177 protein-coding genes and 2 pseudogenes (2 of these 179 only partly in view) are annotated in these 230,686 nt (G+C 42.2%); 99 read left to right on the top strand and 80 right to left on the bottom strand.

Annotated features, from left to right (window positions below; translation table 11 throughout):
• The 4 genes in view from CWC29_RS22160 to dptF are tightly spaced (at most 10 nt apart) and all read right to left on the bottom strand, a layout consistent with a single transcriptional unit that may run on beyond the window.
• Positions 1–749: the 5' portion of a hypothetical protein gene (locus CWC29_RS22160; RefSeq protein WP_138524676.1), read on the bottom strand. The gene continues 163 nt to the left of window position 1, outside the view; 749 of the gene's 912 nt are visible here — the first part of the coding sequence; the start codon lies at positions 747–749; its stop codon lies off the left edge, out of view.
• Positions 750–759: 10 nt separating this feature from the next.
• On the bottom strand, positions 760–5,808 hold the full coding sequence (gene dptH, locus CWC29_RS22155; protein WP_138524678.1) for a DNA phosphorothioation-dependent restriction protein DptH: 5,049 nt from the start codon (positions 5,806–5,808) through the stop codon (positions 760–762).
• Entirely contained in the window at positions 5,789–7,087 is a 1,299-nt protein-coding gene (gene dptG / locus CWC29_RS22150; RefSeq protein ID WP_138524680.1) for a DNA phosphorothioation-dependent restriction protein DptG, read from the bottom strand. Before dptG ends, dptH begins: the two co-directional genes overlap by 20 nt.
• Positions 7,088–7,090: 3 nt before the next feature.
• Positions 7,091–8,683, bottom strand: coding sequence for a DNA phosphorothioation-dependent restriction protein DptF (gene dptF / locus CWC29_RS22145; RefSeq protein ID WP_138524682.1), 1,593 nt, complete (start codon positions 8,681–8,683; stop codon positions 7,091–7,093).
• Between the two features lie 437 nt (positions 8,684–9,120).
• On the opposite strand from dptF, the gene dgt reads away from it, so the two are divergent.
• Complete coding sequence (gene dgt / locus CWC29_RS22140; protein ID WP_138524684.1) at positions 9,121–10,644, top strand: dGTPase; 1,524 nt, start codon at positions 9,121–9,123, stop codon at positions 10,642–10,644.
• A 483-nt stretch (positions 10,645–11,127) separates the two neighbouring features.
• Here dgt and CWC29_RS22135 read toward each other — a convergent pair whose 3' ends face one another.
• From CWC29_RS22135 to CWC29_RS24185, 6 genes are all read right to left on the bottom strand, one after another.
• Positions 11,128–13,509: a TonB-dependent receptor domain-containing protein gene (locus tag CWC29_RS22135; protein ID WP_138523580.1), complete on the bottom strand. Its 2,382-nt coding sequence runs from the start codon at positions 13,507–13,509 to the stop codon at positions 11,128–11,130.
• A gap of 832 nt (positions 13,510–14,341) precedes the next feature.
• Positions 14,342–16,087, bottom strand: coding sequence for a methyl-accepting chemotaxis protein (locus tag CWC29_RS22130; RefSeq protein WP_138524941.1), 1,746 nt, complete (start codon positions 16,085–16,087; stop codon positions 14,342–14,344).
• A 788-nt stretch (positions 16,088–16,875) separates the two neighbouring features.
• Positions 16,876–18,252, bottom strand: a complete 1,377-nt coding sequence (locus CWC29_RS22125; protein ID WP_138524943.1) for a glycerophosphodiester phosphodiesterase family protein — start codon at positions 18,250–18,252, stop codon at positions 16,876–16,878.
• Between the two features lie 198 nt (positions 18,253–18,450).
• Positions 18,451–20,367: a CHRD domain-containing protein gene (locus CWC29_RS22120; protein WP_167815473.1), complete on the bottom strand. Its 1,917-nt coding sequence runs from the start codon at positions 20,365–20,367 to the stop codon at positions 18,451–18,453.
• A gap of 236 nt (positions 20,368–20,603) precedes the next feature.
• Positions 20,604–21,263, bottom strand: a complete 660-nt coding sequence (tmpT, locus tag CWC29_RS22115; protein ID WP_138523778.1) for a thiopurine S-methyltransferase — start codon at positions 21,261–21,263, stop codon at positions 20,604–20,606.
• Between the two features lie 593 nt (positions 21,264–21,856).
• The gene (locus CWC29_RS24185; protein ID WP_138523781.1) at positions 21,857–23,155 is read right to left on the bottom strand and encodes a methyl-accepting chemotaxis protein; all 1,299 of its coding nucleotides are present in this window, start codon (positions 23,153–23,155) and stop codon (positions 21,857–21,859) included.
• A gap of 281 nt (positions 23,156–23,436) precedes the next feature.
• On the opposite strand from CWC29_RS24185, the gene CWC29_RS24180 reads away from it, so the two are divergent.
• Positions 23,437–23,628, top strand: a complete 192-nt coding sequence (locus CWC29_RS24180) for a hypothetical protein (RefSeq protein ID WP_128726258.1) — start codon at positions 23,437–23,439, stop codon at positions 23,626–23,628.
• On the opposite strand, the gene CWC29_RS22100 is transcribed toward CWC29_RS24180, so the two are convergent.
• The gene (locus tag CWC29_RS22100) at positions 23,611–25,518 is read right to left on the bottom strand and encodes a M6 family metalloprotease domain-containing protein (protein WP_138521487.1); all 1,908 of its coding nucleotides are present in this window, start codon (positions 25,516–25,518) and stop codon (positions 23,611–23,613) included. The two genes, CWC29_RS24180 and CWC29_RS22100, sit on opposite strands and share 18 nt — an antisense overlap.
• 500 nt (positions 25,519–26,018) lie before the next feature.
• Here CWC29_RS22100 and nudB point away from each other — a divergent pair, with 500 nt between their 5' ends.
• Together nudB and CWC29_RS22090 are read left to right on the top strand one after the other, a co-directional pair.
• Positions 26,019–26,459, top strand: a complete 441-nt coding sequence (nudB, locus tag CWC29_RS22095; protein WP_128726246.1) for a dihydroneopterin triphosphate diphosphatase — start codon at positions 26,019–26,021, stop codon at positions 26,457–26,459.
• A gap of 7 nt (positions 26,460–26,466) precedes the next feature.
• A complete protein-coding gene (locus CWC29_RS22090; RefSeq protein ID WP_128726247.1) occupies positions 26,467–27,588 on the top strand; it encodes an alanine racemase in 1,122 nt (373 codons plus the stop codon).
• 43 nt (positions 27,589–27,631) lie between these two features.
• On the opposite strand, the gene CWC29_RS22085 is transcribed toward CWC29_RS22090, so the two are convergent.
• Positions 27,632–28,510, bottom strand: a complete 879-nt coding sequence (locus tag CWC29_RS22085) for a hypothetical protein (RefSeq protein ID WP_128726248.1) — start codon at positions 28,508–28,510, stop codon at positions 27,632–27,634.
• A gap of 189 nt (positions 28,511–28,699) precedes the next feature.
• Between CWC29_RS22085 and CWC29_RS22080 the strand changes: the two genes are divergently transcribed.
• Entirely contained in the window at positions 28,700–30,160 is a 1,461-nt protein-coding gene (locus tag CWC29_RS22080) for a pre-peptidase C-terminal domain-containing protein (protein ID WP_128726249.1), read from the top strand.
• Positions 30,161–30,241: 81 nt separating this feature from the next.
• Here the strand turns inward: CWC29_RS22080 and CWC29_RS22075 are convergent, their stop codons facing one another.
• The 10 genes from CWC29_RS22075 to CWC29_RS22025 form a co-directional block, all read right to left on the bottom strand.
• A complete protein-coding gene (locus CWC29_RS22075; RefSeq protein ID WP_128726250.1) occupies positions 30,242–30,835 on the bottom strand; it encodes a hypothetical protein in 594 nt (197 codons plus the stop codon).
• A gap of 5 nt (positions 30,836–30,840) precedes the next feature.
• The gene (locus tag CWC29_RS22070) at positions 30,841–39,105 is read right to left on the bottom strand and encodes a thrombospondin type 3 repeat-containing protein (RefSeq protein WP_209319196.1); all 8,265 of its coding nucleotides are present in this window, start codon (positions 39,103–39,105) and stop codon (positions 30,841–30,843) included.
• Positions 39,032–43,432, bottom strand: coding sequence for a matrixin family metalloprotease (locus tag CWC29_RS22060; protein WP_138521489.1), 4,401 nt, complete (start codon positions 43,430–43,432; stop codon positions 39,032–39,034). Before CWC29_RS22060 ends, CWC29_RS22070 begins: the two co-directional genes overlap by 74 nt.
• A gap of 19 nt (positions 43,433–43,451) precedes the next feature.
• Complete coding sequence (locus CWC29_RS22055; RefSeq protein WP_138521491.1) at positions 43,452–44,102, bottom strand: hypothetical protein; 651 nt, start codon at positions 44,100–44,102, stop codon at positions 43,452–43,454.
• Positions 44,092–44,547, bottom strand: coding sequence for a hypothetical protein (locus tag CWC29_RS22050; RefSeq protein ID WP_128726253.1), 456 nt, complete (start codon positions 44,545–44,547; stop codon positions 44,092–44,094). Before CWC29_RS22050 ends, CWC29_RS22055 begins: the two co-directional genes overlap by 11 nt.
• Positions 44,544–45,167, bottom strand: a complete 624-nt coding sequence (locus tag CWC29_RS22045) for a hypothetical protein (protein ID WP_138521493.1) — start codon at positions 45,165–45,167, stop codon at positions 44,544–44,546. Before CWC29_RS22045 ends, CWC29_RS22050 begins: the two co-directional genes overlap by 4 nt.
• A 4-nt stretch (positions 45,168–45,171) precedes the next feature.
• Positions 45,172–47,673 carry a hypothetical protein gene (locus tag CWC29_RS22040; RefSeq protein ID WP_138521495.1) on the bottom strand — a complete coding sequence of 834 codons (2,502 nt, stop codon included), beginning with the start codon at positions 47,671–47,673 and terminating at the stop codon, positions 45,172–45,174.
• Positions 47,663–48,409, bottom strand: a complete 747-nt coding sequence (locus tag CWC29_RS22035; protein WP_167815472.1) for a hypothetical protein — start codon at positions 48,407–48,409, stop codon at positions 47,663–47,665. Before CWC29_RS22035 ends, CWC29_RS22040 begins: the two co-directional genes overlap by 11 nt.
• A gap of 167 nt (positions 48,410–48,576) precedes the next feature.
• On the bottom strand, positions 48,577–49,323 hold the full coding sequence (locus CWC29_RS22030) for a hypothetical protein (protein WP_167815471.1): 747 nt from the start codon (positions 49,321–49,323) through the stop codon (positions 48,577–48,579).
• 23 nt (positions 49,324–49,346) lie between these two features.
• Positions 49,347–50,390, bottom strand: coding sequence for a hypothetical protein (locus CWC29_RS22025; RefSeq protein ID WP_128725482.1), 1,044 nt, complete (start codon positions 50,388–50,390; stop codon positions 49,347–49,349).
• 372 nt (positions 50,391–50,762) lie between these two features.
• Between CWC29_RS22025 and CWC29_RS22020 the strand changes: the two genes are divergently transcribed.
• The 3 genes from CWC29_RS22020 (at position 50,763) to CWC29_RS22010 (ending at position 55,031) form a co-directional block, all read left to right on the top strand.
• Positions 50,763–51,713 (top strand): SPFH domain-containing protein, encoded by a 951-nt coding sequence (locus tag CWC29_RS22020; protein ID WP_128725481.1) that lies wholly within the window; start codon positions 50,763–50,765, stop codon positions 51,711–51,713.
• Between the two features lie 5 nt (positions 51,714–51,718).
• Positions 51,719–52,171, top strand: coding sequence for an NfeD family protein (locus CWC29_RS22015; protein WP_128725480.1), 453 nt, complete (start codon positions 51,719–51,721; stop codon positions 52,169–52,171).
• 442 nt (positions 52,172–52,613) lie between these two features.
• Positions 52,614–55,031, top strand: a complete 2,418-nt coding sequence (locus CWC29_RS22010; protein WP_128725479.1) for a PAS domain-containing hybrid sensor histidine kinase/response regulator — start codon at positions 52,614–52,616, stop codon at positions 55,029–55,031.
• 88 nt (positions 55,032–55,119) lie between these two features.
• On the opposite strand, the gene CWC29_RS22005 is transcribed toward CWC29_RS22010, so the two are convergent.
• Positions 55,120–57,408: a hybrid sensor histidine kinase/response regulator gene (locus CWC29_RS22005; protein WP_138522856.1), complete on the bottom strand. Its 2,289-nt coding sequence runs from the start codon at positions 57,406–57,408 to the stop codon at positions 55,120–55,122.
• A 9-nt stretch (positions 57,409–57,417) separates the two neighbouring features.
• Positions 57,418–58,683, bottom strand: coding sequence for an ABC transporter substrate-binding protein (locus tag CWC29_RS22000; RefSeq protein WP_138522858.1), 1,266 nt, complete (start codon positions 58,681–58,683; stop codon positions 57,418–57,420).
• A 466-nt stretch (positions 58,684–59,149) separates the two neighbouring features.
• On the opposite strand from CWC29_RS22000, the gene CWC29_RS21995 reads away from it, so the two are divergent.
• From CWC29_RS21995 to CWC29_RS21910, 18 genes are all read left to right on the top strand, one after another.
• Positions 59,150–59,482: a metalloregulator ArsR/SmtB family transcription factor gene (locus CWC29_RS21995; RefSeq protein WP_128725476.1), complete on the top strand. Its 333-nt coding sequence runs from the start codon at positions 59,150–59,152 to the stop codon at positions 59,480–59,482.
• 169 nt (positions 59,483–59,651) lie between these two features.
• Positions 59,652–60,368 carry an arsenical resistance protein ArsH gene (gene arsH, locus CWC29_RS21990; RefSeq protein WP_193554550.1) on the top strand — a complete coding sequence of 239 codons (717 nt, stop codon included), beginning with the start codon at positions 59,652–59,654 and terminating at the stop codon, positions 60,366–60,368.
• Positions 60,369–60,377: 9 nt separating this feature from the next.
• On the top strand, positions 60,378–61,397 hold the full coding sequence (gene arsB / locus CWC29_RS21985) for an ACR3 family arsenite efflux transporter (RefSeq protein ID WP_128725474.1): 1,020 nt from the start codon (positions 60,378–60,380) through the stop codon (positions 61,395–61,397).
• Positions 61,398–61,493: 96 nt separating this feature from the next.
• Positions 61,494–61,922, top strand: coding sequence for an arsenate reductase family protein (locus CWC29_RS21980; RefSeq protein WP_128725473.1), 429 nt, complete (start codon positions 61,494–61,496; stop codon positions 61,920–61,922).
• A gap of 274 nt (positions 61,923–62,196) precedes the next feature.
• A complete protein-coding gene (locus CWC29_RS21975; RefSeq protein WP_128725472.1) occupies positions 62,197–62,883 on the top strand; it encodes an ABC transporter ATP-binding protein in 687 nt (228 codons plus the stop codon).
• Positions 62,865–63,815 carry an HlyD family secretion protein gene (locus tag CWC29_RS21970; protein ID WP_128725471.1) on the top strand — a complete coding sequence of 317 codons (951 nt, stop codon included), beginning with the start codon at positions 62,865–62,867 and terminating at the stop codon, positions 63,813–63,815. Before CWC29_RS21975 ends, CWC29_RS21970 begins: the two co-directional genes overlap by 19 nt.
• Positions 63,805–64,959, top strand: coding sequence for an efflux RND transporter periplasmic adaptor subunit (locus CWC29_RS21965; RefSeq protein ID WP_128725470.1), 1,155 nt, complete (start codon positions 63,805–63,807; stop codon positions 64,957–64,959). Before CWC29_RS21970 ends, CWC29_RS21965 begins: the two co-directional genes overlap by 11 nt.
• Positions 64,956–66,146, top strand: a complete 1,191-nt coding sequence (locus CWC29_RS21960) for an efflux RND transporter periplasmic adaptor subunit (RefSeq protein ID WP_128725469.1) — start codon at positions 64,956–64,958, stop codon at positions 66,144–66,146. Before CWC29_RS21965 ends, CWC29_RS21960 begins: the two co-directional genes overlap by 4 nt.
• The gene (locus CWC29_RS21955; RefSeq protein WP_128725468.1) at positions 66,146–67,381 is read left to right on the top strand and encodes an ABC transporter permease; all 1,236 of its coding nucleotides are present in this window, start codon (positions 66,146–66,148) and stop codon (positions 67,379–67,381) included. Before CWC29_RS21960 ends, CWC29_RS21955 begins: the two co-directional genes overlap by 1 nt.
• Positions 67,382–67,672: 291 nt before the next feature.
• A complete protein-coding gene (locus CWC29_RS21950) occupies positions 67,673–68,209 on the top strand; it encodes a hypothetical protein (RefSeq protein WP_128725467.1) in 537 nt (178 codons plus the stop codon).
• 504 nt (positions 68,210–68,713) lie between these two features.
• Positions 68,714–72,391 (top strand): PKD domain-containing protein, encoded by a 3,678-nt coding sequence (locus CWC29_RS21945; protein ID WP_138522860.1) that lies wholly within the window; start codon positions 68,714–68,716, stop codon positions 72,389–72,391.
• A 10-nt stretch (positions 72,392–72,401) separates the two neighbouring features.
• Positions 72,402–74,348 (top strand): Hint domain-containing protein, encoded by a 1,947-nt coding sequence (locus CWC29_RS21940; RefSeq protein ID WP_138522862.1) that lies wholly within the window; start codon positions 72,402–72,404, stop codon positions 74,346–74,348.
• 57 nt (positions 74,349–74,405) lie between these two features.
• Entirely contained in the window at positions 74,406–75,653 is a 1,248-nt protein-coding gene (locus CWC29_RS21935; protein ID WP_138522864.1) for an internalin, read from the top strand.
• A gap of 11 nt (positions 75,654–75,664) precedes the next feature.
• Complete coding sequence (locus CWC29_RS21930; protein ID WP_138522866.1) at positions 75,665–76,504, top strand: GEVED domain-containing protein; 840 nt, start codon at positions 75,665–75,667, stop codon at positions 76,502–76,504.
• A gap of 11 nt (positions 76,505–76,515) precedes the next feature.
• Positions 76,516–78,024 carry a hypothetical protein gene (locus CWC29_RS21925; protein ID WP_138522868.1) on the top strand — a complete coding sequence of 503 codons (1,509 nt, stop codon included), beginning with the start codon at positions 76,516–76,518 and terminating at the stop codon, positions 78,022–78,024.
• 108 nt (positions 78,025–78,132) lie between these two features.
• Positions 78,133–79,269, top strand: a complete 1,137-nt coding sequence (locus tag CWC29_RS21920; RefSeq protein ID WP_138522870.1) for a hypothetical protein — start codon at positions 78,133–78,135, stop codon at positions 79,267–79,269.
• Between the two features lie 278 nt (positions 79,270–79,547).
• The gene (locus CWC29_RS21915; RefSeq protein WP_128725460.1) at positions 79,548–82,229 is read left to right on the top strand and encodes a PKD domain-containing protein; all 2,682 of its coding nucleotides are present in this window, start codon (positions 79,548–79,550) and stop codon (positions 82,227–82,229) included.
• 133 nt (positions 82,230–82,362) lie between these two features.
• Positions 82,363–82,899 carry a YaeQ family protein gene (locus CWC29_RS21910; protein ID WP_128725459.1) on the top strand — a complete coding sequence of 179 codons (537 nt, stop codon included), beginning with the start codon at positions 82,363–82,365 and terminating at the stop codon, positions 82,897–82,899.
• 91 nt (positions 82,900–82,990) lie between these two features.
• Here CWC29_RS21910 and CWC29_RS21905 read toward each other — a convergent pair whose 3' ends face one another.
• A complete protein-coding gene (locus tag CWC29_RS21905) occupies positions 82,991–84,565 on the bottom strand; it encodes a lytic polysaccharide monooxygenase (RefSeq protein WP_138522872.1) in 1,575 nt (524 codons plus the stop codon).
• Between the two features lie 641 nt (positions 84,566–85,206).
• Here CWC29_RS21905 and CWC29_RS21900 point away from each other — a divergent pair.
• Positions 85,207–85,695, top strand: a complete 489-nt coding sequence (locus CWC29_RS21900; protein ID WP_128725457.1) for a DM13 domain-containing protein — start codon at positions 85,207–85,209, stop codon at positions 85,693–85,695.
• A 50-nt stretch (positions 85,696–85,745) separates the two neighbouring features.
• Here CWC29_RS21900 and CWC29_RS21895 read toward each other — a convergent pair whose 3' ends face one another.
• From CWC29_RS21895 to ahpC, 3 genes are all read right to left on the bottom strand, one after another.
• A complete protein-coding gene (locus CWC29_RS21895; RefSeq protein ID WP_128725456.1) occupies positions 85,746–86,144 on the bottom strand; it encodes a DUF4177 domain-containing protein in 399 nt (132 codons plus the stop codon).
• A gap of 812 nt (positions 86,145–86,956) precedes the next feature.
• Positions 86,957–88,525, bottom strand: coding sequence for an alkyl hydroperoxide reductase subunit F (gene ahpF / locus CWC29_RS21890; RefSeq protein WP_138524710.1), 1,569 nt, complete (start codon positions 88,523–88,525; stop codon positions 86,957–86,959).
• A 106-nt stretch (positions 88,526–88,631) separates the two neighbouring features.
• Positions 88,632–89,201 carry an alkyl hydroperoxide reductase subunit C gene (gene ahpC, locus CWC29_RS21885; RefSeq protein WP_128725454.1) on the bottom strand — a complete coding sequence of 190 codons (570 nt, stop codon included), beginning with the start codon at positions 89,199–89,201 and terminating at the stop codon, positions 88,632–88,634.
• 229 nt (positions 89,202–89,430) lie between these two features.
• On the opposite strand from ahpC, the gene CWC29_RS21880 reads away from it, so the two are divergent.
• From CWC29_RS21880 to CWC29_RS24175, 3 genes are all read left to right on the top strand, one after another.
• On the top strand, positions 89,431–89,853 hold the full coding sequence (locus CWC29_RS21880) for a DUF3429 domain-containing protein (RefSeq protein WP_138524708.1): 423 nt from the start codon (positions 89,431–89,433) through the stop codon (positions 89,851–89,853).
• Between the two features lie 101 nt (positions 89,854–89,954).
• A complete protein-coding gene (locus tag CWC29_RS21875) occupies positions 89,955–90,761 on the top strand; it encodes a GGDEF domain-containing protein (protein ID WP_239966248.1) in 807 nt (268 codons plus the stop codon).
• Between the two features lie 173 nt (positions 90,762–90,934).
• A complete protein-coding gene (locus CWC29_RS24175) occupies positions 90,935–92,017 on the top strand; it encodes a methyl-accepting chemotaxis protein (RefSeq protein ID WP_138524706.1) in 1,083 nt (360 codons plus the stop codon).
• A gap of 177 nt (positions 92,018–92,194) precedes the next feature.
• On the opposite strand, the gene CWC29_RS23885 is transcribed toward CWC29_RS24175, so the two are convergent.
• The 7 genes from CWC29_RS23885 to CWC29_RS21845 all read right to left on the bottom strand — a co-directional run bounded on the left by CWC29_RS23885 (position 92,195) and on the right by CWC29_RS21845 (position 95,891).
• Positions 92,195–92,419, bottom strand: a complete 225-nt coding sequence (locus CWC29_RS23885; protein ID WP_328820819.1) for a PoNe immunity protein domain-containing protein — start codon at positions 92,417–92,419, stop codon at positions 92,195–92,197.
• A 4-nt stretch (positions 92,420–92,423) separates the two neighbouring features.
• Complete coding sequence (locus CWC29_RS23880) at positions 92,424–92,834, bottom strand: PoNe immunity protein domain-containing protein (RefSeq protein ID WP_235956714.1); 411 nt, start codon at positions 92,832–92,834, stop codon at positions 92,424–92,426.
• A gap of 279 nt (positions 92,835–93,113) precedes the next feature.
• Positions 93,114–93,539 carry a hypothetical protein gene (locus tag CWC29_RS21860; protein WP_138524878.1) on the bottom strand — a complete coding sequence of 142 codons (426 nt, stop codon included), beginning with the start codon at positions 93,537–93,539 and terminating at the stop codon, positions 93,114–93,116.
• Complete coding sequence (locus CWC29_RS21855) at positions 93,536–94,327, bottom strand: PoNe immunity protein domain-containing protein (RefSeq protein WP_167815470.1); 792 nt, start codon at positions 94,325–94,327, stop codon at positions 93,536–93,538. The genes CWC29_RS21860 and CWC29_RS21855 overlap by 4 nt, the downstream gene beginning before the upstream one ends.
• Before the next feature lie 9 nt (positions 94,328–94,336).
• Complete coding sequence (locus CWC29_RS21850) at positions 94,337–94,873, bottom strand: PoNe immunity protein domain-containing protein (protein WP_235956713.1); 537 nt, start codon at positions 94,871–94,873, stop codon at positions 94,337–94,339.
• A complete protein-coding gene (locus tag CWC29_RS23875; protein WP_235956712.1) occupies positions 94,824–95,087 on the bottom strand; it encodes a PoNe immunity protein domain-containing protein in 264 nt (87 codons plus the stop codon). Before CWC29_RS23875 ends, CWC29_RS21850 begins: the two co-directional genes overlap by 50 nt.
• A 342-nt stretch (positions 95,088–95,429) precedes the next feature.
• A complete protein-coding gene (locus CWC29_RS21845) occupies positions 95,430–95,891 on the bottom strand; it encodes an SMI1/KNR4 family protein (RefSeq protein WP_138524592.1) in 462 nt (153 codons plus the stop codon).
• Between the two features lie 197 nt (positions 95,892–96,088).
• On the opposite strand from CWC29_RS21845, the gene CWC29_RS21840 reads away from it, so the two are divergent.
• A complete protein-coding gene (locus CWC29_RS21840; RefSeq protein WP_138524590.1) occupies positions 96,089–96,871 on the top strand; it encodes a Rossmann-like fold-containing protein in 783 nt (260 codons plus the stop codon).
• Between the two features lie 185 nt (positions 96,872–97,056).
• Positions 97,057–97,905, top strand: coding sequence for an EamA family transporter (locus tag CWC29_RS21835; protein WP_138524588.1), 849 nt, complete (start codon positions 97,057–97,059; stop codon positions 97,903–97,905).
• Positions 97,906–97,987: 82 nt separating this feature from the next.
• Here CWC29_RS21835 and CWC29_RS21830 read toward each other — a convergent pair whose 3' ends face one another.
• Both CWC29_RS21830 and CWC29_RS21825 read right to left on the bottom strand, forming a co-directional pair.
• Positions 97,988–98,596 (bottom strand): MarC family protein, encoded by a 609-nt coding sequence (locus CWC29_RS21830; protein WP_138524586.1) that lies wholly within the window; start codon positions 98,594–98,596, stop codon positions 97,988–97,990.
• A gap of 336 nt (positions 98,597–98,932) precedes the next feature.
• Positions 98,933–101,416 carry a S9 family peptidase gene (locus tag CWC29_RS21825; protein WP_128725448.1) on the bottom strand — a complete coding sequence of 828 codons (2,484 nt, stop codon included), beginning with the start codon at positions 101,414–101,416 and terminating at the stop codon, positions 98,933–98,935.
• Between the two features lie 137 nt (positions 101,417–101,553).
• Here CWC29_RS21825 and CWC29_RS21820 point away from each other — a divergent pair, with 137 nt between their 5' ends.
• The 4 genes from CWC29_RS21820 (at position 101,554) to CWC29_RS21805 (ending at position 108,737) form a co-directional block, all read left to right on the top strand.
• Positions 101,554–102,564 (top strand): LacI family DNA-binding transcriptional regulator, encoded by a 1,011-nt coding sequence (locus CWC29_RS21820; RefSeq protein WP_128725447.1) that lies wholly within the window; start codon positions 101,554–101,556, stop codon positions 102,562–102,564.
• A gap of 339 nt (positions 102,565–102,903) precedes the next feature.
• The gene (locus CWC29_RS21815; RefSeq protein WP_128725446.1) at positions 102,904–104,130 is read left to right on the top strand and encodes a threonine/serine exporter family protein; all 1,227 of its coding nucleotides are present in this window, start codon (positions 102,904–102,906) and stop codon (positions 104,128–104,130) included.
• A 443-nt stretch (positions 104,131–104,573) separates the two neighbouring features.
• On the top strand, positions 104,574–107,150 hold the full coding sequence (locus CWC29_RS21810) for a TonB-dependent receptor (protein ID WP_138524584.1): 2,577 nt from the start codon (positions 104,574–104,576) through the stop codon (positions 107,148–107,150).
• Between the two features lie 258 nt (positions 107,151–107,408).
• The gene (locus CWC29_RS21805) at positions 107,409–108,737 is read left to right on the top strand and encodes a TonB family protein (protein ID WP_128725444.1); all 1,329 of its coding nucleotides are present in this window, start codon (positions 107,409–107,411) and stop codon (positions 108,735–108,737) included.
• Between the two features lie 37 nt (positions 108,738–108,774).
• On the opposite strand, the gene CWC29_RS21800 is transcribed toward CWC29_RS21805, so the two are convergent.
• Positions 108,775–110,880 carry a winged helix-turn-helix domain-containing protein gene (locus tag CWC29_RS21800; protein ID WP_138524582.1) on the bottom strand — a complete coding sequence of 702 codons (2,106 nt, stop codon included), beginning with the start codon at positions 110,878–110,880 and terminating at the stop codon, positions 108,775–108,777.
• Between the two features lie 99 nt (positions 110,881–110,979).
• Between CWC29_RS21800 and CWC29_RS21795 the strand changes: the two genes are divergently transcribed.
• Positions 110,980–113,580 (top strand): TonB-dependent receptor, encoded by a 2,601-nt coding sequence (locus CWC29_RS21795; RefSeq protein WP_138524580.1) that lies wholly within the window; start codon positions 110,980–110,982, stop codon positions 113,578–113,580.
• Here CWC29_RS21795 and CWC29_RS21790 read toward each other — a convergent pair.
• A complete protein-coding gene (locus tag CWC29_RS21790) occupies positions 113,563–114,468 on the bottom strand; it encodes a LysR family transcriptional regulator (protein ID WP_128725441.1) in 906 nt (301 codons plus the stop codon). The genes CWC29_RS21795 and CWC29_RS21790 overlap by 18 nt on opposite strands.
• A 96-nt stretch (positions 114,469–114,564) precedes the next feature.
• On the opposite strand from CWC29_RS21790, the gene CWC29_RS21785 reads away from it, so the two are divergent.
• From CWC29_RS21785 to CWC29_RS21775, 3 genes are all read left to right on the top strand, one after another.
• Positions 114,565–114,870, top strand: a complete 306-nt coding sequence (locus CWC29_RS21785) for a hypothetical protein (RefSeq protein ID WP_128725440.1) — start codon at positions 114,565–114,567, stop codon at positions 114,868–114,870.
• Between the two features lie 134 nt (positions 114,871–115,004).
• A complete protein-coding gene (locus CWC29_RS21780) occupies positions 115,005–117,059 on the top strand; it encodes a S9 family peptidase (RefSeq protein ID WP_138524578.1) in 2,055 nt (684 codons plus the stop codon).
• A gap of 64 nt (positions 117,060–117,123) precedes the next feature.
• Positions 117,124–117,669: a GNAT family N-acetyltransferase gene (locus tag CWC29_RS21775; RefSeq protein WP_128725438.1), complete on the top strand. Its 546-nt coding sequence runs from the start codon at positions 117,124–117,126 to the stop codon at positions 117,667–117,669.
• Between the two features lie 27 nt (positions 117,670–117,696).
• Here CWC29_RS21775 and CWC29_RS21770 read toward each other — a convergent pair whose 3' ends face one another.
• On the bottom strand, positions 117,697–117,948 hold the full coding sequence (locus CWC29_RS21770; protein WP_128725483.1) for a TIGR03643 family protein: 252 nt from the start codon (positions 117,946–117,948) through the stop codon (positions 117,697–117,699).
• A gap of 60 nt (positions 117,949–118,008) precedes the next feature.
• Positions 118,009–118,167 carry a hypothetical protein gene (locus tag CWC29_RS21765; RefSeq protein WP_162847776.1) on the bottom strand — a complete coding sequence of 53 codons (159 nt, stop codon included), beginning with the start codon at positions 118,165–118,167 and terminating at the stop codon, positions 118,009–118,011.
• Between the two features lie 963 nt (positions 118,168–119,130).
• Here CWC29_RS21765 and CWC29_RS21760 point away from each other — a divergent pair.
• Both CWC29_RS21760 and CWC29_RS21755 read left to right on the top strand, forming a co-directional pair.
• A complete protein-coding gene (locus tag CWC29_RS21760; RefSeq protein WP_128725437.1) occupies positions 119,131–119,577 on the top strand; it encodes an Hsp20 family protein in 447 nt (148 codons plus the stop codon).
• 554 nt (positions 119,578–120,131) lie between these two features.
• Entirely contained in the window at positions 120,132–121,487 is a 1,356-nt protein-coding gene (locus tag CWC29_RS21755) for a hypothetical protein (protein ID WP_138524576.1), read from the top strand.
• Positions 121,488–122,172: 685 nt separating this feature from the next.
• Here CWC29_RS21755 and CWC29_RS21750 read toward each other — a convergent pair.
• The 4 genes from CWC29_RS21750 to CWC29_RS21735 form a co-directional block, all read right to left on the bottom strand.
• Complete coding sequence (locus CWC29_RS21750; RefSeq protein WP_167815469.1) at positions 122,173–122,394, bottom strand: EF-hand domain-containing protein; 222 nt, start codon at positions 122,392–122,394, stop codon at positions 122,173–122,175.
• 58 nt (positions 122,395–122,452) lie between these two features.
• A complete protein-coding gene (locus tag CWC29_RS21745) occupies positions 122,453–122,674 on the bottom strand; it encodes an EF-hand domain-containing protein (RefSeq protein WP_138523274.1) in 222 nt (73 codons plus the stop codon).
• A 64-nt stretch (positions 122,675–122,738) separates the two neighbouring features.
• The gene (locus CWC29_RS21740; protein WP_128727334.1) at positions 122,739–122,960 is read right to left on the bottom strand and encodes an EF-hand domain-containing protein; all 222 of its coding nucleotides are present in this window, start codon (positions 122,958–122,960) and stop codon (positions 122,739–122,741) included.
• 43 nt (positions 122,961–123,003) lie between these two features.
• Positions 123,004–123,225, bottom strand: coding sequence for an EF-hand domain-containing protein (locus tag CWC29_RS21735; RefSeq protein ID WP_095728314.1), 222 nt, complete (start codon positions 123,223–123,225; stop codon positions 123,004–123,006).
• A 369-nt stretch (positions 123,226–123,594) separates the two neighbouring features.
• Between CWC29_RS21735 and CWC29_RS21730 the strand changes: the two genes are divergently transcribed.
• The 5 genes from CWC29_RS21730 (at position 123,595) to CWC29_RS21710 (ending at position 131,245) form a co-directional block, all read left to right on the top strand.
• The gene (locus tag CWC29_RS21730) at positions 123,595–124,965 is read left to right on the top strand and encodes a sensor histidine kinase (protein WP_138523272.1); all 1,371 of its coding nucleotides are present in this window, start codon (positions 123,595–123,597) and stop codon (positions 124,963–124,965) included.
• Positions 124,962–125,498: a hypothetical protein gene (locus CWC29_RS21725; protein ID WP_128727337.1), complete on the top strand. Its 537-nt coding sequence runs from the start codon at positions 124,962–124,964 to the stop codon at positions 125,496–125,498. The genes CWC29_RS21730 and CWC29_RS21725 overlap by 4 nt, the downstream gene beginning before the upstream one ends.
• Positions 125,495–126,823 carry a sigma-54-dependent transcriptional regulator gene (locus CWC29_RS21720; RefSeq protein WP_128727338.1) on the top strand — a complete coding sequence of 443 codons (1,329 nt, stop codon included), beginning with the start codon at positions 125,495–125,497 and terminating at the stop codon, positions 126,821–126,823. The genes CWC29_RS21725 and CWC29_RS21720 overlap by 4 nt, the downstream gene beginning before the upstream one ends.
• 183 nt (positions 126,824–127,006) lie before the next feature.
• Positions 127,007–128,959, top strand: a complete 1,953-nt coding sequence (locus tag CWC29_RS21715) for a methyl-accepting chemotaxis protein (protein WP_128727339.1) — start codon at positions 127,007–127,009, stop codon at positions 128,957–128,959.
• Between the two features lie 117 nt (positions 128,960–129,076).
• A complete protein-coding gene (locus tag CWC29_RS21710) occupies positions 129,077–131,245 on the top strand; it encodes a S9 family peptidase (protein ID WP_128727340.1) in 2,169 nt (722 codons plus the stop codon).
• Positions 131,246–131,301: 56 nt separating this feature from the next.
• Here the strand turns inward: CWC29_RS21710 and CWC29_RS21705 are convergent, their stop codons facing one another.
• Positions 131,302–131,511, bottom strand: a complete 210-nt coding sequence (locus CWC29_RS21705) for a hypothetical protein (RefSeq protein WP_128727341.1) — start codon at positions 131,509–131,511, stop codon at positions 131,302–131,304.
• Positions 131,512–131,741: 230 nt separating this feature from the next.
• Here CWC29_RS21705 and CWC29_RS21700 point away from each other — a divergent pair, with 230 nt between their 5' ends.
• The 4 genes from CWC29_RS21700 to cspE all read left to right on the top strand — a co-directional run bounded on the left by CWC29_RS21700 (position 131,742) and on the right by cspE (position 134,310).
• Positions 131,742–132,539 carry a substrate-binding periplasmic protein gene (locus CWC29_RS21700; protein ID WP_128727342.1) on the top strand — a complete coding sequence of 266 codons (798 nt, stop codon included), beginning with the start codon at positions 131,742–131,744 and terminating at the stop codon, positions 132,537–132,539.
• 121 nt (positions 132,540–132,660) lie between these two features.
• Positions 132,661–132,990 carry a hypothetical protein gene (locus CWC29_RS21695; protein WP_138523270.1) on the top strand — a complete coding sequence of 110 codons (330 nt, stop codon included), beginning with the start codon at positions 132,661–132,663 and terminating at the stop codon, positions 132,988–132,990.
• Positions 132,991–133,099: 109 nt separating this feature from the next.
• A complete protein-coding gene (locus tag CWC29_RS21690) occupies positions 133,100–133,681 on the top strand; it encodes a hypothetical protein (RefSeq protein WP_138523268.1) in 582 nt (193 codons plus the stop codon).
• Between the two features lie 416 nt (positions 133,682–134,097).
• A complete protein-coding gene (gene cspE, locus CWC29_RS21685) occupies positions 134,098–134,310 on the top strand; it encodes a transcription antiterminator/RNA stability regulator CspE (RefSeq protein WP_010369631.1) in 213 nt (70 codons plus the stop codon).
• A 57-nt stretch (positions 134,311–134,367) separates the two neighbouring features.
• Here the strand turns inward: cspE and CWC29_RS21680 are convergent, their stop codons facing one another.
• From CWC29_RS21680 to CWC29_RS21650, 7 genes are all read right to left on the bottom strand, one after another.
• Positions 134,368–135,702 (bottom strand): magnesium transporter, encoded by a 1,335-nt coding sequence (locus tag CWC29_RS21680; RefSeq protein WP_138523266.1) that lies wholly within the window; start codon positions 135,700–135,702, stop codon positions 134,368–134,370.
• Between the two features lie 3 nt (positions 135,703–135,705).
• On the bottom strand, positions 135,706–136,527 hold the full coding sequence (locus tag CWC29_RS21675) for a magnesium transporter MgtE N-terminal domain-containing protein (RefSeq protein WP_138523264.1): 822 nt from the start codon (positions 136,525–136,527) through the stop codon (positions 135,706–135,708).
• Positions 136,528–136,536: 9 nt separating this feature from the next.
• Positions 136,537–137,394, bottom strand: a complete 858-nt coding sequence (locus tag CWC29_RS21670; RefSeq protein WP_138523262.1) for a mechanosensitive ion channel family protein — start codon at positions 137,392–137,394, stop codon at positions 136,537–136,539.
• Positions 137,395–137,610: 216 nt separating this feature from the next.
• Entirely contained in the window at positions 137,611–138,075 is a 465-nt protein-coding gene (locus CWC29_RS21665; protein WP_138523260.1) for a pyridoxamine 5'-phosphate oxidase family protein, read from the bottom strand.
• Positions 138,076–138,137: 62 nt separating this feature from the next.
• Positions 138,138–138,692, bottom strand: coding sequence for a type 1 glutamine amidotransferase domain-containing protein (locus CWC29_RS21660; protein ID WP_138523258.1), 555 nt, complete (start codon positions 138,690–138,692; stop codon positions 138,138–138,140).
• Between the two features lie 249 nt (positions 138,693–138,941).
• The gene (locus CWC29_RS21655) at positions 138,942–139,727 is read right to left on the bottom strand and encodes a hypothetical protein (protein WP_138523256.1); all 786 of its coding nucleotides are present in this window, start codon (positions 139,725–139,727) and stop codon (positions 138,942–138,944) included.
• Between the two features lie 707 nt (positions 139,728–140,434).
• On the bottom strand, positions 140,435–142,435 hold the full coding sequence (locus CWC29_RS21650) for an alpha-amylase (RefSeq protein ID WP_138523254.1): 2,001 nt from the start codon (positions 142,433–142,435) through the stop codon (positions 140,435–140,437).
• Positions 142,436–142,939: 504 nt separating this feature from the next.
• Here CWC29_RS21650 and CWC29_RS21645 point away from each other — a divergent pair.
• Complete coding sequence (locus CWC29_RS21645) at positions 142,940–150,082, top strand: Ig-like domain-containing protein (protein ID WP_138523252.1); 7,143 nt, start codon at positions 142,940–142,942, stop codon at positions 150,080–150,082.
• A gap of 114 nt (positions 150,083–150,196) precedes the next feature.
• Here CWC29_RS21645 and CWC29_RS21640 read toward each other — a convergent pair whose 3' ends face one another.
• The gene (locus CWC29_RS21640; RefSeq protein ID WP_128727353.1) at positions 150,197–150,934 is read right to left on the bottom strand and encodes a substrate-binding periplasmic protein; all 738 of its coding nucleotides are present in this window, start codon (positions 150,932–150,934) and stop codon (positions 150,197–150,199) included.
• A gap of 293 nt (positions 150,935–151,227) precedes the next feature.
• Between CWC29_RS21640 and CWC29_RS21635 the strand changes: the two genes are divergently transcribed.
• On the top strand, positions 151,228–153,834 hold the full coding sequence (locus tag CWC29_RS21635) for an ExeM/NucH family extracellular endonuclease (protein ID WP_138523250.1): 2,607 nt from the start codon (positions 151,228–151,230) through the stop codon (positions 153,832–153,834).
• Positions 153,835–154,012: 178 nt separating this feature from the next.
• Here the strand turns inward: CWC29_RS21635 and CWC29_RS21630 are convergent, their stop codons facing one another.
• Complete coding sequence (locus tag CWC29_RS21630; protein WP_138523248.1) at positions 154,013–154,522, bottom strand: GrpB family protein; 510 nt, start codon at positions 154,520–154,522, stop codon at positions 154,013–154,015.
• Between the two features lie 294 nt (positions 154,523–154,816).
• On the opposite strand from CWC29_RS21630, the gene CWC29_RS21625 reads away from it, so the two are divergent.
• Complete coding sequence (locus CWC29_RS21625; RefSeq protein WP_138523246.1) at positions 154,817–155,356, top strand: hypothetical protein; 540 nt, start codon at positions 154,817–154,819, stop codon at positions 155,354–155,356.
• Positions 155,357–155,638: 282 nt separating this feature from the next.
• Here CWC29_RS21625 and CWC29_RS21620 read toward each other — a convergent pair whose 3' ends face one another.
• Positions 155,639–156,313 carry an ArsR/SmtB family transcription factor gene (locus CWC29_RS21620; RefSeq protein ID WP_138523244.1) on the bottom strand — a complete coding sequence of 225 codons (675 nt, stop codon included), beginning with the start codon at positions 156,311–156,313 and terminating at the stop codon, positions 155,639–155,641.
• Between the two features lie 88 nt (positions 156,314–156,401).
• Between CWC29_RS21620 and CWC29_RS21615 the strand changes: the two genes are divergently transcribed.
• The 6 genes and pseudogenes from CWC29_RS21615 (at position 156,402) to CWC29_RS21595 (ending at position 160,253) form a co-directional block, all read left to right on the top strand.
• Positions 156,402–156,752: an NIPSNAP family protein gene (locus CWC29_RS21615; protein WP_128727358.1), complete on the top strand. Its 351-nt coding sequence runs from the start codon at positions 156,402–156,404 to the stop codon at positions 156,750–156,752.
• Complete coding sequence (locus tag CWC29_RS21610; protein ID WP_128727359.1) at positions 156,740–157,057, top strand: antibiotic biosynthesis monooxygenase family protein; 318 nt, start codon at positions 156,740–156,742, stop codon at positions 157,055–157,057. Before CWC29_RS21615 ends, CWC29_RS21610 begins: the two co-directional genes overlap by 13 nt.
• Positions 157,058–157,072: 15 nt before the next feature.
• The gene (locus tag CWC29_RS21605) at positions 157,073–157,702 is read left to right on the top strand and encodes a LysE family translocator (protein ID WP_128727360.1); all 630 of its coding nucleotides are present in this window, start codon (positions 157,073–157,075) and stop codon (positions 157,700–157,702) included.
• Between the two features lie 389 nt (positions 157,703–158,091).
• The gene (locus CWC29_RS21600; RefSeq protein ID WP_128727361.1) at positions 158,092–158,544 is read left to right on the top strand and encodes a DUF6998 domain-containing protein; all 453 of its coding nucleotides are present in this window, start codon (positions 158,092–158,094) and stop codon (positions 158,542–158,544) included.
• 156 nt (positions 158,545–158,700) lie between these two features.
• Positions 158,701–158,943 (top strand): annotated as a pseudogene (locus CWC29_RS24240) (IS91 family transposase); the annotation flags it as partial.
• Between the two features lie 344 nt (positions 158,944–159,287).
• Positions 159,288–160,253, top strand: coding sequence for a DUF4062 domain-containing protein (locus CWC29_RS21595; protein ID WP_128727362.1), 966 nt, complete (start codon positions 159,288–159,290; stop codon positions 160,251–160,253).
• Positions 160,254–160,739: 486 nt separating this feature from the next.
• Here the strand turns inward: CWC29_RS21595 and CWC29_RS21590 are convergent, their stop codons facing one another.
• Positions 160,740–161,783 (bottom strand): IS110 family RNA-guided transposase, encoded by a 1,044-nt coding sequence (locus CWC29_RS21590; RefSeq protein ID WP_128727363.1) that lies wholly within the window; start codon positions 161,781–161,783, stop codon positions 160,740–160,742.
• Between the two features lie 190 nt (positions 161,784–161,973).
• Here CWC29_RS21590 and CWC29_RS21585 point away from each other — a divergent pair, with 190 nt between their 5' ends.
• Positions 161,974–162,699 (top strand): hypothetical protein, encoded by a 726-nt coding sequence (locus CWC29_RS21585; RefSeq protein WP_128727364.1) that lies wholly within the window; start codon positions 161,974–161,976, stop codon positions 162,697–162,699.
• Positions 162,700–162,997: 298 nt separating this feature from the next.
• Here the strand turns inward: CWC29_RS21585 and CWC29_RS21580 are convergent, their stop codons facing one another.
• The 3 genes from CWC29_RS21580 to CWC29_RS21570 all read right to left on the bottom strand — a co-directional run bounded on the left by CWC29_RS21580 (position 162,998) and on the right by CWC29_RS21570 (position 165,321).
• The gene (locus tag CWC29_RS21580; RefSeq protein WP_128727365.1) at positions 162,998–163,462 is read right to left on the bottom strand and encodes a GNAT family N-acetyltransferase; all 465 of its coding nucleotides are present in this window, start codon (positions 163,460–163,462) and stop codon (positions 162,998–163,000) included.
• 72 nt (positions 163,463–163,534) lie between these two features.
• Positions 163,535–164,071: a GNAT family N-acetyltransferase gene (locus CWC29_RS21575; RefSeq protein WP_128727366.1), complete on the bottom strand. Its 537-nt coding sequence runs from the start codon at positions 164,069–164,071 to the stop codon at positions 163,535–163,537.
• 83 nt (positions 164,072–164,154) lie between these two features.
• Positions 164,155–165,321 carry an MFS transporter gene (locus CWC29_RS21570; protein ID WP_128727367.1) on the bottom strand — a complete coding sequence of 389 codons (1,167 nt, stop codon included), beginning with the start codon at positions 165,319–165,321 and terminating at the stop codon, positions 164,155–164,157.
• Between the two features lie 100 nt (positions 165,322–165,421).
• On the opposite strand from CWC29_RS21570, the gene CWC29_RS21565 reads away from it, so the two are divergent.
• Both CWC29_RS21565 and CWC29_RS21560 read left to right on the top strand, forming a co-directional pair.
• Positions 165,422–166,309: a LysR family transcriptional regulator gene (locus CWC29_RS21565; RefSeq protein WP_128727368.1), complete on the top strand. Its 888-nt coding sequence runs from the start codon at positions 165,422–165,424 to the stop codon at positions 166,307–166,309.
• A 155-nt stretch (positions 166,310–166,464) separates the two neighbouring features.
• Positions 166,465–168,750, top strand: coding sequence for an InlB B-repeat-containing protein (locus tag CWC29_RS21560; RefSeq protein WP_128727369.1), 2,286 nt, complete (start codon positions 166,465–166,467; stop codon positions 168,748–168,750).
• A gap of 15 nt (positions 168,751–168,765) precedes the next feature.
• Here CWC29_RS21560 and CWC29_RS21555 read toward each other — a convergent pair whose 3' ends face one another.
• Positions 168,766–168,939 (bottom strand): hypothetical protein, encoded by a 174-nt coding sequence (locus CWC29_RS21555; RefSeq protein ID WP_167815468.1) that lies wholly within the window; start codon positions 168,937–168,939, stop codon positions 168,766–168,768.
• 169 nt (positions 168,940–169,108) lie between these two features.
• On the opposite strand from CWC29_RS21555, the gene CWC29_RS21550 reads away from it, so the two are divergent.
• Positions 169,109–169,792 (top strand): DUF4386 family protein, encoded by a 684-nt coding sequence (locus CWC29_RS21550; protein ID WP_128727370.1) that lies wholly within the window; start codon positions 169,109–169,111, stop codon positions 169,790–169,792.
• Positions 169,793–169,800: 8 nt separating this feature from the next.
• Here the strand turns inward: CWC29_RS21550 and CWC29_RS21545 are convergent, their stop codons facing one another.
• Complete coding sequence (locus CWC29_RS21545) at positions 169,801–170,994, bottom strand: helix-turn-helix domain-containing protein (RefSeq protein WP_128727371.1); 1,194 nt, start codon at positions 170,992–170,994, stop codon at positions 169,801–169,803.
• Positions 170,995–171,200: 206 nt separating this feature from the next.
• Between CWC29_RS21545 and CWC29_RS21540 the strand changes: the two genes are divergently transcribed.
• Both CWC29_RS21540 and CWC29_RS21535 read left to right on the top strand, forming a co-directional pair.
• Positions 171,201–171,659, top strand: coding sequence for a DUF6326 family protein (locus tag CWC29_RS21540; protein ID WP_128727372.1), 459 nt, complete (start codon positions 171,201–171,203; stop codon positions 171,657–171,659).
• A gap of 83 nt (positions 171,660–171,742) precedes the next feature.
• Positions 171,743–172,732 (top strand): tetratricopeptide repeat protein, encoded by a 990-nt coding sequence (locus tag CWC29_RS21535; protein ID WP_138523242.1) that lies wholly within the window; start codon positions 171,743–171,745, stop codon positions 172,730–172,732.
• A 282-nt stretch (positions 172,733–173,014) separates the two neighbouring features.
• On the opposite strand, the gene CWC29_RS21530 is transcribed toward CWC29_RS21535, so the two are convergent.
• From CWC29_RS21530 to pdxR, 4 genes are all read right to left on the bottom strand, one after another.
• Entirely contained in the window at positions 173,015–175,141 is a 2,127-nt protein-coding gene (locus CWC29_RS21530) for a multicopper oxidase family protein (protein WP_167815467.1), read from the bottom strand.
• 281 nt (positions 175,142–175,422) lie between these two features.
• Positions 175,423–175,827: a lysozyme inhibitor LprI family protein gene (locus CWC29_RS21525; RefSeq protein WP_128727375.1), complete on the bottom strand. Its 405-nt coding sequence runs from the start codon at positions 175,825–175,827 to the stop codon at positions 175,423–175,425.
• 17 nt (positions 175,828–175,844) lie between these two features.
• Complete coding sequence (locus CWC29_RS21520) at positions 175,845–176,162, bottom strand: RNA-binding protein (RefSeq protein ID WP_138523238.1); 318 nt, start codon at positions 176,160–176,162, stop codon at positions 175,845–175,847.
• On the bottom strand, positions 176,155–177,612 hold the full coding sequence (pdxR, locus tag CWC29_RS21515; protein WP_138523236.1) for a MocR-like pyridoxine biosynthesis transcription factor PdxR: 1,458 nt from the start codon (positions 177,610–177,612) through the stop codon (positions 176,155–176,157). Before pdxR ends, CWC29_RS21520 begins: the two co-directional genes overlap by 8 nt.
• 96 nt (positions 177,613–177,708) lie before the next feature.
• Between pdxR and CWC29_RS21510 the strand changes: the two genes are divergently transcribed.
• The 3 genes from CWC29_RS21510 (at position 177,709) to CWC29_RS21500 (ending at position 179,947) form a co-directional block, all read left to right on the top strand.
• Positions 177,709–178,284: a GNAT family N-acetyltransferase gene (locus CWC29_RS21510; RefSeq protein ID WP_138523234.1), complete on the top strand. Its 576-nt coding sequence runs from the start codon at positions 177,709–177,711 to the stop codon at positions 178,282–178,284.
• Positions 178,281–178,862 (top strand): FMN-binding negative transcriptional regulator, encoded by a 582-nt coding sequence (locus tag CWC29_RS21505; RefSeq protein ID WP_138523232.1) that lies wholly within the window; start codon positions 178,281–178,283, stop codon positions 178,860–178,862. The genes CWC29_RS21510 and CWC29_RS21505 overlap by 4 nt, the downstream gene beginning before the upstream one ends.
• Before the next feature lie 71 nt (positions 178,863–178,933).
• Positions 178,934–179,947 carry a DUF5924 family protein gene (locus CWC29_RS21500; protein ID WP_193554572.1) on the top strand — a complete coding sequence of 338 codons (1,014 nt, stop codon included), beginning with the start codon at positions 178,934–178,936 and terminating at the stop codon, positions 179,945–179,947.
• Between the two features lie 779 nt (positions 179,948–180,726).
• On the opposite strand, the gene CWC29_RS21490 is transcribed toward CWC29_RS21500, so the two are convergent.
• The 4 genes from CWC29_RS21490 to CWC29_RS21475 form a co-directional block, all read right to left on the bottom strand.
• Positions 180,727–182,502: an FAD-binding oxidoreductase gene (locus CWC29_RS21490; RefSeq protein ID WP_128727380.1), complete on the bottom strand. Its 1,776-nt coding sequence runs from the start codon at positions 182,500–182,502 to the stop codon at positions 180,727–180,729.
• Positions 182,495–184,258 carry an alpha-keto acid decarboxylase family protein gene (locus CWC29_RS21485; RefSeq protein ID WP_138524906.1) on the bottom strand — a complete coding sequence of 588 codons (1,764 nt, stop codon included), beginning with the start codon at positions 184,256–184,258 and terminating at the stop codon, positions 182,495–182,497. Before CWC29_RS21485 ends, CWC29_RS21490 begins: the two co-directional genes overlap by 8 nt.
• Positions 184,245–186,119 (bottom strand): flavin monoamine oxidase family protein, encoded by a 1,875-nt coding sequence (locus CWC29_RS21480; protein WP_138524904.1) that lies wholly within the window; start codon positions 186,117–186,119, stop codon positions 184,245–184,247. The genes CWC29_RS21485 and CWC29_RS21480 overlap by 14 nt, the downstream gene beginning before the upstream one ends.
• Before the next feature lie 339 nt (positions 186,120–186,458).
• Positions 186,459–187,328, bottom strand: coding sequence for a hypothetical protein (locus CWC29_RS21475; protein WP_128727383.1), 870 nt, complete (start codon positions 187,326–187,328; stop codon positions 186,459–186,461).
• Between the two features lie 544 nt (positions 187,329–187,872).
• Between CWC29_RS21475 and CWC29_RS21470 the strand changes: the two genes are divergently transcribed.
• Genes CWC29_RS21470 through CWC29_RS21460 form a run of 3 tightly spaced genes read left to right on the top strand, consistent with a single transcriptional unit; the run spans position 187,873 to position 191,345 of the window.
• Positions 187,873–188,733: a hypothetical protein gene (locus CWC29_RS21470; protein WP_128727384.1), complete on the top strand. Its 861-nt coding sequence runs from the start codon at positions 187,873–187,875 to the stop codon at positions 188,731–188,733.
• A gap of 58 nt (positions 188,734–188,791) precedes the next feature.
• Positions 188,792–190,000: a cysteine desulfurase family protein gene (locus CWC29_RS21465; protein WP_128727385.1), complete on the top strand. Its 1,209-nt coding sequence runs from the start codon at positions 188,792–188,794 to the stop codon at positions 189,998–190,000.
• 49 nt (positions 190,001–190,049) lie between these two features.
• On the top strand, positions 190,050–191,345 hold the full coding sequence (locus tag CWC29_RS21460) for a pyridoxal phosphate-dependent aminotransferase (protein ID WP_138524902.1): 1,296 nt from the start codon (positions 190,050–190,052) through the stop codon (positions 191,343–191,345).
• 62 nt (positions 191,346–191,407) lie between these two features.
• Here CWC29_RS21460 and cueR read toward each other — a convergent pair whose 3' ends face one another.
• Both cueR and CWC29_RS21450 read right to left on the bottom strand, forming a co-directional pair.
• Positions 191,408–191,818, bottom strand: coding sequence for a Cu(I)-responsive transcriptional regulator (cueR, locus tag CWC29_RS21455; protein ID WP_138524900.1), 411 nt, complete (start codon positions 191,816–191,818; stop codon positions 191,408–191,410).
• A gap of 5 nt (positions 191,819–191,823) precedes the next feature.
• A complete protein-coding gene (locus tag CWC29_RS21450; protein WP_138524898.1) occupies positions 191,824–194,202 on the bottom strand; it encodes a heavy metal translocating P-type ATPase in 2,379 nt (792 codons plus the stop codon).
• Positions 194,203–194,373: 171 nt separating this feature from the next.
• Here CWC29_RS21450 and CWC29_RS21445 point away from each other — a divergent pair, with 171 nt between their 5' ends.
• The 8 genes from CWC29_RS21445 (at position 194,374) to CWC29_RS21410 (ending at position 204,278) form a co-directional block, all read left to right on the top strand.
• Positions 194,374–194,589, top strand: coding sequence for a heavy-metal-associated domain-containing protein (locus tag CWC29_RS21445; protein WP_235956711.1), 216 nt, complete (start codon positions 194,374–194,376; stop codon positions 194,587–194,589).
• 241 nt (positions 194,590–194,830) lie between these two features.
• Positions 194,831–195,856 carry a DUF4150 domain-containing protein gene (locus tag CWC29_RS21440; protein ID WP_128727388.1) on the top strand — a complete coding sequence of 342 codons (1,026 nt, stop codon included), beginning with the start codon at positions 194,831–194,833 and terminating at the stop codon, positions 195,854–195,856.
• On the top strand, positions 195,853–199,761 hold the full coding sequence (locus CWC29_RS21435; protein ID WP_138524896.1) for a hypothetical protein: 3,909 nt from the start codon (positions 195,853–195,855) through the stop codon (positions 199,759–199,761). Before CWC29_RS21440 ends, CWC29_RS21435 begins: the two co-directional genes overlap by 4 nt.
• Positions 199,762–199,772: 11 nt before the next feature.
• Positions 199,773–200,714 (top strand): hypothetical protein, encoded by a 942-nt coding sequence (locus CWC29_RS21430; RefSeq protein WP_167815466.1) that lies wholly within the window; start codon positions 199,773–199,775, stop codon positions 200,712–200,714.
• Positions 200,715–200,724: 10 nt separating this feature from the next.
• The gene (locus CWC29_RS21425; protein ID WP_167815465.1) at positions 200,725–201,690 is read left to right on the top strand and encodes a hypothetical protein; all 966 of its coding nucleotides are present in this window, start codon (positions 200,725–200,727) and stop codon (positions 201,688–201,690) included.
• Positions 201,691–201,700: 10 nt separating this feature from the next.
• Positions 201,701–202,669, top strand: a complete 969-nt coding sequence (locus CWC29_RS21420) for a hypothetical protein (RefSeq protein ID WP_167815464.1) — start codon at positions 201,701–201,703, stop codon at positions 202,667–202,669.
• A 10-nt stretch (positions 202,670–202,679) separates the two neighbouring features.
• Positions 202,680–203,645: a hypothetical protein gene (locus CWC29_RS21415; RefSeq protein ID WP_138524395.1), complete on the top strand. Its 966-nt coding sequence runs from the start codon at positions 202,680–202,682 to the stop codon at positions 203,643–203,645.
• 33 nt (positions 203,646–203,678) lie between these two features.
• Positions 203,679–204,278 (top strand): hypothetical protein, encoded by a 600-nt coding sequence (locus tag CWC29_RS21410; RefSeq protein ID WP_138524394.1) that lies wholly within the window; start codon positions 203,679–203,681, stop codon positions 204,276–204,278.
• A gap of 147 nt (positions 204,279–204,425) precedes the next feature.
• On the opposite strand, the gene CWC29_RS21405 is transcribed toward CWC29_RS21410, so the two are convergent.
• The 3 genes from CWC29_RS21405 to CWC29_RS21395 form a co-directional block, all read right to left on the bottom strand.
• Positions 204,426–205,151 carry a hypothetical protein gene (locus tag CWC29_RS21405; protein WP_128727392.1) on the bottom strand — a complete coding sequence of 242 codons (726 nt, stop codon included), beginning with the start codon at positions 205,149–205,151 and terminating at the stop codon, positions 204,426–204,428.
• Positions 205,152–205,332: 181 nt separating this feature from the next.
• Positions 205,333–206,592: a metallophosphoesterase gene (locus CWC29_RS21400; protein ID WP_138524393.1), complete on the bottom strand. Its 1,260-nt coding sequence runs from the start codon at positions 206,590–206,592 to the stop codon at positions 205,333–205,335.
• Positions 206,593–206,725: 133 nt separating this feature from the next.
• On the bottom strand, positions 206,726–209,515 hold the full coding sequence (locus tag CWC29_RS21395; protein ID WP_138524391.1) for a TonB-dependent receptor: 2,790 nt from the start codon (positions 209,513–209,515) through the stop codon (positions 206,726–206,728).
• Between the two features lie 350 nt (positions 209,516–209,865).
• On the opposite strand from CWC29_RS21395, the gene CWC29_RS21390 reads away from it, so the two are divergent.
• The 10 genes from CWC29_RS21390 (at position 209,866) to CWC29_RS21345 (ending at position 221,551) form a co-directional block, all read left to right on the top strand.
• A complete protein-coding gene (locus CWC29_RS21390; RefSeq protein WP_138524389.1) occupies positions 209,866–210,774 on the top strand; it encodes a GGDEF domain-containing protein in 909 nt (302 codons plus the stop codon).
• On the top strand, positions 210,774–211,766 hold the full coding sequence (locus CWC29_RS21385; RefSeq protein WP_138524387.1) for a helix-turn-helix domain-containing protein: 993 nt from the start codon (positions 210,774–210,776) through the stop codon (positions 211,764–211,766). Before CWC29_RS21390 ends, CWC29_RS21385 begins: the two co-directional genes overlap by 1 nt.
• 396 nt (positions 211,767–212,162) lie before the next feature.
• Positions 212,163–212,612, top strand: coding sequence for a BufA2 family periplasmic bufferin-type metallophore (gene bufA2 / locus CWC29_RS21380; protein WP_128727397.1), 450 nt, complete (start codon positions 212,163–212,165; stop codon positions 212,610–212,612).
• Between the two features lie 85 nt (positions 212,613–212,697).
• Positions 212,698–213,528, top strand: a complete 831-nt coding sequence (bufB, locus tag CWC29_RS21375) for an MNIO family bufferin maturase (protein WP_138524385.1) — start codon at positions 212,698–212,700, stop codon at positions 213,526–213,528.
• Complete coding sequence (locus tag CWC29_RS21370; protein ID WP_128727399.1) at positions 213,521–214,306, top strand: HvfC/BufC N-terminal domain-containing protein; 786 nt, start codon at positions 213,521–213,523, stop codon at positions 214,304–214,306. The genes bufB and CWC29_RS21370 overlap by 8 nt, the downstream gene beginning before the upstream one ends.
• A gap of 29 nt (positions 214,307–214,335) precedes the next feature.
• Positions 214,336–214,761, top strand: a complete 426-nt coding sequence (locus tag CWC29_RS21365) for a hypothetical protein (RefSeq protein WP_235956710.1) — start codon at positions 214,336–214,338, stop codon at positions 214,759–214,761.
• Positions 214,762–215,290: 529 nt separating this feature from the next.
• The gene (locus tag CWC29_RS21360; protein WP_138524381.1) at positions 215,291–217,156 is read left to right on the top strand and encodes a S8 family serine peptidase; all 1,866 of its coding nucleotides are present in this window, start codon (positions 215,291–215,293) and stop codon (positions 217,154–217,156) included.
• 94 nt (positions 217,157–217,250) lie between these two features.
• Positions 217,251–218,093 carry a helix-turn-helix transcriptional regulator gene (locus CWC29_RS21355; protein ID WP_128727401.1) on the top strand — a complete coding sequence of 281 codons (843 nt, stop codon included), beginning with the start codon at positions 217,251–217,253 and terminating at the stop codon, positions 218,091–218,093.
• Positions 218,094–218,157: 64 nt separating this feature from the next.
• Complete coding sequence (locus CWC29_RS21350; RefSeq protein WP_138524379.1) at positions 218,158–220,263, top strand: TonB-dependent siderophore receptor; 2,106 nt, start codon at positions 218,158–218,160, stop codon at positions 220,261–220,263.
• Between the two features lie 148 nt (positions 220,264–220,411).
• The gene (locus CWC29_RS21345; protein ID WP_138524377.1) at positions 220,412–221,551 is read left to right on the top strand and encodes a PepSY-associated TM helix domain-containing protein; all 1,140 of its coding nucleotides are present in this window, start codon (positions 220,412–220,414) and stop codon (positions 221,549–221,551) included.
• A 70-nt stretch (positions 221,552–221,621) separates the two neighbouring features.
• Here the strand turns inward: CWC29_RS21345 and CWC29_RS21340 are convergent, their stop codons facing one another.
• Positions 221,622–222,056: a hypothetical protein gene (locus tag CWC29_RS21340; protein ID WP_128727404.1), complete on the bottom strand. Its 435-nt coding sequence runs from the start codon at positions 222,054–222,056 to the stop codon at positions 221,622–221,624.
• A gap of 359 nt (positions 222,057–222,415) precedes the next feature.
• Between CWC29_RS21340 and CWC29_RS21335 the strand changes: the two genes are divergently transcribed.
• The 8 genes from CWC29_RS21335 (at position 222,416) to CWC29_RS21300 (ending at position 228,582) form a co-directional block, all read left to right on the top strand.
• On the top strand, positions 222,416–223,132 hold the full coding sequence (locus CWC29_RS21335; RefSeq protein ID WP_138524399.1) for an aspartate/glutamate racemase family protein: 717 nt from the start codon (positions 222,416–222,418) through the stop codon (positions 223,130–223,132).
• A 110-nt stretch (positions 223,133–223,242) separates the two neighbouring features.
• Positions 223,243–223,467 (top strand): DUF4177 domain-containing protein, encoded by a 225-nt coding sequence (locus tag CWC29_RS21330; protein ID WP_010369821.1) that lies wholly within the window; start codon positions 223,243–223,245, stop codon positions 223,465–223,467.
• Entirely contained in the window at positions 223,460–223,684 is a 225-nt protein-coding gene (gene yidD / locus CWC29_RS21325; protein ID WP_138524375.1) for a membrane protein insertion efficiency factor YidD, read from the top strand. The genes CWC29_RS21330 and yidD overlap by 8 nt, the downstream gene beginning before the upstream one ends.
• 19 nt (positions 223,685–223,703) lie before the next feature.
• A complete protein-coding gene (locus CWC29_RS21320; RefSeq protein WP_138524373.1) occupies positions 223,704–224,090 on the top strand; it encodes a TM2 domain-containing protein in 387 nt (128 codons plus the stop codon).
• Positions 224,053–224,826, top strand: coding sequence for a M48 family metallopeptidase (locus CWC29_RS21315; protein ID WP_128727407.1), 774 nt, complete (start codon positions 224,053–224,055; stop codon positions 224,824–224,826). The genes CWC29_RS21320 and CWC29_RS21315 overlap by 38 nt, the downstream gene beginning before the upstream one ends.
• A 161-nt stretch (positions 224,827–224,987) precedes the next feature.
• The gene (locus CWC29_RS21310; RefSeq protein WP_128727408.1) at positions 224,988–225,743 is read left to right on the top strand and encodes a hypothetical protein; all 756 of its coding nucleotides are present in this window, start codon (positions 224,988–224,990) and stop codon (positions 225,741–225,743) included.
• Positions 225,744–225,978: 235 nt separating this feature from the next.
• Positions 225,979–226,335, top strand: a complete 357-nt coding sequence (locus tag CWC29_RS21305; protein ID WP_128727409.1) for a hypothetical protein — start codon at positions 225,979–225,981, stop codon at positions 226,333–226,335.
• Between the two features lie 276 nt (positions 226,336–226,611).
• Complete coding sequence (locus tag CWC29_RS21300) at positions 226,612–228,582, top strand: TonB-dependent receptor plug domain-containing protein (protein WP_128727410.1); 1,971 nt, start codon at positions 226,612–226,614, stop codon at positions 228,580–228,582.
• Between the two features lie 101 nt (positions 228,583–228,683).
• Here the strand turns inward: CWC29_RS21300 and CWC29_RS21295 are convergent, their stop codons facing one another.
• From CWC29_RS21295 to CWC29_RS21285, 3 genes are read right to left on the bottom strand one after another with little or no spacing between them, the layout of a single operon-like run.
• Positions 228,684–228,878 carry a hypothetical protein gene (locus CWC29_RS21295; protein ID WP_235956709.1) on the bottom strand — a complete coding sequence of 65 codons (195 nt, stop codon included), beginning with the start codon at positions 228,876–228,878 and terminating at the stop codon, positions 228,684–228,686.
• 7 nt (positions 228,879–228,885) lie between these two features.
• The gene (locus tag CWC29_RS21290; RefSeq protein WP_128727411.1) at positions 228,886–229,428 is read right to left on the bottom strand and encodes a peroxiredoxin-like family protein; all 543 of its coding nucleotides are present in this window, start codon (positions 229,426–229,428) and stop codon (positions 228,886–228,888) included.
• 9 nt (positions 229,429–229,437) lie between these two features.
• Positions 229,438–230,034 carry an NAD(P)H-dependent oxidoreductase gene (locus CWC29_RS21285; protein WP_138524371.1) on the bottom strand — a complete coding sequence of 199 codons (597 nt, stop codon included), beginning with the start codon at positions 230,032–230,034 and terminating at the stop codon, positions 229,438–229,440.
• A 144-nt stretch (positions 230,035–230,178) separates the two neighbouring features.
• Here CWC29_RS21285 and CWC29_RS21280 point away from each other — a divergent pair, with 144 nt between their 5' ends.
• Positions 230,179–230,535: a winged helix-turn-helix transcriptional regulator gene (locus CWC29_RS21280; protein WP_138524369.1), complete on the top strand. Its 357-nt coding sequence runs from the start codon at positions 230,179–230,181 to the stop codon at positions 230,533–230,535.
• A gap of 143 nt (positions 230,536–230,678) precedes the next feature.
• Here CWC29_RS21280 and CWC29_RS23870 read toward each other — a convergent pair.
• Positions 230,679–230,686 (bottom strand): annotated as a pseudogene (locus CWC29_RS23870) (transposase); its annotated part runs 158 nt beyond the window's last position; the annotation flags it as partial.

Genomic DNA, 230,686 nt, shown 5'->3' with positions numbered 1-230,686 from the left:
TCAAAGCTAAACATAGATTTAACAACATCACTCTCCGCATTATCTCTTACATGTTGACCGATGCGATAGTAAACAAAGGTAAATATCCCAGCCAAAAGAGAACATATAGTTATAAAAAACACCCAACCAAAGTACGGAAGCTTGTTTAATTCCTTTTCCTCATGATCGCTATTTACATATTTTATAAGAGTGAAAAAAAATGGCATTATCAATGCCGATGTAAGTAGGAAAACCTCACCCGATTTTAAATTATTTTTAAAAGCTTCATCCAATCCAGAATTCAACAACGCGACTCTTAACAATGAATCAACAATAATTGGTAAAAGTGAACCTAATAGCATCCAAAAACATTCAATAACTGAGACTTTGTGAATTGAAAAATCAAATTCTGACCATTTATTCTTAATAATTTCATCTAGACGCTTTCTTTTAATGATTTCACTTTTAACTATTTTCCCTGCCCTATCATGACTTTCCTTTATATTTGAATATATAGGTTCATCAAGCATCACGAATCGTTCATTTTTACCTTGTCCACCTTCTGAGCGAAAAAACTTTTTTTTTCCTTTTCCACTGCTAATATCAACATTTATAGAGTGAAGCCGTAATTTCACTCTAATCACACTGATCGGTGATTTGGCACCAAATCTGAAATAATCATTACTCACGATATGACTATAAACCTCTTCATATGTAGCAGGCTTACCAATATCTTTTAAAGACTTAGCTATTGCTTCAACTATTGTCATTCCATACTTCCTATACCGTTAGCTCCCAAAACGCTTTATCTTTAATACGCTTAATTTGTTTTTCTCCATTGATATAAAGGCTGGTATGCTTTTCTAGTTCTCGGATATTTTTCATCAGCAGTTCTTGTTCTGCCTTATCATCCACATTGAAAATACCTTTAATATCTTGGTTTTTGATTTGTGCGACGCGATGCACTATCCAGCTTAGAATATAAGCGGAGTAGTCGTTGTCGCTGGTCTTAAAATGGGTAATATCTTGCGTCGATAGAATGACACCAACGCCATATTCCCGGCCTTCTTTGAGTATTTTGCGCAGGCTTGGAAAGTCTTGTGACATAAAGTTGTCGGCTTCGTCAACCAGTATGAGCTTAGTGACTTGTCTAAAATCGCCCTGTACTTCAGGTTTACCCTGCTTTTGCATTTGCGAGTAAAACAAGTCTAAGGTCAGCGCGACCACAAGGTTTTGTACTTCACTTGGATAGCCAGCCAGCTCGACGACGGTAATGCCGTCTATCAACTCGTACAATGACATACAGTTGGTATTATCATCTTCGAACACCTCTAACTCACAAACACTTTCAAGTGCCGCATAGAGTGAATCTTCTGCGGGATCACTATCTAAAAATAGTGCCCAAAGGTCAGCCATAGTGGGTGCAGGTCTGCTCCAAGTAGATTTATCTGCTTTGCTGATCCCAGCTAGGTCGTAGGCCTCACTAATGAGCTTTCTGAGTCGTAATTGCTGCTTTGTACCTAGGTTGAATGCCCGGCCCATTGTTTCTGAAAATCCACGTGCAGTGTGGACAGGCAGCATAGGTGTATCGCCAAATAAGCTCAAAGGATTGTACGGCAGCTTATGTAGATTGAATTTTTTACCATTGGTGGCAGTTAAGAACTTGTCGTCTACATAGTCTGACTTGTAGTCAAAGATCAGAATGCCAATAGGTTTACCGTCTACATTCTGGTGCTGATTACGATAAAGCTGAGTAACAACCGACTTAGTACATTGCGTTTTCCCCGTACCCATGGTGCCGATAATACCCGAATTGGTATTCATAAATTTGGCAGTATTGGTTGGCTCCCAATATACCGGTGCATTGCCATGGATTTCATGACCAACAAGCACTTTAAGCGGCTCTTCACTTACTGGTTCTGGTTTAATATTTGTGGGCTCTGTTTCCGCGACAGCCTGCAAGGCAGAATCGTGTTCTGGGTAATTATCAGTTGATAGTTCATCACTAATACTCTCTACAACTGATAATTCATGAGAGGCCACTTTGACAGTATCACACAAAATATATTCACTCGGAATATAACAAAGCGTACTGCTTTTTATATCTTTAAACAGGGTTTGCAAAGGCGTACTGATAAAATGGTTTAAGTTGGCACTTGGCAACTTGGCTTGCAAAATGCCTTCCTCCAACACAAACTCTTCTTTTGCGTAGTCTGCATTTTCAAAAAAGGCCATCATAAAGCCTTGAGGGTACTGCTCTAAATCAGCTATTTCGTAATCTCCCTGCAACCACCAAGCACGGTTTGCTTTAAGCTCATCGAAGTAACCGGGTTCGTAAACTCTGTAGAGTTCAAATTTATCAACTTGCATTAATATTTGGCGGATGAATAAGCCCCTGTATAAGTGGCCTGCTAAGTCATTACGCCCAAACAGGCTTTCTTCCAAATAGCGTTTAAGCTCTTTGGCCTGTTGCACGCCTTTACTATGACTTCTTTTTTGCCCTATTTTGACTTCCAGTGGAAGCAAATACATCTTGCCTGCTTTAAAGCCAACAAACAGTACATCATCTGATATTGCGCCACTTTTAAAGCCTTGTGAAAAACGTGAGAACTCACTTTCACTCATTTTCAGGCCAACGTTACCGGCAACCCGCAGCATCTCGGCTACACTCATAGGCACCCAAGTAATGTCACTTTGGTACAATAAGCAGTTCATATACTTGTATGCACCTATAATGCTTTTCTTTTCTTTGCGCTCGTTTTCATTGCAGGTGATCATTTTTAGTAACCACTCGCCATTAAACGCGTTAAACTCGTCAATGAGTCCTTTCACCCCTTGGGATAATACTTGGTCGTAAAGGTCACGGCGCTTGGTTACCGTAATGGCGTCGTAGTTTGCAGAGTTTGAAAAGTTATCAGAGTAGTGGATCAATACAGCATCTTTTTGAGCCTTAAAGAAATCGAGTGTGACTTTAGGGTCTATGATCACGGTCCAAACAGAGTTTTCATAAACATGTTCAAGTAAGTCTGACAATTCGCCTGCCACTTTAAGTGCCAAACCATTGTTAGTTTCGTATTTCTGGCCGCTCCATGCAGCTTTAGCCATATTATTAAAATGACTACTTAACTTCAGACTAGTTTGAGAGTCTATCTGAATATCTTTCAAACCATACGTTGTAAAGTAAGTATCTTGCTCATTGTATGCCGTCTCACCTGCCAGCAAACCATGACAAGCTACACCTGTTTTCTCGGTCAATACATCAACAGGGATTGGCTCAACTTTAGTATCATTTCTTACAAAGCTAATATGCGCATATTTAAAGCTCTTTTGTTCATCATTAAGCTTAAACTTACTGTAGGTTATCCGGTTTTTAATCATATCCGCGACAGCATCAGCTTTGTCTTTTTCACTGCTCAACTCTGCGATGTCTTTTAACTCTTCATAGCTCGGCGCATCTGCGAACTCGTCAAAGTAAGTACGCTGCAGTGACTTATCATATAAGTTTACGTGAATACGATTTGCTTGCTCTGGAGATTGCTTTTTCAAATAATCAACTAGCCCAAGAAACAGCGACGTATTATCGCCATTGTTAATTGAATTAATGTGTAAAGTCTCTTTAGCCCCTTTGCTAAACAAGACATCAAACGCTTTTGTGAATTCATTTGCTTTTTGTTTTACCAAAGGCCTAACGTACGCGAGGTTTGCATCTTTGTCGGTTACAAACTCACACCACATGGGGTTTTCAGGTAACGCTTGGTTGTATGCAAACCCCTGCTCTGCATTCCAAACAAAGGGAAGCAGCCCTTCAGCATTTAAACGTTTTATAGTTGCGGTTGGTAAAGTACTAAAGCTGTTGTCATTTTCATCACATGCGGCAGTAACTAGTTGCCCAAAATAAGCTAATGTCAAAGGGTGGTAAGGTGTAAGAAATTCTCGCCCGGCAAACTGTGCAATACCAATATTAGCCAATGCTGTAGCATCGGGGCTGAGCAAGGCTTTGGTCTCAAGCTTTTCAATTTCGTTTACGTAACACTTAGTAATGTCTTGGATGATATCAAGTAGTTCAGGACCCCATGAACAAGTGCTAAGGAGTGCTTTACGTGTATCTAAATAATCAAACAGCTTTGTATAAGCTCTGTGCAACTCGCTACTTTGTGGCAGTAAGTTTTCAAGTTTAACTGCTGGTCGAGTTCCAACTTGGGTTGCTAACACCCTCTCATCTTGGAGTTGCGCTTCCCAGTTAAGAATATGCTTACGAGTCCCTTTTGGTGTTAAATCCTTGCCATCAAGCACAACTTTCTCTTTGGCTCTGTTGTATAAGCCATTAAAGTTGTCGTTGTATAGTCGGTTATACAAATTTGTATCAAGTATAAAGGGTAGGCTTAATGTATCAGAAGAAACGGCACCATCTACCTCAAAGTTAAGTATATGCTCACCGCTTTGTATCGAAAAAGTCAGTGTATCGGTTTCGTTAGCGAATTGCGCAAAGTCGATAGTTTGAACGTCTGCAACTAAAAATGTTTGATCTGATTTGGTGACTGTTGCCAATTTACCCGATTGCGCCACTTGCAATTTTCCGGCATTAGTTTGCAAAGTTATGAGGTCTTTTCGAGGCACCAATAAAAACGTGTCGACCATGTCTTCAAGATAAAATGCGCCCTCAGGGATCACTAAAATTCGATACTTAAAGCGCTCTTGTGGTTTTTCACGCTTAAAGTCGATACTAAAATACATTGGTCGATTGGCAAACGTTCCTACCACCTCGACAATACTTCGCTTTGCAGAGCGATTGTTAACATCTAATGTAATTGGCTCTTTTGTGTGCTGTAATTTGAGCTCATTTTTTTGAACCTTTCCGCCAACAAAGCTAGCTTCTAGCTTAAAGTCTTGTTGGTCAGCGGGCATTTCTATAATAAGGTGGCGCTCTTTTTTATTTTCTCGTGCAATATAATTAATATCGCCAACCGACTCTTTTTCAAATGCCAGTAAGTTTTCTTTGTTGGCTCTTTGCTCCGCCAGTATTTCACCAAACTCTATCTCTTTCCACTTGGCGGGTTCTTTGAAAACGTCATTTACAAATCGCTCACTAAGTTCAAGATCACCCAGCTTTTCAACGAGCTCTTGAGGATATTTTTCAACAATATCGCTGATATTGTCGAAAAGCTGATGATTATGTGACAATCGCTTATCAATTTGAGCAGTATCATCCCAATCGACAATTGTTGAGTCTTTAAACATCCCCAATTCGTCAAACTGGATAACGCCATCCTCAAGCGCATTAAAAAGTTCAGCAAAACCGAACATCGTTGCACCATCTTCAACAATCAGTTTGAACCTATGGTTTAGTAGACACTGCGATACTTTGTCAGTCTCATTTATAGAGTCGATAAGCTCACTTAAGGACTGTTTAATAGTAGACGGGTGCCAAACTTCACCACTTGCACCCAAATCTTTTGCAGAGTTAATTAAAGTATCTAAATATGAATTGTGCACGACCAACAACGCACAACTTTTTAGGCTTCCGCTTTGTGTGGATACCAGATCCCGCAGGTGAGAAATAAAGTTTTCACTATAGCCGTCTTCACCCTCATTATGAACCACAGGAATAAGCTTGGTCTGACCAAGTTCAATAGCATTAAACGTTTGATCGATTTCGTTAGTGACAACATGGATAGAGCAATCACTGGCCTTTTGCAGCGCTTGGTATAGTTTTTGGCTATTAGCACCATCTGGGGAGCGAAATTGAAGACGAGTCTCACCATCAAAGCCATGCTTAGCCCATTTACAAAAGTGCTCAACCAAAAAATCTTCATATTGTTTTTTTGACATATACTGCATCCCCGCTATCACTCATTCGCTCAACATTACCCATACGTTCAAATAATTCGATCAGGCACTCTTCACTACTTTTATCAAAAAATATTCCTCGCTTCTGAAACTCGAGTAGAAGCTCATGTAATCTCAACCTATCGCGCTCGCCAATGGCTAAGTTAGTAATTAAAAGCAAATAATCTTGATTTAATACCAAATAACTTCCTGCGCGACCTCTGCCCTGTTCAAATGGTTTAATGAAGGTCTCTCTTGTCGCGGATACAAATTTAGTAAAAGCAGCTTCTCTCGACGACCCTTTCTTAAACTGCTCAGTAAACAGTCGAATTAGGTTTTCAATTGCCTGTTTAACGGTTGTGGCTGGCGTTAACTCACTAGTTAACTTTCGGTTTTCATGGAATTCGTGCGCATATTGGTTAAGTTTATCAATATCTTGGTCATCTAATTCCTGATAAAGCAGCCATAAGGGTAAAGTTGAGTGTTTAGTGTCTTGTAAGCTTTCATTAAGTGACAGCAACGGAAATAACGCATAGCTCGACTCCACAACCTGCTTGAGACCATGCAACTGGATCTTTGTACGTTCCTTACTCGCTTTTTCGCTGTCGAGTATAAAGTAGCAAGGCTTAATTGCCGGAGCCTGCTCCCAGCCTTTGATATTCAGAGACAGCTGTGCTGTATATAAAAAACCATACAGCTTCAAAAATGACTTTATGCTTTGCTGAAACTGTTCAGGATAACGAACTAAAAATTTTAGGTCTTTTTGAAACTGTTGAGCTAATTCGGGAATATAGGGGTTATTCCCCTTCTTCATTTTTTGGCTAGGTTTGGTTACAAATGGAGAGTCAAATATCGTTTTTATTTTTTTCTCCAAAAAGTTCAGATTACTTTTCGGATTAATTTCTAGCTCTAAACCATCCATTAAGTTCACAAACATTGAAGTTAAGCGCTCATCACCAGCACTACTCTCAGCCGGATTTAACACCTTTAACGCTTGCATTTCAGGTGCAATTTTAAGCACTTGGCCATTATCGAAGTACATTTTTTCTATAACATGCCAAAACGGGTCGCCATCCAATGAGTTTGCCATTTGCGCTTTGCAAAGCTCTTTGAAATGGTCGAGATCCTTTACTTCTTTAACTAGATCAATAGCATGTAGAGACTTTATAAAGAAGCCAACCGTAGTGTCCCATTCATATTTATTATTGGAGCTATTTGCTGAGACAGGAAAAAAGCTGGCTGCACTATTGTTTTTTGGCATCAACGTATTCTGTAGCGGCATAAATTATCCCTCACTCACCATGATTTCATCATCTTCTAGGTCTAGTTGGTATCTATTCCCTTCACCCGTTATCACTAACTCGTCTGAGGCTTTTGCGGCCTGTACTACTTCGTTTGCTAACTCATCTAGTAAAATCACCGAGTTTTTATCATGCTTATTGGGCCGATATCCGCTATTGATATTTATAAGTAACTCAAGAAGATTTATATTAATCGGCAAGCAAAATTGCTTGTTTTTTAGCTTTAGCCTAGCGTTAAAAAACGCACTACTTGTGGTTGTATTTTGTTGGATTGCCGCTGCATCCATCGACAATTCAGCTGGAGCCGCAATTTGGTAATCGCCAAAATCAGAAAGCAAAAAATACTTTTTACCTAGCTTAGGAGCATTTCGATTGATGTAGTTTCTGATAGCGGAAATTAAGGTATCACGGTAAAATGTTTTGAGTTTAGCCTTTTGCTCCATACTGCCAGTGTAATCTTTGTGCAGCTGAAAAATCGCAATATATTTCTCTATCAGCCTTTCGCTAAAATCATTTTCAAACTGTTGATGGAAATTGTTAGATAGAGCGTCATATTTCAAAACGTAAAACAGTCTTAAATATTGGGCTCCACTTTGTAACTCGGTAATTCCGAATTCTTTTATTGCTCGTTTAAACAGCTCAAAGTCTGAGTTGGGTAAGTTTAAATTAAACGACAGAATAAAACGGTCTATTTGTTTTGTTCTTAAATTGGCTGGATCAAAGTGTTCTATTTTATTCGCTAACTCATTAGTACCGCCTGCAAATAAGTTATCAAACAAGTAACTCTCTCCAAGCAATAATTCATGAATAAAATCCAACAATGCGCGAGCTGTTAAAAACTGATCACGCATTAAGCGAGCTTTAAATAATAAATCTATTATGACCTGCTGAACAGATTCTTGGCATAGCAAGTTGTAATTGGCCAACAACTTGTCAGAGTTTAGGCTGTTGAGTTGCTTTTCCTTTTCAACTAATTGCCAGATAACACAATCTTGGTTTGTAATACGTGCAAGAATATTTTTTGCAAATTCAGAGGTAAATTCCTGCTCATTGATCTCAAACTTTGGATAGTCTTCAAAACTCACAAAAAAAATGTCATTTGAAACAGTTTTTTTGTTCGCAATATAAGCCTGAAGCGCACCTTTTATATGCTCGTTGCTCCCCTCTTCAGCGTAGTTTCCAATCATCCCTGTATTGATACCAACAACCAATGGGTAGCAACCAATATCAAAATCACTAAAAACCGTATCCAAGGTATCTATTGCTGTACCTCGCGGATCAAAGCTATGAGTTGCATCTAGATGAAATCTCACACCATTGCTGAATTTCTTTTCTCGTTTTATTTTGGTTAATAGTTCTGATTTTCCATCGCCGCTACTACCACATAAAAACAGTACTTTCTTATCATTGGCTCCAAAAGATGAGATGATTTTTTGCACCTCAGCTTCAATTGGCATTTTTACGTAAAGATCTGCTTTAACTTCATCAAGTAACGTTTGATTTTGATTATTTCTTTCTGTCGAGACTGCGTATGCAGATGATTTCGATAAAACACTGAGGGCTTCTTTTAAGCGCATAAAGATCCTGTTCGTGAGCGGTTACTTCATCCTTAACCGCTGTACATATTCATTTGAAATTAGATGTAAACGAATGCTGAGAGTATTAAACCCGAAAATCCGTAAGTTTTGTAGTGATTTGCGTCAAATTCCGATGCTTTTGCCACAAAAGTGTTAGATATTTTTTGCCAAACTATTAAAACTAGGATTAATTCAAACTGGTAAAAATAACAAATATAGATGAGCTAGCCTATTACAGTACATTACAGCTATTTTTATCACTTTACTGGCTTAGTCGGTGTTTTGCCTGTTGTTAGTTCGGTGTAGAGATACTGCGCTACCTTACCTTATATGAAGGTTTGCTTGTAGGCTGGCTATGCGAGGTGTCGATTCGGTTTACAACTTTTCCACATTCACCTACATTGGAAATGTAGCTTGAGTCTCAACAGGAAAGTGGCATGCACTTCAAAAATAAAATAACAAACGAGCGTTCTTACAATACCGGTGGCAGTGAGGCGAGTAGCCTTGAGAGCGACCGTGGGCGTATTATCAACAGTGCTGCGCTTAGACGACTGCAACAAAAAACCCAAGTGTTTCCGCTTGAGCGTAATGCGGCGGTGCGTTCGCGCTTAACGCACTCGCTTGAGGTGCAACAAAACGGCCGTTACATTGCTAAAAAAATTGTTGATGCGCTGGTGCAGCAAGGTAGACAAGATTTGCTGCAATATGAAGATAAAAACGGCCAGCAAGTGGATTTGTCTGAGTGTTTGGTCACCTTGTCTGAAATGGCCTGTTTGATGCACGATATTGGTAACCCTGCATTTGGTCACTTTGGCGAGGCCGCTATCAATGATTGGTTTAAACGCTATTTGAACCAGCATCAACAGTTTGCAAAAAGTGCTCGGGCGGCGCTTAGGTATGGCTCAAAGGAGAGCAAGGCGTCTGATCTGGCGGTGCTGAATCAAGAAATGGAGTTACTGCTCGATATTTGTAGTTTTGAGGGTAACGCCCAAGCTATTCGCGTTATTCATACGCTTTCTCGCCTTAATCTTACCTATTCACAGTGTGCCACTGTGATGAAATATACCCGCTGCGCAACCACACCTAAATCAACCGTAGCCATTGATAAATCTTATCTGCAAAAGAAAGCAGGATACTATTTTAGTGAAAGTGATTTTGTCAGTGAGCTGTGCGACAAATTGCAGATACAAGTGGGCAATCGCCACCCGGTGACTTATATCATGGAAGCGGCTGACGATATTGCTTATTGCCTTGCTGATATGGAAGACGCTGTAGAAAAAGGCATTATTAGCGTAGATGAGTTAACGGGCTGTTTAATAGAGGAATATCAAAATATCGCCGCAGGATTTGGGATCACCGATGACAAGCTGTTAGAGCTTATGAGTAAAAAGCTGCACTATGCCAATGACAAAGCCAGCAAGCATATGGCGAATTTTGATAATGAATTTTTTATTTGGCTCCGCGTGGGGTTGCTACACCCGCTTGCTGAACATGCCAAAACGCGTTTTATCGATAATATTGATGCGATCTACCAAGGGAGTTTTAACGCTTCGTTACTGGAAGATAATAGCCATCTTCATGCCATTGTAAAGTCATTGAAAACGGTGGCGGCCAACAAGGTATTTTCGAATAAAGAAGTCGAGCAGTTGGAGCTTCAAGGTTATAAGATCACCAGCAGCATATTGAACGAATATCAGCGAGTGCTTGATTTACACGCCGACGAGTTTAACGCAGCATTAAATAGCGACCATGACTTTGCGATAGAGTCTCGATTGATTAATCGGATTTCCAAAAAGTATGTTGCGGTATACCGCGAAACGGTCGCGCAGCTTAGTGAGGCTGAGCAAGCTGAGCCGATTTTTGAGTTTTATTACCGCTGCCGTCTTATTCAGGATTTTATTAGCGGTATGACTGATCAGTTTGCTTATGATACCTACCGTGCGTTGACCGCGTTGGATTGAGGTTAAGAGCGTGATCGCGGGGCCTTTTTGAAAAGATCGCCGCGTAAAGCGGCTCCCACCGGCGGTGGCATTTGAGGCGTTGTCTTGCGGTAATGATATGCGGTTGGAGTGGGTTCACACCATAATTTTGTAGAAAAGATCGACGCGTAAGGCGGCTCCTACCAGCGGTGGCATTTGAGGAGTTGTCTTGCGGTAATGATATGCGGTTGGAGTGGGTGCACCCCGCGATTTTGTTGAAAAGATCGCCGCGTGAAGCGGCTCCTACCAGCGGTGGCATTTGAGGAGTTGTCTTGCGGTAATGATATGCAGTTGGAGTGGGTTCACACCATAATTTTGTAGAAAAGATCACCGCATAAAGCCGCTGCTATGAGTGAGGTAAAAAGTAGAGAAATAATCGCTGCGTCCTGCACAAGTGGCAATAAAAAAGAGGTGCAAATTGCACCTCCTTTGAGTTTTGTAATCTAGTTATGCTTTACATGGGTATTAAAACGTCACGTTTACACCAAACCAAATATTGCGGGCTTTGTCTTTTACGTTGTAGTCATCGCTAAATACGACTTCGCTTACCACACCACGGCCACTTAGGTATTCGTATTTACCATCACCGTTTAAGTCGTTGTAATCCGTGCTATAAGACGTAAAGTCTTCATCCAATAAGTTATTGATACGCGCAAACACAGTAACATTGTCGTTAAAGGTGTATTTAGCACCTAAGTGCAGTAGGTTGTAGTTTTTGTAGTACATGGCCTTGTCTAGGTTGTTGTCCCAGCCACGGTAACGATCAGAGCGCATTTCAGCATTTAGCGTTAGTGAGAACTCGTCTGTTACTTGCCAGTTTACCGTGGCATTTGCCATGTGTTCAGCGGTATTGGTTAATGGTTGACCTTCTTGAGGACCACTCTTTTGCTTGCTGTCAGTCCAGGTGTAGTTTGCGTAAAGTGAAACTGCATCAGTGAACTGGTAACGGCCTGCAAGTTCAATCCCTTGGATCTCAACTTTGTCGATATTGATTTTTTGGCTATAAGTATCGTAACCAAGCTCGTCATATACACCCAAATTCACGCATGGTTTTGCGCCGTTGGTTGCAGAGCAACTCTTGATAGTGTCACCACGGGCGATTTTATCGTCAAACTCCGTTGAGAAGTAAGTGATATTAAAGTTGTGGTTCTCTGTTGGGTGTGTCCAATACAATGCAACTTCGTTGTTTACGCTGGTTTCTGGTTCAAGATCTGGGTTACCTGCAAACGGTGACGTACCTTGACCACCAAAGCCGGTAATACCATTGTATAAGTCAGTCGTTTGTGGCGTTTTATAACCTGTACTGATCCCGCCTTTTACTGTCCAATCGTCAGACAGCTCGTATACACCGTATAGACGCGGAGAAAGTTGGCTACCAAATACATCGTGGTTATCGTGACGGACACCCACTGTAACTGTTAGCGGATCGCTTAAGTGCCAGTTATCTTCTACAAATAGCGAGTACATTTGGTGTTCCTGAACGCCTTGATCAACGCCCGACTCCATACCAAATACGCCATCTTGTAATTCACCATCAACCCACTGGCCGCCCACAACAAACACGTGATCGCCAAGTAAATCGTCAACAGGAATATCCACTCGCGCGTCTAACGTATATTGGTTGCTGTTCAGTGTACGCTTTGGACGTGGTAAGAATGTGCTTTCAGCAAGCGCTTTACGCTCTGCTTCTTCCATATCGGCATATTTACCACTGCCATCATACATGGCTTGTAGTAGTTTACGCTCTGCAACAGAAAGCGGCATAGTACGGCCATTGTTATCGGTATCAACAAATGCCAAAGACACAAAAGTTTCGATATCGTCAAACGTACCTTGGTGTGTTAGTGACCACCAGCTTCTGTCGAATTCTTGATCCGCCGCATAACCTGCGCGCGGGTTTACCTTGCCACGGCGTGTTTGCCAGATTGATTCGATGTTGTCTTTAGTGCCAAGCGGATAGGTAATTTTGCCCGACTCAACGTCGTAGTTTGGCGTATTATCATACTCTTGATTTGAGATATCATAGTCAAAAGTAACAGTGTGGTTGTCATTTGGCGTAAATACAAAGGTTGCACCCAATTGGGTGTTAGTGTTGTCTACTGTTTTGCCACCGCGTCCAAAACCAAGTTCACGATGATGCAGCTCACCATTTGGATCGACTGCAGGTGAAAACTCAGGGTTTGAGGCTTGACGCTCATAAATGCTGCCGCGAGCAGAAAAGTTGAGTAAACCTTTAACTAAAGGCCCATAGATACTGAAGTCAGTGGTAATGTCATCACCAAACTGGTCGTTTGTTTGTAGGCTTCGGCCAAAATCAATACTGCCGGTCCATTCATCTACTGACTTTTTAGTAATAATGTTGATTACGCCACCCATCGCATCTGCACCGTAAAGTGTAGAGGCAGGTCCCCTAATGACTTCAATACGCTCAATGGCACTTTTAGGTGGAATATGGTTAAACGCGTTACCACCAAAATTATTTGGGTAGATATCACCGTGGTTGTTTTGACGCTTACCGTCGATAAGAAGTAGCGTATATTCACCTGTTAAACCACGCATACTCACACTGCCTTGCCCGGTTTTATCTCGAGTTGTGCCAATGTCCACGCCTTCTTGGTACTTTACGGCATCAAGCAAAGTCGTATAGGACTGAGCTTGAATGTCTTCAGCGGTAATCACTGAAATACTCGCAGGTGCTTCTGGTATTTTTTGCTCAAAACCAGTCGCAGTTACAACGATGTGTTCCATGTCTGGCTGCGCTTTTATCGAATCAGCAAAAGCAACTGGGCTAAGGGCAGACAGCACCAAAGCAGAGAGTACACCACGTTTAAAAGGCGTGTTTATCATTGTTAATATCCCAAAATTTATTGCATTAAAGTAAATTTTGGCGCGTACTCTAAATGGAAACTGAACAAAAGTCAAAGTAATTGATAATTAATCTCATTTGCATTTTTGATTTAGATCATATTTAAGGGCCTTTGTGAGTTTATTGATTTTTCTTTTTGTCAGTTATTAAGAGATCGCCGCGTAAAGCGGCTCCTACCAAATATTTAACCTCTTGGTGGGAGGCGCCTTAGGCGGCGAGCATTTGAGATAAGAGCGCGGAATAAATCCGCTCCTACCATATATTCAAACACTTGGTGGAAGCCGCTTTAGGTGGTGATAATTAGAGGCGAGATCGCGAAGTAAATCCGCTCCTACCATATATTCAAACTCTTGGTGGAAGCCGCTTTACGCGGCGTTCATTGGAGATAAGATCGCGGGGTGAACCCGCTCCTACCATATATTAAAACTCTTGGTGGGAGGCATTTTACGCGACGAGCATTAGAGACAAAATTTCGGAATAAATCTGCTCCTATCATATATTCAAACCCTTGATAGGAGGCGCCTTAGGCGGCGAGCATTTGAGTTAAGATCGCGGAATAAATCCGCTCCTACCATATATTCAAACACTTGGTGGAAGCCGCTTTAGGTGGTGATAATTAGAGGCGAGATCGCGGAGTAAATCCGCTCCTACCATATATTCAAAACCTTGGTGGAGAGCCGCTTTATGCGGCGATAATTAGAGAAAAAATCGCGGAGTAAATCCGTTCCTACGACATATTCAAGCCCTTGGTGGGAGCCGCTTTACGCGGCGATCAGTAGAAAAAAGACCCGCGCGTCAAGCGCTTTTTAAGTACTAAACAGTAAACTCTCTCGCATTGTCGTTAAGGCGATGACTAGTTTGCTCTAGCTGCTCAACAATGGCCATAAACTCATTCATCCGCTTAATTGCTTCTTTGGAAATATCACTCAGGCCATTGATATTGGTGTTAATGTCTTCTGTCACCGATAACTGTTCCTGAGAGGCTGTAGCAACACCTTGAGTCAAGTCTTTGATTTTACTTACAGCTTCAAATATGCTGTCGAGCACTTCGGAAGATACCATCACCTGCTCTTCCGTCGCTTGCACTTGATGCTGACTCTGCTGAATGGCGGTATTCGCACTCCCCGCTTTGGTTTGCAGCTGGTTGATGATATCACGAATCTCTTCTGTGGATTTTTGGGTTCTTTGTGCAAGGGTTCTTACTTCATCTGCAACAACAGCAAAGCCACGACCTTGCTCTCCTGCTCTTGCCGCTTCGATGGCAGCATTTAATGCGAGCAGATTAGTTTGCTCTGCAATCGCCTGGATCACGCTCACTACATTTGACACCTGATCGCTTTGCTCAGTCAACTCTGAAATAATATTAGCAGTTCTGTCAAAGCGCGCAGATAATTCGGTAAATTGTTGGCTGGTTTGCGACATCACCTCCATTCCACGCTGCGCTTCAAGTTCAACCTGATTAGCGTAGTCTGCGGTACTTACTGTACTTGAGGTGACCTCATTGAGTGTAGCAGTCATTTCTTCCGCGGCAGTAGCAATGGTTTCGAGGCGAGCGTTTTGTTCTTCGCCTATCTCTTTGTTACTACGAATAAAATGCGCCACCTCTTTGGAAGATTTTGACATCGCACCACCTGCAGAGCCGATATTAGTTACTGTGTTTTTAAAACTATTAAGCATCCGATTTACGATATTGGCTACCACCTGAATCTCAGTTGCGCCGCTTTCATCTACCGTTTTTCTAAGATCATTTGAACTACCTATCTCCTCAAAGGTTCTGCCAAGTAATTCAATTGGTTTTACGATGCGGCGACGAACCAAGTACACACCGAATAAACTGAAGCATACGGTTATGACTAACATAACCATGGCCCAAAAAACATAAGACTCCACAGCACTGTGTGCTTGTATAACGTTTTGTTTAGTGCGGTTTTCCAGCTCTGTGAAAAATGATTCCACCGGTTTCATAATGTTGGCTTTATAGCGATGATAATCATCACTGTGCGTGAGGTTAACCGCTTTGGTCAAATCAGGCTCGCCTTGAATAGTGTAATTACCAGCGCTATCTTTAAATTTACCTTTTACAGCGTTCATGGCTTCAACTTCTAATGCGACGAGGCCATCGGAATTGGCTTGTGCCTCACTTAAGTAGTTGAGCTCCTTTTGGCTAAACCCTGCCGCTTTCATGGCATCGAGTAATACCTCACGCTGACCGTCTGGTTTTGGTTTCTCACCATAATTAAGCACCAGATCCCAATAAATTTTATGGTAGCCTTCAGGCCTAGCCTTTTCACCATTACGAATCGCTAATACATCCATATACATCTTTTCGTATTTATCGTTGCCAGTTACCGCATAGGTTCTGCCCAATCGTGTTAAATCGTCGGAGCTTTGTCTTAACTCGTCGGCAAGTTGGTAAGCCTTGTATCGGTTATCTGCCATTTGTTCAAAATCAAGCAAGGCGTTATACATGTTGACAACTAAAAGGGTAACGATGACGACAAAAACAACAATACCACCAAAGATAGTGGTCATGAGGATACGGATAGAGTTTAACTTCATGATTCTAGCCTTTATTAAAGCGTTCACAATAAAGATTAGTGCAGGGGTTGAGATTCTTCTAGCATAGAATTAGGAACAAATGGAGTTGACAAAGTAACAGTGAGGACCAAATCAAAAGATCGCGGAGTAAATCCGCTCCTACCATATCTCAAATCCTTGGTGGGAGGTGCTTTAGGCGGCGTTCATTGGAGATAAGATCGCGGAGTAAATCCGCTCCTACCATATATTCAAGCTCTTGGTGGGAGCGGCTTTATGCGGCGTTCATTGGAGATAAGAGCGCGGAGTAAATCCGCTCCTACCATATACTCAATTCCTTGGTGGGAGCCGCTTTAGGCGGCGATCATTAGAGATTAAGATCGCGGAGTAAATCCGCTCCTACCATATACTCAAATCCTTGGTAGGAGCCGCTTTATGCGGCGTTCATTGGAGATAAGATCGCGGAGTAAATCCGCTCCTACCATATACTCAATTCCTTGGTGGGAGCCGCTTTAGGCGGCGTTCATTGGAGATAAGATCGCGGAGTAAATCCGCTCCTACCATATACTCAACCCCTTGGTGGGAGCCACTTTAGGCGGCGTTCATTGGAGATAAGATCGCGAAGTAAATTCGCTCCTACCATATACTCAATTCCTTGGTGGGAGCCGCTTTAGGCGGCGTTCATTGGAGATAAGATCGCGGAGTAAATCCGCTCCTACCATATCTCAAATCCTTGGTAGGAGCCGCTTTATGCGGCGATCATTAGAGACAAGATCGCGGAGTAAATCCGCTCCTACCACAATTAACACCGCTTAAATACTGGCAGGCATGCCCATGCAACTTGCATAGTAAGTGGTCGTTGCAGGCCAATCAGAGAATACGCCGAGTACGCCAACCTCTTTGGCCAATACATCTAGCACTTTAAAGGTATCGCCATCATTATCTATCATCGTCTCACCATACAGACTGCCGTTGATGCTTTGATAGTACCAGCCACCGCCACTGGCTAAGTGACCAGAGCGCTCTAGTGTCCAAGTGATGATCCCAAGCCCTGCGGCTTTTGCAGCTTTGGCATAAGGTGAGGGTACGATTTCCCCCCCTTCTTCGGTTAATAACATCCAAAGAGGTGGTGCGATAATGTTAACGCCATCCGCTGCAAGCTCTTCCATCGTTGGTGACAGTAGCTCTGGGTTATGCACGATTTGCTCGGCTGATACCATGGTTTCATTATCTGCTGCTTGCGCTTCGTATCTGTCGTCCAAATACACCGCCTGTGCGCCAAACTCTGGATTTTCTTTTATCCAATAGACGACATCGTCCCGATTAAATGACTGCGCCCAGACATTTTTTGGATCTACATTTGCAGCTTTATATTCGTCGATCATTTTTTGTGCGTAGGCTTTTTGTGTAAAACCGTCAAAAGGCATAGCGACAGACGGAGTCTTCAGCTCTGGTGTCATTTTCACGCCTAAACTTTTAAATAACTCAATGCTCTGGGCATGGGTCATTAAAGTGCCACGGCTCGAATATAAATCGGTGCGCCAATTTGCCGTGCCATCCATATATTCCTCTACGGTTGTCGCCATTGAGTTCGCGGCATCCATTTTACCTTTTAATGTCTTAAACTCAGCCAAAGTAATGTCGCTGGTACAACACATCGCTTGGGCTGCAATTCCATTTTCAGGATCGCCAGGTACAAATGGTGTTGTACATTTTTGGCCTAAATACGTTGCTAAAATATTTGTTGTAGTGTGTAAATCACATTGTGAATGGCGACAAACCAGCTCTTTGTCTTTGGTAAAGGCAACGTCACACTCTAAAATCCCAGCACCCATTTTAGCCGCCGCAATATAAGATTCTTTGGTGTGTTCAGGAAACTGCATTGGCGCACCACGGTGTCCAATTGAAAAGTCTGTTTTATAAAAAGGTCCGTTAGCACACTGCTCAAGCTTGGTTTTGAGTGCACTGCCTTCCATGTCTTGAATCAAGAAATTAGGACGTGTGCCCACTTGCATAGCACTTGCGCTACCTGCAGGTACTTCCACAATTACCGGAACTTCAACGACTTTTATTTCAGTCTCTGTTGTGATCACCGGCTTTTCAACCTGTACAACCTCCACAGAATCATCATCACATGCACTTAGTAATAATGCAGCCAAGAGCGTAGAACAAACGCTTATCTTATTCATTGTAATACCATTGTTATTTTAAAGAAGGTTTACGCTAGACGCTTTGCATTACGATTACGGGAACAAATCATGATTTTTTGATTACATATTTTTAACCAAATATAACTCCCCTGACTGGATAATAGTTGTGTAATTTGAATATAAAGAAAAAGAGCCTGCGCTTACAGACTCTTTGATGCGAGATAATTATCTTAATGATTAATTAACTATTTGGCCTCTTAACTCACCACCTGGATTTGCTGGTGTGTGCACATTTACATAGTGACCACCGCCTGCCAGAATCGCAAATATTTCCGCTGTCAGTGCTGCATTGGCTGGAGCCATCCAACGATTGGCATCACTACTATCTTGCATTAATGCCAGTAACACAGGGCCGTTTTCACCAGCAATACCTGTATGTATGTGCGCAGCGGTTGCATCGGCAACACCTGAAGTGAGGACTTGTAATTCAAGGCCGAAGCCGTTTCGATTTACCAAAGCATATCCACTACCAGTGGCTGTGGTTGTAACGGCTGGGACTTCTTGCTCGCCACTCAATGGAAAGGCTACCAACGTGTAGTTGTCAGTGAGGATCTGACCACGGAGTTCACCACTCGGATTTGCTGGTGTATGCACATTAACATAGTGACCGCCTGATGCGAGCACTGCAAAAATCTCGGCATTGATCATGGTGTTGTCTGGCGTCATCCATACATTCATATTATCGGTGCTTTGTTCAAGGCCAACTAAAACATCACCATTCATGCCGATCCGACCAGTATGAATATGTGCTGCCGTTGCATCTTCAACACCCATTGTCACTACACGAAGTTCGACTTCATAATCGTTCATGTTAACCAATGCATAGCCGTCCCCTGACGCCATTGTCGATACCGCCGGAACCTCTTGCTGACCTGAAAGCGCAAATGTAGCGAGCGCATAATTGCCGGTAAGAATTTGGCCACGTAGCTCACCATTGGGATTGCTAGGAGTATGGACGTTAACATAGTGACCACCTGATGCGAGTACCGCAAAAATCTCGGCATTGATCATGGTGTTGTCTGGCGTCATCCATACATTCATATTATCGGTGCTTTGCTCAAGGCCAACTAAAACGTCACCATTCATGCCGATCCGACCGGTATGAATATGTGCCGCCGTTGCATCTTCAACACCGCTAGTGACAACTCTGAGCTCTACTTCATAGTTATCAGTGTTAACAAGGGCATAGCCGTCCCCTGACGCCATTGTCGATACCGCCGGCACTTCCTGTTTGCCGGATAAGTCAAATGTCGCGACTGCGTAATTGTCCGTCAGGATTTGGCCGCGGATCTCACCGTTTGGCATCTCTGGCGTATGAACATTGACGTAGTGTCCACCCGAGAGCAAAACATTCAACGTCGCTTCGTCGATCATCGTGTCATCTGGCGTTACCCAGTCCGTCATTACTTCGTCGTCCTGCTCTAACACCACGAGCACATCGCCGTTCATACCAATGCGGCCAGTGTGAATATGTGCTGCAGTGGCATCATCAACGTCCATAGTGACCACGCGAAGGTAAAGCTCGCCATCGGTGCTGTCGTATGACGCATAACCATACCCCATGGCACTACTTTCATTCATTGGCACCTGTTGTGAGCCATCTAATTTGAACGTGATCACGCTTACCGTGTCAGGCACAATCTGAGCGCGTAACTCGCCGTTTGGAAAGGCTTCGGTGTGTAGATTGATATACCAATCACCATCCAACATATCCTCAATTAGACCCTCAGACAGATCTGTGATTGGAATACTCACCTTATTATCATCTGATGCTTCAAAGGCGAATGCCACATCGCCATTTTCCCCCAAATCACCATCGTGAATATGTGCAGCACTAAAACCTTCGACGTTGCTGTAGTCGAGTGTTGCTCTGAATTGCATCAGATTTTCATCAAGCTCAACTGTTGCAGAAGCGGTTTGCATTGACGTATTCATCGGCACTTCTTGCTTTCCAGATAACATCAATTCAAAGGTCTTAGTCGCTGAAAACTCTTGGGCTGGTGGCGGTGGCGGAGGTGTAACAGTATCGTTATCGTCGTTGTCGCTACATGCCATAAGAAGCATGAAACTGGCACTTACTATAAACTTTTTCATTATACTCATCCTGTCGACTCGATTAAAAAGAATGACTTTTGTCACCCATAGCTAACCCTTACGAGCAGAGTTGAATAAAAGTTCACCAAACTTGCAAAATTATTGTAAATATTTTACCTGTACCTAATAGCAATATTCATTAGACGGGATTCTGGCGAGCAAAGCATCCATTTAATTGTAAAATGGATGCATTTTTTATTTATGTAGTTTTATTTGAACTGAGTTTTTATAAAAAGTTAGCAAACTGATTTTTCCGAGTTCAGGCTATTGAGTAACCACACGCTTTCAACTGCCTCATCGAGTCCTTTCAACCCTCCCATGACCAATTGACGTGCTTGTAGCTCAACTTTGTGGCTATTACCGTAATAGCTTGTGACCATGTCTGCTGAAACAGAAAATGGAGGCCCCTCCATTTGCGATTGCTCGTATTCAAAACAGATTAACAGCTGTGATGCTGCATTCGTGATAGCGTTGAGATGCTCACTATATTTACGGCGCATAGCTTCAGGTAAAGCGACTAATGCTGCTCGGTCATAGATGGCATCAATATTTTCAAGTTCAGCTTTGGTAATCGTAAAGAAGTCTCCAACGTAAATCGTTAGATTTGTGGCTCGGTAAAGGGTAAACGCTCCTTCACGGCTGATATTAGGTTTCACTTTTAGCGCTTCAAACAATGCTGTAATTGCGGGTTCGTATAACTCTACGCCAATCACATGATGGCCCTTTCCTAAGAAATAAAATATGTCATGTGTCTTGCCACATAGTGGCAATAACACCCTGCTATTTTCTTTTAGGTTTAAAAGCTCACCGTACTTTAGCAGCATTCGGTTTACTTGCCCTTCATGAAAACCAGTTTGTTCGCTTTCCCATAACTCTTGCCAAAACTCTGCTTTCATACTTTGTCTCCCATTTATTAGTGTGCCGATGAATACTAATTCCTCAAGTCAACTTTAGGTCAAATAGGTAGGGTGAATTTCCACGACATTAAGTTTAAAGACAATTTTTACAATCGCAGATTATAAGATGCCAAAAGCAATAGCTATTTGGTGACAGAAGTGCAATATGCGAAGCCTTATTGGTGATCGGTAATGAAATTTCCGGCCCAATTGCGGCATGATAATTAGCTGAAAAATAAACCATTCACATTATGTCGCAGTGGGAAACGTTCTTGATGAAAAGATCGCGGGGTGAACCCGCTCCTACACCATATTCAAGCCTTTGGTGGGAGCCATTTTATGCGGCGATTATTGGGGAAAAGATCGCGGGATAAACCCGCTCCTACACCATATTCAAACCCTTGGTGGGAGCCATTTTATGCGGCGATTATTAAGGAAAAGATCGCGGGATACACCCGCTCCCACAATATATTCAAGCCCTTGGTAGGAGGCGCTTTACGCGGCGATTATTGGGGAAAAGCTCGCGGGGTGAACCCGCTCCCACAATATATTCAAGCCCTTGGTAGGAGGCGCTTTATGCAGCGATATTTAGGTTAGTCTGACAGCCCTTTAACCGTGTTTGTGAGATTTTCTGCACCTTGTTTTATTTCATCCATCACTTTATTCACTTCATCGATCTGCGCAAGGCCAAGCTCTGTACTTTCAGACACAGTATTCATCAATGCGGTGGCTTCTTTGGTTAGCACTTCATTCTGATTGACCACTTCATTAATTTCGTTGGTTGATTGCGAAGTACGAGCAGCTAGGCTTCTTACTTCATCGGCTACCACTGCAAATCCCCTTCCCTGCTCACCCGCTCTTGCGGCCTCTATCGCTGCATTTAACGCCAGTAAATTAGTTTGCTCCGCAATTGCGCTAATGGTAGAGACAATTGCAGAGATCCCTTTTGACTGTTCATTAAGTTTTGAGATTGCGGCCATCGCATTTTGCACTTGATTAGAAATAAGCCCTGAAGTACTGACTGACTCTTGCAATAATGAACTCGCACGAGCGGCTATCTGCTCAGTTTGTTCTGCAGTTACTTGTGCAATTTCAGCTACTTTTGCCACCTGATGAGCCTTTTGCACACGAGATGTTATATTCGTTGCAAACTTTATGACTTTGATTACTTTGCCGTGCTCATTGAAAATAGGATTATACGTTGCTTCTATCCATATATTCTCACCGGATTTACTTAGACGGAGAAACTGCCCACTTTTGTACTGACCCTTTGCCAACTCTTGCCAAAAATGTGGATGCTCTTTGTAAAAGCGATCGTCACAGAAAATTCGATGATGCTGGCCTTTAATCTCACTTAGCTTGTAACCCACTGTTGCAGTGAAATTTTGATTCGCATCTAAAATCATTCCCTCAGGCGTAAACTCTATTGTTGCCATGGATTTATTTAGCGCGTTGGCTATCGCTTCTTGTGCTTTTATCGTGAGTTTTTCTGCTGTGATGTCACTCGCAATTTTCACGATACGAGTGACTTTGCCATTCTCTTCAACTGGGAAGTAGGTAGCATCGAGCCAAACCACTTCTCCTTTTTTATTAACACGCTCAAAATTGCCAAACTGAGCTTGGCCGCGCTTAAGGTTAGCCCAAAAACTGCGATATTCTGACGAATTTACGTAGTCCTTATGACAAAAAATACGATGATGCTGCCCTATCACTTCAGCTTCGGTGTAGCCCACCACAGCGAGAAAGTGTTGATTGACAGCAGCAATCTGACCATCAGGTGTAAACTCAATTTTCGCGACCGCCTCATCAATAGCAGAAAGTAATGCCCGAGCACGGTTAAGTTCAGCGGTCAAATTTTCAACTTCTTGATCTGGCTTTCGAAAAAAGTTCATAAGCTATTCCATAACAAACAATGTGCATGACTGCATTATTAGCATAGTTTTGATAATAAAGTATGAAATATAGATAAGAAAATGAATTTTAGCGAACTAGCATGCTCACCAACATGAAAACAGCCACGCTGTTTTATCAAGCAGCGTGGCTTGCTCTTAGCCTAGATTAGGGCCTGTTTACCTTTCAAGTTTGTTTTTGCAGCAGTTTGATTGGTATGTGTAAAAGGCAGAGCCTGCGTAGCATAGTTATTCTATGTGAGTCAGGCGAGAACACAGTAGAAATACTAATCAAGCGCAGCCCTTTGAGTTCACCTGAGTGCGCTTTGTTCATTGTTGCTCAACTTTTGCCTAGATCACTAGGCGGCAAGTCGAGCGTCGCGACCAAAACACACTCAGGAGAACAAAAATCAAACAGCAAAGATCAACAGGCCCTAATTAATCTGCCACCCGAACTGCTATTTTTGCACCGTTAAACGGTAATCACCAGCACCGCTGTATGAGTAAACCAAGATGCGGTAATAACCTGAATTTGCCATATAGTTAATTGACTCTTGTGAGGTTGGCGCCTCCGAAATGGCAACTTGCTGCCATGAACCACCTCGCCAAGCTTCGAGTTTTAAATCAAAATCTGCGTTCGAGGGTCCCTCTAAAGTCAGTGCGATTGTGCCACCGCCGTACTGAAACCAACTGCCGTCAGGTTGTATGGCTTGTTGCTTGTCCGCTAAGTACCCAGTGTAAACATCTCCCGCTGGTGGTGGGGTTGTACTACCGCTTACGGTAAATTGGATCTCTGCAGCGGGGTCAGAAATATTGCTAATGGACAAGCCAGAGTCGCTTCCATTCCACCATAACGCATTTGTCCCTTTGCTATTCAACGCATTTGGCAGCGTTGCACTAAACTCTCCTGCTACATCAAATAAATCACTATTATCCCCACGATTTCGGCCATTTTCGGGATCTCGCTTGGCATCACCATGCTCCATTTGGATATACGGATGCCATTCATTCGAGTTATTACCCGCAGTGTCAACGTGCCAAATAGCCAAACCTGAATCGAGTTGCTCTGAGTTCTGTCCCGATTGATGGATCGCCTCAATGTAAAAGGCTTCATTCGCGTTACTTGGATTGGTCCATTTATACGAGCTATTAGCGCCTGAAATATGGCTGAGTCTTCCCGTTGGGGCATTGGCATTTATGGCAGGATTAAGTTCAGTTACTGTATCCCAACCGGCTATGGCTCTGAAATGTGCAACAGGTGGTGTCGGCTTGAACCGATTGGAAGCGCCAATCGCGCCGAACCCCATAACGCCAAAACTTGCAACTGAGCCCTCTGAGCTGCCGTCATAATCATAAAGATCGGGCCAATTTGTAATTAAGTGACCAGACTCATGTACAAAGGTACCAATTGCAAGGCTATTTCCCATATCGGTGATTTGATAACGATCGGTACACACGCCATCAGCACAAAAACGTGGACTGAGTCTTGCCATATGTGGCCATAAACCTTTAGACCAAGCACTATCAGAGTTGCCAGCATAAAAAATATTTAACCCACGGATCTGCCCGCTACTATTTGTAGTCAGCGAGCTAAAATCGAATCCCTGCTGAAATTCAAGCCAATTTAGCGCTTCTTTTATAAGTTCTTGCGAGCGTACCGTTGAGCTTAATGTGCTATCCGCATAATACGCTTTGTTTTTCTTGGCGGTGTAATAAGCTGTTACTGTATTGGTGTAGTCAAGCTTGTCGCCAGAGACCGAAGAAAAATACCCTCTTACTGACTGCGCGTTACCAAATTCATTGTAATTTTGGTCATTTAAAAAACGCTCAACTTGCGCTTTTGTGATTGTGCCGCGCTCATCAGGGAAATCAATGATGATGGTTAACCCTTTTACTTGACCGCTGATCTCAGCATTCAACGCTGTTGTATTATCACTACGCTCAAACTGATGCGTATGTATCAAGTCGACTGGTGTTTGGTTTTGACCCAACATTACCTGCTGCGCCGCTTTTACCTTTTTTGCAATAGCAGCAGGGGATAACCCTTGCTGCATAGCATCTAATGAATGACGTTGTATGCCTTGCTTGCTGCGTTTGGTCACAAGCTTACCTGTTGATATAAGCTGCTCCCCATCGGATGATACCTCTGCGTAAGCCATGCCTTTGAGCGAGGCATCATACACCACAAGCTCGCCGTCAGGTGTACGCTGCTGAGCAAAGTACGCATTGCCATTAAGAATAAGAGTGATCACCTCACCACTTGGTTGGGTAAATTGGTACTGTTCGTTTTTATAAGGTATAGCCGCGTTTACTGCGACACTGGTTGCCAATAATGATGTTGCGATAATAGCTGATGTAAATTTCATTTTTCCTTTCCTAGCTTACATGTTGTACAATTCATTAACATACAGAAGAGATACAAAATTGCAACAACCACTGAACCATTTAAGGTACAAATATCACCAACTAGATAAATAACAAATAGTTACAGTGATTACTATTCAATCATTTTAGAAGCATTTATATTTCAAAGTGAGCAAAAAAAGTCCGTTTAAACTATTTTTTTCAATTTTTAGTTTACAAGTACTAAACATTACATTAGCATTGGTCTCGTTCCTTTGGGGCTGCACCTTTTTACCTGCGTATTTAGGCGTGCCTAAAGTCACAATTGAACTCCCGAGAAGTAGAGCTTGCCGACTAGGATGTTGGCATTATTGGGATTTCCTTGGCACAGCTTGTTGCTATTGGAGTTTTTATGCAGGCCAGATGGCCTGCTTTTTTTTGTCTAAAATTCGCTTTTGACCAATTGCCGAGTGCAACTCAACTGGATAAACTCAAAGCACATGTTCCTGATTTGATGTAAACCATGCCGGCACCACGTAAACCCATTTCAGTATTAGTCGTAATATACAACGAGCATAATGAGTTTTTGCTATTACAAAGGGCGGATGACAAACACTTTTGGCAATCAGTAACTGGGGGAGTAGATCCCGGTGAAACTCCAATCGCTACCGCGTATAGAGAGTTAAAAGAAGAGACCGGCATTGACGCCAAAGCGCTTGGGCTCACTATCCAGTCGCATAATAAAACAAATCAATACACGATAAGACCGCAGTGGCTTCATCGCTATGAGCCGGGTGTTACCATTAATACCGAGCATGTTTTTAGTGTTCAAGTGCCATCAGGGATCAATGTGGTACTTGCTGAAGATGAACATACAGATTTTATTTGGCTTAACAAAAAAGACGCTTGTGAACGAGTCTGGTCCCCAAGCAATCGACAGGAAATAGAACGCATAGGAGTATGATTGAGCTATGTTTACATCATTAGGATCTTTACAAACACCATGTTTAGTTGTTGATAAAATTACCTTTTTGCATAACCTTTCGCGCATGGAAAAGCATCTAGATGCTTTTAATGTAACCCTTCGCCCACATTTGAAAACGGTAAAATCCATTGCAGCCGCAAGCTATATCTTGGCCGACAAACAAGCGGGATGTACGGTTTCCACTCTAAAAGAAGCAGAAACATTTGCAGCGGAAGGTTACACCAACATCACCTACGCAGTGGGGATAACAGAGGATAAGTTACAACGTGTTTTAGCCCTTATCAACCAAGGTGTCAATCTAACCATACTGCTAGACAGTATGGAACAAGCCATGTTTGTCTCCCAGTTTTGCTCGGAAAATGAATGCACGATTCCATGCTTGATAGAAATAGACTGCGACGGACATCGCGCAGGACTTAGCCCTAAAAACAAAGAAATCGTAACCATCGCAACCATACTGGAAAGCAGTGGTTTATATCTGGGTTTACTAACGCATGCCGGTGGCTCATACGCGTGTAGCACGGCCGAGCAGCTAATACTGTTTGCTGAGAAAGAGCGCTCAGCAGTTGTGGCAGCCGCGTCCATGCTGGAAGAGGCTGGGATCACCACAACAGTGCTGAGTATTGGCTCTACCCCAACAGCACTGTCAACGCAAAACCTAGATGGGATCACTGAAGTGCGAGCCGGGGTCTATACATTCTTTGACCTTGTTATGGCTGGTATCGGCATATGTGACATCGAAGATATTGCACTAAGCGTGCTAACGCGTGTCACGGGTATCAAGCGTAGTGAAAATAAGCTCTTTATAGATGCTGGCTGGATGGCGCTTTCAAGAGACAGAGGTACCGCGAGTCAAGCGTTTGATTGTGGCTATGGCCTCGTTTGTGACCAAGCAGGTAATTTGCTGCCGGGGCTCAAAGTAACCTCAGCAAATCAAGAGCATGGCGTTATTGAATGTGAACCCGGCTTCACCTTACCAGACATGAAACATGGTGACCTACTACGTATTTTACCGAATCATGCATGTGCAACAGCCGCCCAGCACTCGGGCTATCATGTGTTAAGTCATGATGACATCGAATTTTGGCCAAGATTTGGGGGATGGTAGGTTCGTATTATCACCGCCACGGATCAGAGATATTTATAGCAATTCAGTCTAAGCCTAATTGAACTATGTAGCGCGCTATAACGTCTTGAATAAACTGGTGTTCCTGAGCTGGCAAATAGTTAACATGGGCCTGTAGAAACGCTTTGGTATCATAATTGCTGAGAAGTATCTGATTTATTCTCTCTAACAGTTGCCTACTTACTTGTGTCTTATTACACATCACATGCCCTAAAATAAACCGAGGTGAGTCCGCTATCAAATAGGACTCATATTTATCTTGGTTGCTCTTGGCATATCGCATCACTTCAACCGGATAACTCAGCAAAAAATCCACGCGTTTCAACTCAAACATCCTATGTACGGTCTCATAATGATTACTACCACCTCGTACCGCTTTATTTGTACTATCCAATTGTGCTAATTGCTTATCTAAAAAAGGTCCATATGATAAGTCGTCAGCAATTACTATCAGCTTGTTCCTGTATATATTAAACAAATGCATAAGTGAGACAACACTTCCCTCTTTATTAAGTACTTCCTTAGATAATGGTGGTGAATCAGCATGTTTATATAAACGTCTACTGATATAAAAATTTACTGGCAAGCTGAATAGAAAGTTTTTTTCGCGATAAGTAGTTTTTACTTTGTTAAGAGTGCAAATAGCTGATTTATCTTGCTTTAGCATTGAGCGTAACGTCCGTTTATAACTTGCGCCGAGAAACTCAATGTTTGAGAGGTTTAACTGTTCAAATAGTATTTTGTTGGTTGCGCCAGCAATATTTTCAGGTTTAGCTTTTTGCGTCAAAATAGCGAGGTCTTCTTCATCATCCAAAAATATCTGAATCGTTGTTGCATCAACATTAGCAGTGACAGCTAAGCAAAAAACGACAAATAGGTACCTCAGAAAATTCATATACATCATTCAATTACCTGGTAAACAAAAGGATTCCTGAGCCTAATACCTCCCTCTCTAAATTTAGTTGAGGATTTTACGATTGTAAAATCCATACCTTCCGCCAACTCACAAGAACATTATATTGAATATTGTATACTTTAATCCTATGTTAAATAGGCTTGTAAATTAGCAAGCTTATTTAATAAGGATACAACTGTGAAAAAGATATATTTGAGAAGAGCGCGCTGTTATGCGCTTCTATTACTATTAACGGCAGGTCCGGCAAGTGCAGCTCAACTCACTGACACCTGTAAATCCTCAGCCCCATTTACTGGAAGAGAAATTGTCAATAAGCAACCTATTTGCCTTCCGAGTGGCGCTCGAACTTACTTAAGTATTCCAGGTACAAATAGTGTAAATAGTTTGGCAATTACCACTGGACATGGCTCAGGAAATCTTAATTTATATTCAAAAAATGGGGGGTGGCCAAAACTGGACGGTAGCGATCCAAATTCAAAAAGAAACGGTAATAGCGAATGTATCGTGCTTAAGAACTTAAACCAATATTGGACTTACATTACGTTAGATGGGGCCAGTCAAGGTGCCTCATTGGTCGTTGATTTAGGTGCAACCTCATGCCGTAACTTAGGTTCTACTCCACCACCTGGAGATAATGATGGTTATCCTTTAAATTATGCCAACATCAAAGTGTTTAGATTTCAATTTAGCGATGCGCAACTTAACTGGAATTCAATGCAGCGTGATTTAGCTGACGCTGCAACATATTACACGGACCAATCTTACGGTAAATTTAACCTCACATATGATACATCGGTACCAATAATTAATATTAATCGACCCAAAAGTGACTTTGACAGTGACTTTCACGGTTGGACAGCTGAATGGAAGAAGCATGTTAAAGCAAACGGCGTTGACCCGGAAAACCCTGGAACTGGTAATGTGGTAATGATGGTTGCCCCTCAAGTTGGTAACTTCAATTCCAGCGCAGCTCCTCCTTCAATCAGTTTATATCACCACACATCAGGCGTGGTGGCGCATGAGTTAGGACATGCACTTGGGCTACGTCATGCTAAAGCGCTAGAAGCTGGCTCTGGTAGAGTCATTGGCGATCATGATTATGCAAAGGAAAGTTTAAACTATGGTAACGTATATAGCATGATGGGAATGGGCGCTCATTCTTTAGAAGAATATAACTTACTGTACAAAAAGTATTTCGGTTGGGTAAGCGAATCAGAAGTCCCACTCATTACCTCATCGGGAACATATCGCATTTATGCATTTGACCACGGGCGCAATGATCAAGGATATATCGGATTAAAGCTAAAATCGGGTAACGGCTTATATACGTATTGGTTAGAGTATAGAACCACAAATGCGCGATATCCAAATACCAAAAACGGCATACTCATCAATTTAGAAGGCTACTTCGAAAATGAGCAAGATCCACGTTTTTGGAAAACGACCTCTTACCTCTTAGATATGACTCCAGGGTCAAAAACACCAGGCTGGTGGGGTGACGACCAAACCGATTCGGAGCTAACAATCGGAAATTCATATACCGATCATTGGGGAGGATTCAAAATCACCCCTACATCAAAGGGCGGAGCAGAAAATAGCGCTACCGCATGGATAGAAATAAAAGTAGAACTACTTTAATAAAGTAAGTAACGATGGCTATCGTTTGAGGATGATTGCCATCGCTATACCTCTGAGTGAATTTATTTATAGCAGATCTTATTACGGATCTATATATATCATATCAATGACCTCAGCCATTATATTTTTTCTTTCTCTAACATTGCGCTTATTTAACTTTCTTCCTTCACCTACTCTATCACTGGCTACAGCAACGAGCATATAAAGCGCTTTACTATGTTCAGCAACCGATTCTCTTCGTATCATTTGAGGCACTTTGGGAATATACTGCGACTTGATGTCTGCAAAGTGCGCAAACACTGCAACCAAATCTTCCTGCTTTGGGTAGCTCTTATCTGCGCACCAACACACTAGAGTAACATTAAGATTTTTTGAATAAAAATGCCCCCAATTTAGTTCAATATTTTGGGCTTTTAATAATGGATGAACCAAGTGTAAGGAAACTCCATCTACAAGTAGTTTTACTAAGTAAAACGAATCTAGTTGCAACTGATTGTCGACGATAAATGAGTCTATCGCTTTTCCTTCTTTATCTATTAATTCAACTAAAACTCCTGAATAAGCCCGATCAGACGTTAAATATATCTTAAAGGGCACCAGTAGGCTGGCACCAATCAGTGCACAGCCAATGAGCAGCGCTATAGCTAATTTCCTAAAAGGACGCTCCAATTTCATTTCCTTTATCTTGGGTTCACTTCGAAAATAACTGGATAGTCAAGTAGAGCATTATCAGCCCCATCTTTCAAAGTGATAACTACATTGATTTCTGCCCCAGATATTTGATTTTGCGTAGTTAAGTTATAACTCATTCTTATTGTCTCACTGTCAACAAAGGACGCTCCCGTAGTATCAATTTTCACACCAGCAGGCATATTCGAAAACTGACTAAACAAATTTCGTACCTGCGACATCACATTTTGAGAGGCCGATACATTTACAGTAACAGGAACGGACTGTCCCGCAGCAACATTAACAATAACCCTAGGTGTGCTGCCATCTACACTGAGCGGAATGATTTTACTTTGATGTTGTCCTTCGAACTCAGCAACTATCATGATTTGATGTTGACCATCGCTAAGCTCTAAACGCTTGGTGAAAGTCCCGTCATTTTGTATATCTGTGTTTTCGTTATTTACTCTTACTAATGCATCTACTTGATTGACACGACCCATGATAGTTACAGAGTTTGAGTTAATTATTGAGTTTGGCTCTGGAGAAATAATCTCAAGGTCTAACTGTTCAGGGTTATCGTCTTGAACAACCAATATAAGATCTACGATTTCAGAACTAATCGTCGCATTAGATGAATCCTTTAGAGTCAAAGTTAACTCAATCGGGTATCGATCAATTGCAGCATTCTGTGAAGCACTATATTGATAATCGAACCCAATTCCTGAGCGTGTACCATAGACTCTAAGTATCTGAAAGTTTGTCCCATAAGGTCTTAATGACAAACTATATGAATATCTTCTGACTAATGCTCTTTGCTCACTTGTTAAGGGCACCTCATAAGTTATAACTTCACTCACGCCACCTTGTATTAGTTCAATATATTCAGATTGAGAACTCGCACGAACTTTTAGCATCAAATACTTTTCTACCAGTTTGCCATTACGTTCAGCTTTGATTTGCAAACGGTGCTCACCAGAATCCAAATTTAAAGTTACCGAAAATGCCCCTATAGAATCTACATCGGCAAGCTTTCCATCGACTGTAACTTTTGCGTCTGCATGAGACACTTGACCATTAATAGTTACCTCCCCTTTGTCAAACTCAGCCCCTTCAACTGGACTAAATATTTCAAATGATAGTGGCTGAGGTAATACTTCAAAACTGACGCTTTTACGGACAGATTTATAACCATTAGTCGCATCGATGAAAACTTGATGTTTACCTTCTGCAAACTTGATTCGCTTATAGAACTCTCCTTGAGCATCAACAGTAGCCTGATGCCCTTGAATAATCACAGATGCCAGAGGGTCGCTAATACTGCCTTTAAATAACACTTCTGATTGCGAATAACCCTCCTGTTCAGTAGGAGATTGCATATTTAGTATGAGCTCATCCGTATCAACACTTACAATAATCGTTTTATTCACGTGTTGCTCAGCCGTTGAGGCGCGAACCACTATTTGATTAATACCTTCACTCAATAATAGTGTATGTGAGAAATCTCCATGTTCAGTGAGAACCACACTTTGCTCATTAATATCTAAGGTAGCCTCCGGATCGTTAACCTTTCCACGTACTTGAAATTCATTTGTACCTATTTTCTGTTCTTGCCTTAGATTGTCAAAACTGACTTGGAGCCTTGCTATCCCTACATACAAAAAGATATTCAAGAAATGTGTATGTACTGTGTTACCACTAGCATCAAGCAAATCGATTGCTACGGGTATTGTATACATACCTGGACGTGTCGATTGGCCTACATACACGTGATAATCAAACACTATAGTATCTGCAGGTGAACCCAACAGTTTCTTATAAGTAAAATTGACCTGAATCCCATGTGGGAGTGGGTCCATAAAAGAAGTTCGATAACGGTTTAACTGTGATATCACATCACTTGTTGTTTTCAACTGCCACTCTTTTTGAGCAGGATCATCAATTCTAACTTCAAGGTGGGATTCATCCGCAACAACTCTGTTGACTACTAGTAGTTTTTTACTCTCTCCAAACTTATTCGTAGCAACGATCTGTATCATATTTTCCCCTTGGTTTAGATAGTATTCCAACTCGAAATCTCCTACCTGAGAGTCGACCGAAATAGGGGTTCCATTGATTGTCAGTTGGGCATTCTTATCGTCCACCGAGCCGTGAATTAATATCTTTTCGGACATTGTATTTAACTCAGCCTCGTTAGGTGAGTCTAGCTTTAATGTTGGACTGCCAAAAGCAACGGAAAAGTTAACAACCTTTTGTGTTGACCCTGCGTCGTTAATGGCTTCCACTACGATTTGGTGGTCACCAACTCTATACTCTGAGGTATATAAAAAGTTACCATCCTTGCGAAGAGTCACCTCTACACCATCAACCAGTACCTTATTAACCGGAATTGAAACATCTATTATCCCGTCTATTGTTACAGGCTTAGCTCCCTCGTTAAATACTTTAAATAACTCATTTTGCCTAGGAGTGCCTATCTCAAAGGCCGGTTTCGGCATCGCCTTACGCTTAAATACGACTGTTTTTTCAGACACGTTATCATTTAAAGTAGAGTGTGCGGTTATCTTTACCTCGTTATCACCTAGCTCTAACGGTAGGTCCAAATAATGATAAGAATCGAAATCTGATATAACACTCACATAACCACCCTCTCCTATAAAATATTTTTTCGCAGGAAGACCATTGATATAGACATCAGCAAGTTTGTCATTATTAGTATCAATTTTTACCCTAACCACAGAGAAGTATGTTTCTCCTCCGTCCATCGGCTCTTTTAAAATAATATCAGGAACAGAATCAGGCGTGCCCAAAACATCAACGTAACTTAAATAGTTCCGACTATTTGTTATGGGAGATCTGTTATCTGGCAAATTGACATAATGATTTACTCGCTTCTTCCCTGTCGTGGCACCACCTTCATTAGTTTTTAGCCCAACAATGACTTTTCCAATATAAATCCCGTCTATGTTACTTTGATTAGAATCCATTTGAACAAGTGACTTCATATTAACTTCAGAATGGTTTCTTTCAACACGATCTCGAGAGAAAACATACTCAGGTTCATTAAATGTAATAATTTCATCTCTTGGATAACTATAAAGATTTTGACCAGCAACTAAAGTATACTTATAAGGTTCAAAGTTAAGACTAAAACGCTTACCAACTTGAACCCCACTAGCATTACTAACCATTATTTCATAATTCTCCAACAGAGAATCAACTCTCCCCCCCATCAGAAAGTATTCATTTACATCATTATTTAAAACCTGTCTTTTTATTTTTAATGGCTTACCATTCAAAGTAGCTTTTTCAGGAATAAAATTCACTACAGATGCTAACACCGATGTACTCGTTGACCGTACAATACCATTATCTCTATGGCTCCATAGAATTACCTTTGGCTCCTCATTTATTTCAATAAATTCGGATAAATAATGTATTGATTGGTAATATATTTGCTCGCCTGCATCATCAAACACTCGGATCGTTGATGCATCATCAACTAACTCGCCTTGCGTCACTAAGATTTGGTATATTTCATAAGGAAACTCTAAAATGATCGTTCGCTGACCCAGTTCGTCTACACCGAGATCATCTACTATAGTCCCCTCATCTATTCTGCCATAGGCTCCATTAGTAGTTCCTTTACTTGCAGGGGTAGGAGCCTGAAATAAACCAGACTCTAAGCTTCTAGTCCACCCTAATGCAAACCTAAAACGTTTAGCTTTTGAATATAGTGCTTCGTCTATTTTTAGCGGTAACCTGATAGTATCTGGGGTAAGTACTTTTAAATCAAAAGCGTATTTCTCATATCGCAAAACTCTCGTTAGCTTTTGAATTGAGCCATCCTTAAATTCAAGTTCGGTTAAGACTGTATTTTTTCCTTCTTTCAACCCACTTTCAAATGTGAAATCAAACTGAACAGAATTTTCATCTATAGCTTCTACCCACGAACCATTATTAAACCTAGCTCTTTTTAACCCAGATGAAGTTGATACTTTTATGGAAGGCCATGCGGTATGAATTATTTCCCTATCAAGTAGGTTTGAATATTTGGCTGTATAAGTGCGTTTATTTACTTTAAGTTTATATACGCTAACTCTTCCTTCATACTCTGCATTGATCGTAATCCAATTTTCTTCTTCGGTAATGGGGATATCTACGGAAAAACGACCATCCTCCAGTGCGACAGTTCGACCATTCACCGATAGCAAAGCATTGAGTTCAGAAACTGAGCCTGATAATACGATATTATTAGATGAAACATGTTGGTCATGGCTATGTGAAAACACCTTAATTTGGGGGTATTCATCTGGATAATAGTCTAGTCGATATATTTCGGTGCTAAGTACTCCATTTCGGCTGAGCTCAAACTCCAAATAATTTCGACCCGGTTCAAGGTTAACTGGAATATCAAAAAAACCTTCCTGAATATCTATATTTTTACCTTTATACTTTAGTGTTTCCGCAGCAATTACATAACCTTGATATCTAGTATTGGGTGAACTTTCCACTTCACCATCTTGGTGTGAGGTAACTACCATAGCGGCGCCGCCATTAGGCTTAACCAAAGTTAGCTGAATCCAAGCTTCTTCAGTATAATTAGCCTTAATGAATGCATTTTTCAAAGTCATAGGAACACTAAATTGATAAACACCGTATGTAGGATCACTACCAATAGACTCAAACTTAATCCCCAAACTTGGATTTATTGAGGGATCATTATCTGTAATACTTGCTTTAAACCCATAAGTAGATAACTTTGGATAGGCGTTCTCTATAAAGGCTTTGCTCGCAAATACCTGTTTACCGTCGAAGTCAACTGTTATATATTCAGGAAGTGTGATCCGCCATTTATCACTTACTTTTAAGCTTTGAAATAGCTCAATTTCTTCGGCGCTTCCTGCTGGTAAAGTAAGTAGACGAGGTTCAGCTCGCAAATTTATCGTTTTCTCAGCCGTTACACCGAACTTACCATACGCAACAATTTTTAGTTTATTTTCACCAGCAGACAGTGGTACAGGAAACACAGTGAACAGGTCACCATTTAATACCCCTTCAATACCATTAACTACAATGCGCTCTGCTCCCTCTTGCTTTCCTGCTACTGTGACAGATTTGGCGTAAAGAAGCTGCCCATCTGTTTGGGAAGTGATATCAAATAAAGGTGGTTTTGCATATTTCACTGAGAACTCTAAATAAATGGTACCTCCATTTGCGTCTCTTCCCTTTAATACAATACTGTTTTCACCTTCTGTTAATTTAAAATTATTCAGTCTAAAACTTCCATCACGGATCTGAACCGCTTCTCCATTAATTAAAAGTACTCCAGATTGAGTATCAATAAATCCAAAAATATCGATCTTCGACGATGAGACAATTCTGATATCTTCGATATTTGTTAATGTAACTCCATGCTCACTTCTTGGTGGAAATTTTAATATAAAGGGTGAGGTAACTTGCAGTTTAAAACCCTGAGTAGCCAATAAAGGAAAGTCCGTTCCAGACAACTCGCCATTCACGAACTTAGCAGTTTGATATAAACCAGTGTCAGAGTTCACACCTGTAATAGAATCTAGTTTTCCTTCTCCGTACTTCTCCAGTAACCCAAAGGCAGATTGACCGTTCCTTATACAAGGTAAAGCGGTAAAGTTAATACCAAATTGAAGAGCGACGGAACTACAACTAGCGCTCTCGGTAACTGGAATAATGTTCGATTCAACAGCATCAATAATAACAGCTTGCATCGGCTCTAAAGTAAAATCATCTCCTACCCAGTTTTCACCCTCGTATGTGTATTCAGCCGTAACTTTGCCATCTATACCAAGAGTAGAGACACCTTGAACTTTTGCACTACCACCCAACCGTCTCACCAGTTCAGACGCTCGCGGTAGATCTAATAGCTCGGTAGGGTAGTATATATAATTTCTACCTTTAACTAGCTTAATATTTGGAACAAGAAGTCCAGTACCTTGCGCAAATTCTTGTTGATTACTAAATCCATCGTTATCGAAATCTGCATCTCCATCTGAAACTGAATTAGACCATGAATACGCATTTCGCGGATCAGTATATAACTCGTTTATCTCTAAATCATTCGTAAGGCCGTCACCATCTATGTCTTCGTCACAAGCATCCCCAAACTCGTCACCATCGATGTTTTCTTGTGATTCATTATGGATTAGTGGGCAATTATCATTCGCATTTGATATACCATCACCATCTAAATCTTGAGCTGATATGTCGCAAGCATCCCCTTTTCCATCCTCATCAACATCAGACTGATCTTTATTAGGGACGAATTGACAATTATCATGAGAAACGAATGCGCTTCCAGATAGCAATAGGTTCATCAACGAAGCGTGATCTTGTGCGCTGTAAGATTTATAAGCAGAACCATCATTAGAGGAGGCAAACTGAACAGCTCCCCTCTCAGGTGTATGGCTAGGAATGCGTATATATGAAACACCATCTTCGGTAGTAAGCTTCAACTGGCTGTTAGGTTGATTCACCACGACACACTCACAATTATATGGGTCAATAGTTGTGATCAACTGGCCAATCATCTTTTTATTTTCTTCAGTTAACTCAAATTCAGTATACCTATGAAGCGATAGATCAAACTCTCCCAGTAAAACTTGTTGATTAGAATCAATGGACTGTTTTACAAAGTAAAGCTTTGAAGATTGGCTCTTTGAATACTCTAAGTTAACACTTTCTACTTTATAAAGGCGCTGTAATAGCAAAGCTTGATTTGAAGGCTCTCCCAATTGTTGATAGTCCAGCACAGTGTCGTTGTCATCATCGTCGTCGCACAGATCTCCTAGCCCATCGGTATCATTGTCCCTTTGATCTTCATTTGATACTAATGGGCAATTATCTATAACGTCACCGACTGAATCACCATCGCTATCTTCTTGACCTGAGTTCGGTACTAGAGGCGCATTATCGTTGTAATCTTTGATTCCATCATTATCATCATCGTCATCACATGCATCACCTTGTTCATCATCATCCGTATTTATTTGACTCGGATTTGGCAATGCTGGGCAGTTATCATCCTTGTCAGCAATTCCATCCTTGTCTGCGTCTGCATACGGAGGATGCACTTTGTCATCTTTGGGATCAAACCCCTCCTTTATCTCATCACTATCAGAGAATCCGTCACCATCCGTGTCTGTTGCAAGCGCATCAGTCTTGTAAACAGTCAACTCTTGGTAATCCGATAAGCCATCATTATCACTGTCACTATTAGTTGCCGATGTACCTGTAACCTTGACTTCTTGATAATCACTTATCCCATCACCATCTGTGTCACCTATGCTCGAACTTGTTCCCAACTGGAATTCTTCAATATTCGATAATCCATCGTTGTCTAAATCACCTAACGAGTCATCAACGTTAATATTTAAACCATTTACCTTCTCATACCAATCAGGAATACCGTCACCATCTGTATCCTTATTATCATTCACAGATATAGCGCTTGCTAATATTTGCAGCCGACCTAATTGTGAGTTATCAGCTAACTTAACTTGAGTATTGTCTAAACCACGCACTGAATGGCCAATAATATTTACATTGGTGCTTAGCTGGTTAATATGTGTTTCACCGTCTGAAAGGTTTGATAGGCTCACCGCAGCCATATTGTCGGGCAAAGAGTCTCCCACAATATGTGACAGCGGGTATTTGGCATTAGGGAAATAGAAGTAAACAAGGTTTCCAACTGCATTATCAGCCGTTTTATCTTCGATATATGCAGCGACAGTGTCATTTAAGACAACCCCCTCTTTTGCCATGGTCTTTACAGAAAATAACGCACCAGACTCAGGTACCAGCTTTACATTACCATTACCATCCTCTTGACGTATCTGGTAATAGTAATAGGTATTTTCGGATAGTCCTTTAACCCGAGTCCTAAATAAACCCATTGCCGTCATTTTATTTTTGATTGCTTTATCATCAGTGTAAGTAAACTGTGCTTCACGTGTAGTAGAAGAAACTGGATGAGTGCCTTTCGGATCTAAATACACATTAACAGTGCCTCGACTTTCCGCAGGTGCAGACCACGCGACAATGAAAGATCGAGTATTCACGTCAGAAAGTAGTACGCTAGATGGGTGTACTTCTAGTGCCATAGCAGAGATGCTGCTAATAAAATAAAATAAAATTATAATTATCGATTTAAATCTCATTGTATCCCTACTCTTGGCATTTAATTGACGTTGGGTAAGTAAATGTGCAGCTTGCTTCAGCAGCGCTATTGCCTGATGCATCAGATATGCTTAATTTAAATGTATTACTTCCCTTATTGAGCTCTGAGGCCTTTGGTGAATAGATAAGCTGCATGTGTTCTGGCTTTAGGTGCAAAACTTCCTCTGTTATGACGCCAATTTGATGGTGGTCTAGCCATAGCTGAGCAAAGTTAGGTGACTGATTTAATTGAATAGAGTCTTGTAAATTACTTGCATTAATAACCGTTCCATTCGGCATAGTGATATTAAGCATTTGAAGGTCTATACCACTAACATTTCCAATTCCCGGATAGCTGGATAGATCGTCACTACCGCTTACAAAGGGGTCTTCTATAACGAATGAGAGCTGTATTGGTTTAGGATAAATTGTTGCGTAACCAGTTAAGTCTTTGTAGTACGTTTCTCTAACGATCCCCCATCGAGTATCATACGTATCACCCACGAAAATACCGTGTCTGTATTCTGGAATTACAGCTTTAACAAAAACGGGCTGGTTTGCATAGAAATCACCGACGTTTGTTACTTTTACCTTCCCGGCACGGTGAGCATAATAATGAACTTGGTCTTCACCTCGGCATTGCCAAATATCCTTATCCTCTTCACAGACTAATTTACTATCTATAACTTCCATTTCTGTACCTTCATCAGCATAATTAAGCACTGAAAAGTGAATATCATCAGCCTTTTGATGAGTCGGCATAACTTTTGTGAAGTCTTTAATTCTAGTGATATCGTCCCTTGCATATGCACTCTTAGGCCCTTCCCAGCGATACCCTTCTCCGGTTAGTTTCCACTCCATTACATCATTCCACATCGCCTTTTTCCTTGTGAGTGGTTCTGATTGTGAGTTACGCATAAATCCATGTGGCTTGAAGCTTATTTCTTCCTCCAGAGGTTGTCCCACAATAGCTGTTATTCTCCGGTCAGATTTTTGGGTAAGTAAAATAGGCCCCATATCAATATCTAATTTGTACTTTAGTGCCTTAGAGCCTATTTGAAGATTGATAACGTAAGTTTCTGCTAAGCCTTGAGTATCTTTATTACCAAACTCATCTATTGTAGGAATGGCCTCACTCATCTTTATATCGGCTAACCAAATACCACTGTTATTCGTTCGAAATCCATTTATTGGTACGCCATGTATGTCACCAGGTAAAATTTCAATTCCCGAGTCTGGAGTTGGAGAAATAACCTTTACCTCAGCACCACTGACAGGATTACCATAAGCATCTTTTGCTATTAATCCTAATGCGTTGAAACTTTGTGTATACATAGTTCCTTGGAGATCAGTTAAACTACTAGAAATTACGCGACTAACGGCACCAGCTTTTGCTTCAGCTGTAAAAATAACAGGGGCGGATTGACCTGGAATAGCCATCATCGCGATTTGAGGGATTTTTACCAATGAATTTGATATGTCACTATTGTCTCCATTAACATATAACTTATCTCCAAGCTTATGATAAACCTCTACTTTTCCGTTTTCATCGGTATCAACCTGTAGAGTTCGTTTAGTAGTAGAAGACGCACTTTTTCCTAACTTACCTTCTCCTGAAACGATTAGCCAATCCACTCTCAAGTCTTTAATACCATTGCCTTGAGCATCTAAAAAAGTTACTGCCCAAGGATCCGGAAGCACCTCTCCAACAGGGCATTGACTTCCACAATTCTGTTCTGTTTTCTCTATATTTATTTTTGCCACCGGTGCAGAAATAACTTTTACAGTCAAAAGGATAGGTTCAATATCAAGTATTCCAGGAACACTTACTCTTAGTTGAAAATCCTCAACTAGATTTGGAGCTGCAACTTTAACTGCGACCATGCCATAGCTATCAGATTTTAATGACTCTAGTTGCGTATCGGTGAGCCCTGCGTTAGCGGCAGCAGGACGTGGAGCACTCTCATTCTTTTTTAATGAGTTACGTTTAACAACTTGAAGCTTTTTAGCCTCTTCAGACGCGATACTTTTTTGCGTCAAAACCACATCAGCATTTGCTACAGGTTGTCCCCTTTTATCTGTAATTAGCAATAATATTGGTTCAGCAAGCTCAGTCCCCTTTACTGCAGTCTGACCCTCACCTAGAAGCACAGACGTTTTAGCCGAACCAGTTGGTGCATCAATATCGATGGAAAGCTGATATGCACTCACCATTTCAGATGAAATAACGAGTGTATAAATCCCTGTGGCCTCAATTTCAAAGTTTTGTACCGCTATATAGGTGCCTCCTACACTAGCTTTTCGATGCAGAAGCATTCCTCCATTTGGGTTTAACATTTGGAGACCGAGCTTTGCTCTACTCTGCAGTGGGAGTAATTGAATATTAACTTTTGAACCTGCTAATGCTACAAACGTATAAACGTCTTGTTCGCCTAAGGCGTCAATTCCTCCTCTTACTTTCATTCCAGAGAGCAACTGTGTTAAAGACTCACTGTTTTCCAATACTTGATTGGGCATGATACTTAATGTGGCTTCATTACTTTTTAGTCCATTTACTGTCACTGACAGCATATACTCCCCGGCTTCTATATCGTTTGGAATTTGAACAAGTAATGAGTTATGGGATGCGTTTTGGACTGCTAATCTTTTGTTACCGGCCAAAACGATATTTTCACCGACTTCGGCCGTAAAACCTTCTCCGGATATTAATACATAACCACGTGGTATCGTTACTCCTGGAGAAATATAGTTGATAATCGGCGCTGAAATTTCCTGCTTTGATAGCTGAAAAGTTCCACTATCTACCAACATTCGAACTTCTAGAGCTACTCCATGTGGCAAATCAAATCTATCACCAACAATTACTCCTCCCTCATATCGAGCTTCTCGATATGCTTTGGTATTAGAGTCATAGTATCTGATACTCTCAACCGTTTCAGAGCTGCCGATTGCTTCTAGCATTTGATAAGAATCAAAATCACTTGGAGGGCAAGTGATAGAAACCAAATTTAACCCTTTTTTCAAGGTAAATTGGTGACAATAAGTGCCACCAGGAAATACCAGTTCGCCATCACTTTCACTGGCTATTAGGTAACCTTCCCCTGATTGAATGTCAAATTCTACACCTTGTGACTGGCCATCAAGCATAAAAGCAAACTCAAAACCGCCAGTTTCAGTATTAAAGCGCTCTATTCTGTTTACTTCAATAAACTGAGACACTTGGCTTAACAAATCATAAGATGTTAGGCCAAAAGGCACTAATTGAGGATAGCCGAAGTAATTCAACCCTTTTTTTAAAGGAAATTTAAATTCACTTGTGGCCTTTTGGTTTATATAAAAATTGATATCTGAGATTTCTATACCCGCAGTAACATCAAATAACAGAGGCTCTTCAGCCCCTTCTTCATATGAAGATTCCTTGGGGTCATAATACTCTCGTTCAAAAAACGTAGAGTCAGGGTTAGTCACCAGTATATTAAGCCGCTCAGCTTCCAAGCCAACATGTGAGGAATCCAGAGGCTCTATTTTTAAAAAATACTTCCCAATCGGTACAAATAAGTCGTATTGCCCATTGGTTAAACTGTAAGTACCAACAATTGACTCTTTGGTATCACTATCTACCGCAATAACATGCGCGCCAGTGATCGTTCTACCTGAGACACCATCAAGCACTTGACCAGAAATGCGTCCATAACGAGTTTTTGTGTCAGCGTTGCCCATATAACTTGCAAGCGTGCTGATATCATCCGCTTTTAGCAATGAGCCTCGCTCAATATCCGTATCTTGAGTAGGGTACATAGTACTATATGGCAAAGAACTGTGAGCAAGCCCAATACAATGGCCTATCTCATGAAGTGCAACGTTGTAAACCAGTTGATCCGAAAAAACCTTTGCACCGTCAAAAAAGATATCAGCGTCGAAGATAGTTCCAGCAGGATAAAACCCAATTGGAATATCATTTATCCCATCACCATTTAAATCGGCATTATCATCGGTGATCTCAAGCTCTTTGCTGATGCTTGTGGAAGAACAAACAGCCAATACAGGTTCCGGGAATTCATGTTCAGTGTTAGCGAATGAAATTACGTTGTACCCATCAATATTTGGTCCCAGCGCACTACCTCGCCCTTTGCCAGTTTCAGGTGTGGTTCCGCCATAAGAGAATGTTACATTACTATCAGGTAAAGTTTGCCAAGTGGCAAAAGCTTCTCGTAACTTTTGTTCTAAAACATTAAACTCTAAAGGAGGATAGCCTGACTCGTTTAAACTCCATACGTAGGGCTGATTATTAGCATCCCACTTGACTGGAACAGGTTGATTTGAACTATCGAATTGCCAATTCGGACTTCCACCAAATGCCGGGAATATCACCAAAAATAGTAATAAGCAAATCCAGTTTGCGATTTTCATGATTTCAGATTCTTATTGTTTAGTTAATACAGTTTTGTCGTACAGCTAATTCACGCACATCTTGTTGATTCGCGTTATTAAACAAAGTGATAGCTTCTTTCAGAGGTAAATCAATGTCACATAGAGGTTCTAGCCTGTAGTCTTGAAATTTGTCATTTTGCTCTACACGTAATAACTTGACAGGGAAATCAATTAAATCCCGTTGATTATCCCACCATCCGATTACAAAAAAGAATTCGCTCAGAGGGCGTTCAATTTTTCTTGTTAAAAGGAGATTTGCTAAATTGAAAATGCTATAACCTTGTTTTGCATCCACTGCAATTGGGTAAATACTAATGCCTGGTATCGACAGCATATATTTTCCGTAGTTCAGTTCCCATTTAGGAGAATAGATAACAGGCATCTGACGACTTGATAACATTGTCGTATTTTCTGGTAAAGAAATTACCACTCCTTTGGTAGCCAACGTCTTGATCGTCATTTCAAAATCATTATGGCTAGAGTCAAGGCGAATATGCGACGTTGCATTATCAATAAAATCTATATTCAGTGGCTGTGAAAAAATAACTTCACTGCTGTGAGGTGTCACATTGAACTGTATATAATTTGGTTTTGATAATGCTGTAAAGCAACATAAATACATCAAAACAGCTATTATTTTACTTTTCATTTATTAACTTCCCCATATCCTTTTTGGGATCTATGCTCTTATTACTTGTCTGTTTATCTGTTTTTTTACTCTCAGCTTTGACGGCAATCGCTGAATGGTTCTTAATACTTTCAATACCAATGGCACCTAACGCAATAGCTGAAGCATCTACACGTGTTAACACAAACTTATTAGTGAAATTCACTGTATTTACTGCCTTATGCTTTAAGTGTATAACTTTGGCTGTTGGCTCTTTTCTTGGTTTTGTCAGATTCGCTATTCGAGCTAAAGGAGCGAGCGCTTCTTGACGATGTGGGATCTTTTGCGTTCGTTGATATGGCGCGACTCTCTTTTCACCCATTATGGCTTTCAAGGTTTCTATAGAGTCTGCTTCATTACCGTGCGCGCTACGTGTGTTAATAATCAACAAAGCAAGTAATAATGCCTTAGTTGTAATATTATTCATTTTCGTCCCTCTACACCGTACTTTTGCTTAAGCAGCTCTTTGATCCGCTTTTTTCCTAGAGCCAGAGTTAACGGTTCTTGCTCAAGCACAGCTTGGCTAGCTGCTGATGATTTGCTCTCTTGGCTACGTCCTAGGCTACTCACAGCAGGAGCCATATAACTTGTAACTTTCAATTGCTTAAATTTAGGCAGCGTAGCAGACTCTGAACCTATACCTTGAATAAATACCACCGAGTCAGCTCCACTGACTAAACGTTGCTCACCTAGTTCACTTTTTCTGGTGAAGTACAGAGCCTCTTCGCCCTCACGGAGTAAAATTTGATGTGAAATATGTTGTGTTACCTCCACATTTAACACTGGGTGCAAGGCTGTACCTCCTAGCTGAGTGATTACAATCTCATTTCGTGCCGGTATATTTTTTGCGGACGCACTCAAATCGTCTCGAACTAACACCTGATTGAGGGTAATAATTTGCCCATCTCTCCACTCGCTCCGCTTTGACATTACTTTTCCTTGTACAACTGTATCTGCAAGCTGTACCTGCTCTGATAATGACAAAGCTAAGCTAAACTCACTAAAAATAAGCAGCAAGCTTAGAAATATAACTTTAGAAAATGCCATTTCTTTACTCCTTCTTAGGTTCTGCGGTTATCTCTCCCGCTTTTACTTCAAGCCTAATTTCCGGTTTTGTAGTATCGAAGAGTAATACGTGATTTCGATCGATCCCCGGGTCATATGCAAATGCGCCGACTTTTTTAGCATAACTACCAAACATTTCTCCTGGTAAAGAAGTACCTGAATGCCAAGAGTATCGATTTTCGTTTTGAGAAAATTTCTCGTTATGGACTGTGTATTTTGGGCCAGTGCGAGTCACTACTCGTCTCGCAGGAGTGTTAGGTGTACTATCTAATAAGCTCCCCTCAGTAAGGCTATCTGTTGGGTTGCCTTCTTGATCTCTGTGGTTATTGAGGTCAGCAGCCTTAACCAATAACTGCACGCGACCATTTAGACCATCCCCAAATAAAGAACTCAATACCCCGGGACTCACCTTAACTTCCCAGCAGTTACCCGTTTGTCTAGTGGATGCTTTTACAACGGTGCAACCTGAAAACTGTCCATCGTTTAATACACTAAATTCCAAATCTTCGGTATTTAGCATGACGTCCTTGCCATTTTGAGAAAAGCCCAGAGCAAATGAGCTACCTTCGGTATTCGGATGGCGTATTGCTTCGTTAAATTTTAATCGAAGAGTAATATCCTCTTGGTGATTTAAAAAGCGCAAATGTGGAATTGTCTGTGCCTTATATCGTTCTGATATAAAATAAAATTTTTCTTTCGCATCACGATGAAACCAAGGATTTTCGTCAAATAACGTAATGTCTCCATCCCGATTTATTTTTCCTTGCCACTTCATCCCATACTTTGCTTCTCCTCCTTGAACAACCTCAACTTGCTGCAAATAAGGAGGCAGGTTGGCAACGTCGTAAAAAAACTGACTATAGCCTGTTAAAAATTTCATAGAATATGGGATAAGTACTTCAGCGTAACGCTCTAACAAACTATCACCGCTGAAGCAACGCTTTTGCTCTACAGAAGACTTAGTGCAAGTCTTAACTAAGGGGTTATCTTTAGAAAAAGGCTTTGTGATATCTTTCCTGATGAAGTTTGGTCTTAACAGAAGCTCACCAGGTTTTATTAACTTTCCATTGGAATTACTTTCGTAATCCACCCCTTTCATCGTCTGTTCAATATAGTAGAGTCCTTTAGGCCCACCGAATGCCGAGGCCTCCCACCAATCAGAGTCTAGACTATTGAAATATCCATTGAACTTAAACCGGTGCGCATTAAACTCGCCACTCTCCTCATCGAATTTTGCGGCCGCATGCATAATTTCATACTGAGGCAGACGTCGGCGAGATTTAAAGTTAAGTGCCAAACCACAAAGGTTTAATTTTGGGCGTTTATCTGCTTCAAAATCAGCTAAGTCTCCAAAATAAAACATCATGCTTAGTTCACCGTATCCGCACAGCTTGCCAGCTTTTTTAAAGGTTCTTTTAGTCGCGGCTCTATCGAAGAAGTAGTATTTTCCTTCTACCCGTAAGCTATATGGCCTTTTATAACTTCTATCGTGCTCGTAAAATACCGAAAAGTCAGTTGGAAGATGTGCTTGAAACAACGGAACATTATATATGCCCTTTGCCATGGTGTTGGGATCGAGCAAATTATCTAAAGTATGTACATGAGATGGATCGCTTTTGCGCCCCCATATTTGGCCTGAATGAGTAATGAGTTTGCTTTTATTTGAATCAATGAACCATGTATCAACTACTTTTTCGCTTATAAATTCAAATATTTTACTGGGAATAAAGTGTGCTTCGTAATCATCAGGTTCGCCAAGAGCATCCCGAGCCAGCGTTAAATGAGCGTCGCCATGTACATGAGCAATCGAACTCATATCTTCAGCATGATGCAGTGCGTGTCCAAACATCCACATTGCTTTTGCACCACTTAATAACCGGCCATGCTGCTCCAAACTCCACTCTTCTGTGGGTGCCATCTCATAGAGGTCATCCAGAGTATTCAGATATCCCATTGTTAAAATTGCACTGTTAAAAAAGCGTCCAGCCGTAATCTCACTAGGTTCTAATGCACCGTATATATTAACCATGCCATTTAGAACCAGAGGCCAGTCATTCATAGAAAGAGGAGCACCTGTGTAAGCATGTTGAAAGTGCGACATTACTCGGCTCAACGGCGTATCCTCCATCACCACACCATCAAGTACATTTAAACTTTTCTTTCTAAAGGCCGGGTACTCAGGGCTAGCCTCGTCTTCGTCCATCTTTTTATCTTTCAATGTCTTGAATTGAGGGTCATATCCCCAAAGGTATGGATAAGGTTTGTTTAACGTAGCATTCTGCTGAGCAACACCTAAGCGCTCTATTACATAGTCTGGATGCAGTTGATATAGTTGATAATATGCAGAGTGTTCTCCATCTAATTTCTCTAGTGATTTTCTGATAACTTCAGTAATTCTAGGATGAGTGGTATTGGTATCGTGAGCAAAACAAGGCCAATTGATAGCACTTATTAAAGCAACTACACCCAACTTTTTTTTATAGTCCATTATACTCGTATACTCTCGGTTTTTTAATTTGCTCTTGGCAGGTTACTGAATTCCAACAATCGGTTTCTGGATAGCGATAATATAACTCTTTAAATATCGGGTTATATTTCTCTCTCACCGCTTTTTGTATTTCTTTTGGAAGCACTGGTAAATAGTCGGTTTTTATGGAATAAATATGCTGTGATACCAAAGTTCCTAAACTGTATCTAGCCTCTTCAAAAAACGAACTCTGACGGTAATATTCTGAGCTATCCGGTGCGAGCTGCTCCATCGCCAAGCTCGCGCGCTCAGCCTCTTTTTCTATTCGAGCCAAAACCGCCTCCAGCGGAAGCACTTCAACTGTAAAGGGAATTGGGTCATCAGCTTTGCTTGGGGCAAAACCTGCACTCGAATAATTAATATGGTACATAGGATGGTACACTTCGAAGTGGATTAATGCATAAGCGTTAGGATATTTGAGATCTAAGTGCTCCCTTGGAAATAAAATCGGTTGGTTTGCATCGCCAATTCTTTCATAAAGATAGCCCATTCTATGTCCACTTCCCCCATGACCTCCATACTCAACATGCGCAGATTTAATTAAAAATGGCGCTTCAGGCTGTTTACCATCTTTGGTTGCTATTGTTACAACTATCGGGCCTCTAAAACCAAAGGACTTATCAAATACACTACAGCCAGTGAGCGTTAGGACTAAAATACACAGAAAACTGTGACCAAACGTTAAATACTTTTTCATAAAGTAAACCATAAAATAATATACTAGATAGCCGTAATTACAGGATTATCTGAACTACCAGAAATTCTATAACCAAGGATACTAGCCAGTTGAGAGACTTCTTCGATCACAAAATTTCCATCCCCTATAATTAATGTAAATTTTTAAAGCAACAACACTTACCTTTTTTAAATTCCATTATATTCGTGTTCTCTTGGTTTTTTTAATTGTTCTTGGCAATACATCAGAAGCCCACAGTCGGTTTCTGGATAGCGATAATATAACTCTTTAAATATCGGGTTATATTTCTCTCTCACCGCTTTTTGTATTTCTTTTGGAAGCACTGGTAAATAGTCGGTTTTTATGGAATCAATATGCCGTGATACCAAAGTTCCTAAACTGTGCCTAGCCTTTTCAAATAACGAACTCTGGCGGTAATATTCTGGGCTATCCGGTGCGAGCTGCTCCATCGCCAAGCTCGCGCGCTCAGCCTCTTTTTCTATTCGGGCCAAAACTGCCTCCAGCGGAACCACTTCAACTGTAAAGGGAATTGGGTCATCAGCTTTGCTTGGGGCAAAACCTGCACTCGAATAATTAATATGGTACATAGGATGATACACTTCGAAGTGGATTAATGCATAAGCGTTAGGATATTTGAGATCTAAGTGCTCCCTTGGAAATAAAATCGGTTGGTTTGCATCGCCAATTCTTTCATAAAGATAGCCCATTCTATGTCCACTTCCCCCATGACCTCCATACTCAACATGCGCAGATTTAATTAAAAATGGCGCTTCAGGCTGTTTACCATCTTTGGTTGCTATTGTTACAACTATCGGGCCTCTGAAACCAAAGGACTTATCAAATGCACTACAGCCAATGAGCGTTAGGACTAAAATACACAGAAAACTGTGACCAAACGTTAAATACTTTTTCATAAAGTAAACCATAAAATAATATATTAGATAGCCGTAATTACAGGATTATCTGAACTACCAGAAATTCTATAACCAAGGATACTAGCCAGTTGAGAGACTTCTTCGATCACAAAGGTTCCATTTTCCACATCAGACAAAACACCTAATTTTGAAAGCAGGTTCGTTTTGTTATTCTCCAATATATACTTGATGGCTTCATCTCTTTCATACTGCCCCATTTTAACATTAAAGTTTAATTCAATTATTTTATCTTTATCTGATGATAAGGCGCGTTTTAATTTTATATAACGTTCAGCAATAGCGAGATACTCATCCCCTAATCCAACATTTGAATAATTTGATTTGATGTAATCAAAGTCAGCTATTTCAGCTAGCCCTAATAACGTTAATAACTTACTATCGAAGCCAAAGTCGTCTCCAATTGACTGATTTAGCGCTTTTGATAGTTGAGCAATTGCATCAGGATCATTTTGAGCGGATAGTTTACCAAATGCCCAGCTCGCGGGACCTCTAAAAATAGGATGAACGCTTTCATCTGCCATTAAACTAATTCTTGATTTAACACTAGCTTTAGGATGAAGCGTAAAATACATGAGTGTTTCTCGAAGCCGTATACCACCAGCTTCGTCACTGTTAATATAGTCAGAGTAAAATTGAGAGGATATTGCTGTAGGCCCTGCAAGGAGAATATTTATCATGATACTTTTTTGTACTAGTGATAAACTACTTGTACCTTCTGATAAATCAATCATTTCTTGCTGAAGTGCCGAGTACAATTTTGCTTGATTAACATGATTTGCTAGAGCATTTTTACAGCTAAATATTGCCTCTTTAAGCAGCTCAGCGTCATTTGGCAGTGGGTTAAGGGAGTTAAAATCAACCTCAAATTTATTTAATTTAACAACAATTCCAGGTACTTTATTCAAGCCAAGATCTGAAAGATGTGGCAACTCTCGAATTTCATCTTCTACCTTTTTAATTTCAATCAAGCTAAGTGCATTAACAGAAAAGCTAAACAAGGCAAACAAAAAACCAAAAGACACTGTCTTTATAATTCTATCAAACACAGTAGTAAAATCCTTTAAACCCATATAGGGTACGGCATAATATACAACAAATGAAATTTGTCAACGCAATGTTATCAACTAAATTATAAATTAAGGTCTTTAATTACAAAGTAAGAGGTAATTACATCTCAAAACAAAAAAATGACAGCGATGTCATTATAAAGCAGAAGAATAATCGATATTTTTTAGTCACATCTAAATATAAATATGATTTATACACTTCGTTACAAACCACATGCAAAACTGCCCAAAAAGTCCAGTCATCATAGTTACACTGAGGGGAAAACAAACCAATAGCTATTCTTACGTTATTCATCTATATTGGGAACATGCATTTGATGCGAACAATTCTTATGTAGTAGGAGAGCTAACATGGATCCAGTCACACTTATTTTTGATTACCTTTTTACCATCCAAGCGTTTTTATTGATTTTCGTTATTGTGGTACTAAAAGGGAGTATCAAATTTGTCCCGCAGAACCGTGCGTGGATTATTGAACGTTTCGGCAAGTATCAATCCACTAAAGAAGCCGGCCTAAACTTTATTCTGCCATTTATCGACCGCGTAGCGGCCGATAGGAGCTTAAAGGAGCAAGCGGTTGATGTCCCATCTCAATCAGCCATAACTAAAGACAATATTTCATTGATTGTTGATGGTGTACTTTATTTTAGAGTGTTAGATCCGTATAAAGCGACTTACGGTGTTGACGATTATATCTTCGCGGTGACTCAGCTCGCGCAAACCACCATGCGTAGCGAACTGGGTAAAATGGAGTTGGATAAAACCTTTGAAGAGCGAGATTTACTTAATACCAACATCGTCGCCGCCATCAACTCAGCTTCTGATCCTTGGGGCATCCAAGTACTGCGCTACGAGATTAAAGACATTGTGCCACCAAACTCTGTAATGGAAGCAATGGAAGCACAAATGAAGGCTGAGCGTGTGAAACGAGCTCAAATACTAGAGTCAGAGGGTGACCGTCAAGCCGCTATCAACGTCGCGGAAGGTAAGAAGCAAGCGCAGGTGCTTGCAGCTGAAGCCGAAAAGGCAGAGCAGATCCTAAGAGCTGAAGGTGAAGCAAAAGCGATTATTGCCGTTGCAGACGCACAAGCCGAAGCCCTTCGTAAAGTCGGTGAAGCCGCAAATACCGAAGAAGGCCAAAAAGCCATCCAGCTTGACTTAGCAACAAAAGCCATAGCAGCAAAAGAAGCGATAGCTAAAGAATCTTCTGTGGTATTGCTACCAGACAATGGCACAGATGCAAGTTCGCTTGTGGCACAAGGCATGTCTATTATTAATACATTAAATAAAAAGCAAGGGTAACGCCTATGGCCTTTTTACTTGAGCATTTAGCACAAACCTTAGTAGTACTAGGAATTGCTTGCCTAATTGTTGAGGTTGCTGTGCTTGGTTTTGCCACCTTTGTACTGTTCTTTTTAGGTCTGTCTCTGGTGATAAGTGGCGGCTTAATGTATGCAGGTATGCTTGACCAAACTTGGCTGACTGCACTTTGGTTTAATGCGTTAGTCACGACATTACTGGCTGTGTTTTTATGGAAACCACTAAGACGCATGCAAGATGTCACAGACGACAAAGAAGTAACCAGTGATTTTGCTGAGCTTACCTTTACGCTGGAAAAAGACTTGAATGCAGAAAGTCGTATTTTTCATACCTATTCTGGTATTGCGTGGCAACTAAAAAGTAAACAACCTATTACTGCAGGAACGCAAGTCAAAGTGGTTAAAAAAGAGGTTGGAGCGTTTTGGGTAGAGCCAAATTAGGCTTGTCTATGAATTAAGGATTAAGCTAATACCTGTTAGTCTTAATTCTTGCTCTATTTAAAGGAGCAAGTCTGACGCTAACTGCATTAAATTTTTTATTTAGAACAGCTAAATAGCAAAATTTTTCCTTGCCTACATGGATGTAAGCAAGCAAATTCACCTCCAATAGCTGACTATTGGAGGTGAATTCAATGCTGTTAGCGCTAGAACTGGCTGCTAGTAAGGCATCAATCATTCGCAGATCAGATTAGTTAAGCCTTGGTACTGATATCGCTTTCTATCTAAAATCTTCTGTGGTTTTTTGCAGCTCGGTCATTGAATCGCATAGTGATTTTCAGGAATTTATTTCGCTCTTCTATTACGTGAATATCCATTCCCGTCCTATACTGAAACCCATAGGTAAATATGTATACCACGCTTGAAGCCGCATACTAGGATGGACATGGTAAGTAAAACTGAGCTCGAATTAGAGAAAGAAATTCAAAGTCTGAAATCTCAATTAGCGGAAGCATCTTTTGAACGTGACAAGTATAAAAAGCTGTTCGAGGCGTCAGGCGACGCGCTATCCATTTTAGACATAAATACGGGTAAATTTACTGAATGTAATCAAGCAGCCGTTCGACTACATGGCATTGAAAGTAAAAGTAAATTTCTAACACTAACTCCTGCCGACATTTCCCCTGAATATCAACCATGCGGACGTGCTTCAGAAGAACTAGCTATGGAGCACGTAAGCAAATCTCTGACTGAAGGTCCTCAGCTTTTTCCGTGGAGCCACTCCAACACTCAAGGCGAAACGTTCCCTTGTCTAATATCATTGACGGCAGTGCAAATCCAAGGAAAGCAGCTCGTCGTAGCAATAGGAAGGGACATATCGGAACTACACAGCGCGAAAGAGCAACTGAAAAAAGCAAATACTAATATTAAGCGTTACAAAGCTGCGTATCAAAAAGAGAAAATGAAGTTTGAGCGCTTTGTCAACGCAGCTCCAATTGGTATCGCTGTCAATTCGTTGAAAGATGGGGCCTTCCACTATGTAAATGATGAGTTCAGTAAAATGACTGGATATTCAGTAGACGAACTAAACAATATTGATTACTGGAAGATAACACCTCCTAAATACCAAGAAGAAGAACAAAAACAACTTATTAACCTTAAGGCGCAAGGAAGGTACGGACCATATAAAAAGGAATATATCCATAAAAGCGGACATACCTTTCATGTCCTCCTATCTGGTATTAAAGTCACCGACGATAATAACGAAGATTTTATTTGGTCAGTCATTCAAGATATATCTCGTCAAAAAGAAACCGAGGAGCAACTTAAAAATGCGAGAAACCAAGCAGATTCTTTAGCGCTCAGAATGCAGCTTGCGAATAACTCTGCCCAAATCGGCGTTTGGGAGTGGGACTTAGTTACAAGTGAGCTCATCTGGGACGAGCTGATGTTTAAGCTCTATGGCATATCAGAATCACAATTTACACAAGTCTATGATGCTTGGGCGAGTGCCGTACACCCTGATGATATAGAATTTGCAAGTGCACAGCTGCAAGCTGCAATTGATGGTACCGGCGTTTATGAACCAGAGTTCAGAGTTGTACACCCAAACGGTGAAGTGAGAACAATTAAAGCCAGTGCAGAGGTTATTCGAAGCAATGGCAAAGCAATAAAAGTTGTTGGGGTAAATTATGATGTTACCGAAAAAATTGAAGCAATAAGAATATCTGAAACGGCTAGACTAGCAGCAGAACATTCCTCTAAAGCAAAAAGTGACTTCCTAGCCAATATGAGTCATGAAATTCGTACACCAATGAATGCTATTTTAGGGGGGTTACAATTGCTAGAAAACGCTAATTTAGAGCCCGATTTAGGGAAAGTTTTAGCTAACGCCGTATTTTCTGCCAAGAGTTTGCTTACAATCATCAACGATATCTTGGATTATTCAAAAATTGAATCCAATAAAATTGAGTTAGAAAGTACCGAAATTTCAATTTTAGATATTTTGGACTCTGTTAAATATGACCTAGATGCATTAGTCAGTAACAAAGGTATAGACTTTGTCATATCAGCAGATGATAGCTTCGAAGACGGATGGATTGGTGATTTAGTGCGCGTAAAGCAGATAATACTAAATTTAGCATCTAACGCTGTTAAATTCACCAACAAAGGGGAAGTTAAAATAATTGCCAGCTGCCAATCATATAACAATGAAAAAGCGATTTATTTAAGTGTTCAAGACTCTGGTATCGGAATGGATGAGGATGCGCAAAAACGTATTTTTGAGCGTTTTTCACAAGCTGACACATCAACTACTAGGGAATACGGTGGTACGGGACTGGGAATGTCAATTACTGTAAGTCTTATTAAGTTGATGAATGGAAAAATAAACTTATTTAGCGAAGCTGGTAAAGGAACTACAGTTAATATTATCCTACCGTTAGACAAGATAAAAACGCAATCTAAACCTGTACGCACAAAATCATTTACACCACCTAATCTAAAACACACTCGTATTTTGATTGCCGAAGACAATAAGATTAATCAAATTCTTATCAAAACAATGCTTAAAGAGACAAATGCAACAGCTGTCGTTGTCGACAATGGTCGGCTTGCAATCGAAGCTCTAAAAGAGCAGGCATTTGATTTAGTATTAATGGATATACACATGCCTTTTATGGATGGGGTTGACGCGATAAAAGCTATCAGAAATGAGGGAAATCCGATCCCTGTTATCGCTCTCACTGCGAACGTTATGGTTGAAGATGTTAAGCACTACTTAGAAATAGGCTTTGATGCGCATATAGCAAAACCAATTGAGCTGCCTATCTTGTATGGCGCTTTAGCAAGCTTTGTAAAATAGATCATTTCGAGAAATAACAAGTATCTATTTCAATATGGATGAGCACTTTTGTACTATTTGACACTGAGTTCGAACACCCTCAATAAATTTAAGCAGAGCCTGATTGACTTGGGGAATGCGTCACTCCGGGCTTTTCTATCGCTCTAGATATTGCTTCTACAAACGCTTGGTAATCAATAGGCTTTGATATAAAAGCGTTCATTCCGACTTCAAAACATCGTTTTTTGTCCTGCTCAAGTACATTTGCAGTCAATGCTATTATCGGAATATCTGGGTAGTTTCTTAACTTACGGATATGTTGAGCAGCTGTAGGACCATCCATTTTTGGCATTTGCATGTCCATTAAGATCAACGCAAAGTCCTGCTCTTCACAAAGCTGTACAGCCTCAAGCCCATTTTCAGCAAGAGTAATATTTACCAGCCCTAAATCCTTTAACATTGACTTAGTAACAATTTGATTGACCTTGTTGTCTTCGACTAAAAGCACTTCTATGTTTTCAGTAATATTACGACTAAGTTTTTGATATTTAGGCGCCTCTTTTTTATCGACTCCCTTTGACACTGGAAGTGTAATTGTGAAGCTAAACGTTGAGCCCTCTCCCACACGACTTTCCACTTCCAGTTTAGAGTCCATTAAATCTAGTAGCTTATTTGAAATGGTTAGGCCTAACCCAGTACCGCCAAATCGACGAGTTATTGATGTATCGGCTTGGGAAAACGCTTCAAATAGCTTTTCTATTCTGTCTTGTGGAATACCTATACCTGTATCGCTTACACTAAACTTTAATGTTGCGTTGCTTGCATCTTGCTTTTGAAGATCCACTCGCAACTTCACTGTTCCCTGCTCAGTAAACTTTATCGCATTACTAAGTAAATTGAGCAGCACCTGTTTAAGCCGGATGACATCCCCATCAAAAACACGTAAGTTGGCAGGCACCGTATTCATGATTGTTAGCTCCGCCGAAGACGACTTATTCAGCGTTTTTCCTGTCTGCTCAAGTTCATATAAAAGTTTCTCTATCTCAAATGGTTGCGACTCAAGCTCAATTTTTCCAGCCTCAATTTTACTTAAATCAAGAATATCATTTAAGATAACCAATAGACTTTTTCCCGAAGAGTCCACCAGTTCAAGCATGTCCATTTGATTTTTGTTCAGACCCGTGTTTCTTAGCTGCCTTACCATGCCTAAGATACCATTCATTGGTGTGCGGATCTCATGGCTCATATTCGCTAAGAAATCAGATTTTATTTTCGACGTGTATTCAGCGACCCGCTTCGCTTCGATAAGCGCTTCACTTAACAATTTAAACTGATTTGCAGCATTAGCTAACGTACCAATTTCATCTTTTCGATCAAGATCCTTTATCTCATCCGATAAGTCACCTTCAATACAATGTTGAAAATTCTTAGTAAGGCGCTTAATTGAACGGATAATATGAAAGTGAAAGAATAAAACAAAAAATACTAAAAAGAGTATCCCCACAACCATCGCTGATTTTATCATTCTGTCGAATTCTAAGATCTTTGCCTCTGCAGTGTTTCGTATATTATCCAGCCTAGTTAAGGAGTCGGCTCTTAATTTATCTACCAAATTTGAGAACTCTACTGCATCACCAGCCATTACAACGTTAACTAAAGTTAAATAGTTTCTATTTGCTTGAATACTGCCGTTAAATACATCGCGGAATCGGTGGGATAACGCCTGTAATTTAGCCACGTTTTCATCACTCAACTCTTTACTTATCAGTAGCCTGCGATCTATCTCTGCCAAACCATCAAACACTGCTTTTTTCTTCTTGTAATCTTTCTGTGTTAAGTACAGATTTGCATCTCGGTAAAGTGTCATCCATAAATCCAATATCTGATATATCGTGATCTTCTTTTGACTGATGTCATCACCAGCTAACTGTGGTCTTAAATAAGCTTCAGCTTTTGTAAACACCTCTGGTAACTGAGTTTCAAGCAAATGCTTTCTTTCTTGATAACGCTGCATAAGCACACTTAAGTTACTACCATACCTATTTACAATTTCTAGCAGAAAATCTATAAGCCGCTTTTCTTCTTCACTTGGTACCTTTGCCTGTATTTCTGTGAGCTTTATCGTAATTTTCGCATGATTGCTCACGATCTTTTCATAGATAGCGGAACTACCAGAACTGCTGAACACAGAAATATCACGCTGCAATTCAACAATCTCTTTGTTGATCTTAAGTACTGATACTGAGTTTTTAGATACATTCAACGTGCTCGTTAACGTATTATCAACAACCTCCACGTGTGAGCTCAGAAATAGATAGACAGCAGTAAGACTTGCAGCGAAAGCAAGCAAAACCAGTAGAATTTTGCTTGAAAGCGATCTTATTGAAAATATTGGCATGCCTCAGCCTTATGCGTTTAGTAATTCGTACCAGCGATCTAAACTATAATCATAATTTTCCATAACGGTATTCCATACAGCTATGTTAGAAAAGCGTTTGACATAACTTCCACCGTCGCGTAATTCTCCTGTATTTACAACAACTTTGCCATCTGTACCTTTTAAAATTGTCGCTGCAGGCTTACCGTCATACCAATAATCCCATTCAGCCTCAGACATTAGTGGTCTGCTACGCTCTGGGTTTGAGATATAATATCCTTGTCGAGCGATAAATGCGCCAGGGTATCCTGAAAGCCACCAATTCATATAGTCGTAAGCTGCATCTTTAACATGGCCACGAGCCTGAGATGACAGGCACATAACACCGTGCCATGCCCTATAGCCCTCTTTTGGTGAGGCATATGTGATCGGTAACCCTTGCCCTCTGCAGGCACTTACCCCAGGTGAAAACATACTTTGAATGTGAACTCTCTTCTCCAACATAAATTGCACCGATTGTGGAACCGAAGTCCAAAACCCTGAGAAGTGTCCTTTGCGCTTTTTTATTAATAAAATTGTGAAAAGCTTGTCTATTTCGTCAATAGTCATATTTCCAATATCTTTGAAAGAAGCCAGCCCCCTTGCTTGCGCGGCGAGCGCCAAATCAAAGATCCCTATTGTAGGTGCATTCACTATTGCTGTTTTTCCCGCATTAGATTCATCCAATAGCCAACCCCAAGACTCACTTTCATAAGGGCTCCCCTGTTTTATAAAATCGGTGTTGTAACCAAAGGAATCAACATTGTGTACGTACGGAAGAAAGCTAATTTTTTTTGTTACGTCGCTTGCAAGCGTCCCGTCATCTTGAACATACAGCAGCTTGTTGGGTGCATCACCTGCCCCCACCTTAGCAGAGGGGATAAGTTTCCCCGTCTTTGTAAGTGGGTTTATTTCATGCCAGTGGGTAAGCCTTTCAATATCTATAGGCTGAATCGCTTTTGCTTGCCAAAGTATGTTTATAGAATCTGACCACTGTTCGTAAAGGTCAAATGCGGCAGGATTTGCAGCAGCTTTTTGCAGAACTGCAGCACTGCCCATTGGATAGAATTGAATATCGATTCCCAACTCTTTCATCGCACGCTGACGCAGAGGCTCTTGTAACGTGACATGTGTCCCCATTACACGGAGGGTTGTCCTGTTTCTTGCGAACACATAAGGAGCTTTAATGAGCGCAGCAGATAACGCCAGCCCTATACCCGCTTTGCTTAAAAACTCTCTTCTTCCATTTTTATTCATAACAGTTAAACGGTTTATATAACTTGTTAGTAAATATAGTTTATGATCACGGTAACCGTGGGCAATATCGTAACTTTGTTAAAATACCACTCATGCCCGACTACATTGTGAATAGCTACGAGTGTCTCAACACAAGGCGTGTAAAGAAGAAGCAGAGCTTGCTGACTATCCAGTCGCTATCACCAAAAATCTCCAATTAACATACAAAGTGCTTTGTCATAGAAAATAGTAAAGAGATCAACAAGCAATATCCTAAGATGCCCACTGCGCTTTTATTAACAGATTCATAGTTACACGAACACACTGTAATCGTTAATTCATTGGTTTTCCTATAAAAAGGTAACGCATGAAAAAGTAATGAGTTGATTTCCTTCCGGTCCTAAACTCAGTTAAAAAATAAAACACGTTGACATATGAAAAATCACATATATCATATTTCACATATATGATTTAAGAGATGTGATTCATGAATCCGTTACAGTTTTTCAAATGCCTGTCCGATGACACCCGACTGAAATCAGTTCTAATTATCAATCAACTTGAAGAAGCATGTGTTTGCGACCTTATGGCAGGACTTGAGTTAGATCAGCCCAAAGTCTCACGCCACCTCGCAGAATTGCGAAAATGTAATATTTTACGGGATGAACGCCGAGGAAAATGGGTGTACTACCGGCTTCATGAAGATCTCCCCTTATGGGCAAAGGAGGTTATTAATCAAACCGTTGCACACAATCATAGTTATTTTGCTGAGGCGTTAGCAAAACTAAATGCATCAAAAGCTCAAGCATCGTCTTGTTAGTAGCAAATAAAGACTATGAAAGTTACTTCTTTCAGCAACTATGGTGTTAACGAATAGCCAGACAAGCTTAGTTTGGTGGGTAGGATTAGCAAATGGCTTACGATGACGTATATGCATCTCTCCTGCTCTACTTTGAGCTAAATAAACGAGATTAGGAGCACAATACATTATGTTTCAGGACAACACACTACCGAACATTGATAAATCACAGTTTGATATTCCAGCATTAGACAAGTGCCTTAGCACCCAAAAAAAACATGCTCCCCGCATACTTTTGCTATACGGTTCACTGCGAGAGCGTTCGTTTAGCCGCTTGGTTATTGAAGAGAGTGCTCGCCTGCTTACACACATGGGAGCCGAGGTAAAAATCTTTGATCCTGAAGGTCTACCACAAACTGACACAGGTGATGAGAATCATCCCAAGGTTCAAGAGCTTAGAGAGCTCATGATATGGTCAGAAGGACAAGTATGGTGTTCACCAGAACGGCATGGCTCAATCACAAGTGTTTTTAAAAGTCAGCTTGACTGGATCCCTCTGAGTATAGGTGCCGTACGCCCAACCCAGGGGAAAACATTAGCTGTTATGCAGGTATGCGGTGGCTCTCAGTCATTTAATGTGGTGAATCAGTTAAGGGTTCTTGGTCGTTGGATGCGCATGGTCACCATTCCTAACCAATCCAGCGTGGCAAAAGCCTTTCTTGAGTTTGATGAAAATGATCGGATGAAGCCATCTTCTTATTACAACCGAATTGTCGATGTAATGGAGGAGTTGATAAAGTTCACGTTATTACTTCGCGATAATAAGGACTACTTCGTCAACCGCTATTCAGAACGCGTTGAATCCGCAGAGCAATTAAGTCAGCGCGTTAACCAAGGTGATATCTAAGGAGGTAACATGGGCTTATTCGAACGCTATTTGTCGGTGTGGGTAGGTATTGCCATTGTGGTAGGTATCTTATTTGGAAGTATTGTACCGGATGCATTTGCTATTATAGCTGGTATTGAATATGCGCACGTCAACTTAGTTATTGCGGTGCTTATTTGGTTAATGATTTACCCCATGATGGTGCAAATTGACTTTTCTTCACTGAAAGATGTAGGTAAAAAACCCAAAGGCCTCGCCCTCACACTGATCATTAATTGGCTAATAAAACCATTTACCATGGCATTTCTTGGCTGGCTATTCTTTAAGGGGATATTTGCTGATTGGGTAGACCCACAAACAGCAACAGAATATATCGCAGGCATGATACTGCTGGGTGTTGCACCATGCACAGCGATGGTGTTTGTCTGGAGCCAACTCACTAAAGGCGACGCAAACTACACGCTAGTGCAAGTATCGGTCAATGATATTATTATGATATTTGCTTTTGCGCCTATCGCAGGCTTTTTACTAGGCGTGACTGATATTACAGTCCCTTGGACAACACTATTTCTGTCTGTCGTCCTCTACGTGCTAATTCCTCTGGTGATTGGTGCAATCACTCGAAAGAAGCTCGACGACGCAAATGACCACTCTCGATTAAAGCAATTTTTAGCAACTATGAAACCTTGGTCAATCGTTGGCTTATTGGCAACTGTTGTGTTGTTGTTCGGATTTCAATCAAAGACTATTTTGGACAAACCACAAGCAATTATACTCATCGCCATTCCTTTACTTATTCAAACCTACGGTATATTTGCTATTGCTTATTTTATGGCAAAACAAATGAAGCTGCCACATAGCATAGCTGCACCTGCTTGCATGATAGGCACATCTAATTTTTTTGAGTTAGCAGTAGCCGTTGCAATTTCGGTTTTTGGGCTAAATTCAGGTGCAGCATTAGCCACAGTTGTTGGAGTTTTAGTCGAAGTTCCCGTCATGCTTTCACTGGTGTGGCTTGCAAACCATACGCGACATTGGTTCACAGAGTAAACGCTCAATGATACCAATTTACACATCCCTATTTGCTGCAAGCTGAGTCTAAATTGGGTGGTAATTAACTTTAATTTTTATGAAAAAGGTTGAGTTATGATAGTCATTCACCACAACCCAGACTGTGGTACTTCAAGGAACGTATTAAAGATTATTCGAGATGCTGGGTATACGCCAATTATCGTTGAATACTTAAAGGAAGGATGGACACGTAACCAGCTTTTAGGACTTTTCGCTGCGGCCGATATTTCACCGCGTGAAGCACTAAGAGTAACAAAATCTCCAGCCCGCAAGCTTGGGCTGCTTGAGGCTGGAGTATCGGATGAAGCCCTAATAACAGCCATGCTTAAGTATCCGGTACTAGTAAACCGGCCAATCGTCTGCTCACCTAAAGGCGTGAAGTTATGTCGACCAAGCGAATCGGTGTTAGCGTTACTCGATAAATGGCCTATGGGTCCGTATTTTAAGGAAGATGGCGAGCAAGTTTTGGACGAATATGGCGCGCTAAAAACAAAGGCGTTATAGGCTCCTGTCAGCACAAGCTAGGGTGTTAGCAACACTAAGTGTAATGGTAATTATCGAAGAGCTGCTTCGTATATGAACTTGGCAGCCAATTTTTCTTGGCACTGTTAATAATGTATAGTATCCAAAAACAACTTTTTACCTTAAATCCCTTTTCGTCTTGTACCTTCTCGGTTTACTCTACCCCTAACAATCACTACACTCAAATTCAGGTACAAGGTTAAACACCTCTAAACCATGAGTAGAAAACAATAAAAACAAGGGATTACAATTAATAATGATCAGGGTCGAAAACTTAAGCCGCGTTTACGGAAGCGGAGAAACCCAAGTGCACGCACTAAAATCCGTTTCTCTAGCAGTAATGGAAGGTGAATTTGTTGCAGTGATGGGATCATCTGGCTCTGGAAAGTCTACATTAATGAATATCCTTGGTTGCTTAGACTCTCCAACCTCTGGTGCTTACTATCTTGCAGACCAGGAAATTCAAGCGGTGGAAGATGAAGCATTGTCACAAATTAGAAATCAAAAAATTGGCTTTATCTTTCAAACATTCCATCTACTTACCCGCCTGACCGCACTAGAAAATGTCATCTTACCGCTAAGGTACACTGACACTTCCCCATCAGAGGCAAAAAGTCGCGGGCTTGCCATGCTAAAAAAGGTAGGCCTTGATAGCAGAGCACATCACAAACCCTTCGAAATGTCTGGAGGACAACGCCAACGAGTTGCTATTGCTCGGGCTCTTATCAATGAGCCGAAAGTTATTTTTGCCGATGAACCAACCGGTAACTTAGATAGTAAAACCTCGCATGAAATCATGGAATTACTATGTCTACTACACCAGCAAGGCCACACTATTGTAATGGTAACGCATGAAGACGATATTGCGGCATATGCCGAGCGTATCATCAGAATGAAAGATGGCGAGAAAGTGGAGGATAGCCAATGCGCAGTTATATTATAAGCATCGCCCTACTCACCTCTTTGCAGGCTTTTGCCAAACCAATTATCGTCTCAGGTGTTATTAAAGCAGGTGAAACGCAGGTCTTTCACGCACCGATGAGTGACTCTTGGAAGACTCAAATCCAGTGGATGCTGCCCGAGGGAGAAGTTGCCAACAAAGGTGATATTGTGGTTGTCTACGATTCTGGCTCTATCGCGACCTCAATCGACCAAGATAAAGTTGCACTTGATGCTGCAAAAGATGAGTACAAACGAATTGAGCAAGACGGCGCCCAAAAGATACTCGAAGCTCAGTTCCAGTTGAAAAAAACCACTTTGCTCGTTGAAAGAGCCAAAATTGATGCAAACGTGCCAAAAGCCAATATCAGCACCTACGACTACGAGCAACATCAGCTGACATTAGAAAAGGCGATTATCGAAAACCACAAAGCTGAAGTAAGTTTAAGCAAGGCCGAAACTGAAGCAAAAGCAAATACTCAGAAACAGCGACTGGAAATAAAGCGGTTAGAAGCAAGCCTCACACACAACCAAGAGCAGCTGGAAAAAATGAGTCTAACGGCCAGTAATAGCGGCCCTATTCTGTATGCTGAACACCCTTGGAATGGCAACAAGTTGTTTGCTGGCGCAACAATACAACCGGGTTGGAAAGTAGCTGAAATCCCTTCTACAGCGGGTCTGTATCTAGAAGCATGGATCCATGAAGTAGATGCTATTGGTATTAAAGAGGGTCAAATCGCCGATTTAAAATTTGACGCCTTTCGCTCCTCATCAACGCCTAGTACCCTCATTGAGCTATCAACACAGCCTGAAAAGCGCCAAGATTGGGGCCAAGGTATGTATTACCGAGCTAAATTCACATTTAACACCGATTTGCCACTACTACCAGGCATGAGCGGAAGCATCACTTTGCCAGGAGAGAAAAATGAAAGTTAAGTTGCTGGCAGTCATCATTCCACTCTATTTACTTGGCTGTAGCCAAGCCCCCCGCGATGTACATATCGTAAAGGCACAGCCAATCACTATCACAGTAGAAGCGAATGGTGAATTAGAGTCAAAAAGTCGCGCTTTGATAGCCCCTCCTTCAATCAAGCGTATGTGGCAGTACAAGGTTAAACAGTTAATGCCTGAAAACACCTCGGTTCAGAAAGGCCAAATCGTCGTATCGTTTGACGATCAAACCGTAAGAGATCGCTTGATGGAGTACAATTCGAAGTTAAGCCAAGCGAAAAAAGAGCTAGAAAATAAACAAGCTCAAGTCGAGAAGCAAGAAGAAGAATACAAACTCGCACTCGCTGAAGCAAAAATGAACTTCGATAAGGCAAAACGACGCGCAGAAATAGTAGATAACTCACGCTCAGACAACGACCGAAAAAAGGCGCAAATCGACTTCACCATTGCCACTAATGATTTAGAGCTTGCCCACAGTAAACTCGCTTTTCATCTAAACAACAAAGAGCTGAGTATCCAAATGGCAAGAAGTAAGGTTGCACGAATGGATGCTGAAGTGAAAGAACTAAAACGTGACATAGCGCGTTTACAAGTAAAAGCGCCAATGGATGGGTTAGTTGCATATCGCGCAAACTGGGAAGGTGAAAAGCCCAGTGTTGGCGAGTCCATGCAGTTTGGTCAACCTGTTGTTGAGCTATCAGTTATTGAACAAATGCAGGTAAAAGCACAAATTAAAGAAGCCGATTTTGGACGGATAAAATTGGGACAAGCAGTAAAAGTTACCATAGACAGTGCCGATGGATATGTTGTCGGTGGGACACTCATTGAAATAGGAAAAGCCTTTAGGGAAAAGTCACATCAAGATAAAAGCCGCATTGTTGATGCCATTATTGAGCTCGACAAAATCGATACTGAAAAGCTGCGACCGGGATTGACCGCTCGTGTAGAGATAGTGACAGCACAACTCGATAACGCCTTGACCGTGCCATTAAACGCATTAAGACAAAGTGCGGATAAAGTGTTTATAGACACAAATAGCGGAGAAAAAGAAGTCACCGTCTCTTATACCACACCGACGCTTGCCATCGTTACTTCTGGCATTAGTCAAGGAACGGAGGTAAAGCTATGAGAAAAACATTACTCGCAATCATTGTCCCACTATGGTTACTTGGCTGCCAAGAAGCACCTGAGCAGCCAGCGCAACTACTATATACCGTAGAGCCTAAGCCATTTTCGATCACAGTGGATGCAGAAGGCGAATTAGAAGCCAAAAGTGAAACCGTCATATCCGCGCCAACCTCCGCGAGAGGGGCTCAGACGCTCGCATGGATCATGCCTGAGTACACTCAGGTGAAAAAAGGCGATGTTATTGCCCGCTTCGATGGCAGTCAATTAGAAAGACGAAAACGCTTTAGTGAATTCGACAAAGGCAAAGTCGCACAAGATATCACTGTCACCGATAGTGATTTAACCACGAGAAAGTCCCATTTGGATAGCGACAAGGTTATCGTCAGTGAGGAGAAACACTTTGCCGAGACCTTTTCAGTTGACGATGAACGGATCCGCTCAAAGCTCGACATTTTAGATCAAATGCAAAATGTTGAATATCTCAATGCAAAAGAAGCTTATTTTGGCTGGCAGACAGAGCAGTTTTCATCTTCTGCCCTTGGAGAAATGGAATTGTTAAAGCTGCAGTCAAAACAACACGAAAGCAAAATTGCGATGTACAACGCAAACTTAGACGCGCTTGAAGTCATCGCGCCACATGATGGCTTACTTACCCTCAGTGCCGATTGGCGTGGAGAAAAACCCAAATCAGGCCAAGCGCTATGGCCTGGGCAAAAGATCGGGGGGTTACCAGACATTTCATCCCTACAAGCTAAGCTTTTCGTGCATGAAAAAGAAGCACTTGGCCTTGCGATTGGCCAAAAGGTTGAGTTTACTCTGCTCTCCAATAGCGATGAGCGCTTTGATGGTAAAGTCACGAAGGTATCACCTTACCCACAATCTATTCGCCGTGGAGATCCACAAAAATACTATGAGATCATCGCGAGTCTTGATAAGACTCCAGCCCACTTCAAGCCTGGCAATAAAGTACTCGCTACAGTACTTGTCCAAGAAAATAAACAAGCCTTACTCGTGCCTAAACATAGCGTGATCAATGAGAACAACGCATTTTTTGTTCAAGTTAAAGACGGTAGCCAGTTTAAACGCGTAAAAGTGGAATTAGGCCAAAGCAACCTAAGCCATACTGAAGTACTGGCAGGCTTGTCTCCCAAGCAACAAATTGCACTCGTCGCGAATAAGGAACTGTAATGAAATATTTGGATTTATTTACCGACGCCATTGCACAACTAAAGCAGCATAAGCTCAGAACTCTATTGACCTTGCTCGGGATGATTTTCGGTGTGGGTGCCGTTATTGCAATGTTAAACATCGGTGAAGGTGCTGAACGTGAAGCGCTCAAAATGATCGATTCTATGGGGATCAATAATGTTATTGTCAGTGCCAAGGACATTGAAGATAATGACCTAAAGGAACAACGAAAATACTCGCAAGGTCTTAATCTATTAGACGGCCAAGTGATTGTCGACGCCCTGCCCTTTGTGACCGACTTTTCGGCTGAACGACTGGTGGATACCTACCAGATATTTAGCGAATTCGGCAGCTTCGAAGGAGAAGCTGCGGGCGTAACAGCAAACTATTTTAGCCTTGCGCATTATGAACTCGCAGCGGGTCGCCTGCTAAATGCTGAAGATAGCAAGGAATATCGGCAGGTTGCGTTGCTCGGCGCAAATACCGCAAAAACCCTCTTTCCCCTCGGGAGCGCTGTTGGTCAACAAGTAAAAATCAATCATTTATGGTTTGAGGTGGTTGGCATTTTGCAAGCACCGCACCTGAACAAAAAGGAGTTTCAAGGCGTTGCATTAGGAGGCGAGCAAAGCCGTATCTTTGTTCCGCTAACGACCGCCATTCATCGCTTTAATAAGGGATTACTTGAGCCTGAAGTTACCGAACTGAAACTTGCCATCGACAAATCTCAGAGTCCAATTTTGGCATCTCAAGCTATCACTAACATTTTAACTAACCGCCATAGCGATATCGATGACTACAGACTGACTATTCCCGCTGCTTTGCTTGCTCAGCAAAAGCAAACGCAGGCCATTTTTAATATGGTGATGTCTTGCGTTGCGGGTATATCACTCCTTGTTGGTGGTATTGGTATTATGAATATCATGCTCGCAACCGTACTTGAACGAACCAAAGAAATTGGTCTATTACGAGCAATAGGCGCCACTCGGAAAAATATTCAAGTCCAGTTTATTACTGAGAGCTTTACCATCTCGATATTAGGCGGATTACTCGGTGTGGTGTTTGGTATTTTACTTTCAGAGATAATTGCATTTTACTCAAACTGGGCGGTGTCTTGGTCTTTAAACGCGATTTTCCTATCTTTTAGTATTTGTGCCCTAGTCGGTTTAACATTTGGAGTATATCCGGCCATCAAAGCTTCAAAGCTTGACCCAATCGAAGCACTGCAAAGTGACTAATCAACCTGGAGGATAGTGTTGCCCCTCCTTTATTTTAAACCTAAATGACTTTTTCTCATGCTGTTTTATGAACAAAGTCATTATATAGCATGCTTTTTGTTGGACTTTTTTTCGTCACAAGGTAAACTTTTATCCGATTTAACTCAAAAATAACAGGAAGCATTATTGGAGCACTGAATGCTCGTATGATTTGTGTTGGTTTTCGGCTTAATAAATAGTTAACTAGTTAAGCTTTGCAAAAATCGCTGACACAGTAAAATGCTGCTGAGAATGGAACTTCAAGGACAAATAATGAAAAAAGTAACGCTTATCGCGCTTTCTCTCGCCTCTCTCACTGCTTGTAAAAGTAATGATATCAACCGCGTCGTGAATGATGGTGTAGACGGTGCTATTAATGGTATTTTTGGCAGTTCAGGAACCGTTGTTTCAGCAACGAGTAGTGGTTCTAGTAATGATTATTCTGTCAACAAAGAAAAAGTGTGGCCTCATCAAGCGACCAAAACGGCTCGAGACTATGGCTCATTTGCATTTGTAAAAACGGCAAAAAATCCAAGTGGAAAAACCAGACTTAAGTTTAACGAATGCAAACATCCGCGAATTGGCAAAATAAAGTGCGAAGGCTATCTATACGAAGTTTCCCCTGAAGGTTGGTTAGTAGAAGGCGATTCGATCCACTTTGGTACACATTACTATACAGATATTGTTATCCCTGCTGGACAGTATTACATAAAAATAAAAGGTGAAGATGTGGGTAAAGAAGTCTATGCGACCGGAACCATAGAAATTGCACCATTTGAAACTAACTACATAAACGTTACTGTTCAATAACGTAACAAAAAGTACCTAGCGAGATGAACCCCGTTAGGTACTTTTTACTAGAAAAGTTATCTTGGGATTATCCCATATATAAAGACATCCTTTATTTATTTTATTTCATCTAAACCGCATCAAAGCTCCTTTTAATGTAGCCAGATTAGCTGACCGTAGCGCCAAATTTTACTATATATATCATAACAGTATATAATTCCCTGCACTTTACATCGTTTACTCGACTTCGTCTTGCACAAGCAAAAGTTCAACTTTCCTCAACAATACCCTGTAATTAGTCAAAAATAACAAAAAGTAAAATTTCCCCCTAAATTTCCAGTGGAAACATTAGGTTATACATTTGTTTATTTTTTGTTATTTATTTATTTGAAATTCTTTATTACCTTAGAGCCCGTGCTCAAAGTAAAAGCACTAAATCAGCCACACTTTTCCATCCTGATGTCTCATTCTTTGAGAGGTTGCGCTTAAGTGGGAAGGAATCTTCAATATTATTATGGAGTTAACATGCAAGGGTTAAAGTCTCTGTGCGTTTTAGCATCGGCAATCAGTTTGCACTGTCATGCCACTGAGCGGGTTTCTTTGTTCAATGACACGCAAAAAATTGCACCAACATTATTACACCAAGCCACCGCAAATAATGCTCCAAGTCATGACCAAAACTATTTATTAATGCTTAAGACATTTGCTGCGCAATATGCAGGACACTCTCTTGCATTTAGTCAAAGTCAAGATGGTGACAAAAGAAGTCATACAATCACTCAGAAATATAAGAATATTCCTATTTGGAATCATGACTTTGTAGTCCTTACCGATGAAAGTGGTGCTGTTGAGCAAGTATATGGTGACCTTATCGTCAATGTCGCAAAAGACTTGCCTAATTTATCCCCCGCATCTCAGGATCAGCTTGACGCAGCACTAGAATCCGCCATCACAGAATTTCCAGCTGAGCGACCAAGGATCTACCGACGCAGCTCCGTTGAAGAAGTCATTTACATTGATACTACTGGCAAAGCACGGCACGCGGCAAAGCTGAGTTTTTTCACCGACTTTCAGTCCGGGCCGTTTAAACCGCAGCGCATTCTATCTTTTATCGATTTAACCTCAAATGAAGTTATTTTCCAAGCAGATGTATTGCAACGAGCAGTGCATGAAGGAGGCAGTGGTCCTTCAGGCAATGATAAAGTTGCACGTCCGGATTATAAGCAAGCAGATTACGTTTCATACCCACCTAAGACATTCGTTGTGGCGATGGAAGCGAACGCTCAACAAACTTACTGCTTATTCGATGCACAAAATGTCGAAACAAGAAACTACAATCACAGTACAGCACAGGTTGACTCACCCTACCGCTACGATTGCTCGAATTCGACCCGTAACGATTACAAAGATTATCATGGTGCCCGCTCAGCACTGAACGATGCCCATCATCACGGACAAATCGCTAGCTTGATGTTTGAGGATTACTTAGGCCACAAGCCCTACTTTAATAAGAAGATAATTCAAAATGTTCACTACGGACTCAACATGGACCAAGCGTTTTATGAAAACGGTGAAGTCTATTTTGGCGATGGAGATTATCTCTTCTACCCAATGGTCTCTTTGGATGTAGTCGCACATGAAATTGCCCATGGCTTTACGGAGGAGTACGGCTCCAGTACACCAAAATCAATGTTGACCGGTCAAGCACGCGCCATCAATGAAGCGTTTTCTGATATGGCGGGCGAAGCTGCCGAATTCTTCTACTCTGGAACAAATGATTGGAAAAGTAACCACGAGACATTTCGCCATGATGACGCATTACGCTATTTTGAAAATCCCAAATTAGATGGCAACTCAATTGATCACATTGATGACTATGATGACTCCATTACCTCACACCATGGTGCAGGGGTATTTAACAAAGCGTTTCATTATTTAACAACGGCTACAGTTGACGGTGAGACCTCACCTTGGAACACAAAATATGCCTTTATTTTGTTCGCCAATGCCAATAAAAGCTGTTGGACCGGGAATAGCACCTACCTAACGGCTGCAGACTGTGTAATGCGACAAACTTATACTGTAAGTGACAAACTGCGTCAAGATGGGATAAAAAAACAAGATGGTGCTGACTGGCAAGCCACAGAATTACAAAATCATGTACGCAAAGCTTTTGCTCAAGTGGGGATAAACTTAAAAGTAAATAGTGGGCTAGAAAGTGAACTTGGTTTTGAACGTAAATTCCTAACGCTCGATTTCAAGAACTTAACGCGGAAAGATGGTCAGCAGGTAACGATTTCCAACCGTGATGGTTGGCAATGGAATTGGAACTTTGGTGATGGCAGCGCACAAAGTAGTGCATTTGAGCCAACACATAACTTTGCCACCACAGGTGTATTTAATGTAGCACTGACCGCAACAGCTCCATCAGGCCTGATTGACACTTTTGTGCTCCCAATTGAAGTGTTTGACAGCTACTGCTCAGCTCAAGGGGTAAACCATAGTAAATATTATCTTTCGTCGGTTTCATTTAACGATTACAAAAATGACTCTACTTCTAGTAATTATAGCGATTACTCTCAAGACATAATAGAAGTCAAAGATGGCAAAGCGCTAACAGTAACCCTAGTCGCAGCGCCACACCCAGATACTCAAGATAAAACCAAGAACTTCTATGTGTGGTTGGACAAAAATAACGACGGTTTATTCCATAAAACCGATGAGCTGGTGCTATCAGGAAGCAATAAAACTCAATTAACGGGTGAAATATCCTTAAGCGGCGAGCTCAACGAGAGCTATCGTGTTCGCACTATGGTGTCATTTGGTATCGTTAAATCGGCCTGTGGTGATATGTCTTGGGGCGAAGTTGAGGATTACACAGTCAAACTCGTTGAAAATAAGGACCCTGTTGAACTGAGAATCACTGCCAACCAAGGTGTCAACGTCATTAACTTCGATAACAGTACCGTTGATGCGCGTGTTAAACGTTGGAAGTGGGAGTTTGGAGATGGTACAACCAGCTCTGCAAAATCCCCCTCACATCAATATGCTAAGGCTGGTAGCTATGCTGTAAATCTAAAGGCATACGATAGATTCAATAGCGAAATTGGTAGCTGGATGAAACAAGTTCAGTTCAATACTACGATCACCGCAAGATTTACTCCGCGCAAGTCGGGTAACACTGTCTATGTAGACACCAATCAAAGCGTTATGCCTCAAGGTAGCACGGTACAGTGGCAATTTGGAGATGGCACGACTTCTTCTGTTCAAAATACTCAGCATACCTACCAAACTGATGGAGAGTACACCATTACACTGACAATAAGCCATGCCGACGGCGAAAAATCCGTAAATGAAACCATCAAAATTGGTGAGAGTAGCTTCACCCCACAGGTCAATTTCACGGTGAGCGAACAAGCAGATGGTACATTTAAGGTAACTTTTAATAACACAACAGCCAAACCAGATAATACCGCTTGGAACCCTCGTATCACTCTAGAATGGGATTTCGGGGACGGAGTAACGCACAATCAGAGTGGCAATTTCGGCCAAGATGCGGAACATACGTATCAAACTGCTGGCACCTATACCGCCAGCCTAACAATCAGTTACGACAAACCTTGGTGGGATGACTGGGGAGACCGAGTCACTGGCACTAAAAACATGTTATTGGAACTGAAACTAACCCAACCTGTTGAATATTGCGTAGCAACTGGGATCACAGACTATGAGCACATTAATACTGTGACGTTCAACCAAGACGGGCCGTTTAGCAATGCGCAGCAGCCTGGTGTGATAAACCCTAACAACCCAATCAAATTGTACGCCACTCAAAACAATACTTACCGTTTTGAAGCGGGCTATGCCGGCAGCGAAAAATTTGCAGAGAACTACCACGTCTGGATTGATTTAAACGGCGACGGTCAATTTGGTGATGGTGACTGGCGTAACAACAAATCTGAGCTGCTTATCATGGACTTTGATCAAACCAATCAAGACTTTGGCAAAGGCTATGTTGAAGGTGAGTTCAGCATTCCAAGTAATAAGTTGTCACAGCCCGTCACGACAACTCGGATGAGAATTTTGCAGTATTACGGATTTAGCAGAGTAAATAGTATTGATCCTTGCTCTGACTATAGCAGTGCCGCTACCTCGGGAAGCGGAGAAATTGAAGACTACCTAGTAGAAATCCATAAAAATTAAGGAAAATCAAATGAACAAATTTAATAAGAAGATATTTATACCTCTCGCAGTTGCGCTCGCGGTGAGTAATGCGGTAGCGGCAACAAATACCTTTGAGTCCTCAGTTGACATCGAGGTAGCCGCGTTGAAGTCAGGCCCTGCTACGTTAAACGGTCAGGCCATTACAACTCCTGATGAATTCGGGATCCGCAGATTGGATATGAGCAATCCACAACATTATCAACTAGCGAAGTCTCGCTTGAATTTAGCTGGCCGTGATGAAAGTAAATTTCCACAATTGCATAAAACATTAGAGGTTGCCAAACAACAGCAGCTGATGGCAAAGAACAGTATACAAACAACACCACCGCCAGTGAGTGAAACTGAGGTAGACATCATTAAAGAAGCACATTTCTTTCTTGATATGAACATCGCCATTTCTGCAGATACCAATGAACCATACGTCATTGTAAGAGCAAAAAGCACACGCTTTGGTGGTACGCAAGCGACCTACATCGATCTACTGCTTGAAGATGGACAAGGTAATCAGCTTGCGCCACTTGGCTCCACATTGAATGTGCTTGATGGTAAAGATACGACTGCAGTCTCAACTATTTCACTTAAGTCATTGAAAGCAAACTTCCCTAACATCGACACACTTTATGCAAGCTCCTACGTTGAACTTGAACACGAAGACGGTTCGATAAGCTCTACCATAAAATATACCGAGTATCCTTTTTCATGGGAACACGCAGAGGCAGTCTATGGCGCAATTGCAAGCAACGATGCGAACAATAAAGTTGCATCTGAAATGAGTATTATGCCCGCAGTATTTGATGGGCGTCCAAAGTATAACGCCACAGCACCTATCGATAAAAACAACGATGCGGTGATCAAGGTGTGTTTAAACCGTAACCATGCAGACTGTGATTATATGCCAGATCAAGTGGGTGATCCGAACGAAATTACCGATGTAAATATTCCATTTAATGGTGAGCTACGTGTTCCTCATGAAATCTTAGAGATCTACCCAACTACAGGTGATTTGCCTAACGGTATAGATGAGCCGACCAACATTTATTTGCAAGAAGGAGTGTACGGTGGCGCAACAAAACAAAGCTATCGTGGCATTAATAATTCAATTAAGCAGTTTTCAGACTATTTAGAGTTTGAAGTCGACACTGTGAACAAAGAATCCATTATTCGTTGGAACATCCCCCGCGATGAAGGTCGTTTTGGTAATGCAAAACTATTTTCAAATATTGCTACGGCAAACTGGTATATGACGTTTGCAGTGAAAGGAAACCCTTACTTCAAAACTGGTCGACGCGGTCCTGTCGCCTTCCAAGTTTCACTTACTTCTGAGGCATCAACTCGCTTTGGTAACTTTTACAGTGAAGTACTACCTATGATGAAACTAGGTTACAGCTGTTTAGCTAAGGGTACCCTGATCACGATGGCTGACGGTTCGCAGCTCGCCATTGAAAATATTGGTAAAGGAGATCTAGTGTTAGGTGCGCTTGCTTCAAACGCCGCAGTTAAAGAACCAATGCAGGTTGTTGATGTATCTGTAGGTATAGAAGCAATTAAGATGTATCGCATCAAAGGCGCAGATGGTTCAGACATTTTAATGACTGAAACCCACCCAATTTCAACTTCAAATAAAGGTGTTATTTGGGCAAAAGAGCTTAAAGCAGGCGACCGTATTCTTACAGAGACAGGTTCTGTAATTGTGACGGATGTAACAAAAGAGAAATACAAAGACAAAATCTACAATTTGAAACTAGCGCCTACAGCTGATTCAAAATTTGCTGAATCTCGTAATTTTGCCATGTTTGCAAACGGTATGGCAGTAGGTGATTTAGCGACTCAAGACGAGTTTAACTACAAAGATCAGAATACTCGTATGTCGGAAGAAGAGATACTGCAGCGTTTACCTGAAAAGTGGAAAACTGACTACATCAACAGTTTGAACTAATCAAGACAGCTGGGCCTTTCTGTTTGAAAGGCCATACTTCTCTGTAAGGAATTCAATATGAAATTTACATATTCTCCATTGGCACGCGCCATGGGGGTAGCGGGTCTTTTTGCCTGTAGTTTTGCAGCAACGGCTGATCAAATAGACAATTCTGACTTTGCTACTCAAGCAAGCAACTCTAATTTAGATTCAATCACACTAGGTACCGCATACCATAGTGAAAAAGAAGGCTTTTATGCGCTGCAAAGCGTGCTTGGTCAAGTCGATGAAACGTATGGCAATACCGAAATGGATTTTGTTGTCGGTGTTGATATGAGCTACAGCCAACTATCTAGTATGTTAGATGGTAACTTAGGTGCAGCACTAGATGTCCCCGTAATTAAAGTGGGTGTTGGCGCCAGCTACTCCAAGCAAAATGCCGCAGATAACTATACTGGAACTTATACATTATTCCTGTCACTAAAACCTAAAAAGCGATTACTGGTTGCCAATCCTCAAACCGGATTTAAGCCAACCCAAGCCGCGCTGGATTTGGCTAATGCAAACCCTGGAGATAAATTCAATAATATTGGTAATGAGTTTGTATCAGCGATTGAGTACGGTTCTCAAGTGATGATCAACCTGAAGTTCCAATACAAAAATGACGAAGATAAAGTCAAGTGGGGTGGCCAGCTTGGGGTTGATTGGGCAGGTAAAGTCAGCGTCAGCGGCAAATTGCAAAAAGTCGATGAGGACGTAAAGCGTAATATTAAAATCACGGTTTCAGCGTTACAACTCGGTGGTGATCCGACTGAGCTGTTGAAGGTAATTCCAAACCAGCTCGTCAACTGTACGATGGAAAATCCTACACCATGTTTTGATGTATTTAAAAATAGCATTAATTACATCAAAACCAACTATATCACTCAATTTGATACATTAGACAAGTACAACGTCAGTCGAGTGTTGACCAATAGCTATACCGACTCAGGGCCTAGCCTTTCAGCGCTTGTTCCTGACGATGTCTATCCAGCAAAGAGTATTCTTACCAAACTTGCACTGAAAAACATGAGTGATGATTGGGTACAAGCAATCCTTGATAACCGCCGTGCAGATAACCTGCTCAATTATTACGCAAGTGAGCTTAGTAATGAGCACAGAACCGCATTGGAAACCATTCGTGATAATGCGCTCTTTAACTCATTTATTCTCGCAGACGCTGTAGATTATTGTAAGCGCAACCCCATTGGAAACTACTGCCGCGATAGAGAGCTACAGACTCGCAATCGCGTTCATCAGTATGACCGTAAATGGCTAGAATTATAAGGAATAAGACTATGTTAAAAGTCATGCTAACCAGCACATTTGTTGCATCACTCGCAGCGACTATCACGCCGCCTGCAGAGGCAAGCTCGACTTTATTTGAATCTAGAGATGTCCTCACGCCTCAGCAAGCGCTTGGTCGTTTCCAATGGCTAGAAAAGTGTTATCCAGGGCTATTAGTAGAGGTTTCAGATAATATCTTTGACCCCACGACTCCAATCCCAAATGAAGAGAAAATCGCCAATCTCAAAAAAGTAATGCTGTATAAAAACAGTGCATTAAGAGCGGATGCTAAATACTTTACGTTTGGTGATGAAGATAATGCAAATCCAAAGAATTGGTTTGCAGGGAAGTCACCGACTACAACATGTTTGCAGATCCCTTCAGACTATCGCGTCAGTGCCGTCTTAGTTGCACCACCCATTCCAAATTACTGCGCAACTAAATCTCGCGAGCGGGCCTATGAGTTCATCAAATCGGTTAAGTTTTCCAATATCGAGAATACCAGTAGCAATACTTTCTATAGCAACTATATAGGTGATACGGCAAAGATTTACGTTGATAAAAGCTACCAGCTCACGTTAACACCCGGATTTAGTGGTACAGAAACATATCCTGAAACTTGGCACGTATTTATCGACTGGAATCAAGACGGTGATTTTAAAGATGCCAAGGAAATCCTGTTTGCAGGGGTATCAGAGCAAGCAATGCAAGTCGAGATCACACCGCCTGCAAGCGCAAAAAAGGGCATGACGAAAATGCGTGTCACCATGGATTACCTCGGTGGCAGTAATGACGCGTGTAAAGAAGTAGACTCCGGTGAGGTAGAAGATTACCTCCTTTACGTGAAGTAATAGGTGGCAACATGAATTTATATAAACATACTATCGCGGCGTTAATGGCCAGTACGGCACCTTTCGCATTCGCGGATTCGGACTTCGTAAATGAAGCTGCATTAATGCAAAAAGCACAAAGTGTAAATACTTTCCAAAGTGAAATTCCAGGCCTGATGAATGACCATGTTGTGCTAGGTACAGCCTACAATAGCGATCAAAAACGCTTCTTGAATGTCCAAACTGTTGCAGGTCAAACCGTTGAAACATTGGGTAATACTCGCGTGCAATTTGAACTTGTCAACAATGGCAGTTACGACGAAGTGCTCCGTCAACTCAACGGTAATGTTGATGTTGATGTTGGCTTTCCTGTTATTCGAGTAAAAGCAGGTGGTCATTTAGCCAAAGAGATGTCATCTACAGAGTTTTCTAATACTTATACTTTTCAAGCATCACTGACACCAAAAAAACGTGTACTAAAGCCAGTAGACGCCAATCTAGGTTACACCTTGACGCCGTCAGGCAATACGCTAGCAAATGAATATCAAAGCAAGCTAATGAGCTTGGCGGGTGATGCATTTATCAGTGAAATTGAGTATGGCGCACAACTCTTAATCAACATGAAAATCGAGTACTTAAGTGAACAACATAAAAGCGAAATTGGCGGTTACTTGGGTGTAAGCTACGGTGCTGGTAATATAGGCATTAGCGTTGATGGTAAGCTTAATTATATTGATGAAGACCTCAAGAAAAGTGTGCGCATTACTGTCAGAGCTTTACAAAAAGGCGGTGATCCAAAGCAACTACTCAGTATAATTCCTAACAATATCATCACTTGTTCGCTCGATAACTACGAGCCTTGTTTTACCCTATTTGAACAAGCTGTGAACTACGCGAAGAATGACTTTGGTGATCAGTTTAATGCGCTATCTGATTACAACGTAGTGCGTTACAAGGCAACGCCTTACGAGATCAGTTCACAAGATGTACGTCGTTTAGATTCGGGTAATAAAGATATTCGCTTTGAAACCACCTACCGTACTTTATGGCTCGAAGACCAATTCAAAAAATCGGTTAATCATGAGCACCGTGCGCGTGGTGTACTTGCGCAATACGCTAGCTGGATGACGGATGTACAACGTCAAAAAGCGGAAGGAGTCCAAGAAGCAGCGTATAACAACGCTTGGATCTACGAGCAGTATGCTAGGATTTGTCGTGATAACCCTTATGGAACAGCTTGTACCGATGCGTGGAATGACTACCTCAACACTTGTAGTGGTAACGGTGTTGGTTGCATTCGCAATTACACACTGGCTGATTTGAATATACCAGCGGATAACATGACGCAATATTTCAAGTGTGAAAATGCACGAGAAGCAACAGCAAACTTTGGTGTTGAAGAAAATCATGTCTCACTCGGATTCAGAAAGCTAGGTTGGGCACCATCATTCGTTGACGCTAACGACCCGGCTTCAGGTGTCATGGTATGGTTGCCCTGTAAAACAGCGCTCCCCACCTATGGAACGGCTTTTGAGAATTAGGAACTAATACTCAATTTGTTCATTTGGGCGAAAAGATAGTAATTATTTTACCAGATGTAGCTATTTTCTCGCCCTTTTCCACAGCAAACCATTTACAGGAATTTATGTATGCACTTGAGAATCATACCCATAGTGCTCTGTGGCCTGTTGAGCTTTAACGCAAATACACACACCTACTACTCGCTAAATACAGAAAAAGAGCAATTGGGACAGGGATTTGAACAGAAACTAGGCATACCACTTGAATCATGCCTAGATGGTCAGTGGCAATTTCAAGGTGGCAGTATGGGCGATTTAGCTTATCGCGGCGACTTTGACTCCGATACAATGATCAATACCATCACTGGGAGTGTAAAAGCGGGTATAAATTTAGTTATTTTCGGTGGTTCAGCTAAGTTTTCTATGCGCAGGAAAGTAACCAAGAATCGAAATTCTGCAGCTTCTGCGGTCGAGTTAACTTATGAAAAAGGAAGCTATAACTTTGAAAATCGAACGACTAAACCTACCATACTTGAGTTACTTAGCACAGATCCCAATCAAGTAAGGAGTCGTTGCGGAGATAGTTTTATTCACAATATCAAACTCGGATCACGTATTTATGTCACAGCTAAGCTTCACTTCAAAGATCGTACTAAATACGAGTGGTTTCAGACCAAAATAAAAGTGAAATTTCTTTTCTTCAGCAAAACCTTCACCAAGACCAAAGTATTTCAAGATGCAACGCAAGATGCCGTTTATACAATTCAAGTAAACACCGATGGCGGCATGACACCAGAACTGGCAAGGCTAACTAAAAATGGCACCATGCACTGTAAGACCGATAATCTAACTCCTTGTATAACATATGCCGACAGTTTGTTTAGCTACTTACTTGATGGTGGGAACTACGTTAACGACCTTAAAGACGAGCATTTGAATATATTGAAATATGAAGTCGAAGACTATGAAGATTCTGGCCATTATGATTTGGCTTACGCAGGCCTGACAGGAATATCTAATCGCTATATTGCACTATCGGCAAGACTTAGGAGTTACCAAGATCTCGTTTATGATGAAATAGAGAGATTAAATGCGTTTAAAGCCGTGTCTGACGACCCACTTGAAATTGAGCAGCTTACAGCTCGCATTACAGCCCGCAACTCTCAGCGCATTGGACTTGAGCAAGCTGGTGAGTATTGTGCAACATTGCCTGGCACAACTCTATGCGAGAACCGCATTGAATCGGCAATTGCAAACGTTGATTAAACAACACGGTTATTCCGTTATCCGCTCCTCCTTATTATTTTGTTTTCCAACCAATGAGGCTATATAGCCTCGCTTCTCGTTTTAATTATCAATGAGTTATAACGACTCCAGCAAAATGTACCGATCCCTTTTAGTTTATTGATTTTTTGTTTTTAAAGTCCATACCTAAAGCGCATAGCTATACCATTGCTAAAAAACATGTGTAACTATTGGAAACAAGTATTTAAATAAAGTACACTTCTACGCTTTCTGACTATTCAATAAAACAAGATATTAAGATGATCAAAAGCGCTATATACAAAGGAATCGTAACTTCATTGCTTGCATCAACTCTAGCCGCATGTGGCGGTGGAAGTGGCAGCGACAGCAATGATACAGGAACTGACAAACCAGTCACACCTACTAACAAAGCCCCAGTAATTGCAAGCCTAGCACCAATTACAGCAATGGAAAGAGACTCAATCACAGCCGTTGCGACCGTAACAGATGAAGATGGTGCGATTGAAACTTTGCTGTGGGAGCAAACGGCAGGAACAACAGTCGAGCTGATAAATGATAATAGCGAAACGCTCGAATTTCGGGCACCTGACATCAATGAAGCGACCACGTTAACGTTTAAGTTAACTGCGACAGACGATAAAGGGGACTCAAGCTCACAAGAATTAACTGTCAACCTAAGTGCTTACGCTCCACTTTCAAGCTTAACGATTTCTGACACAGCGCTGGCGCAATGTTTATCAGATACACATCAAGACGTAGGTATTTCAGTTGTTGACTGTACAGACTACCCAATTGCAACATTAGCAGGGCTCTCTGGTATTAGTGGTTTATCTACGGTATCTATTAAAAACGCAGAATTGGATAATCTCGAAGAGTTAGCTCAAATTTCTACGCTCACCGCGTTAAAGCTCGATAACGCGTTTGCCGAAGCCCAGGACAACTCAAATAATTATGCACATTTAGAACAAATTAGTAAGCTCAATAAACTTGAGTCGTTGTCTATTGTTGAAAACAAAGAAGATATTTTTGGTAAACAGCTAGCGTTCCAGATGTTAGATCTATCAGGCTTTGCACAGCTTCATACGCTTGAAATAGACAACTACAGTAACCAATATGAAACGATACAACTTAGTCAACTTCCAAGTGACAAGCTCACTCGTTTGGCTTTACGTACTCTAAGCATTGATGATAAAAATACCCTAAAACGCTTTAGTAACGTGCAAAGTTTATCTTTGACATATATAAACGATCTCGACTCACTGTCATTTTTAAGCTCTATACCTAACCTCACAGCATTAACACTTGACAATATCGAAGCCGCTGACTCAACAGCAATAGAAGCCAAAACAAATCTGACAACACTCGTACTCAACAGAACGCAGATTGAAGATTTCTCATTCTTAGAAAAGTTTAGTGAGTTGGAAAAACTAGGTCTTGGTAGTTATTATAATAATGCTGAGTTTGATATCGCGGACATCAGTGGTAATACGAAGCTGACATCCCTGTCATTAAACAATTTAAACGTTGATAATGTCAATGAGCTATCAACTTTTACGGAACTGCAATCCTTGTCTTTGGAGAGGTTAAACCTTTCTTCTCTTAGCTTTTTACAAGCGATGCAGAAGTTAACATCATTGAAGCTCGATCAGTTACGTAACGTTAATGATCTAGGCTGGCTAAGTTTCACACCAAACCTAACCGAATTGTATATTCATGAATTGGATAGTACCGCGGATTTTAGCGCATTGTCTGAGCTTGAAAATATGCGCAACCTCACCGTCGACAGCGATTACTCAAACTTTGCACTAGATACGTTAAGTAAAATGCAAGCATTAGAAACACTTAATCTAGAAGTTAATTTATTTGAGGCTTCAAATGAAGCAACATTACCAAGCTTAAAAACACTAAACGTGAAGAGCAGCAGCTATTCAAACATGGTGAACTTGACTAACTTGCCCGCGCTCGAATCAGTTGAATTATCAAAAGGCCACTATTATGGTAATGAAGAGAAAATCACAACTCTCGATTCTCTAGGTTCAAACTCGAGCTTGAAATCGTTCAAGATCAGCGGCTTTAAAGAGCTAGAAGATATCACTCAGATATCTCAATTTGAAAATTTAGAAACCCTGTGGATTTACTATTCTAAAGCGACTGATATCTCTGAGATAGCATCGTTAACTAAACTTAAATCATTAACATTAAAAAACTTTTCCGAGTTTTTTAGAGCTGACATGCTTGCCAGTTTAAACAATCTGGAAAGACTTGAAATACAAAGTAGTGCCATTTACTGTGATGATCAGGAGCTATTAACATCTCTCGATGGTGTGACAACAAACCTTTCTAACTATAACTGTATTATGAAGCCGGTCGATTTGAGCTTAATTACAGATGCGGCATTTAAACAGTGTATTGTAGATCAAAGGTATCAAGATGCAGTACGTAATACCTCACTCTATTGTAATGGCTCAGCAATTGAATCATTAAATGGAATTACACAGTTTGAAGCAATTAAGACTTTAAGACTGGATGGCTCGGTTAATAGTTCGTTGTTACGAGACCCTAGCTTAGCTCAGCTCCACACCTTACAGAGTCTAGATATCTATAGACTCACAGGTGAACTAACGGCTAAAGCTACACTTCCTCAATCATTGACCTCATTTGAGTTAAATACAAATAGCCAAACCGTATATGACTTCACGCTTTTTGGCTTGCCTACTACTTTAACTTATTTGGACTTGAATGGTACCAAGCTGACAAACTATGGTTCAATTAAAAATTACGCCGAACTTACTCGTTTAGAGTTGGACAATACCAACATTTCGGATCTGTCACCGCTATTCGATTTGACCAATCTAGAATATCTAAGTTTATATAGAAATCCAAATGTCGACTGTGCTCAAGTAAGCAAACTAAAAGAGTCTTTGCCCAATATTTGGCATATCTCGACTAGCTGTAATTAATATTAACGCTAAGCATTAAGCTTCTCAAATAAACACAGCCTCATTGCGAGGCTGTGTTTCATTTCCACAATCACATTCTGTAAATTGTTATCTCGACCCGCTATACTAGCGCAAAAATTTTTTAAGCAAATTTATGGCGCTCAAATCCACCATCATTAAAGCCCAACTATCACTCAGTGATATGGACAGACATGTTTACCAAGACTTTAATTTAACACTAGCTCAACACCCTTCTGAAAACGAACAACGGTTAATGATCCGTTTACTTGCCTATGCACTAAATGCGTGTGAGGGACTTGAGTTTACTAAAGGCTTATGCGCTGACGATGAACCTGAACTATGGGTTAAGAATTACAGCGAAGAGATTGAGCTTTGGATTGAACTAGGACTGCCCGATGAGAAGCGCCTTAAAAAAGCGTGTAATAAATCAAAGCAAGTGGTCCTCTATACTTATGGCGAAAATAATCAGGCGATTTGGTGGCAAAAACATCAGCCTAAATTATACGACTTTAAAAATCTAAGTATTTTCAGTTTGGATTATAGCGCGACTCAGGCTTTAGCCCGGTTAGCAGATCGCAGTATTAAGCTTACCATTACTATTCAAGATGGCGAAGTATGGGTAAGCTCTGATAGCACTAATATTGAAATCAAACCGCAGCAGCTGATGTAACATTCTGCTCTGTGTTAGATGATGTAAATCATTGAAAATTTTATCTCACTGGCAGCAATATCTGCCAGTGATTTGTTAGAGGGACTTTACATTAAAGCTTACGCCATACGGAAGTAGTGTCTGGTTGCTCACCACGGGTCCACCAGCGCGCTTGATATTCAACACCTTGATAACTTACTCTGTCGCCGCCGGTATATGCCTTATTGGCATTCCATGTGTTACTAGCATCGGACTTGTCTACCAGCTCCCACGCATCACTTTGATCGGGCTTTTGACCTTTTACCCACCATTTAGCGCGATAGCTTTTGCCCTGATACACTGCGATATCGCCAGCGGTATATACTTGATCGGCACGCCACGTGTCATCATTTGGCGGTGTACTTTGGTTAGTCACTGTGATAGTAAAGCTAACAGTTTTCTCAAATGTGCCATCAGAGACGGTTACTTGCCCTTGATAGTCGGTATTTTGCTGAACCTCAGGCGCAGTCAACGTGATAGTTGCACCGCTACCGCTGTAGTTCAGTGGCGATGGTATCTGCCATGCAAAGGTAAGCGGATCTTTGTCATCATCAAACGCATGAACATGAAGTGATGTACTTGAGCTCTCTTTTAGCGTGATAGCGGCGGGGGTATGAACCACAGGAGCACGGTTTTGTGGCTTAGCTAAAATTGAAAGGTTAAAAGTGTACTGGGGATCACTGACAAATAGCTGATTAGCAGCGAGTTGCGCAGCATCAAATACAATATTTCCGTCACTTTGTTGTACGCCAATTTGTAACGTATTCGCATGATTATTATTAAGTGTACTGGAAAATTGCGCAGCCCAATGATTGATATTGCTTTGTGTTATGAGCAGCTTTTCTTGTACCAATTCTTGGCCATTACCATCAAAAACCCGTAGCCATACCGTATCGCCTACATTGGCTAGTTGACCCTGTTTGATAAAGAATCCAGCAGACGTCCAACTTACCGGCTCAGTCGGTGTAGTATCTCGTACTATGGTGACGTCGCTACAATTGTAAAAGCCTTCACCTACAACATCATCACGCTGCCAACGCGTATATAAGATAGCATCTCCTCTAAATTTACTCGGCACCGCGATCTGCATTTCATAATAGCGTTTACCATCTGGCGCAACGAAAAAATCAACATTGCCATACTCTTGCACCAGCTCTAAATCTTGCCACCCTAGGGGCTTTGAGCGAATATCCGCTTCCGGTTTGGTAAGATAAAATTGCCAAAAGCTGGGATTATGAGGCGTTGTTGCGCGAAATCTAACTTTGATTTGGTTTTGAGCATCTGGCGTTATCACGGTCCTTTGCCACTCACTCGACGCGATATTCATGCCCGCTTTATTTCTATCGCCACCAGCACAAAGTTGTCCGTCAGGAACAGCAGCCTGTACAGCTTGCAGATTAAAGTAATCGGTAACATTCGCTGCAAACTCATGCTTTTGAACAAACTGCACATGCTCAGATGCTAGGTAAGCTGCTCGACATGCCGCGTTTGGGATATTACTTCCATCTTTTGGCCACCAAAATCCGCCCTGCTCCTCACAAATAGCCTGCCTTGCCTTTGGGCTATCCATATAACCATGTGCAAATGCGTTCGATGCTGCCATGCCAAGTGCCATGGCAATACTGACTGTTAACATAGAGTTTTTCATTTTCTTCTACTCGTATTAGAGAAGTAACTACCGCCACTTCGATTAAGATTAGAATGAGCGAGAATCTGTAGTTGCTTGTCACACGAAATTCAATCTTACTCTGCGCACTAAGATTTTACTCGTTGATAAACACAACTTACCTTGGTCACGCCACTGTCCTTCGGCAGTAAAAAACAACGCTGTCATTTTTTAACAACTGATAAGCTATTGCACGTCCATGGCATGCTCGCCTTAATTTTTTTGTAATAAAAAAGTATCCAAGTTAATTTTATTATGAGCATCAACTCGAATTCGAGGCATTTTACCTAAGTAAAAATCAATAACAATAGGTGAGATTATTAATTACATTCAATACTTTATAGCTAGATCAAAAACACCTTCACGCCATAACTCTGACCTAAACACCTGTTTACTTTGACTATTACAATAATCAAAACAATTGAAATACTTTATTCCCTAATATTTAACAATCAGAAGATGCTACTCAGTGTAAAGTTTTATCTACACCGGGTCCTAAATTACATTTAATAAAAACACTTTGTTCCTATCAAAAATATTAAAAACAATCCTTTTTACGCACTCACTTTTTGTACTAGAGTCTTATAATTTGGCTATACTTTGATTTTACTGCTTACTTGGAAATGATTTTGCGAACGCTATTTACGTTACTTTTGCTCATTGTGGTGTTTATCACAGGGTTTATTATGGGTGTGTACACTTTACCGATAATGACACAACCTCCGGCGGCTAAGCACACGGAAATACTTGAGATAAGTAAAGCCGCAACATACAAAGGCCAATTCAAGAAGGAGCTTAAAGATTCAGACGCATTACACTACGCCACTGGTGAGATCTATTTTACTAATAACCACATTGCATTCGTGGGTGAGATAGCTCCAGGACCTGATTATCGCCTTTATCTCGCCAAGACATTTATTGAGACGGAAGCCGACTTTAAAGCGCAAAAACATACCATGATAGAAATAGCTAACATTAATCAATTTTCACAGTTTGTATTGCCTAAGTATCGCAAAGTTGATCTGACTCAGTTTCAGAGTGCTATTATTTGGTGTGAACATTTTGAGCAGTTTATCTCCGCAGCACCATTACAACCCACAGGTAGTAAATAAACTTGAATTGATGGTGTGACAGGCAAAAAAACGAGTCAACGCCAGCTCAGTTATTCTGTCTCTCGCTCCAAAATAACAACCATGGAATCAGATTCACCAAAGCCTGAAGCAGGAATAACAACCTGTTTTAATTGCCAGCCATTTTGCCCTTCAGCATTTAATAGCGACTGCACGTCTGGTGTCCCAGATTTAAAAAAGCGCAATTTAAATGGTAATTCAACTGTTTTATATTCATATTTTTTCATCACTCTAGCCTCCTTAAGAGTAAGACTTGCGTAATCTAAATTAAACGTGGCAGCTAGTGCCTTCTGAGTTTCCATGGAAGCACTCGCCTCTCTTTCGACCCTCTGAATGGTTCTTTTGCTTAAACCTGAAGCACCAGCCAATTGCTCTTGTGTCCACCCCTTGAGTATTCGGTGCCTGATTATCAAAGCTGCATCAATTTTCATTTTTTACACTCACATCGATCCCTTTACGTTATTAATTAATACCCTAAAAATGCAGAGCTTAAAACGCCAAATAAGCGAAAGTGTGGCGACAAAAAGGCGGCAGCACGGCCAATTAAAGGTTTTTATATTGTTTTGACGGCTCACTACACCTTGATCTCGCCGGATAAATCGCGCCCCATACAGCCCATTGCACTTTGAGGTGGGAGCTGCTTTACGCAGCGATCTTGTATTCCTTAACTAACCGACCATCCACTCTGCTAAGCAAGTAACTTCTCGCCGGATAAACCACCTCCCAAACAGTCCATTGCACTTTGAGGTAGGAGCTGCTTTACGCAGCGATCTTGTATTCCTAAACCAACCGGCCATCTACTCTGCTAAGCGAGTAACTTCTCGCCGGATAAACCACCTCCCACAAAGCCCACTACACATAGGGTAGGAGCTGCTTTACGCAGCGATCTTGTATTCCTAAACCAACCGACCATCGACTCTGCTAAGCGAGTAACTTCTCGCCGGATAAACCACCTCCCACACGGCAAATTGCACTTTGAGGTAGGAGCTGCTTTACGCAGCGCTCTTATGTTTTTTGTCGCTCGTAAGCTCCGTTTATTTAACGGCCAACGGAAGAAAATATTACCAGCCTAATCAACAGGGTAAGTTTATCTAAAAACCACTATCGTAAAGACTAAAATAGAATACAAAGTAGCATCGAGACTTCGAATTCTAAGCCAAAAAAAAGCCACACTGCTAGAGTGTGGCTTGGGAGCATTGCATGGGTGTATAGTTGCAATGATTCTTTCCAGTAATGCGAATAATTAAGCTGCTTGCTCGTCGTCTTGCCCTAATCGAATTAGATAATCAAAAGCGCCTAAGCTTGCCGTTGCTCCCCCACCCATCGCAATAATAATTTGCTTAAACGGCGTGGTGGTTGCGTCGCCTGCGGCGTAAACGCCAGCTAAACTCGTCGCCCCTTTGCTGTCAATTTCGATTTCACCAAAGCGGCTAAGTGCAACTTCACTCGACTTTAACCATTCAGTATTTGGTACCAGCCCAATTTGGACAAAAATGCCAGCCAATGCTAACGAATGAGTGTCACCGCTTACCCTGTCTATATAGTTAAGACCGGTTACTTTATTACCATCTCCAACGACTTCAGTGGTTTGTGCGTTTTTTATAATGGTAACGTTAGTAAGGCTTTTTGCCTTTTTAATCAACACTTCATCAGCTCTAAGTGTATCGGCAAACTCTAATACCGTGACATGCTCAACAATATTTGCCAAGTCGATGGCAGCTTCTATACCCGAGTTACCACCACCAATAACAGCAACAGGTTTCCCCTTAAATAACGGACCATCACAATGTGGGCAATATGCTACACCTCGACCCTTGTACTCGGTTTCGCCTGGTACATTCATGCTTCTCCATCGCGCACCGGTTGCCAATACTAGAGATTTGGCCCTTAATACCGCACCGCTTTCAAGCGTGATATCAATGGTTTCACCTTTGTTAATTGCCGCTGCACGCTGATTCTTCATCACATCAACGCCATACTGGTTAACATGCTCTTCTAACTGTGCAACCAGCTTAGGACCTTCCGTTTTTTGCACTGAAATAAAGTTCTCAATACCCAGAGTATCGGCAACTTGACCGCCAAAGCGCTCCGCAACTACTCCTGTGTTTAGCCCTTTACGAGCGGCATAAATAGCAGCTGATGCACCAGCCGGACCGCCACCTACAACCAGCACATCAAACACGTCTTTGCTGTTAAGTACAGCTGCTTGTTTTTCGCCAGCTTTAGTATCAAGTTTAAGTAAAATATCGCTTAGGCTCACCGCGCCTTGACTAAATTGTTTACCGTTTAAGTACACTGTTGGCACAGCCATGATGTTGCGCGATTCCACTTCTTCTTGGAACAAAGCGCCATCAATCATGGTAGTGGTAATATTTGGATTAACAGCCGCCATGAGATTCAGTGCCTGCACGACTTGTGGACAGGTTTGGCAGCTCAGTGAAATGTACACTTCAAAGTTCAATGGGTTATCAATACCCTTGATCAGTTCGAGATCGTCTGCCGATGCTTTAGTGGCATGCCCGCCTGAATGCAATAATGCAAGAACCAAGCTAGTAAATTCATGCCCCATAGGTACGCCTGCAAACGTAATTTCACTCTTTGTGTCTACGCCGCGAACTGACATTTGTGGTAAGCGCTCGCCTTCACTAGATTCAGATAGTGAAATTTTATCGCTCAGAGACGCTAAATCTTGCGCCAACTCTTTTAGCTCTTGCGATTTTTTACTGTCATCAACGGTAATGACGAGTTCAATCGGACGTTGTAGAGAGCTAAAGTGGCTTTGTAGTTGAGTTTTAATTTGGTTGTCTAACATATAAGGTAACCCTCTGCAGAAACTACAGTAAAAATTCGCAAAAACGATGAATTTAGTTCATCTGGATGGTTTATTTGGGAGTGCACACCGCACTCCCTATGACAATTTAGATTTTGCCAACTAGATCTAATGAAGGTGCTAATGTTTCTTCACCTGGCTGCCAAGATGCTGGGCATACTTCACCATCGTGAGATGCGATGTATTGAGCAGCTTGTACTTTACGTACTAGCTCTTTAGCGCTGCGACCAATACCTAAGTCATGCGTTTCAATAACTTTGATTTCACCCTCAGGGTTGATTACAAAAGTACCGCGAAGTGCTAAACCTTCTTCTTCGATCATTACACCGAAGTTGCGAGTAATACGGCCTGTTGGGTCACCAATCATTGGGAATTGAATTTTCTTAATCGTTTCTGACGCGTCATGCCACGCTTTGTGTGTGAAGTGTGTGTCTGTTGATACAGAGTAAACTTCTACACCCATTTCTTGCAGCTGTGCGTAATAATCAGCTAAATCACCAAGCTCTGTTGGACATACAAAAGTGAAATCAGCAGGGTAGAAGAATACGATTGACCATTTACCTAAAAGGTCCTGCTCAGAAACTTCTACGAAGTCGCCACCATGGTATGCTGTTGCGTTGAATGGTTGAATTTTTGTGTTGATTAATGAAGTGCTCATCGCTTTCCTCACTGTTGTTTAGTTTGAATTAATATTGGCGATTGTTATTCGCCTTGGCTTGAGTACAAAGATAAGGGGAAGTGATATTTAAATAAAATGGATTGTTTGAATCACTGTAATCGAAAAAACTGATAGTAGTTTTTTGAGTGATCAACTAATTCAGTATAAGAGTATAAAAATACGTTAATTACGGTATGATCCCAGCAATTAAAAACAGTAGAGCGTGACTATGCACCCGTACTTCAATCATATTCAACTTGGTTACTTTGGCTTTCTTCCTTTTTTGGCTTGTATCGCGTGGACGTTAATGACGGGCGTATCAAGCGATGTGCTTCATGCTTTTCAATTTTATAGCCTAGGGATTCTTGCTTTTATGGCGGGAAACTTATGGCGTGCGGGGGAGCAAACCTATAAACAAGCGATACTTGCCGTGATCGTCGTGATCCCTTACCCACTACTTAGTGTCGTATCACCACAGTGGCTGCTACTATATCTCGCTATCGCATATTGGCTTGTATATTTTATAGAGCGCAGTTCACCGCGCTGGGGAGACTACCATAAAGACTATCAAAAAATGCGAACGGTATTGACTTCTCTCGTCTTTGTTAGCCATCTATTTATGATTGCTCAAGCACTTGAGTTAAACACATAAGTAACTTGCTTCTGAAGCTCAATTAACTATAACTAAAGATATATATCACCAAGGGTCACAGCGCTTTGATAAGAACGACTTTGCTGCCGCTGGTAATATGGGTGGCCATCATCGTTTTTGGTGGCTACATGTACTATATCGGTCATTACGAATACGAGAGCTACGAAGAGCTATTTTGGTTTGGTATCTCCTTCACTTTATTCAACTTGATCACCAAAGAAATTGCGAGCCAATTCTTGCGCCTCGCACTACTTGTGTATTGTGCGGGCCTACTCCTTGATATTATTGATAATTTTACCGACGGTTTTTCCATCCCCTTACTTAGCTTTGACACATCTTTGAAAAATATCGGCTTTTTACTCATCAGCTTTGGCTTTTATTGTATGATCACTAATAAAAGAGCCAGCATTACAGAGCTAAAAAAAGAAGTAGAGAGAAGAAGGTTGTTAGAGGAGCGGATGCGGTATGAAGCTAACCATGATGCAATGACGGGTGTGGGCAGTCGTCGCGCATGTTTTGAAGGCTTGCAAACACATCGCTTTGATAATCAATGGCTACTCTATCTCGACTTAGATAATTTTAAGCAAGTCAACGATAACTACGGTCATCACATTGGTGATGAAGTTTTAATTAAATTTACTCAAAATATGAAAGAGTACTTTGGCTTAGATTACAGCTTTCGTATCGGTGGTGACGAATTTATTGCCTATATCAATGCGGTGCTTCCAGATACAGACGAAGTGAGAACGGCATTATTAAAGGGACTACAGGAATACAAAATTAACGTCAGTATTGGAATGGTCAAAGTAGATCCGACTAAACAGGCAGATCTCATCATCCACGATGCCGATGAAAACATGTATGGCGATAAACGCGGTAAATCACTCAGATCTAGTGCTAGAGGGTAACGCTATAACGCTGCTTTATCGGTTAAACTTCAATGTCGCTCAGCGCACCAAAATCCAATCAAAATTCTGCGCTAACTTATCTAAATTTATAGTTTTTTGAAACCTAAAGAGGTAGCACTATTTTCCAATGATTGCTAAGCTTGCGTTAATATTAAGTTACAAGGGAAAATAACGTGTTTGCAAAACTATTTACAAACAATGAAACCCAACAAGCCCTATTAGCCGCGCAACAAGAGGTTGCCAGTTTAAAACAGGCTAATGCGCAGTTAACCTCTGAAAATGAGGCATTAAAGCAGGAAATCGTAGGTACACAAGCTGCGCTCAATGATAATACTGACAATCAGCTACTGCAGTGTGCGTTGAATGGATTAAGCCAAGTGCAGGGAATACGAGAAACTGTTCTTGCAAGCTTTATGAGTATTGAAGAAGAAAGCCATTCAATTGAGCAAGTAAACTCCGCCTTTTCTAAATCTGAAACCGCATTGCGTAAAATACTGGCTGGAATGGAGCAGCTCGGCAGCAATATGGACAAAATGACTAGCAATATTTCTGGCTTATCACAGATGGCTGATAGCATTAATACCTTTGTTACGACGATTTCAAAAATTTCAGATCAAACGAATCTGCTAGCGCTCAATGCTGCTATTGAAGCCGCCCGAGCAGGTGAAGCAGGCCGTGGCTTTTCGGTTGTCGCCGATGAGGTGCGCGCACTGGCAACCAATACCAATGAATCCGCTAACGAAGTCTCCGATTTAGTCAAAAAAATCATCGATACAACTCACACAACAGTGAGTGCTGTAGAAGAAATTCAAGCGTCTAATATCACGCTATCTGACAGTATTGGACACCTAAACGATGAATACGAAGGGATTGTAAGTTGTTGTGATTCAATGAAAGACACCATTTTGGTCTCTACTACTCAAACCTTTATCCAGACCGTAAAGCTTGATCATGTCGTTTGGAAAGGAGACGTATACAACGTGATTATTGGTAATAGCCATAAAAATATCAGCGACTTTGCCGATCATACGATGTGCCGCTTAGGTAAGTGGTTTGGTGGCGATGGCGCCCAAAAGTTTGGCGGTCACAACGCGTTTAAACGTCTAGAAGCTCCGCATAAAGAAGTCCATAGAGCTGGCGTAGAAGCAATGAAAAAGTTTAAAGCAGGCGATTCTCAAGGCGCAGTTAAACAGCTTAACCAAATGGAACATGCCAGCGTTGAAGTAATGGACTTACTCGATCAACTAGGGCATTGATAAGTAGCACTACAAAGCTTTTCAATTTACCCGCTTAACACGTAGAGTGGCAGTCACCGATTGAAGCGGGTAACTTTTTATGTAATCCTGAGCTGGTACGTATGAATTTCCTTTATGTTCATTTCTATTTCGACTCAGCAACCCTAAAGTACTTGCATTATTCTTGTGCACGTAACACTACCTCTCATTGTTGTACACAAGATCTTTAGGATAATAAGGATGGTTAATAAAAGCACGGTCATCGATATTGAACAACTTAACGACAAGCGCAATTTCCCAGCACCAATAGCCATCGTAAGCATCACTATTCATTAAATGATAATCCGGGTTACCAATTAGGCTATACCAAGATTCAATGTAGTCATTCGCAAGAGAAGGTCGTTGTTCTGGGCTACTTTCTATTACCTTATAAAGTTTGCCAAAGCGCTTTTAGGTAGTACTCCTCCCCCATATCTAAGCAATAAGCAAAACTAAGCCATTTTAAGTGCCGTTCTAGATAGTCTTCCCTCATCTCCTCCCAGCTGATCCGTTCGGTTTGCTCTTGTTCAGGTAAAGCATTTGCATAGTCATTTTGCCACTTGCGGAAAGTTAAAACATCGTGTAGCAATGGTTTAATGTCATCCAGTTTATCGCCTCTTGAATATGTGTTGTTTAGCAGGTTCATGCAATGCACGACTAAACCAAAACAATATCTCATTTTTACAACTTTTGTGAGTTCCCCTGATTTAAGCTCTTCAACATCCTTGGCAATGGACTCTTTATAGAACCCCACTGCTTCATCAAAATACGATTTGTCTTGTAATTTATCTCTTACCATATTATTTCCTTATACCAATTTAGCTTAATTAAGTGATCTATTTTTAGGCAAGAAGATCTTGTCGATAACACCGCTACCGCACCCTGCTATCGTCAATGTACCTACATCCATATAGGCAAGGCGAAAATTTTGCTATTTACTTGTTCTAAGTGAGAAATTTTTAACGCAGTTAGCGTCAGATTTGCTCCTGCAAAATGAGCAAGTATTAAAGCTGAAAGTCCTCACCTTCTAAAAGGTCACTACCTTACTCGCAACACTCATCTATTTGGCCATGTATACTCATCGGTTATATTCATTGAAAAAGATTTTGTATTTCTTAGGTCTCTCTACAAAGCATCTCCCTCGTGAGATGGAGTTCGCTTTGGCAAACCAATCATATGCTTGTTCAAAGTTTCTCATTTCAAATAAGATCATACCTTTGACGAAGCTTGGGCTATCATCATATGAAATGCAAAAGCCTGAATTTAAGTACTCATCAATGAGTGCCTCTGCCTCGGTAAGTCTATCTATCGCAATAAAGTGTTCACAAGCAGAAGTGATGATAATTAATGATTCAGACCATTGACTCTTTGGTGAGGGCATTAATTCAACAGCTTCTTGCATTGCAATAAATGACTCTTCTAATTCTCCTTTGTCTTTAAACTCAAACGATCGTTCAAATTTATCGTTAATGTCATTACTTAACCTTTCATCTAGTTCTTTCATTGTATTAACTCAATCGGTACATAAACGCTATCTTCCAAGAATTTTCTTGGTATTTCTAGAACATTGGCGACTAAAGCTAATTCAAAGCACCAATAACCAATATAATAATCCGTGTACTCGAATTCGCATTCACAATTGTGATTATCATGCCAGTCCGCCAAGCCCTCTAACTTACTGTACCAATTTTGTGCAAATTGGTTGAGTAAATCAGGCTGTTGTTCACTGGGTACTGTCAAAGCGAGTGAAAGGTTTTGATAAATTTCAGGGTAGTAGAGTGTGGGCGAAATAGGTCTATCGTTATCACCAAGTGCAATGGCTATATTATCAAGTAAGGTGTCTTTGCCGCGTTCGCCAATAACGTCTAGCACTTCTTGAATATGAGCTTGAGCGACATCACAGGCTTGTAAGAGTGCCAGCCACCACAAAGTGTAGATATAACGATTGATATTAGGGGAGCCGACAGCATCAATTTGCCCGCCTAGCTTTTCAAAAGCATAGCGATATATTTGATGATTTGCAGGTAACTTATCACAGTAGTGTGTCAGTTGTTTGCGATACGGCAAAATCGCTTCGGTATAGCGCTTAACATCCCCAAGGTGAGCACCGTATGAGTAGTGCGCTACCGCTCGCATAATCGCGAGCTGATATATACGCTGGGCAACATTAACTCGCTCGCTAGGTGTGGTAAAGTTACCTGCATCGAGGGCTTCTTGTGTTTCTTTGATGCCAACTTCAATGTCGACTAAGAATGCTTCGAAATAATCGTTACTTCTCCGTGTATCGCGCACCTTTATCTCCTACTGATTATCTTGCCAATGTACGAGGTCTTTGGGGTAGTATGGGTGGTCAATGAAGCTGCTATCATCAATATTGAATAATTTAACAACAAGCGCAATTTCCCAGCACCAATAGCCATCGTAAGCATCATTGTCCAGTAAATGTATATCAGGGCTTTCCTCCAAAACGTACCAAGCCTCCATATAAGATTTCGCAAGTGCTGGACGTTGCTCTGGATTTCCTTCAACTACTTTGTACAGCTTACCGAAACGTTTTTTGAACAGAGTATCCGCTGCTATTTCACGATCAGTGTCACCTAGCGCAATCGCAATTTTATCAAATAGTGCATCTTGTCCTTGATTTCCAATAAGCTCTAATAATTGTAAGTAGTAATCTTTTCCCATGTTTAAGCAATAGGCGAAGCAAAATAACTTTAAATAGTTCCGTAAATCGCTTTGGTGCAACTCTTCTAAATCAATGCGCTCAGCTTGTGCTTCTAGAGGTAGTTCATCGGCAAACTTCTTTTGAGCTCGGCGATAAGTTATCGCATCGTTCAAAAGGGGGGTTGAACTCTATTATGCTGTCACCACGAGAGTATTTTACATGCATCAAACTGATTATATTATTTATCAGGTCAAAGCATGTTCTCATCTTGATTTCTATCGTGAGATCACTAGAGTCGAGTTCGGCGACATCCTCTAATATAGTTTCTTCATAGAACTCTACAGCTTCGTCAAAATAGGATTTATCCCGAAAGGTATCTCGGATCATAACAACTCCTTTAAAGTCTTCCTCTAGAACATAGATGATGTGAGTTTCTTGACGTCCATGTCTAGTGATGACTTGTCTATTTTTAGATGACTAATTATAAAAAAACTTATTCATTATTTACACCTATGTAGATTCATATATAAGTGCTACCGTGACCAAAGCTCTTAGTACTTTCTCGGCTTCCTTACCTCTGTGTCAATACGGCTTCATGTTTTATTTTTATCCAGATCACAATCCAGTGCACATCTGTATACCTGCAAATACGAGCCTCGCCTTGCGCTTTCAGCTATTAAATTCGTTGCTATATCAACGATTGCCGATGTTTCTATTAAGTCTAAAGCGCTAGGAAACGCTAAAACCTGCTAAAAAGTCAGTAAATGATGACGCAATTAAGTCGACATTTTGATAATCTGGATTGGCACCTTCATCAACTTGTTTATCTTTCCACCATATAAATACGCCTCCTTTTTGTGCACCATCTACACCAATGCAAATAACATTACCTATGCCATCACCACCAATCGGCAGAAGCTCTTCAGGAATGCTATCGCAATAAATAGAGAACATAGTTAATAAATCAAAGCGAGTATCATTTCTGCCAATTCCAAATAAGACATTAATGTCAAAGTCAAAAAGCAATTCACCGTCAGAATTTTGTTTAGTAAACTGATTTTTAGTAGGCTGGCCACCATTAAACTTTAGAAGAAAATCTATATATTCTTTGGGGAGTTGAAGTTCAAGTTCATTACTGAGCGCTTGGATCTCAAGTAAGCTTGTTTTTGGATAACTGTTTTCAAAGTCCATTCTAATTTCCTAAAATATTGCAAATCTGTGCTGCTCAATTAAACCTGTACATTTTCCCAGTTGAAAGATTCTGGCATTTGGCTGTTGTATTTTGTCTAGTTGGCTTTAAGCTAATAAATCCATCAGAAAAGAGCCAATTGCTACAAGATAACTGCCTAGTTTGATAAACTCCTCCTTTTACTGACTTAGACAGCTCCATGATACTCGATAAAAACTGGCGTATTCTTACCGTTGGCGATGGCGATTTAAGCTTTTCATATTCATTAGCAAAACATTTTGCTCCAGCCCACCTTACTGCCAGTGTGTACGATAGTGAAAATGAACTTAAGCATAAATATCAAGATAATGCATTTGATAAGCTGCATGATTTAGGGGTTAGTGTTGTGACTCAATTTGATGTCACTGAGGCACATTGTTGGCAAAAAGTGCCGCCGCATGCCTTTGATGCAGTTATTTTTCAATTTCCTCTCATTCCTGCATTTGATTCGTTTGAAAGCTTCCAAAACCAGACCTTGAGCGTTAACAGCCTCAATCGGAAATTGCTGCGAGAATTCTTAATAAACGCAGCGGCTTATACACTTGACCCAAATGGCGCTCAGCTCGGGATCATTACGTCAAAGGACGTAAAGCCCTATATTGAGTGGAATCTAGAAGGTAGCCTGATCAACGGACTTGAACAATATTACCTCGGCCAATCTCGATTTGAGATTTCACAGTTCCCAGAATATCAAATTCGCAATGTCGACCGTGATAAGCACGTAAAAGACACCAGCGGTATTAGCTATTACTGGTCTGTAAACCCAGCTCACGCCATCAAAGAAAAGCTCAAAGTACCTGACTATTTGGGTGATAATTACTGCACCATTTGTAGAGCGGGCCCTTTTATCAATGACAGCGATAAGCTCGCGCACTTGGACTCGAAAAAGCATAAAAATATGCAAAAACATGAAAGTGCTTGGCTTAACTACCTGAGTACGTAAACAAAATTGGAACGATAACAAAAAGAAAACCCTGAAAATCAAAAGTAAATAAATCAACAAATAACCATTTCAAAAACCAAGAAAGGCATAAAATATACAAAAGTAATTGAGCCATAATTTAGACACGATTAGACTAGCCTTATATCGCCATTTTTAAGCTTGTTATTTATCTTATTGGGGTCTCAATGCCACTACTTAGCCGCGACTTTGTCATTGCGATTTTATGCCTGCTTTGCGCTATGGTCACCATTCAATCCGGTGCCTCTATTGCCAAGCAGTTATTTCCGTTTGTTGGACCCGAGGGTACCACAGCATATCGCCTTGGATTTTCAGCTCTTATTTTATGTTTGGTGTTCAAACCTTGGCGTCATTTACCAGCAAACTGGCGACCACTTATCGTTTATGGTCTATGCTTGGGCGGAATGAATATCACCTTTTACTACGCCATTGAGCGTATTCCTATTGGTATTGGTGTGGCATTAGAGTTTACCGGGCCGCTTGCCGTAGCGCTGTTTTCATCTAAACGGAAACGTGATTATTTGTGGGTTGCATTTGCTATTTTAGGGATCTTGTTATTGTTACCAGATCTTGGCGATGTCAATGGTTTAGACCCAGTCGGCGTTGCTTTAGCCTTGGTTGCTGGCGCTTGTTGGGCGGGATATATTCTCTATGGTAAGCGCTCAGGCAATGAAAGTTCCGGCGGGGTGACTGTGGCAATCGGCATGACGGTTGCGGCCCTTGCTATCGTGCCGTTTGGTATGGTTTCACAAGGTGCTGCACTGCTTGATTGGTCACTGATCCCATTAGGTATCGCGATTGGTTTATTATCCAGTGCCCTGCCTTATAGCCTTGAAATGGTAGCACTTCGAAAAATGCCTGCACAAGGGTTTAGTATTTTAATGAGTGTTGAACCTGCGGTTGCGGCGTTGGCCGGCTTTTTAATTCTTGGAGAGTTACTGACCGTTTGGCAATGGCTTGCCATTTTTATGGTGATCACAGCATCTGTTGGCAGCTCAGTATCGAGCAAAGAGTGAATTCACAGAAAGGAAGGCTTCGATAACGAAGCCTCTTCTGCTCTCCAAGCGAACGAGAAAGTAAGCTGATCATCTAGATTACTTATAATCCAAAATATGCTTTTAAGCCTGAAAGCGTATTTGTCGTCGCGACGGATGCTAGGATCAATCCCATTACTCGGCTGATAATACTCGCACCACCATTACCAATAATGCGGTGCATGAAGCTGGCACATAACATCAACACACACACTATGGCTAAAACTAACAGCATCATAGCAACCGTCTGCACTTGTTCCCAAATATTGAATCTAGCATTTTCTGTTAATAAAACAGCAGCAAGCATTGCACCTGGGCCAGCTATTGACGGCACAGCCAAAGGGAAAATAGCCGTATCATTATGACTTTTGACCATTCTCACCTCTTCTTCAGGCTTACTTTCACCGAAGATCATCGACAATGCAAAAAGAAACAGCACAATTCCACCCGCAATCTGAAAGGCAGATAGAGGTATTCCCATTGCAGTTAGAATAAGTTCACCTGCAACAACAAAAAAGACCAGAATTGCCGCAGATACAAGCGTGGCAAAAAGGGCTATTTTCCGTTTTTGTACTTCGTCATAGTTTTTAGTAACAGCAATAAAAACAGGGACTGTCCCGATGGGATCTATAACAGCAAAAAAGAAAATAAATGTAGCGAGTAAATCAATCATTGTGTACTACCTTTAGCACGGTGTTCATATCTGTTCTCTATCATTGACCACGAGAAACTCGATCCAGCTTCTGACATTCTAAAAAACAATAATTAACCTGAACTCATCATAACAACATGTTTTCTAGCAGCTGTTACCCCTTACTACAGAGTTAAATCTGTTTGCAATAGACAAGCTACTGACATACAAATTTGCCTTGTATTAAAAAACAACATCTTGCTAGAGCGATATTACACTTTCAACCATGGATATTTTAGTTTATTAACTAACTTTTCATCCAGAGTTCAGGTTACTTAGTTTTAATCTAAGCGCAGTACAGCGCTTAACTTAAAGAGTTTACTGCTCAACAATAGCTTGCGTTGAAATAGCAATCGGCTCTGTCGGAGACACTTCCATATCTTCTTGCTTTTCTTTTGGAAACAAATAGGTATCAAGCCACTGCTCTTGCTCCCAAAGTACATGTAAAATACTTTCACGTGCTTTATAGCCATGACCTTCTTCTGGCAACATCACTAGCCTTGCATTACCACCTAAGCCATTCATTGCAGCAAACATACGTTTAGATTGCATAGGAAAAGTACCTGAATTTGGATCTTCCTCTCCATGGATCATCAACATAGGTTCGTTGATTTTTTCCGCGTGGAAAAAAGGCGACATGTTGGCATAGACGTTTTGCGCTTCCCAGAAGTTACGCGGCTCCCCCTGAAAACCAAACGGCGTCAAGGTGCGATTATATGCCCCGCTTCGCGCAATGCCAGTGGCAAACAAGTCACTATGGGCGAGTAAGTTAGCCACCATAAATGCTCCATAAGAATGCCCTGCAATCGCAATGCGCTTAGGATCTGCTATCCCTTTTTCTACTAAGGTATCAACAGCTGCCTTTGCACTGGCAACCAATTGCTGCCTAAATGTATCATTTGGTTGCGCGTCACCTGCCCCAATTATCGGCATCGTCGGATCATCAAAAACTGCAATACCTTTTGCTAAATACGGCATTGGTCCCCAATAGCCAATATATGGAAATTGGTAAGGTGATTCGCGCACCTGCGAAGCAACGGCTTTATCTTTAAACTCAAGCGGATAAGCCCACATCAGCACAGGTATACGACCTTTTGATGGGTCATAATCAGTGGGAAGATAAAGATTACCAGACAGCTCAACGCCATCATCACGTTTGTACTTGATTTGCTCTTTTACAACGCCTTTAAATGCAGGATAAGGGTGCGCAAACTTAGTTAGCTGCTCCAAAGTATCAAACTGCAAGTCACGGACAAAAAAGTTGGGTTGTTCTTGGCGTGACTCACGCACGGTAATAAAGCGCATACCTTCGTCATCTAACATTGCACGCACTCTTTCGTAATAAGGTTCGCTCGACTGCCAAATACGAGTTGAAGTGTTGGTTTTTACGTCAAAACGATCTAAAAAAGGAATGTTGCCTTTCTCAGATGCACCGTTGCCCGTTAAAAACAAATACCTGCCTCCAACTAGCTTCAATACTCTTGAACCTAAATCACTATTTTCATATACAAAGTTGCCAGGATCTTTGTATGCATCATTATAACTGCGCTCTGAGAACACCACTCGATTTTGCTCTGGATTACGCGGAGAAAATACTGACGAACGGACACTGCGATCGGCAAAGCGCCATTCATTCAAAATCGCAACATTATTATCGGCCCATTCAATACTCGAAAAACGACGTTCTACTTTTGCGAAAAGTTCAGGTTCTTTTTTGAATGGCGAACTAATCGTATAAAGGTGGTCATGATAGTCAACCTTCGCACTCATATCCCCACCATCTTGCGCTTCGGCCCATATTAGCGTCGCGCCATGGTCGTCACGCCACTGGATCTTTCGCGGCCCTTCTCTCACGCTATCAAAGCCCGCAGGCAGTGCGTCGGCTAGTGGCTGCCTTGTAACTTCAAATAATGGATAACCGCGCATTCCCCACACTTGCCATACCGCTGGAAAGCGGCTGTAAGGCACTTGGAATGAAAAAGGATCGGCCATCATACCAACCACTAGATTGGTAGAGTCTGGCGAAACCGAGAAGTGTTTAAGGTATGTTGGGTTACCAATTTGCTGCGCATTAGCATTCAGGTTTAGCTTAATTAACTGTCCCTCAGAATAGAACTTAAATAGCTGAATATCGTAAGGACTAGACAATAAATTCTGATAAGTGCGTGTTGATGCTTTTTTACCTGATGTGGTTTGTACGATTGGCGTTAAGCTAGATTTATCTTTTGCGCTTGGTTGTTTGCCATGATTAATAGCAATATTCGCAATAATTGCTGTGCTATCTGGCAGCCAGCGGTACGGAGTTGAAGTCACCACGCCATTTAATGTTGATTGAGTGAGCTGCTTAAGATTACGCTGCTCAATATCGTAAGTCCAAAGCGTAGCACTATTCTCTTGTTCAAGAATAAACGCAAGATAGCGGCTATCTGCACTCCAGCTTGGCGACTTGATCTTGCCTTTTGGTAGACCTGTCACTTTAACTAAAGCACCGGTTGCCACATGTTTAAACTCAATAGAACTATATTGGCGGCTGGAGGTCCTCATAAAGGTTTTCGGATTGAACTTTATCCCAGCAAGCGCTTGTTCTGGCTGCCCAAGCTCTTCGAGCGTAAGCACCCTATTGCGCTGTAACAATGCCAACCAATTGCCATTCGCACTCAATTTAGAGGTTGGGATCAATGGCGCATCGACAAGCTTTGCCAGCTCTGGCGAAGGTGTCATGTAGCCCTGCTCTTGTGCACATACCGTATATGATACGGCGGTCATTAATATGATAAATGTGATTTGTTTTAATAATTTCACTGTATTTACCTATCTTCGGCGTTTAGCGGGTGATCATATAACGATTATCGGGAAATGTGCATAGATTTGCGATTTAATGCGATGAAAACTTGATGTACACTTAGTCACTTAACCAGCCATAATTGATACGAATTAGCATGAACAACGATAAAAAACTCGCTAAGGTTACCATTTTTGATGTTGCCGAAGAGGCACAAGTTTCTAAATCAACAGTATCCCTTGTCCTAACCCATAGTGATAAAGTCAGCGATAAAAGCAAAGAGAAAGTACTAAAAGCAATCGAAAAACTGGGTTACGTTTATAATCGCGATGCAGCAGCGCTACGTAGTAAAAAGTCTAATCTTGTTGCGCTTGTTATCAACGACTTAACTAACCCGTACTCTGCTCAGCTTGCCGTCGGATTAGAAAAGCATATTTACGCATTAGGTATGGTGCCTATGCTGGTAAATACAGGTGAAGATTTTAGTCGCCAGCGCCAAGTCGTAAACACACTAAAAGAATACAATGTTTGTGCCTTTGTTATGGTGCCTGCACCAAGTACCCCACGAGAGTGGCTGGATCAACTGGCTGACTCTGGATTTCCAGTTATTACCATTATGCGTGAAGTGGCCTTTGCTAAAGCCCCCTGTATTCTACCTGACAATAAAAAAGGGACTCACCTAGCAACGACCCACCTCATTGAGCAAGGCATAAAAGACATTGCTTTTCTAGGTGGTACTCCCGAAATTTCAGATTACCATGAGCGACTATCTGGCTTCCAAAGCGCTTTAAAGCTCAATGGATTAAATGAAGCGCAACCCGCAATCGCTGCTCCAACCAATCGTCAAGGGGGCCGAGAAGCGTTTAATACCCTCATTGCTAACCATAAAGAGATAAAAGCTATCGTTTGCTTTAGTGACGTCATAGCATACGGTGCAATTGAAGCCATGCGCGAACACGGACTGGTGCCTGGCGAGGACATCAAAGTTGTCGGTTTTGATGACTTGCAAGACTCTCAACTTATGAAACCCGCATTAACGAGTGTCAGAATTGATGCCGACGATATAGGTAAGCGAACATGCCATACACTATCCGAAATTTTAAACAAATCGCAACCTGCCGTTAGAACCCTAGTGGATGTGTCATTACAGATCAGAGAATCATCGTAACTCTTAGCACTTAGCACTTAGCAATAAATGTAGCGCTGATACCTGTTTATAAAAAATGCAAATATTTGCGGCCAAAACTATAGACATTACTGAGAATCTGGATAGAATTCGCAGCAATCTTGGCCGCCAAATTTACCTATGCAAATAGTCTGTTGCGAATATCAAATTCGTGAGCAAAAACATCACTAAAATCTAGAGTGATATGTATCTTACTAGCAGCGCGTACCCATGATGAGCTCTGTTTGATTTTTTTAATTTCAAACACCATACTTTTTTAACATTTTCGCCAATTCGCTTCATTCAGTAGAATTGGCATTACACATTTAAGGTTCTTTTTCGTTGAATAACGCAACCTTCACAGAGAAACGCCGCTTTATTGTGAAGTTAGGCAAAATGCTTCACAAATACGGTACCCCTGCCTATCGACTCGAAGCACATTTAATGGAAATAGCCACTCACTTAGGGCTAAAGTCTTCCTTTGTTATGTCTCCGACATCGGTCACTTTTGTAATTTGGACCGAAGGTCATGAAGAAGAATATACCCATGTGGCACGTGTTGATCCCGGCGATCATGATTTAGGTTCATTGGCAGATACGGATGACGTCGCAACACGCGTATTATCTGGTGAGCTTTCAATCCAAGAAGCCGAACAAAACCTTGAAGCCATTTTGCATGCAAGTCCCCCATATAATAAGTTAATGACGGGTCTTGCATTTGCAACCTCAAGTGGTGCGTTTGCGATGCTGATGGGAACTAGCTGGAATGACGTTTGGTGGTCAGCACTAATATCGCTTGTGGTCTACATATTCGTGCTTTGGGCGAGTATTTCCAAACGCGTAACACATATGCTTGAACCTTTGGTCGCCATCGTATCAGCGGTTGCTGCTTGCGCAGTGTCTGTGTACATTGACCCGCAGGTCAACATCCGTTTGGTAGTACTTTCAGCCATTATCGTGTTTATACCTGGCTTGGCGCTGGCACTTGGATTTGCTGAATTATCGGCTCGGCACTTAGTGTCAGGTACCGCAAGAGTCATGGACTCTATTATGTTGCTCTTTAAGCTCTACTTCGGTGCATTTTTGGGGATCAGTTTAGGTTTTGCGTTTTTTGGTCAAGTTGATTTTATACAACCATCACCATTACCGCGCTGGACAGCTTGGCTTGCAGTACTATTACTTTGTAGCAGCCTAGTTGTTATCTTTAGAACAAAACTACGCCATGCAAGTTGGTCACTCGCATCAGGCTTTATCGCCTACGCAGCCAGTATCAGTTCTGCGGTTTACTTTGATTACGCACTTGGTACTTTTGTTGGTGCATTTGCAGTGGGTGTCTTTAGTAATATCTTTAACCGTGTGGTAAATGCCCCAGCGTCCATTGTGGCGATGCAAGGTTTGATTGTGTTGGTCCCTGGTTCTAAAACCTATATTGGACTTAATTCATTGATCGAAGGTCAAAGTTTTGTTCATGCGGATCATATTGGCCAACAAACCTTCTTAATATTTATGTCTCTTATCGCTGGCCTCATCTTCTCAAACGTTGTGCTGCCACCTAAAAAGAGCTTATAACATTCGAAAAGAACTGGAAAGGCAACTTTCCAGTTCTTTGTAGTTGTGAATGTTAACAAAAAATCAAGCAAAACCATTCCAGTAAACTTAACTTAAACCACAAAACTTCCAACTTAAATTATTTTATATCCATATATTTCAATTAAATAAAGATAATTAAACTAGAAAATCGTTAAATTCATAACTATTCATTTCAATTCAAGATTTAACAAACCCCGCTGGTGTTTAATCTTTCTCGAGGTCGACCTCTCAATCACAAGTAATACCAATTATCTTAATTAAGTGGTCTATTTTGAGGCGAGAAAACCTTGTCGATAACAAGGCAAAAATTTTGCTATTTAGTTGCTCTAAATAAGAAATTTTTAACGCAGTTAGCGTCAGATTTACTCCTTCAAACTGAGCAAGTATTAAGGCTAATTGGTATATGCACTCAAGGGGAATGTATGTTTCGCAATAATAAGAAAAAACTGGCTGTATTAATCAGCCAATCTTTGCTCGGCTCGGTACTTTTTGCACCGGGTCTAGCACTCGCTGAAGAAAGCAATAATCAAAAAGCAGCTAAAGATGGTGACGTTGAAGTTATTCAAGTCAGAGGGATCCGTGGTAGCGTTGTTCAATCACTCAATACAAAAAGATACTCTGACGCCATTGTCGATGCAGTAACAGCCGAGGACATTGGCAAATTTCCAGATCAAAACGTTGCCGAATCACTACAACGAATTACTGGTGTTTCAATCACCCGTAGTTTTGGTGAAGGTGAACGCGTTAGTATTCGAGGCACAGGTGAAAGCCAAAACCGGACCTTATTGAATGGTCAAGCCGTCGGCTCAGCGGATTGGTGGACCAACTCAGCGGCGAGCCGTGGTTTTAACTATACGATGTTACCCTCTGAAATCATTTCTGGGCTTGAAGTTTACAAATCACCCGAAGCCGATATTGACGAAGGCTCTATTGGTGGAACCGTGATTGTGAGAACTCGTAAGCCGCTTGATTTAGAAGCAAATAAGATTGCAGGTTCAATTATCGCACAGCACAGCGAAGTATCAGGTGAAACCGACCCGCAACTTTCTGCTATGTACAACTTTAAGACCGATGATGAGTCTTTTGGCGCCTTACTTTCCGTTGTGCGCCAAGAGCGTAACTTACGCCGTGATGGTATTGAAGCATGGTCTTGGACCTATCGTGATATCACACTTGAAGACGGTACCGTCGTCGACAATGTCTACAGCCCTGGCGGTGGTGGCTCAGCTATGTTCTCACAGCAGCGCGTGCGCACGGGTATAAACCTCGCCTTGCAATATCGTCCAAGTGAAAATATGGACATTGTATTCAATGCGTTAGACTCTACGCTTGAAGCCGATAATGAAAACCAAAACTTCCTCTGGTTACCCGGTTACGGCGGCTCACAATACACTGACATTACCGTTATCGACCACCCCGTAGTTGGAAAGATGGCCGTCGGCGGTACACTTGGATTATCTCCAGATGGGAATAACATTCTGGATGAGACCAAAGTACGTAACTCTGAGCTCAAAACCAAATCGTACGACTTAAAAGTTGAGCATCAAGGGCAACTTTGGGAATCTTCATATCACTTAGGTTACACAGAAGGTTCGGGGGGTTCACAAGCGGATCGCTCCGTTGGTTGGGAAGGTAACTATATTCACAGCTTTGATGCGTCACAAGAGGAAGACGTAAAGACCAGTTACACTGCCGATCCAAACGATGGTGATAAATGGAATTTAGGCTTTTTACGCTATGACAGCAATGACGCGAAAGATGATGAAACTTACTTTCAAGCCGATTTTAAGCGTCCAATTGATGTTGCTATCTTCAGCCAGATAAAAGTCGGCTTTAAATACCGTGATCACAGTCGTTTTAATACTAAGCACACAACGGACAATCGTACCGACTTAAACTGGAGTCTAGCTGACTACTCTAAAGCCATGCCATCTGATTACCTATCAGGCATAGGCTCATCGGGCACAACGCGCAGCTATGCAATTACTGATTCAGATAAAATACGCCAAGAAGGTGATGCGCTGGGTTGGAATTACCGAGTGTTGAAGGCCAGTACTTTCGATATCAATGAAAAAATTACCGCAGGCTACATTAAAGCGAACCTGGATGCAGATGGCCTACGCGGTAATTTAGGTGTAAGACTTGTAAATACCAAGCAAACCTCATCCGCGTTTGCAGGTGAGTCCGGTGCTGAGGTATGGACAACGGAAGAAAAGGACTACTTCGACATTCTTCCGAGCATTAACTTGGCGATTGACTTAGATGACGATTTATTAATGCGTTTTTCTGCCGCACGAGTTATGTCTCGCCCAGATTACGCCGATATGACGGCATCAACTTCATACAACCTAGAAACACAAACTGGCACTGGTGGTAATCCTGACATCGACCCATATCGAGCGACGCAGTTTGATACCGGTATCGAGTGGTACTTTAGTGACGCAGGTCTGTTTTCTGCGGTATTTTTCTACAAAGACATTCAGTCGTTTATTGAGAGCCAACCAGCACTTGAAACTCACGAAGGTAAAGAAGTGCTGATCAGCCGTCCTGTTAATGGTAAAGCGGGCCGTATTCAAGGTCTAGAAGTGGGTTATCAACAAGAACTATACGAAGGTTTTGGCGTTGCTGCTAACTATACCTATGTAGATGGTGAAGCCAAAGGTGATGAAGGTAACGACATCACCATCCCTGGCAACTCTGAGCATACTGTTAACTTGAGTTCTTATTATGAAAACGAATTCATTAGTGCCCGTATCTCATACAACTTCAGAACAGGGTATGATACAGGTCGCGACTGGCCAGGATACATTGACGATTATGGTCAAGTAGATGCCAACCTCACCTATAACTACAATGAGAATGTGGCATTTATTCTTGAGGCCATCAACTTGACGGATGAACATACATTTAGCTATCAGGAAAAGGGAGTTGAGCAAGCACTAACAGGTGTCTATGCCGATGGAAGGCGCTTTAGCGCGGGGGTTAGATTTAACTTCTAACACCGAATAGCGAATGAAACTTTTACCGCTAAATCTGGTCTTATTAGCTGTAAAGAAATAGTTTCATGACTCGAATTAAGTCGCTTCCAAGCTAACACAGGTTCGACTTAGTAAACTCCCTGCCCGGAGTTCCAAAAAGCTGATAGCGTTTGCTATCAGCTTTTATTATTTAAATTTCCCTTATATTGTGGTTATATAGCCTTTTCAAAATGACCATAGCAACCCCAAAGAGCAGTCCGAGGATGAGTAATCAATAAAATGCGCAACAATCTCATTTCTGGGCTTATTTTTTCATTTTTTCTAAGCATGAGCTGGCTGACAAAAGCCGATCTTTACGATGCTACCCTCGCCTATCAGAATGAAGAGTTCACGCATGCATTTTCTGAATTCAATCGCCTAGCTCAATTAGGTAATGCAGACGCCATGTATAATCTTGGGGTGATGTATTTGTACGGTCAAGGAACCCAGCAAAGTGCCGCAAATGCCTTTGCTTGGTTTTCATTGGCTAAAGAATTCGGTATTGCAGAAGCCTTTCAAACTGCGCAACTCGTTTTGCAGCAGTCCGATGACCAGAGTGGTCTAAAGGATTTCGTAACACTTCAAAAAAACCGTTTGGCAGATACCTACTTACTTGACTCAACGCTTGCCCGACTCAAACAACCCAATATCATTTCTACGCCGAGTAAAACTCACGATGTATTGCCTGACTACCCTGATGAGGCCGTACGACAAGGAATTGAGGGCTGGGTTTGGTTAGAGTTTGATATCGACCAAAGCGGTAAGGCAATCAATATTGAGGTCGTAGATAGCTACCCCAAGCATATATTCACCGCTAGCCTGTTAAATGCGGTAGAGAAGTGGCGATATACGGGTCCAAAGCAAGCACACACCTTGATTTACCATTTTGCGACGTATAAAGGCGAGCAATACCGCGAAACCTTAGCCATTCAAAAAAAGGCCTACGAAAAACAGCTTAAGCAGAATATCGATGCGGCAGAGCGTGGTGTGGCGCAAGTACAATACTATATTGCTAACTGGTTGAGTATGAAAGATTACAACGCGTATCAGCTACTGCGCTATCACTGGCGATCTGAAGAGCCACAAAATGAATTATATTTAGCCGCAGCCAAAAATGGCTTGGACTTGGCACAATATCGCTTAGCGACTCAGCTTATCAATGTGGGAGAACATCGACTTAGTGTACTTTGGCTAGAACATGCAGCACAAACCATGGATATCGCAAAATATCGCTTAGCAAGATCACTGCTCACAAACGAAGAGCAGCAAGATACTCCACGTGCGCTAAAAGTACTTACCGAGGCCTCGAATAATGGCCATTTGCGCTCCACACTTTTATTAGCAAACACTTATCTAACTCGTCTCAAGGACAAAACTCAGGCCAAAACTTGGCTGCGTCATGGTCTCACCATCGATCCCGAACACCCTGAACTGCTGCTACTGTCTGCCAAGCTTACAGACAATCAGATAGAAGCCAAAAAGCTTGCCTCACAAGCATTGAAGTCGGCATCACAGCGAAATTGGAGTAGTAAAGCAATACGCTCATTCCAGCAAAAGCTAGCTAACTAACTTTTTATCTACACTGAGCTTCGTAACATTACTGTCTTCATCGGTCACCGTACTCCAGTAATACAATGTCACTTTCATAGTTGTTGATCCGATTGAATACTACCTGACTGCCATCAAAGCTTGATAATACCTGTAACTCGGTAAACCCCGCATAAAGGTGTAACCCAATTGGTTGAATTTCTTCGACCTTGTTTTCACTACTTAAATAGCGATAAAGCACCAATTGGTGGCCTCTTTTCAGTACAAAGTAGACCCCGTCTCGGTATACTGCTGGCTGGTAAAGAGATAAAGACCCACGTAACTGCTCTACATCAATTGTTTCAGCCAGCGCAGCAACTAGGTATTCCCTAACTTGCTCTTTGTACCCCACAAAGCTTGCGTTCTTCTGAGTCAGGGGTAAATCAGACGAATGAGTCACAAAAGGCTGTTGCTCACTACGCCCTTGAGATACGGTAAATTGCCACGCCTGCCACTTGGCTTCAGTTGAGAGCTTCGCTCGATAATACAGGTTTCTGCCATCCTGTGACCAATGCAAGTCGGCAATTTCGGCAAAGTTATCAACTACCTTTTTCACCTCTTTAGTAAACGAGCTTATTAGATACACTTTGTGCGACTTTGATAACACGGCGAGATATTCGTTATTTGGTGATAGCAATAGCAAAATAGGCACTTCTCCCATCGGCATCGTACCAAGCAAACTCGACGTTGGCCGAAAATCATGTTTGTGCCACAGCTCAAATTGTGGTGCATCATTATTTTTGGCTGTCACCGAGGCATAAACAAAATGTGCGCCATCATCAGATAAAGCGGCAAGTAGGTCCATTCTAGCGGGCGACGTTAACTGCTTTTGCAGCGCTTCGCCTTGTGCGTCTACAGCAAGCCGATAAAAGTTAATTTCAGCCACGCCCTCAGTGTGCGCCGAAGCACGCAAGCGCGTATTGACATCAATCTCAGATATCGCACCAAATCCGGCGTATAACAACTGCTGCTCACGACCTTTAAGAACACTCAAGTTTTGTTTGGCGATAATAACCGTATCGTCTTGATAACCATGGCTTAATGCCGAAAAAGACTGCTTGGAGAGTGTGGTGGTTTGACTTTCAGAGTCCCCAAGTTGCCCCAGATTTAGGCGATAAACGCCTTGCTCTTTTACCTGATACAACAGCGCTTGTTGGTTAACTTGATAATGTGTTACGTCGCGAATAGGCAAGGCCGTGGTGTTGAGCACTTTAGGATGATTATCCGCGAAAGTGACCGCTACAGATTGCAAATAGGCCCCAGCTTTATCCCAAGACTTAGTGATAAAATGGCCCGCTCGATATTCTAGCCAAGGCGCTGAGTCTTGTGCACTATTACAGCTGCCAAGCACGCTATCGCGCGCTAGTCGCCACATTTCTATTGGACCTTTAACGTGTAACGCCCGTACTTCACAGGAAACCGGATCCGAGCGCGAATAAATCAGCCAGTTACCATCTAAAGACCAACTTGCTGACTCTTCACTATAACCGCTGCTTTTTATCGTATGGGTTGTTTTAGTCTCAAGATCATAGACCGCCAAATCAAATTGATCGGCTCCCTCAGCTAAATAACTGTAGGCTAAATAGTTACCATTTGGAGAAAAGCGCACAAAGACTTCAGCACCCGGTGAGGACGTGATCCGAGTTGCGGTGATGGGCTGCTGTTGCAATTCACTTTGCCATTGCTTGGCAATAAAAACGCCAAGCAAAGTCACCACAAGACCCATAAAAAAACCGAGCAGCGCAAATTGCGCGCCACGCCCGCGAGACAGCTCCTCTACTTGCTCAAGTAGCGTCGGGGCTTTTTTTATTTGTGCAATACATTGATAACCTAGACGTGGTACTGTTTTAATTATTTTTGGCTCGTTTGAACTGTCACCAAGCAGCTTACGTAGCTGTACTACCAGCTGGCTAACAGAGTTATCACTGACGATAGTACCGGGCCATACGATATCTAAGATGGCGTCTCTGGTAACAACCTGTCCCTTGTTAGCAATCAATAGACGCAATAATGCCGCATGCTTCGCTTCGATGCTTCTCCAAGAACCGTCAACACACACAGATAAATTGCTTAGGTCGACAAGTATCTCATTGATTAAAAAACGTTTATCTAAGTTTTCAACCATCAACTACTAAAAATTTGTAAAACTATGGTTAGGCTCGTAATAAAAGCGTATTATGAGTATCAACTAAAGGTAACTTACTCGTATTATAAGTTGAGCACAATGTCAGAATTTCTCATCCAAACAGTTTCTTGTAGCGCATTCTTTATCACAGCTGCAAGTGATGCCGTTGAGCAAAATCAGACAGCTGAAAATACCATAGAACGCATCGAAATCCGTGCCTTCCATGACAGCGTTGTCAAGTCTCTCAGTAATAAACGCCACAATCAACAAGTTTCAAATACGATCAGTGCTGAAGACATAGGTAAGTTTCCAGATAAAAACGTCGCAGAGGCGCTGCAACGGATCACCGGTATCTCACTCTCTCGAGCACAAGGTGAAGGTGAGCGGATCGGCGTGCGAGGCACAACCCCCGAGCAAAATAGAACCTATTTGAATGGTCAATATCTCGCCTCCGCTGATTGGTGGATCTCAAGTCAGCCAAGCCGAGGTTTTAATTTTACCTTATTACCCAGTGAAATCGTCTCGAGTCTTGAGGTGTTCAAAACACCACAAGCTATGCAGGATGAAGGTTCGTTAGGTGGTGCAATCAATATAAAAACCCGCGACCCTCTGCTTACGCCTTCAGGCTATGGCGTTATTACAGCCCAGTTCCAATACAGTGACTTGAGCGATAAACTCGACCCACAATTATCTGCAATTTATAACTACCATAGCGAAACTGGCGACTATGCTGTGCTTTTTACCGCAACACGACGAGATCGCAGCCTCAGACGCGACGGCCTAGAATCGTGGGGATGGCACGATAGGACATTATATCAAGGTGAAGGTGATACTTGGTATGCCACCCAGCAGACCCCACAAAATAAAAGCCAGACGTTGTGGTTTCCAGGAGGTGGGGGTTCGGCAATTTTTCAGCAGCAAAGAGAATTACAGGCTTATACAGTCAATGCCGCGTTCCAGCTTTCCCCACGGCTTAGGTTAAATAGCCACTTACTTTATTCTCATCTAAACGCAGACAACAACAATCAAAACTTTCTCTGGCAAAGTGCAAAGTCTATTGACCTAGGCGGCGGGGTAACCGATTTACATGTACAAGATGGTACTTTGGTGAGCGCCCACTATTTACCCACAGCTGCGCCGTTCAATACCAGCATGGAAGCCATTTGGCGAGATTCGCAGATCAGCACTAAAAGTGCTCATCTAGACTTAGTCTATGACGGTATTTATTGGTCGAGCCAATTTCAAGTAGGTCTAAGCCACGGCTCAGGTGGCACCACAGAAGACATCACGTCACAGTTTTCTGCTAACACCCGCTTTCATGTTGATACGTCAATGCGAAAGAACATCGTCGCAAGTTATGGGATTTCACCGTTAGATGCACCGAGCTGGTTTATCACCGAAGCTCGAAATGACAGCCAAGATGGCAAAGATAAATCATACTTCGCGCAAGCCGATTTTGCGTACGATATCGACTTTAAACAGGTCGACGCGATTAAATTTGGCATTAAACTCAAGGACCATCAACGGGACTTTTTGCGCTATCGTTCCAAAGATGGAGGGCTTGATGGTCTAGCCGGCGAGCTTGGCACTACACTGGCCGCCTATCCGGGCACTTTTGTAGATGATTATTTGCGCGGCGTAGGTAGTGCAAACACCTTAAAAAACTACAGTTATGCCAATATTACGCTGCTCGCCAAAGACTTCAATACGCTCAATTTTGAACAAGAGATAGAAAAAGCCAGTCGTTTTCATATTACAGAAAAAACCGCCGCCGCTTACGGTCAAATGCAACTCGCTGGTGAATCCTATGCAGCCAACATTGGGGTACGGGTGGTCAAAACCTTTCAAGACTCTGCCGCATTTAAACGTGTCGCCTCCCCCATCGAAGCGCCCGACAGCTATGTTTGGCATGAAGAATCTCGGGATTACATCGATATTCTACCCAGCGCCAATATCAAGTTTGATTTAAGCGAAAGTCTGGTTGGCCGTTTTTCCGTTGCGCGCGTCATGTCACGAGCGCAATTTCATCACCTTATGCCCTCAACCAATTACAACGTGACCCAAGCTCAAGGACAAGGTGGTAACGCCAGTCTAGATCCATATAGAGCGGCGCAGTTTGATGCCAGCCTTGAGTGGTACTTTGATGACGCAGGACTCGCTTCCATCGCTTTATTTAACAAGGATGTGGAGTCTTTTATTGAATTTGAGAGAAAACTTGAACGTCATGAAGGCATTTTGATGTCTATCGATAGGCCCAGTAATGGCGCTGGCGGCAGCATCCGTGGCGTTGAACTAAGTTACCAGCAAACACTTGCGTACGGATTTGGGCTAATCGCCAATTACACCTACGTTGATGGCCAACGTGACAACGCTGACGTTGACTTACAGGACAAAGTGCCTGGCACCTCAAAACACAGCGCTAACTTTACCGCTTACTACGAGAACCACCAATTTAGCGCACGGCTTAGCTATAATTATCGAACCCAGTTTGCCACCGGCGTAGGCGAGACCATGATGGATAATTACGGCCAATTAGACGGCAGCCTCACGGTGAAATTAAGTGATAACCTCGATGCGCAATTTGAGTTTATTAATTTAACCGACGAACAAATATATACCTATGATCGCAACGAGTATGCACCAACAGGGGTATATGTGAACGGTCGGCGCTACTACGTAGGGCTAAGATACCAATTCTGATTTGCATGATAACTGCGCCTGTAAAAACCCTAAGAATAGGTCCAGCTTGGCAGAGTGCTCTCGTTTCACTTTATATATGGCATGCAAAGTAACTTCGGGCCTTTTTTGATCGGGAAACAGCTCAACCAAAGCGCCCGAATCGATATCTCGTTGACAGAAATAAGACGGTAGCATGGCAATCCCCAATCCTGCCAACACCGCCTCTCGAATGTGAAAGCGACTATTCGCTATCAAATTACCTTGCAAAGCGTAACTCCGGGTTCCGTCATGCCAACTGTCTTCAACATGATTAAGCTTTGATAACAACATGTTATGCCTACTCAGTTCGTCCAACTGCTCGGGTTTCCCGTGTGCCGCCAAATAACTGGGAGCAGCAACAAAAGTCGAGTTTATATTGATTAATTTCAAGACATAAAATTGACTATCTTTGAGTGCAGCAGACAGCCTAAAAGCCACATCAATCTCGTCTTCGATTAAATCCTGATTTGCTGCGGTAAACATCAGCTCAAGTTTTATTTGTGGATAGCGCTTTTGAAAATCGATACAGATTTGGCTCAATAGCATACGACCTATCGTATTCGGAAAGGTAATTTTTAGATGCCCGGATTGATGCACACCAACCTGTTCGACTTCTTCTTCCAAATCGCGTAGCGCGCGAAGGATCTTTTTCCCTTTTTCATAAACCAACTTACCGGCATCAGACAATGCGAGTCTGCGAGTTGTTCGATTTAGAAGTACTTGTCCGTATGACGATTCTAGCTGTGCTATCGATTTGCTCACCGCTGATGTCGTGGTACCGAGCTGTTCTGCTGCTCGACTAAAGGAGCGCAGCTCAGCGACACAACACAATATTTTAAGTAGGTGAAGTTTATCGTATTCCTTTCTCATTCTTTCCTCTTAGGAAAAAGTCTTTACACCAAATGAATATATATTAACTACAAATAAAAAGTAAACTTACCTCAAAAGAAAATTAAGGACATCAACATGATCACCACATCGTGCCACTGCGCTCAGATCCACTATCGTATTTTCACTACAACAACAGTCAACGAAATATGCACTGGTGTGCAGTTTATTCAGGCTCACGGTCTTATCGAAAACCCTTGTAAATCTCTCGAACGATTTGTGGTGCCGCATTCGAAAGATCAAACCATCCAAGAGCATGGTTTTTGCAAACACTGCGGTGCTTCTATCTACATTATGGATGACAAAGGCAACATTTCGTATGCACTTAATCACCTTATGTCGTTTCAGACTGATTATTCAGGCGCGCTGAATTTTGGCCTATAAAAGATAGCTTCTTCGCTTTATCAGGCTTAACCGACAATTAATCGCAAACATTGGTTTTTATTCTAGTGACAAGTAGAATGTCTAAAAACTTCATCTTGAAGTTACAACAAGTGAATGAAAATTTAGGATAAATAATGAAACTACTTAAGTCTGCTTTGGCTTTAGCAATGGGCTTCACCAGTGCTGCGAGCCTCGCAAGCGATACCATCACCATTGAAGACATCCCAAAGATCCAATCGGTAAGCTCAACGTCGGTGAGTCCTGACGGCGAACTCGTTGCTTTTACCCGCTCGGTACCACGTGAGCTTTACATTGACCAAAATGGTTCCAATTACAGTGAACTTTATGTGGTTGACGACGAAGGTGTAGAGCGCCCATTTATCACAGGCAAAGTGAGTATCTCAAGCATCTCTTGGTCATCCGACGGTCAATTTATTTATTTCCTTACCAAGAAAAAAGAAGACAAGCAACGCGCTCTTTATCGCATCGCGGTAAACGGTGGGGAAGCACAGAAAGTGCTTTCACTAAAAGGAACTGGGATCTCGGCTTATAGCCTAAGCCCTGACGGTAAACAGGTTGCAATCCTTGCAATGCCAGCTGCTGATAAGTCAGAAAAAGAGCTGAAAAAGCTTGGCTTTATGGCTGAAGTGTATGAACTGGGTTTAAAAAACAAACAGCTTCATATCATTGATCTTGCAGCATCAGAAAAACCGCTGACCCCTGCGGTACTGGACATCGAAGGCTATGTGAGTGAAATCAACTGGGCTGACGATGCCTCTAAATTACTTGTAAAAACGCAGCCAACAGCGCTCATTGATGACAAGTATATGAAGTCACAATGGCATGTACTTGATGCGAAAACACAACAAATTACAACTTCATTCAAAACAGAAGGTAAGCTTGGTACTGCAGAGTTTTCACACGATGGTAAATACATCGCGATTTTAGGCGCTGAAGATAAGCATGACCCTGCAACTGGTCGCTTATACCTTGCCGATGCACAAAGTGGCAAAGTAGAAGAGTGGATCCCGAACTTTATGGGTCACATCGCTGACTTTGAGTGGTCAAACCGGAAAAACCAGCTGACTTTTGTCGCAAACGTCGGCACTGAAAGTTTTGTTGGCCAAATTAAAGTTGGCTCGAACAAATACAAGAAACTTATCAAAGAAGGTAAGTTTATTGCATCGAATCTATCTATCTCTGATTCAGACAAAACCATTGCCCTACGTGCAAACACCGCTAAGCACCCAAATGAGGTGTTTATGATCCGCTCGAGTAAAGCGACTCGTCTATCGAATTCTAACCCATGGTTGGATAACAAACGTTTTGCAAAGCAAGAGGCAGTTAACTTCAAAGCCCGTGATGGCGTTGAAATTGGTGGCGTATTAATTTATCCACTTGATTATCAAGAAGGTACACGTTACCCACTGATCATGTCAGTGCACGGTGGCCCAGAAAGCCACGATAAAAATGGTTGGCTAACAAGTTATTCAGATCCAGGTCAAATGGGTGCGGCACGTGGCTATGCGGTATTCTATCCAAACTACCGTGGTTCGACAGGTAAAGGCGTTGATTACTCAAAACTTGGCCAAGGCGACTACGCAGGTAAAGAATTTGACGACTTGGTAGATATGAAAGAATACTTAGTCAACACAGGTTTAGTAGACACTAAACGTGTTGGTATTACCGGTGGCTCTTACGGCGGTTATGCCTCTGCTTGGGGTGCTACAAAACTCACTGAGCACTTCGCAGCAAGCGTGATGTTTGTTGGCGTAACTAACCAACTTTCTAAGTTTGGTACTACCGATATCTCAAACGAAATGTACTTAGTCCACGCTCGCTCTTACCCTTGGGATAAGTGGCAGTGGTACTTAGAGCGCAGTCCGATTTACTGGGCTGGTCAATCGAAGACGCCATTACTAATTATGCATGGTAAAGATGACCCGCGTGTACACCCAGCGCAATCTATGGAGCTATATCGCTACATGAAAGTGCAAGGTAAAGACGTACGTCTAGTTTACTATCCAGGCGAAGGTCACGGTAACCGCAAAGCAGCGGCTCAATACGATTACAGCCTGCGCTTAATGCGCTGGATGGACAACTACCTAATCGAAGGCAAAAAAGACATGCCAGATTATGAAATTGACCACGCGGCGAAGCTAAAAGCCGTTAAAGACGCAAATAAATAAGTAAGCAAGCGGCTTATTGTTTGAGGGCGCGAATTTGCGCCCTTTTTATCAAGGAAAAAAGATATTGCAATTAACTACAATCCAACTCGACACCGAGCGATTCACACTTAGACCCTTAAACTCAGAAGACGCCGAAGCGCTATTTGCCATATTTTCAGACGCAGACGTCATGCGCTATTGGAACACACCACCTTGGGATAGCCTTGACGATGCAACGCAATTTATCAAGCAATCACGCGAAGATTTAACTACGCAACAAGCGATCGCACTGGCCATTGTTTCAAAAAGTGATGAAACAGTAATTGGTAAATGTTTACTGTTTAGCTGGGATAAAGAGTCACGTCGCGCCGAAATTGGCTTTGGTATTGCCAAATCTCACTGGGGGCAAGGTGTCATTCAAGAAGCGGGCTCCGCGCTCATTGACTGTGCTTTCTCAACACTGAAGTTGAGGCGTATTGAAGCAGAGATTGATCCCGCTAATATTGGCTCAACCAAAGTACTCACAAAGCTTGGATTTACTAAAGAAGGCCACTTACGCGCTCGCTGGGAAATCGCTGGTGAAATTTCAGACTCAGTACTCTACGGCTTACTCGCTAGCGACCTTCAATAAAGCAAAGACGAGGGTCTAGATAAAGCGTTACCTGTGTTTGTATTGGGTTTTGCAATACCCGCGATTAACCGCTTTGCTTCTAAGTTTAATATGCTTTGTGTTGCGCCCACTTACTCGTTGCCTCCATAGTCTAAAACTACTGGGCTTTAGGCTACTACGCATCAATTTGATCACTTCTGGCTCACTCAGTTCAAACTGTCGCTCGATAGCTTCAAATGGCGTTCTATCTTCCCACGCCATTTCTATGATCCTGGAAATTTCTGAGTCACTAAATTGCACTTACTTAATCTTGTTGTTTTCTAATCAGAACCACACATACGCATCAAGTATCAAAAAGGATTAAAAATACTTACGGCCGACAACTATCCCTATGGCAATGCCGATAGGCAAAGCATACATGATTTGCCCAGATGCAACGCCCACGGCTGTGCCAATCCCAACCCCGACAGCAATCCCTAAACCAACTTTTCGATTAGTACTTTTCTTATCATATTTCATTAGCTGCACCTTCATCTAAATCAATTTTTAATGTGACAATGTAACGAGATAAAGTAAATAGTCTTGAAAATAAAACATGTTGTTCAACTACTGGCCTTGTTGTCTAAACTAGGTCTGCAAAAGTGGTAGAAAACATCTTGTTTGCCAACGCCACAATACGCCCACTTTTTTCGCGACAGGTGCAATTGCTAATGAGCACACATGCCAGCCGTTTTTAGAAGCGGCAGCCGTTGCCATCAACGAATTATGGAAATTAGTCGAGAAAAAGTTAGCGCATCAAGCATTTTAAGGCGACTATCAGATTTTCTCAGCGGATTATACTGGCTGTATATACACGTTGGCGCGCCTATTTTTCAGTCAAAATTGTCACTCCAGAAAGGCCAGCAAAACGTTAGCAGCGGTTATTCAACAATGTTTTGAAGGACTATATAAAAGAAATACTAAAAAGTTGGATGCGATTTTCCACGCTAATACAGTGCTCAAAGCTCCAAGTATGAGGCACACTAAATCATAGTAGCTAGATTTGGTTTACTCTCGACACTTAACAAAGAATGCAACTCAGCTTGTGGTGGGCATTCTTATAAAGCGCCGCAGGATACTTTTGTTGTCATCGAGGAAGCTGAAACTGAGGCATAGGATTTTATCAAAAAATCTATGTTGCGACCGCAAAACTGAAGCACTAAATAACCTGAACAGTGGATCATTAATGCACTAAAAGAGAGATATCAGATGGTGCTTCTTTACCTACAAAGACAATTTTCTTGAAAAAGAATCTTATAAAATTCAGGTAAATAAAAACTTTTTTAAAAAAGTTTCTTGAAAAAGATTTGCCTCGTCCATAGATAGTATTGTGAGGACGCCGACAGGGTCCCAACCCAAACTAAGTAAATGTTTTATATGCTATTTATTGGCTTCTTATGAAGCAATAAATAGCTTAATTATCGCTTTATGAGGATACAAATTATGCGTACAGTAGACCTATCTCCACTTTATCGTTCATTCATCGGTTTTGACCATTTAGCACAGTTAATGGATGCGGCATCACGCAACGAAAAGCAGCCAAGCTTTCCGCCATATAACATCGAAGCCACCGGTGAAGACAAATACCAAATTACCATGGCTGTTGCTGGATTTACCGAGCAAGAGCTGAGCCTTGAGTCAGAAAACAATACTCTGACAGTCAAAGGCGAAAAGCAAAACAAAGAAGACAAAGCTGAGCGTAAATTTATCCATCAAGGTATCGCAGAGCGTAACTTTGAGCGCAAATTCCAGCTTGGCGATCACGTCAAGGTGATTGCCGCAGGACTTGAAAACGGCCTGTTAGTCATTGACCTTGAGCGCGAAATTCCAGAAGCACTTAAGCCAAGAAAGATTGAAATTGGCAAAAGCAATCTCATCGAAAATAAATAATCGATTGAGGTCACTTCCCCCTGTTTTTACATGATGTCACGTTTCCAAGTCGCCTTCGGGCGACTTTTTTGTTTTGAGTTGCTAGTTTACCCATTTTATAGTGTTGAGTACGTTTTGAGCTAGCTGTGTTAAGCTCAGTTCCAATCGCCAGCTCAATTCGCCTTGCCTAAAAAGTGTAGGCATCTTAGTGCGAGCAGGAAACGCAGTTATCTCCAAAACGCTCTGGCTAGATAAGGGAATAATTTAAGATGAGTTTAAAAACATGAATTAGCTAAATTAGCTAAATTAGACGCAACTTGATCTGACATTTTCGAATGCAAAGCAGAACCAATCCTGCCAGCCTGTTGTGTACGCGGGAGGGCGTTAAAACTTCTTTTTCGAAATGTGCTTTTTGAGAAAAAACGCAGCCCTGCATAATAAAATTTTATATTCTGTAAATTGCATATGCTACGATGCACTCTAGATCCCTATTATAAAGTTTGTGAAAAGACTAAAATTGATTTAACCTTGGGTTAGATTGCTTTTATTTTCATTGAAATATATGGAATGTCTCAATGGACGAACTTTATAACAACACAATCTCGCATCTAAAACAAATCAACTTTACGCTCCTTATACTGACTACAATATTGGTCGTAATGTCACTTCTTGCTGAAAAATCAAAGATAGAAACGGCTATTGATGACGTAACAAACTTAAAAACTGCATTTAAAGAAATTCACACTGCGAAACCTATATCACGTTTTGGTGACGAGTGGCTTACACAAAAGGCCGAAAAAATAATTTCTGAAAACAATATAACCTTTGCAGAATTTTACGTTGATAGAGATAAATCTGAGACCAATAGGATTAAGGTTAACTATACGGGCTATTTGATTGAAAACGCACTAAGGTTATACCCAGCTTTAAGTTTTTCACCAGTGGATACAAGAGTTGAAAAACCACTATCGTTAGCTAACATAAAAAAGTTCTGGAACGGGCTTTACTCAGTAAGGCGTATCATATATGTCAATAAAATATTACCGATTGAATTCCGTTTTGATAGCAATGAAAATAAATTAGGCTATATTCAAACATCGATATACGAAGACGGCTCACAATTCACAACACCTTCAGAAAATTTGTCATTAGTAGATATTTTTGATGAGAAATGGTTTGAAAGTCAATTTACACATTTACAGCAGTTTCCATCGTTAAAAGAAAATACTTATCGTTCTTTGCTTTCTGCGGAAAGACCTTCACGATATTTATTGTTTGGGGGTAGGATACTTGGAGTCAATCCATTTAATTTCGATGGAGGAACGCCAACAGAGGCAAGTGTATTTTCGAATCGTTTACTCATCCCAGTAAAAACCCAAGAACAACCATTTACACCCATGGAAATGCTTGTTGCAGAAGTACCCGAAAAGTTTGGTTGGAAGTCAGGAAGCTTCTCCTTAAATTTCTCCGAATTAGAGGAATTGACTGAAGGATTTCAGGATATCGAGATATCTAAAATACAGACCATATTAAAAAATGAACTAGCAAGAACTAGTGGAACTGTTAATGCTTTTGGATTGTCGTTACCTTTTGAAATACTTAGTAAATTTGGAGCTGTTGCTATATTTCTACTAATGCTCTATTTCTTTTTTTATCTGCGTTTTTTCCACTCCTATTTTGATACTACCAAAAAGTTGAACATGACCATACCTTGGATTTACCTGCATGACAGGGCAGATGCCATCGTCTTATTTTATTTCGTTAGTATAATATACCCTACAGCCGTAGCTGTTAACTTAACGCTTCAAAATACAGAATTGCAATACTCGCCAGCTCTTTTTGTTAATATTGCGATAATTCTGTTGTGTGTTGGGCTGTCCACAAAACTAACCATGCTAATTATGAAAAATAGAAGCCATACTTTTTTCTAAAAAAGTAATTAAATCAAAAGCTATCGAGAGAAGCTAACCGAGACTGATGAAAACAAAAATATCATTAAGAAAAAACTAGGGATTCGTCAACATGTCACTTATTTTGCTATGTATTGGAAGAGAATTTTGCTTTCAGGGAAAGTTACAAAGCAATAGGCGGTCAAAATTCTAAAGTCTTAACAACCGTTCCTTGCCTTATACCACCTATCATATTTTATCTGAACTTTAATCAGATCGGATATGGGTTACTGCATTCTAGCGCCACCACAGCCAATGATTGAAAAAATATCAACTTTAAGTGCTACCCACAGAGTTACATTTAACACCTTACAAAAATCAATACATTCAAAACAAAAAAAGCTTGGCTGTTAAGCCAAGCTTTGGGTGCGGTGCGAATAACCGCCTTACTCTTACCGACTCAGATCCTTCAGTCAACTTCCCTAATGACATCCAAACTCTCAATTTGGAGCTCAAAGATTCTGATAGCGATGCTTCGCTGTAAGTATTCCTTTATAACCGTTTGTTTAAACTAGCCCGAAAGAAGGCGCTTAGTTGAACAAATCAGTAATGTTGCCAAATAACTCAACAATCATCATAATCTTTGAACTCTATTCCCTGCTCCCTGACATCAGTTCCTTTTCCTCTGTCACTCCCTTGCGCAGTAAATCTACTTCTCGAACTCTAATTAGCCTTTGAAGTTTGCGAATTCTGTTTCGCTTAGCTCGCCGTTTGCATCAACGTCTAGCTCTTTAAATCGCTCTGCAAGTGCAGTGTGTGCTTGTGCTTCACTCATGCTGATTGTGCCGCTTTGATCTGTATCTAGCGCAGCGAAGTCTTCACCCGCCATTGCATTAACAGACGCGAAAGATAAACCTGTGATTGATAGTGCAATTAGTACGTTTTTCATCATTTATTCCTCAAAAATTTTAAATACGGTTCGTTTCGTGAAATTGGAGGGCTATTGATTAGCCTTTAAAATTTGCGAATTCTGTTTCGCTTAGCTCGCCATTCGCATCAGCGTCTAATTCTTTAAATTGCTCTGCAAGTGCCGTGTGTGCTTGTGCTTCACTCATGCTAATTGTGCCGCTGCCATCGGCATCGTATTTGGCAAAGTCGTCACCGGCCATCGCGTTAACCGACGCCATTGATAGGCCAGCAAGGGATACTGCTACTAGTAAATTTTTCATCATATTCTCCTTAAATTCCGTCTTGGCGGAGAGTCCGAAGACTCACCGATACCAAACTTTCAAATTAGCCTTCAAAGTGCTCGTACTCTGATTCACTCAGCTCGCCGTTACCGTCAACATCAAGTGTCTTGAATTGCTCAGCTAACTTAGGATTAACCTGTGCTTCAGCCATGCTGATTGTGCCGCTGCCATCGGTGTCGTACTTTTCAAAGTCGTCCATCGCCATAGCCGATGCTGAAACCAATGTCATACCTGTGATTGATAGTGCTGCTAGTAAATTTTTCATGATCTTCTCCTTAACGATTAAAATAATGTGATAACTCGGTAAATTAACCTTCGTAGTTATCAAATTCTGCTTGGCTTAGTTGACCGTCTTGGTCTGCGTCTAGCTCATTAAATTGAGCAAGAAGGCCTTCATCTGCTTTTGCTTCTTCAATAGAGATATAACCATCACCATTCATGTCTAGTTTGTCGAAACCAGTGTTTGCGTGTGCACCTACTGATGCCAAAGTCATTACTGCTGCTGATACTGCGATTGCTAAATTTTTCATCGTGCTTTCCTCATAAGATTAAAAATTCTGTGTTAAACGTTTTGCTATTAAAGCTAAAAACTGATTTTGCATTTGTTTTTGCGTTTCGTTTTTCGCTTTCGAGATAACTATTCCAACTTTGATGCCAAAATTGAAAAAACACGGTTTATCAACAAGTTAAGAAAAACCACTTGAAAAGATTAAGGTTGGATTAAGGCTGGCTGTTGCTAAATGGCAACAGTTAAAAAAGCGAAAAATAAAAAATCTTTATTTTTCTTGATGTTAGATTGTCGCAGCCTTGCAACAGGAAAATTTTTGGGTAGAAAATTTTGCAAATCTCGCAACACCATTTGATTGAAACTTGTGCAACCTTTTAAAGGATTTAGCATCGTGAAAAAAATTTTTTCTCAGTCATTACAAAAACAGGCACTTATTGCCATGTTTATTGGTGTGCTTCCAATACTCACACTGACTTTATGGTACGCCCAAGCACTGTCCAAAAACCAACAAAAAACGCAGGATATTTATAATAAAAATCAAAAACTTATTCTTGAGTACAATTTTATAAAAGCAGATATCAGTGCGCTTGAAAAAGCGTTGCAAAATAATCAGCTGCTGCAAAGTGAAACGCTGCAAGAAAGCATCGAGCAGAAGTGGCAAAACACCAAAAAACGTATTCAATTATTGAAAATAAACCTGCCCGATTCGCTGTTTGTTGCTAAATGGCGACAGTTCGCTCCAGATGAGATCAATGCCACTTCAAAAGCTGAAGAGTTTCAGCAATTGGTTAAGGTACTTAATCAATTCGAGGAAAGCTTTCAGCAAACACTTAATAAGCGCTTATCTGATCAAGAAGCCCATTTCGTGCAGCTGCAAACATGGTTTATGTTTGGTCTCGTTGTCTTGCTACCCACCCTTGTCGTGATCAGCATCTTTTTGATCAACCGGATTTGTCAGCAGCTTAATCAGGTAGAATCGGCGGTATCTGAGGTAGGTAAAGGTAATTTTGATAAGTCGGTAGAACTCTCTGGCAGCCATGAATTGCAGCAATTAGGCGACAGGTTAAATTGGTTAAGGCTCGAACTTAAACGTATTCAACAACAAAAAGAAACCTTCTTGCGCCATGTTACTCATGAACTTAAAACCCCTTTGGCATCGCTTAACGAAGGAAGCAGCTTATTAAATAGTGGATTGCTTGGAGATGTTAATCCAAAACAACAACGTATTCTCATCATTATGGAAAACTCTGTTGCAAAGCTTGGATCATTGATCGATGATTTGCTCAGCTATAGCGCGGCCAGTCACCCTGATAGCCTACATCACGACGCCGAAATGAATCTTATCCAAGCAGAAGTCTCAAAGCATCTTAGCGATAAGCTAGGAAAGACTGATGTGATAGTGAACTGGCAAAATCATGATGACCTAAAAGTGCCGTATCTTCCGTGCAAATTAGTGTTAACTCAGTTAGTGAGCAATGCCATTGATCACGCTAAAAGCAATGTCACTATTTCAATTGAAGAACAAAATGGCGAAGTATTGTTGATAGTCCGTGACGACGGTGATGGCATCGACATCAATGAAGCCGACTCACTATTCCAGCCATTTGTTCGCGGTGAGAAAAATAAAAATAATAATGGCAGTGGCTTAGGTTTAGCCATTGTCTCTGAGTGTGTGAAGCAATTAAAAGGCTATGTGAAATGGTTATCAGTAGAGTCTGGAGCCAGTATTCAAGTCGCCTTTCCAAAAAGGGATCCAAAATGAAATACATCGCATTAAGTATCACGCTATTTTTGCTCGGTGGTTGTGCCACAACGGAGCAAAACGTCGAGCAAACGAAGCAATTTATTGGTCCTGTAAAAACAGAAACCAGCGCAAAGTTTGTGCCTTTAACTGAGTTGATCAAAGCCTTAGTCAGCCAATGCGCTAAAAAACATAACGTGACATTTAACGATTACTACAAAGGCGCGCTGCACTTACAAGGCTTTATTCACACCTATTGCGGTACAGACTCAACCACCAAGCAACTTAAAGCCATTGAAGAAGTAAAACTACAAGATTATTGGCCAGAAGATTACAACATTTGGTTTGAATCATTAGCTTGGCATACTCAAAGTCTTCGTGAGCAAAAAATCAGTAATTATTACGCTGACAACAAGGCGCAACAGCACCAAGAGCAATTGTTACAAACACAAAAGCAGCTTGCCGAACTAAAGCAAAAGCTTGCCGACATAGAAAAACAACGTTTAGAAACCGATCTTTCTGAAACCCCATCACTTGAGGAGGATTCACTATGAGTCAGACACCACTGGGCGCAAAGTTACTTTTAGTGGATGACGATACGTCTTTAACTGAGCTATTGGCAATGCGTTTAGAAAGCCATGGCTACGAAGTTGAAGTTGCGCATCGCGGTACGCAAGCGTTAAATATCCTCAAGCAAATGCCTATCGACTTGGTCATCACCGATTTGAAAATGGCGCACATGAATGGCTTTGAACTTAATGAGCAAATAAAGAAGTATTACACAGGCATGCCCGTTGTAATGATGACTGCTCACGGCTCAATTCCAGACGCTGTAGATGCCATGCAACAGGGCTTTGTGAGCTTTTTAACCAAACCCATTGACTCTCAGCAAATGCTCGATGTCATCAATGAAGCGCTTGCAGGAAAAGTAAGAACTGCACAAACTTCGGATCCAAATAACTTCCATGGGTTGTTATTCCAAAGTGCCGCAATGCGTCAATTGGTGCAGCAAATTCAAGCGCTTGCCAGCAGTAACGCAAATATTCTTATTCAAGGCGAGAGCGGTACCGGTAAAGAAGTGACAGCAAAAGCAATCCATTTAGCCAGTAATCAGGCGCAAGGCCCATTTATTGCGATTAACTGTGGCGCAATGCCCGCTCACCTATTGGAGTCTGAGCTCTTCGGCCATAAAAAAGGGGCGTTTACCGGCGCGGTGGGCGACAAAGAGGGTTTAGTACAAGCGGCAGATGGCGGCACCCTATTCCTCGATGAAATTGGTGATATGCCGCTTGATTTGCAAGTTAAACTACTGCGTGTTTTACAAGAACGAACCGTTCGTCCGGTGGGCGGCCAAACCGAGCATAAGGTCAATGTTCGTTTTGTCTCTGCAAGCCATAAGAACATTCAAAGCGCCGTTGCGGAAAAGCAGTTTCGTGAAGATTTATACTATCGCTTAAACGTGGTGTCTGTTGAAATCCCAAGCTTAAGAGAGCGATTGGAAGATATTCCACTACTTGCATCACGCTTCTTAAGTACACTTAGCGATGGCGAAAAGCAATTTAACCAACAAAGTATTACGCACTTGTTGAATTACCATTGGCCGGGCAACATCCGTCAGCTCCATAATATCGTGGAGCATTGTGTTGCTATTACGCCTGGTAAAATGATCACTGAAGATATCGTACAAAAAGCCCTGCCTAAAGATAAAGAGCAGAATGCGTTTACAGGATTAAATGAAGCGAAACGTCAGTTTGAGTATGACTACATCCAAAAAGTACTGGCACTTTGCGAAGGGAATGTGTCGGAAGCTGCAAAACTTGCACAACGTAATCGCTCTGATTTTTATAAATTACTTAAAAAACATGAGATCCAATGCTAAACCTATTAGAGGGGTAACATTAGTTTTAATTTCTGAAGCGCCTTGACTGGTGAAATCTGCCACTGCAACGTGCTTATAATACAGACTTTAACGAGCCACGCCCGTGGCTCAGATTTTACCCTGAGAATATACGCTCCCTCTAGGAGCATAATAAAAACACTCGGATATTTAAGGGTTGTCTGTATGAAAATGCGCAAAAAGCTCATTATTAGCTTTGTTCTCACTGTGATCATTCCTATTTTAGCGATTTCTGTGGTCAGCATTTCTCAGACCAAAAGAGACTCTCTTGATAAATTCCTTGATGCTTCTGGCAATGAGATAAGACAAGCCGAACAGTCTTTTGTACTGTTTTTTGAACAGATGAAGAAAAATGCGCGCTTCCTCGCCGAGTCCAAGGCCGTGCAACAGGTGGGTCAAGATACCACCACTTATTTTGGTGCTGAAAAACCGATGACTCCGCTACAAAATGGTCAAACCGAAAGCAATATTTTTGAGCTTTACCGTGCATTTGGACAAACCCACGAAGAATTATTGTTTGTATATCTTGGCACTGGATCCGGAGGTTTTATTCAGTATCCTGCGGAACCCCTTGGCAATTACGATCCAAGAAAACGGCCTTGGTATCAAAATGCCTCTAAAGATCCTAGCAAGGTTATTCTTACTGAGCCTTACCAAGGAGTAACAGGACAAGCTATGGTTTCTGTTGCCACAGGTATAAAACGTGACGGCAAAGTAATTGGCGTGCAATCATTAGATGTAACGCTTGCTACACTGACCGATATCGTTAGCAATATTCGTCTTGGGGAGTCTGGGTATTTAATTCTTCTTGATGCCGAAGGCACTGTACTTGCCGATCCAAAAAATAAAAATAATAACTTTAAACACATTAAAGATCTCACCAGCCCACTTTACAAAGCCATTCGCAGCGCCACAAATGAACCCTATCTCACTATCGAAACAGACAATAAGACTTATAATGCTAAGATTTATCGCTCTGACACACTCGGCTGGCAATTTATCGCAGTGATCGATGAAGATGAAATCTTAGCTTCAGCTTTAGATATGACGATTAGTATCACTATTATCGCGGTCATCATGGTAATTTTGTTTATTATTATCGCAATAACGCTTGCCAACAAGATAGTTGAGCCTATCGAAATGGTGTCTGAAGGTTTGAAAGAAATAGCACAAGGTGAAGGCAATCTTTCCAAACGTTTAAAAGTAGTCACCAACGATGAAATTGGAGAGTTGGCCGCATGGTTCAATAAATTCTTGGACTCAATTAATGCGCTCGTGAAAGATATTCAAAGTAATGCCTCAACGTTGAATGATGCTGCATTAGGGTCACAAAAGAGTATCAATGATATCCGTAATCAATGCCATGCGCAGGCTGAAGACTCCGCCAGTGCTACCACGACCACTGAAACTGTGGAGCAACTTGCTGCACAGATCAGTGAAAGCTGCGGTCATACTTTGGAGGATGTTGTCACTGCAGACGATCACGCCCAGCGTGGTAATAGCACGATCGAAAGCACGGTATCGCAGGTTGCGAGGCTCAATCATTCGTTGGCTGAGTCCGCCAACGCCATGAACCAACTCGAAAGCGAAAGCCAAGATATCACGAACATTTTAGGCGTGATCCGTTCTATCGCAGAGCAGACTAACCTTTTGGCATTAAATGCAGCGATCGAAGCTGCTCGTGCTGGTGAACAAGGCCGAGGCTTTGCAGTGGTTGCTGATGAAGTAAGAACGCTTGCACAGCGCTCGCATGATGCTACGCAAGAAATAGAGCAAGTGTTAACCAACCTCATTGCGCAAACTAGGGCGGTATCAGCCCAAATGACGTCAAGCGTAAGCGAATCTGAGACAACTATCAAACAATCACAAAGCGCTCAACAAGCGTTTGCTGATATCGCGCAGGCAGTGTCAAGAATTAAAGCATCTGTTTCGAATATAGCGTCACAAGCCTCATTGCAGGGGGAGAATGCGGGTCATACAAGACGGTTAATCGACTCGGTTGATGTTTCTGTAAGGCAAGTCGGTGAAGAGACTGCGGCATTAAACGCAGGCGCAGACCAATTAGTTGATTTAGCAAAAGATCTAGAGCGTTTAGTTGGACGTTTTGATATTGACTAGTTGAAAAACTAACATCTTATTTTCCACGATTGTTACAAAATATCGTCTCAATTAGTTGTCCTCATAATGAGAACTAGTTTAGACTGGGGCGATTGATTTATTATACAAGAACAACAAATGAAGAAATTTAAATTTACAGTAGTGGCTGCATCTTTGCTTGCAGTACTTGGTTGCCAAGAGGCTCCGTCACAACATACATCACCTAAAGTAGAAGCTGAGCAGGTAGCCACTGTTATGGCACCAATTGCAGAAAAAGTTCCACACAAAACGACCATTCACGGTCAAGAACTTATCGATAATTATCATTGGCTGCGTGACGATACCAGAAGCGATGAAAAGGTGCTTTCACACTTAACCAAAGAAAATACCTATACCGACAGTAAGCTTGTAAACACAGAGCAACTCCAACAAACCTTATTTGAAGAAATCAAAAACAAAGTGGTCAAAGATGATCGCAGTGTGCCGGTACTAAACGGCAGTTACTATTATTTTAGTGCCACTGAAGGTGACAAAGAATATTTCACTTATTACCGCAGCGAACACAAAGATGGCAAAAATGCAGAAGCTATCTTTGATGCGAATATCCGTGCTGAAGGTCAAAACTATTACGGTGTCGGCGGTCTTTCCATTTCAACCAACGAAAACCTACTAGCCTTTGCTGAAGATACGTTAAGTCGTCGAATCTATACGATTAGAATCAAAGACTTAACGACAGGCAAGTTATTGGACGATACAATTGAAGGCGCTTCAGGTCCTATTGTTTGGGCTAACGATAACAAGACCATCTATTACATCAAAAAAGATCCGGTTACTTTACTCGGTTATCAAGTATTCCGTCATACTCTAGGCACAGCCCAAAGCTCAGATGAACTGATTTACGAAGAAAAAGATAACAGCTATTACACCTATATCTCAAAGAGCAAAGACAAGAGCAAAATATACATTCACCACTCAAGTACCGAAGCGTCTGGTGTTTCTTTACTAGACGCAGATAATGCTAAGGCAACTCCAGAGCGCTTTATTCCAAGAGAAAGTGGTCACGAATATAGCATTGCTAAACTTGGCGACTGGTATTACATCCACACCAACAAAGGCGCGGTAAACTTTAAACTGATGCGCGTTAAAGCAGGCGATGCAAGTGATATTTCAAAATGGCAAACCGTCGTGCCACACAATGCCGGTGCAAAACTAGATAGCTTTGAGCTATTTAATCAGCACCTCGTTTACGAAACGCGTGAAAATGGCCTTAGCCAAATCACCGTGTTAAATTTAAACAATAACGAAAGCAAGCGATTGACCTTTAACGATCCGGCTTACGCCGTTTATTTAACGGGTAACGAAAACCTAGACGCAAATGCGGTAAGAATTGGTTATCAGAGTATGACAACCCCAGCTTCTGTGTATGATGTCGACCTTGCTAGTTTAGACAAAACACTGCTAAAGCAAGATAAAGTATTGGGCGACTTTAAACCTGAAGACTACCAATCTGAACGTATTTTTATTACCGCACGTGACGGCATAAAAGTACCAGTTTCAATTGTTTATCGTAAAGATAAGTTCAAGCAAGATGGTTCTAACCCGTTACTACAATACGGTTATGGTTCATACGGTTCTAATGTTGAGCCAACTTTCTCTATAAGCCGCTTAAGCCTTTTAGACCGTGGTTTTGTCTATGCGATTGCCCATATTCGTGGTTCAGAAACGCTTGGCCGTCCTTGGTATGATGACGGCAAAAAGTTAAATAAAAAGAACACCTTTAACGACTTTGTTGACGTTACAAAAGCACTCGTTGAGCAAAAATATGGTGATGCTTCACGTATTTATGCCAGAGGTGGCAGCGCGGGTGGCCTATTAATGGGTGCAGTCATTAACCAAGCGCCGGAGTTGTACGATGGTGTACATGCAGCTGTACCATTTGTTGACGTGATCAATACCATGCTAGACGAAACACTACCGCTGACCACAAATGAATACGATGAATGGGGTAATCCAAATGAGAAGACATATTTTGACTACATGCTGTCTTACTCACCTTATGATCAAGTTAAAGCCCAAGCATATCCAAACCTGCTTGTAACCACGGGTTTGCATGATTCTCAAGTGCAATACTTTGAGCCTGCAAAATGGGTTGCTAAGCTACGCGAATATAAAACCGACGATAATTTACTGCTGCTAAAAACCGATATGGAAGCCGGCCACGGTGGTGCATCTGGTCGCTTTAAGCGTATTCACGATGTTGCATTAAGCTATAGTTTCTTTATCGCACTCGCTGAAAATAAACTGTAGTCAACGGTCACATAAACAAAGGAGGCTTTAGCCTCCTTTGTTTGCTTCTTGCTCAACTATTCAGCTAACTTTTTGTTCGAGTTCGCGATACAAAGCATGACGAGAATAAACAAAAGAGAAAACAGTGGCAGTAAACTCATAAATAAACCGATAAACATTTCAAGCTTTCCCATTTTTGCTTTTTTGACCAAAAGTATGCTGATCCCAGCTGAAACTACCACCAGAAAAAAATAGACTTGAGCGGCAAAATCAACGTGTATATTCATCTGTTATCCCTTTCATTAGTAGACATCTGCTCTAAAAAAGTTTCTAAATAGACATTAGCAGTGTCAATACCTAAGTGCTTCAATCAGGCAATAATGAAGCATATCAAATACGTTCATATTGGGAATATATAGCCTAAGCTCTCCATAACACAAGTTGAGTACCCCAACCTAACAAACTAGCTATTTGTTAGCTATATTTAAAAAATGACTACTACGTACATAAGTGAAAAATGAATTTATTTCGCTTTGTTTTTATTTGCTACTGTATCTCTCTGCCGCTTTTATCTAGCGCCGCTCCACATAAACCTGAATACTCGGCACCTATCAAAGTCACCATATTGGTCGACGATGCTTACCCGCCTTATAGTTATCAAATTAACGGCGAGCTTTATGGTATCTATGTCGATATAGTGAAGCAAGCTGCGCGGTTGCTGAGTCATGAATATCAAGTTAATTTGCAAGCGGTACCTTGGAAACGAGGCGTTTCCTCGATGGCATCCGGTGAAGCAATGGCGTTAATGCCTCCTTATATTCATATCAAAAAACGCCCCTATATCTGGCCGTATTCAATTCCCCTTCAAGAAGAAGTAGTTGTTGCCTTTTGCAATCAAGGGATCACGCTAAAAAACTTGCCTCATGTTAAACCAGAAAGAGTACTTAATATTGGCATTAATGCTGGCTATATCATCTTAGATGAAAGCCTAATGGAAGCGCAAAAACAAGGGCTTATTCAACTTTGGGAAAACAAAAGCACACGTTCAAATATCGAAAAGCTCGCTCGTGGGCGCGTTGATTGTTACGTCAATGATCGCCTTTCCACGTTACTTGGTATTAATAAAATGTCGCAGATAACACCAAGTTTAAACACCAGTAATATTGTTGAAGATAAAATAGTAATGCGTCGCACTGCCCACATTGGGTACTTAAAAGGGTTTGAAGAAAAATATCCATTTAAACAAGACTTTATCCTAAAGATGGATGCAGCATTGAGGCAGGTAATAGACAACGCAGCAGTGGCAGAGGAGTAAGCCAATCGTAAAAAGGGAATTCAGGTTAAAAAGGAACATTCACAATTCAAATTTAATTAAGCAGTTATTCATGCACCATATGCTCCTCTTTCCTAAAATGTATCCTTTATAAGGACGTAAAATGAACAAAGAGAAGTCGGCTGAGAATATTACCGGCGGTCTACATAGCAAGTATGAACTGGATTTTGCGTCTTATTTTATCGCATTAAAAAACAAAGATAATCCAGCCATTGATTACAACATTGCCTATCAAGTCCATGAGCTTATATCACCTAACGACATTGGCATATTTAACACTGGTGATTGGCTGGCCGTATCGCTGGCCAACTACACTCGTAGCTTTGATGAGCTTTTTATCTTTAACAAAGATAGCCAACACTTACTGCATATTGGTGGGCAATTTGATAGTTTTGAAGCTAAAACACTCTTAGCTCAGTTCCGTTTACCATGACTGAATGATATAAAAGACTATTATGCCAATTAGTCTTAACTCTTGTTCAATTTGAAGGAGCAAATTGGTATTAAAGATATAATAATTACCAAATAGACAAGGATTTACTATGCGATACCTCACAGCAACAGGGATTTTTCTATTAGCTGCTTACTCTATCTATCTGAATGCGGTAATCTCAGGCTTGGAGTTTGAGCGAGATAACTTGGAGGAACGTATCGCGGCTCTCTCCAACAACATTCAGGCTTCAGGCAATTTAAAACCACACCTCGAAGAAATAGCTATCAGCAAGCCAAAGCCTAATGGCAAGTTCGCGAATGAGAATACAACTAATCAATATGCTGAAATCAAAAAACCCAAAGAAAGTGAAGAAAGAGTAATCATACCTTCGAATGATAAAGACTTTAACGAACAATCTGTAGACGAAACTTGGGCATACGAATTTTCCGATCAGATTCATTACTTTTTCATGGAAAACGACATTCTAAACAAGCTACGCGTAACTAATATTGACTGCCGTGAAACGGCCTGTCGAGTGGATATATATATTAATGAAGACGAGCCAATCGAAACCGCAACGGCTATTGGTAAAATATTTGGGAGCGATGAACGCTGGCAAGCTCATCCCTTCTACTTTAATTCAACGCCTGAAGATGGGGTGATCCAGGTTGAAATCAACAGATACAAATAGTTAAAAGTTTGGAAGTGTTATCTCTCAGCGCTTCCGAGCAAATAGGTATTCGTTGAAATACCTCTAAGCCAAGTCTTGTACAACAGTAAATTTTAAGCATGCAAGGCTAGAAAACACACGTTTCAAATTCGTGCATCACAATCAAAGTTCCACCAATAAATCCGATCAAAACTCATCACAGCTCACTTTTTAAACAAAAAAGTTGCAAACTTCATTGGACAGCGCCATAAGAACGCTATACTATATGCAGGCTTTAGATACTTAGAGCACTTACTACTGCTGCACTGTTTTTTCTTGATACTCTTTTTTTTAAAAAGTCGTTTATAGATATACCAATGCGTTACTAGCTAAGTTTTATCTATCGCTTTATCGGTGATTTTCACCACACAATTAATTTTTTGAAAAAGGTTTCAATTATGTCTAACACAGTAAATGGCACAGTTAAGTGGTTCAACGAAGAGAAAGGTTTTGGTTTCATCACTCAAGAAAACGGCGGTAAAGATGTATTCGTACACTTCCGTGCTATCGTTTCTGACGGTTTCAAAACTTTAACTGAAGGCCAATCAGTGTCTTTCACAGTTGAAGAAGGCCAGAAAGGTCCTCAAGCAAGCAACGTAGTAGTTAACTAATACGTATTGCTCAGAGCTAGTGCCTGCACTAGCTCTACGAAGTACCCCATTCCTCTCTTAGCCTTTCGGCAACATATCAGACAACAACAACGCAATCCCTAAAAATGACATAAAACCTGCTATATCTGTAATTGTCGTAAGTACAATTGATGAAGATTGCGCTGGATCGAGTCCAAACTTTTTCAATGCTATTGGTACAATAGCGCCTGAGCTTCCCGCAATGACAAGAGACGATATCATCGCCAGCGCAATAACAAGTGCAAGACCGAGTGATTGACTCCACAGATATACACCAATACCACACGTAACCGCTATTGCTACCCCATTTAACAGCCCAACCATCATCTCTTTTAGCATCACTTGATACCAGTGCCGCGTCGAAATTTCTCGTAGCGTTAAGCCTCGCATCGTTACAGCCAAAGCTTGAGCTCCTGCGTTACCCGACTGCCCAGCTGCCACTGGTAGTAAAATAGCTAAAGCGGTAACTTGAGCAATCAGCCCCTCAAATGCCCCCACGACTGCAGCAGCCGCAAATGCGGTTAATAAGTTAATCTGTAACCATGGAAGCCGTTTCTTTACTGCAAACCAACTACTTGATAAGGCTTTCTCGTCTTTACTTGCACCTACCATGGTCTGCATATCACTCGCTAAATCTTCTTTGGTTGATTGATAGGCATCAAAGAATCGGATCTGCCCAACTAGCTGTTGCTGCGCATCAAGTACTGGAATTGCTCGCACTTTGTGCCCTTCAAACGCTTCCACGACCTGATCTTTATGATCCATCACATTTAACGTGACTCGGATCGGTGTCGCAACCTGCATCAGAGTTTTACTTGAGGAGCTTCCCACTAAAACATTGAGTGTTGTTTCGCCCACCAAATCCTGCTGTTCGTTTAGCACATAGATAACATCTGGCACTTTACCGTCTAATCGCTTCAGCTGCGAGAGCACTTCACGTAGTGTGGTATCTGAGTAAAACGCTTGAACCTTTTTGTTCATCATTCTCGCTGCAGTATTTTCAGGAAAAACCAGCAGCTCACTAAGTTCATCTGCTATGGTTGAATGCTGCTCCGTTAATTTGGCAAGTAGCGCCTGCTGCGCTTCCTGCGATTGTTTGTTCAATAGTCCAACCGCAATATGGCTATCTAGGCTCGCTATAAACTGCGCTTGATAATCTACCGGGAATTGCGTAAAAATCTGCTCAGCCGCTCCTGGTGGCAAATATTTCCATAGACGATAAATGATATGTCGTGCCTGCTGTTGTAATAATTCAGCGGCTTCTTCTGGAGGTAAAGTGCCGAGGAGCTGCGCACTTTTAAGCGGAAACTTACTTAAAAACTCCTCACTGAGCTGCTCTACCGCTGAATCTAGTGTATCTTTTGCTGCGCTCATCGCTTATTTCCCCTTGACCTTAACTGGCACCAATGTATCTAACATGCTGGCAAACGAACTGGTGTAGGCATCTAACAAATCTAAAGATTCGCTTTGCTTGTCTTGTGTTTCATCCACTCTGCCAAGTGCACTTCTCACTCTGTAATGTGGCAACACCCCAATAAAGTCACCATTTCGATTGGCAACCGCAACCTGATCTTGTTGCGCCCAAACGGGTGACTTTAATGCACTATGCAACTCGGTATAACCGCTTAAAGAAATGACGTGAGTATCCATTAAATCTGCAATTTTCTGTTGCGATGTTTTTCGAAGTAAATGGTAAAGCGACAACTGACCCACCACATGCCGGTGCTGATCCACCACATAAACTAGTGCAAACCCAGTGTAGTCACGTTTTTTTAGACGCAGCAGTGACTCCTCAACTGTCATTGTCTCTTCAAGAATTAATACATCCGTTTCGACCCATGCTCCTACAGTATAATCTGGATAGCTAATCAGCATCTTACAGAGAGTTTGTCGTCTTACTGAGACAAGGTTAAGAAAACGTGCAAGTTCATCATCCTGTAGATGCCTGAAGATAGCGGCAACATCTGCCAGCTTCATTTTGCCAAGCCATCTAGCAATATCGACATCCGTTTGCGTTATCAGAATTTCTGCTGCACTACGAGGCAGCATGACTTTAAGCACATTTAAAGCAACTTCATTTGATAGAGTTTTGAGTAACTCGGCAGCTACATCTGGCGTTTGCAAAGAAAGTAAGCGCGCGGCGCCTGCGGGCTCTTCTTGTAAAAAGTGTTGCGCAATTTTAAGGTTTAACGCTGACATAGGGCCTCCCTACTGCTTACTTGAATGACTGTGTGTCGCGGTAATATGTGCCGAGTCCTGTAAAAATTGCCTAGCCGGTATTAGAGTTCTCCCCTTTTGGGTTTCAATCACTAGCATCGTTGCCGTGATTTCGGTGAGCGTGCCTGAAACGCCCGCAATTTCAATTTGATCGTTAATTCGACAGTGACGCAGCGCTTGTTTTGCTGCAACGGTATTTGCGATTAGCTCTCGACTCCCAAGACCAAAGGCCAATGCAACTCCTGCACATAGTACGCCTGTCAGCACCACTACCATATTGGTCACAAATTGAATATTGATCCCTAATTGCTCAATACCTATTACTGTTGCGGTAAATAGGATCGCGAGCTTGGCTATGTTACCCGCGACTTCGACTCGCGCAAACCCGACCGACTGCGCACCGGCTCTTGCCATGGCACTGGCCAAATTACCAAGCAGATAACCACCAACAATAATAAATATCCCAGCAAGGAGATTTGGTAAGTAACTGAGTAGCGAGGAGATCCAGTCACTAAAGAAGTTTAAACCAAGGCTGGATGTGGCCGCTGCGATAAAAAACATCATCGTGACCCAAAACACGGTTTTCCCTATCAGTCGAGCGTGTTTTAGATTTAGCTGAAGCGATTGTTCAGTTTGTACTCGTTGGCTTAAGCCCGCCAATGCGCGATTGCACAGCTTAAACAACGAAATAGTCAGCTTACTCAATAGCCAAGCCACTATCCAACCGACAAATAGCATGAGTGCCGCGCCCAATAGCTGCGGAGCATGAGTAACAAGTTGATTGATTAATTGCTCGTAACTGGCAGATAAGGCGTGTTGCCAATTATCAAAGGTACCCTCGGTGGCCATGTAAACTCCTGAATTCGCTGAAACAGCTTACTTTTAAATCAATACATTCATTGTTATCACAGTGTTAGCCGTTGTCCAGAGAATTCCCCGAAGTCCTAAATATTTAAACTACTAACAATACATTTTGGAGTATTTTCGTATGAGTGGAAGCACTTAAGGCGCAAAAACGAAAACTGTCTTTACGCCTTGGTTACTTATTTACATTGGGTATTATAACTACCTAAAGCGGATAGTCTCTCGCTCACCCATTTCTTCCGGTTCCACATTTTTGCCCACGGCTAGCTTTAATAAGCCACTTAAGTCGGGGCTAACATGCCAAATTTCAGCATCATCCAGTTCAAAACGAAGCATGATAAGCTCGGGGTCATCTTTACCCTTTTCAAACCAGCTCTCTGCCTGCCTTGACCAATGGGCATCAAGTACGTCTTGTCTTGTTTCTTCGATTAAGTGTCCGCGAATACACGCGAATACGTTATGCCCTTTACTGGAAAATTGCGCGGTTGCCTTGCCACACCTAGCAATACGATTTGTTTTACTGGTAAAAAACCAAAACTCGCCATTGGCGTCTTTATCCAGCTGTGCTCGCATTGGCTCATGGTGATTATTGTCATCACTCAAACCAATCATCACATTGGGGCTACTGTCTAGCGCTTCCCAGAAGGTTTTCTTTATGTCTGACATTATCTTCTCCTTATTTATACCTATTAGCGTCTGCTTGAAACGGCACAAACCCACTCTTTCAATTAATTGATATTATCTTGCTGCAAAGCCTCGATGATTGCTTTATTAAAAGCGTCAAGATCATTTGGATTACGACTTGTGATCAAGTTGTCGTCTACTGCAACTTTAAGGTCAATCCAGTCTGCACCGGCATTCTTAAGATCGGTTTTGATACTTGGGAAAGAAGTAAGCGTTTTTCCCTCCACCAGCTGCGCTTCGATTAGCAGCCAAGGGCCATGGCATATCGCCGCGATTGGGCGTTTATTACCAAACTCTGAAAAGGCCTGAATGAATTTAACCGCAGATTTTTCTTGCCTTAGTTTATCGGGGTTGAATAATCCGCCAGGTAAAACAAGCCCAGCATACTTACTGGGGGTGGCTTCGTCCAAAGTTAAGTCAACGGCGACTTTCTCACCCCAATTGTCTTCATCCCAAGCAGTAATATCGCCCTTTTTTAAAGAAATGATATCAACATTAAATCCCGCACTTTCAAGTGCCTGCTTAGGTTTAATCAGCTCACTTTGTTCAAATCCGTCAGTAGCCAAGATTGCAACTGAAATATTATCTGAGTTCTTCATCCTTCACTCCTTCAATACGCTAATGATGTTGAGATAGATGCAGAATTGATACCACCATATAACTTCATGAAATATATAAACATTAAAGTTTAAGCATCGTTTGGATGTAATCTTTACAGAGCTGAGGAATGTAAATCTGGACTAAATTAGATGGAATATATTTGGTCCTGAAGTCGCACAAAGGTCATAAAGGTGGAGAAAATCGTTTTAGTGAGCGTGGCGATGGCCACGCTCGTACGACACGTGGTATTACTTCACTACTAACTCTTCATGAACTATATAAATACCGGTTGGATTTGTTAATGACAACACTTTGACTGCTAAGGTTTTACCAGCTGCATTCTCACATTCAATGATTTGATACAGTACTTGTTTTCCAGCTTGAGAATTATCCACGGTAATATCTGTTGTAAATATATCTGAATGGAAAGGCCCTTTGCCATTTTCCCCATGGAACAAACCGAGCTCTACACCGCGATTGGATAATGTGCTACAGCGCCCACCGTTGCTCTGACTGTCGACATTTAAATGACTCTTGACCCGATAGGCACTATGATAACCATATGTATTTGGACGATGAACAAACTCCCCAGCAGGCTGTGCACTAATATCCCACTGTACAAGCGGTGCTCCAGGAACGTTAACATAAACATCATACTGCTCACCAGCAGCGCTAGTGCACGCAATCTCAACTCGTTTATTATCAGTCAAGTATTGCTCTGGAATGTCGGCTACAGCTTGTAGAACAGAAGTATTGCTAGACAGTAGTTGGACATCTGCATGCGCAATTTGCTCGCCCGATGTATGGTGATATACATTCGCGTAGCTGCAAAAATCTCCCTCGCCTCTTGGATATAAATCAACCTTAAGGTTATGTGCAAATTCACTTGCTAGTACGGCGGTTGCTATAGGACCGTTAGCGTACTCTGTGACACGTTCAAAGCCATCAATATCATGCGCTTGATTGGATAAGGCAACACTACTTGCTGACACAAGCATGGCGGCAAAGGATAGAGCGAAACCTAACTTCTTCATTATAAATTTTCCTTATTTAATCTTATAGAAAGCCTAGTTGCTGATATGTAATTGGGCCCATTCGCAAACAGCAAGTTGATAATAGTTATCAATGACAGCGCTGACAATTGTTTTATAACTCCGTTTAATGATCTAAATCAAGTTATTGTTTTTCAATGTTTTACTTGTTAAAAAACAGTTTAAACTGGACATAATTTAACCTCGTAAAGTTTTGTATTTATCATTATTGATGGATAGCCCTTTCATATCTAATAGGCCGAGTTTAAGTATATAAAATTGATTGGGCACTGAAGCACAACATTATCGTCGCAGTTTAAAACTCGGTTAAATAAATCAGCGCAAAAGGTAGTACTAAAATCGAAATGGGTGAGGTCATTGATCACACACTAAGGCAATGATGAAACTCGTTCCGCGAACTCGACGACAAAAAGTGAAACATAATAGCAACTGCTCAGCTCGCGCTATCAAGCCGTTCGTCATCAACCGCAAAAACTGAATATTTAGATCCACCACAAACAAGGAAGAGGATAACGCGATACTGTACCACTTAATTGAGGCCGTGTAGGTGAGTTAGTTTAGGCACTCTACGATATCAACAGATCACGACCTTGGAACTCTAGCTCGCTACACATATACGAAAACCTAAACGCAATTAAGCTGATTTAGCCCTTTTCTCCTAGATGATAAGCGAGCATTTTTTAAAAACATTAGGGTAAAATGAGAACAGAGTTTGTGCCAAACTCAAACACATTCAACTTTCCGCATTGAGCAAAATGATTATTGCTCGCATATGGTGTGCCTTGTTGGTTAATATCCCCCTCCCAACCTTGACCATTTTTAACGAATGCTTTTACTTCAAACCAACCGTTGAATGCTTTGCTACAATCCATTTCTACTTCCAGCAACCAGTAATGTGCTCCCCATTGGTTGAGTGACATGACGCCAAAACCCTCGCTGTCGTAACGTTTTTCCGCGCCCCAGTTAGCAGGCCAAATATTGGTTGTCCAATCCAGCGGACTCCCTTGGGCACCACTAGACTGCCTAGTTTCAGCCCCTAGCCAATCCAATCTGTTATCAGCCACTTTCCAAGCCGAAGTTGTCATGTTTCGCATGTTCAAATGCTTGATAGGTAAAGAGCAAAGAGTAGGATCGGCGCCGCAATCAATCCCTCTCTGCAATGCTGCGGCATGATCAAGACCACCTCGAACGAACATATCCTGACCCGATTGAGTTTCAGCTTTAATAAAAACTAATGTGCGTTGCCAATCACCAGTCTGCGGTGGGGTTGTCAACTTACTTTGATGATGAATGGCTACGGCATCCATAGCTGCTAAATTAATTTGTGCGTAACCGTTGGTATCAACTTCGATGCTTTTACCTGCGCAGTTTTCTTGACCGATACCTCCACTTAGCACATCACAATAGGTTCCGGCAGGGAGCCCTGTTTGCAGGCTTTGAACCATACTAGAAGATTCCCGGTTAATGGCGACAAAGCCTAAATTACCGCGAGAAAAAGCAATTTGGTTATTACCGTTGTCCCACCAATTTGCCACAGTCCAATTGCCATTAGTATGATTTCTAAACTGCATTGCACCTGCAATCATTGGGCGACGATGCTCACACTGCCATAATTGACTAGTACAATTGAGGTTACCATTTTGATGAACAGGCACCGAAGGGCCACCAGCATCAGTGTCACCATTAAATTCATAACTAGACATCACTTTAGGATAACCATAAGGATACGCCAGCATGAATACATTCGCTAAATCGTATAGTTTACCATCATGAAAGGTAACGATAGATCCCGCACCACCATGCCCACGCTGGTTATCATGGTTGTCTGTAAATACTACGGCTTTATAACTTGGCATCATGCCCCAAGCTTCGCCAAAGCTTTTTAACCAAGCCAGTTTGCCTTGTTTAAATGTCTCGCTCAGTTTAATGCTGTACTTAAACTCGGTGACTAAGCCATTTTGATGATATTCAGAAGCAGAAACCGCCTCACCTCCTTGATCAATCACCTCTTGGAAAACGACCGCTGGTTGATTCAGCTTGGCCAACACATCGCCAATATCACTTGCAGGCATGTGCTTGCTTGCATCCAGCCTAAACCCCGCCACGCCCAGAGATTGTAAATCGCTCAAAAAGCCCGCGAGGGTATTTTGTACGTAGCTCGCATCGGTGTCTAAATCATGAAGCCCTACGAGTTCACAGTGCTGCACTCGCCATGCATTATTACCGTAGTCTTCAGGGTTTATTGCGCAGGTCTCATGAAAATCTTGTGGACTATAGACAGAATATTGTTTGTTGCCAAAGGTGTTACCTGCAACTCCGGTGCCGTTGCCATGGGCCATGTGGTTTATAACGGCATCAACATAGATATCTACTCCGGCAGATTTACATCTCGCGACCATATCGGCAAATTCGGCTCGACTACCACTACGACTCGCAATCTCATAACTGACTGGCTGATAACGAGTCCACCATTGATCCCCTGTAATATGCTCATTGGGTGGTGATACTTGCACTGCAGCGTAGCCATTTGGCCCCAAAAACGTTTCACACTCCGTAGCAACATCAGCCCAAGACCATTCGAATAAATGAACGAATGTTGTTGAGTCGCCGTCAACGGCATGTGCAGGTGTAACGCAACTGGATACTAACAACACTCCCGCTGCAATTTGGTTTAGTTTTATATTTTTCATTATTGCGCCTCTTATTCACACAAGATTAACAATATAGAATTCCTAGCTAAACAATCTATTGAATACGTATGCATTGGTTTTACTAACAAGTAGCTGTGCTAAGAGTCAGCATAAACACCGAGTAGTATTTAAATTTCAGCAGTGAATGAGCATCTCAAGCAACTGAAGCCATGCACACCATGTGCGACAACAATTAAATTGCAATTAACAAATTAATATTTATTAAACTATTACTTAAACACGCAATTAAGATCTAAAAAAACAACATTAATTCATCGTTTTTTCTTATTTTTAAATTAAAAACTTAAAAATATCGCAACAATAAGAATTAAAATTTCCCTAAGTTTCTGTTTTAGGTTACGAATTTTTTATGAGAGTCATTCCAAGCTGCAAAACATCAACTACACTCAAATGACATCTTTGTATAAAAAAACCACAAAGTTGTCATCCGAAGCAGTTCTATAAATATTATCAACCTAGTAACTGAACCACTCAGGGGTCATTATGATTACACAGCGCTCACTGTTAAGCCGTGTTCGTAAGATTGTCTCTAACAGCTGCATAGCTGGCAGTATATTTTTCGCCTTAACCTCATCCGCATTTGCACTCGAAAATTGGCAAAAAGTCGAAAGGCTCACACCAACTGACGAAACAACAAATGCTGATGAATTAGTTTTTAAAGTCACGTTTGTTAACGCACATTCCGTTGCGCCAACTGCCAGTGACTTTACGATTCTAGGCGATGAGAAAGACACCAATAACGACACAACTATTGATACAGGTAGTAAAACAACTGCATCAATCACCCAAATCACCGTCGACTCAGGTAACAGCTCAATTTACCATGTTACGCTCTCTGGAGGTGACCTTGCCAGCTACAACGGTGTCGTTGCTTTATTGCCGTCGAGCAACTCGATACGACCTGAAGTGTTCGAAGCCTACTACGTTAGTAACGGCACTGAACTCCCAGCCTCTGATAAGCTCATTGTATATGACTACGCAGATCAAACTAGTGAGCTGGGCAATGGTTATTTTGGAACAACTGCTGCAGAAGCAAGAACTACAGCAGATGCTTTATGCAAAAGTAAATTTCTACGCAAGCACAACCGCCTAAACAATATTATTGATAGTTCTGCTTCAACAGCAGTGAGTAATGGCCCGGTTAGAGCCCGTGCAGTAATTTCATTCTCTGCATCCGATGATATAGCCAGTCTTGACACGAATTACAGTCTACCCAGTGTCAATGTTTATAATAGCGGAGGCACTAAGCTTGCTGACACCAATTGGGATGACTTTGTCAACGGTACACTCAGCGCCCTCAACAGTAACGCATCCGACATGTTAGAAAATTCGGGCAACGTTAAGTATTTTTGGAGTTTCTCTGATTCAGGAGGGACATTTAATGCCGCAAACAACTGTTCGGGCGGAACCTCACCTTCGAATACCGTCAAAGGTGTTGCCAACCAAAATGGCAGTTGGTATACCCTAATAGGCAGTGTTCCCTGTAACAACGCACTAAATTTAATATGTGTCGCATGGCATGAATCAGCCTATTTAGATGCCAATATCTCCAATACCGCACCTACAATTAGTAACTTACCAGCAAGCTTTACGGTGACAGAAGATGTCGCAACAACAGTTGATCTATCTGCAGTCGTTTTAGCTGATAACGAAGATGACAACTTAACGGTTACCTTGGCACTGGACAGCGGCACCATCGCAAGCACCGACGGCAATGGAACAGTGAGTAGCGTCACAGTGGCGGGAAGCGGAACATCAAGTATGACATTAAGTGGGTCAACGACTGCGCTTAATAGCTACCTCGATGTAACGACTAAACTCAACATTACTACTGCAACAGACAACACAACGGCAATGACGCTCACGGTTACACCGAATGATGGTACCGTTGATGGTGATGCCGCGACCAGTACCGTGAACGTCACGGCTGTTAACGATAAGCCTACGTTTACTTCCACTGCGGTCACTGCTTCAACTGAGGACTCAGTATACAAGTATTCAGTCACAACCAGCGACCCTGACAAAGATGCCGTCACCGTTTCTGTCTCAGCTAGTACTCCGCTTCCAAGTTGGCTAAGCTTGAACACCAGCACAGAAGCAACGGTGTCTACATTTGCAGGTCAAAGCTCCGGTTATATCGATGGAACCGGGACTGCCGCCTCATTCAAATCACCTTATGATGTTGCAACTGACAGTAATAACAATGTCTATGTCGCCGATTACAGTAACCATGTGATCCGTAAAATTACACCTGAGGGCGTTGTAACTACTCTAGCGGGCTCTGGGACCGCAGGTTCTGATGAAGGCACTGGTAGTGCTGCTTCATTTAACTTTCCCAAAGCCGTAACGGTTGACGCCTCTGGCAACGTTTATGTTGCCGATTCCTCAAATAATAAAATCCGTAAGATCACCCCAGCAGGAGTCGTGACCACCTTTGCAGGCAGCGGTTCTCCTGGCAGTATGGACGGAACTGGCACAGCAGCCACTTTTGCCGCGCCAACGGGTATCACGATTGACAGCAACGGAAATTTATATGTCGTAGAAACGAACCCTCATATCGTTCGTAAAATAACCCCTGCAGGTGTTGTAACTACATTTGCTGGCAGCAAAGGCTCTTCTGGGTTTACCGATGCGACTGGCACATCGGCAAAATTCAACTTCCCCTATAATGGCGGTAGTAGTAGCAATAACGACCTATTCATTGCTGACCGCAATAATCACGCTATTCGTAAAGTCACCTCAGCAGGTGTTGTGACTACGTTTGCCGGAACGGGTTCAGCAGGTTCAGCGGATGGCACAGGCACGCAAGCGAGCTTTAATAAACCTTATGATGTAGCACTAGATAGCGCTAATAACCTTTATGTATCCGAGCAAACGGGGCATACAATTCGAAAAATCACGACCGCAGGCGAAGTAACTACTTTTGCAGGAAGTGCTGGAACATCAGGAAACACCGATGGTTTAGCGAGTGTGGCACGCTTCAGCCAACCCTTTGGTATTGCAGTAGACAGCAATGGCATCGTTTATGTTGCAGATACCGGCAACCATCGAATTCGAAAAATATCACCGGCAGAGACGACGTTGACGGGTACGCCTAGCAATGACGATGTTGGCGATCACTATATTTGTTTAATTGTTTCCGACGGTACTGAAACCAGCGAGCAATGCTTTACCATTACGGTTACAAACGTCAATGATGCGCCCGTTGTCGCAACGAATACGGGTTTAACCTTAAATGGTGGTACAACAGTAAACATCACGAGTTCAGCTTTGTCTGCGAGCGATGTGGATGATAGTGGTACAGGTTTAACGTATACAGTAACTACCTTGCCAAGTCACGGAAGTCTCTTTGTAGATGCAAATAGTAATGACAGCTTAGACAGTGGGGAAGCACTCGGTAGCAATGGTACATTCACACAAGCTGATATTGAGAGCGGTAATCTTTTTTATACCCACGACGACTCTCAAAATGCGAGTGACAGTTTTGTCTTTTCACTAGAAGATGGCTTGGAAGACGGTGTTAGCGCTATTACCAATCAAACATTTAGCTTTGTTGTTGAACTAAATAAAGCACCAGTTATTAGTGGTACTCCAGCGGCGACCATCAACGAAAATGTTGCATATAGTTTTACGCCTACCGCAACTGACGAAGATAACAACACCTTAACATTTAGTATCACCAATAAACCGAGCTGGGCAACCTTTAGCACCTCAACTGGTAGTTTAACGGGAACACCTAGTTATACCGATGCAGGTGCATACAATGGTATTGTTATTACAGTGAGTGATGGAACAGCCAGCGATACCTTAAATTTTGATATTACTGTCGTCAACGTGAACCGCACACCAAGTATTAGCGGAACACCAGCGACCAGCGTTAATGAAAATAGCGGTTATAGCTTTACTCCAACCACCTCTGATCCTGATGGAGATACACTTACTTTCAGTATTACCAATAAACCAAGTTGGGCTACCTTCAGTACCAGCACAGGAGCCTTGAGCGGCACGCCAAGTTTTACTGATGCTGGCGACTACAACGGTATTGTAATAACGGCCAGCGATGGTAGCGCAACACAAACGCTAAGCTTTAATATTAGTGTTGTAAATGTGAATCGGGCGCCATCTATCAGTGGTACTCCGCCTACTTCGGTACTTGAGGGTGGTGTTTATAATTTCATACCAACCGCAAGTGACCCTGATAATGACAACCTAAGCTTCTCTATTGCTAATAAGCCGAGCTGGGCATCATTTAGCTCAACGACAGGATCGCTAACTGGAACTCCTAACTTCGAGCAGGCAGGTATTTATAGTGGTATAGTGATCACGGTAAGTGATGGTAGTACCACTCAAAACCTAACATTTTCTATCACCGTAAACGATGTGAATCGAGCTCCCACCATCAGTGGAGCACCTGCATCTTCGGTAAATGAAGGAGTAACTTATAGCTTTACCCCAAGTGCTTCCGATGAGGATAATGATAATCTTACCTTTAGCATTACCAACGCGCCTGATTGGTCAACATTCAGTAGTACAACGGGTACACTATCTGGTACTCCTACCTTTAATGATGGTGGTGAGCAATATAACATCACAATCAGTGTTAGTGATGGTAGTGAAAGCGCAAACCTTAACTTCACACTAAGCGTGGTCAACATCAATCGCTTGCCAACTATCAGTGGTACACCTGGCGTGAAAGTCACTGTGGGAGAAAACTATAGTTTTATACCTGCAGCAACAGATGAAGATGAGGACACGCTAAGCTTTACTGTCACTAATAAGCCAAGTTGGGCAATATTCTCAGTATCAACTGGTGAGCTTTCTGGTACACCATCAGAGACGGATATTGGTACGACTAACGGTATTCAAATCAGCGTTAGTGACGGCACTGACAATGCGAGTTTACCGTCATTTAGCCTTGAAGTAGTTGCCGAAAATACAGCGCCAACGGGTGAAAACCTCACGCTCAGCGTTACAGAAGATACTTCATTGACTATTCTGCCGACATTACAAGATGCTGAAGATGACACCTTAACGCTGACAATTGGTAATCAGCCAGCAAATGGGTCATTAACCAGCAGTGGTACAGGCTGGGTATATCAACCAGGAGCTGACTTCAATGGTGACGATAGCTTCACGTATTCAGTGAGCGATGGAGAGCTGCAAAGTGATAGCTATACGGTTTCATTAACTATCACAGCTGTAAATGACTTACCCATTGCAAATAACGATAACTTCCAGCTTGATGGGAGCGCCAATAATACGTTCACTTTGAATGTGTTAGCTAATGATACCGATGTTGATGGTGATACCCTCATTATCGAAGGTGTCAAGGCAAGTTTAGGCAGCGCCAGCGTAGTAGGCAATGCTCTGCAGTACACAGCTCCGAATAACTTCGCAGGTGCAGTTACTTTGAACTACGCCATTCGTGATGGGAAAGGTGGTCGAGCTAAAGCAAACGCACTATTAGAAATAAGTGGCGCAACCAATGGCGAGCCTCCTGTTGTCACCGCCCCAGCAGATTTAGAAGTTAATGCGACGGGACTATTTACCAAGGTAAATTTGGGTATTGCGACAGCACTCAATAGCAGTGGCGAGCCTTTACCTGTGACCCTTACTGAAGGTAAAACCGTATTTGCACCCGGAGAGCATAATGTTTACTGGCAAGCCACAGATGCAAACGGTAACTTAGGAACAGATCAACAGCTGCTGAGAGTGAATCCAATAGTGTCGTTGAGTAAAGACAAAACCATTGCTGAAGGCACCAAGGTAAATATTCAAGTGCTGCTAAATGGCCCTGCCCCGCAGTATCCTGTCACAGTCGACTACACGGTGACAGGCAGCGCAACATCTGGAGTGGATCATGACTTGAATAGTGGCTCGGTAACGATAAACTCAGGTACAAAGGCCAATATTTCAATTCAAACTGTTGCAGATAGTGAGTTTGAGGGCGATGAGACGATCACAGTCAGCTTGAATAGTGGTGCTAACCTTGGTTCAAAACGGGAAACTACTATTACTGTGAGCGAACAAAATATCGCGCCAGATGTCTCGCTAATGGTGACTCAGAATGATCAAAACCGATTAACCGTTAGCCAAGATGAAGGAACTGTATCTGTCGTTGCAACGGTAACCGATCCAAATGTTGACGATACTGTGACGAGCGCATGGAGAGTTACAGGTATGACTTCCGATCAATATACGGAGGATTCGCTACAACTTAGCTTTGACCCTTCAGCTCTACAACCAGGTACTTATAAAGTAACACATACCGCTACCGACTCAAGTAGTGCACAGGATAGTGATAGCGTATTTATCCAAGTGACCCAGTCACTACAACAATTGTCTGATACGGAAGATACCGATGGCGATCTCATTCCTGATAGTCAAGAGGGTTACGCCGATGACGACGGAGACGGGATCCCCGATTTCCAAGACGCGATCACCGAGTGTAATGTTATGCCTCAAGAAGTGATTACGCAGGATGGTTTCTTAGTTGAAGGTAACCCTGGGGTCTGTTTACGTAAAGGCGAGTTTACCGCAAGCGGTGAAACTGGTGGCCTACTCATGACAGATGATGAGGGTAACTCACAACTGGGCAGCGATGATGATGTGCAAATCACCGGCGGCTTATTTGACTTTATTGCTTATGGGCTCCCTAAAGCAGGTCAAGTATATCAGCTAGTTATGCCACAGCGTCTACCTATCCCAAGAGATGCCGTTTACCGTAAATTTAAAGCGTCATCAGGCAGTTGGGTTAACTTTGTGGAAGACGCAAACAACCTTGTGTTTAGTAGCGAAGGTGAGCCAGGTATTTGTCCGCCTCCAGGAGATGAAAGTTGGTCTGTGGGTTTGACTGAAGGACATTGGTGTGTGCAGCTTCAGATAGAAGATGGTGGCCTTAATGATGACGATGGTGAAGCAAACGGTAGTATTGTGGACCCGGGAGGTGTCGGTGTACTGCTCTCAAATAATCAGATGCCTGTAGCGCTAGACGATGCAATTAGCATGAAGTGGAACACTAATATTACTATTGACGTTTTAGCGAATGACACTGATGCTGATGGAGATATGCTCAGCATAGCAAATGCTTCAGCCAGCTTTGGCGAGGTTCAGATCAATTCAGATAACACCCTGTACTACACACCAAACACAGGCTATGTCGGAATTGATACGATAAATTACGCAATAACTGACGGGAACGGTGGAACCGCAGGCGCAACTGTAGCTGTTACTGTCATTGCTAATACAGCTCCTTTGGCAGAATCTGACATGGCAACAGTTACAACCGGTAAGCCTGTAACCATTAATGTTCTAGCAAACGACAGTGATGGTGATGGCGACGCCCTGCAAGTCACTGAAGCGACAGCACAGCACGGTAGTGTCGCTATTAATGCTGACTATAGTCTGACCTACCAATCGAATGCTGGGTTTGTTGGCAGCGATATCATCACTTATACGGTTTCAGATGGCGAAGCAAGTGCGCAAGGTGAGGTAAATATTACTGTCAACAAAGCGCCTACTGATACCATCACTAACAAGAGTGATAGTGGTAGTATGCCGTTATGGTTGATTTGGTTCAGCCTCGCGTTGGTGGTAGTTCGCCGTTGGCAGGCTGTAGCGCGTTAAGGGTCTTAACAAGTCAAAAACCATATGATAAAGGGGTAATGAAGTATCACTTCATTACCCCTTTCTTTATTACGATAAACCAATGTGTCGAAAGAAGCGAGTACGATTAATTGCTCACTCATCCAAACGGTATTTTTTTAAAGTCGCCTTATAAATTCCATTCACCTTAAGTTGTAAAAGACCCTTATTAAACAATTCAATAACTTCTGCTGCTTTTGGATTGGATTTGCTAATCCCAATATGAAGTGGCCACTGTGCAATGGTCGATTGATGTACTTTAAGGCTATGAAATTCATCGTATTGAGCCCGCAAATAGGCAAAGGCAAGCTCGTCACTTACTACGGCTTCTACTCGCTGCTTATTCAGGAGCGATAGACAGGAACTCAGGTTGGTGAGCTTTTCTAAGCGAACTTGTGAGATCTGAGCGAGCGCAATTTCAGAACGGAAACCCCGAATAGCGCATACGCTCAACCCTTTTAGATCTTCCAAGCTTTCAAAGTCGATATCAGACTCCGCGTGCGAAATAAGCACAAGGCGATTGCTGTAGTACGGCTCACTAAAAACAAAACGCTTATCTCGACTGTTAGAACGCCATAAAGCGGGAATAATATCAACCTGCCCGTTTTCCACCATTCGCATGGCTCGACTAAACGGCATAGTAAGCATTTCAAAATCTTGATTCTCAGCTTCAAATGCCGCGCGTACGAGATCCACACTAAAGCCAGAGCGTTCATCGATAATATACGGCGGCCAGATATTGTGAGCACCGACAATACTACTTGCATTCACAGGTGTTATGAACGATACAGCAAGAAACAGGAGGCATGACTGTCTTAAACTTTTTATCGCCATATTCATGTTCTCCTGTATTTATTTTAAACAAGCCGCTAGCAATGTGTTTCTCTTTAATACCAATTGAGTATAGCGCAACTATCACGCCACTAATTAGACGACAATCCATAAAACACTTCACTCTAGCGCTCTATATATGACATGAAATTCAACGACTTTTGTCCTTCAACACACAATTTAGTGTAAACCAATGTAAATAGACCGTGAAGTTTAATTGAATTGTCATCAATAGCGCTTAAAATGCTGCGTTCGAATAAAAATTCGAATAATTATAATACACGGGAAAATAAAAAATGATTAAAAAATCTATTCTAGCTTCAGCTATTGCATTAGCTTGCCTAAATGCACAAGCAGAAGTGATTATCTCTGAATACGTTGAAGGTAGTAGTTATAACAAAGCCATTGAGCTCTACAATGGTAGTGATGAAGCTGTTAGTCTAACAGGTTACTCCGTCAACTTCTTCTTTAATGGTGCAACAGAAGCTCGCACGAACATAGAGCTAAGTGGTGAACTTGCGGCTAAATCAACTTATGTTATTGCTCATGCTGACTCAGCAGCAGAGATCATCGCAAAAGCACAGTTAACAAACACAAGTAGCTGGTTTAATGGTGATGATGCCGTTACGCTTACGCTCAATGGTGCAGTTGTTGATAGCCTAGGCCAGGTTGGTGTCGACCCAGGTAGTGAATGGGTTGATGGCGATATTAGAACAAAAGATAAAACGCTTGTCAGAGATCCTGCAATAACAACTGGCCGCACCGATGCAACTTCTGCATTTGTTGGCACTGGACAATGGCTTGCACTTGCGAAGAATGATTTTAGCAACCTAGGTATCCACATTAATGGCGGTGACGTACCTGAGCCAGAGCCAGTTATTTGTGGCGAAAATAATACCTTGATCAGTGCCATTCAGGGCGCTGGCGATGCAAGCCCATTAGCGGGAGAAACGGTTGAAGTGCAAGCTGTTGTCACTGCAAGCCTACAATCAGATGCAGGGCTTGGCGGCTTCTTCCTTCAAGAAGAAAGCACTGACTATGATGCTGATAATAATACTTCCGAAGGTATTTTTGTCGTATATACCGCAACTCCAGTAAGCGCAGGAGATGTGGTTAAATTACGTGGTAAAGTTGAAGAGAAGTATGGTCAAACTCAACTTATTAACGTCGACGCAGTCGAGCTATGCGGTTCTGCAACGGCTTCAGCGACTACCGTTACTTTACCTGCAGAGAATGGTCTTGAAGCCTACGAAGGCATGTTGGTTTCGATTTCAAATGAGTTGGTCGTTAACGATACATACGGACTTGCACGTTACGGCGAAGTACGCTTAGCTACTGAACGTTTGTACCAAAGCACTCAAGTTGCAACTCCTGGTGACGCAGCAAACCAGCTAGAAGCTGAAAACAAGCGCAAAGAAATTTTACTTGATGATGGTTCATCAGTACAAAACCCTGACGTTATTCCTTACCCATCACCCACGCTAGATGCCTATAACACTTTACGACTGGGCGATTCTGTGACGGGCCTTGAGGGTGTACTGGGATATGGTTATAGCCAATACCGTATTCACCCAACAACAACACCAAACTTTGTCCATACTAATCTACGTACAGAAGCACCTCAGATAGAAGAGCGTGGAGATTTACGTATTGCAAGCTTCAACGTATTAAACTACTTCAATGGTGACGGTCAAGGTGCAGGTTTCCCAACTTCACGAGGAGCTGACAATCTAGAAGAGTTTGAACGCCAAAAAGCAAAAACGGTTGCTGCAATTTCAGCGCTCGATGCCGATATCATCGGTCTACTTGAAGTAGAAAATGATGGCTTTGGTGAGTTTAGTGCGATTGCCGACCTCGTTAACGCTTTAAATGCGACAGACTCTGCTAACACTTACGCATTTGTAAACCTAAATGTTGACCAAGTGGGTGGGGATGCAATTACATCCGGTATCATTTATCGTAGTAACAAAGTAGCTGAAGTAGGCACGCCTGCATTTACCGAAGCCGTACCATTTGATTACGGTAACCGTCCTCCTGTCGTACAAACTTTCAAAGAGGCAAACGGCGAAGAAATCTTCACTGTGGTAATGGCTCACTTACGCTCTAAAGGCAGTTGTTCAAAAGCTGAGGGCTTAGATCAAGACCAAAATGACGGTCAAGGTTGTTGGAACCAAACTCGAGTCACTGCGGTTAATACCCTAGCGACTTGGCTTGGCACAAATCCGACAGGAGTTGCAGAAGATGATGTGATTATTCTAGGTGACATGAACGCGTACGCTCAGGAAGATCCAATCAACACCTATGTAGAGAATGGTTATGCCAACATCAAGCAAACGCTTCATGGTAGTAGCTTAGATTATTCATACGTGTATCAAGGACGTATCGGTAGCCTAGATCACGCCTTTGCTTCAAACACGATGATGGAAAAAGTAAAGTCGGTAACAGATTGGCATATCAATGCTGACGAACCCGTCGCGCTAGACTACAACACTGAGTACAAGTCAGATACTCACAAAGCAAGTCTTTACGCAACACACGCTTATCGCGCATCGGATCATGACCCCGTGGTAATCGACCTTAACCTTGCTAAAGAGCCGACGATTATTGAAGGCGAGTTTACAGGCCTTGCAGGTTGGTTCTGGTGGCAACATCGCTCAATCGAGCTACCAGCAGGCTTTGATAAACTAGAAGTATCTATCACGGGTCAAGGCGAAGCAGACCTGTATGTGCGCCATCAGAGAATGCCAAACTTCTTTAAGTACGACTGTCGCCCATACCTTTGGGGGAGTGAAGAAAGCTGTGTATTTGACGAACCTGCAGAAGGTAAATGGAATTTCCGCCTACGCGGTCTATTCCCTTACTACAACGTAACTATCAAATACAAAGCAACAAAAGCGAATTAATCGCTGCTTTAACGTAAAACCCAAGAGCCAAGGCTCTTGGGTTTTTCTTGGCCTTTTAACTTACTTTAATTGCCACCAATCAACCATACTTTCAGAAAGGGCACTTATTCTCTGAGTTAAAAACTATAAAATGTCCGATTATCGCCGTTTCGTGTTGCCACGACAGGCTGGATTAATATCAGCTATAAAATGACGCCAACACTTTCTGAATAAACGGCCATTTTTGTTGAGTATATTGCTCACGATCATCTTTGTATTGTTGCGCTAATCTTTGCTTTAACGCACAGTACTCAGCGCTTAAATCTGATGATGCTCTTAATTTATCCCTAAAAGAAATGCGCTCTTGCCAAAGTGCACTATCGAAGGGAACAAGGTGTAAGTGATGGGTTCTAAACTCAGGCGTTGGTTTGCAAAACCAGTGCATTACGTCAGCTTTATAGGGGTAATAACAATAACCGTGTTGAGTGAGCACTTGGATGGCTTCTTTTGACGCTTCTAGTGACTTAACACCCACCATAATATCTATCACCGGCTTAGCAACCATACCAACCACCGCTGTACTACCCACATGCTCAATACCACCTTCAATCCAATGGCATAGCAAAGGCGCTAACCTTAGCTTTTCATCTTGGAACATCCGTGGCCAATCTTGATTATATTTAGAAAGTGAAATAGCTTGGTCTGCCATTGAAAGGAAAGTCCTGTAATTGCTTTCAGTTTGGTTTGGAACAGTATACAGCTAAAGCTAATCATCACTACCACACAAACGCCGCGATAGATGCACTATTGAAGTAGGGCTAACACTGACACCTACCATAATTTGCATTTATGTTATGGTGGGTGTCTGCTATTTGCAATCTAAAGTCTTGATTATTCGTGTATTTCTTGTAGTTGTAATGTTTGCTTTTTTTGGGTTTAATGTTTGCAATTAGAATTTGACAGGTGCTTGTAATGCCGCACCTTTATGTAGTGAGAAGTAAATATGTTTAGAACTATGGTTGTTGTTTGTTCTCTTTTTCTGTCTGGTTGTGCGCAATTGGCATATGATGCTAAAAAGCCTTTGCCTGAAGGACATGGCTTAGCTTTAGCCCGTTTTAGTACCTCTGGCGATATTGGTAATGCTCAATTCATTACCCGAAATACACAAAAAATGCTAGACAACTACAGCTTTGTTCTAAAAGACACCCGGGAAAAGTTGATTGTTCTGCCACTGCCAGTGGGGACGCACGAAATTGACCAGGTGTTATATATGCAAGGATCCAAATTAGTTGATCCCGACTTAAACTGCCTTGGCACTTTTGATATAGCAGAAAATAGCCTCAACTATATCGGGGATATCCATTTTCATGTGAATGACTACGATAACTATATTTTATTTTCATCGCATCCTTGGAGGGTGCAGGTTAAAGAGAACTTCGAGCAAGCGCTTGAGGAGATAAAAACACGGCATCCGGAAATTGATACCAAATTTGCCATCAAAAGCGACGTGGTTGGCCCATTTTCATGTGAGCAAGTTGAATAATGCTAGGTTAACACTGACACCAGCAAGATTAGGCTAACACTGACACCCACCATAATTTGCATTTATGTTATGGTGGGTGTCTGCTATTTGCACTATTTGTACATACCTAGCGGTCGTTCAGCCAACTCATTCCTGCCCTAAAGCTTGTTAACGTAGTAACTTTAATAGAGCCTCTGGGCAACGCATTGGCTCTATTTATTACCTTTAGCGAGTTGGCATTAAGACCGCCTTTAAGCGAGGAGTTAACATTGAACGGCATACATCAACAATATGTATTAACACTTAAATACCATACCTTTTCGTAAAGGCACTAAGTCCTTGAGGAGTAAACTGAATTACTCTTGAATCCAAATCTTGTGTTGCCCAGTTGCGATTCATAGCATCGTCTAGTACCCACTTACCTAGACTGCCAGCCAAGTGGCTTCGTCTTTCGCTCCAATCTAAACATGCTTTACATATTGGTCTGCTTCGGTTTTTAAATGAGCTAAAATCAACGCCTATGTTGCTAAAAAACTTTTGCCCTGTTTTCGTCAATATAATCTCGGTAGAGTTTTCAATTAGCCAGCCGTTGTCCACCAAAGCATCGAATAACTTTACGCCTAACTCTCCTGCTAGGTGGTCGTAGCAAATACGGGATTTTCTCAATCTCTCGTTTCTAGGCCCAGTTGATATCTTTGGACTTGATACAGATACGCTAATATTAAGCATTTGCTCAATAAGTTCAGCGACTTGGATATTTCTTAGCTGAAAATACTTATGGCGGCCTTGCTTCCTGACGACTAAAAGCTCGCCTTCAACTAATTTCATTAAATGGCTGCTCGCTGTTTGAGGGGTAATATCTGCTTCAAGTGATAGCTCTGTTGCCGTTAGCGCTTTACCACTCATCAAGGCTGTAAGCATTTTAGAACGAGCTGTATCTCCGATTAAATTTCCAATATAGGCAATATTAGGTTCCACTCTTTTTCCTTCACAGTTCGATCGCCATCGAAGTATCAAAATTTAATGACGAGTAGACTGCCAAAAAACGAAAACGGAGACAACCACTTTGAAAATTACCTGTTGTATTGAATACCAACTTGATCCCTTCAAATTGGATATGTTTGAACAATACGCTGAAAACTGGAGCAAAATCATTCCCGTATGTGGAGGAGAGTTATTAGGGTATTTTTTACCTCATGAGGGTTCAAATAATAAAGCTTACGGCTTAATCAGTTTTGATTCTTTGGCTGATTATGAACGCTATAGAAGCAAGTTACGCCTGTCAGAACTTGGTAAAAGCAACTTTCGCTTTGCCCAAAGGGAAAAGTTTATTGTTAATGAGAAACGTACGTTTTTGCAGGTTGTACGCTCAACTTACAAGCGAGATCTTGAAGGAGAAAATACATGCTCGCAGTGATTTTTGAAGTAACTCCGAAAGAGCAGGGAAAAGCGCTCTATTTTGAAATAGCGCAGGCGTTGAAAAGTACACTCAACGAGGTTGATGGCTTTATCTCTGTTGAGCGTTTTCAAAGCCTTTCTAATCAGGATAAATTTTTATCCTTATCATTTTGGCAAAACGAAACGGCGCTCAAACAGTGGAAAGAGCATTTTGAACACCAAGTCGCTCAGAAAAAAGGAAAGGAAGAGCTTTTTAGCCACTTCAGAATAAGAGTGGGCTATGTTATTCGCGATTACGGCAGTGAAAACCAAGTAACTAAGTAATTGTCAGGAATTAAAATGAATATAGAACAATACGTTACGTATACTGTGATAATTACGGTACTTTTGGTGTCACCAGGACCCTCTGTGTTACTTTCTATTAATAATGGGTTGAACCATGGGAAGAAGCTAGCTGCGCTTGGCGTTTTAGGCAATGTCGCTGCATTTCAGCTCTTGTTGATTCTGAGTGCGACAAGTCTGGGAGCTGTCATTCTAACATTTAGTGAACTATTAACTTTTATAAAAGTAATTGGTGCTGGTTATTTATGCTATTTAGGTATTAAGGTATATAGTTCGTCAGTGCCTCAGCTTGATACTGACAGCTTTCAGTCCTCTTTACACTATCAACCATGGCTGATTTTTAAGCAAGCACTTTTGGTTACATCTTTGAATCCAAAAGCATTAATTTTTGTATCGGCATTACTACCTCAATTTATTAATCCAACCGTTTCATTAATGCCACAAGTTGTGATGCTGTGTATTATCAGTGCATTGATTCATTTCACAATTTATTTTGGTTATGCAGCACTTGCTGAAAAGGTAAAGCTGCTAGTAGGCGAAAAAGGTCGAGGCCGATTCAATAAAGTGAGTGGCGTAACATTTTTAATATTTGGTATAGTTTTAGGGCTATCTGGTTCCATTACTTAAATGCCTGTTAGCCTTTCCTAAATAATTAAAAGGATAGCATTACACCCACTAATTGAACTTACAGCATAGAGCTGACATTCGGCTCTAAAACGTTTTTGTCTAGCTTCGAGTTAGTCGGATCTGGGCTGACACATTTTTGCCCAAACCGTGTTTTGGCGAACCCTTCAAAATAGCGATTAAAAGCGCTTTCAACAAAGCCTTATTTGACTTACTTTTCTTCATGCTTAGAACTCTAACTATGTGACTAGGTTTGGAGTTCCACTACTTAGAAAGCTATTTCTGGCAATAAGTTAGCCATTGTGATAAAAAATCCGTAAGTAGAATATCGAGACGATTCACGGCAGAAAAACGACCGAATCGCTCGTAGGTTACGATTGTTAAGCGAAAACATGGATCACGATAAATTTCAGAAATTAATACGGCAATTATATTCGACTGTTGATGAGCTTGAAGTCATGTTCCCAGGAAGGCATTTCACGCCAGATGGTCACATGGTTGGTAGTATTGGAGAATGCCTCGTAGCTGAAGCGTATGGATTAAATCTAGAAACTGCATCTAACAAGGGTTTCGATGCAAAAACGCATAATGGCAAGCAAGTTGAAATAAAGGCTACACAGTCAAAAATTGTTTCCTTTCGTAGCGAGCCAGAACACACTATCATTATCAAAATATTGCCCAACGGCACTTTTGAAGAAATTTACAATGGCCCAGGAAATCTAGTTTGGGCACAGTTTTCAGGTAAAAAAATTCCAAAAAATGGGCAATTCCAAATAGCGCTAAGCAAACTAAAACAGCTAAATAAGCAGGTCTTCGAGTCTAGTCGTGTGCCAAGAATCAGTTAACACGTCAATTAACTATGCTTCTTCGGTGCTGAATTGTTTTTGTCCATGGCGGGTTATTAATATAACCCACCTTTGCCCCAAAATAAGCTAGAAAATTTTGCTCAAAGGGCTAACAGCACAGTTTGCGTCTTGCTGTAAAACATGAGTATAGATACATTGTCTAAAGGATTCATGCGTATTCAGCATTACGGCTTTTTAGCCAATGCATGTCGCAAGCGAAAGTTAGCGCTGATAAAGTCGTGGGCGTCATGCACATGCAGAGCAAAGAGGCCAAAGACAGGAGAAAACGTGACATTAATACCGAATTGGCCTTGTCAGCATTGTAAGGTAGGTATCTTGCGGCTAATTGGCGTATTCAAGTTAGATGCAACACCGACCAAAGTAGAGCGAACGAGTTAGCAGCTCGATAGCTGAGCAAAATCAACTGGTTAACCTACTTAATTGCTCAGGCTAGCGGCCTTTGTACGCTAAAAAAACATAATTGCTTATTAAGATAAATTTAGGTGTAATGAATACATAATAAGCGCTGAGCAATGCAGGGAAAGCTTAATTAATAATAGACTAGCTGTTCAAACCAAATGATTTGGCTAATGTCTCTAAAAAGCAAATTCCCATAGCATAAATAACACCAACTCTGAGACATCGAGCGTGTAGCGGCTCAGTCCAACAAGCGATTATGCAACACAAACTTCGTGTCGCATAAATACTAAAATATTATACATCTAATTTTACTAGGGAAGAAAATGGCAATACCTCGTGTTTTCATTAGTTCTACTTGCTACGATTTGAAGCATATTCGAGAAAACCTTAAATATTTTGTTAGAACTATTGGTTATGAGCCTGTTTTGAGTGAGGAAGGCGCAGTATTTTATAACCCAACAATGCATACCCATGATTCTTGTTTGTCAGAAGTACCGAATTGCCAAATGTTTGTTTTGATAATAGGAGGCCGTTATGGAGGGTTATTTCGAGAGGGGGACAACTCGATAACAAATGAAGAATATAAAGAGGCAATCAAAAGCAAAATCCCCGTGTTCGCACTGGTAGAACAGTCTGTTTACTCTGATCACTTCTTGTACACAAAGAATAAAAACAATAAAAATCTCAATCATAATGAAATAGTTTACCCTTCTGCAGACAATACGAAGATCTTTGGGTTTATTGACCAGGTTCGTTCAAATTCAATTAACAATGCAATTGTTCCATTTCGAGATTTTTCAGATATCGAATCATATTTAAGGCAGCAATGGGCTGGAATGATGTTCTCGTTTTTAAGCAACCAAAATGAAGAGAATAGAGTTTCAGATATGATGTCTCATTTAGTTGGTGTAAGCGATAAAATTGAGTTTCTATCCACTCAAGTGTTGAAGTCTGTTGGCTCAAATGAATCCAAAGTTCTAGTTAAACTACATGATTTAATGTTAGATAGCGAAGCGATTAAAACCCTTTTATCTACTGGTCACAAACCTACCCTTATTGATATCTTGACTTCAACATCATTGAAAGAATGCTCTCTGTCATCAGGGGGGGAGTTGATTATAACTACTGGAGAAAATTACGTGACAACTTCAGCTGGTGAAATAGATGAAATGCACTACGAGATGATGGAAGAGGAGTATTCTCGATTAAAAGCAAATATCAGTGAATTACTAGCGAATGAAGGTATTACTCAACAAAAAATACTAGAAGTTTTGCGGGACGATGTATAACACATATGAACCTTATCCGGTCAATTAAGCATAACGATTCTTTTTAGCTGCTTTTAAGCAGCTAATTTGTATTGGCAACGCTTAAACCTGTTCAACTTCGTTATGTCGGTTAACCGTTAAATCGTTTACGGCAAACACATATAGGGGCGTTACGCCGTAATCTCTTATTGCGATCTCATCGCTGCCTAAATCGGTCGATACAACTTATCGTTTAGGGCCACTAGACATTCATCGGTTAACCTTAATCTTGCACTACTCAAGGGGATGGCTCATTCGTCCAGTTAGTTAAAGGCTCAGCTAAGGTGTAAACGATTCAATTCATTGCTTAAATAAATGCGCACCAATGGGGTGTCTAATCAAGGCCAAATAGCTTATTACTTCGACAATACTTACCTGTAAAATTCAGCTATTACTGACAAAAACACAAATAATGCATGGTTGTTCGTGCTTATCTAGTTAGGTGTTGAGCTCACCCCATTGTGCGACTTAGCCTTTTAAAAAACGTTCATCGTCGAATACCGTTTTGTTCTTAAGCATAAAATAAACACAACGACCGAGCTTATGGGCGAGCACTGAAAGTGCTTTGGCTTTGCTCATGCGTTTTTGTAATTTGTTTAAGTAGCACCGAGCTTTGTCATTTCCACGTAAATAAAGTACAGCGGCTTCACTGAACGCCCATTTCAAGTGTCCATTTCCAATTTTATTGCCGCTGGTGCCATAGGTTTTGCCAGCAGATTCTGCTTTGCACTTAACTGGTCGACAATAAGATGCAAATTTTTGTACAGACTCGAAGCGGTTAATATCACCAATTTCATACAAAATAGTCATGGCTAGAATAAGACCAATACCTGGTATGGTACGCAGTTGTGCGTAATAGTTTGGTTGATGCTTTTTAGTTTTGCTCTCTAAATAATATTCAAGTTTTTTAAGCTCTTCTGCGTAGGCATCGAGGATGGCTAGATCAAAGTTAACATTGCGTTGGACGGCTTGGTCATCAAAACGCGTTTGGAATTCTTGTCGAACACATTTGTTCTTCATATGTAACTCGAGTGGCGGGTAGTTGTACTGACTATTTGTGTTAACTATATGCGCTTTCAGTTGTGCGCCATGCTGAACCAGCCGTGTTCGTCTGCGAAGTAAATCGCGTGTTGAACGCATATTAGCAGGATAATTGTGAGCCAGCGGGAAGTTGCCACCACGCAATAGACTAGCGATTTTATAAGAGTCAATCTTATCGTTTTTGGCTTTACCACCGTGAATAGCTTTCATATAAAGCGCATGACCAAGCACAAAATCAATATCATGTTCAGCACATAAATCACTCACCCAATACCAACAATGCATGCATTCAACACCGATAACGATATCTTCGAGATAGGGCGAAATCAGTCTAAGTAATTCATGTTTATCAGCTTTTATTTTCTGATGAACAACTTTATTACCTCGCTCATCAATAATGCAAACGTATAAAATGCGTGCATGAAGGTCAATTCCACAATAATATTTATGAAAAGTAGTATAGAATTTCATTGAGCTTTCTCCTTTGGGTTTCGTCGCCCTGAAGTTTAGCTGTTCGCTAAACTTCGGGGAGAAGGTTCAATAAGTATCAAGGCCGTTAAACCAGGGACACAAAACAGCAGGCTTGTGCTCCTTCGTCGCCAGTTTAAGCCTGCTATTTTGTGTCGTTTATTATGGCGTTATACGTAAATAAGGAGTGCGTGTGAAACATCTAATAGTTTTATCTTTATCTCTAATCTTAGTGGGTTGTGGTGTTACTGGGACAGCAAGTAAAACAGAATTCCCTTTATTAACAAACGCTCCTGCATTTAGCGCCAACGTAAACTCAGTTTCACTCATAGTTGATAAAAATACAGCTGACAATGAATCATATGGGGCTTTTAATTGGGGTAGCTTTGATGAAGCAGACAAAAATAATATTCAACAATCAATCTTGAATACCCTTAACAAAAATACTTCAAACGTATCAAAAAAAGCTAAAGTACACGCTAAAATCCATCGCTACTCACAAATAATTACAAATGCAAGTTACGCAAGCTTTGTTATTGTTGATTGGTGTTTAGAAGTAAATGGTCAAATTATTCGAGATGAGGTGTTTTATGCTGGTCATAGCGATGAACTAAATATCTTTACTGGTAAATCTTTAGGTTGGGCGAAAGGACAAACTCACAAAGCAATTTCAAGTCGCATTATTAACCAGTCCATACAATTATTGTCCGAGCCTACTCTTCAAGACGCCTACCCTGAAAATAACGTATTTTTAAATGCTAAAGACGCGGTAGCTGCTTTGCCAAAACAACTTACTTCAGTTGGTGTTGCAGGTTTCTCTGGTGGCATGTATTACTATGTAGGTCCTACGACTGGTAATACTAACTTTAATCAAAAATCAGTTTATCAAAAGGTTAACTGGCAACAAGAAATTCAGTAAGCGCAAGTTACGTATAACGAGCGCCTCAACCAAGGACCTAAAAAGCTTGGCTTGCGTCACTTCGTTCCTAATTTTACGCCTGTTAGGCGGGCGCTAGCCCATAGAAATTTTTATGCGAAATTCACCTAGTACGGACGTTCACCCAACGCGTTTTTGTCCAAATATAAGTTGGATAAGCGTCCGTGATCGCAATTGGATTTAAGGTAATAAGTTGCTGTTGAACGGCCTAGTTTGGAACATATAAAACTGTGGGATTTTATTAAGCCTTTTACCCGAGCTTAAAATCTAGCTTGTTTAACTAAACTACTGTTTTGCTCATCACTACCACATCAACGCCTCGGTAATTGACGTTTTCGAGCGGTTGCCAGCCGAGTTTCCGGTAGAGTCCACCTTCTGGGTGTTCCGTTTGTAAATATAACGTTTTAACACCGAGTTTAATGGCTAGTCGCTCTGCTTCTTTGACTAAGCGTGAGGCCAACTGCTTTCCACGATAGGGCTTGTCCACATAAACGCCACCAATCCAGTGCTCTTTATCTGTGTAGATACTCATTTCATGAAATTTAAGCTGCACGACTCCTGCGACTGTATCGCCATCCAGCGCGACGATTACACAAGGAATACTAGAGTCGTTAAGGTAGTCTAAAAGCTTTTGCTCAAACCGCTCTACAGAAGCCTCTTCAACAATGCCTCCCCACTCGTCAAAGTACCACTTGGCAATAGTTGGTATCAGCGCTTTGTGCTGCGCTAAAAGTTTAAATTCCATTTTAATTCCTCAAATAAACATAATACTGACAAAGGATTATCACTCTCTTACAGTAACCACATTCCGTTCCCATTACAATTCCAGATAATGAGCTTTGGTTAATTGATAGACATAGATATCATGCTTTTCACCGCCTATATCCAAAAAGGCTTTTAGACGGTTTTTGCGTTTCATCCCTAACTTGAGCATCAACCGTTGCGATTGTCGATTGCCTACAGCGCATATTGCCTGAATGGTATCTACAGAGAGACTTTGAAAAGCCTCCTTTATCAGCGCTGCTGCAGCCTCATAACCGTAGCCGCAACCAATTTCACCCTCCGCTAATCGAAATCCAATTTCACCAACCTTTTTCTCTTCGTCGACATATTTAAAAACTAGCTCGCCAATCAGTTTTTCTTTTTGTTTATTCACTAAAGCCAAGATCAAACGCTCATCGACCGCACTTTTCCAAGGTTGGCAAGCTTGAATTAGCCTCTCTTTTGCCGACTCGAGTGTGGCAGGCGCACCGATATATTTTGACGTATTTGGATTTTTCCGATGGCTGTAAACCGCATCTAAGTCATCCATTGTCATTCGCCTTATGGATAAACGCTCTGTTTCAAACTGCATTGTTATTTTTCCCTATCCTAAGATCACATACATAGCCACCAATCTCATAGATAAACGCTATGTCGCAGAAGCTCTGCATTCTATTACTCTTTACAAACCGGCATAAGGACAGTGCGTAAATGCCGCCAGGTTATAAACAGTAACAGCGCACAACCAAAAACGAGTGCCGCGAGTGACTCTACGCCACTCAGTAACCACCTGTTGACCAACCAAGCCACGCAAGAGAAAAATAACAGTTCAACCGCGCCGACTAGCGCATTTGCTGTTCCTGCTTTCTCGGGATGTAAAACGCCAATAAGATGCATATAACTTGGAAAATAAGCGCCAAATACAAACATAATCGCAGCATAAGCAAGCAAAACAGCAAGCGCACTACCACTTGCAAATAGCAGCAATAACACGCTGACAACAAGCGCTGGCCAAGTCCAAATGACGATATCTAAATAAGCGCGCTTACGCTGCAATACCTTAGTTAAAATTGACCCTATGAGTAAGCCAAACATGGGGATCATCATCGCCTGACCTATTGCGTTGGCTTCCAAGCCAAACTGCCGTGCCAATAAAAACGGCAGATACAGTTGAATGGTGAGATACAAAAAAGTAGGCAACCATTTGAGCGACGCGAGGGAAATAAACGAGCGGTTTAACAATAGATTTTGATATTCATTAAAGAGCGCTTTTGGCCTCAGCGACATAGTAATTTTACTGCTCTGCTGCATAGTTTTATAACCATAAATCAGTATCAAAATATAGTAAGCGAACGCAAACCATGACATCCCCTGCCACCCTACCCAGCCAGATAAAACGCCAGCTAAAAAAGGGCTGCAAATAGCAGTAACACTCACCGACATTGATAGCGTCGCCATCGCGCTTTTAAGTTCACTACCCGATAATCTTGCAGCAAGAAGCGTTCGACCAATTAACACCGGCGACGCAGCACCAATGCCTTGCAACACTCGACCGATAAAAAATACCTCAGCGCTAGATGCAATTGAACAAAAAACTGTGCCTAGCAGTAAAATACCCAGCCCACTCAAAAATAACGGCCTATCACCAAACTTATCTCGTAGCGGCCCAACCAGTAGTTGCGCAGCTCCTAGTGTAGTGAAATAGCTAATTACTGCCGCTTGTCCTTGACTAGGCGTAAGCTGTAAGAAATCCGTGATATTAGGTAAAACAGGGATGTAGATTTGGCTTGCGATTTGAGAGCAAGACATCAGCAAAACAGCTAAAAACACAACTTGAAACACGTCAATCCCCTTGAATCTACTGAGGATGATTCTATCGAGCTTTTAATATCCAAAAAACAAGGTAATAATAAAAACACTTATTCTTGCTAGGAAATAATTAATGGATTGGCTAACCGGAGTGCGGAGCTTTAGCAAAGTTGTAGAGTTTGGCAGTTTTACTCGTGCCGCAGATGAAGAAGGTGTTTCAGCATCTGCAGTGAGCAAGCGAATTGACTGGTTAGAACAGCAGCTTGGCTTAACGCTATTTATTCGTACCACTCGTCAAGTCAACCTCACTGAGGCTGGGGAGCACTTTTTACCGAAGGCTTCTCAATGGCTAGCGCAGTTTGAATGTTTAACTGATCACGGACAAGCACTGAATCAAGCACCATCTGGTAGCTTAAAAATCGCTTCAACACTCGCAGTAGGCAGCACCATTTTAATGCCAAATATCGCCTCATTTTTAGCCGAATATCCCAAATTAAAAATTCATCTTAATGTCATCGCCCCTGGCGCGCACCCAGACCTTACTCACGATTTAGTGATCACACGCTACTATGAAGCTTTTGACTCAGCCTCTCATAAAGGTAGCCGACTCATTGATTATCAAATGCAGATCTTTGGTGCTCCTCACTATCTCAAACAGCATAAGCCTATCAAGTCCCTTGATGATCTGCGCCAACATAAAATGCTGTTAAGCAGCTACTACCACAAGCTAGGTGGGATTATTTTAGAAAATGGCGATGTCTTCCAGTTTGACAACTATAACTTTGTCTCTGATCAACTCGACGCTATGCTGACAGCAGCGGTACAAGGTTTAGGACTGGTATTTATTGCGCCTAGCTATGTGAAAAGGGAGCTCGACCAAGGTTTGCTCATACCTGTATTGCCTGAAGTAAAATCTGAAGCAAAACAATTATGGGCGTATTATCCCAAGACAAACTACACACCCTATAAAACCCAACTTTTTATCGAACACCTTAAAAAGCACCTGAACTCAACAGATTAGAAAAACTAGGCTTTCACATTTGTTCACAATTTTAGTACAAAAAATCCTCTAAAGATCCGGATCCATATGGTAATTTAGGGTGTTTACTCAATTTTGTAGTACTAACCAAGTATTTCGCTGCATAGTGCTACACATAATAATTTAAAGGACTAACAATGAGCTTTAATCTTTTTAAAAAAACCACACTGGCAACGCTAGTCTCTGGGCTAGCAGCAATGAATGCACAAGCAAGCCTATCGCTTAGTTTAGATACCATCACTAACCCAAAAATAGATTGTGATACAAAAATTGAATTATTAATGGCGAACGCTGCGAATGGCGAAAGTGACAGTTTATTACCTGCCGAGTCTATGCTAGATGTACTCAACACCCACTGCTACCAAGAGCAAAAAACTACAAATGAAACTGACCGGACCCCACCAGAGATAAGGTCAATCCTCTTAACCACGAACTCTGTTAATGTAAACGATGGAGAAAAAACCGTCGATATTACATTAAGATTTTACGATGAAAGCGGTGTAAAAGGTGCGCGCGTTTATTTATCCCCACCGACAGGGTTTAGTTGGGGGAGCAATAAATCAGCAGTAGCTTCTAATTGGCAGAAAACAGACGAGCCGGGAGTTTATGAGAGTAAAGTGAGTTTCACTTTCACCGATGCAGATGTTAATGGGAAGTGGTTTTTAACCCTAAGCCACTTAGTTGACGTAAACAATGCCGTTCGTTTTTGGCTACGTGAGAATGAAATTCAAGCTGCAGGCTTTAACCCATATATCGTTGTCACGAATGATAAAGTCACTGAAGGCATTAACCCTGAAATAAAATCTATTACGATTTCTGACACTGAAGTTGATGTAAATACAGGAGATAAAACGGTTAATATAGCCATAGAAGCTTATGACCATTCAACAATGTCAAAAGGTGTAATTAGAGTCTCACCGCCTAGCCAATATAAATCTCTTGCCATAAAATATGCTGAGTCATCTGATTGGCAAGAAACGGACGTCGAAGGGGTATATCGTTCAAATTATTCATTTACCTTTACAGATAAAGCGTTGCCAGGTGAGTGGTTTGTTGCCTCTGCGATGCTCACTGATAGCAATGGAAATATTGGTGCTTACAATCGAGGTCACTTTAATCAGCTCGGTCTACCGTCTGTTGTTACGGTTAAAAATCAAACTGAACTAGATATTGCTCCTCCGAGTATCGACAACGTCGCTTTTTCGTCAAACCAACTCACTTCAACGAATGGCGATCAAGATGTTACCCTAACCGTCACAATGTCAGATGTATCAGGCATGACCAAAGGTTACTATGCTCTTAGAGCACCAGAGGGAGCTGAAGCGAAAGATAAACTCTTTACTATAGAGCAATGGCAGCAAGGCAATGACCAAGATGAGTTTGTCGGCACTACCAGTGTGAGCTTTAGTAACGACGACTTGCAAAAGGGTAAAGGGGTTTGGCAACTGGATGCAAATATTCAAATAGACTCCGCAGGCATATATAGCCAAGGTGCTTATGCGCGAGAATTAACAACGTTAGGCGCTACACCCTACATCTTTGTTGACGAAGCGCAAATAAGTGAAGTTTCAGTTAAGAATATAACGGGAGCAAAGCAGCTAAAAGCAGGGACAAGCACTCTTGTCACACTGGAAATAACTGAAAATACACTATCCAGTTTGCCGCGTCTATTTGATCTCTATCTAGACTCAGAGGCCGCATTAAAGTTTGATTTTCACTCAATAGATCAAGAATATATGGTCAGCTGTGAAGATCTAAATAATCGTCGTTCATGCCGCTTTAGCAATGGTCCTGATGTTGAGTCAGTTCAAGTCTCGTTTAAGGTTGCGCCAAGTGAAGCTGGCGAGTTTGCACCAACTATCCGGTTCTCATCAGTAGCTCCTGAATTAGACTACTCAAATAATAAAGCCACATTTCAGGTGACAAGCTTTGACCTAAAGCAGTTTAATGTCGTGTTTAAGAACTGGGATGGAAGCGTGCTTTCTACGCAAACTATTGAAGAAAATAGTGCTGCTACGGCTCCTCAAGTTCCGCCCAGGGAAGGTTATACATTTACAGGCTGGAATAACGACTTTAATGATGTTAATCAAAACCTTACCATTACGGCACAATTTGAGATTAATAAGTATCAAGTGAAGTTTGTGGATTGGGATGACACAGTCATCAAAGCAGCAGAAGTCGTTCATGGGCAAGCAGCAACGCCACCTGCAGAGCCACAGCGAAATGGTTATGCTTTTACTGGGTGGGATATAGCTTTTGACAAGGTCACCAGTGAGTTAGTTGTAAAGGCACAGTACAAAGCAAACACAACTCCAACAACGACCGATAAGGAAGATAAAGGCAGTTCGGGAGGTGCATTTGGCTTTTTACTGGCGATGCTAAGCACACTGTTGGCTTTTGGCAGACGCAGAATATCTGCATAACCTGCAAACCTCACTTCAACAGCATAGCGAAGCGTCGCTATGCTGTTTACCTTCACCAAATCGCATGATAACCATATCAGCCACTTCGATGGATTCACCTGCTGCCTGTGCAGTGATCATGATGCGAAATGGTAACCCAAGTACAGATGGTAAAACACCAAACGATCCTGATGGCAATGTAGATAGCATCGTTCATCTTTAATATGGCTTAGAGAGCACCTGAAGGTGCTCTTCTCCTCTCCCGAATTCCCTGCTCAATAAACTATTGTTACAAATAAACACACCCTACTCTGGAGCTGATACTTAATATGTTGCTAAACTGAGTACAACAATAATAAACGAGTTTTACAGGTGTACTATGTCATTACAAAAATGGGGAGGTGTCGCGGCACTCACAGAAGCCGCGACTTATTTGTTTGGTTTTGTTTTATTTTTTGGGGTATTAGACTCAAGTGAGCACAATACACCAGCGCTTTATCTAGATTTCTTTGTGCAAAATCGCGATACCTTTTTTCTTGGTTATATCGTGATTGGGATTATCTTCAGCTTTGCCCTGATTGTGTTGGTGCAAGCAATTCATCAACGCTTTAGCACAATGTCACCTGACTGCATGAAGTTTGCTAGCATTGTAGGCTATATTTGGGCGGCGATTGTCCTTGCCAGTACCATGATTTTTTTAACTAGCATTGAAGCGATTGCAAAATTTCATGAAATGGATCCGACACTTGCGTTAACGATCAATCGCACCATTTCGATAGTGGTAGATGCACTTGGCGGTGGCATTGAATTAGTTGGTGCGATTTGGGTGTTAGCAATCAGTTGCATCGGTCTCAAACATAAAATATTTAGCCCACTGCTCCATTATTGGGGTTTGCTTGTAAGTTTGGCTGGGGTTTTAACATTATTTTCAGGTTTATCTTTCCTTGCCAAAAACCCATTTTTTGAAGTTACCACAGCTATATTTGGTCTCGGACAAATCCTATGGTTTATAGGGCTTGGCGTCCTACTACTCAAAGAAAGTTCAACGACTTCGCCGCGATAACCCGCAACCTATTCACAAGTTTGCCGAGCGTGTTGTTTCCTAAACTCGCCCGGCGTAACCCCTGTCTCTTTCTTAAACGCCTTATAGAATGAAGAGCGGGCGTTAAAACCAACGTCTAGAGCAATCTTTAGCACGGAATCTGCGCTAGTCAATAGTTCCGATTTTGACGCTTCTATTCGCCATTGGTTTACAAAGTCGAAAAAATTTACCCTCAGCGTTTCATTTAATGTTTGAGAAAGATAATTGGGTGAAACGCCACTGGCATCCGCCAGTTTTTTAAGAGTTAAATTAGCATCCATATAGAGCTTTTTATCTCGCATCACTCGAGTAATTTTATCGACAATTCGCGCTGACTGCTCGCCACTAAGTGCTGATTTTCTGTATTTGTCTGGTGTAGTTTTATGCTTTGTAGCGTCCAGACCTTCAACCGCATGCTCAATTTTCTCCCTCGCCAAACCTACTGGCAACATCGGTGTATGTTGCATTGCAAAAAAGGTGACACACCAAATAAGTATTAGCGCCGTGAATACTTCCGCTCTCAGTGTCAGTAGCGCTTGGCCAAGCAAATTGGATATAGAAACAGAGAATAGCGCAAATATCCATATACATATCGCTGCAAAAACCAGCCTTCTGGTAGTGTAGAGCCGGCGGTCGTCAAGGTTAGAGTAATGATTTTTTAACTGCCTTTTGAAAGCCAGCAAACGCTTCATTATTACCGCAAGTGTGACGCTACATTCTATTAGCCAAAGGCACATAAGGACCAGCATAATGCCTGCAAGTATTGATGAATATAATCCGCTCGGATCCTCATCACTAACAAAGAGCGCACTGTGCTGCTCAGGAGGTAAAGCACCTATCGCGACAGATACTGCCATCGCAGGCCACAGTAAAATAAACGCGTTAAGATCTGCTTTACTGAACGCCTCTTGCCTTTGCTCTGTCAGCCCAGCAATGTACAACCTTAGTGTAGGACAAAGTACAAATAGCATCGGAAAGCCAATAACGGTGTACGCTTGATACCAACTGGGAAACAAATGGGGCACGATGACATTGAGGGCAAGTACTCCGCAGGCTGTAAGAAACAACATCAACGGCAGGCGATAAACACGCGTCTTTTTGTTTATCATTAGCATTGGCACGCTGAGTACAGTTTGCCCAATGAGCATTGCAGTGAGCACCATAACGATAGGATCAACCACCATTCACTCCTGAAACTTGAAACAAACCTATCCGTAATACTTTGTTTTTCATACTTTTAAATTTAAAGAACCTTAAATCATGTCCGCGCCTTTACGCAAGGACGACAGCTCAGCCAGTGATAGTTAGTCTTACTCCATCCCTTAGATAAAGATGAGGGAAGAGCTCTAACATCTGAATAGATAAGCCAATATGACTTAAGGAAACAAGTATGACAACTGCAGCAGCAACTGGTCAGTCAACTCACAGCGCCAATACACATAAAAAGGTCGCCACACTGTGGTTATTGGTCATGTTAAATATGATTTATGCCGATATTTTGGCCTTTGTCTCCGCATTTATAACTCCTGGAGTAATAGAAACGTTGATGACGGGCTATTCCGGCTCGGTCAAATTATCACAACCGCTACTACTGATCTCTGCCATTCTTATCGAGATCCCAATTGCAATGATTTTTCTGTCTCAGTATCTTAACTATCACCTAAACCGAGCCTGCAATTTAGTCGCCGTCGTATTGACCTTTTTGTTTATACTCGGTGGTGTTGAAACAGATCCATTCTATCTATTTCTTGTGGCTATTCAGCTCAGTTTACTTCTGACGATCGCTTGGACAGTGATTAGGTGGCGAATGCCGCACGGCTCCAATCAATACAACGCTATAAATGAGTAATCAAAACATACTTATTACCGCTCTCAAACCACGTTCAAAACAAACGCCACAACCAAACAATGACATTCAAAGGAGTATCCACAATGAAAACGAGTCACTTAATACCACTGGCTATGCTAATGTTTAGCGCCCTGACCAACGCCACCAGCCTAGAGCAAGGCCAGACTGAGTTCGATAACGGCAATTACCGCCTAGCACAGTCCATACTACAAGAAACCAAGAGCAGTGATGTTCGTAAGCCTTTAATGTTGGCTCGTATTGCGCTGAAAAGCGATCAACCAGACGTAGCACTGCAACACATAGAAAACGCTATCCAAAGTGAGCCTAAAAACGCTGAACTTTATTTCTGTCATGCTGAAGTCGTCGCGGTACTTGCCGAAAAAGCTAGCATTTTTAAGATCTCTGGCTACATCAAAAAACTCAAACGTTCGTTCCTTAGGGCCGTGGAGCTCGCACCAGATAATGCCAATTATCGTAGCGCTTTGATCAAGTTTTACCTCAATGCGCCCGCTATGTTTGGCGGTGATGAACAAGAGGCTATCAAACATATCAAGCAGTTAGAAAAAATAGATCCCTTCGCCGCACACCTAGCACGATTACACCTTTATGCGAAGTTAGATGATAAAGCCGCCTTTGCTCACTCACTCGAAACGGTATCAAAAGATTTTGGCACGGAACCCGAACTCTATTACACCTTAGGTATCGTGTATCAAGAACAAAAAGAGCTTGAGCCTGCTTTACATCAACTTCGTAAGGCAGCTCGAATGGAAGCAACGACGCCAGAGCAGAAAAAAGCCAAGTACCGCTCACTTGTACTTATTGGAACACTCAGTCAACAGCTAGCACGCCACCATAACGAGGGGGCAGCCGCCTTGCGTCAATACCTTGAAGAAGCTACCCCGAGCTACGATATGCCGGACAAAAGCCAAATCAAGTTTCAGCTAGCGACGATCGCCAAAGCCCAAAACCAAGTGGCAACTGCACAACAACTATTACAAGAAGTGATAGCCGAAGCACTAAGTAAAGCACTTAAGAAAAAAGCGCAATCAGCACTTGGCAAGTTAGCAAGTTAGCAATAGATCTAACTGGGTAACTTTTTTGTCACAGCTGTTGTAAATCAGGCTTTGTGCAGGTTTCATATTGCGGTGAATCTAATTTATACAAACATGGGCAAACTTTGCGCTTATTTGACAGACAAATCTTGCCCCTATCTCGCTCTAAGTTCTACTACCATCTGGGTAATAGAGCTTAGAGACTGACGAATTTACTTACCAAATAGCGAGCGATTAGAAGTACATACGCCCCTGTTAGCGAAAAGCTTGCAGCTAAAGATGCGTGCGTTACTAGCGTTTAAGCTAGTTACTCTCAACTAATTTTACTTTTTGCATCATGCCCTGATCTTCATGATCTAGAATATGGCAATGCAATACAAACTCTCCTGTGTACTGTTTTTTTACATCGCCAGTAAATCCAGGGAGTGATGTTGGATAACGATATTTACTGTAAATCACTGTATGTGGTGCAGTTTTAGATTGCTTCTCACCTTTGTGTTTATCGTCAGGCGAGTCGTTATCTTTTTCTATCGCCAATGTATCCCGCCATACCCATTGCTGCTCACCGTCAGGACCTATTCTTGACGCGTAAAATGGATTCACATGAATGTGGAAAGGATGCATTGGAGCAAGGCCTCGGGTACACAAATCCCATCTTTGCCATGTACCAAGAGTTAATTCTCGATTACTAATCTCACCATAAGGCTTGCCGTCAACAGAGAAAATAAGGTCTTTGGATTTTTCTTCGTCTGAAAGCTTATTATCATCAGGAAGCACACCATTATTAACGTCTTTATTCCCTATATTCTCACAGCTGAAATCTACTTTTTTGCTCTGTGCGCTTTTTATCGCTCTATCCACGGCAACACGTGAGCCCAAGTAAAACATCATACTTTCTTTATCCGTACTCTTGTCCATGGCTTTTATTTCAGCTTGAGTTGGTGCTTCATGGGCTCGATATTGCGCTAGCCCAGCGCTAGTTGGTAATACGGCTTCGGCCTTAGAAACGGGTTCTCCGGTTACCACAATTTGCATCAGTTCTGCAGTATCTTCTGGCACACCTTGAAGTGATTTTTGTGGCACAGAATCCAAATCCACTAGCCAGTAAACCCCTTCTTTGCTCGGAGCTTGATAAAGATAATCTGCTCGATATCCTGGCTGTAACGGCTCAGTTGAGGATACCGCACTGCTAAGATCCCATTTGTCCAAACGGCCTGTGTTTAAACCATCAACAGAGATCTGATTCAAGTAGCCTAATGGCTTAGGGTTGATATCCTGTTCCCAATTAGGTTTACGAACAACAGAAAGCTTAATTGTTTCACGTACACCAGCATGGATAAAGCGCCAACGCTGAATTTCATTGGGCCGCATAATTACTTTGGGTACAACCTGACCATTGATTAAGGTTCTCCGCTTAGTTTGTTGCCATTCGCCGGGACCAAAGATGTCAAAGTCTTTGCCGTCTATCTGGCAAACTGGAACACCAGCTGGTCGATTTTTAGCATCGTAATATTCGATTTGCCCATGACAGTCGTAAGCAATCTGTTGAAGCACAATAACTTGCTCTTTCTTGCCTTTTATCTGAGGTTGGTTTTGAATATCCTTTTTGGGATCTCCACCTTCGATAATAATGGCCCCGGCCATCCCGCTAGATACTTGAAGTGCAGTTGAACCATGTACATGCGCATGGTACCAAAAAGTCCCCTGAGGATGAGATTTTGGTATTCTTACTTCATATTGAAACCCTTTCCCGGGTTTAACTTCCAATAGTACGTTGTCACTTTGCTTGCTAGGTGACACCCACAGGCCATGAGTGTGGAAGTTAGTCACATTAAAATTATGCGGCGTGTTCATCTCCTCTGCATCCTCTTTAGACATCTTTATATCGGAGTGATGTCCTGCGTGTTCGGAGCTTGCACATAAATAATTTTGATCTTTTTTACCAGTATAACTCTCGCAAGTTGGTAAGCGATTCTCTAGGCGAAATCTTAAAATATCTCCAGGTGCCAGTTTAAGTGTTGGCCCAACGAGCGCACTCTTAAATTCTTTTTGATCGCCTTGCTTGTAAGCATAATTTCTTAACCAAGTATTACATTTGGCTATTTTGTTTTGTTGATACTGTACTGCCAGCGTAAAGTCTAGCGCTCCATTTTCTGACTTAAGCACATCAGGCGCAGTCAACGATTTAAGCTCAGGTTCAATATACTCATATTTACAATCATTTTGCTTTGACAACACATCGCTGGGGACGACACCAATTGGATTATAGTGTTCAACATCAAAGTAAACCGGTGTATAGCCTGAGTGGTTTGACTGACTTGATTGAGTTGAATGATTTGAGTGACCGATGTGCTCGCGTTTGGCATCCTCAACAACAGCACATGAAGAGGACAAGATAGCACTCAAAATCAGTAACATTGGATTTCTCATACGCTGCTCCCTAACGTTCATTAATATTGTGTTAAGAATATATAATAGTATCAATATTACAGCGCAAACATTACACTACATTACATTACTGAAAAGCATTCATAGTTACGGATCGCCTACCTTTTGGGTTGAGGTAATATGCTAATGATATTAAGTGACGCACTACTTTAAAACAGAAAAGTAGTATTAGTCGCCCGCCCCACACCTAGCGGTAACCAACGTACCGACTTGCATATAGACAAGGCAGCTTTAGATTGAGGAGCAGTCGGAGTGTCGGGAGCCTATTGTGGCTCAGGTAGCACTGGTGGCGTACTATCCATATAAGTCAAAAAGTTAGCCCAAAGAGTGTGAGTTCTGGTTTTAACTAATTCCTTACGACATTCGAGCGCCATCACACCGCGAATAGTGCCTTCTCGCCATTGGGTATATACCGCACCGCAGTGGGCATCGAGATAGCTTTGCCACGCCAACTGCGAGGCCTTAATCGCTTCCACCAGTTGCTCATCAAAGGCATTATGTTCAAGGCTTTTTTGGTAGTAACGTTCAAGTGTTTCAGTTCGCGCGTTAAGTTCGCTCATTGCACACTCATTGATGTCTATGGTTGAGATAGGGTTTTCACACACATCTCCTCCCGCCAACGCGATTTGGTAATTTAATAAAAACAATGCGGCCGCGATTAGTCTCATGGTATTTCCTTTTGTGTTTAACCTTTAATGAGTTTCAACATATTACCGATGGAATCGAAGTTAATTCCACCCATCAGCTCCGGATTATTCAACGCATAGAGGTAATCATCTATCAAGGTGCAGTCAACCTCGTCACGCAGCTCAACAAACCCAGCCCAATTTTCAAGTTCATCTTCGTCGATTTCACCACTGAGATACTTTGCCAATACCACACTTAACATCGCCTTGCTAATAATAAGCGATACTGCGCTGTTGTCGCTCAGTAGTATATTTAACGCCTGCGCTTTGTGTGGGCCGAATGTAACAAATTCGACCAGTGCTTGTTGCTTATTCATGATTTTTCTCCAGCTCTGCGACCAAGGCAAATAACTCACCCAGCCCAGCTTGCTGATGCTCGACTTCTTGCGCCGCAAAGCCTAAGCGAATATGACTTAAACTACTAGCCTTATCGAGGGTAAATTCAGGTTCACATTGTACGTAAATCCCTTTTTCACGTGCTTTTTCAGATAATCTCGAGACATCGCGTTTGCTGTTTACCCAATACGCCATACCGCCTTGTGGCACTTCAAAATCAATATCTAACTTAGCTTTAAGCTCGCTTAGGTGCTGCGCCATCGCCTGATGTCGTCCTTGATAGGCTTTGGTCATGCGGCGTAAATGACGCTCAAACCCGCCCTCTTCCATCCAGTAAGCCACAGCCAACTGGGTAAGCGCATCATTTTTGTGATTAAGTAGCTGCTTACGTGCCACCAATTGCGCAAGCACATCTGCCCGCGCACTCATATAACCCACACGAGCACCAGCAAACATGATTTTTGAAAAGGTAGAAATATAAATCACAATACCACTTGGATCGCTTGCCGCCATAGGCTGTAACGGTGGGCAGAGATAATGAAACTCATGGTCGTAATCGTCTTCAATAATAAATACGCCATACTGCTGGCACAGCTGATAAATCGCCATGCGCCTCGGTACAGACAATGTGACCGTTGTAGGATATTGATGCAGTGGCGTTAAATACAGCAACTTCACCTTATTTTGTTCAAGGCAGCGCGCCAAGGCCTCCACTTTAATGCCTTCTGCGTCTTGTGCTAAAGCAAAAATTTCAGCACCTGCATTGGTAAAAGTATGCCGCGCAGGAGGATAACCAAGCATTTCGATGGCAACACCATCACCTGGGTTTATAAATGCATTTGCCACCAATGAGAGGGCTTCTTGGGAGCCATTGCAAATCAGTAAGTCATCACATACCAACCCCCTTGCTCGGCGCAAATATGCCTGAATTTGGGATTTCAGTAACGCGCACCCCGCAATGTCTGAATAGTGAAAATGACTGACATTGGTTTTGCGACATGCCTTTACCAAAAACCGCTTAAACTCATCATAGGGAAAGGCATGAAGATCTGGTAAGCCCCCTGCAAAACTATAGCGGTAGGCCGAACGCTTAGTGCTGCTTACTGGTGTTAGTGTTTTAGCAAATTGCGGCACGATTCGTGGTGTAGAAGCCACTTTAGTGTCTATCTGTTGGCTACTGAAAATAGGCAGTTCAGTATTGACTCGATAGCCGCTACGTTCTTTAACCACTAGCCAGCCTTCAGCTACCAAGTTTTGTAGGGCATTCATCACCGTGTGACGATTCATACCATGTAACTCAGCCAGCTTTCGGGCTGAAGGAAGTTTGTCACCGGGAGTGAGCTTACCTTCGGTAATGGCACTGCGCAAAACATCTGCTAAGCGTTTATGTTTAGCATCGTGAGACTGTGTTTTTGGGCTAATAGAAATCAAAAGTGGTCTAATTAAATTATTAAATCTGGTTGTTTTATATCAACCAAAATCAGCGCAATATGCAAGCATTAAAAATACAGAATGAATGGAATATCGATGCTTTCAAAACAAACGCTAGAATCCAATCGCGTCAAGCTCACCCCACTTGAAGCCGCGCATTTACCTGAGTTATTGGCTCGAGGCAAAAAAACTGAGATCTGGAAGTGGGTATTTAACAATTATTGTCGCGATCAAAAAACCATAGAGCAGTGGTTTTACGGCTCTGCACAGTTTGATGAAAGCGAGCAACTGGTTGTTGCAATCATAGATAAAGACTCAGGTAAACTGGCTGGTAATAGCCGCTTGTTTAGACTTGATAAACTCAACCTAAGTGCCGAGATTGGCCATACTTTTATCGGCACTGAATTTCAACGCACGCATGTTAATACCCACGCCAAATACCTGTTGCTTAAATATGCCTTTGAAGCGATTGGATTGGTGCGTGTGCAATTTCAAACTCATGAATTTAACCATAAGTCTCGTAATGCCATCTCACGTCTCGGTGCCCATTTTGAAGGATTGTCGTTAAAAGATAGGCGCCTGCCCGATGGAAGTTATCGTAATACGGCACGATTTGCCATCACCGACGAGATGTGGCCTGAAGTGAAAGCAAGATTGGAGGAAAAGTTATGAGCTACCCAAGAAACTATTACGTTGAAAGCAATCCAAACATACTCAGCTCTGTGATCACAAAACACCCGCTGGCCACGCTGACAGTGATACAAAAAGGCAAGTTAAAGACGGTTTTTGTACCGCTAACATTAAGTGATGACCATGCTTATTTACTTGGACACGCAACAAAAGACAACCCGATTTTTCACACAGGCGGTATTATCCAAGCAATCTTTCACTGTGAAGATCATTACCTCTCACCCGCTGTTATCTCTGACATTAAGCTCCCCACATGGTTGTACGCAAATGTGATCGTTGAAGGTGAGCTCGCACTTATTGCTACTGATGTTGAAAAATACGCGTCAATGCAAGCGCAAATAACGCATTTTGAGCAGTTTTCAAATAGTGATTGGCAGCTTGATAACGTGCCTGCCAATCAGCGTCAGTCGCTGTTTAACGCCATTAACTTTTTCAAGATTAAAATCAATTCGATGCATGGCGCTTTTAAGTTAAGCCAAAACCAGTCGAGTGACATTCGCGCATTAATCAAAACACACTTAACGCCATCCAAACCAATATTAGCAAGTTATGTGTGTTAATTACTAAACTCATACTGCATTCATGGTTGAAGTGTTTGAATCTTAAAGACCAGCAAGCAATTTCTATCTCAATGCGTTATTTCAAAAACCTAATAACAAAATTTATTTTGATGATGCAGAAGTGGCCGGGCCTAATGGCGTTGTTGGCTTTTTGCAGTGGTATAGCGAGCTTTATTTTAGTTGAACGTAAAGAGTCGTTTTCACAGATCATCGCTCTGCTTTTACTCACCAGTTGGCTGTGGCTTATTATTGACAACTGGCTACGCGACCAAGTTGAACAACGCTTTGGTATTGTGTTGTCACCCAACTTTATGCGCTTTGCTCTGCAAATGGTGCAACAGGAAAGCCTGTTCTTTGCACTGCCTTTTTTCTTGGCTGCCACAACATGGAATCATCCACAGGCCGCGTTTACCTGCTTAATTGCACTCTGCGCGTTTATCTCCGTTGTGGACCCGATATATTACAAAAAGCTAGCTCGCCATAATGTGCTGTTTATGGTTTTCCACAATTTTGCTTTGTTTGTTGTGATTTCAGTTGCGCTACCTATTTTGCTTCACCTGACAACTGACCAAAGTATACAAATAGCGCTAGTGACCGCCATTGTGCTTACCCTACCGAGCCTTGGCAATGTCATGCCAAACGCAAGATGGTGGCGTTTTCCCTTATTGGCTCTGCTACTAAGTGCACTTAGCGCTGGTTTGTGGCAGTTACGTAGCTGGGTTCCCCCTGCGGCCTTACGGCTCAACGACATTGCGCTGGCTTATGAGGTTGATAGGCAGCAACGAAAGCCGGTGAACAGCATTCAACATCTCGATAGCCATTCGCTTCACGAACAAGGCTTGTACAGCTGGAGCGCAGTAAAAGCACCGCGGGGACTAAACGAAAAAATCTTTCACGTGTGGGTACACAACAAACAAGTGGTTGACCGAATTCCCTTAAATATTAGCGGTGGACGCGAGGAAGGTTATCGAGCTTGGAGCCATAAGAACAACTTTCCGGCCGACTCAACCGGTAAGTGGGAGGTGCACGTTGTCACCAGTTCAGGACAATTGATTGGCCTAAAAAAATTTACTGTTTCTCCTTAGGAGATCTTTAAGATATTACAACCAACTACTGAAGCCGAGGCGCGGTGATAATTTTATTATGATATGGTTAAGCGCCTCTTTTCTAACTCAAGGAAGTCTATGACTGATTTTTCCATTTTACCGGACGAAAACTCAAAGCGATTTGTTGCTGTGCTCAATAAAAAGGTTGAAAACGGTTTACCCCCCGTTTAGGCGCACTCGGTTACTCAAAGACCGCTTATTAGTCGCTTTGGCGATTAATAAAAACAACAAGATCGCTGTGTAAAACAGCTCCTACCCAGTAGTGAGTCATGCTTGTAGGAGGCGATTCACTCGCCGAGCAGTTTATGTTTCCCAACGAATTTTTGATGAAGACCCCCCACTCATCTCACCCACCAAAAATTCAATATAAAAACAGCAAGATCGCTGTGTAAAACAGCGCCTACCCGGTAGTGAAGTCATGCTTGTAGGAGGCGATTCACTCGCCGAGCAGTTTAAGTTTTCAACGAATCTTTGATGAAAAAAACCAGCTCTCACCAGCCAAAAATTCAATATAAAAACAACAAGATCGCTGTGTAAAACAGCTCCTACTCGGTAGTGAAGTCATGCTTGTAGGAGGCGATTCACTCGCCGAGCAGTTTATGTGTTTCGACAAATACTCGTTGAAGAATTTATCCCTCTAACCTAAGCCCAAAGCCCGACATAAAAACAATAAGATCGCTGTGTAAAACTGCGCCTACCTCAAGATGAAACCAAGCAAAAAGCCGATACTGGCTTTTTGCTCTTCGCATTTAACACTATTAAATAATTGTCTTACGGGTTCTTAGGCGATTGAAATTGACGTAAACCTCTTTACCACAGTCTAATTTAACAGTGAAACCCGAATACTCCTCTTTGATTTCAATGAGTTTTTCGTAATTCTCTTGGAAGTAGGTTTTCGTCGGAATGGATGCGTCTTTAAAGCTGATAAACGCGCCGTATGCCCCTTCTATGGTGGTGTCGCGGCTAACCTCAATCCAATCAAGTGCACGGTTTACATAGCGGTAGACTGGATTTGCTTGACCAAGGCGTTTGCTGTCGTAACTGCCGTCGTACTTTAACTCAGTATTCCACCAAGTTTGGTATTGAATGGTGTACTGCGCCGTTGTATACGGGAAGGCAACACGTTTCTTAGCATCATCACATGTATCATTGGCATAAAACTTACCCGAAATGGCACCTAGAGTGACATAACTAAATAGTCCAAGTGGGGCATTTTGTGCAAACAATAAAGGCGATGTGAGTGAACGCAATAGCGCCAACTTGCCTTGTTCGGTAAGGCCAGACTCACGCACGAGCTTTGAGGTGATTTTGTGTGGCGCTGGGGCGTCGAAGTCTGGTGTAAATGGTTCACCATCAAGGCTTGCGGCAAGCGTCCCCTTTAATCCCAGCTTTTTGAGGTTAGCCACAGAGTTTCGTGACCAGTCAGACATCAATGCTTCGCTATAGTTCTGCTTGGTGTCCGTGCCTGTCACCTGCACTTTAGCAGCAGGAAAATATTGCTTAGCAAACTGAATCAGCGCTTTTTCGGAGCCTTGCCAATAACCATACATGGTACTTGGGTGCTTTAAGGTCTTTTCGTAGCCAGATGACTTTTCACACTCGCTAACATCTGGGACCGCGTTGATTTTTAGGTTAGTACCAACTAAGTTCTCGGTATCCTTTCCCGTGTCGTTAATGGCATTTTCCCACTGGCTGAGCAACTGCCAAGTTGCTAAGTCTGTAGAGCCAACTGCCTCATTATTCCAGTTAATTTCAAAGCGGTGGATTTCTTCAGGTAGCTCAAAAGCTTTGACTCTAAACTCCGTCACTATTCCATAGCTTAACGCTCCGCCTCCGCGTAGCGCCCATAATAGATCTTCATTTTCAGTTTCAGATACCTCAACTCTTGAGCCATCTTGCAAAATAACCGTTGCACCAACGAGTGACTCACAGCACATTCCTTTTGCTCGCGTCCATGGGCCCCAACCACCGCCTTGAATATACCCAGCTAACCCAACCGTGGCGCAAGTGCCATGTGGAATGGTTAACGGTGGAATATCCTTGTAACCAGATTCTGCAAGCTTTGGGACTAATTGATAAAAGCGATAGCCCGAACCAATATGGGCAATATAATCGTCGCCTTTTTTCTCGATGGAGAAGTCTTTTAAACCGCTTAAATCCAGCAACACCACATCTGTGCCGCTGCACTCCCCTTCATGATCATGGCCACCTGAGCGCACCCGAATGGGTAAGTTAAACTCTATCGCTTCTTGATAGGCACGCATCACATCATCAGTATTGTTACACATTACAATCACCGAGGGCGAAAACTGAAATCGTGTGTTAAAGATAAGCGCTTTAGCTTGATATTCTCTGAAGCGCTCCATCGAAGTATCACCCGTTGGCAATAAAGTAAGTAACTGCTTTGCAGAAAAGCCATGTTTGCTTTCTAACGCAAGTATAAAACCTTGTGTCGCGCGCCAGTAGCGGTCAATACGCTTTTGTGCTTCGTCTAACTGATATTCTGGGATAGGTTTGCTGATTTGCTTAGGCATTATTGTTTCCTTGTGCTGTGTTCTTTCCACATGGACAGTCGTCCACTTTTTTACCCGTAATGGCTTCGGCGAGATCCTGTATCGCCGGTGCGAGGTCTTTTTTATCAAGATTTACTTTAATGAGGTACGGCTTACATGGATTTTCATGAAGCGTAGCAAAAACCCCATTTAGATCCGCGACGGTCTCTACATGTAAATATTCGACAAAATACGCGCTCGCTAATGATTTATAGTCCCAACGGTGTAAATCATCAAATGGTGCAAATGCGCCCGCAGGAGTAAACGCACAGATATCAACAAACGACTGCTCAATTGCATACACTTGATTACTCATTACAAACACTGCCGTATTGAGTTTATTATGGCTAATGGTAGACAGTGTTTGGCACATCATCATGAATCCACCGTCGCCCGCAACCACAATACTACGTCGATTGTCAGCCAAGGCTGTGCCAAGTGAACAACCGGTTTCATGACCTAACGATCCCCAAGCTGCGTCACTAATAAAGCGACTTTCTTCAATACCAGTTAAACGAGCCGCCATATAAAGCGAAGAGCTTTCACCTAAAATAAGGTTGAAGTCACGCACCTTCTGGCATCGGGCTAGCTGCTTCTGGTATGTGCAAAAGAAGTTTTCGTAGGTGATGGCATCGCAATCATGCACGGGACTGTTCAAATAGGGGTTTTCCGGCAACGAGCAAAGCGTACGATGCTGCATGGGATAATGCTCAATATACACCGTTAAATCATCAATAAACTGTGCTAAATCGATACCACCAAAACGCTCGCAGTTACCAATTCTTGCTTCGCCCATATTCACGCGGATCAATTCGTTGTCTTGCGTTTTTAACATGGTCAGGTAGTCATCAGTGAATATTGCCCCCAACGCTAAAATGCAATCTCGTTTGCTAACAAAGTCAAACGTTTCAGGCCATGACGCTTCACCCGCATAGGTGCCAACAAACAGCTCCTTCCCGAGCCCTTGCGCCTCACTTAATACTGATTTGGCTAGCGTGGTCGTGGTATACGGAATATTGAGATTACAGAGCAAGTTTTCGACTTCCCTTTGTATGCCAAGTCGCGTGATCTCTATGCCTAATAATACCAACGGCTTCTCAGCTTCTTTGAGTCGGTTGATTACTTTATCGAGTAAATTTGCCATCATCGTAGGATTAGATGCGGGTCTTGGGATCACTAAATGGCCATCTGGTTTATCACAAGCTGCGCCCCACACGTTTTGCCATGCTTCTAGATAAATAGGCCGCTTTTCACTCATGGCAAGGCGTAACACATTGTCAATAATGTCAGGAGCAGAAGCGGGATCCGAAAGAATTTCACTGGCGACAGTGACATTTTCAAACACCTTTTTATCTGCGCTATAGTCGCCGGTAGAGTGATGAAATAACACGCCTGTTTCTTCAATATCTACACGGTTTTCAGCCGACGGACTTGCCGATATAACGACAACAGGATTACGCTCGACATAAGCGCCGGCTATCGCGTTTAATACGCTGAACGTGCCAACGCCGTATTGCACCGACACCGCGCCAATACCTCTGTATCTTGCATATCCATCCGCCGCGTAGCCTGCCCCTAGTTCGGTTACATCGCCTACAGCGTCAATACCTGGAAAGTTGTCCAGTGCGGTCATAAATTCTTGCACATAGTCACCAGGCACTTGAAACACCTTATCAAGGCCCAACTGCCTTAACCGCCACAGTAAATGGTCAGCAACCGTAAAATTAGCGGTACTCATGATTAATACCTCGATAAGCGAATTCAGTGACTTCGTCCAGCGTGTCCGAACTGGCATTTGGCTGCTGCGCTGAATGCTGACACGAGCAGCCACCTTTACGGCAATCTACTGGTAAGTAGTTGTGGTGTGACTCAAGCCACTGTTCATACTGTGCTTTGTCTTTAGATAACCACTTCGGTGTTGGTAAAGCAAAGAACTCAGCCAATGTTGATTCAGCCGTATTTAACGCTCCTTCAACCCAGCCTTGTTCATAGGAGTACGCTTCGCCAACAATATAGATTTCTTCGCTTGCAACAGGGTGGCGCATTCTGCACATGATCTCATCGAGACGATAATTGGCTTTCCATTCATGCCAGCCACCGCCATAAGGGTCATCCCCCCACTCTTGATAGATTGCAGAATATGGCATTGGGAGTGCTTTTTGATTATGTAACGCTTGAATTTGGCGATGTGCCGCTTCAACCATCCCGGTGGTAATTTGATACTGATTTTTAGGTACTATCTCATTTTCGGTATAACCTTCTGCACCATAGGCTGGCATAAAGCCTTGGTAATGCTCGCCCTTTTCTAAGCCTTTCCAATAAGGAATAGTGCCAATATCATTGTATGAAGCCATTAGCAGCGAGTTGGTATTGGGCTCACCATAGGTATGCTCCACTTTACATACTTGTTCGCCTTTTTCGTTAGTCTCGTATTCAAGGCATTCTTTTTGGTCGCATTCCGTGCCCATGTAATAAGTTTGACGGATTGGTAAGTCAGTCACAGAGCGACCAGCAACAAGGCCCAAACTGCGCCACCAAGGTTGCTCGTAAGCCATAAACATCTTAATCGCTTTTTGGATAAGCACAGACGGAATGTTTTCTTTTAACCAAGGGTCGTCAAAGAACGGCGATTCAATCAGCTCAAGCGAGCGCCTTGGCATAGCCAAAATAAGCCGCTTCACTTTAACGCTGTACGCTGGAACATCTTTATCAACCACTTTCCCACTGCTGTTCACTTGTGTTGGTTGAAAGGTGAGTTCATAACGATACTCGCCACAATGATGCAGCTCAATTTTTGCAAGTCGATGCAACATATTAACGCGCTTACAGCGGTCAAGGCAGCCCGGTGCCGCTGCAAACTCTTCACATAACTTCAGCGGTAACGCCTGAAAACCATCTTTGAGGGTCTTAAATACTGTATCATCGCTATATTCAGTGGCAGGCAACTGAGTAACCGCGCTGGCATTCGCCACATTAGCATCGTAGCCCCCCGCTTCTTTCATAAAAAGGTATGCTTCGTTACTCAACACATGCTCAAGCAAGTTCCAAAAGCCAAAGCGCCAGATTTCCTTGCCAAACACTTTGACTTTCATCTGCTCTGCGAGAGACATATCGGCAAATCCCGGGCAGATGAGGTTCATGACTTTAACTTGAAGATCTTCCGGTCCATAGCCTCGCTCTGTTTCTTCAAGCTTGTATGGGATTTTGTCTGGGCATTCTGCGAAATCACGATATCTAAAATATTGCCCTCGCAGGTAAAAGAGGTTGTTTTCACTACCTGCTTCAGGGGAGCTTTCTGCATTTGAAGGGTATAACGGCAGCTTTGAGCCCATTGGGAAGTCTTTGGTTTGGAGCTTTAGCTCATCCACCAGCGTACTCACCATCACATGATCATCAGGAATAAAGCGCATTCCACCAAGCTCAGCCACGACGTTGGGTAACCCCGGAAGCGTGCGACTGTACAAACGACCACCGATACGATCGCTATACTCAAATAAGCCTATGCGATGTGTATCACCAAGCTCTTGTTGAAGACGCCATGCACTATAGACACCCGATACACCGCCACCCACAATGGCAATATCTAGTTCTTTACTCATCTTAATATGCTCCTTTAGGCTATTACTCTAAAAGCATATTTAAGGGTGGTGATTTTATCTATTACATCAGGTTACAAGGGGTTACAGTGCAATTATGGCTAGTATAAACATCGTCTTTAATAAACTAGCATCACCTTACTGGTTTCTTGCTCAGCAAAAAGCACCATTATGTTCAAAAAGTTAAAATTAAGTTTCACAAAAACAAAAGGTTGCTGTGTAACACAGCCCTACTCCGTAATGAAAACATGCTTGTATAAGGCGGTTCACCCGCCGAACCGTTATGAATGTTGACAAATCCAAAACCGTAAAGCTTTACCCTGTTTTGTACTCATCTTTGGCTTAATTACTCAACAGCCTTATCTCGTTTCTGGTGGGCGCGTTTGAGACATGAAAATGCTCAACTTCAACATCATTTCCAAATACTTGTGTAAGTAAGTCTGAAAATTGCTCTGAAGTGCGCTCGGGATCGAGCGTGTAAAGCGGCTTTAGCGCTTCTTTTTCTATGCCTTTTTGCTTTGCAAGTTGAAGTAGCTTACTACCCATATCAGCAAAACCATTGCCATCCATACTGCCAACAACTTCGCCTTTCACTTTGAATACCGCAACTTGAGGCGCTTGATCAAACATCAGTTTACTTCGCAAAAATTCATCTCTCGCTAGTTGTTCTTGATGGTTAGCTTGCCTGCGCGTATTCATTTCATCGTGAACAAAACTTTTATACGAACGGCCATTAAAACGTTCAAAAACTTCAGCATTGGTTGGACGATTATTTTCGCCATAAACTTCAACTTTGCCGGAACTGGAGTACTGTTGCTGAACTAACGCTTTAAGCTGATTAATATCACCATTGGCTTGCTCTATCAAAGCTTCGACTCCACCTTTACCTGTAATGTGTCCTTTGTCATTTTGATAGGCCATCAATTTGCCATCGACCACTATACCTAATTGCACCTCCCGCGCTTGCCCATGATGCAAGTATTGCCGCTGGGCCGCCTCTGGAGAGACTTCACTGAGCTCGAATACCTGACTTAAATGAGTCATTTGTTCATGTGATACCCGAGTGACCTTTTCTTCATCAACCATGTACATTAGGTTGGTTTTCCCCACTAGGTCCTTAGGGTTCTCTTGGCTATGCAGATTTGACTGTTCAGCTCTCCCTCTTTGGGTGTAAACGTTCATATTTATGCTATTCGTCGAATTAACGTGCATGACTCCACTCCTTGCTTTCAGATAGTAACTTTATTTATTTTTAGCCTGCCTCATACAGCAATAAATAAGCCAAGCTTTATTCAACCACATGAAAGTAGGAAAACTCATTCACATATAGCAATTACAGTTCTACTTGATATTTATTGCTTCTAACTGGAGAACTGAGTTCCCAAAAAAGGGCAAATTGTTGCCACGATCAAAAGGGGTGAGTCACATTACTCCTCCTTAGATCATAGAGATAACTTGGTATCTGCTAATTGGTGGTGTAACGAGCCGAACAATTGAAATGAAAGTTTCACACAAAAACTTTCAAAAAACTCAATTTTTATGCAAACAAACGTTGACCTTACCACCGTGTCAATCTTTACAGTTACTTAACCAATTTAACCAAACCTTAAGCATGACTTCACCTTGATTAACACTACTGAACTCATGGAGTACGGAAATTAATTTCCGTTTGATGTCCTTTTATTGGAGTTAATTAGGCGCAGCAGCCAAGGATAGTGAACACATTTAACTCAACAAAAAAATAGAGACTAACGAAATGAAATTAAAAGAAAAAATGGTTGGAAAAGTAGAGCAAAAACTCCTAGATATGATACGCATGGATGTCGCTGAACACTACCCGACAGTCTCCGCCTTTTATCTAGAAGGTGGACATTTTGATCCGCGTTATTCCGCAACCGAATTCTCGATAGATTCAATGGTAAAGGTGTTAAATGTCGCAAATAACGCGATTCTAGAGCACAAGAAAAAACTCAAAGTGGTGCTTGGCGTGTTGATAGACGATCTGGGCTTACAGTGTGGTAGTGAGTCTTGTGATATTTCTGCATCCCCAGCAATGACCAGCGACAGCCAAGGGCTTGCGCCATTACCTGACGAGCTAGAAGCCGTATTAAGTGATTACAGCATTGTAAAACGCGACCGCTTAGTGCTTCAGGGTGAGCGCAATTGTAAAAACCGTGGGATCCAATCTTTACGTAAAATCATTGCGCAAGATTTAGCAAGTTTCCCACAATTGTCACTCGCAACGAGCAGCGGTGTAACTAAAGTTCTATTCGAAAACAGTAAGGGAGTAAACATCGTTTTAGCTGAATCAAAAGATAAGGATATATGGACTGCAAAATGCCCGCTTATTATGGCGCAGCACTATAAAGATACATACCAAAAAGCACTGAAAATGAACCCTCAGGCAGGGGTATTCCACATTATGGACTTCTCTGAAATGGATGACTTTCACAAAGTCGTGAACGGTACTGAAGTAGCGTTAGGACTTTTCCTACAAGACGAAAGCCTTGGCGATAATATCGTTAAGATCTCCAATATCTTCTTGTCTGACTTTGATATGGAAGATTATTCCATTAACACCCAAACCAGCACCCTAGCCGAAGCTTGCGACGCGTAACGCACGCATTTATCCGCATCAATTTGACTGTTGCCCCAATTTTATACGGAGATTTTTTATGTCACTCATTACAGCACTAGAGAGTAAGTCCACCACGGAAGCGTCGCTACGCTTTCCTATCTATTTAGATCATAACGCCACAACACCGTGCGACGAAGCAGTGTTACAAGCCATGTTACCTTACTTTTGTAACGACTTTGGTAATGCTGCGAGCATGTATGGTTTACATGGCTGGAACGCCCATAAAGCGGTCGAACAAGCCCGTGAAAAAATTGCAGGTGCCCTTGGCGCACAACCTGAAAATTTTATCTTTACTTCTGGCGCGACTGAAAGCAACAACTTAGGGATCCGCGGCGTGTTTCGTGCTTGTAATCACAAAGGCAAGCACATTATTACCTCGTCGATTGAGCACCCTGCAACGCTTGCAACTCTTAGAGATCTAGAACAGGAAGGCGCTCGCGTTTCTTATCTTGCGCCGTTACCAGATGGCAGCTTTGATATTGACGCAATGAAGGCCGAAATCACGCCAGAAACGATTTTAATCACCGTGATGTACGCAAATAACGAAATTGGCACCATTAATCCAATCGACGACATTGCCTTTATTGCAAAGCAACATGGCATTCTATTTATGTCTGACGCCACACAAGCGCTAGGCAAGGTCGATATCAATCTAACCACTTGCCCGATTGATATTTTAACTTGCTCGGCACACAAAATTTATGGCCCTAAAGGGGTTGGCGGCCTGTATTTAAGACATCAGCATGGCAATAGAGTGGTTGATATTAGACCGCAGATCACCGGTGGTGGAAGCGAGCAAGGACTACGTGGTGGCACGTTAAATGTGCCTGGCATTGTTGGTTTTGCCAAGGCTGTGGAACTTGCACAACGAGAACTGAGCAATGGCGCAATTGACAAAGTTGAGCAGTTAAGAGACAAGCTAGAAGATGGTTTATTGGAGCTACAACAGGTGCAGGTCAATGGCATGAGCGAAGAAAGACTCCCTCATGTTTGTAACGTCTCTTTTCATGACACCGACGGTAAAAAAATGCTGAGCTTATTAAAGAAAAGCATCTCAGTCAGTACCGGCTCAGCTTGTTCGTCAAGCAACCTATCGCCGAGCCACGTATTAACCGCACTTGGGCTATCGGATGAACTGGCACAGGCAACCATACGTTTTAGCTTAGGCAGGCATACTACAGAAGCCGAAATTGACTTCGCACTCAACAAAGTTAGAGAAGTCGCAGCGCTAACTTTGCGTGTCTAAATAAAACTAAATTATTCTAGAATAGATACTTAAGGAGAAAAATATAACAATGGAAAACCTATCAAATTTAGCCAATGCACTCGATTACTCGGACATTATTCACCTTGAGTTTTACGTGCAGGAGCAGCTTGCAAAGGGGAAAGAAATTTGTGATTTGATCATTGGAGATTTTGACACGCAACAATTTCCGATGCCCGACTACCTTACCGCACAGATCCAGCAAGCTTACGAGAACAAGCAAAACGATTACCCTCCGCTTGAGGGGGTGTTATCACTTCGCGATGAGGTAGCAAAACAAACTAAAAAGCACTTTAACGTCAGCTACAACCCAGATACGGAGATGTTGATCTCTGGCGGTGCAAGGCCTTTGCTGTATTCTGCGATGCTCGCTACGGTGAGCGCAGAAGACAAGGTGATCTACCCTGTGCCTTCTTGGAATAACATGTTTTACACCACCATGTGTGGTGGCAAGCATGTGCCAATTGAAACCAGCGAAGCAAATCAGTTTTTACCTACAGCGGAACAGCTTCAAGCACACATATCTGACGCGCGCCTTATCACCTTATGCTCACCGCAAAACCCTAATGGCTCCATGTTTTCAAAGCAACAGCTCGGTGAAATCTGCGACATGGTTGTCGCAGAAAACGCGCGCCGCAGAGCGATAAACGCCAAACCGCTCTACGTTATCTACGACCAAGTGTACTGGATGCTGACAATGCAAGAGGTTGAGCATTATCATCCGGCGTCGCTTTGCCCAGATATCAAGCCTTACTTAATTGTGGTTGATGCTGGCACCAAAGCTTTTGCCGCAACAGGCATTCGAGTTGGGTGGGCGACAGGCCCACACGAAGTGATAGCAAAAATGCAGGTGATCCAAGAACATATAGGTGCAATGGCCCCGACGGCAGAGCAACTTGCCACCGCGGTGTTATTTCAAAATGAAGCCTATCTACAAAGCTATTTAGCCGGCTTTAAAGAAAAAATACTAGCCTCAATGGCGGTACTGCATCAGGGTGTTCAGGATATGAAAGGCGCAGGCATAGCAATCGATTCATTTATACCAAATGCCGGCATTTATATGACCTTGAAGATCGACGCCATCAATATGGAAACCCCCGATGGAAACGTACTCGAAAATGCAGATCAAGTCAGTCGGTATTTAATTGATAGCGCGGGATTAGCACTGGTGCCATTCGCCAGTTTCGGCTGTCGTTCTAAAGCGTCACAGCTTTGGTATCGCGCTGCCGTTTGTACTATTTCACCGAGTGAAATTGAAGCGGCGCTGCCAAGATTACAAACTGCACTGCTTGCACTTACCCAGTCAAAACTATTACTTGAGGCTTAGCGCTATTCTGCACAACAAAAAAGCCAGTCTTCATCATTGAAGACTGGCTTTTTAACGTTCGGCTACTTTAGGCTATTTTGGCAAAGCCCATCTAAAATTGGACAGTTTGCATTTTCGTCACCACTACAGTTGTCCGACAGCTGCTTTAAGGTTTCACGCATTTGCTGAAGTTCATTGATTTTATGCTCAATCTCATTCAAATGATGCTGCGCTATCGATTTGACTTCACGGCTAGTGCGGCCTGGGTTTTGTAACAAATCGAGTAAAGATTGGATCTGCGCAATAGGAAACCCCAATTTGCGTGCTTGCTTTATCACACCTAGCAATTGTAATTGTTGCGAGTCGTACAACCGGTAACCCGCTTCACTTCGTTTGCTGCACTTTAGTAGCCCGCTTGCTTCATAATGGCGGATCATCTTTGCAGAGAGCCCAGTACGCTGCGCGGCTTCGCCGATTGTGATCAGTTTTTCCATGACGTTTACTCCTTTGGTTGCCAACGTTGCAATAACAACGCATTGCTAATGACTAGCAAACTACTGGCCGCCATCGCCGCACCTGCAAAAATAGGATTAAGGTAACCCAGTGCTGCCAATGGAATGCCAATGACATTAAAGATAAATGCCCAAAATAGATTTTGCTTGATTTTGCGATAGGTTAATTTTGCCATCGCTAAAGCAGATGCCACCAAGCTTGGCTCGCCCCGCATCAACGTCATTGCCGACGCGCTTACCGCCACTTCCGTACCTGTTGCCATTGCGATACCCAGATCAGCCTGTGCCAGCGCTGGGGCATCATTGATCCCGTCGCCGACCATTGCCACACAGTAACCTTGCTGTTGGGCATTAGCAATATACTCAGCTTTGTGCTCTGGCAGAACTTGCGCTTTATAATCGTCCAGTTCCAGCAATTTAGCATTGTACTGTGCACTACTTTGGCTGTCTCCGGTCAACATTGCAACTTTGATCCGTTGCTGCTTAAGCTGTTTAACCGCTGTAAAGGCATGAGCTTTAAGCTCGTCAGTAAAGTAGAATAGCGCCAAAAACTCGCAGCTCAGTTCACTATTTTGGCTCACTAACCAAGATAAAGAAGCGCCCGGTATTTCTTCTGGTAGCGCAGGCAAAGTTAAGCCTAACTCTTGCATCCAAAAACCGCTCCCCAAATAGACTGTTTTATCTTGGTATTGTGCTTTAACGCCTCTACCCGCTACCACTTTAAAGTCGCTAACAGGAAGTAATGACAATTGCTTTTCTTGTGCTTTATTGACCACAGCCTTGGCAAGCGGGTGTTCGCTGTATTGCTGTAACGATGCCGCCAGCTGTAACACATCGTCTTGATGATACGTAAAAGTGTGCATATTGCTAAGCTCTGGTTTGCCCACCGTAAGCGTGCCCGTTTTATCAAAAATTACCATATCGATGGCCGTTGCTTGCTCCAATGCACCAGCATCTTTTACTAAGATCCCATAGCGCGCGGCAGTGCCAGTACCTGCCATAATCGCGGCAGGTGTTGCTAAACCAAGCGCACACGGGCAAGCAATAACAAGAACCGCCACCGCATTAAGAATACCCGTTGGCCAATCTCCTGTGCTGAACCCCCATGCAAAAAATGTAATGAGCGCAATCACCAATACCGCAGGTACAAATACCGCACTCACTTTATCCACCAACGCTTGCACAGGTGCTTTCGCGCCTTGTGCTTGTTCTACCAAACGAATAATTTTTGCCAAAGTTGATTCCGCACCAACACTGGTTGCATCCACTTCAAGCACGCCATCAAGATTCACCGAACCACCAGTCACTTTGTCTGTTTGTGCTTTATAAACAGGCACGCTTTCACCGCTGATAAGCGCTTCATCTACCTGTGAGTGACCTTCAACTACAACGCCGTCAACCGGTATACGCTCACCAGGTTTGATCAATAGTCGTTCGCCACTTTTTACTGCCGCAGCTGGGACTTCTTGCCAATTGTTATCACGCCAGACCATAGCCGATGTTGGCCTTAAGCTTTCAAGCGCTTTAAGAGCGCTGGTTGTACGTCGCTTGGCTCGGTGTTCAAGATACTTGCCCAACAGCACCAAACTCAGCACGGCACTGCTGCTTTCGAAGTATAAATGCGGAGCGCCATGCTCACCGCTGAATGTCCACCACAAATACAGCGACAGGCCATACGCTGCACTGGTGCCGATGGCCACCAGCAAATCCATATTCCCCGTCCCCGCTTTTATTGCTCCCCATCCGGCACGATAAAAACGCGCACCAAAATAAAACTGAACAGGTGTTGCCAGTGCCCATTGCATCCATGCCGGGAGCATCCAGTTTTGGTTAAACAGCATGGCAAACATGGGTAACACCATAGGTAAGGTGAGCGTCAGTGACGCCACTGCCGGGAACCAGTCAGCGCGATAAAAGGGAGTTGCTGCAACTTGTTCGTTTAACTCATCAGGGGCTGCTTGTGGCTGTACCACAGTGTAACCGGCGTCGTTAAGCTTGGCTTCTATTTCAGCGAACGGTAACTCTGCCACTAAAGTTAAGGTTAGCTTTTCAGTCGCTAAATTGACCTCGGCTTTAATTACCTGCGGTAATGCTTGCGCTGCCTTTTCCACTCGGCTCACACAAGACGCGCAAGTCATGCCTTTAACTTGATATTGCACTTCACTGGTATTAACCTTGTAGCCTGCATCTTTTACCGCACTCACCAACGCCGATACATCCGCACTGCCTTCAACAGACACCGCTTCCAAAGCTAGGTTAACACTGGCACTGACAACACCAGACACTTTCTCTAGGGCTTTCTCAACTCGGCCAACGCACGAGGCGCATGTCATGCCCGATACATTAAATTTTATTACCTTGTCCATTTCTATCTCCGCAAACGCGTTCATTCTCATTTTGGACACTAACCCTTACCCTCATGGTAAGGTCAAACAAAATTGTTCATTCATCTAACAGAAGCTTGTTGTTAAATATTAGTTGACCTTACCATCAAGGGAAGCTTCACAGTGCAAACTCTTTAATCCACAAAGGAAATAATGATGTTGAGACTAAGAGTAGAAAAAATGGTCTGTGGTCACTGTGTAAAAGCAATCACAGAAGCAATGCAAGCAGCTGATAGCCAAGCGCAAGTAGATGTCCGCCTAGATGATAAAATCGTTGAAATTTCAAGCACCAAAGGAGAAGACGAGATTATCGCTATTATTGGCAATGCTGGCTATAGCGCAGAACTCATCAACGAAAGCTTTGCCTAGCTGACTATCTCCCAGAAGTTATCAATCCAAGTCGACCCAAACCACTTTGCATTGGTAAGGTGGTTTATCCGCTCACTTCCTCCTTCATTGCCACTCGCAATTGTTTTATACAGCTCACGTTAATAAACGCTCACAATAATGCCCACTTTGACAAAGCGCAGACAATGCGGAAAAATTACGCCGTTTGTATTAGGTAAAATCAATAAAACTGCGACTAAAGGAATAATTTAAGGACAACACAATGAGCTTTATCGGCGCCGGTGCAGGCAACGAAGCCCAGAGCGTGCAATACAATGTCGACGCGCAAACTGCCAAATTACGAACCTCAGGTTCAGCTTCTTGGCGACACAACAATCCAGCCTTACTGCCATTGAATATTAGTGCAAAGCGAAATCAAGCGCTTGGACAAGCCTATCATATTGCCATATTTCCCGACCGTGCTGCAGGAGAGCAAGCTTTTTTAGAAGAAATCGAAAGAGCCAAATACGGCGATTTTACCTTAGGCCAAATGGTCAATGCGTTTATTCCTGACTACATCATCGACCCACCACAATGGGATGAACAAAACCAAACGGCTGTTCTACCGCATATTGAGCCAATAACGGGAATGGATGTTAATCTGCCAATTAGTGACCCACAAGCATTCTTAGATTTGGTAACCCTTAAGCTGGGTTGGCAAGTAGGAACAGAGAGCGATGTTGCCAGAGATTTTGAAGCCGAAGCCAGACAAGCGTCTATCGTGTCAAACGCGAACGTTCTCATTAACGGTAGAACCGCTGTGCATAGCGGCAGCGGCGGTGTGTTAAGCACAGTAGACGTTTGTTTGACTAAGATAGGCAAAGTGGTTGTGCCTATTCCTTATGGCAACATCGCCCGCTCATCAGACGCCGCAAGCGTTGCCAGTTCAGTAAAAATTCAAGGTAACGGTGCGGCCAATATCAAGTCTAACTTTTCAAAAAGTACGGGAGACCAACCCGGTAATAAAAAAGGTATCGCTAGTCGAACATTGGGTAAAAAAGCGGAGTTTCTGCAAGGCAGCTTTGATGTTTACATCGAGGGAAAACCGGCGGTTAGGCAGGGAGATTTAATGGTATCTAATAATAAAAACACGCCCCCCGCACCATTGAACCAGCCCGGTGGTGCCACTCCTGCAGGCCTTGATGTAGTGCTTGGCGCAGAGCCACTAAGCCAAGATGGTACGAATAAGATCAATATAAAAGTGTCGGGCAGTAGCAAACCTAGCGATGAAGAGGTGAAGATAGGATGAGCCACACTTTACCAACCAAAACCAATGCTAACAATAATTTTAGAGAACTTGTTTTTGAGGGCTATGCAAGCGACAAAGAAGTGGTCTCTTTGATGCTCAAAGACACCTCGGTTGATGGCACGAAAGAAGGCTATTATAAGGTCCCCCTTTACACTTCAAACACAGTAGACCAACAAAGCAGCGATGCCGACATTGAGCTGGTGCACATTTATCCATTTTTATACGACACGCCAGAGCAGCAACTACAATCAGCCTCTCCAGTAACCAGCGGATTTATCTATATTTATGTCGATGGCTATTTATGGCGTGAACTACAAGTTATCGAGCCTGAAGACTTTGATGCCCCGGCGCTATTCTCAGATGTGAATTTGTATTGGCAAAAAGGTTTTTTAAGTTGGAAAAAGTCGGCCAATAAGCCTAACTCACGACCGCAAGGCACACGTGCAGCAACCTGTAAGCCAACCAGCAGCATTCTCGTCCCGCATAAACTAAATGGTAACGAAGTAAGCGTAGAAATCGCATGGTCTGAAGTGCAGTGGTCATGGGAGCAGATCTTGTTGTTTGGCGGTTTTAATGAGCAGGATCCGCGTTTAAATACCGGCACGCCACTCGCTGACGAAGAAAGACATTGCCCTGCCCCAGAAGGTGCAGCAGCGCTCAGAGCACAGCGCATGACTAAGCTGGATAACTTAGGGCAGTTTGCCACAGGCTATAACGACCAAGGCAAAGTAGTTAACACCCCGACACTTCATCAAAAACTGCACCTTCCAGAGCGCGATAAAATCGCCCAAGTGCCGATTTTTGACGGGATCCATGTGGCTCGAATGTATGTGGTGAAAATTCAAAATTTGGTGGTTGAAATTGAAGCGCTTATGAACCACCTTTCTGGTGTAAACAGCGAAACAGGTGAAATCGACTATCAGCAACGTAATAAATACGAACTTGCAGTTTACATGCTGCAAACTTTCTATCTGCAAACAGATGCCGTTTTAGATAAAGACATAGAACTACAGTCATCTGGTGAAAAACTAGTCGAATCGGATGAAGACGCCATCGACTTTGCCAACAAACTTAAAGAGTGGCGAACAGAATGCTTAGATGAAGAGGCCTTTTTTGAGTTTTTGCAGGAAAAAACATTTCGAGAACTTGCAGAAAATATAGCGGAGCTCACTGATGAACTCATTAACTTTCTCGATCAAGAATCGTTAGCCGCTGGATTTACCGAGTGCTTTAAAGATTATGCGCATCAAACTGACTTAAGGTTTTTTGAAGCCTATGACTTACTCACCGATTTATTTTTGGTTTTGAAGCCCCATCCGGCAGCACAAATAGCCCAAATTAATAGAGACAAAGAGTTTTGGCACACGCTAAGTAGCGGCCACCGAGGACAAGACTTTATTCTGCAATGTCTAGATCAACACCCAAGTAAACCAGGAAAAGAAATTGCGCAGTTTTTATTTCCAAAACCTATGGGAAATAAGCTAAGTGAATACGAAAAGCGTGACTTTAACCGCTTTGAGCTTAAGCTTGCGAGCGCAAAAATCGAAAAGATCCATAAACAAGAGGAATTAATAGATTGGAATGAAGGAGAACAATTAGGCAGGCGGCTTTCTCAGGTGATTTTTGGTTTAGCCGTTAGCGTATTTGAGATCCCCGATATCGCCCATAAACTTTCGAGTCACGAAGGGACGTTAGGCCAACAAAAATCCGCGACTAAAGCAGCCACAAACGCGACTCAACAGCAGTATGAACAAACTCAAAAAGCACTGAAAGAGGCCGAACTTGCAAGAGATGAAGCGCTTGATGAGCTGACAAAAAAAGAAGCTGAGTATGAACAACGAAAGTCTGAACTATCGCGTTTGACTCCTGAAGAGCATCAGCTCAAAGCTGCAGAATTAGACGCAAAGATACAAGTTGAAAGAGCACGATTACAACGCCTTGAGACCAAGTTTGCTGCAGCAAAAGCGTCGGTTACACGGGCTCAAAAACAAGTATCTACCTTCGTAAAGGTCAACAATGCATGGCACAAATACCCTTTTGCAAAATTGATTGATGCAAAAGCGGATGTATTACAGCCTCTGATGCGATTAGTAGATATCTCAACACCTGGGCACCTTGTTGAAGTCGAAATGAGGGTCTCCGATTATATAAATGGTAACTTTCCTAAAGGTTACATGCCGCTTGACCCCAAATCTCGCCAGCTTTCTGCCGAGAAGCAAGTGAAAGAATTAAACCAGGTGATACGAGCGAACAGAAAGCGAAACGTCAATATAAAATACGGAGGCGCCAGCCATAAGGTGTCTCTGGAAGATGTTTTAAACTTGAATAAACGCCTTGAACTTCTAATTCAATCGTTAGATAGAGCACAAACAACCACCTTTATTGAAAGTAAAGAGAAAGTCATTGCCTATTTGGTTAAAGCAACTGGTGCCGATTTGTCTGCTGAAGCTTCAGCAGCAAGGGCAAAGCAAATTTATGACGACACAGTACAAAATGCAAAACACTATTCAACCGAGTTAGAAACCCAACACACGACTATCAAAAATCTCGCAGAGCGAACAGCAAACCTAGAGAAATGGCAAAATAAAGTCGTTACCGAGGCCGCATCCAGCCAGTCGCTAAAAAGAGGAATGGTGGGTATATTAGGCGCTTTGTATATCTTTGAAATTGCAAATGTGAGGCTGGTTTTTTCTAATAACAATTTCGATTCTGTAAGAAGCTTTATTGATGGTGGTGGGGTAGTATCTGATTTGGCTGCAATTCACTTCTCAACACTATCTGCTATAACACAAACACGATCCGGTTTGCCAAGCCCAAGGCAATATGCCGCCTTTGAACACCATAGGCGTGTTTTTGGAAGTCATAGTGCACAACAAAAATATGGGCCAACCTTTTCGAGTAAAGCGTCGTTAATGAAATGGACGAGTAGGTTAAACTTATTCGCCTCAGCATATAGTGCGACCATATCTGCTTTTGATGCTTACTATGCCTATAAGCGAGGCGATGTGTGGGCAACCACAGGAAACTTGCTTGTATCAGCAGGCTTCGCGGGGATGGCCATTGATAGCCTGCCTATGGTGTTGGCTAAATATTCCCGCACAGCAGTTATGTTACAATTTGGCAGAGTGAGCATCTTTTGCCTGATAGCAGTGCTTATAGGCTACGGTATTCTCTATTTAATACATAAAGATCCGCTCAAAAACTGGTTAACCGTCTGCCCTTGGGGTAAAAATGCCTTTGAAGGTGGCGAAAAGAACACGCTGGACGACAACTCAACTTATTCTTGGCAAACTCACCCGGAATATGCTCTGCATGCACTGCATGACGCACTATTTGCCCCAACTATTATGGCTGAATCTCAAGTGATGCAGCTCAATACCTTTTCACGTGTTGCTGATAAAATATCAAAACGTGGTAAATTTCATATCGTAAATTTTAATATGCAGGTTCCAGGGCATATTCCAGAATCTCAGCTAAGTTATTTAGATCTTGAGTTTGATATTAAACCCGTTGCCTCTAATAAACCATGGCAATCATTGCTGAGTACAGCAGCAAAGGGGCAAACTACTACGGCACTCGATCACTTCTGGGAGCATGTCAAAATTACCGTTAGTCCTCAATTTACCGGGTTTCAGTTGCAATTCGATGAAACCGCGCTTTACCCTTATTTTGACAAGCTAAACTGCACAAAGTTAGAGCTTCGTATGCGCTGCAAGAAGTACCCGCTTGGGAAGGGCAAAACCATTAGCCCAAACTCGAGTCAAGAGTTTAGATTACCAGCTCCAGAGCGCGATCAAGATGGCAATATTACAGAAGCACGGCTTTGGAGTGAACAAACCGTAGAGGTAGAGATCGATGACTATGGTTTAAGTGCTGCTGGGTTGCTACAAAGGCTATTAAACTAGAAGGTCAAATAATGAGAGAAAATCTAAAAACGTTTACAGCCCTAACTGCTATTTTACTCAAAAAAGCACTAAGTAAAGTGATGGAAACCGAGGTAGCGCCCAAAGCACCTAAAGAGATAAAAGAGCATACAGAAGACAATTTACCACCCTTTAATTTTGGTCGGCCGGTGGAAGAAACTCCGTTACTACCAATAGCAGACTCAGTACCAAGACGTCAAAAAGTAAAGGGAGGATTTGAGCGAGTGCCAGCGCAGTTAAACAGCCGCTTCTTACTCGCGCAAAATAATCTAATGGCCTCAAACAAAGATATCAAGCTGGTGAGTGTTGACCTTGATCGTATTGATAAACTTTCGAATGCAGCTTTTGCATACTTAGCGCTGGCTTTTGCTTTTCTCGCGTATCTCACATTTTACAACACAGGAGACTACAGCCTTTTATGGACAGGTGTTAGCTTATGCACTTTTGCAGCTTTTGTATTCTGCCATGTATCTTACGTAGCGCGTAACTCAGCGGAGGTACTCCGTGTTGATTTCTTTCGCCATAGTGGCCTTGTTACCTTTCCCATTGGTAACAATGTTAGTACCTTTTCGTTAGCGTTAGAAGAAGTTGATTTGTACATCGGTAAAGTTTCTGCAGGCAGAGGGGTGCAGTTTAACATGGCCTATTTGGTACCAAAGCGCTACCCCAAACGCCTTCGCCATCAACCTATGTACCCTGTCGACTGGGAGCCAAGAGACTTAGAAGATAGCATGGAGCTGTGGAGTGAAGTCCATCGTTTTATGGATAACACACAACCTATACCTGCATCCTTTTACAAAGGCTGGCAAGAGGTAATCGAAAGCAGTGACTTTACGGAGCAAGATAAAATAATCATATTAGGCGAAGATTTAGTAAAACAAGCCCCTTTTTACGATTTAGAAAACGACCGTCCGTTAGACAAAGTGATTTGGTAGCAATAAAACAATGAAAGCACACCACAAGGAAGTCAGCCCTACCCATAACCGCAGTTGGAAAAAAGTGGTGGCCTTGCTCGCTTTAGGTTTTCAAAAAATTGTAAGTAAGGTCATGGAAACTGAGGTAGCACCTAAAGAACTAAAAGAGCATACAGAGGACAATTTACCACCCTTTAATTTTGGTCGGCCAGTGGAAGAAACTCCGCTACTACCAATAGCAGACTCAGTTCCAAGACGTAAAAAGGTAAAGGGGGGATTTGAGCAAGTACCAGTTCAGCTAAACAGTCGATTCTTGCTTTCGCAAAATAACCTAATGGCCTCCAGCAGAGATATTAAATTGATGAGTGTTGACCTTGATCGTATCGATAAGCTTTCAAATGCAGCTTTTGCGTACATGGCAACAATATGTGCATTTATCACCTTATATTTTTATCTTGCTACCAGAGAAGTCGTTTACATCAAGGTCATTGCTGTATTGCTGAGCATCGCCATCCCGATCTTCATTCATGTTGGCTACGTAAAACGCACTTCAGCCGAAGTACTCCGTGTTGATTTCTTTCGCCATAGTGGCCTTGTTACCTTTCCCATTGGTAACAATGTTAGTACCTTTTCGTTAGCGTTAGAAGAAGTTGATTTGTACATCGGTAAAGTTTCTGCAGGCAGAGGGGTGCAGTTTAACATGGCCTATTTGGTACCAAAGCGCTACCCCAAACGCCTTCGCCATCAACCTATGTACCCTGTCGACTGGGAGCCAAGAGACTTAGAAGATAGCATGGAGCTGTGGAGTGAAGTCCATCGTTTTATGGATAACACACAACCTATACCTGCATCCTTTTACAAAGGCTGGCAAGAGGTAATCGAAAGCAGTGACTTTACGGAGCAAGATAAAATAATCATATTAGGCGAAGATTTAGTAAAACAAGCCCCTTTTTACGATTTAGAAAACGACCGTCCGTTAGACAAAGTGATTTGGTAGCAATAAAACAATGAAAGCACACCACAAGGAAGTCAGCCCTCCCCATAACCGCAGTTGGAAAAATGTGGTGGCGTTACTCGCTTTAGGTCTTCAAAAAATTGTAAGTAAGGTTATGGAAACTGAGGGTAAAAAGGAGACGCAAACGTTAACTCCTTCGGCACCTGTAGATAAGGTAGTGCATGATCGGCCAATAGAAGAAACACCCCTGCTAAAAATAGAGGACTCGACACCACGAGACTTTAACATTAGTAAAGGGATGCTGAAGGTGAGTCCTGCGGTATCTACTCAGACTCAACCAGTCCAACAAAATAACCTCTTTTCTTCTGATAAGCGAGTAGCGCTTGGTGGTGTCGATTTTTCACGAGCTGGTAAATTAGCAAACATTGTATTTGCCTATATGGCATCCATCATCGCGCTACTTTCAATTATTTTTTATTTCGGTAGTGGTGATAGTTTTTATTTATGGCTCACCACAGGATTACTGGCATTTGCTTTGTCCCTGTTTGTCTATGTTTACCGTGTTAAACACTATACTTCTGAAGTGCTACGGGTCGACTTCTTTCGAAATACCGGCCTTGTCACTTTTCCCACTGGCAATAACGAAGGGAGTTTCTCGTTAACACTTGATGAAGTTGAGCTGTATATTGTAAAGGTCTCCTCGGGTAAAGGTGTGAGGCATAACTTGGCGTTTTTAGCCCCACTACGATACCCAAAAACACTCAAGCACCAGACACTTTATTCAACCGATTGGGAGCCAAAGGATATGGACAACAGTGTGCAGCTATGGAGTGAAATCCACCGTTTTATGGATACCACTCAACCCATACCAAGTTCGTTTTATAAAGGTTGGCAAGAAACGATAGAAAGTCCCTACCTTGACCACCAAGACCATATTCAAATATTAGGTGAAGATTTAGTAAAACAAGCGCCTTTTTATGACCTAAAAAATAACCGTCCACTAGATAAAGTATTTTGGTAGCAGTAAAACGATGAAAGCACACCACAAGGAAGTCAGCCCTCCCCATAACCGCATCCGGAAAAAAGTGGTGGCGTTACTCGCTTTAGGTTTTCAAAAAATTGTAAGTAAGGTTATGGAAACTGAGGGCAAAAAGGAGACGCAAACGTTAACTCCTCCGGCTCCGGTAGATAAGGTAGTGCATGATCGGCCAATAGAAGAAACACCGCTGCTAAAAATAGAGTACTCGATACCACGAGACTTTAACATTAGTAAAGGCATGCAAAAAGTGGCTGTAAATAGTAAAGCAGACTTTGTCTTGCAAGATAATAACGTGCTCTCATCGAACCAACGTATCGCATTAGGCGGAGCTGACTTTGCGCGAGCAGGGAAACTTGCGAATATCGTTTTTGCTTATATGGCCTCAATATTTGCGCTTGTTTGTCTCCCCGTATACCTAAAAGAGTCTGAGCCTCATATTCTTTACCTTATGATTGGGTTAGTGGTGTTTGCAAGCTTCGTTTTTTATCGAGTTCATAGAATTAAGCACTATACTTCTGAAGTGCTACGGGTCGACTTCTTCCGAAATACCGGCCTCGTCACATTTCCCATTGGCAATAATGAAGGGAGCTTCTCGTTAACACTTGATGAAGTTGAACTGTATATTGTAAAGGTCTCCTCGGGTAAAGGTGTGAGGCATAACTTGGCGTTTTTAGCCCCACTGCGATACCCAAAAACACTTAAGCGCCAGACACTTTATTCAACCAATTGGGAGCCAAAGGATATGGACTGCAGCGTGCAGCTGTGGAGTGAAATCCACCGTTTTATGGATACCACTCAGCCCATACCAAGTTCATTTTACAAAGGCTGGCAAGAAACGCTAGAAAGCCCCTATCTTGACCATCAAGACCATATTCAAATATTAGGTGAAGATTTAGTAAAACAAGCGCCTTTTTATGACCTAAAAAATAACCGTCCACTAGATAAAGTATTTTGGTAATACGCGAATTAATCGCTATAACAAGGAGTTTTTGTGACAATAAAAAAATTAGTTAATAAGTGCGTTGATCACATTCTAGACGAAGGGGCACCTGTTCGCGCACTCAGTGATGCTCACGTACAAAACCAGCCCCCCAAATATGGCCAAGTCTATCAACAGCAACACGCACAGAAAGTGACACGTAACGGACAGCAAGTTACGATGACAAGATCTCAAGTTTCAAGCAAAAAAGAACCAAATCCCGTTGCTGAGTTTTTAATTAGAACTGTTGTCATTTTGTCTATCATCACTGCGGTAGGGTTATTGTGCATTGAAGCGTATAACGTAAATCGAAGAGGAGATCCGGCGGCAATGGGGTTAATGATGATGGCGATAGGCATAACTTTCGGATATCACTCAATAATGGGTAGACTTAGCCATTACACGCAACTTGTCAAAACCACTAAGTTCGCTGGTTGGGGCATAAACTTGATTAGTACATTGTTTTGTCTGTTAATCCTCGTTGAATTGTTGTCCAACTTTAGAGGCGATAAGGACGATAGAATCGCCCTTTCTATCGCTTTGATAAATATCTTTTTAATGGGCCGGCTATTCTTTATGTTATATGGGCCTAAAAACAAAAAAGTGCAGTAATACCAATTAGCGTAATTAAAACAACAGCGGACAATAAGCCACCACTAAAATCGGTGGCTTACTACATTGAGCCTGAGCGCCTTCAGAAAATCTGATTTGCCGACTCTTTTGCACTCATTTAAGAATAGCTACGATAAAACTCGCTTACTACGGTGTTATCTGACAGAATTCAACACCATGAGGATCACACCAAACATCACTTTCAACATAGTATGAACTAACTAGAGTTTCTGCGATACGTTCATTATTTTCTTTATACACGAACTCAAGCCTCACCCAGTTACTTTCGTTATCTCTTAGCTTTTCAGCAGTGAAATCTAGTTTAGGCCCTGAACCTGCATATCGATACGTCACCTCGGTGCGACCATCTCTGAAAGTCTGCACAGGGGTAAACCATTTCATTTCTACAGTCCCTGGCTGGTATCCATACGCCCCCAGCTTAGACGCATCAAACCGCCAACGAGTTACAGATACACCGTTGGGGTAAGTTTCTGATCCCAGCTTAGTTTTCTTGATTTTTACATTCTGTTTAACGTTAGGTCTGACGTCTACGTTGATTGAACCACAGTTAAAATCAGAAACTTTGTAGACTTCAATTGTGCTACGTCCCTCATATGGGAAGTTCAGCGTAAAGTCACGAGTTTGCTTAATAGGAATGGTCTTTTCGGTTGCATGAAGTTGCTTGTTCACATAAATTTCAATTTTTTCGCGTTGAAAAAAATCTGCGGCAGGAACCTTAACCGTGTACTCATAATTCTTTTCTGCTTGGGCAAGCCGAGGCCCATTAAAGCTCCATGAGCCTGAGGGCGTGCAAGCCAGAGCATTATATGACATTGAAAGTGCAGTAAAGCCTACGATTGTTGCTAATTTCATTACTTATCCTTTAGTTGGCTATTTATGAAGTTGATGACAACAATGTACCTAAAACGGGATGTCCATATAACTGTTATAAATGACAGGTAACTACTCATGTAACCAATAGGCTCAATGAGCAGTTATTAAGTTAAAACACACTAATATTTACACTTATTATCTAAAATCAGGTATATCTTCCTCACTCACTGCGGTGAGCAAAACTAAAGCTTTGCTCTGGCACCAGCTGACCGCTTAAATCGTTTGGTGTTGAGTAAAACGACACATTTAGCATGTCTTTTTGGTTGTCTAGTTCGATATGTGCAAAGCCCCAAGTAAAAGCTTTATTCCAGACTAGGTCGTACTCTGGGTAACGCTTTTCTTGATAGTTAGCAAGCGGTGTATGCGTACCGCGCATTTTTGATGCGGCGCCACTGATAATAAGTGGTAACTTAGGCTTTGTGTTTCCGGGAAGTACACGCGAGCAGTCGTCCGTTAACAGTTCCAGATCATGCTCATGGCCTGCAATATATGCATCTGCGTACTCACATAGTTCGGGTAAGATCAAGCGGCGTAATACATGTGCTTCGTCATATTTAGTGCCACCAATCGACCAAATTACATGGTGCCCATATACAATTTTCCATTTTGCGGTTGAGCTTTTAAGTCCATTTGCAAGCCAGGCTAATTGCCTGTGATCTTCCCCATTGACAGGTTGCTCGTGCTTTTCAATGTCTTCAACTTCGGCTTGACCACTTGCCAGTGCACTTGCCAATCCCTGTTCACTACCGTCCGGTTTTAGTGGAATTTCATAATAATGCTGACCAGAGAGCAACATATTGGTATCGAGTACAAAAAATTCTACGTCATTGCCTTTTTCACCAAAGGTATAGCTGTAATAACCTTTGCCATCCATATGAAAATTAGCTTGCTTAGCCATCCATTCGGTCTGTAATTTCACGCCGCGACGAGACGTCTTCCAATCGTGGTTGCCTAATGCTGAGTACACAACCAACTCTGGGTTTTGAATAAGTAGCGGCTTTAGCGGCCCTAGAATCAAGTCATCCATACGCTTTTGGTCATCTTTGCCATCATTAGCGGCCGCACCGTCAGGGTAGATGTTATCACCAAGCTGAATAGCAAAGTCGCATGGCTTTTTCTCACACAAAGAGGCCATTGCCTGTCCAACCACCAACGCACCGGTTTCCTCCGTTGCGGTTTCGGTTCCCGGATAAACATAGATAGGCGCATGATTAAACTCTTCGAGCGGGCGATGCTCTTCTAACCAATCCGCCTTTTCAGCAGCAATAAACTCAGCCTTATTTTTAGGCGATTTAATGTGCTTTGTTTTTGGATAATCTGGGTGATAGCCGCCATCACCAAAGGCCAGAAAGTTAATATTTTCCGCGGCCTGCGCTGCGCCACTGAGCGCGAATAGTAAAGCTACTGATGTTATTTTCATTGTTACTGACACAATGTTACCACTGCATCCTCCTGCATATAAATAAGATGGGTGTCCTGCTAATACCCTTCTGTTAATACCAAAGCTCGATACGATGGGTGCTTTTACAAGGACACCCACCTTTATTTCTTTCTTAGAAAGACGTTACCGTTACTCCAAGCTCAAATGAACGGCCATAGGTTTCGTATTGGTAGTTGTAACGAGTGTCGCCTTGATAAATACTCATCGGCTCGTCGGTTAAATTGATCGCGTTGAAATAAAGCTGAGTTTGCTCGGTATAAAAGTACTTCATGCTAAAATCGAGTTGCAGATGGTCGTCTTGGAAAACGCGCTGCTTGTTCTCTTCAAACAAAAAGCTTTTACTCTTGTACGATGCACTTAACCTTGCGCTTATTTGGCTATTTTCATAACCAAACATCAGATTGCCCACGGTGTCGGATTGGTTTGGTAGATTGTCATCTGCGTCAATAAATGTACCATTAGCTGAGAACATCAAACCGTTTTGAAAGTTCTTCGTGTACGCAAGCTCCACCCCTGTCAGTTTAGCCGCGCCGCCATTAACGCTTTGAATAACTTCTTTATAGCCTTGCCACTGACCGTTATCTTGCACCTCGGCTTTGGTAATAAAATTATCGATGTTTTTGTGAAAAACACCCGCAGATAACACGCCAATCGCACCGGGGTAATATTCTACCGAAACGTCATAGTTTGTTGACTTGTATGGGTCTAAGTCTGGGTTTCCGACTTCGGCTTTACGCTCAATTTCAATTTCGCCATCATCTTCTGTGGTCTCTGTTTCTATGATTTGAAATGCTGCTGCATCTTCAAAGCTTGGACGCGCAAGAGTTTGTGTATAGGCAAAACGGGTGATCAGCTTGTCACTGATTTCATAGCGTAATGTTAAGTTTGGTAATAAATGGTCGTAGCTATCTTCAACTTGCCATTGGTTGATCTCGACGCGTTCAACGTCATTCACTTCATCATTAATGAGTTCAACACGATTACCACTTGTTGCATAATCTGTGTCTTCGTATCTAAAGCCTGCAATAACATTGAGTTTATCAATGTCGACCGTCAGCATGGCGTAGAGCGCGGTGACAGTTTCTTCACTGGTGTATGAGCGACCTTGCGTTTCAATGTCAGTTTCAAGCTGGTTTAGCTCAAGGGCACTGCGATTACCGTAAAAGTAGTCGCGGATCTGGCCGCGACTTAAACCCGGACCAAAAGCCCCAAGATCATACTCAGGTTCATTGGCGGCAAAGTCTTTCGCCGTTAGGTCATCAAAGCCGCCATCATATAGCTTGGCGTCAACGTGGTTAAACTTCTCACGGTCAGCATATTTACCACCAAATTTAATTTGCGCATTGTGACCAAGTAAAGTGAAGTCTTTAGTTAAATCCAGTCTAAAGCTGGTATTTTCATCTTCACTGAGGTTGTTCTCCCAGACAATTTCATCGATTTCAAAATTGCTAAGCTGCTGGGAAGCTTCATCCGCTGCAAGCGTGGGTGTCTTACCATCCAGTACATACCCTAGCGCAAAGTCTTCTCCAGCAAATGAGGTATCCAAGCGATTTGGCTCGCTTTCATCTGATTTCGAGTAGCCAATGCTGTATTCAATAAACCAATCCTGCACTAAATTTTCGCCGCCCAAAACCACAGATAAAATGCTTTGCTCTTCATATCTGTCTTTGGTATCTCTATCCATTTCTGCACCTGAGAAATAGGCCGCATTTTGGCTTAGCTCACCGGCAAATACATCGCCTTTGTCAAACTTGTACTCATTGCGTTGACGAAATTCATCGTCAGAAAACTTGCTGTAGAGCGTGCGTAAGTAGTATTTGTTAAACCCTTTGTGATGCACATCAAGATTCAGTGCCGCCCCTAAACGCTCTCGCGTAATATGATAGTGGCGCTGCTCCATTTCCTCAGCACCAAAGAAGCCCACTTCTTCTCCTGAGCTCACATCGTCCATTTCTAGTTCCATCCAGCCGCCGTCAGTTTCCATATTATGAGAACCAAACTCACGCTCAAACCAAGATACCGCCGTTGCAAGCCCAACTTCCAACTCTTTGCCTGCGGCATAAACATCGGTGAAACTAAACGACGCTTTTGGGCTAGTTTCGCTCACCTGCTCATTGTGTGAAGCTTGTAACGTTACATTGTAGCTCTGCCCTTCTCGGTCAAAAGCACTGAGGCTTTTTACTTCGATGCTACCACCCACCGCCGATGCATCCATATCTGGTGTGACCGTTTTGCTCACCTCTAGGCTTTGCACTAACTCACTTGGGATGACATCCATCGCCACTGAGCGCACGCCCGCTTCAGGAGAAGGCACGTTGGCTCCATTGATGGTCACGTTATTGAGATTTGGGTCGATCCCACGGATTGCCACAAAACGGCCTTCACCTTGATCTCGTTGAATGGAAAGTCCAGGCAGACGTTGCAGTGCTTCTGCTGCGTTTTGATCCGGCAATTGACCGATGGAATCCGCGCTGACGATCGACTTAAGTGAGAGAGCATTTTTTTGTCGGTTTAGTGCTCCTGCTTGTCCGGCTCTTTGCCCCACAACAATAATATCGTCCATTTGGCCCGATTGAGAACCAAGCTGTACTTGAACATTAGTGACTTGGTTATCAGTAATCGTGATGCTTTTAGTCACTGTTTCAGCCCCAAGATAACTTATCTCAAGCGTATAATTACCCGCAGGGAGATTGGTTGCGGTAAAGCGCCCGTCTCGCTCAGAGATAAGGGTTCGGTCTAATTCTTTGATCACCACTTTTGCCCCTTGAAAGTGGCTCTTTTGCGATACGGAGCTAACTTGCCCTGTTAGGGTGTTAGCATTTGCAGCTGAGCTTAACGTCAGTCCAGCGCAGATCATAGCAACAGCAGAAAGCGTAAAGCTTGTCGGTAGGTTTTTTTTCATTATTTGCTCGCACAGGTTGAGTAGAATTTTAGCGCCCCGCTAAAACGTCGCGGCTACCCTAATGCGAAAACGTGACGCTTTTATTTCACTTGAGTGCGCTGCAGCCTATAACAGGGCGTTTATGACGGCCGAACGTGTGAATTTGAGCCGATATGACCCCCAAGCCTTTAGGGTTTTGTCAACGGTGCTTAACCTGAGCTATGTATATCAATCGGTTTGCTAGCTGCTGTTATGCAAAAATGTTGCGGTTTTTGTCATAAAAACATCGCCTTTACTGAGCTAAATTGACCCTATAAGCACCAAGCACAAATTTTTACTATGTCGCTCTACATTTTGACTAGACAATAAACATGAAACTTCAGCCTTTTTTAATTCATCAATCGCGGTGGTTGCTACTAGTACTACTCACACTAGTTGCCATTACCATCACGGCCTATACCTCAGTACTGCGACCGCTGTCGGACGTCAATTGGCTCGATAGCCTTGGTGAAGGCGGCCTCACGCTGATGACACTGATTTGGATTGCGGTGACCTTGCTCACTCGACCAAAAGGGCTCGTCACTAACCTACTGTTTGCAGGGTTGAGTGCCATGTATGTTTCTATGTTGTGGGATTTTTTAGATGAGATGGTGGTGTTCACGCCCCATTATTTAACCAGTTTTGAAGCGATCCCTGCTTGCTTTGGCATGGTACTGATGAGTATTTCAGCCTATTACTGGTACAAAGAACAAAGCATATTCAATCAAACCCTAATGAAAAAAGAGCGTTTTTATCGTGACCACAGCATGACCGACTTTGTCACCGGCCTCTACAGCGTAGAGTATATGCAAAATCAAGTTCGCCACGAACAATCTCGCCTTGCCAATGGCAATAGCCCATTTTGCTTAACGCTATTCGATATATGTGATTTTGCCGCTTATTCTCGCCAGCATGGTATGCAAAAAAGTAATCAGTTACTGCGCGATATTGCCGATATGCTCTCTCTGAGCATGCGTGAGAGTGATCTGCTATGTCGTTTTGCAGCTGATAAATTTGTGGTCGTTCACCCACAAACCAATCATGTTCAAGCCCAAGCTTTTGCCAACCGTGCGGCAGAATTTATCGCCCGCCATGCCAACTATGATGACGGTAAAAACCAGCCGCAATATAGTGCAGTGAGATGGAGTTGTATCGAAGTTGATGACAAACACTGCGAATTTGAATCTCTGATAGCAGCGCTTGTGAACGAGCTGAATCAGGCCAAGGAAGCCGCGGCTTAATGTCCTATTTTGAGTGCCAAACAAAACAACTTGCGAGTCGCTATTTTGCACTCCCCTTAGTGGAGCTGGCTTCTCAGCGCGGTGTACATGCAGACATCATTTTGAAAGGCAGTAAGTTGTTTTATACCGATCTGCACGCTAACCCAACCTTCATTAGTTATGAGCAGTTTGAAACAATAGTAAGCAACCTTATCAGTCAGGCGAGCTGTCAGGAAGTCAGTTTTATTTACGGCCAATACCTACTTAATACGCTAATCAGTCACCATGCCGAGCTGCTATTTAATTGCCACAACATACAGCAATTACTCAAAGTACTTCTGCTTAAAGGTTTGGATATACTGCCTTTTTACCACGTTAGAAAACTCCAGACAGAAACAAGCTGCCATTTACTGTTTTCACCCGCCATTGCAGAAGGTAAGCCTGCGGTCACGCGATTTTTATGCGAAACCATGGCAAGCCTTTGCTGTGGCTATCTTAAGTGGCGCAGCCCAGAAACCGCCTTGGCATTGCAGTTTCCGTATACAAAGCCAAAACAAGTCGCGCAATACTTAAGCCATATACATCTAACTTACAGCTTTAATCACAGTGATTTTGCCGTTGTAATGAGTAACCAAGCTTTAGCTCAGCAACAAATTGGCACTTTTCCTTATTTAGTGGCTCGGCAGTTAAAGGCCTTACCCTCACCACAGCGTGGTTTTCTCGCCCAACTGCATCGCTTACAATTAAAATATCCTAAATATCATAGTGAGCAAATCGCCGAAATAATGGGTATGAGCGCTGCAACTTTTAAACGCAAACTCAAGCTGCATAAGACTACTTTTATTAACGAAAAAGACAGGTTGCATCGTCAACAAGCCATGTTTTATGTGACTGAGCAAGGCTATTCCAATGAACAAATTGCAACCGCTTTACAGTTTAGCGACATCACTAATTTTCGCCGTGCCTTTAAGCGCTGGACGGGATTAACGCCTTCTTATTTTCGTAAAGTTTAACTTTATCCCCCATTTTTTCTTCTACACTGAAATGGATCTTGCGGTTACTAGGTCTTTTATAACGTGACTGCGTTTCGATAATCCCAGGGGCTGCTTACCTTTGCTGTTTTATTTTTGTTCTCCTGAGTGAGTTTTGATCGCGGCGCTCGACTTGCCGCATAGTGGGCTAAGCTAAAGTTGAGCAACAAAGAACGAAGCACACTCAGGTGAACCCGAAGGGCAGCGCTTGATTGCCATTTCTACTGTGTTATCGCCAGACTTACATAGAACAACTATGCTACGCTGGCTCTGCCTTGTATAAATGGCAATCAAACTGCTGCAAAAACAAACTTGAAAGATAAGCAGCCCCTTGGCCGAAGCTAAGCACGTTAATTGATAACAAAGAGGATTAAAAACATGAAAGCATTAACGGGCGCTGCAATGGCGATGATGGTTGCGGGTTTAGTGGGTTGTAATAGTACAGAGAATAATTCCACGAGTGCACAAGCTGCGACAGCTGAAACAGATTTAGTGCATTGTTATGATGTCAATGTTTGTGGTGGGCATAATGATTGTAAAACAGCGAGTAATGCCTGCTCAGGACAAGCTTCTTGCAAAGGCACCGGCTTTGTTGCGATGCCGAGTAAAGCATGTAGTGATGTCGGTGGCAATCAAAAAGACGCCTGGGTTGGCAGTGTCGCAAAGGCCGACCTTGTGCACTGTCACGATGTCAACGTTTGCGGAGGCCATAACGATTGTAAAACCGCAAGTAATGCTTGTGCGGGACACGCTTCTTGCAAAGGGACTGGATTTGTCAGCATGCCAGCAAAAGCTTGTGCTGATATTGGCGGCAAAGTGAAAAGCTAATAAGCGTTAACCTCGGCGCGTGTTTATCTATCAAGATTCTGATTGCAATAGATAAACGCGCACTATGCATTAAAAGAGCGCAATTATGTCAGTACCCTTTTTGGGCTTTGGTCTTGGCCTACGCACGTGTTATTTTGATTCTATTATCGATACTCGACCACAAGTGGACTGGTTTGAGGTTATCTCTGAAAATTACTTTGTCGACGGCGGCAAGCCTTGGTATTACCTCTCGCAGATTAAAGAGCACTACCCTATTGTGATGCATGGAGTGTCGATGTCGATAGGCAGCACTTCGCCCCTAGATATGAATTACCTTGCCCAACTTAAACGCACCATCGCACGGGTTGAACCCGAATGGGTGTCAGATCATCTCTGCTTTAGCAGCTTAGGCGAATTTAATAGCCATGATTTATTGCCACTTCCCTACACCGAAGAAGCGCTGATACATCTCACCGCAAGAATCAATCAAGTACAAGACTACCTTGAGCGTCCAATGATCTTCGAGAATGTCTCAAGTTATTTAAACTACAAACAATCTGAGCTGACAGAGTGGGCGTTTTTGAGCGAATTGCACCAGCGTACCGGATGTCAGTTATTGCTCGACATAAACAATGTATATGTAAGCTCGCGCAATCATCAATTTGACCCAATGACTTACCTAAACGCCATACCAACACAAGCGGTTGCTCAAATCCACTTGGCTGGCCATAGTGATTTTGGGACGCATATTGTTGATACTCATGACCAACCCATTTGTGAAGAGGTGTGGAGTTTATATCGACAATACACCCAAAATAGATCCCCCATTAACACCATGATTGAGCGTGATGATAATTTTCCTGAACTCGCTGGATTGTTACAAGAGCTGAACTTGGCCAAAGGAATAGCCCCTAGCAGTTGGAGAACATATGGCTGATCTCGTCGCGCTGCAACACGCCTTTATTGCGATGCTAAAAGGCGATGACAGCCAGTTAATGGCTGAAATTGAATATCAAAACGGCCTAAATGTCGCGCAACGTGCGCAAATATACACTAACGCTTACCACATCAGATTAAAAAAAGTGCTAGAACAAGATCATGAAATGCTTGGCTTTTATTTAGGTGATGCACTGTTTGATGAGATGTTTTCGGGCTATCTAGAGCACTTTCCTTCGCGTTCGACTTCATTGCGCCAGTTTGGCGATGCGCTTCCTGAATATTTAAGTCAATTTGAGCCATTTAAACGCTACCCTATTCTCACTGAAATTGCACAATTTGAGCGTACATTACTCAGTGCTTTTGACGCAGAAGATGCGCCTCAATTGGGACTGGTGCACCTACAAAAAATTGCAGCTGCACAATTTCCAAACTTGCAGTTTACCCTGCACCCCAGCGTTCACTTATTGGGATTTACACATAATGCGGTCGACAGCTGGCAAGCGTTAAAGAACAGTACACCAGTTCCTGAAGTGTCGATAAAGCCAAACTACTGGATACTCGCCAGAGAGCGCGATATGCGCACTGGGTATCACTCGTTAACGGAAGCAGAATTTGCTTGTCTACAAAGCATGAACAATGCGCTGCCTTTTAGCTTTGTCTGTGAATACGCGGCCGAGCAAAGTGATGATCTAGCACAAGGCACGGCTATGGTGATGCAGTTGCTACAAAAAGGGCTTAACTTGGGATGGTTTAGTGGCTTTAAAGTTGCCATATAACCAAGATATTCAACAAATCGGCGCAGAAAATGAAGATCAAAGAAAAGTTAAAGCTGTATCAGTTAAGTTTAATAGTGAGCATGGCTTTCGCCTTGGTTGGCTTTTCTTACAATATCTGGCGCTTAGAAGAGACTGAGCGAAACAATAATATCCGTACCGCTTGCTTCGAAATGCTGAAAGAGCTCGCCGAGCTCGAGCAGCTGATTTATCTTTCTCATTACGATAAAGACATGATCAATGGTAATCCGCGCAAAGGGTGGATTAAAGTCGGTTTGCTCAATGACTTTAGCTACCTGACTAATGAAGCTATAAAACTAGAAGCATCCACGCTGAGTATGACATGGAGTGAAAACTGGCAATCAATTCAGACAGAGCCTCAATCAGTAACATTGTTAGTCCAAAACATCGACGAAGTGAGAGGAGAAATCAAAATACTGTTGAGCGATTTAGACTAGCGCCGCGCTCTACTCGCCCTAATACCTTTTCTAGAGGGGGAGCTTATCTAGCTCTATATTTGCTCGAACCACCTCTTCATAGGGGAGCCACACCACAACCTAAAATGTAAAGATAAATTAACAAAATTCATATTCATCATGCTTGTTTGAATTTTTCATACCTATTTATTTCACCTTTTTCGCAGTCTTACCTTCTTTCCAAAATAGAAACTAACCACCTGTATTTATTGATAATATGCAAAGAAATAAATAAATATCTCATTCAATTTAGAAGCTAATTTATGCACTAAGAAATGTATTGTAAATTTTTTTTGTATTTTTTGTTTATTTTTTAAGCTTTACTTCTATCCTAGTGTAACCAGTCGAAATTATGTGCAATTTTCATTTAGCTGGTGTTGTTCATTAACTTAAAACAAACGCAACCAAGCGTTGAACTTTGGTGAATAACGCGTCTACAGCAGCTAGATAAGTTCATAACCTTGAGATTGGTAAACACAATTAAACAAAACAACATGCAAGGAACAACAAAATGCGTAAATTAAGTGCTATTAGTTTTGCAGTATTAGCGGGTTTGACTTCAGTCAACGCACAAGCCGCTAAAATACTTAACGTAGAATCAAACAAAGCAATTAAAGATCAATACATCGTTGTATTTAGCACCCCTTCAGTCCTTAACGTTCAAAACAGCAAAGCAATTGCGGCCTTCGCTAATAAGCAGGCAAAAGCGTTAGAAAACAAACATAACGTAAGCATTACAAAAGAATTTGGTGGTGTACTAAATGGTGTGGTCATTAATGCATCTGCAAAACAACTAAAAGGGCTTCTTAATAACCCTAATATTGACTATATCGAACAAGACCAAATGGTTACAGTGACCCCCGCTATCACAGCAAGCGGCGACCAAGCTAATCCAACTTGGGGTTTAGATCGCGTAGATCAACGTAATCTACCACTAAACTCAAACTACCATTATGATTTTGATGGTACTGGCGTAACGGCCTATGTTATCGATACAGGTGTTCGCATTAGCCACAATGAATTTGGTAACCGTGCATCACATGGTTATGATTTTGTTGATAATGACAATGATGCAACAGACTGTAACGGTCATGGTACCCATGTTGCTGGCACAATCGGTGGCGGTGAATATGGGGTAGCGAAAAACGTCAATATCGTTGGCGTAAGAGTATTGGGTTGTAACGGCTCGGGTTCATATTCAGGCGTTATCTCTGGTATCGATTGGGTTAAAAACAATGCATCAGGCCCATCCGTTGCTAACATGAGTTTGGGTGGTGGTGTTTCTCAAGCGGTTGATGACGCAGTAAATAACGCAGTTGCCTCAGGCGTTAGCTTTGTTGTTGCGGCGGGTAATGACAATAGCAATGCCTGTAATTACTCACCTGCACGTGCAGCTGATGCAATCACTGTGGGTTCAACCACCAGCAGCGATGCCCGCTCAAGCTTCTCAAACTATGGGAACTGTCTAGATATTTATGCGCCGGGTTCAAGTATTACTTCAGCTTGGCATAACTCAGATACATCAACCAATACCATCAGTGGTACTTCGATGGCCGCGCCGCACGTTGCGGGTGCTGTTGCGCTATATTTGGATGAAAACCCAAGTCTAAGCCCATCACAAATTGATAGCTTGCTGAGCCAACGCTCATCAAAAGGTAAAGTCTCTAATCCACAAAGCGGTTCGCCTAATGAACTACTATACACGCTCGCAGGTGGTACGGATCCGGACCCAGATCCTGATCCAATCACAGAGTTAGTTAACGGCCAAGGCGTCAGTACATCTGGTGCATCTGGTCAGCAAACCTTCTATAAGTTGGTTGTTCCAGCAGGCGCAAGCGCACTGAACTTCTCACTTGCTGGTGGTACTGGTGATGCCGACCTGTATGTACAGCAAGGCACACAACCAACGCTGAATAGTTACGCTTGCCGCCCTTATAAAAACGGTAACAATGAATCATGCGATTTCACTAATCCGACTGCTGGTGATTGGTACGTGATGCTAAATGGTTACTCTGCGTATGCAAATGCAACGCTCACAGGCACTTATTCATCAGATCCTGGCGGCTGTGGTAGCAACTGCTTAGAAAATGGCATTCCAGTAAGTGGTTTGGCTGGTTCATCTGGCCAAGAGTTGCTATACACCATTGACGTCCCGGCCAATGTAACATTAACAGTAGCAAGTTCTGGCGGCTCTGGCGATGCAGATTTGTATGTTCGTAAAGGTGCAGCGCCTACAACATCAACCTATGACTGTCGTCCGTTCTTAAATGGTAATAACGAGTCTTGTAGTTTAAGTTCAGGCCAAGGCGCAACCTATTACATCAAATTGCGTGGCTACTCTAGCTTCTCTGGCGTAACACTTGTTGCGAGCCACTAAACTAAATTAGTTACAAATAAATCTCATTTCGTTTGGGGTTTATTGAAAAAACAAGTACAGTGGTGGCTCGTTTGAGCCGCCATTTTTGTTTTTAATGAGTATTGTATTAGATCTTTACAGCCAATTATTACATCAAGGGTTTTATGACCATGTATCTGACGGTGAGCTACACAACGAAGTACCACTCACCTGTAGTAGCATCTCGCAAGTAAAACTCGATGGTATTATTTACCATCGCTCTGCGCAAACTGCGGCGATGATGCCTGAAAACTATGGTAGTTTGATCCTTATCACTGAAGGAAGTGGTTGGTGGTTGACTGAACAGTCTTTACAGCGTGCTGATCTAACGCAGCTAATCTATCTTGAAGCAAATCAAAAACATGTGTTTCACCTTCCTACACAATACCTCGCTGTTAGCTTCAACTTTCCAATCAATTGGCTAGCCTCTCGAACCGGCAAACGACTTCAGCATGGTCAAGCGCTGACCATTCCCTTTGGCCTAGCAACATTATTCAAAAGCGCCTTAACCGCCACAACGTTAAATTTAACAGCGGCAAAATGGCTAGAAGATGAAATTGTATTGCATCTAAGTGCTTGCCAGCCGACCCAATTACCAAGGTCGCCGCTAGCGGAGTTAAAACAGCTCATCTCTACACATGCAAATGATGAAGCATTTTGTATCGACATGCTATGTGACCATTCAGGCTGGTCAAAACGTTATATTCACAAACTATTTGCCGCGTCTGATCTGAGTGCCAGTGAATATCTTATCCGCACTAGGCTCACTCATGCTTATTTTGAGTTACTTAATAGCTCTGCATCATTAAATCAAATCGCTATTGATAGCGGATTTAAAAATCAGGCGCACTTCAGCCGTCGTTTTAAGCAATTATTTTCTCTTTCACCCAAGCAAATTTCACAACGAGTGCACTCTTAGACAAAACTGAACCGTGCAAATATATATAATAAGAATCACTCTCATTATCCATAGTAGTAGAACAATGAAAATTAACACGCTCTATGCTGCAATGTGCCTCTCACTGCTTTCTCAAACCACCAGCGCCAATGAAGGCCAAAAAGATGAGTTAGAAAGGATAGAAGTTCAAGGTAGCCAATATAAAAGTACCGGAACAAAGTCGTCTTTAGCACCAATCAACGCGCCCTTTTCTATTTCTCATATAGATCAAGATACCCTGCAGCTACGCCAAGCTGACTCGGTCAATGCTGCGTTACGCTATGTTTCTGGTATCACACCAGAAAGCCGCAGCACGGTCACCATTTTTGACCAATACACTATTCGCGGTTTTGAATCTTATCGAAACTATTACGATGGCCTAGAACTGCAATCCAATAACCTTTGGAATTTATACCCTCAAGTTGATGCCTTTGCCACCGACACCATTGAGGTGCTAAAAGGCCCAGCATCAGTACTTTATGGCTCAGCACCGCCAGGTGGCATGGTGAACCAAATCGCAAAGCTTGCTAATGGCACTGAGCAAACACAGGTTCGCCTGAGAGTCGGTAGTAGAGCGCTCAGAGAAATCGGCGTTGATCATGGCGGTGTTATCTCTGATGAATTGAGCTATCGTGCCATTGCGCTATCAAGAACAAGTGATGGCCAGCAAAAAACAACGGAAGAAGAACGCACTGTATTTGCACCTTCGCTGCGCTGGCAACCGAACCATGATACGGCGTTAACTGCACAGCTTTATTACCAAGACGATCCCAAAGCCATACCATCTACTCCCTTACATAGTGTTGGTACGCTCACGCGTGCAAGTTACGGTTATCTAGATGCCGATGCATTTGCAGGCGATATCAATTGGGCTAATTTTGATAGGACAACGCTAATGGCAGGGCTAAAGCTGGAACACAGTTTGTCTAACAATTGGTCTTTGTTTGCCAACTGGCGTTACACCGATGCAGAAGGCCTGCAGCAAAATACCTACAACCAAAACTTAATAGCAGATAGCGATACCATACTTGCCCGTTCAGCATATAAAACCGATGAAACGCAACACGGCTATGTTTTAGACAACCAATTGTCGACTCACTTTACGGTTGGCGATTCATCACATCACTTGCTCTTGGGTTTTGAATACAAGACATTAACCTCTACAGTAGGATACTGGGATACACTCGGGACAGGCACACCAAGTATTAATCTAGCAGCGCCCAATTATGCAGCGTTTGATATAAGCGCTTTACCACTTAACTTTTATACCGAAGCGCACGATATTGAACAAAGTAACCGCGCGCTTTACGTCCAAGACGAAGTGACAATATCAGCGCTAACTCTATTAGCTGGTCTTAGATACGACAGTTTCACCAGTGATGTTATTGCTGACAAAAACTACGCAGGCACCGAGTGGCAAACGGAATCAACTATTGATGACACCCAACTCACCGGAAGAATTGCCGCACTTTATCAGCTGGATTCTGGTTGGCGACCTTACGTAAGCTATAGTCAGTCATTTGAGCCAATTGCAGGAGAAGATAGCGCAACTCAACAAGCCTTCAAGCCAACTGAAGCAGAACAATGGGAACTTGGCGTTAAATATCAATCTCGCGATACGCAGCTAACATTTGCGGTATTTGATCTCACTAAGCAGAACGAAATAATTAACAGCAAAGACTTTGTCACGAAAACCCAAGCTGGTGAAATCCAGTCAAAAGGTATTGAGCTCGAGGCTTCTCACACCTTTAACGAACAGGTTGATGTGCAGTTCAATGCCACGCATCTAGACCAGAAAGTCACTAAAAATGAATTAGACCAAGATTTGGTAGGTAAACGCTTGGTGTGGGTTGCAGATAACACCGCTTCGCTTTGGATAAACTATTATCCAAGCCTGCTAGACGCACTAAAAGTGAGTGTTGGTACTCGGTATGTTGGCGAGAGTTATGTTGGCAAATACAACTCAGATACCGTGCCATCCTATACCTTATTCGACATCGCCTTTGATTATGAACTCAGCGAGCAAGCCAGGATCACCTTTAGCGTTAGTAACCTCAGTGACAAGCGTTACGTTGGCGCATGTTATGACGAAAGCAACTGCTGGATGGGTGCTGAGCGTAAAGCCGATATCGGTCTTCACTACCGCTTTTAGTCACTCATATAGGAGAGTTTACGGAAGGACATAGACTGAAAGATTTAAACGGACACCCACCTTAATGCGCCTGCAAGCATTAAGGTGGGTGTCCCTGTTAATTCATCTCTTTGTTCATTCTTATTTAGCTTTAAATCAAAGGAAAACAATGCGTAAAACACTATTTAAATGGCACAGTGCAATGGCATTAATCGCGATATTACCGCTCGCCGTTATGTCAGTCACAGGTAGCATGTTGGTGTTTAAATTCGAGATAGATAGCCTATTACTTCCAACACAAGCGACATTGACTTACCAGGATCAAGACGTCCAACGTCAGCCCATGAAGGCGCTCGTTAACTATGTCGCAGACATCCATCCAAATTATGAAATTGGTAGCTGGGAAATATTCGATGACGGCTACGAAGCTGATCGAGTCTATTTATTAAAGCATGGCACAGACACGTGGTTTAAAACGTATCTAGATCCGTACGCAGGCAAAATGCTAAGCGAGCCTGTGGGTATTCACAGCGACTTTACTGATTTTATTCTCCACCTACATTACACCTTACTACTTGATGATGTGAGCAAAACCTTTCCACACATGGGTGTCGTTATCGGTTTAGTTGTTGCCATACTTTTTACTTTGCTTGGTGTGTCCGGCTTAGTGATATACAGGCGCTTTTGGCGGCGATTCTTTAGCTTTAGACGACAAGCTCCTCGACTCGTCGTTATGAGCGACCTGCATAAGGTAATTGGTATATGGAGTGCGCCGGTATTACTCGCGCTTGGCATTACTGGCGTTTACTTTAATGCAGTGGAGTATTACCACGAGGCTTTTGAGCATCAAGAAGATGAGCACCATATTGTCACTCACACAATGTTTAACCACGCATTAGATTTTGATGCCATGATGACCCAAAGCCATCGTGCGGTTGACGGACTTAAACCGACCTACTGGCTATTTCCATTTGAGCCAGAGCAAACCAACATTACCATTTTTGGCAGCGTGGCCGATGCCAACCCGTTCATTAGTAACTATGCAGCAACGGTTAGCTTTGATGCGCAATCTGGTAAACAAACCTTTGCCTACGATATTCGAACGGCGTCTACTTTAGACAGGGTAATTGACAGTTTTAGAAAACTCCACTTTGGCCACTTTGCAGGGCTTACCAGTAAAATAATTTGGTGCATTATGGGACTCGCCCCCGTATTACTTGGTTTTACCGGGCTATATTTATGGTGGAAAAGAAAGCGCAAAAGACACAAGAGTAAGAAAAACCGGAAGGTAACACCTCTAATGAGTTAACACATTTGCCGTCAGGAGTTATAACCGAACTTGAAGTAACAGGGAGCAATATAAAGCTCCCTTTATCTTCTTAGAAGCGATAGCCTAAATGAAGACCAACCAACGCTTTTGTATCAGTGTCGCCGATATTTGCAAAAGATCCGCCTTCATCCTCTCGCCTAACACCCGCGCTGCCACCCCAAGTCCAACCTGGTTTATCTGCCCCCTGAGTAAAATAGTTATACGTTAGTGCAGCAAAGCCTTTTTCACTTGTTATTGCCTCACTTCCTAACACTAAGCCTATCGTGTGTTTACGGTCTGCAGTAAGCACGTATTGATAACCCAAGGCACCTCCAACTAAACCTATTGAGGCAAACATGACATGGTCACCTGTTGTTTTCGAGAGTTTTAGCCCAAGTACGCCACCATATTGATAACCGCCACCCACTGCAATTTCTGCGTTTGCAGAAGCCGAACATAGAAGCGTTATGCTTGCCACCAATGTAGCGAAAAGTTTAACCAACATTCTTACTTTCCCTTTTTGTTTTCAAAAAGGAAACATTAATAACCCAATATGACTTTGTCAACTTTAACAATGTGACAATTTCACTTTGTCTGAGCAAGTTTGCAAATGGGCGAGTTATATTAATAATACGTGCTCTTTGAAGCAGGAAATAACTTTCTACGCTCCGCTCTCTCATCCTGAGATCTCAAGGTACTTTCATTTCTATAGTCAAGCCAAACACTTTGCTATTCAGCCCTTCTAAGTGAAAAACTTCTAACGAACCTGATACGCTATTTTACCCATTAAATTAATTATAGCGGTAATTCTATTAATATCAGATGCGCTATATTAGTCTTACGGCTAATAGAGGAGTCAATATGATGAGACAACTTGGGCTAATTGGCGGCATGAGTTGGGAGTCAACACAAAGCTACTACCAGCTTATCAACCAAACCGTTAAAGCAAAGCTTGGCGGGCTACACAGTGCCAAGCTTTGCTTGTATAGCGTCGACTTTGCCGAAATTGCTGAGCTACAAACAGCTGGTGATTGGCAAAGAATGACCACCATTTTGGCAGGTGCGGCTACTTCGTTGAAGCTTGCAGGCTCTGATGCCATTGTGATCTGTACCAACACTATGCATAAAATTTCAGGTGAAATTAGCGCAGCGTCAGGATTGCCTGTACTGCATATTGCCGACGCAACCGCGAAGCGACTTAAAGATGACGGCGTAAAACGCATCGCGCTGTTAGGTACGAGATTTACGATGCAGCAAGACTTTTATAAAGCACGATTACAAGACCTTCATGGCATTGAGGTCATAACACCTGATGGGGACCAACAAGCTTTAGTTCACAACATCATTTATGACGAATTATGTCGCGGTGAAGTCAACGCAAGCTCAAGGCAAACTTATCTAGACATCATCAATTCACTCTATCAACAAGGGGCTGAAGGGATTATTTTAGGTTGCACAGAAATAGGTTTGCTCGTTCAGCAAGGGCATACTCAAGTCCCTCTTTATGACACGACTAAACTTCATGCCGAAGCCGTTGTAGAGTGGTCGCTCGGGGCAACATCTTGCTTTATTCATGAGTAATATCAAACTTTGTTGTAATTAAAAAAATAACAACGAAATCGCTATTGTCGCGATTACTTGGCTACTATAGAATTAAATCTCACTTATTCTAATTAAATCAGGGATGTATTATGACCCAATACGACGAATATAAAGTTATCCATGTAGTTGAAGGTGGCTGCGGCACACTGTTACTTGGCTCAAGTGGATTACCGTTAAAAAAGCTTGAAGCAACTTTAAATATGGAAGCGCAAGATGGCTGGCAACTTGTTTTCCAAGTTATCGAAAACAAACGTTTTATGTTATTTTGGAGCCGCGAAGCCGTGATTTTAACACTGGGCCGTAAGCGTGCTTAAACACTTTGCTCTGTCTGCCATTCGCCGCTATCAAGCGAATGGTGGAGCAAAAGCCCACTTCAATATAAGTTGTAACTTTACGCCGTCATGTTCTGAATATACTTATCAAGCAATCGAAAAGTACGGCTTCTTTAAAGGCGTGCGTATCGGCTTTTGTCGGATTAGGCGCTGCAATGACCCAGATTGTATTGAAGTAAAGTCAGATCCCCTACCGTAACCTAATCCTAGGAGTTTGCATGGACGAAATAGCATTAAGAGAACAAGAAGAGGCGTTGAGAAACCAAGTTGCTCAGCTAAGTCCTGAAGCGCGCAAGCAGTACTACCAACTGGAAGAACAGCTAGTAAAAGATCCTGATACCTACGCGGTACTCAATTACTTTTTTGCCGCAGGTTTACATCACTTTTATCTAGGAAAAACAGCACGAGGTGCAATTAACCTCACTTTAATGCTATTAGGGCTTGTGTTTATTCTCTTTTATGGCTGGATACTACTAATTTTAGTGTGTTTAATTGAGCTACCTCAGTTATTTAATAGCCAAAAAATAGTGAGAAAATACAACATCGATGTGATGCGAGAAGTACTAGATGAGCTCAAAGATACACAGCAGAATCAAACAGTCTAAGCAAACTCATTGGCTTTGGATTATAGCGGCCACGGTTGTGGTCGTTTTATTTAGTGGTTATCAGTTTTATACCAAAGGTGTGCCTTACTTCGCTGAAGAAATCTCAGCCTCATTGCCCAAACCAATCTACCAAGTCATCGACGAAGGTAGCCTAAACGAGCTGGATAATTCGGAATTCTCTGAATCAAAATTAAGTGAAATCAAACAGCAAGAGACCCGAGCCCTATTTGTCTCATTGCTTGGCGCCAATGCATCGAGTGAACGTGAGTTTAAACTTGAACTTAGGCAGTGGAAAGATAAAGCCAACGCCATGGCTCTGGCCAATGGTACCATTGTGATCACAGACAACATGGTCGAACTGGCAACAACTCAGCAAGAGCTTAGTGCTGTGTTACTCCACGAGATTGGTCATGTGGAGCATAATCACGTAATGGAATCACTTGTAAGCTCGTCTATCGTATTTGTCAGTTTGAGTGTCGTATTGGGTGACATCTCTGCGCTATCAGATCTTATGATGCAAGGCGCAATGTTAGGTATCAACCAAAATTACTCTCAACAAGCTGAGCTCGAGGCTGATTTGTACGCACAAGAAAAGCTAATTGCGCTGTATGGTAATAGTAATGCGATGATCTCTATATTCGAAAAACTCGCAAAAGAAAGCGACGAACAGCATAGTTGGTTAAGCACACACCCAAGCTTTGAGCAACGCATCGAGCAGCTCAAACAAACCCCGTGACCCGTAAACGAAAATAGCACTGAGATACCAAAAAATTGTTAAATCCCCCTGCAAACAACAGTGATTATTTCCTTTTACCGTACAACCCTATTACATTTTTTAACTTGCCATCGCTGTTTCTAAGTTGGAAAATCTGCCTTTAAATGAATCACGGGTAAAAAATGAAATCAACCAAATCTTCTCTGTTACTTATAACCGCAGCCAGTATCAGCACATTGCTTACGGCTTGTACATCTGAGACAGAATCTGATCTGCTGAAAACAAATGCAATTAGTGCCGATATATCAATAACTTCAAATGGAGAGAGAGCCCGAATTGTGGCTGAGCTAAACGTCGGGGACTCGTTCGGCTCTAATGTAAACTTAAGCGAAGGCGATACACTAAGAGCGATCGTAAATGGTCAGACAATCCAATTGACTAAAGATACTGACATTCTAGATATTGATTACGAGGGCAGATCCTCAGTTGTAACTGGTAACAGCCTATATACGATCCAGTTAGATCGCAAGAAAGAAGCAAATGCTTCAGCGTCTGTTGAGCTTCCTTTGGGCTTTTTGGTACTTACCCCCGAAGCAAAGAAAACTTTTCGATATGATGAAAATATTGAAATTCATATTGATGGAATAGACTCAGCTAGTGACGCATCCCTTATCGTTAACTATGCATGTTCAAATAATACGGGCGGGTTAGTGACTGGCTCTTTCTCAACACAGTTTGGAAACTCGACCAACAATACATTCAATGCAAAAAGCGCTGGCCTCATAGATCTAGAACAGATTACAACTTCAAAACCATGTGAATTTGACATGGAAATTCAGAGAGTTAGAACAGGTCATTTTAACGGTGAACTTAAAGAAAATAGCTTGATTAGAGGTATCCAATCAAGAGTTATTAGAGATCTGAAATTTACTTTCTAATTTACATAATTTTTAAGTCGCTATACGTATTTCAAAAAAGGTGGAATAACTCCACCTTGACCCAAAACCTGAGTTCATATTGGATAATAAACAGCCTTTCTTAACTTTTTAGTATCGCTACGCCACAGGCTTTTATAATCAGCGCTCATTTATCGTCTCCGATACGCTTCACTTATATAAAATTATTCCCTACAATGTGCAGCAGTTTCGAGTTGAGATTATTATGTGTAAGGGAATGTCAAAACTACTTATTATGATGACAATCTTGGTTGCCTTTGTTGGGCAAGCATTAGCATCTCCCTTTTTTGTACCTGATGATGACATTATTATCACGCAATCAATCACATTTGAATCTCAAAACGAATACCAGCAAGGTGCAGATGATTGTTGTGACACAGATTGCTGCGAAAACGATTGCATTTGCCCAGAAAACACCTGTGCAACCTTTGCATACATTCCTATAAACCCTATTTCCTCAGAACTCATTCGTTTTGGTGGTCCTGTACGATCGACTCCGACTCCAGATATTCATAGTATTGCGACCTCATTCTATCGGCCTCCTATTTTACCGCTTAGGCTACAGCCAAACTAAATTCTTACTAAAAATTTAATTTATATGCTGCGAAAGTTATACCAATTGACTTAATTAAGCGGTTTATTTTGAGGCGAAAAAATCTTGTCGATAACACAGCTACCGCACCCTGCTATCGCCAAGGTATCTACACCCATGTGGGCAAGGCGAAAATATTATTTAGTCGTTCTAAATAATAAGCCTTTAACGTAGCTCGCGTCAGGTTTTCTCCTCAATTTGAGCTGGTATTAAACTAATAAAAAACTTCGCAGTGTTTTGCATTACCTGAGGTAAAACATGCTTAATCAATATTCAAAGGTGGCGCTGGCTATCTTACTTGGCCCGTCTGTATCTTATGCAGGAGAACACCAACATCATGACGAACATAACCAGAATAAAATAGAGAGAATTCAAGTAACCGCGTCACGACTTGGTCGGATCGTGAACGAATCGGCAACTAGAACTGAAATTATCAATAATGAAGAAATCCAAGAAAAAGCCTTAATGCGGCCCGGAAATATTTCTATGCTAGTTGCTGAAACTGGCGGTGTACGAGTACAAAATACCTCTCCTGCTTTAGGCAGTGCCAACATAAGATTGCAAAGCCTGTATGGTCGCTATACCCAGCTACTTAGTGATGGTTTGCCATTATATGGTGGGCAAACTGCGTCAATTGGGTTGCTTCAAATCCCTCCAACCGACTTAGCCAATGTTGAAATTATCAAAGGATCAGCTTCTTCTTTGTATGGTGGATCAGCCTTAGGCGGGGTGATTAATCTTATCTCTCGTACACCAGGGGATGAATTTGAAGGTGAAGTGCTACTCAATGCAACATCAAAAAGTGGTCAAGATATTACCTCCTATTTTGCAACCCCACTGAACTCAAGTACTCGTGCGTCAATTACTCTGGGACTTCATCATCAAGCTCAGCAAGATTTAGATGAGGATGGCTGGCTTGATATAGCAGGCTATGAGCGCGCGACCGTTCGCCCACGTTTTTATTGGGAAGATGAAGACGGTGCCAACCTCTATTGGACGTTTGGTGCGATGAAAGAAAATCGTGAAGGTGGTACGCAACAAACGGATACATTACCTACTGGCGAATCATTTCCTCAACACCAAGACTCATTAAGGTTAGATAGCGGTTTTATTTTCGACCAACCACTTAGTGAAGAAATAAACCTCAGTGTTCGTGGTTCAGCGATGCATCAGGAGCATGACCATGTTTATGGGATGACTCAAGAAACAGATAACCATGAAAGTTACTTATTTGAATCTAGTGTATCGGGTTATCGTGAAGCTATTGCTTGGCTTGTTGGAGTAGCTTATCAGTCTGACCGCTTTGAGTCTGATGACTTTTCAGAGTTTAACTATAACTATCAAGTACCTGGGTTATTTTCACAGATAGACTATGACACAGAAAAAGACGTTTCAATATCATTAAGCGCCAGAACCGATTGGCACAGTGAATACGGCACTCAGTTTAGTCCACGCGCATCCATTTTGTACAATCCAAACAGCTGGACAATTCGCGGCTCCTACGGTCAAGGCTTCTTTGCGCCGACACCTTTTATTGAAGATATTGAAGACAGTGGCCTATCTCGCCTTGAGCCTTTCAGTAACTTAGAGGAGGAACTGGCGACTACAGCATCTATTGATCTCAGCTATGTATTTGATGACATTGAAACAAGTGTCACCCTGTTTGCCTCGGATGTCGACAATGTCACTGAACTTGAGGTCATCGAAGCCCAAAGCCCGAATACAAATAACCACGTTCGATTAGTGAATAACTCAGGCCAGACCGAAATTCGTGGCGCAGAATTGCTTTTGCGATACCGCTGGCATGACATCAAAATAACTGGAAGCTACTTATATACTGACGCAACAAAACTGAGCGGATTAGGCACTGGCCGAACTCCATTAACTCTAACACCAACACATTCTGCTGGTGCGGTAATTATGTGGGAGCAGCATGGCAGTCACCTACTAGGCTTTGAAGCTTATTATACTGGTACACAGCATCTCGAAAATAACCCTTACCGTGATAGAAGCGACGCATACTGGCACTTAGGCTTACTTGGTCAAATCACTCTTGGTAACGTAAGTTACTTCTTAAATGCTGAGAACTTGCTCAATGTTCGGCAAACTAAAGAAGAGCCAATATTGCTAACTCAACAGGCTCCGAGTGGACGATGGACAACTGATATTTGGTCTCGTAACGACGGATTTACGATCAATGCAGGGATCCGCATTAAGTTTGGTCATTAATTATTTCTGAGCTTTGCTGAAACGATACAGTTTCATATTGGCATATAAAGACACCCACTGTATCGTTACAGTTTAAAAATGGGTGTCTTTTTCACTCGTTGTTATTGTCGCCTTGCCACCTTTTTTGACGTAAACAGTTTAAGTGTCGCCTTACGCACGGTAACTTCTCGGTTCTCTAGCATAAATTCATATTGGTTTGGAGATACGATATGAGCAGATTCGGCTATTGCGTCTTCTGCCACCGCATTGCCAAGCAAAAGGGCTGAAATAACACTCGGCAATACAGCGTTTTTCATAGCCCCCCTATTTATGCATACCACGAATAGGGTAGTTGTTAGCAGGATTGCGTATCCAATCTAAGCCACTGAGCAGTGACTGAAGTTCAGGTCTTATAAACGGGTTGTTTGAAATGTCTGCTACGTGAACTTTTCCTTCACTATTGACTACAAATAGCCCCGGCTCAGCAAATGGATGATCAGTTTCTTCAGGTGATCTTGGATCTGATATATACAACCCAAGCTCTTCCATTTGTTCAACAGTAAGACCGTAGGCGATAGGAAACGTCGCATCAAGTCTTTGCATATGACTGTCCAGTTGTTCTTTGCTATCGCCAGAAACGGCAATCAAGTCTACGCCAGTTTCAGCAAGTAGGTCTTTTACACTTTCTAATTGGTTTAAGTAGCGTGTACAAAGTGGGCAGTGCTGCCCCCTGTAAACCACAACCATTTTCCAGTCCAAACCATTTTCAGGCGTAGACAACTTTTTAATATCACCATTTAATAGCTTTGCTTCAATTACAGGAAAATCAGCTCCCGCGTGCAATTTAGTAGTATATTCAACGCTCATGACTGCCCCTTAAAAATGCTTGTTAATGTGCGCTTCAAAACGTTTGAAGTCGTTTTCAACATCTGAATTTTTCATCACATCAAAGCACGCAAATGTTTCCATTGGCTTCATACCAAAGAACTTGAAGTTCATGTGCATAGGGAACATTAAATCGTCGACTGACTTGCCGTCGAAGAATTCATCTGGGTCATTAAAGGCTTCTTCCGGCGCATTAAAGGTGAGAGACATCATATATTTGGTGTTGGTCAACGTGCCGCCCATACCATAGTTTTTCTTTGGTGCTTCTTCTGTGCGACCGTCGCCAACACATAGAGCTCCCCCCATGCCTGCTGTGTATACTTCATCCATATACTTTTTAAACGACCAAGGCACGCCCATCCAATTGATTGGTGTTTGCAAAAATACAATGTCTGCCCATTGATGAAGCGCCAATTGTTCTTCCACATCGTACCCATCACGCATTGTCACTACGCGCGTGTTATAACCTTTATCTTCAAGCATGGTTATTACCTTATCAATTAAGGCTGCATTTAGCTTACCTTCGGAGAATGGGTAATATTGATGGCCATTAATAATTAATACGTTCTTAAGATCAGTAGTGCTCATAAAACAACTCCAAACTAAATTTCAGCAAAAATAAGTAAGAGAGACACTCTCCTACTCAATCTATATGTGGTATATTTTAGTTACCTAATTTAAGTTGGCAATTAGTATACTTTTAGTAACCTAGTTGTTTTTTTAGGAGGATTGATGGAAAGTATCGTAAAAACAGACAGTAAAGGTAGAAAAAAAGTGTTAAATGCATGCACTGAACCCTGCGCTATTGAAAAAGGTATGCGTTTAATTGGCGGAAAGTGGAAAGGTTCCATTATTTATCACCTTAAAGATGAGCCAGTAAGGTTCAATGACTTAACTCGTATGCTTGGCGGTGCCAGCAAAAAAATGGTCGACCAACGCCTAAAGGAACTTGAAAGTGAAGGAATGGTACTTAGAAAAGTGATAAGTGACCGACCAGTTGCTGTAACTTATGAATTAACCGATTTCGGCAAAACCGCATTGAGTATTTTAGATGAACTTAGGATTTGGTCAGAATCCCATCAAATTTAACGGTAACCACTTTGAAAGATCTAGCATACCTGTACTTAGCACAGCCTAATGCAGATTCTCATTTTGCAAGTCTGCTTGGCAACTTTGGCAGAACAAAGACATAGCGTGGACAGCAGTGGGTGTCTTTCAAAGTTTTTACCTGAGCTAAAAA

This window comes from Pseudoalteromonas galatheae (assembly GCF_005886105.2).
Classification (GTDB): domain Bacteria; phylum Pseudomonadota; class Gammaproteobacteria; order Enterobacterales; family Alteromonadaceae; genus Pseudoalteromonas; species Pseudoalteromonas galatheae.
This window is presented reverse-complemented; position numbering and strand designations above follow the sequence as displayed.

What these genes read in the sequence shown, in the direction of transcription:
- ahpF (WP_138524710.1), bottom strand. Translation starts at nt 88,525, where the DNA reads ATGTTAGACAACCAAATTAAAACTCAACTACAAAGCCACTTTAGCTCT.
- CWC29_RS21805 (WP_128725444.1), top strand. Translation starts at nt 107,409, where the DNA reads ATGCGCAACAATCTCATTTCTGGGCTTATTTTTTCATTTTTTCTAAGC.
- CWC29_RS21710 (WP_128727340.1), top strand. Translation starts at nt 129,077, where the DNA reads ATGAAGAAATTTAAATTTACAGTAGTGGCTGCATCTTTGCTTGCAGTA.
- CWC29_RS22020 (WP_128725481.1), top strand. Translation starts at nt 50,763, where the DNA reads ATGGATCCAGTCACACTTATTTTTGATTACCTTTTTACCATCCAAGCG.
- bufA2 (WP_128727397.1), top strand. Translation starts at nt 212,163, where the DNA reads ATGAAAGCATTAACGGGCGCTGCAATGGCGATGATGGTTGCGGGTTTA.
- CWC29_RS21530 (WP_167815467.1), bottom strand. Translation starts at nt 175,141, where the DNA reads ATGAGAAATCCAATGTTACTGATTTTGAGTGCTATCTTGTCCTCTTCA.
- dptF (WP_138524682.1), bottom strand. Translation starts at nt 8,683, where the DNA reads ATGCGCTTAAAAGAAGCCCTCAGTGTTTTATCGAAATCATCTGCATAC.
- CWC29_RS22135 (WP_138523580.1), bottom strand. Translation starts at nt 13,509, where the DNA reads ATGATAAACACGCCTTTTAAACGTGGTGTACTCTCTGCTTTGGTGCTG.
- CWC29_RS21510 (WP_138523234.1), top strand. Translation starts at nt 177,709, where the DNA reads ATGCTTTCAAAACAAACGCTAGAATCCAATCGCGTCAAGCTCACCCCA.
- CWC29_RS21755 (WP_138524576.1), top strand. Translation starts at nt 120,132, where the DNA reads ATGGACGAACTTTATAACAACACAATCTCGCATCTAAAACAAATCAAC.
- dgt (WP_138524684.1), top strand. Translation starts at nt 9,121, where the DNA reads ATGCACTTCAAAAATAAAATAACAAACGAGCGTTCTTACAATACCGGT.
- CWC29_RS22030 (WP_167815471.1), bottom strand. Translation starts at nt 49,323, where the DNA reads ATGAAAAAGTATTTAACGTTTGGTCACAGTTTTCTGTGTATTTTAGTC.
- bufB (WP_138524385.1), top strand. Translation starts at nt 212,698, where the DNA reads ATGTCAGTACCCTTTTTGGGCTTTGGTCTTGGCCTACGCACGTGTTAT.
- CWC29_RS21895 (WP_128725456.1), bottom strand. Translation starts at nt 86,144, where the DNA reads ATGAAAATTGATGCAGCTTTGATAATCAGGCACCGAATACTCAAGGGG.
- CWC29_RS24185 (WP_138523781.1), bottom strand. Translation starts at nt 23,155, where the DNA reads ATGAACTTTTTTCGAAAGCCAGATCAAGAAGTTGAAAATTTGACCGCT.
- CWC29_RS21970 (WP_128725471.1), top strand. Translation starts at nt 62,865, where the DNA reads ATGCGCAGTTATATTATAAGCATCGCCCTACTCACCTCTTTGCAGGCT.
- CWC29_RS21765 (WP_162847776.1), bottom strand. Translation starts at nt 118,167, where the DNA reads ATGAAATATGATAAGAAAAGTACTAATCGAAAAGTTGGTTTAGGGATT.
- CWC29_RS21330 (WP_010369821.1), top strand. Translation starts at nt 223,243, where the DNA reads ATGACCCAATACGACGAATATAAAGTTATCCATGTAGTTGAAGGTGGC.
- CWC29_RS21880 (WP_138524708.1), top strand. Translation starts at nt 89,431, where the DNA reads ATGCACCCGTACTTCAATCATATTCAACTTGGTTACTTTGGCTTTCTT.
- CWC29_RS21675 (WP_138523264.1), bottom strand. Translation starts at nt 136,527, where the DNA reads ATGTCAGCGTTAAACCTTAAAATTGCGCAACACTTTTTACAAGAAGAG.
- CWC29_RS21355 (WP_128727401.1), top strand. Translation starts at nt 217,251, where the DNA reads ATGAGTATTGTATTAGATCTTTACAGCCAATTATTACATCAAGGGTTT.
- CWC29_RS22050 (WP_128726253.1), bottom strand. Translation starts at nt 44,547, where the DNA reads ATGAATAATATTACAACTAAGGCATTATTACTTGCTTTGTTGATTATT.
- CWC29_RS22090 (WP_128726247.1), top strand. Translation starts at nt 26,467, where the DNA reads ATGTTTACATCATTAGGATCTTTACAAACACCATGTTTAGTTGTTGAT.
- CWC29_RS21915 (WP_128725460.1), top strand. Translation starts at nt 79,548, where the DNA reads ATGATCAAAAGCGCTATATACAAAGGAATCGTAACTTCATTGCTTGCA.
- CWC29_RS21560 (WP_128727369.1), top strand. Translation starts at nt 166,465, where the DNA reads ATGAGCTTTAATCTTTTTAAAAAAACCACACTGGCAACGCTAGTCTCT.
- CWC29_RS21750 (WP_167815469.1), bottom strand. Translation starts at nt 122,394, where the DNA reads ATGAAAAACGTACTAATTGCACTATCAATCACAGGTTTATCTTTCGCG.
- CWC29_RS21745 (WP_138523274.1), bottom strand. Translation starts at nt 122,674, where the DNA reads ATGAAAAATTTACTAGTAGCAGTATCCCTTGCTGGCCTATCAATGGCG.
- CWC29_RS21715 (WP_128727339.1), top strand. Translation starts at nt 127,007, where the DNA reads ATGAAAATGCGCAAAAAGCTCATTATTAGCTTTGTTCTCACTGTGATC.
- CWC29_RS21940 (WP_138522862.1), top strand. Translation starts at nt 72,402, where the DNA reads ATGAACAAATTTAATAAGAAGATATTTATACCTCTCGCAGTTGCGCTC.
- CWC29_RS21390 (WP_138524389.1), top strand. Translation starts at nt 209,866, where the DNA reads ATGAAACTTCAGCCTTTTTTAATTCATCAATCGCGGTGGTTGCTACTA.
- cspE (WP_010369631.1), top strand. Translation starts at nt 134,098, where the DNA reads ATGTCTAACACAGTAAATGGCACAGTTAAGTGGTTCAACGAAGAGAAA.
- CWC29_RS21320 (WP_138524373.1), top strand. Translation starts at nt 223,704, where the DNA reads ATGGACGAAATAGCATTAAGAGAACAAGAAGAGGCGTTGAGAAACCAA.
- CWC29_RS21590 (WP_128727363.1), bottom strand. Translation starts at nt 161,783, where the DNA reads ATGAAATTCTATACTACTTTTCATAAATATTATTGTGGAATTGACCTT.
- dptH (WP_138524678.1), bottom strand. Translation starts at nt 5,808, where the DNA reads ATGTCAAAAAAACAATATGAAGATTTTTTGGTTGAGCACTTTTGTAAA.
- CWC29_RS22070 (WP_209319196.1), bottom strand. Translation starts at nt 39,105, where the DNA reads ATGCATCAGGCAATAGCGCTGCTGAAGCAAGCTGCACATTTACTTACC.
- CWC29_RS21290 (WP_128727411.1), bottom strand. Translation starts at nt 229,428, where the DNA reads ATGAGCGTTGAATATACTACTAAATTGCACGCGGGAGCTGATTTTCCT.
- CWC29_RS21345 (WP_138524377.1), top strand. Translation starts at nt 220,412, where the DNA reads ATGCGTAAAACACTATTTAAATGGCACAGTGCAATGGCATTAATCGCG.
- CWC29_RS22085 (WP_128726248.1), bottom strand. Translation starts at nt 28,510, where the DNA reads ATGATGTATATGAATTTTCTGAGGTACCTATTTGTCGTTTTTTGCTTA.
- CWC29_RS22035 (WP_167815472.1), bottom strand. Translation starts at nt 48,409, where the DNA reads ATGAAAAAGTATTTAACGTTTGGTCACAGTTTTCTGTGTATTTTAGTC.
- ahpC (WP_128725454.1), bottom strand. Translation starts at nt 89,201, where the DNA reads ATGAGCACTTCATTAATCAACACAAAAATTCAACCATTCAACGCAACA.
- CWC29_RS21545 (WP_128727371.1), bottom strand. Translation starts at nt 170,994, where the DNA reads ATGGTGGTTGATCCTATCGTTATGGTGCTCACTGCAATGCTCATTGGG.
- CWC29_RS21920 (WP_138522870.1), top strand. Translation starts at nt 78,133, where the DNA reads ATGCACTTGAGAATCATACCCATAGTGCTCTGTGGCCTGTTGAGCTTT.
- CWC29_RS21580 (WP_128727365.1), bottom strand. Translation starts at nt 163,462, where the DNA reads ATGGAATTTAAACTTTTAGCGCAGCACAAAGCGCTGATACCAACTATT.
- CWC29_RS21840 (WP_138524590.1), top strand. Translation starts at nt 96,089, where the DNA reads ATGATACTCGATAAAAACTGGCGTATTCTTACCGTTGGCGATGGCGAT.
- CWC29_RS21925 (WP_138522868.1), top strand. Translation starts at nt 76,516, where the DNA reads ATGAATTTATATAAACATACTATCGCGGCGTTAATGGCCAGTACGGCA.
- CWC29_RS22130 (WP_138524941.1), bottom strand. Translation starts at nt 16,087, where the DNA reads ATGAAGTTAAACTCTATCCGTATCCTCATGACCACTATCTTTGGTGGT.
- CWC29_RS21950 (WP_128725467.1), top strand. Translation starts at nt 67,673, where the DNA reads ATGAAAAAAGTAACGCTTATCGCGCTTTCTCTCGCCTCTCTCACTGCT.
- CWC29_RS21935 (WP_138522864.1), top strand. Translation starts at nt 74,406, where the DNA reads ATGAAATTTACATATTCTCCATTGGCACGCGCCATGGGGGTAGCGGGT.
- CWC29_RS21365 (WP_235956710.1), top strand. Translation starts at nt 214,336, where the DNA reads ATGAAGATCAAAGAAAAGTTAAAGCTGTATCAGTTAAGTTTAATAGTG.
- CWC29_RS21905 (WP_138522872.1), bottom strand. Translation starts at nt 84,565, where the DNA reads ATGAAAAACTCTATGTTAACAGTCAGTATTGCCATGGCACTTGGCATG.
- CWC29_RS21405 (WP_128727392.1), bottom strand. Translation starts at nt 205,151, where the DNA reads ATGAAATTAGCAACAATCGTAGGCTTTACTGCACTTTCAATGTCATAT.
- dptG (WP_138524680.1), bottom strand. Translation starts at nt 7,087, where the DNA reads ATGCCGCTACAGAATACGTTGATGCCAAAAAACAATAGTGCAGCCAGC.
- CWC29_RS22120 (WP_167815473.1), bottom strand. Translation starts at nt 20,367, where the DNA reads ATGAAAAAGTTTATAGTAAGTGCCAGTTTCATGCTTCTTATGGCATGT.
- CWC29_RS21395 (WP_138524391.1), bottom strand. Translation starts at nt 209,515, where the DNA reads ATGAAAAAAAACCTACCGACAAGCTTTACGCTTTCTGCTGTTGCTATG.
- arsB (WP_128725474.1), top strand. Translation starts at nt 60,378, where the DNA reads ATGGGCTTATTCGAACGCTATTTGTCGGTGTGGGTAGGTATTGCCATT.
- CWC29_RS21400 (WP_138524393.1), bottom strand. Translation starts at nt 206,592, where the DNA reads ATGAAAATAACATCAGTAGCTTTACTATTCGCGCTCAGTGGCGCAGCG.
- CWC29_RS21600 (WP_128727361.1), top strand. Translation starts at nt 158,092, where the DNA reads ATGGATCACGATAAATTTCAGAAATTAATACGGCAATTATATTCGACT.
- CWC29_RS21735 (WP_095728314.1), bottom strand. Translation starts at nt 123,225, where the DNA reads ATGAAAAATTTAGCAATCGCAGTATCAGCAGCAGTAATGACTTTGGCA.
- CWC29_RS21655 (WP_138523256.1), bottom strand. Translation starts at nt 139,727, where the DNA reads ATGAAGAAGTTAGGTTTCGCTCTATCCTTTGCCGCCATGCTTGTGTCA.
- CWC29_RS21720 (WP_128727338.1), top strand. Translation starts at nt 125,495, where the DNA reads ATGAGTCAGACACCACTGGGCGCAAAGTTACTTTTAGTGGATGACGAT.
- CWC29_RS21740 (WP_128727334.1), bottom strand. Translation starts at nt 122,960, where the DNA reads ATGAAAAATTTACTAGCAGCACTATCAATCACAGGTATGACATTGGTT.
- CWC29_RS23880 (WP_235956714.1), bottom strand. Translation starts at nt 92,834, where the DNA reads ATGGTAAGAGATAAATTACAAGACAAATCGTATTTTGATGAAGCAGTG.
- CWC29_RS21800 (WP_138524582.1), bottom strand. Translation starts at nt 110,880, where the DNA reads ATGGTTGAAAACTTAGATAAACGTTTTTTAATCAATGAGATACTTGTC.
- CWC29_RS21930 (WP_138522866.1), top strand. Translation starts at nt 75,665, where the DNA reads ATGTTAAAAGTCATGCTAACCAGCACATTTGTTGCATCACTCGCAGCG.
- CWC29_RS21680 (WP_138523266.1), bottom strand. Translation starts at nt 135,702, where the DNA reads ATGAGCGCAGCAAAAGATACACTAGATTCAGCGGTAGAGCAGCTCAGT.
- CWC29_RS21790 (WP_128725441.1), bottom strand. Translation starts at nt 114,468, where the DNA reads ATGAGAAAGGAATACGATAAACTTCACCTACTTAAAATATTGTGTTGT.
- CWC29_RS22000 (WP_138522858.1), bottom strand. Translation starts at nt 58,683, where the DNA reads ATGAATAAAAATGGAAGAAGAGAGTTTTTAAGCAAAGCGGGTATAGGG.
- CWC29_RS21795 (WP_138524580.1), top strand. Translation starts at nt 110,980, where the DNA reads ATGTCAGAATTTCTCATCCAAACAGTTTCTTGTAGCGCATTCTTTATC.
- CWC29_RS21335 (WP_138524399.1), top strand. Translation starts at nt 222,416, where the DNA reads ATGAGACAACTTGGGCTAATTGGCGGCATGAGTTGGGAGTCAACACAA.
- CWC29_RS21305 (WP_128727409.1), top strand. Translation starts at nt 225,979, where the DNA reads ATGTCAAAACTACTTATTATGATGACAATCTTGGTTGCCTTTGTTGGG.
- CWC29_RS21480 (WP_138524904.1), bottom strand. Translation starts at nt 186,119, where the DNA reads ATGAGTAAAGAACTAGATATTGCCATTGTGGGTGGCGGTGTATCGGGT.
- CWC29_RS21660 (WP_138523258.1), bottom strand. Translation starts at nt 138,692, where the DNA reads ATGAAGAACTCAGATAATATTTCAGTTGCAATCTTGGCTACTGACGGA.
- CWC29_RS21595 (WP_128727362.1), top strand. Translation starts at nt 159,288, where the DNA reads ATGGCAATACCTCGTGTTTTCATTAGTTCTACTTGCTACGATTTGAAG.
- CWC29_RS21785 (WP_128725440.1), top strand. Translation starts at nt 114,565, where the DNA reads ATGATCACCACATCGTGCCACTGCGCTCAGATCCACTATCGTATTTTC.
- CWC29_RS22045 (WP_138521493.1), bottom strand. Translation starts at nt 45,167, where the DNA reads ATGGCATTTTCTAAAGTTATATTTCTAAGCTTGCTGCTTATTTTTAGT.
- CWC29_RS21505 (WP_138523232.1), top strand. Translation starts at nt 178,281, where the DNA reads ATGAGCTACCCAAGAAACTATTACGTTGAAAGCAATCCAAACATACTC.
- CWC29_RS22100 (WP_138521487.1), bottom strand. Translation starts at nt 25,518, where the DNA reads ATGAAATTTACATCAGCTATTATCGCAACATCATTATTGGCAACCAGT.
- CWC29_RS21475 (WP_128727383.1), bottom strand. Translation starts at nt 187,328, where the DNA reads ATGCACGTTAATTCGACGAATAGCATAAATATGAACGTTTACACCCAA.
- CWC29_RS21470 (WP_128727384.1), top strand. Translation starts at nt 187,873, where the DNA reads ATGAAATTAAAAGAAAAAATGGTTGGAAAAGTAGAGCAAAAACTCCTA.
- CWC29_RS21700 (WP_128727342.1), top strand. Translation starts at nt 131,742, where the DNA reads ATGAATTTATTTCGCTTTGTTTTTATTTGCTACTGTATCTCTCTGCCG.
- arsH (WP_193554550.1), top strand. Translation starts at nt 59,652, where the DNA reads ATGTTTCAGGACAACACACTACCGAACATTGATAAATCACAGTTTGAT.
- CWC29_RS21535 (WP_138523242.1), top strand. Translation starts at nt 171,743, where the DNA reads ATGAAAACGAGTCACTTAATACCACTGGCTATGCTAATGTTTAGCGCC.
- CWC29_RS21630 (WP_138523248.1), bottom strand. Translation starts at nt 154,522, where the DNA reads ATGGCAGACCAAGCTATTTCACTTTCTAAATATAATCAAGATTGGCCA.
- CWC29_RS21645 (WP_138523252.1), top strand. Translation starts at nt 142,940, where the DNA reads ATGATTACACAGCGCTCACTGTTAAGCCGTGTTCGTAAGATTGTCTCT.
- CWC29_RS21695 (WP_138523270.1), top strand. Translation starts at nt 132,661, where the DNA reads ATGAACAAAGAGAAGTCGGCTGAGAATATTACCGGCGGTCTACATAGC.
- cueR (WP_138524900.1), bottom strand. Translation starts at nt 191,818, where the DNA reads ATGGAAAAACTGATCACAATCGGCGAAGCCGCGCAGCGTACTGGGCTC.
- CWC29_RS21860 (WP_138524878.1), bottom strand. Translation starts at nt 93,539, where the DNA reads ATGAAAGAACTAGATGAAAGGTTAAGTAATGACATTAACGATAAATTT.
- CWC29_RS21760 (WP_128725437.1), top strand. Translation starts at nt 119,131, where the DNA reads ATGCGTACAGTAGACCTATCTCCACTTTATCGTTCATTCATCGGTTTT.
- CWC29_RS21650 (WP_138523254.1), bottom strand. Translation starts at nt 142,435, where the DNA reads ATGAAAAATATAAAACTAAACCAAATTGCAGCGGGAGTGTTGTTAGTA.
- CWC29_RS21635 (WP_138523250.1), top strand. Translation starts at nt 151,228, where the DNA reads ATGATTAAAAAATCTATTCTAGCTTCAGCTATTGCATTAGCTTGCCTA.
- CWC29_RS21465 (WP_128727385.1), top strand. Translation starts at nt 188,792, where the DNA reads ATGTCACTCATTACAGCACTAGAGAGTAAGTCCACCACGGAAGCGTCG.
- CWC29_RS21525 (WP_128727375.1), bottom strand. Translation starts at nt 175,827, where the DNA reads ATGAGACTAATCGCGGCCGCATTGTTTTTATTAAATTACCAAATCGCG.
- CWC29_RS22075 (WP_128726250.1), bottom strand. Translation starts at nt 30,835, where the DNA reads ATGAAATTGGAGCGTCCTTTTAGGAAATTAGCTATAGCGCTGCTCATT.
- CWC29_RS23875 (WP_235956712.1), bottom strand. Translation starts at nt 95,087, where the DNA reads ATGATCCGAGATACCTTTCGGGATAAATCCTATTTTGACGAAGCTGTA.
- CWC29_RS21490 (WP_128727380.1), bottom strand. Translation starts at nt 182,502, where the DNA reads ATGCCTAAGCAAATCAGCAAACCTATCCCAGAATATCAGTTAGACGAA.
- CWC29_RS21705 (WP_128727341.1), bottom strand. Translation starts at nt 131,511, where the DNA reads ATGAATATACACGTTGATTTTGCCGCTCAAGTCTATTTTTTTCTGGTG.
- nudB (WP_128726246.1), top strand. Translation starts at nt 26,019, where the DNA reads ATGCCGGCACCACGTAAACCCATTTCAGTATTAGTCGTAATATACAAC.
- CWC29_RS22010 (WP_128725479.1), top strand. Translation starts at nt 52,614, where the DNA reads ATGGTAAGTAAAACTGAGCTCGAATTAGAGAAAGAAATTCAAAGTCTG.
- CWC29_RS21670 (WP_138523262.1), bottom strand. Translation starts at nt 137,394, where the DNA reads ATGGCCACCGAGGGTACCTTTGATAATTGGCAACACGCCTTATCTGCC.
- CWC29_RS22005 (WP_138522856.1), bottom strand. Translation starts at nt 57,408, where the DNA reads ATGCCAATATTTTCAATAAGATCGCTTTCAAGCAAAATTCTACTGGTT.
- CWC29_RS21360 (WP_138524381.1), top strand. Translation starts at nt 215,291, where the DNA reads ATGCGTAAATTAAGTGCTATTAGTTTTGCAGTATTAGCGGGTTTGACT.
- CWC29_RS21835 (WP_138524588.1), top strand. Translation starts at nt 97,057, where the DNA reads ATGCCACTACTTAGCCGCGACTTTGTCATTGCGATTTTATGCCTGCTT.
- CWC29_RS21910 (WP_128725459.1), top strand. Translation starts at nt 82,363, where the DNA reads ATGGCGCTCAAATCCACCATCATTAAAGCCCAACTATCACTCAGTGAT.
- CWC29_RS21830 (WP_138524586.1), bottom strand. Translation starts at nt 98,596, where the DNA reads ATGATTGATTTACTCGCTACATTTATTTTCTTTTTTGCTGTTATAGAT.
- CWC29_RS21975 (WP_128725472.1), top strand. Translation starts at nt 62,197, where the DNA reads ATGATCAGGGTCGAAAACTTAAGCCGCGTTTACGGAAGCGGAGAAACC.
- CWC29_RS21845 (WP_138524592.1), bottom strand. Translation starts at nt 95,891, where the DNA reads ATGGACTTTGAAAACAGTTATCCAAAAACAAGCTTACTTGAGATCCAA.
- CWC29_RS22015 (WP_128725480.1), top strand. Translation starts at nt 51,719, where the DNA reads ATGGCCTTTTTACTTGAGCATTTAGCACAAACCTTAGTAGTACTAGGA.
- CWC29_RS21280 (WP_138524369.1), top strand. Translation starts at nt 230,179, where the DNA reads ATGGAAAGTATCGTAAAAACAGACAGTAAAGGTAGAAAAAAAGTGTTA.
- CWC29_RS21310 (WP_128727408.1), top strand. Translation starts at nt 224,988, where the DNA reads ATGAAATCAACCAAATCTTCTCTGTTACTTATAACCGCAGCCAGTATC.
- CWC29_RS21420 (WP_167815464.1), top strand. Translation starts at nt 201,701, where the DNA reads ATGAAAGCACACCACAAGGAAGTCAGCCCTCCCCATAACCGCAGTTGG.
- CWC29_RS21945 (WP_138522860.1), top strand. Translation starts at nt 68,714, where the DNA reads ATGCAAGGGTTAAAGTCTCTGTGCGTTTTAGCATCGGCAATCAGTTTG.
- CWC29_RS21575 (WP_128727366.1), bottom strand. Translation starts at nt 164,071, where the DNA reads ATGCAGTTTGAAACAGAGCGTTTATCCATAAGGCGAATGACAATGGAT.
- CWC29_RS21435 (WP_138524896.1), top strand. Translation starts at nt 195,853, where the DNA reads ATGAGCCACACTTTACCAACCAAAACCAATGCTAACAATAATTTTAGA.
- CWC29_RS21315 (WP_128727407.1), top strand. Translation starts at nt 224,053, where the DNA reads ATGAGCTCAAAGATACACAGCAGAATCAAACAGTCTAAGCAAACTCAT.
- CWC29_RS21485 (WP_138524906.1), bottom strand. Translation starts at nt 184,258, where the DNA reads ATGAGTACCGCTAATTTTACGGTTGCTGACCATTTACTGTGGCGGTTA.
- CWC29_RS21820 (WP_128725447.1), top strand. Translation starts at nt 101,554, where the DNA reads ATGAACAACGATAAAAAACTCGCTAAGGTTACCATTTTTGATGTTGCC.
- CWC29_RS21295 (WP_235956709.1), bottom strand. Translation starts at nt 228,878, where the DNA reads ATGAAAAACGCTGTATTGCCGAGTGTTATTTCAGCCCTTTTGCTTGGC.
- CWC29_RS21415 (WP_138524395.1), top strand. Translation starts at nt 202,680, where the DNA reads ATGAAAGCACACCACAAGGAAGTCAGCCCTCCCCATAACCGCATCCGG.
- CWC29_RS21500 (WP_193554572.1), top strand. Translation starts at nt 178,934, where the DNA reads ATGCGTTATTTCAAAAACCTAATAACAAAATTTATTTTGATGATGCAG.
- CWC29_RS21550 (WP_128727370.1), top strand. Translation starts at nt 169,109, where the DNA reads ATGTCATTACAAAAATGGGGAGGTGTCGCGGCACTCACAGAAGCCGCG.
- CWC29_RS21725 (WP_128727337.1), top strand. Translation starts at nt 124,962, where the DNA reads ATGAAATACATCGCATTAAGTATCACGCTATTTTTGCTCGGTGGTTGT.
- CWC29_RS21665 (WP_138523260.1), bottom strand. Translation starts at nt 138,075, where the DNA reads ATGTCAGACATAAAGAAAACCTTCTGGGAAGCGCTAGACAGTAGCCCC.
- CWC29_RS21965 (WP_128725470.1), top strand. Translation starts at nt 63,805, where the DNA reads ATGAAAGTTAAGTTGCTGGCAGTCATCATTCCACTCTATTTACTTGGC.
- CWC29_RS21460 (WP_138524902.1), top strand. Translation starts at nt 190,050, where the DNA reads ATGGAAAACCTATCAAATTTAGCCAATGCACTCGATTACTCGGACATT.
- CWC29_RS21300 (WP_128727410.1), top strand. Translation starts at nt 226,612, where the DNA reads ATGCTTAATCAATATTCAAAGGTGGCGCTGGCTATCTTACTTGGCCCG.
- CWC29_RS21540 (WP_128727372.1), top strand. Translation starts at nt 171,201, where the DNA reads ATGACAACTGCAGCAGCAACTGGTCAGTCAACTCACAGCGCCAATACA.
- CWC29_RS21900 (WP_128725457.1), top strand. Translation starts at nt 85,207, where the DNA reads ATGATTTTGCGAACGCTATTTACGTTACTTTTGCTCATTGTGGTGTTT.
- CWC29_RS21565 (WP_128727368.1), top strand. Translation starts at nt 165,422, where the DNA reads ATGGATTGGCTAACCGGAGTGCGGAGCTTTAGCAAAGTTGTAGAGTTT.
- CWC29_RS22055 (WP_138521491.1), bottom strand. Translation starts at nt 44,102, where the DNA reads ATGAAAAGTAAAATAATAGCTGTTTTGATGTATTTATGTTGCTTTACA.
- CWC29_RS21450 (WP_138524898.1), bottom strand. Translation starts at nt 194,202, where the DNA reads ATGGACAAGGTAATAAAATTTAATGTATCGGGCATGACATGCGCCTCG.
- CWC29_RS21610 (WP_128727359.1), top strand. Translation starts at nt 156,740, where the DNA reads ATGCTCGCAGTGATTTTTGAAGTAACTCCGAAAGAGCAGGGAAAAGCG.
- CWC29_RS21605 (WP_128727360.1), top strand. Translation starts at nt 157,073, where the DNA reads ATGAATATAGAACAATACGTTACGTATACTGTGATAATTACGGTACTT.
- CWC29_RS21340 (WP_128727404.1), bottom strand. Translation starts at nt 222,056, where the DNA reads ATGTTGGTTAAACTTTTCGCTACATTGGTGGCAAGCATAACGCTTCTA.
- CWC29_RS21555 (WP_167815468.1), bottom strand. Translation starts at nt 168,939, where the DNA reads ATGCTATCTACATTGCCATCAGGATCGTTTGGTGTTTTACCATCTGTA.
- CWC29_RS21780 (WP_138524578.1), top strand. Translation starts at nt 115,005, where the DNA reads ATGAAACTACTTAAGTCTGCTTTGGCTTTAGCAATGGGCTTCACCAGT.
- CWC29_RS22040 (WP_138521495.1), bottom strand. Translation starts at nt 47,673, where the DNA reads ATGGACTATAAAAAAAAGTTGGGTGTAGTTGCTTTAATAAGTGCTATC.
- CWC29_RS22125 (WP_138524943.1), bottom strand. Translation starts at nt 18,252, where the DNA reads ATGAATAAGATAAGCGTTTGTTCTACGCTCTTGGCTGCATTATTACTA.
- CWC29_RS21440 (WP_128727388.1), top strand. Translation starts at nt 194,831, where the DNA reads ATGAGCTTTATCGGCGCCGGTGCAGGCAACGAAGCCCAGAGCGTGCAA.
- CWC29_RS21430 (WP_167815466.1), top strand. Translation starts at nt 199,773, where the DNA reads ATGAGAGAAAATCTAAAAACGTTTACAGCCCTAACTGCTATTTTACTC.
- CWC29_RS21690 (WP_138523268.1), top strand. Translation starts at nt 133,100, where the DNA reads ATGCGATACCTCACAGCAACAGGGATTTTTCTATTAGCTGCTTACTCT.
- CWC29_RS21980 (WP_128725473.1), top strand. Translation starts at nt 61,494, where the DNA reads ATGATAGTCATTCACCACAACCCAGACTGTGGTACTTCAAGGAACGTA.
- CWC29_RS21955 (WP_128725468.1), top strand. Translation starts at nt 66,146, where the DNA reads ATGAAATATTTGGATTTATTTACCGACGCCATTGCACAACTAAAGCAG.
- tmpT (WP_138523778.1), bottom strand. Translation starts at nt 21,263, where the DNA reads ATGAAAGCAGAGTTTTGGCAAGAGTTATGGGAAAGCGAACAAACTGGT.
- CWC29_RS21640 (WP_128727353.1), bottom strand. Translation starts at nt 150,934, where the DNA reads ATGGCGATAAAAAGTTTAAGACAGTCATGCCTCCTGTTTCTTGCTGTA.
- CWC29_RS21995 (WP_128725476.1), top strand. Translation starts at nt 59,150, where the DNA reads ATGAATCCGTTACAGTTTTTCAAATGCCTGTCCGATGACACCCGACTG.
- CWC29_RS21960 (WP_128725469.1), top strand. Translation starts at nt 64,956, where the DNA reads ATGAGAAAAACATTACTCGCAATCATTGTCCCACTATGGTTACTTGGC.
- CWC29_RS21350 (WP_138524379.1), top strand. Translation starts at nt 218,158, where the DNA reads ATGAAAATTAACACGCTCTATGCTGCAATGTGCCTCTCACTGCTTTCT.
- CWC29_RS21285 (WP_138524371.1), bottom strand. Translation starts at nt 230,034, where the DNA reads ATGAGCACTACTGATCTTAAGAACGTATTAATTATTAATGGCCATCAA.
- CWC29_RS22060 (WP_138521489.1), bottom strand. Translation starts at nt 43,432, where the DNA reads ATGAAAATCGCAAACTGGATTTGCTTATTACTATTTTTGGTGATATTC.
- CWC29_RS21520 (WP_138523238.1), bottom strand. Translation starts at nt 176,162, where the DNA reads ATGAATAAGCAACAAGCACTGGTCGAATTTGTTACATTCGGCCCACAC.
- CWC29_RS21370 (WP_128727399.1), top strand. Translation starts at nt 213,521, where the DNA reads ATGGCTGATCTCGTCGCGCTGCAACACGCCTTTATTGCGATGCTAAAA.
- CWC29_RS21625 (WP_138523246.1), top strand. Translation starts at nt 154,817, where the DNA reads ATGTTTAGAACTATGGTTGTTGTTTGTTCTCTTTTTCTGTCTGGTTGT.
- CWC29_RS21385 (WP_138524387.1), top strand. Translation starts at nt 210,774, where the DNA reads ATGTCCTATTTTGAGTGCCAAACAAAACAACTTGCGAGTCGCTATTTT.
- CWC29_RS21425 (WP_167815465.1), top strand. Translation starts at nt 200,725, where the DNA reads ATGAAAGCACACCACAAGGAAGTCAGCCCTACCCATAACCGCAGTTGG.
- CWC29_RS21445 (WP_235956711.1), top strand. Translation starts at nt 194,374, where the DNA reads ATGATGTTGAGACTAAGAGTAGAAAAAATGGTCTGTGGTCACTGTGTA.
- CWC29_RS21810 (WP_138524584.1), top strand. Translation starts at nt 104,574, where the DNA reads ATGTTTCGCAATAATAAGAAAAAACTGGCTGTATTAATCAGCCAATCT.